This is a genomic window from Variovorax sp. RO1, from assembly GCF_002849325.1.
Lineage (GTDB): Bacteria > Pseudomonadota > Gammaproteobacteria > Burkholderiales > Burkholderiaceae_C > Variovorax.
Map to the genome: position 1 here is coordinate 580,835 of NZ_PKMT01000002.1, position 223,669 is coordinate 804,503.

A 223,669-nucleotide genomic window follows, 5' to 3' on the forward strand; every position below is an offset into this window, starting at 1 on the left:
TCATTAGCTATTAAAAATATAGCAACTCAGCTGTCCAGTGGCAGCCGGGTCGTGAACTTGGTGGTCGACAGCACGATGTCGCTCGAATAGTTCTCCAGTTCCAGCGCGTCGCCGAGCTGCTCCTGCGCGAAGGCCTGGTAGGCGGGCAGCGAGCGCGCGCAGATCACGAGCACGAAGTCGGTTTCGCCGGCCACGCAGTGGCACTGCAGCACCTGCGGCAGCGCATGCACCTTGCGCTCGAAGGCCTGGATCGCCTCGCGCGTGGTGCTGCGCAGCGACACGCGCGAGATCACCAGCACCGGAAAACCCACGCGCGCGGCATCGAGGATCGCCACTTCCTCGCGAATCACGCCCGCTCGCCGCAGCCGCTGCACGCGCTTCAGGCAAGCCGAGGGCGAGAGGTTCACGCGCTCGGCCAGCGTCTGGTTCTGCAGGCCCGCGTCGGCCTGCAGTTCGGCCAGGATGCACTGGTCGATGCGATCGAGGGTGCCGGTTTTCATGGTGCCGCCAGTGTGGCGCAACGCGGCGGCAATCGGCTTCGGTTTGAGGCCCTCACAACGACAGCCGATTTCGTGGCCGATGGCTACGCTGGGACTCCCCCGACGAACAAGGAGCATCCGATGGCCGAAGGCACAACCTACGACCCCGTGGTCAGCAAGCATCTCGTGCGCTACGGCATGGGGCTGAGCCCGCATGTCATCGTCAAGGCGCGCGGCGCCACGCTGTGGGACCAGCACGGGCGCGAGATCCTCGACTTCACCTCGGGCCAGATGTGCGCCACCATCGGCCACAACCACCCGCGCATCGTCGCGGCGATCGAGAAAGCCTGCGAAGGCGCGCTGCACCTGTACAGCGGCTTTGTCGGGCCGGCCGTGCCGGCGCTGGCCGGGCGGCTGGCGGCGATGCTGCCGCCGTCGCTGTCGAAATCGCTGTTCCTGTCGACCGGCGGCGAGGCCAACGAGGCCGCCGCGCGCATGGCGCGCGTGACCACCGGCCGCTACGAGATCGTGGGCCTGAACGGCGGTTGGCACGGCGTCAACGGCGGCATGGCCGCGCTCACCTTCGCGGGCCGGCACCACGTCGACTACGGGCCGCGCAAGCCCGGCACCATGTCGATCCCCGCGCCGCATTGCTACCGCTGCCCCATCCGCCATTGCCGCGACGCCTGCGACACCACCTGCCTCGACGTCGGCTTCGACATGGTCGATGCGCAGTCCAGCGGCTCGCTCGCGGCCTTCATTGCCGAGCCGGTGCTGAGCTCGGCCGGCGTGATCGTGCCGCCGCCCGGCTACTTTCCGAAGCTGCAGGCCAAGTGCCGCGAGCGCGGCATGCTGCTCATCCTCGACGAAGCCCAGACCGCCTTCGGCCGCCTGGGCAGCAACTTCGCCTTCGAGCAAATGGGCGTGGTGCCCGACTTCCTCACCGTCTCGAAGACGCTGGGCGGCGGCCTGGCGATCGGCGCCACGGTCACCAGCGAGGCCATCGAACAGGACTGCCACGAGAAAGGCTTCGTGCACGTCACCTCGCACGTGTCGGACCCGCTGCCGGCCGAGGTCGGGCTGGCGGTGCTCGACGTGCTCGAGGAAGAAGGGCTCAACCAGCGCGCCGCCGCCATGGGCGAGCGGCTGAGCCGGGGCCTGGCCACGCTGAAGGCGCGGCACGAGGTGATCGGCGACGTGCGCGGCCACGGCCTGCTGCAGGGCGTGGAACTGGTGAAAGACCGCGAGACCCGCGCGCCCGACGCCGAGCGCGGCCGGGCCATCACCGACGCCTGCATGGCGCGCGGCCTGAGCATGAACATCGTGGCCGTCGGCGGCATGGCGGCCGTGTGGCGCATCGCGCCGCCGCTGAACGTGACGGAGGCGGAGATCGATCGCGGCCTCGAAATCCTCGACGACGCGATCCGCGCGACGAGCTAGATCCCGAGCATCCGCCGATTGGCCGCCACATCCGCCCCGCCGGCCGCGAAGTCGTCGAAGGCACGGTCGGCCACGCGGATGATGTGGTCGCGAATGAAGGTGGCGCCTTCGCGCGCGCCGTCTTCCGGGTGCTTGATGCAGCACTCCCATTCGAGCACCGCCCAGCCCGGGAAGTCGTACTGCGCCATCTTCGAGAAGATGGCCTTGAAGTCGACCTGCCCGTCGCCCAGCGAGCGGAAGCGCCCCGCGCGGTTGATCCAGCTCTGGAAGCCGCCGTACACGCCCTGCTTGCCGGTCGGGTTGAACTCGGCGTCCTTCACGTGGAAGAGCTTGATGCGCTCGTGGTAGTGGTCGATGTAGGCCAGGTAGTCGAGCTGCTGCAGCACGAAGTGGCTCGGGTCGTAGAGCAGGCAGGCACGCGGATGGTTGCCTACGCGCTCCAGGAACATCTCGTAGCTCACGCCGTCGTGCAGATCTTCGCCGGGATGAATTTCGTAGCCCACGTCGACGCCCACCGCATCGAAGGCATCGAGGATCGGGCGCCAGCGGCGCGCCAGTTCGTCGAAGGCTTCCTCGATGAGGCCCGGCGGGCGCGGCGGCCACGAATATAGATACGGCCAGGCCAGCGCGCCCGAGAAGGTCGCGTGCGCCGTAAGCCCAAGATTCGCCGAGGCCTTGGCCGCGTGGTGCAGCTGCTGCACCGCCCACTGCTGGCGCGCGACGGGGTTGCCGCGCACCTCGGGCGCCGCAAAGCCGTCGAAGCCCGCGTCGTAGGCCGGGTGCACCGCGACCAGCTGGCCCTGCAGGTGGGTCGAGAGCTCGGTGATCTCCAGGCTGTGGCCCGCAAGCGTGCCCTTGATCTCGTCGCAGTAGGTCTTGCTCTCGGCGGCGCGCTTCAGGTCGATGAGGCGCGCGTCCCAGCTCGGGATCTGAACGCCCTTGTAGCCGAGGCCCGCGGCCCATCCGGCGATGGCGTCGAGCGAGTGAAACGGGGCCGTGTCGCCCGCGAACTGGGCCAGGAAAATGCCCGGCCCCTTGATCGTCTTCATGCGTGTCTCCTGATGCGCCGCACAGCATACTTCGGGGGTTCGGCTGACACACGACCGAAGTTCGATGGGCGCACAATGAACTTTGTCCACAGGGAACCCATCGAGATGTCTCAGCCTGTCGCCGCCCGACTCAAAATCGGCTTGTCCGCCTGCTTCTCGCACGCCGACCCGGCCCGCTCGCTCTTCACGAACAAGACGCTGCAGTACGTCGAACAGTCGATCGCGCACTGGCTCATGTCGGCCGGCGCGATGGTGGTGATGGTGCCCTGCCCCACGGGCGAGACGGCGCGCGGTGACACCAAGCTCTCGCACTACGCCGAGTGGCTCGACGGCGTGGTGATGCACGGCGGCGCCGATGTCTGGCCCGGCAGCTACGGCGAAGAGCCTTTGAAAGACGCCTGGATCGGCGACCAGATCCGCGACCTGTACGACCTTGCGCTGGTCGAGGCCTTCGAGCAGGCCGGCAAGCCGATCTTCGGCGTGTGCCGCGGCCTGCAGCTGATCAACGTGGCCTTCGGCGGCTCGCTCTACCAGGACATCGAAGCGCAGCACGGCCACCCCGAGACGGTGCGCCACCGCGACCCGGTGACCTACGACCAGAACTTCCACCAGATCGAGATCGTGCAGGGCACGCGCCTGTCGAAGCTGTTCCCCGAGGTGCACACGGCGCGCGTCAACAGCATTCACCACCAGGGCATCAAGGGGCTCGCGCCGGGCTTCGAGGTCGAGGCCTGGAGCCTGCCCGACCGCGTGCCCGAAGCGATCCGCCGCCGGCCCGAAAAGGGGCGCGGCTACATCGCGGCGACCCAGTGGCACCCGGAGTTCCACAAGTACGGCAGCACCGAGACGGTGGACGACACGCCCATCCTGCACGACTTCTTGTGGGCCTGCGCCACCGCCCGTGTGGCGCCGCGCACGAGCATGCGCGAGATGCAGGGGCGGATTCGCAACCGGGCGTCCCGGCTGCTGCGGCAGGCGTTGCTGCGGCGCTGATTGTTTCGGGGCGCGTGCTCAGGCCGCGTCGCGCAACAGGTGCTTCAGCAGCTTGCCCGTCGCCGTGCGCGGCAGGCTCTCGCGCACTTCGAAGATGCGCGGAATCTTGTAGCGCGCCAGCCGGTCTTCGAGAAAACGCACCAGTTCGCGCGCCTCAAGCGCCTGCCCTCCGCGTGCCACCAGCACCGCCGTCACGGTCTCGCCCCACTCGGGGTGCGGGCGGCCGATGATGGCCACGTCCTGCACGTCGGGGTGGGCGCCCAGCGCGTCTTCCACTTCCTTCGAATAGACGTTCTCGCCGCCCGTGATGATCATGTCGCGCAGCCGGTCGACGATGAACAGAAAGCCGTCTTCGTCCACCCGCGCGAGGTCGCCCGTGCGGTACCAGCCTTGCGCATCGAAGGCCTCGGCGCTCGCCTGCGGGTTGTCGAGGTAGCCCTGCATCGCGGCCGGTGAACGCAGGTGGATTTCGCCGACCTCGCCCGCGCCGCAGCGCCGGCCGTCGGCATGGCGCACCTCGATCGCCACGCCCGGCACGCCCGCGCGGCCGATCGAGCCGGCCTTGGCAATGGCGTCTTCCGGGTAGAGCACGGTGCCCAGCGGGCCCGATTCGGTCATGCCGTAGACCTGCACGAAGCGGTCGCTGCGGTAGCTGTCGGCCAGCTTGCGCGCCATGTCGGCACCGAGCGGGCCGCCGCCGTAGGCCCACAGGCGCATCGCGCTGAAGTCGTAGCGCGCAACATCGGGCACCACCGACAGCGGCGCCAAAAAGGCGATGGGCGCGCCGAAGGTGAAGGTGATGCGTTCTTCGGCCAGCGTGTCGAGAAAGGCCTTGGGCGCGTACTCGCGCAGCAGCACGACGGTGCCGCCCATGAGCAGCGTGCCCAGCAACCAGTTGTTGAGCGGCGACGAATGCCACACGGGCATCGCGACCAGCGTGCGCTCATTGCGCGTGAGTGACATGCCTGCGGCCGTGCACACGGCCGCCATGAAGACGTTGCGGTGGCTGTGCAGGCAGCCCTTGGGCTTGCCCGTGGTGCCCGAGGTGTAGAGCACCTGGGCCAGCGTGTCGGTGCCGGGCGCGGGCGCGTCGTCGTTGCCGAGCGGCGCGGCCTGCGCCATCAGGTCGTCGAACATCGGCAGGCCGTCGGCGGCGCTGTCGGTCGCGAGCCAGTCGCAGCGGTGCGCGATGCGCGCGGCGACCTGCGTGGCGAGCGTGCCGTCGGCCACGCACAGGCGCACGCCCGCGTGGGCCAGCATGTAGTCGATCTCCGGCGCCTGCAGCTTGTGGTTGACCGGCACCACGGCCGCGCCGAGGCGCCAGGCGCCGAACATCGCGGCGACAAAACCGACCGTGTTGAAGCACAGCAGCGCGACCTTGTCACCAGGGCCCACGCCCTGGCCGCGCAGCACGGTGGCGGCGCGGCGCGAGAGGTCGGCGAACTCGGCGTAGGTCCAGGCGCGGCCTGCGGCGCGCAGGCATTCGTGGTCAGGTTGGGTGCGGGCGTGCTGGTCGAGCAGGGAAACGAAATCCATCGGTGTCGTCTTCGCGTGCTCAGTGCCAGGCCGCGCGCACCAGCGCGCCGGGGTCGCTGGTGCCGGCGCTGATGCCGGTCACCGGGCCCCAGTCGGGATCGAAGCGGCTCGACACGAAAGCGGCCGAGGCAAGCGGGCTCGCGTGCTGCAGCATCAGGCCGGCCTGCGCCGCGCGCACCAGCCGCTGCGTGAAGCGGCGCGCCTGGCGTTCCAGATCCTGCGGCGCCAGCTGCACCATCTGGCGCAGGGCCTGCACCTCGGTCTGCAGGCGCGTTTCGCCGGCGGTCACTTCCTGCAGGTGGTCGAGCACGAGGTGCGCGTCGTCGGGGTTGCGCGACACGGCGCGCAGCACGTCCAGGCACATCACGTTGCCCGAGCCTTCCCAGATCGAGTTGACGGGCGCCTCGCGGAACAGGCGGCCCATCGGGCCGTCTTCCACATAGCCGTTGCCGCCGAACACTTCCATCGCCTCGCCCGTGAGCGCCACCGCGCGCTTGCAGTTCCAGAACTTGGCGGCGGGCGTGAGCAGCCGGCGCCAGGCCGTGTCCAGCGGTGCGGGCGAGCCGAAGCGCGACGCGAGCTCCATCGCCAGCAGCGTGGCGCTCTCGGTTTCGAGCGCCATGTCGGCCAGCAGCTCGGTCATCACGGGCTGGTCGACCAGCGCCTTGCCGAAGGCATAGCGGTTGCGCGTGTAGTGCAGCGCTTGCGCGAAGCCCTGGCGCATGAAGCCGGCGCTGGCGAGCGCGCAGTCCAGGCGCGTGACGGTGGCCATCTCGATGATGGTCGGGATGCCGCGGCCCTCGTCGCCCACGAGCACGCCCCAGGCCTCCTTGAACTCGACCTCGCTGCTGGAGTTGGAGCGGTTGCCGACCTTGTCCTTCAGGCGCTGGATGTGGATCGCGTTCTTGCTGCCGTCGGGCCGCCAGCGCGGCACGAAGAAGCAGGACGAGCCGTGCTCGTCGGTCTTGGCCAGCACCAGGTGGCCGTCGCACATCGGTGCCGAGAAGAACCACTTGTGGCCGGTGATGAGGAACTCGCTGCCCCATGGGCCCTGGCCGGCCGGCACGGCGCGCGTGGTGTTGGTTCGCACGTCGCTGCCGCCCTGCTTCTCGGTCATGCCCATGCCGACGGTCATCGAGGTCTTGCCCTCGAGCGGGATGTCGCGCGCGTCGTGCACGTTGGCGGCGAGCTTGTCGTGCAGGTCGGCGTACAGCGCGGCGTTGCGGCGCATCACGGGGATGCAGGCCTTGGTCATGGTGGTCGGGCAGGTCGAGCCCGACTCGATCTGGCTGTGCATGTACAGCGAGGCGCCGTAGCCCACCCAGGCCGAGGGCCGCTCGTCGAAGAACGGCAGGTTGGCGATGCCGTTGCGCCGCGCGATCGACATCATGGTGTGCCACGCGGGGTGGAACTGCACGCTGTCGATGCGCGTGCCGGTGCGCGAGTGGGTGTGCAGCTCGGGTTCGTGGCGGTTGGCGTCCTCGGCGGCGCGCAGCGTGGCTTCGGCGCCGTACTCGGCGCCCTGGCGCACCAGCTCGTCGTCGCGCCAGGCCGCGCCGCCGCGCGCCACCGCGCCGCGCAGGGTGGGGTCGCTGGTGTAGACGTTGTAGTCCTTGAGCTCGGGGACCTGGTTGTCGGGGTGGATGCCGGTGGTGGTCATGGCGTGGTCTCCGTGAAGCGGTGAAAGAGGGGCGTGTTCAGGCGGCGGCGGCGCGTTCGCGCACCACCAGCGTCTGGGTCGCGAGGCCGAGGAGGCCGCGCGTGTCGTACAGGTGGGACACGGTGAGCCCCGCGCCGCCGGCGTGCATCTCGGTGCTGGCGCGCAGGCCGATCCATTCGCCTTCGGGCACGCGGAACAGGTTCAGGCTCAGGTCGGCGTTCGAGAACAGGAAGTCGGTGGGCGGCAGCACCCAGCTCAGGCCGTTGCCGAAGTCGGCCGCCGCCGCCGCGCGCATCGCGGGCGAGGTGGCCACGCCGCGCACCAGTGGCACCGCGAGCCGGAACCACGCCGCGCCCGCGCCGGGTTGCGAGATGTCGCCCTGCGCGAGGCGCGATTCGACGGCGGTCTGGTGGAACGAGATCCCGTCGGGCAGGCTGGGAATGCGCAGCCGCTCGGTGCAGTCCTCGGGCCGCGGCAGCAGTTCGCGCGGCGCGTCGCCTGCGGGCAGGTTCGGCGGCAAGGTCAGCGGCGACGTCTTCAGCAGCAATGCGTGCGCGCGGGCCACCACCGTGTCGCCCGCGAGCAGGTCGATGCCCACGCGCACCGTGGCGCGCGAGGCCTGCGATTGCGTGCGCGTGACCAGCGGTGCCACCGGCACCGGCTTCACCAGCTCGAGCGTGAGCCGCGCCAGCTGCCAGCCGGGGCCGGGCGTCGCGCGTTCGGCGATGTGTGCGAGCAAGGCGGCGGGCGCGCCACCGTGCTGCGCGCGCGGGTCCCAGGGGCCGCGCGAGAGGGTGTCGGGCTGCCACGCGTCGCCCTCGCCGGTGTAGACGGCGGGGGGCGTTGTCTCGGGGGCACGGTCGTGCGAGGTCATTGCAGAATGCCTTTCGATGGGATCAAAAATTCTAGGAACAACCCGCCCCCCAGGTGTTCGGGTTCGGCGGCCATGACCGGCGCCCGTGCACCCGCCGCCGCCCCGAGGAGGAAGCCGCGCCAGTCCCGCGCGCGCCACACCTCGCAGGCCTTGCAGGAAGCCTTTGTTCGGCTTTTGGTCGAGAAGGGATTCGCTGCCATCACGATCCGCGAGATCGCGGCCGTGGCGGGCACGGGCCTGGGCAGCTTCTACGAATACTTCGAGAACAAGGAAGACCTGGCGCGCGTGTGCCTGCACCTGCGCTCCAAGGCGCTGCTGCTGGACATGCGTGCGGTCGTGGCCGCGAACGAAGGCCGGCCGTGGCGCGAGATCGTCGATGGGGTGATCGATGCGCAGCTCGACGCGCACCGCGCGCAACCCGTGGCCTGGGGCGCGCACTACCTGCTGGAGCGCCACCTCTCCAGCCCCGAGGCCTACCGCAAGATGTACGACCGCTTCGTGGCCGAATGGGTGGGCGTGCTGGACGCGGCGGGTGACGTGCGGGCCGACGGCCCGAAGAAGAAAGAAGCGGCGCGCGTGTGCCAGACCATCATCTACGGGCTGGTGGCGCACACCCACCTCGGCACAGGCGGGCGGCCCGACCTGCAGGCGCTGTCACGCCAGCTGCGTGATGCGCTGCGGGGCTACCTGGCGACGGTCGCCTGATGCGGGGCGATGGCGCGCTATCGGCTGTCGCTCAGCGCGACGACTTGTTCGTCGTGCCGCTGACGCCGGCGTCGATGGTGCCGAACACCGTCACGCCGCTGCCCGATGAAGACGTGGAGGAAGAAGACGGCGACGGCGCGGTGCCGGCGCAGCCCGAAATCAACAGGCCGGTCGCAAGGACGGCGAGGGCGGCAAGGATCGACTTCACGGCAGGACTCCAGAAAACTAAGGACGTCCCACTATAGGCCGGGGGCTCCGGCCGCTCTGTAACAAAGACACCAGCCGCCGCAGGGGTTGCGGCGGGGTGGCGTTCAGGGTGTTGCGATGCGCGGGTCGGTTGCCAGCAGCATCTCGACCATCGATCGCAGGTCGGCCTGCAGCCGCGCCGCACCGGCTTCGTCGAGCGCCAGCGTGGCCTCGTCCATGTAGAGCTTGCGGTTGATCTCGACCTGGATGCTGTGCCGGTTCGCCGCCGGGTTGCCGTGCCGGCGCACCAGCTCCACGCCCTTGTACGGGTGGTTGTAGTCCACGCTGTAGCCGCACGCGCGCAGGTGCGCGCACAGCCGCTGCGACAGCGCCGGATCGGCCGTGCTGCCGTCGCGGTCGCCGATCACGAAGTCGGCGTGCGCCAGCCCCGGGAAGTCGGTGGCGTGGCTGCCCGCAATGGCCGGCATCGAGTGGCAGTTGATGTGGATGCTGTAGCCGTGCCGCGCATGCGCGTCGTCGATGGCCTGCGCCACCGCCGCGTGGTACGGGCGCCAGCACTGGTCGATGCGCTGGCGCACCTCGGCCACCGTGAGCGGCCGGTCGTAGATCGGCAGGCCCTCGTCGGTGAGCTTCCAGATCAGGCCCTTGCCCAGGCGCACTTTGGACAGCACGCGCGGGTCGGTCGACACCGGCTCGGTCCACGGGCCGTCGAGCATGGTGGTGTCGACCTCGGTCATGTCGCGGTTGGCGTCGAGATAGCTGCGCGGAAAGTGCGCCTCGACCCAGGCGGCGCCCATGTCGCTCGCGAAGGCGTAGAGCTTCTCGACGTGGGTGTCCTCGGCCCGGCGCAGCGTGGCGAGGTCGCACACGGGCCGGAAGTCCTCGGGGTAGACGGTGCCGCTGTGCGGCGAGTCCAGCACCAGCGGGGTGTGCCCGGCGACGCTCGTCACCTGGGCGCGGGTTTGAATCAGTTTCAGGACTGGATGCATAGGCAGGGTCGGTCAGTCCAATCGGATGCGCGCGAAGGCGGCCACCTTCTTCATCTTCTCGATCTCGCTCGCGATCTGCTTCGTGAACTCGGCCGGCGTGGTGCCCGAGGCGTACAGCCCCTGCAGCGCCAGGCGCTCGCGCACCGCGGGGTCCTTCAGCGCGGTGGCCACGGCCTGCTGCATGCGCAGCACCAACTCGGGCGGCGTGCCGGCGGGCGCGATCATGCCGAACCACGAGGGGTCGTTGCTGGCCGCCTGGCCCAGTTCGCCGTAGGTCGGCACGTCGGGCAGCACGTCGAGGCGGCCACTCCAGGACACGGCCAGCGCCTTCAGCTTGCCGGCCTTCACGTGCGGCAGCGACGAGGCCACCTGGTCGAAGTACACCGGCACCTGGCCCGCGAGCACGTCGTTGATGGCCGGGCCCGCACCGCGGTAGGGGATGTGCACCATCGAGGTTCCGGTGCTGCTCTTGAACAGCTCGCCCCACATGTGGCCGATGGTGCCGTTGCCCGGCGAGGCGTACGACACCTTGCCGGGGTTGGCCTTCAGGTACTTCACGAGTTCCGCGAAGCTGCCCACCGGCAGCACGGCCGGGTTGATGACGATCACGCCCGGCGCCTTCACCAGCTCGGTCACGGCCGTGAAGCCCTTGATCGGGTCGTAGGGCAGCTTCTGGTACACGGCCGGGTTCACGCCGTGCGTGGACAGCGTGGCCACGCCGAAGGTCAGGCCGTCGGGTGCGGCGCGTGCCAGCTCGGCCATGCCGATCGAGCCGCCCGCGCCGGCGCGGTTGTCGATCACCACGGGCTGCTGGAGGATCTTGGCCAGGGGCTCGGAGAGCACGCGGGCCGTGATGTCGGTGGCGCCACCGGGCGGGAAAGGCACGACCAGGCGGATCGGCTTGCCTTGGGCAAAGGATATTCCTGGGGCGAAAGAAGCGGCGGCCAGGATGGAGAGGAGATGACGACGTTGCATGAGGGTTCTTCCAATGGAACGATGAGTGAATGTGCAAAGCTGCAGCTCACCTGAAGCAAAGGATATACCCGATATCATTCCAATCTGGAATGACTTGATGGGCTCCCCCATGCCGCTGCGACGCCTCAACCCGCCCCTGAACCTGCTGCGCGCCTTCTCCACCGTGGTGCGCTTCGGCGGCGTCTCGCGCGCGGCCGAGGCGCTGCACCTCACGCAGGGCGCGGTGAGCAAGCAGGTGCAGGAGCTCGAACGCTGGATCGGCGCGCCGCTGTTCGAGCGCAGCCGCAAGCGCCTGGCGCTCACGCCGGCCGGCGAGCGCTACGAGAAGGCCGTGCGCGCCCTGCTGGCGCAGCTGGAGGCGGCCACGCTGGAACTCATCACGAGTGGCGATGGCGGTGGTGCGCTGCACCTGTCGACCCTGCCCACCTTCGGCGCCAAGTGGCTGATTCCGCGCCTGCCCGATTTCCAGCAGCGGCACCCGCAGATCACGCTGCATTTCGTGCCCTTCGTGCACGGCTACGACTTCGAGCGGCCCGAGCTCGACTGCGCTATTTTGTTCGGCGACGGCCACTGGCCCGGGGCGCGCTCGCACTACCTCGCGGGGCAGGACGTGGCGCTGATCGCCCCGCGCGCCGCGCAGGCCGAGGCCCCCATCCGCACGCCGCAGGACGTGGCGCGCTGCACCCTGCTGCGCCACGTGAGCGTGCCGCAGTCGTGGCTGCACTGGAGCGAGGCGCACGGCGTGCGCGGGCTCGACCCGCTGGCCGGCCTGCAGTTCGACCAGTTCCAGACCATGATCCGCGCCGTCATGGCCGGCATGGGCGTCGCGCTGGTGCCGCGCTGCCTGGTGCAGGACGAGATCACGTCGGGGCTGGTGGAAGAGCCGCTGCCCAACGGCGGCTACCGGGGCAGCGAGGGCTACTGGTTCTGCTACCCCGAGGGGCGCGGCCAGCTGGCCACGCTGGATCATTTCCGCAACTGGCTGCTGGCCGAGGTCGACCGCAGCGGGGAAGCGATGGCGTTGCCGCCGGTCGCGTCGGCCTGAGCAGTTATTCGGGCTTCGCGCCCGAGGCCTTCACCGCCGCACCCCAGAGCCCGATCTCGCTCGCCACGAAGCGGTCGAACTCGGCACCGCTCGTGGGCGCCGGCTCGGAGCCCCGGTCGCGGATGAAGCGCGCCATCTGCTCGCTCTTCAGGATGTCGGTCACTTCGTGGTTCAGCCGCGCCACGATCTCGGGCGGCGTGCCGCGCGGTGCCATCAGGCCGAGCCAGCCCACGGCTTCGAAGTTCTTCGTGCCGGCCACGCCGGTCTCGCGCACGGCGGGCACGTCGGGCAGTTGCGACGAGCGCGTGGCCGACGTCACCGCCAGCGGCACCGCCTTGCCCGACTTGATGTGCGGCAGCGCGGCCGTCACCGAGTCGACCATCAGCGGCACCTGGTTGCCCAGGAAATCCGCCTGCGCCGGCCCGCTGCCGCGGTACGGAATGTGCGTGATGAACACATGCGCCGCCGACTTGTACATCTCGCCCGACAGGTGCTGCGTGCCGCCGATGCCGGCGCTCGCGTAGCTCAGCTTGCCGGGCTCGGCCTTGGCGCGCGCCGTGAGGTCGGCCAGCGTGCGGATGCCGCTTTCGGGCGTGGCCAGAAACACCAGCGGCACCTTCGCGATCAGCGAGATGCCGACCAGGTCGCGGCGCGGGTCGAAGCCCGGCTTGGCGTAGAGCGTCTGGTTCACCGCCATCGCGCTGCCGGCCACCACGAGCGTGTAGCCGTCGGGCGGCGCGCGCACCACGAACTCGGTGCCGATGTTGCTGCCCGCGCCCGCCTTGTTGTCGACGATCACGGGCTGGCCCAACCGCTTGCCGAGCTGTTCGGCGAGCGCGCGGGCAAAGATGTCGGTGGCCTGCCCGGGTGGGAAAGGCACGACCAGCTTGACGGGCTTGTCAGGCCACGCGGCGGCCTGGACCAGGCCCGCGCCGCCCAGCAGCATCGCTGCTGCGGCCAGCGCGGTGGTGAGGTGTCTGCGCTGCATGCGTCGTCAGGCCGCGTCGGGCGCCGAGAGGTGCTTGCCCACGATGCCCGCGAGTTCGAACATCGTCACCTGGTCCTTGCCGAACACGGGCTTGAGCTTGGCGTCGGCATTGATCGCGCGCTTGTTGGTTGCGTCCTGCAGGCCGTTGGCCTTGATGTAGTCCCACAGCTTCTTGATGACCTCGGTGCGCGCCACCGGTTCGGCGCCGATCACCGCGGCCAGCGAGTCGCTGGGCTTGAGGCCTGCGCCCGGCTTGCGCGGCTTGGCCGCCTTCTTCTCGGCCGGCGCTTTCTTGGCGGCGGGCGTCTTCTTCGCCGCGACCTTCTTGGCCGCCGCGGTTTTCGCGGCCGGCTTGCCGAAGGTCTTGCGCGGCGGGAACTTGCTGCCGCCTTCGCGCGGTGCGAACTCGAAGGTCACCTTGCCCTCGTCCTTGTTCCAGGTCAGGAAGGCCTTGAAGGCGCGGCGCGTGCGCATCGACACGAACTTGTCGAGCAGATCGGTCTTGCCGGTGGCGAGCAGTTTTTCCATCTGGTCGCGCTCGACCGGTTGCTGCAGGATGATCTTGCCGGTCTTGAAGGTGCAGCTCGGCGTCGGCTGCTCGTTCGTGGGCACCGATTTCTCGCAGACGTAGTTGCTGCCGTGGTCGAACACCGGCGCGCCGCACACCGGGCAGGGGCCCACGGTGTCCTGCGCGCTGAAGTCGACGATCTCGCCGCTCTCGGCGTTCTTGTCGTCGCCGAAGTCGAATTCGAGCTTCCAGTTCTTCGCCTCTTCCTCGTCGTACTTGAGGATGATCTCGGCGGTGAAAGGCCAGCCCGCCTTGGAGCGGAAACCGTCGAGCGGGCCGATGTGCTTGTCGCGCACCAACGCCTCGGCCTCGACCACCTCGAAGGTGCGCCCGGCCGGCGACTTGCCGAACGAGAAGCCGCAGGCGTCTTCGCCCGTGCCGCTCTTGCCGGTGCAGCCGTAGCGGCGGTAGTTTTCCTTCACCACGCCGCCGCAGTTCGGGCAGGGCGTGGCGAGCGTGGCGTAGTCGCCCGGCACGGTGTCGCGGTCGTACTCCTTGGCCTTCTTGACGATGTGCTCCGTCATTTCGGCGATCTCGCGCATGAAGGCGTCGCGGCTCAGCGCGCCCTTCTCCATCTGCGCGAGCTTGTACTCCCACTCGCCCGTGAGCTCGGCCTTGGAGAGTTCTTCCACGCCCAGGCCGCGCAGCAGCGTCATGAGCTGGAAGGCCTTGGCGGTCGGGATCAGCTCGCGGCCTTCGCGCAGCATGTACTTCTCGGCGATCAGCCCTTCGATGGTGGCCGCGCGCGTGGCTGGCGTGCCCAGGCCCTTCTCCTGCATGGCCTCGCGCAGCTCGTCGTCGTCGATGGTCTTGCCGGCGCCTTCCATGGCGCCCAGCAGCGTGGCTTCCGAGTAGCGTGCGGGCGGGCGCGTCTTCAGGCCCTTGAGGTCGGCCGACTCGGTGTTGACGATCTCGCCCGGCTTCACCGGCACGAGGCGCTTGCCGTCCTTGTCGTCTTCCTTCTCGTCGTCCTGGGCTTCCTTGCCGTAGATGGCGAGCCAGCCCGGCTTCACCAGCACCTTGCCGTCGGTGCGGAACGGATACTTCTTGCCGCCCTGCTCCACCGTGCTGATGCGCGTGGTCACCTGGTGCTCGGCGCTCGGGAAGAACACCGACAGGAAGCGGCGCACCACGAAGTCATACAGCTTCTGCTCGGCTTCGCTCAGGCCGCTCGGGGCCTGCAGCGTCGGGATGATGGCGAAGTGATCCGACACCTTGGCGTTGTCGAAGATGCGCTTGTTGGGCTTGACGTAGTTGCCGTCGACCGCCTGCTTGGCGAACGGCGCCAGGTGCTTCATGCCGCTGTCGGCGAGCATCTCCATGGTCTGCTTGACCACCGGCAGATAGTCTTCCGGCAGCGCGCGCGAATCGGTACGCGGGTAGGTCAGCGCCTTGTGGCGTTCGTACAGGCTCTGGGCCAGCGCGAGCGTGGTCTTGGCGCTGAAGCCGAAGCGGCCGTTGGCCTCGCGCTGCAGCGAGGTCAGGTCGAACAGAGCGGGCGAGGCCTGCGTGGTGGGCTTGCTCTCTTCGGTGACCGTGGCGGGCTTGCCGCGCGAGGCGTCGGCGATGGCGCGGGCTTCCTGCTCACTCCACACGCGGTCTGCGCGCTGCTCGGCATCGGGCTCGCCGTTGGCCAAGAGCGGCGCGTTGGCTTTCTTCCAGTCGGGGTTGAACCACTTGCCGGGGTACTGGCCGGCCTCGGCCGCGAAGCTGCCGTGCACTTCCCAGTAGTTGCGCGAGACGAACTTGCGGATCTGCTCTTCGCGCTCCACCACCACCGACAGCGTCGGCGTCTGCACGCGGCCCACGGTCGTGAGGAAGAAGCCGCCGTCGCGCGAATTGAACGCGGTCATGGCGCGCGTGCCGTTGATGCCCACCAGCCAGTCGGCTTCGGAGCGCGAACGCGCGGCGTCGGCCAGGCCCTGCATCTGCTTCTCGGTGCGCAGCTGGTCGAAGCCGTCGCGAATGGCTTGAGGCGTCATCGACTGCAGCCACAGCCGCTTCACCGGCTTGCCCAGCGGGCTCTTGCCGCCGGCGTACTGCTCGATGAGGCGGAAGATCAGTTCGCCCTCGCGGCCCGCGTCGCAGGCGTTGATGAGCTGCGTCACGTCCTTGCGCTTGGCCTGCTTGACCACGGCGTTCAGGCGCGTCTTCGTCTTGTCGACCGGCTTGAGGTCGAAGTGCGGCGGAATCACCGGCAGGTTGGCGAAGCTCCACTTGCCGCGCTTCACGTCGAATTCTTCCGGCGCCTGGATTTCGACCAGGTGGCCCACGGCACTGGTCACGACGTAGGTGTCGTTCTCGAAATGCTCGTCATGTTTGTCGAACTTGCCGGCCACCGGCGTGAGGGCCCGGACGATGTCCTGGGCCACCGACGGCTTTTCTGCGATTACCAAAGTTTTTGTCATCTGAGGGCTCTCTATACTCTGCGGCTTCCCGCGTGCACACGCGCGCACACGCATGTGTGCATATTCAACCTAACAGACTTCGGCGATGCCTTCCAAATCCCCACTTTCCGGCGGCCGCCGCATTCAGACGCGTCGCTCCGATGTCCACGGCAACGGCGTGTTCGCCGTGCAGGACCTGGCGGAAGGCGAAACGCTGATCGAATACAAGGGCCAGGTCATCAGCTGGAAGGAGGCGCTGCGCCGCCATCCGCACGACCCTGCGCAGCCCAACCACACCTTCTACTTCCACATCGACGACGGTCGTGTGATCGACGGCAATGTCGAAGGCAACGCCGCGCGCTGGATCAATCACTCGTGCGAGCCGAACTGCGAGGCCGACGAAGTCGATGGGCGCGTTTATATCAAGGCCCTGAGAAACATCGCTGCCGGCGAGGAACTCAATTACGACTACGGCTTGATCATCGACGAGCCGTACACCGAGAAGCTGTTGTCCGAGTTCCCGTGCTGGTGCGGCTCCGAGCAGTGCCGCGGCACGCTGCTGACGCCGAAGGACGAGGACGAAGAAAAAGACAAGAAGAAAAAGAAGAAGGCCAAGAAAAAAGCCGAGAAGAAGAAGGCCGAGGCCAAGGAAGCGAAGAAGGCTGAAAAGAAAGCCGAGAAGAAAAAAGCGGACAAGAAGGCCGACAAGAAAAAGGCCGACGGCAAGAAAAAGTCCAAGGACGACGCGCCGTCCGCCGCCGGAGACTGACGATGGGCACGCCGGCCTCCGCCTGGTTCGAAGACCGGATCGCCGCAGCGGTCGCGCCGCTGCTGCCCGGCTTCGCGGTCGAGGCCGTGGCCGAAATCGATTCCACCAACACCGAGCTGATGCGCCGTGCGCGCGCCGGCCGCACCGAGCCCGTGCTGCTCGTGGCCGAACGCCAGACAGCCGGACGCGGTCGCCTCGGCCGCCCCTGGCAGAGCGCACAGCAACCCGAGGCGCCCGCCTCCCTCACCTTTTCGCTCGGCATGCCGCTGGCGCCGGCCGACTGGTCGGGCCTGTCGCTGGCCGTGGGCGTGACCGTGGCCGAAAGCCTCGACCCGACGGGCGTGCACCAGGTCGGCCTGAAGTGGCCCAACGACATCTGGGTGGACGACCGCAAGCTGGTCGGCATCCTCATCGAGACCGCCATGCCGCAGACCGCCCGGCCCGATGCCGCGCGCTACCTCGTGGTCGGCATCGGCATCAACATCGGCCCGCGCGAAGGCGACGGCATGCGCACGCCGCCGGCCTGGCTGCGCCAGTGGCAGCCCGACGCGTCCGCGCCCGAGGTGCTGCAGGCGCTGGCCGAGCCGCTGGTGCGCAGCGTACTGGCCTTCGAGGCGAACGGCTTCGGGCCTTTTGCCGAACGCTTTGCGGCGCGCGACGTGCTGCGCGGGCGCGAGGTGACGCTCAGCGACGGCACCGCCGGCCTGTGCGAAGGCGTGGCCTGGGGCGGCGAACTGCAGGTGCGCACCGACGCCGGCCTGCAACTGATTTCGAGCGACGAAGTGAGCGTGCGCCCGCGCGGCATGTCTTTCTGAGCGAGGGCATGAAGCTGCGCCTGTTCCTCATCGCCCTGCTCGCGGCCAACGCGGGCTACTGGCTGTGGACGCGCGGTGACCTGGCCGGCTTCGGGCTCGCTCCCGCGGCGCTCGACGAGCGCGAGCCGCAGCGCATGGCGCGACAGATCCACCCCGAGTGGTTGCAGATCCGCAAGGAAACCAAGCCCGCGCCCTGACCCGGTCAGGCGGCCGCAGCGCGCGCGAACATGCGCCGCGCCTTGGCCAGCGCGGCCTGCAGTTTTTCTTCCGACGGCGGCTCGTGCGAGCTCGAACTCAGGCCGAACTTCTTGCCCGCGATTTCCTGCACCGCGACCAGGATGCTGCCCAGCACGACCGGATCGGTCTCGGTGTCGAGCGCCAGGCGCAAAGGCTCGAGCGCCTTGGGCGCGGCGCTGCGGCGGCTCAACACGATCTGCATCAGCGCGCTCGCGGCCCATTGGCGGTTCGTGGCGACGGCGTCGTGCGTGAGCAGCGGCACCACCTTGGCGATGTCGGTCGTGCCACCGAGCCAGCCGATCACCCACAACCCCTTGCAGCGCAGCTCGTCGTGCGGCGACGCGAGCGCGGCGCGCGCCAGGGCCACGGTCTCTTTCAGCCGGCGGCCCTTGCGGTACTTGAAGGCGCCGAGCATCTGCAGCACCGTGGCCTGCATCGCGGGGTCGGGCTCCCGGTCGAACTGTGCGAGCAGATGGTCTTCGGCCTCGTCGCCGCGCTCGCCGAACTTGCGGCAAAGCCAGTCGTAGAGCTCGCTGTCCATGCTGGTGTCGTGCAGCAGCGTGTAGTGGAAGGCGAGCGCTTCGGGCGATTGCAGCTCGAGCAGGTCGGCGCCGAAGTCGAACATGTCCGACACGTCGGTGTCGGTGCGGATCTCTGCGAAGCGCTGGCGCAGCGCGTCGAGCGTGGGGGGCGAACTCATTCGGAAGGGGCCTCCTCGAAGCGCACGGTGAAGAGCGCGCCCGGCGGATGCTTGCCGGGGTGTGCGTCTTCCAGTTTCACCCGCGCGCGGTGTTGGTTGGCAATTTCTCGCACGATCGGCAGGCCCAGCCCCGAGCCGTCGGCCTCGTTGCCGAGCACGCGATAGAAGGGTTCGAACACCAGCTCGCGGTCGGACTCGGCGATGCCGGGGCCGTTGTCTTCCACCTGCACCAGCTGCACGTGGCCGAAGGGGTCGGCCAGCACGCGCGCGGTGATCACACCGGGGCGCTCGGGCGTCGAGGGCGTGTAGTTGAGCGCGTTGTCGACCAGGTTGCGCACCAGCTCTTTCAGCAGCGTCGGGTTGCCGTCGACCATCACGCCGGGCGCACCGGCCTGGGCGCCGTCGTAGCCCAGGTCGATGCGCTTTTCGATGGCGCGCGGCACGGCCTCGCGCACCACCTCGATGGTCAGCCGCGCGAGGTCGCAGGGCTGGCAGTGCGTCATGGCGCTGGTGCCTTCGGCGCGCGCCAGCGACAGCAGTTGGTTCACGGTGTGCGTGGCGCGTACGCTGGCGCGGCCGATCTGCTTGAGCGACTGCTTGAGCTCATCGGCATTGGCGCCTTCGCGCTGCGCCAGGTCGGCCTGCATGCGCAGGCCCGCGAGCGGCGTCTTGAGCTGGTGGGCGGCGTCGGCCAGGAAGCGCTTCTGCGTGAAGATGGAGTCGTTGAGCTTGTCGAGCAGCTCGTTCACCGACGACACCAGCGGCACCACTTCGAGCGGCACCGAGGACTCATCGAGCGGGCTCAGGTCGCCCGGTCGGCGCTCGCGGATGCGCGCCTCGACCACCGACAGCGGCTTGATGCCGCGCACCAGCGCCAGCCAGATCAGCAGCACCGCCAGCGGCAGGATCGCGAACTGCGGCAGCAGCACCCCCTTGATGATCTCGGTGGCGAGCACCGCCTGCTTCTCGCGCGTCTCGGCCAGCTGCAGCAACGACGGCGGCACCTCTTCGCTGCCGCTGGGAATCCACAGCGAGGCCACGCGCACCGGCTGGCCGTGCACCGTGCTGTTGTGCAGCAGGACCACGTTGGTGCCGGGCGGGTCGTCCACGTTGGGCTGCGGCAGGTCGCGCTCGCCGTGCAGCAGCGTGCCGTGGCCGTCGAGCAGCTGGTAGTAGATGTGGCCGGCGTCGTCGGCGCGCAGGATCTCGCGCGCGGATTGCGACAGCACGAAGTGCGTCTGCCCCTGCTTCACCGTGACCAGCTCGGCCAGCACCTTCACGTTGTGCTCCAGCGCGCGGTCGTAGGGCGCGTTGGCGATGCCCTGCGCCACCAGCCACGTCACGCCGATGCTCACCGGCACGAGCAGCAGCAGCGGCGTGAGCATCCAGTCGAGGATTTCGCCGAACAGGGAGCGCTGGGCGCGCTGGAAGAGCTTCAAGGGAGTTCCTGGCAAGGCGAAAGAACGCTGGCGAGCGTGAACTAGTGCTGCGATTCGCAGCTGTGTCGTTTCATTGACGAGGTGTGACTGGTTGTAGCCTTGGCGTGCAGTTTCTGCAATTCAAAAACATCAGGGAGAAATCATGAAGCAAAAGACCGTGGGCGGCTGCCCCAAGCCGCTCTGGATGGCCGCGACCGTGTTGGCCGCGACCGTGGGCATGACCGCATGCGGCGGGGGTGGCGGAGGCGGTGGTGGGGGCATGCCGATGCTGCCGATCGCACCAGTTCCGGCGCCTGCACCGGCACCCGAGCCTTCGCCAGCGCCCGCGCCGGCCGAGAACCGCGCCGCCGTGCCGGGCTCCGAGCCGTCGCCCTCGCTGAGCGCGCCGCAGCCCGGCTCCACCGCCGCGGTGGGCAACGACAGCGAAGGCATCTACGCCGGCGCGCGAGGCATTGCCTTCGTCGGCACCAACGGTTCGTTGGCGGCCAGCTTCCTCGGGGGCACGATGTGGGGTTCGCTGAAGGTCACGGGGGCAGACTGGTCGTTCAACCCGGACACCGAGTTGTATGTCCCGCCCAACGCGTACCCGGTGACCGGCTCGGGCACCTTCACGCCGAAGAAGTCGGTGAATGGCACCTACGTCTACGACAACCGCAGGCCGTCCGATGTCGGCCCGCTGGCCTACACCATCGAGAACGCGCTGGCGGTGTCGCAGGCGAGCATGACCGGCAACTGGTCCAACGCCGACAGCAGCCCGAGCCTCGGCGTGACGGTGCAGGTGGACGGCCAGGGCGTGTTCACCGGCACCACGAGCGGTGTGCAGATCGGTCAGTGCACGCTCTCGGGCACCGTCGCCCTGGCGCAGCCCGGCTCGGCCAAGAACATGTACAGCCTCACGCTGAAGGCGGTGAATGCCGCCACCGCCAGCACGGACGACTGCAAGCTCACCCCCGCCGCCACCGGCAGCTATGCCGGGCCGGCCCTCATCGGGCTGGTGCCGGCGGGCGTGTACGACAGCAACGGCTACTTCCGCAGCCTCATGTTCCTGGTCCGCTCGAACACCGGCGCCACGCTGCTCGTCAACCTGCGCAAGCAGCCCTGACGGCGTTCTGCGCGGGCGGGGCACGCTCAACCGGGAATCTTCTCGAGGCAGTAGCCCAGCCCGCGCACCGTCGCGATGCGTATCGGTCCTTTTTCGATCTTCTTGCGCAGGCGGTGGATGTAGACCTCGATGGCGTTGATGCTCACCTCTTCGCCCCATTCGCACAGCCGGTCCACCAGCTGGTCCTTGCTGACCAGCCGGCCGGCGCGCTGCAACAGCACTTCGAGCAGGCCCAGTTCGCGCGCCGACAGCTCGATCATCTTGCCGTCGATGGTCGCCACGCGGCCGGCCTGGTCGTAGACCAGCGGGCCGTGGCGGATCGCGTTGCTGGTGGCGCCCATGCCGCGCCGCGTGAGGGCGCGCACGCGCGCCTCGAGCTCCTGCAGGCTGAAGGGCTTGGCCATGTAGTCGTCGGCGCCGTGGTCCAGGCCCTTCACGCGTTCTTCGACGCTGTCGGCTGCCGTGAGCACCAGCACCGGCAGCTGCGAGCCGCGCGCGCGCAGGCGCTTCAGGATCTCGATGCCGTGCAGGCTGGGCAGCCCGAGGTCGAGGATCAGCAGGTCGAACTCGCTGTGGGTCATGAGCGCGGTGTCGGCCTGCGAGCCGTTGGCCACATGATCGACCGCCGCGCCCGAGGTGCGCAAGCTGCGCAGCAAGGCATCGGCCAGCACTTGGTCGTCTTCGGCAATCAGTATTCGCATGAGCCACCTCCGGCGGATTCAGGCGCCATGCCGGCGCAGTTCACATTCGTCTCAGCGCGAGTCTAGCCCGCTGTGTAGGCTTCGAGTCCGATGGTTACCACGGTGGCAATCTCGTCGCCCACGCTGGCGCGGAACTCGCGCTCGGCCTGCGTGACGGCGCGGCGGAAGGCGTCGAGCCAGGCCAGCCCGTCGGCGGTGAACAGCACGCGCCGCGCGCGCGCATCGAGCGGATCGGGCCCGCGCGTGACCAGCCCCCAGGCTTCGCACTGGTCGACCAGCGTGCCCATGGCCTGCTTGGTCATGCCGGCGCGTTCGGCCAGCTCGGTCAGTCGCGAGCCCTCACGCGCCAGGTGCCGCGTGATGTGGATGTGCGCCGCGCTCACCTGGGCGCGCGCCGCGAGGTTCGACAGCGCCAGCGGCACCTCGATGTCGTGCGCCATCAGCGCCAGCACGCGCTCGTCGAAGCGGCGCATCGCGTGGCCCAGCAGGCGGCCCAGGTGGGTCTGCCGCCAGGCGTCGGGATCGGTGGGAAAGGCGGGGCCGGACATGGCATCAGATGGTAAGGCAAACTGACTTTAAAGTGGGTTTGCAAAGCGAAATGAGCCCCTACACTACTGTTCAAGCATCCAGCCTGTGGTTAAAAGCAGATGGATGAAACCCGACACAACCCGTTGATATTCAAGGAGATTTCCACATGGACGCAGTCGTCAAGGGCGCAAGCATCTCGGTCGCCAACAGTGAAAAGGCCAAGGCCCTCCAGGCCGCGCTGGCCCAGATCGAAAAGCAATTCGGCAAGGGCACGATCATGCGGCTCGGCGAAGGCGAGGCGCTCGAAGACATCCAGGTGGTCTCCACCGGCTCGCTGGGCCTGGACATCGCCCTGGGCGTCGGCGGCCTGCCACGCGGCCGCGTCATCGAAATCTACGGCCCTGAGTCGTCGGGCAAGACCACGCTCACGCTGCAGGTCATCGCCGAAATGCAAAAGCAGGCCGGCACCTGCGCTTTTGTCGACGCCGAACACGCGCTCGACGTGCAGTACGCCCAGAAGCTCGGCGTGAACCTGTCCGACCTGCTGATCAGCCAGCCCGACACCGGTGAACAAGCGCTCGAAATCGTCGATTCGCTGGTGCGCTCGGGCGCTGTCGACCTGATCGTCATCGACTCGGTGGCCGCACTCACGCCCAAGGCCGAAATCGAAGGCGAAATGGGCGACTCGCTGCCCGGCCTGCAGGCCCGCCTGATGAGCCAGGCGCTGCGCAAGCTCACGGCCACGATCAAGAAGACCAACTGCATGGTCATCTTCATCAACCAGATCCGCATGAAGATCGGCGTGATGTTCGGCTCGCCCGAAACCACCACCGGCGGCAACGCGCTGAAGTTCTACGCCTCGGTGCGCCTGGACATCCGCCGCATCGGCACCATCAAGAAGGGCGACGAAGCCATCGGCAACGAAACCAAGGTGAAGGTGGTGAAGAACAAGGTGAGCCCGCCGTTCAAGACGGCCGAGTTCGACATCCTGTTCGGCGAAGGCATCAGCCGCGAGGGCGAGATCATCGACATGGGCGTCACGGCCAAGATCATCGACAAGTCGGGCGCCTGGTACGCCTACAACGGCGAGAAGATCGGCCAGGGCCGCGACAACGCTCGCGAGTTCCTGCGCGAGAACCCCGACCTGTCGCGCGAGATCGAGAACAAGGTGCGCGAGTCGCTGGGCATTCCGCTGCTCGCAGCCGACGCCGGTAGCGAACCCGAGAAGGCCGAGAAGCCCGCCAAGGCTTCGAAGGCCGACAAGGCGGCAGCGGAGTAAGTTCGACAAGGCGGCCTTCGCGTGTTGCGTGGGCCGCGTGAGCGACCCACCCCCGCATGGCTTTCAGCGCCCCCTCCCTCAAAGGCCGCGCCTTGCGCCTCCTGAGCCAGCGCGAGCATTCGCGCGCGGAGCTGGAGCGCAAGCTGGCGAAGCACGAGGAAGAGCCCGGCACGCTGGCGAAGGCGCTCGACGAGCTGGCCGCCAAGGATTTCATCAGCGAGCCGCGCGTCGTGGCCTCGGTGCTCAACCAGCGCGCGGCCCGCTCGGGCGCCTTGCGCGTGAAACAGGAACTGCAGGCCAAGGGCATCGCGCCCGAAGCCATCGCCGAGGCGGTGGCCGGTTTGCAGGAAACGGAAGTCGCGCGCGCCACGGCCCTGTGGCGCCGCCGTTTCGATGCGCCGCCGGCCGATGCCAAAGCGCGTGCGAAGCAGATGCGATTCCTGATGGCGCGCGGTTTCTCGGGCGCTGTCGTGTCCAAGGTGCTCAGGAGTGACTTCGATGACACAAGCGACGACAACCCCGACGAATGAAGGCGGCGCGCTCTCCCGCGTCATCACGCAGCGTGTGAGCTGCGAATGGCGCGACGCCTATGCGCTCGCGTCCGACCCGAAGCGGCTGCCCGACTGGGCCAGCGGCCTCTCGAAAAGCGCACTGGTGCCGCACGGCGACCACTGGATCGTGCGCACGCCCGAAAGCGGCGAGGCCCGCATGCGCTTTGCGGCACCCAATGAGTTCGGTGTGCTCGACCACTGGGTGGCGCCCGAAGGCGTGCCCGAGGTCTATTTGCCATTTCGCGTGATCGGCGTGGCACCGGGTGTGTGCGAGCTGCAGTTCACGCTGCTGCGTCAGCCGCACATGGACGATGCGGCCTTTGCGCGCGATGCCGAATGGATCGCGCGCGACCTGCAGGCCCTGCGCCGCCTGCTCGAGGCGGGCTGAGCCGGGCGCGGCTTACTCGGCGGCGGCGACTTCGTCGGCCAGCGGGTTCTCGGCCTTGTACGAGGCGATGTCGCGCACGTTCTTCTGCACCGCCACCGCGCCGAACAGGCTCAGCAGGAAGGCCATGGCGTAGAAGCCCTTTTCGCTCGCAGCCAGCGAGGCGTTGAAGAGGCCCACGGCCAGCAGGCCGACCGACAGCAGCAGCGAGACCCAGCACAGGCCGAAGTAGATGCCCGTGACCGAGATGCCCTCGAGCCGGTCGCGCACCGTCTTTTGCAGCGACACGGCGGAGAACAGGCCGTACATGAGGATGGTGAAGTAGTAGCCCTTCTCGTTGAGCTGCATCGCGGCATTCCACAGCCCGACCAGGTAGACGATGGCACCGATGATTAGCGCGGCCCAGGAGGCAGCGACGAATGCAGCGGTCGGTTTCTGAAATCTGACGGTTCCCATGGCGATCCTCCTCGTTGTTGTGTGGCGCGATTATGGTGCGGGAAGGCGGTGGCATGATCGCCAGCGACCGGCCTCCCAGGAGGCGGCTTTTCAAAAAAACCGGAGGACCCTTCATGTCGTCGCAACCTGCTCGTCCCCAGTCTCTCGTTCGCACCGGCGCCAAGGCCGGCTTCGCCTTTGCCGGCTCGGCCATCAAGGGCGCACTGATCGGCCTGTTCCTTGGCGGCGGCGTGTTCTTCTATTACCTGAGCCAGCTGCAAGGCCCCGGCAACCCGGCCGCGCGGGCCGGCGGTGTCGGCGCCATCGTGGCCCTGATCACGTCGCCGCCGCTGCTGGTGGCCGTGCTGCTGGCGCTGTTCGTCGGCGTGTACTTTCTGCTCGGCGTGCAGCAGGGCCGCGCCCGCGCGATGCAGCACCTGGTCGCGGCGCGCGGCGAGGCCGTGTCGCAGCGGCTCGGTGACGCGATCGCGGGCCGCATCGAAGCCATGCCGCGCACGCACGGCGGCCTCCAGCGCGTGGCCGACTGGCTGTCGCCCGACGCGCTGTGCCAGCAACTCGCGCCGGTGCTCGGCGAAGGCCGCGCCGTGCGCACCGTGGTCGGCTTCGTGCTGGCCCGCCTGCCCCTGAGCGACATGCTGGCCGAGTGGCAGCAGGAGCGTGCCGCGCAGGGCGCAGCCGCACCGGCGACGGGCGAAGGCGCTGCGCAAGACCCGGCGTTGCGCGCCCTGCTCACGCGCCGCATCCATGAGGTGCTGCAGGACATGTCGACGCCCTCGCGCAAGCCCTTCTTCATCGCGCTGGCTGTGCAGGCGGTTCTGCTGGGCATCGGGCTGTGGCTCGTGCGTTGAGCCCAACCGTCTTCGTTGGGCTTGGGGCGCGCAGCCGCCGCCGCGCTGAGGCCCCGGCGACAATCAGCACCCGCGCGGGCCTTGCGGCATGCGCGGCATCCATGCCTCCCCGTCTGCCCCTTCCCTCGCTTTCATGATCGTCCGGAAACGCCCGTCCGGGCTCAAGCTGTTCCTGTCCTGGCGGGGCTCCGTCCTGCCGCGCATCGCTGCGGCGCTGACGCTCAACGTGATCGTGGCCATCGTCGTCACGGTGCTGCACGGGCGCTTCGGCTCCATCAAGATTCCGCTCGGCACCGTGCCCTTCGCGCTGCTCGGCCTGCCGCTGGCGATCTTCCTGGGCTTTCGCAACACCGCGGCCTACGACCGTTTCTGGGAAGCGCGCAAGCTCTGGGGCGAGGTGATCCTGCGTTCGCGCAACCTGGCGCGCCAATGCCAGAGCCTCATCGACGGCGATGTGCCGGTGAACGCCAGCGCCGACACCGTCCGCCGCCTGGACGACCTGCGCGTGCGCATGACCTTGCGCGCTGCGGCCTTCGCCCATGCGCTGCGTCACCAGCTGCGCGGCACCGACGCTGCCGCCGACACCCAGCCCTTCCTGCGCGAAGCGGAATGGCAGGGCCTGACGCAGGTCGCGAACCGGCCGCACGCGCTGCTGATGCACATGGGCGCCGACCTGCGCGAAGCGCTGCGCGCGCGGCGCATCGACCCGGCGCTGGCCGCAGGCGTCGACGGCACGCTGTCGGCGCTGAGCGGTGCGGCCGCGTCGTGCGAGCGCATCCTCAGCACGCCCATTCCCTTTTCGTACACGCTGCTGCTGCACCGCACGGCGTACCTCTACTGCTACCTGCTGCCCTTCGGGCTGGTGGACTCGGTCGGGTTCATGACGCCGGTGGTGGTGCTGATCGTGGCCTACACCTTCTTCGGCCTCGACGCGCTCGGCGACGAGATCGAGGAGCCCTTCGGCACCGAGTCGAACGACCTGCCGCTCGAGGCGCTGTGCCGCACGCTCGAGATCGACCTGTGTCAGTCGGTGGGCGCCCCGGCGCCGGCGCCGATGGTGCCGGTCGACTACTTCCTGCGCTGACACACGCCCTCGGGGCCCGACTGAAAGCAAAAAGGCCGGTCCTTGCGGGCCGGCCTTTCGGGTCTGTCAGCGGTTGACGCAGCGGCTCAAAGGCCCAGCATCAGCTTGAGGTTCTGCACCGCGGCGCCGCTGGCGCCCTTGCCCAGGTTGTCCAGGCGCGCGATCACCACGGCGTGGCGGTGGTCCTCGTTCGGGAACACGCGGATCTCGAGCTGGTTGGTGTCGTTGAGCGCCAGCGCGTCGAGCTTGCCGTCGTCGGTCGGCGGCAGCACCTTCACGAACTGTTCGGGCGTGTTGCTCTTGGCGTAATGGGCGGCCAGGGCGTCCTGCAGGTCGCCGGCCTTGGGCTTGCCGGGCAGCAGGTCGAGGTGCAGCGGCAACTGCACCAGCATGCCCTGCTTGAAGTTGCCCACCGACGGGATGAAGACCGGCCGGCGCGTGAGGCCGGTGTAGGCCATGATTTCGGGGATGTGCTTGTGCTTCAGGCCCAGCGCGTAGGTCTCGAACAGCGGCGCCTTGCCGGCCTCGTAGTCCTCGATCATCGTGCGGCCGCCGCCCGAATAGCCGCTCACCGAAGGCAACGACACCGGGAAGTCGGCCGGCAGCAGGCCCGCATCGACCAGCGGGCGCACCATGGCGATCGCGCCCGTGGCGTAGCAGCCGGGGTTGCCGACGCGGTCGGCCTGGGCCACGGCCTGCCAGTGGCCTGCGGCGAGTTCGGGGAAGCCGAAGACCCAGCCCGGCGCGATGCGGTGGGCGGTCGAGGCGTCGATGATCTTGGGCTTCTTGCCCGGGAGCTGGTCGATCAGCGCGACCGACTCGCGCGCCGCGTCGTCGTGCAGGCACAGCACCACGAGGTCGACGCCGGCCATCAGCTCGCGCTTGGCGGCCACGTCCTTGCGCAGCTCGGGCGCGATGCTCACGAGCTCGATCTGCGGCATCGTCTGCAGCCGCTCGCGAATTTGCAGGCCGGTGGTGCCGGCTTCGCCGTCGATGAAAACCTTGGCCATATCGGAGTATGCGTAGAGTGGCTAGAAGAAAGTACGTATTGACCGCAACCGCACATCAAGTATTGGTGCGGCGCACCATGATACAGTCCGCGGTTGTTCGCCGCCCCCAGCCGTCAGGCTGCCGTCGCCCGCGAACAACAGAGCAGAAACAACAGTCTCACTCCCGATCTCCCGTTCTCAACCTCCTCCTTCCGAGAGACATCCCTCATGAAGATTCACGAGTACCAAGGCAAGGAAATCCTTGCCAAGTTCGGCGTGCCGGTGCCGCGCGGCATTCCGGCCTATACGGTTCAGGAGGCGGTCGAAGCCGCCCAGAAGCTTGGAGGCCCGATCTGGGTCGTCAAGGCCCAGATTCACGCGGGTGGCCGCGGCAAGGGCGGCGGCGTCAAGGTCGCCAAGTCGATCGAAGACGTCAAGAAGCTGGCTGGCGAGATCCTCGGCATGCAGCTCAAGACGCACCAGACCGGCCCTGAAGGCCAGAAGGTCCGCCGCCTCTACATCGAAGACGGCGCCGACATCAACAAGGAATACTACATTTCGGCCGTGACCGACCGCGCGACGCAGAAGATCGCGTTCATCGCGTCGAGCGAAGGCGGCATGGACATCGAGGAAGTGGCCCATTCCACCCCCGAGAAGATCATCACGGTCTACGCCGACCCCAAGGACGGCCTGACCGACGCGCAAGCCAAGGAAATCGCCGACGGCATCGGCATGCCGGCCGATTCGACCGCCCAGACGGTCGACATCCTGAAGAAGCTCTACGCCTGCTACATGGAGACGGACGCCTCGCTGGTCGAGATCAACCCGCTCAACCGTGACAGCAAGGGCAACGTCATGGCGCTGGACGCCAAGTTCAACTTCGACAGCAACGCGCTGTTCCGCCACCCCGAAATCGTGGCCCTGCGCGACCTGGACGAAGAAGACGCGGCCGAAGTCGAAGCCTCGAAGTTCGACCTCGCCTACATCTCGCTGGACGGCAACATCGGCTGCCTGGTGAACGGTGCCGGCCTGGCCATGGCCACCATGGACACCATCAAGCTGTTCGGCGGCGAGCCGGCCAACTTCCTGGACGTGGGCGGCGGTGCCACCCCCGAGAAGGTCACGGAAGCCTTCAAGATCATGCTGAAGAACAAGAACGTGGAAGCCATCCTCGTGAACATCTTCGGCGGCATCATGAAGTGCGACACCATCGCCACCGGCGTGATCGCAGCCTGCAAGGCCGTGAACCTGCAAGTGCCGCTGGTCGTGCGCATGAAGGGCACCAACGAAGTCGAAGGCAAGAAGCTGCTGGCCGAGTCGGGCCTGCCGATCATCAGCGCCGACACCATGGCGGACGCGGCCCAGAAGGTCGTGGCAGCAGTCAAGAAGGCCTAAGGAACAAGTCATGTCGATCTACATCAACAAAGACACCAAAGTCATCACGCAAGGCATCACCGGCAAGACCGGTCAGTTCCACACCGAAAAGTGCCAGGAATACGCGAACGGCAAGAACGCCTTCGTGGCCGGCGTGAACCCGAAGAAGGCCGGTGAGTCGATCTTCAACATCCCGATCTTCGGTTCGGTGAAGGAAGCCGCCACGCAGACCGGCGCTACCGTGTCGGTGATCTACGTGCCGCCGGCAGGCGCCGCGGCCGCCATCTGGGAAGCCGTTGAGGCGGACCTGGACATGGCGATCTGCATCACCGAAGGCATCCCGGTTCGGGACATGCTCGAAGTGCGCAACCGCATGAAGGCCAAGGAAGCGGCCGGCGGCAAGAAGACCTTGCTGCTGGGCCCGAACTGCCCCGGCCTGATCACGCCCGACGAAATCAAGATCGGCATCATGCCCGGCCACATCCATCGCAAGGGCCGCATCGGCGTGGTCTCGCGCTCGGGCACGCTGACGTACGAAGCCGTGGCTCAACTGACGGAAATCGGCCTGGGCCAATCGTCGGCAGTCGGCATCGGCGGCGACCCGATCAACGGCCTGAAGCACATCGACGTGATGCAAGCCTTCAACGACGATCCCGAAACCGACGCCGTCATCATGATCGGTGAAATCGGCGGCCCGGACGAAGCCGACGCAGCCCGCTGGTGCAAGGACAACATGAAGAAGCCGGTCGTCGGTTTCATCGCGGGTGTCACCGCCCCTCCCGGCAAGCGCATGGGCCACGCCGGCGCGCTGATCTCGGGCGGTGCCGACACGGCCGAAGCCAAGCTCGCCATCATGGAAGAGTGCGGCTTCACCGTGACGCGCAACTTCTCGGAACTGGCAAAGCTGCTCAAGGGCAAGCTCTAAAAAGCACTCGTACCGCTGGCGGCGTTCCCGCCGCTCGCAATACCACGCAGAAATGAAAAAGCGCCCGCATTGAGTTGCGGGCGCTTTTTTAACTACAACACAGTGGAATCAGAGACATGGAACTTCTTCAAAGCACGGACTTCTGGATCGGTCTGATCAAGATCGTCTGGATCAACATCATCCTGTCGGGCGACAACGCCGTCGTGATCGCCATGGCGGCGCGATCGCTGCCACCCGCGCAACAGAAAAAAGCCGTCCTGTTCGGTTCGGGCGCGGCCGTGGTGCTGCGCATCGTGCTGACGGTGGTGGCGGCCAAGCTGTTGGCGTTGCCCTACCTGCAGATCATCGGCGGTGCCCTGCTGCTGTGGATCGGCCTGCAGCTCTTGAGCGAGGAAGACGACGGCGACGGCGAGTCCAAGGAGTACGGCAGCATGTTTGTGGCCGTGCGGACCATCCTGCTGGCCGACCTGGTGATGAGCCTGGACAACGTGATCGCCGTGGCGGCCGCCGCACAAGGCAGCATGGTGCTGCTGGTGTTGGGTTTGGCCATCAGCATCCCCTTGGTGATTTTCGGCAGCACGCTCATGATCAAGCTCATGGAACGCTTCCCGATCATCATCATGCTGGGCGCTGCGCTGATCGGCTGGGTCGGCGGCGAGACCATCGTGAGCGACGTGTCGCTGCATGACGCGCTGGCGGCCAACCCCTGGATGCACTACGCGGGCGCGATCGCCGGCGCGGTGCTCGTCGTGGCCCTGGGCCGCTTCCTGCAACGGCGCGCACGCGCTGCTGCGCACTGATACTTTAAAAAAGCGAGCGCTGACAAACGATGGCAGGTGTTGGCGTTTCCCTTTTCTCCAGTCGACCGGCCCTGAGCTGGGAGTTTGCGGCGCTGACCGATGTCGGGCGCCTGCGCGCCCACAACGAAGACGCGGTGCATGTCGACCCGGCCCTCGGCCTGGCGCTGCTGGCCGACGGCATGGGCGGCTACAAGGGTGGCGAGGTGGCCAGTGCCATGGCCATTTCGCTGATGCACGCGAGCTTCGGCCGCTGGTTCGCCCAGGCCGGCATGCAAGCGCCGGCCCGCGTGGTCCGGCGTGCGCTGCAGGCGGCCACCGACGAGGCCAACGGCGCCATCCTCCAGGCCGGCGTCACCCACGAAGAATTGCGTGGCATGGGCACGACCCTGGTGCTGGCGGCGTTCCGTCCGCAGCGCGTGGTGGTCGGCCACATCGGCGATTCGCGCTGCTACCGCCTGCGCAACAACAAGCTGGAGCAGCTCACGCGCGACCATTCGCTGCGCCAGCAGCAGCTCGACGCCGGGGCCATCACCCCGGAAGAAGCCCTGAACTCCCCCACCCGCAACCTCGTGACGCGGGCCTTGGGCGTGGAAGCCCAGGTCTTGCTGGAGATGCACGAGCACAGCGCCAGGCCGGGCGATCTCTACATGCTGTGCTCCGATGGGCTCAGCGAGATGGTGCCGGATGCGCAGCTTTTCACGCTTTTGAGCCGTGATCTGGGGCTCAAGGAGATGGCTTCACTTTTGGTTGCAATTTCAAACGACAATGGCGGACGGGATAACATTTCAGTTGTTCTGGCCAAGGCGGGCGTCAGCGAAGCGACCCGCGGGGCCATGTAGCAGCCAACCCAGGCGGCGGACCGTTTGCGCCGCCTGACGGTGCTGGATCTTTGCAAACGGGGAGTAATCGGCCATGCCGAAGATGATCATTTCGGTCGATGGCGTCGTCATCGGCCAAGTGGCGCTCGCCAAGAATCGCACGACGTTGGGCCGACGCGCCTACAACGACATCGTGATCGACAATCTCGCCGTCAGCGGCGAGCATGCCGTGCTGCACATGAGCGGCGGCGAAGTCGAAATTGAAGATCTCAACAGCACCAACGGCACCTACGTCAATGCGCTCGCCATCCAGAAGCAGGCGCTTCAGGACAACGACGTCATCGAGGTCGGCGGCTGCCGCATCCATTTCCGCTCGCACAGCAACCTCATGGTCGGCCCCGGCTCCGTGCGGGCCTCGCTCTCCGAGTATTCGACCCCGATGCCGCTCTCGTCGGCGCCCACCGAATCGGGTGCGCTGGTCGAATTGGGCGTGCCCATGCTGCGCGTGCTCTCGGGCACCAACGAAGGCCAGGACGTCCCGCTCCAGAAGGTGGTCACCACCATCGGCAAGCCCGGCGTGGCCGTGGCCGTCGTCACGCGCCGTCGTCAGGGCTACGTGGCGGCCACCGTCGTGGGCAGCGTCACGCTCAATGGCGCCCCGCTGGGTGCCGAGGCCGTCGCGCTGCAGGAAGGCGACGTGCTCGAACTCGGCGGCGCCACGCGCATGCAGTTCGTCCGGATCTGAGCCGGCGCGGGCGCCCTTCTCCGCTCCCCTTTTTTTTGCCGTCAGGCCACCGTTGTCCAAGGCTGACCAGCCATGAGCGCATTGCGGCGGCACTGGCCGCGCATCGCCATCACGCTGCTGCCCGTGCTGCTGGCGCTGCTCCATGCCACGGGCGTCTGGCAGCTGGGCGTGATCCAGCACCTGGACCACCTGATCTACGACGCCCGCTTGCGCGCCACCATGCCGGGCACGCCCGACACGCGGGTCGTGATCGTCGATGTCGACGACGCCAGCCTGGCGCGCGAAGGCCAGTGGCCCTGGCCGCGCGACAAGATCGCCAGCCTCACGACTGAATTGCTCGCCCGCCAGCATGCGGCCGTGTTGGGCTTTGACGTCATGTTTCTCGAGCCCGACCGCAGTTCCGGCCTCGGGCGCTTGAAAGAGATCGCAGCCGGTCCTTTGCGCGATGTACCGGGCCTCGCCGCCGAGATCGACCAGCTCGCGCCGACCCTCGACCATGACGCCACACTGGCCCAGGCCCTGCGCGGCCAGCGCGTGGCGCTCGGCTATTACTTCACGCGCACCGAACAGCCCAGCGCCAAGGGACTGCTGCCGGCGACACCGGTGCTGCCGCCCGAGGCTTTTCCGCCGAATGCCTCCTTCGTCACGCTCTGGAACGGGTTCGGCGCCAGCCTGCCGGTGCTGGCGCGTGCGGCGCCGGTCGCGGGGTTCCTGAACACCCTGGTCGGTGACGGCGACGACGACGGCGTGATCCGCAGCGTGCCGCTCATCGCGCGCTACGAAGGCGAGCACGCGTCGCCCGGGCACTACGAGTCGCTGGCGCTGGCGGTCTACCGGCTGGCGAACGACTCGCCGCCGGTGCGGCCGGCGCTCGTGGCCGGCGATGGCAACTTTCCGCGCCTGCAGGCGCTGGTGCTGGGGTCGTTGCGCATCCCGGTCGACCAGAGCGCCAGCCTGCAGGTGCCGTTCCGCGGCCCCGGCGGTCCGCGTGCCGGGTCGTTCCGCTACGTGGCCGCTGCCGACGTGCTCGACGGCCGTCTGGCGCCGGGCGAACTCAAGGGAAAGATCGTGCTGCTCGGCGCCACCGCGCCCGGCCTGCAGGACCTGCGCGCCACCCCGGTCGGTGCCGCGTTCCCGGGCGTCGAAGTGCACGCCAACATCGTCTCGGGTTTGCTCGACCGGCGCCTGCTGGCCGTGCCCGACTACGCGCCGGGCTACGAAGTGCTGACCGTGCTGGCCGCGGGACTGCTGCTCGCGTTCGGGTTGTCGCTGCTGTCCGCATCGCGCGCCGTGCTGCTCGGCGCGGGCGTGGTCGCCGCGCTGGTAGGCCTCAACACCTGGCTCTACATCGGCCACAGCCTCGTGCTCCCGCTCGCGTCGGCGCTCTTCATGGCGGCGCTGGCGTTCGCGCTCAACATGAGCTGGGGCTACTTTGTCGAATCGCGCGCGCGGCGCGGGCTGGTGCGGCTCTTCGGCACCTACGTGCCGCCGCAGCTGGTCGACGAAATGCTCGTGCGGCCCGGCCGCTACAGCATGCGCGCCGAGAGCAAAGAGATGACCGTGATGTTCTGCGACATGCGCGACTTCACCCGGTTGTCCGAGCAGATGGCGCCGGCCGAGCTGCAGGCCTTTCTGAACACCGTCTTCAGCCGCCTTACCGAGGTGATCAGCGCGCACCGCGGCACCGTCGACAAATACATGGGCGACTGCGTCATGGCCTTCTGGGGCGCGCCGATCGACACGCCCGACCACGCCGCGCTCGCCGTGCAGGCCGCGCTCGACATGGCCGCCGCCGTGCACGACATCAACCGCCGGCACCGCGCGAACGGCCGTCCCGAGATCAGCGCCGGCATCGGCCTCAACAGCGGCCTCATGAGCGTGGGCGACATGGGCTCGACCGCGCGCCGCAGCTATACCGTGGTCGGCGATGCGGTCAATCTCGCGTCCCGGCTGGAGGGCTTGAGCGGACACTACGGCGTCGAGGTCGTGGCCAGCGGCGCGACCCGCGACGCGGCCCCTGGCTTCGTCTGGCAGGAGCTCGACAGCGTGCGCGTCAAGGGCAAGGCCCAGGCCGTCGCCATCTACACCCCGCTTTCGGCGCAGGCCGGCGCCGAGGCGCAGGACACGACGCGGCAGCAACTCGACCGATGGAGCCAGGTGCTCGCCGCCTACCGCCGCCAGGATTGGGCGCTGGGCCGAAACTTGCTGGCTCCCCTGCTCGCCGCGGATGCCAAAAAAGTCCTTTACCAGCTCTATGCCCAGCGTTTAGCCTCGATGGCGCTACGCCCGCAAGACCCGGACTGGGACGGCGCCACCCGGTTCGACACCAAATAATGTCAGACGCACACAAGAGGTCTTCCACCATGCAGGTACGCGTGCTGGGTTGCTCGGGCGCCATCGCCAAGGACTGCCGCACCACCTCGTTCCTGGTCGATGCGGACCTGCTCGTGGACGCCGGCACGGGCGTCGGCGATCTCACCCTCGACGAGATGGCCGCCATCGACGACGTGGTGCTCACCCATTCGCACCTCGACCACATCGCCGCCCTGCCCCTGATGCTCGACGCCGTCGGCAGCCGCCGCACCCGGCCGCTGCGCGTGCATGCATTGGCCGCCACCATCGACGCGCTGCGGGCGCATGTGTTCAACAACGTCATCTGGCCGAATTTCGAGCGCATTCCCAGCCCTGAATCGCCCTTCGTGAGCTTCCACGAGATCACGGTCGGGCAACGCCTCGAGCTGGGCCGCGACGCCCCCAAGCTGATCGAGGTGCTGCCGGCAGTCCACACCGTGCCGGCCTGCGGCTTCGCCATCCGCCGGGCCGAAGGCGGCGCTCACTGGGTCTTCAGCGGTGACACCGAACGCAACCCGCCCTTCTGGGAGCGCATCAACGCGATCGACGTGGCGATGCTGGTCATCGAGACCGCCTTCAGCTCCCGCGAGGAGGCCCTGGCCGAACGCAGCCTGCACCTGTCGCCGGTGGCGCTGGCGCACGAGCTGGCGCAGATCGATCCGGGCAAGCAATACCCGATCTACATCACCCACACCAAGCCGGCAGAGACCGAGGAAATCATGAGCCAGATCGAGATGCTGGCGGGGCGGGAAGTGGCAGGGTTGGCGCAGCGGGACATCCGCTGGCTCAAGGCGAACGGGGTGCTGACCTTCTGACCGAGCCCGCCCGGGCATGACAAATTTGTCGACACAATTGGCATCTGAGTGCGAGTTGTGTCACATCATGTAACCATCTTGTGACCAAAGACGGCCCGATCGAGGGCTGCAGGGTGGAGAAGCCGGGTGGCACGGATGCTGCGGAAGTTACCCCGCTCCGGGCTGGTTCCCGGGCTCTACAAACCAACCTGGAGTTAATGAATGAACCGTCGTTCTATCGCACGCAATGTGCAAAAGGGTTTCACCCTGATCGAGTTGATGATCGTTGTGGCGATCATTGGTATCTTGGCGGCTGTGGCGTTGCCTGCGTATCAGGATTACACGGTGCGTGCAAAGGTCTCTGAGATTGTGCTGGCCGCTTCGTCTTGCCGCACCACGGTAACTGAAGCTGTTCAATCGACTTCTGCAACCACTCTGACCGCTGCGATGTTTCCGTGCGATGGCGGTGCCGCCTCGGGTGCAACAGTTTCCAAGTATGTGAGTAGCATTGCAGTCGCTGCCGATGGCAAGGTCACAGTGACGGCGCAAGGAATTTCGCAACTGACGGCTGGCTCTGCGGACGTGCTGACCCTTCGTCCTTTGAGCGCCGCTGCCACGGCTCTCGTGGTTGGCGATGCAGGCAAAACGATTTTTGCTTGGAGATGCGGTTCTTCGACAGATGGCACAACCATTCTTCCGAAGTATCTGCCTGGCTCTTGCCGCGGCTAATTTCTATTGAAAATTAAAAAACGCTCTCTCGGGAGCGTTTTTTTTTGATCAATGAAATCGAATACGAAGGTAATATCGTTCTTGGGGTTTGGGCTGACGTTGGGGCTGTTAGCTCCAGATCATTTCCTGCCTTGGCCGTCTTTCAGACATGATTTTCTAGTTGGAATTGGATTTTCTCCATTGGGGTTCTATGCGATATGGAGGAGGATTGCCATGCCAAAAATTGCACTCCTCGTTTTTTTTCTCTCATTGACTCCGTTGTTGCAGATAATGGCAGGGGAAACTCTATTTTTTGGTGATGGCTGGATTGCGTGGCTTTACATTTCTGCAGCACTTGTTTCATTGGTGTTGGCTGCGAATTTTGTTCGTGATGGCAAATCAGAAAACCAGATGCAAGAAATTCAACCAGTGATTTTTGCATTGGTTGCTGCTGCCGTGCTCTCTGTTGGAATTTCATTGTTTCAATGGCTTGAATTGAGTTATTTTTCTGAATTCATCTCCCAATCGCAAGCCGTGGGAAGGTATGGCGCTAATTTGGCTCAACCGAATCAGTTGGCAATTGTTCTTTTGCTGGGTGTGGCGTGCACTATATTTTTGTTCGAAAATAGAATTCTGAATTCATATTCGGCGATGTTGCTCGGGGCCTTTTTGAGCTTTGGTCTCGTGATGACCCAGTCGCGAATGGTCTTTCTTGCGCTGCTTTTTCTATGGATTATGCACTGGGGCCTTGGGCAGCGAGCTTTGTTGCGTACATCTGGAAAATCAATTTTTCTTCTGAGTAGTTTTTTTGGCGTAATGATGTTCGCATGGCCCTCTATCAATGAGATGCTTCTGTTAGGGGAGCCATCCGCATTGATTGATCGCGTGAGTAAAGACAGCCGTTTCGATCTTTGGCGAAGCATGGTGGACGCTATCAGACAGTCCCCATGGGTCGGTTATGGCTGGGGGCAAATCCCTCTAGCGCAGCAGGCAACGGCGCTGAAGCATCCAGCAACATATGCATTTTTTGATTCAGCCCACAATATTGGACTAGATATTGCCGTTTCAGCAGGGCTGCCTGTTGCCGTGATATTTTTTGTTTGGCTAGCACTTTGGTTCAAAAAGCAAGTTTCTAGCTGTCGAGATCCTTTGTCATGGAGTGTCTTGCTGGCAGTAGGATTTGCTTTTTGCCATGCCATGGTTGAGTATCCGCTAGCGTATGCCTATATATTGTTGCCCGTTTGCTTTTTTATAGGTGCGTTAAGCCGGAATGAAATAATTGAATTCGAAGTGAATGGAATAATTCCATCCTCATTTCGATGGGGGTTTGCTGGAATCAGTGTGCTTACATTGGCGGGGTTTTTTGTGGTTTCAAATGAATACATTCGATTTGAAAATGACTGGCGCCGCACCCGGATGGAGATTTCCGGAATTTCATTCGCTGAAAAAGATTGGGAGGCTTATAAGCCAATTTTTCTGACTCAATTGAGGGATTATTCGGAGTTTGCGAGAACGGTGCCCGAACGGGGCATGACTGAAAAGAAAATTCTCTGGATGAGCGAGGTCGCAAAGCGCTTTGGTCAACCATCAGTACTGACAAGGTACGCGATTGCGGCAGCGCTGAACGGAAAGCCGGAGGTGGCAGCACGTTCATTGGCATTGCTATGCAGAACCCAAGCGCCTCGTGTCTGTGTCAAAGTCTTAAAAAACTGGCGGGCAATTTCTTCAGATCCGGCTTATCCAGAACTGAAATTGGTCGCACTTCCCGCATTAGGCTGAAGATATTCCGAATTTGAGAGGCGGAACTTACAACTCCTTTCGAACCTTGGTCTGGTGGATGTTCGGAGACAGGGCCTGTCCATTTGCGGCGCTATCCCCATCTGGGTGCACCGACAAGGCATGTGCAAAGGTGTCGTGCACTTGAGAGGATGGCCCGTTGCGCGAACTGTGAATGCCGGATGAACCGGTCGGCACGCGTTGTGAAAATAGGGCTGCTGCAGCGGACGGTCCGACTCCGGGGCCCTGTCGGGTCGAGGTTCTACATTTCTTGCAAGTCGTTCTTCGGCTGCAACCGCTGCGGATCGAACGACGCAGTTCCCCTCCAGGCAGGCAGAAAAGGCGACTCGCAGCAACTTACGTCGCAGGCGGGATCAACGCCAGCGTGGTCGCGAGGTCTTCGGCCTGTATTGCCCGGGACAAGCGGCCTGAGTGCCTTGCGATGACTCGTCGAGCAGCTTTGAAGTAGATTTGCCGCTGCAGCAGCGACCGCCCCCTCCTTGCTCAGACGACGCGTGCCATGCTCGGTGCCCGGATCATTGGGCCGAGGGGGCGGCCACCAGTGCATCTGCGGTGGCGAATTCGAAGCGACTGAACAGGGTTGCCAGCAGGCCGAGTTCTGCGCACCGATGCCCGTGATCGTGCGTAATCTCTGGCATCTGCTACGCAGTCGTCCATCGCATCCAGTAAGGCATCGAAAGCCTCGTACACGGCGCCGGCACCGATGTCTCGAACATCCACATCGCGCACGATCTGCTTCAAGCCCGAGCGCTGCGTCGCCAGCTGTGCCCGACGGGTGAGCAGATCCTGCAGCCGTTGTTGCACCGAGCTGGCAGGCCGCCAGGGATGCAGATGTTCATGGTGCTCGGCCAGATAGCGGGCAATGACCCCGGCATCCACACCGTCGGTTTTGGCCCTGGTGCCCAGGGCCCGCGCGTAGAAGTACACGTCGCGTGCATTGAGCACATACACCAGGCCGGCCTGACTCGCCAAGTGAGCCAGCAACCCGTGATATCTCCCCGTCGATTCCATCGCGATGAGGGCGCCGGGCGGCATCTCCCGCAGCCAGTGAGCAATGCTGGTCGCATCGTTGGTCACGCTGCGAGGTCGGTGTTCAGACCCCAGCGAAACGACCGGCCTTGGAAACACCCACGCCGACGAACAGGGTTGGTTCTTGCATGGCAGTACCTCCGGTTGGACAATTTGCCAAGCTGGGGTGCAGCCCACCAACCACGTTTGCTTGCGTCCAGATCGGCGGTCGTCCCCTTCAAAACGGAACTCCGCTCAGTTCCTAATCGACGTTGGAAGGTGGGGCGGGAGAAATCTCAAGACTGTCGGTCCGCTGCCGTGGCCGAGTGCGAAACGAGTCCCTCCACTCCAGCGCCTCAACCATACAAGCTGTACGGGACATGACGGAAGCTGGAACATCGAGGCCGACCCTCGTTTCTAGGCGGCAAGTGGCATCCCTGTATGCGCGGCTGCCCCAGATGCTTCTCCGGTGTGACTGGGAGAAGGTGATTTGGCTTCGCGGTCATGCTCCTTCTCCATTCGGGAAACATCTAGTTCACCAGCTCTCGCCATGAAGTCCGATGCGCAGAACCCCCTCCCGACGAGGGCGGGACCGGGGGAACTTCTGACCCTAGATCCCCATTGCTCCGCTGATAGATGATGCGGATGTTCCCGTTGCTGTCTTTCACCCAGCTCATCCCCACGATCAGCGAGTTGTCGCTCCACAGGGTCCCTGACGGGTTAGTAGTCACCACGCCGCCATTGGCCGCGTTTAGGTAATAGCGCCACGATGAACCTCCCGAAGCGCAGGCGTCACCATTGGGAATGGCAGTCGCAATCGCGAGAGTGTTCAGTTGCAAGCCCAGGTTGGTCGCAATGCGCTCGCGGCCATGCGGCAAGTCAATCCACCATCCTGCCTTCGTTGAGAAGTTGACCGCATTGTTGGAAACTGATGCGGTCCGTGCCTCGGCTTCTGTTCCGGCTAGCGTGAAGGTTTGCCGCACGAAATTGGTCGTGTCGGTACGCACGTCGCCCCAGCCGTTGTTTGTCAGCGGGTCCTTCACTGCATAAATGCTCTGCTGCGTGGAGTCCGTGATGTCGTTCTGGCCCAGATAGCGGCCGGTTCCCACGATGACTACCGGCTTCCCTGCAATCTCCACGGTTTCCGGTTTCGTTGTGATCGGCTGCGGTGTCGTGCCGACCTGGAAGGTCGCGAGCTTGAGGGCTGCACGCTTCGGCTCGATCAGGCCGTCAATGTCGAAACGCCACAGGTTGCCCAGCATGTCGCCGCCGTAGAAGCGCTTGCTTGTGTTGTTCGCTGCGTCGTCGATCCATGCGTTGATCTTGGCCAGTCCACTGGGCGCAGTAGAGCTGCCGGCGGTGGTCAGAATGTCATGCAGCTTCTCGCCGGTGTTGGCGTTCAACACGAACAAGTGGCCCTTGCCGTCCCCGGAGGTGTTGTTGTACCCGGATGCGAACACGACCACCCAAGTGCCGTCCGCCCTCTTGGTGATGACCGGGTTGCCATAGCTGTAGCCCAGGTTGTCGTCGCTGAACTCCCACAGCATCGAGGGGCTGGTGGGGTCCGTGATGTCCAGTGCGTAGTAGCTCTTGCCGCCAAGATTGAGTCCACCCACGAGGATGGTCTTCCATGTGGTGCCGACTTTGATGTCAGCCATCACCGGCGCGCCGTCCACGAAATACTGGTGGTTGGCGCCGTAAGCGGAGTCCGCCAGCTTGTACAGATTGGGCATCACCGCGGTGGGGACGAAAGCCCAGAGTTCGGTGCCGCCGTCTGCGGTGTCGGACGAGAAGGCGTGCAGCATGCCGTCGTTGGCCGCGACGTAGACGACATTCTTGCGTGTTGCCTTCGCGGCAACGAAGTCCGCGTAGCCCGTGTCTGCATAGCGGAATGGTGGCTTGCCGACATGCACTGGAGCACCGTTCACGATGTCGCCCAGCACATGTTCCCGCTTGCGATAGAGCGCCGCAACGGAGGCATTGACACTCTGCGATTCGTGCGTTCGAACGCCGCGTAGATAGTTGACAAGGTTGGCGCCAGAATTCGCCGTGGCCTTGTCATTCACGGACAGCCGCGAGCACTGGGTCGCCGTCAAGCTGGTCGAGCACATGCGATTGTCGAAATATGCCTGCAGCGTGGAGCCCAGATTGTTGTAGGTAAAGCCTTGCAGGGTGCCACTGCTGTTGAAATAGATATTGCGGTTTGCGGGCGTCGCAGCATCCAACAGCGCTTGCGCGGACCAGGCGCGTGCGCCGATGGTGGCGTCCGCGCCGTTGAGCGCATAGGCTTGCAGGTCACCAGTCCAGGCCTGGGTCGTGTAGCTGGCCCGGAAGACCTGGTTGTTGTTCCCGGCCACGAGTTCCAGCGAACTGGTCGAGGCAGCGGCACCGGCACCGGCCACCTGCTGGACCGTCGAGACGACACCATTGATGGCCTCGGCCAGCGAACCGGCATTCAGCGCCGAGTAATACTGACCGCGTCCGTTGACTGCGGCATGCCACAGATCGTCCACGTTGCGGGCGTCGCCACCGCTGCCCGAGGTGGATTCGGTGTTGCCTGGTGATGGCCAGTTCAGCGGACCACGGACGATGTCGGCATAGGAACCGGCCGTTTGTGTCAGGTAGTCCTTGTCATACGCCAGCGTGCCGCTCACACCGAGGCCGATGGTGAACGTGTTCATGTGCTGCCAGGTGGCAAGGTCGGTGGCAGTCGTGCGCACGATGTTCGCGCACACGTCCTGAGAGCCGTTGCTGGACGAGGTGGACGTGCAGTTGCTGCCGTTGCGCAGGTCCGTCTTGTAGTAGTACTGGGCGACGTCGGCGAGCGTGTTGGCTGTGCCACCCGTGGATGAGCGGGTGTCCGCAGGATCGCTGGCGGTGAACTGATCCTGGCGCGGGGTATTGATCGCGCTGCTGGGCGTGCCGCTCGAGAGAGGGCTCCAGCCACTCAAAGCACCGCCGCCGCTTGGGTCGTAGGCGATGTTGTTCAATGTGCCTCTAGTCCCCGAGCAGCTCGAGGTGTCGATCGGGCCGTTGTCGAACCAGCCGGTGCTGGAGGTGGTCGGGTTGGAACGCAGAGTGTCTCTGCTGGTGGTGATGTTTGCGACGCCCGAATAGGTCCAGCCTGAATAAGCAATCGAACTGGTCACCGGCTGTGCTGCAACCCCACCCGTTATCACGGTCGTGACGGTGTAGGTGGCGGTGCCGCGTTGCGGCGTCACGGATGTTTGGGTCTCGGTTTGCTGCGTGTACGTCTGCGGCTTCTTGGTGATCAGATACTGCTTGTTCGAGCAGTCTCCGCCGCCCGTCGACCGAGCCACGGTGACCACCTTGCGCGACCAGTCCAGCGTTCGTGTCTGGCGCAGCGTCTCCGTTGCCGTTGCGGGCGCTGTGTAGGTCACGACCCTTGTCACCACGCCGACCGAGTTGTCCACCATGGGGCGGACTTCGTCACCGTCCTGCTGCCCCATCTCAGTGCCATTCAACTGGACGCCCTTGCCGCCATTCCAATAACCATCGGTCGATAGCAGCGCGTAGTTGCGCTGGCAGGAGTACTGCATCGGGTCGTATTGGCCATCGAACTTCTTGCCGAAGTAGCGTCCCGCCTTGGAGAGAGCGACACGCAACGGCGTGCTGCCGCTGGGCTGGGAGCCGTACAGGCTGCTGTAGAAGTTGTCCTTCTGGGTTTGGGTGAAGTCCTTGACGTCACGGAAGTAGCCGGTGCCCGAACCTCCGTCGCTGGCCCCGTCCACGACGCCCACGTCGCTGATGGTCGAGAAGCCGACGCGGTAATTTTCGTTCAAGGGCGAAATGGCCCGTCCCATGGCCGTGCGCATCAAAAGATAGCGCTTGCGATAGTACGAATACCAATTGGCATAGTTGGTCTTGACTTCCGCTGGCGATGCATTCGTCACCGTGTGCTTTTCGAAGACATTACTTCCCGGGGTGGCGCCAATGTTGCTGGTGCACTCTCGATAGAAAGTCGTGGATGTGTCGACGGCACCGTTGCTGTTGTAGGTCCAGTTGACGGCGGCTTGGGTGCCGGGCGCCTTGTACGTGTAGTAAGTAGGCGTGAGTGTCACCGTCCAGTCGGTGGATGAGCCGCTGCCCGTGGCTTCGCTCACGAGCACTTCGAGGTACCAGGTCCGTCCACCGCCCCAGGTGCTGCTGCTGCTCCAGTCCGTGATGACACCACTCATGCTGGCTGCGGAATTCGTCCCGCTGGTGATCGTGACGCTATCGCCCACGGCGAAGGTCGAACTGCTGTACGTCCCGGCCGTCATCGTGAAGGTTTTTGTTCCCGTGCCGGTGCTGATCGAAGACGCCGTGATCGGTGTCGCCTTGGAAAGATCAATGGTCGAGTCCTTGGTGTAGCCGTCAGACCAGGCTGCATTGAAAGATGAGGCTGCGTACTCCGTCTTTGCCGAGTCGAGCGGCGGTGCGTAGGTCAAGGAGGGGTCGTAGGCGATGCCATTGCACTGGGCCGTCCGATAGCCGTACCACTCGGCGTAAGGTTGGTCGGCATTGCCCGACGAGACGCCGAGCTTGTCCGGCATGTAGCTCCAGTTCATCGAACCTGAGTTGTCAAGCAGGAACAGCAGGTTCGGCTTGGCCTGCACGTTGCCGCGTGTGGCCAGCGGTTCGTTGGCGAGGTCGGTGGTGTTCGATGTCTGCGACGACGTGCTGAGCGCGAAGCCCAGAACGCCAAGCGGGATCAGGGCGCACAGCGCCGCGAGGCGCCAATGTGCGGCACGGCCGGTGTTCGACGAGCGGAGAAATTGAGGCGTCATGAGCAGGCTTTCTTGGGCGTTCCGTCGCACTCAGAAGTGCACGATGGTCTCGGCAAAACTGGCGGTGTTGCGGGCGCCCGTCACCCGCACCACGACGCGGTAGTAGGGCCCTGCGGCGTTGGCAAAGCGGGCGTAGTCCGAATAGTTCAGCTCGCCGCGCTTCGTCGCCGACGTGCCCGCGGCATTCATGGGTTTGGCGCAATGGATCGTGTTGTCGGTCCCGTAGTCGCCCGGTTTGTTGCACAGCCTGAAGATGACGTAGCGCGCGCTGTTGCCATTGATCGTGCCGGCGCTCGCCGTCTTGATGGTGCAGTCCGCGTAGGTGCCCGAGGCCGCCGAGCGGCACGTATCGTTGTCCCAGTCCACGAGACGTCGACTGGCGGCAGCCAGTTGGCCGCCTGTCACGTCGACCTGGCCAGCGGTGGTGGTTCCGTCGTCGGCAAACTCTTTGGTGTTGGCGTAGTAGCCGTTGGCGGCCAGGCTGGTATTGAGGCTGGCAGCGTTTGTCGACAGCCAGTCGATGGCGGTCCGTGCTGCCTGGTCGGTTGCGACAGTGGCGTCCTGCTTGAAACCGATGTTGCCCAGCAGCGTGGTGCTCGTGTCTACCGAGCGCACCAGTGCGAGCGTGGCCAGCAGCATGGCTACCAGCGTGAGCAGCGCGAAGAGCAGCGAGGCGCCGCGCTGGTGCAAGGGAGCGCGCGTGCGCAAAGAGGTCGGGAAGGAGTTCATCACGAGTTCCAGATGACGTTGCGCAAGGGCACGATCGTGTCGTAGACCTTGTAGCGGTAGTGCGCCCATTCGGTCACATGGTTGATCTTGAGTGGGAGGCACTTGCTGGTGCCGTTGGGGCAAGTCGCCGGCGTAAGGTTGGTGAAGGTCGAGGTGGTGCCGATATCCCACGGAATCGTGTCTCCGGTGACCGCGTCTTTCTCGTATTGGTTGCTGCGCGCGACCACTGCAATCCGAATGGTCAGCACCTGCATCCAGCCGGCGCTGGTCGTGGGAAGCACGGTGTCATAGGCATCGACGATGCCGTCGCCGTTCGTGTCCTTGCCGTAGAACGCTTGCAAGTTGACGATCTGCGGATAGAGGACCGAAGACGTGACAGCCGTGCTCGTCGGTGTGAAGTCGTCCGTCTTCAAGCTCAGTTGATCAATGGAATAGCTACGCAGCACCATCGAACCCATGTTCAGCAGGTAGCTGCCGGCTTCATAGCCGCCTGTTGGAAAAACGGCACTCTGATTCCACTTGGTCAACGGCCCCGCACCCGCGACGTGCGGCACGTTGGTGCTGCTCAATGTCGTGGTCGCAGCGCTGGTGTCGTTGGTCACGCTGAAGAGGGCGCAGCCGGCACTGGCCGATTGCGTTTTCGGCACCGCGATCATCAGATTGCCGACGCTGGCATTGAGTGACGAGCTGACGGTGAAATGGTCGTCGGTCTGCGCATGGTTGCCCATCAACAGCATCGGGGTGGAGAAGTTGGGGGTGTTGGATTGAAGAATGGTGATGGTGTCGGGTGCGCCGCCGCTACCCCCGTCGGTGATCAGCACCGGCGCCAGCGTGAAGGTCGTGGAGGTGCCGGAGACATCGAACTGGCGCGTCACCGGGCAACCCAGTGCGTCGGGGCTGGCTGCCGCGCCATACCCGGCTTGCTGGATGTCCCGCTGGAGCGCGAAGATCGACAGCGAGCCGTTGATTTGCGCATCGCCACCCATCGTGATGGCGCGCCGCTTGCCTTCGGCGAGTGCGAGCACCTGCGTGATCACGAGCACCGTGAGCATGCCGAGTACCAGGCCGACCATGAGCTCGATCAGCGTGAAGCCGCGCTGGGAAGGTGCAGCGAAAGGATGTGAAGAAGTCGATTTCATCTCAGTTCGCCGACTTGGAAATCGTGGTGCTCGTGACGTACTGGCGTGTATCGCCGTTGGGCATGGTCCAGCCGACCGTGACCTGAACATCGCCCGTGCCGGAAGCCACGGTCACCGCGCCCGTGCCTCGGGGCAGCGTCTGGCTCACCTTGTCCTGCCATTCCTTGCAGCGTGTCTGCGATGCGCAGCCGGAGCCGCTGTAGGACGCCATGTTCGTGAGGTCGCCCCACATGCGGCCGATGAGTTCGGTGGCCAGGTAGGCGGCATCGGCGCGGGATTTCGAATCGGTCTGAGCCCGTGTCATCGTGGCTTGCAGGCCCACCAGTCCGAGCACGCCAAGCATGAAGATCAGCAGCGCGATGAGCACTTCGATCAGGGCAATGCCGCGTATGCGTCTCGCAGGTGGCATGGCTCCACGTGAAGCGCGAGACGGGGGGAGGAAGTGCGAAGGGGCTCGTGTCTTCATATCAGCATCTCCGCGGGTCTGTGGTCGCAACACCCGAATCCGGGTCGCACATGCGAACTTGGCCGGCAGGGCTGACGACGAGGCGCAAGTTGCGGTAGGTGGCGCCGCTCGTTGGGCCTGTGATGTCGATCTGCCCGATGGCGTCGGTGGTGTTCACAAGACGGCCGAAGCCGTTGAACGTGACCGAATTGGCGGCGGTGGATGAGCCGGCAGCCAATACGGCCGTCACCGACACCCGGCCTCCGGCGTCGCCGACCGCTCGGCCTGTGACCAGCATGGGCGAGGAGTCGGTGGACGGGGCGTCCGCGCAATGCCCGATGGGCGAATTGACGCTGACCACCCAGGAGCCGCTGATGTTCGACAGGGTGCAGTCGTTGCTCAGCACTGCGGGGTTGTCGATGTTGACCAGCCAGAACGAGACGTTCTGGTTGCGCCGAATGGCTTCCGCGCGCGCAAGCTGGAGGCCGTCCAGCAAAGAGCTGGCGACGTTGCGGATGCGCGTGTTGTCCGTCCAGGTGCCGAGCGATGGCAGGGCCGCGAGCAGAAGCAGCGCGAACACCGCGATGGTGACGACCAGCTCGACGAGAGTGAAGCCGCGCGAACGCGGCGAACGGCGCGTGCGCATGGTCAGCAGGTGGACGAGGAGGTCAGCCAGCAGGTTTGGGTAACCGTGCTTCCCTTGAATGCAGTGGTCTGGCGGGTGCCCAGTTCATTGATTGTGTAGGTGTGGCCGGTCGCTCGCCCTGAGGCGCCCTCGGCGGTGATGGTGTAGCTTTGCTCGCCTGAGACGCCGGTGCGGGTGTTCAGTGTGCAGCTGAAGGTAAAACGTTCCTTCGTGATGGGGAACGTGTTCCATCCAGTGCCGCTGGTGCCATCGGCGCAGTTGGTGCCTCCGTAGTTCCGGTTGTCCTGGTAGTACTGCTCCATCTTCACGCGGTACTCCGACAATCCGTTGAAGGCTGCAGGCAGTTGCCCGCGCCGAACGTAGTCGTTGTAGCTCGGTAGCGCGATCGCCGCGAGGATGCCGATGACGGCCACGACGATCATGAGCTCGATGAGCGTGAAACCCTGCAAACTCCGGCGTTGCGCGGCAGCCGCTTTCATGGCGATTTGTGGTCTGGTCATCGAACTGGCCTCTCGGCTGCCGTAGCCGAGCGGAGCGGCAGGCAATGGTTATTTGGGATTGTTATAGAGTGTCCATAACTGTTTCTAAATGCAAATCCACTCATCCGCCACGTGCTGCCACTCATCGGCGACGGCCGGTTGGCATGATGGGTCGATGAATCGCCTTGACGCGTCCTTGCCGGCGCCTCCCTCGCACGCGCCTTCACGGCTTGCCGAATTCGCCTGTGCCGGCCTCGTGGCCTGGCCCTTTCTTTCTCCGCTGGTGGGCGGTCCTTCGATCAATGTCTGGCAACAGCTGATGTCATGGGGCTGCGTTGCCGGGCTGCTCGCGATGGCACCGTCCGCCGTTCCCTCGAGGGGCCTGCGCGCCGGGCTGACCGTGATGGCGGTTTTCGTTGTGCTGTCCGCCGCCTTGGGTCGCGGAACCACGCTCTTGCTGCCGACCTTGGGCGCGTTGGCAGGGATCGCGACGGCCACTTGCCTCGGTGCAGGCGTGGCGCAGCAGCGCGGACCCCTGGCTCGCGCGTTGGCCGCTGGCCTCCTCGCCGCAGGTTTTCTCAGTGCCCTTCTGGGCCTGCTCCAGTACTACGGTCTTACGGAATTTCTGGGTTCATTGACCTCGTCGCCCACGTCCGGCCGCGGTTGGGGCAACCTGCGCCAGCGCAATCAGTTCGCCACCCTGATCAATCTGGCGATGGTCGCTGCGCTGTGGTGGCATGCCACGTCGCAGTCCCAACGCATCCGCGGGCTGTTCGCTCCCGCCGGCGTGCTCTTGGTCGCGGCCCTTGTGGCCTCAGGATCGCGCACCGGCTTCTTGCAGTTGCTGCTGATCGCCGTGGGTGTCGGCGCCATGGCATGGCGGGAGCGCCGTCTGGCGCCGCGGCATGCCGGCTCGGTGGACTTTCGCCTGCCCGCCCCCAAGCTCCTGTTCGCCGCCATTCCGCTGTACGCCGCCCTGCACTGGCTGATGCCGTATTTGGCCAGCGGAGGCGATGTCGGCCATGCAGTAACCGCCGGCACCGGCATGCTCCACCGCCTGCAACCCGCCGTCGTCACCACCGACAGCCGCGTCGTCCTCTGGCAAAACGTCCTGACCCTCATCGCCCAGCGCCCCCTCACCGGCTGGGGCTGGGGCGAACTCAGCTTCGCGCACTTCGCCACGCTGTACAACGGCCCGCGTTTCCCCGTGATCCTAGACAACGCCCACAACCTCCCGCTGCACCTCGCGGTCGAGCTGGGCATTCCGGCGGCGCTGTTGATCTGCGGCGGTTTCCTCTGGATGGTGTGGGCCGCGAAACCGTGGCGCGAGCGCGACCCCTTGCGGCTGATGGCGTGGGGCCTGCTTGCCGTCATCCTGTTGCACAGCCTGCTCGAGTACCCGCTCTGGTACGGCCCGTTCCAGCTGGTGTTCGGCCTGTGCCTCGGCATCCTGTGGCCGGCGTCGTCCAAGCGCCCAAAAGCGATCAGCAGGAAACTCGCCGCCTTCGCCGCCGCAGCCTGGATCGCCGTCATCGGCTATGCCGCCTGGGACTACACCCGCATCAGCCAGATCTACCTGCCGCGCGAGGCGCGCCTGCCGGCCTACCGCGACGACACGCTCGCCAAGCTCCAGGGTTCGTGGCTGTTCTCACGCCAGGTGGATTTCGCCGAGCTGACGCTCACCGCCGTCACACCCGCGAATGCCGCGCAGATGCACGCGCTGGCCGCGCGTGTCGTGCATTTCTCGCCCGAGCCGCGGGTCATCGTCAAGCTGATCGAAAGTGCCGAGCTGGTGGGCCGCGATGCCGAGGCCCACATGTGGGCACAACGCTTTCGCGCTGCGTTTCCTGTCGAGTTCGCCCGTTGGCTGGAAGATCGCCCGGACGACGCGCCCGAGCTGTAGCCGCGCCGGCTCAGCCCGTCGTCGCGACGTAGCTCCCCGACTTCCCGCCGTGCTTCTCCAGCACATGCACGTCGGTGATGCGCATCCCGCGGTCCACGGCCTTGCACATGTCGTAGATGGTGAGCAGCGCGACCTGCACGGCGGTCAGGGCTTCCATTTCCACGCCGGTCGGGCCGACGGTCTCGACGGTCGCGGTGCAGGCCACCTGCGGCGCCTGGCCGCCCTCGGCGAGCGCGAAGGCCACGGCCACGCGGGTCAGCGCGAGCGGGTGGCACAGCGGGATCAGGTCGCTGGTCTTTTTTGCCGCCTGGATGCCGGCGATGCGCGCGATGCCCAGCACGTCGCCTTTCTTGGCGGTGCCCGATTCGATCAGCGCCAGCGTCGCGGGCTGCATCTCGATGCGGCCGGTGGCCACGGCCACGCGGTGGGTGGCGGGCTTGGCCGCCACGTCGACCATGTGGGCCTGGCCTTGGGCGTCGAAGTGGGTGAGGGTGCTCATCGGTGAACGTTCGTTTTGAAGATGCATCATACGAGCCCGAGCCACAGACGAGGAATGCCGCGCTTGACTCCCTCTTCCCCCAAGAAAACACGCCCGACGCCCCTCCGGCATGCGGTGTGCGCTACCTTTTTGATAGCTTCCCAGGTGCTGCTGCCGGCCCCCGCGCTGGCGCAGGTGCAGCAGATCCTGCCGGGCCTCGGTGACGGCGGCGAGATGACGGCGAGCGCCGAGCGCCAGCTGGGCGACCAGATCGTGCGCGAGCTGTACCGCGACACCGACTACATCGACGACCCGGTGATCGCCGCCTACGTGCAGGACATCTGGCAGCGTCTGCTGGCCGCCGCGCGCGCGCGTGGCGAACTCACACCCGAGCTCGACGAGCGTTTCGCCTGGACCATCCTGCTGGGGCGCGACCGCAACATCAACGCCTTTGCGCTGCCGGGCGGCTACCTCGGGCTGAACCTGGGGCTGCTGGCCGCGGTCGGCAGCCGCGACGAGCTGGCGACGGTGCTCGGGCACGAGCTGTCGCACGTCACGCAGCGCCACATCTCGCGCATCATGAGCAAGCAGGGCAAGCAGATGCCCCTGATGATCGCCGGCCTGATCCTTGGGATGATCGCGGCCAGCAAGAGCCGCAATTCCGACGCTGGCCAGGCCGTGATCATGGGCAGCCAGGCGCTGTTCATGCAGAACCAGCTGAGCTTCTCGCGCGACATGGAGCGCGAGGCCGACCGCATCGGCTTCGGCGTGATGACGCAGGCGGGCTTTGCGCCGCAGGGCGCCGCGGCGATGTTCGAGAAGCTGCAGTACGCCTCGCGCCTGAACGACAACGGCTCGTACCCCTACCTGCGCAGCCATCCGCTGACGACCGAGCGCATCTCGGACATGCAGGGCCGCTTCCAGTTCCGCGCCGATGCCGCACCGCCGGTGGTGCCGCTGGTGATGGACCACGCCATGGTCGCTTCGCGCGCGCGCGTGCTGACGCGCCCGGGCGTCGATGTGCTGCGGCTGTGGGTCAACGCGGCGTCGAGCGGCGAGTTCGCGGGCAGTTCACCGGCGCAGCAGGCGGGCACGCTCTACGCGGCCGCGATGGCGGCCAAGGAGCTGCGCGATTTCAAGGCGGCGCGTGCGCTGGCCGAGCGGCTGGTGGCGCGCACGGCCGACGACGCGGCGGCGGCCAAGCAGGCGCGCTGGCTGCAGGCCGAGATCGAACTCGCGGGCGGCGGCGCGCCTCGCGCGGCGGTGTTGCTCGATGTCAAGTCGAAGGAGCGGCCCGAGATGATCCTCGCCGCCGAAGCCGCGATCGCCCAACGCCAACCCGCGCCGATGGTGCCCGTGCTGCGCGACTGGGTGGCCGTTCACCCGCGCGATGCCACGGTCTGGCGCACGCTGGCCAATCTGTACGGTGCGCAGAACGACACGCTGCGCGCCATTCGCGCCGATGCCGAGGCCAACGTGGCGATCCTCGATTACCCGGCGGCGCGCGACCGCTTCAAGGCGGCGCAGGAGCTGATCCGCAAGTCGGGCGGGCCCATCGACCACTACGAAGCATCGATCGTCGACACGCGCGCGCGCGCCGTCGACGTGCTGGTCAAGCAGCAGGCCGAGGAGCCGCCGCTGAAGTGATGAAGAAGGGGAAGGAAGAGGGCGTTGCCGCCGGCGCTCAGCGCCGTGACGACAGCAGCCCGCCCAGTGCGCTCTCGATGAGCAGCCCGAGCAGCGAGTAGATCAGCGAGCCCACCAGCGCGGCGAAGAAGCCGCTGACGTGGAAGCCGCCGAGCAGGCCCGAGGCGGCCCAGAACAGCAGGGCGTTGATCACGAACAGGAACAGCCCGAGCGTGACGATGGTGACCGGCAGCGTCAGGATCACCAGCACCGGCCGCACGACCATGTTGAGCAGGCCGATCACGGCCGCCGCAAGCAGCGCCGAACCGAAACTCTGGACCTGGACGCCGCTGTAGAGGTAGGCGACCGCGAGCAGCGCGACGGCGCTGAGCAGCCATTTGAGGAGGATGCGCATGCGCCGCAGGATACCCCACAGGGCCCACAAAAGAACAAGCCCCGCTGCGTTGCCGCAGCGGGGCTTGTGTCGGTTCGGGAGGGCGTGTGGCCCTGGGCTTACTCGGCCAGCTCGTTCGCCAGCACCAGCAGCGCGCCCATGCCCATCACGGCGCCGGGAAAGGCCCAGCCCGATTGCTTGGGCGGGGTCTGGTCGGGCGCGACCGGCTCGAGGTCGACGCCGATCTTCGGACGGCGCGCATCGACCACGTGGGTGGCCGCGTGCTCGCGCTTGAGTTGCTGCGTCAGGTCGGTCAGCGGGCCCTTGGCCAGCACCGCCGTCACCTGGCCGCCGTTGCGTTCGAGCAGCGGCAGCATTTGCGCCTGCACCTTGCTGAACCACTTGGCGCGCCAGTTTTCGCGCGCGCTGTGGCTCACCCACTTGCTGATCCGGTGTGTCATGCGCGGCGCGCAGGCCACGAGCACCCAATGGCGCGCCACGACGTTGTCTGCATCCGGCGCCAGTTCGGCGAACTGCTCGCTGGCATAGACGGCGTCGTCGACGTAAAGAATGATCTTTTCCATGAGTGCTCTCCTTTGATAGTTAGAGTGACAGAGACCGGATTGATGCAAGAAGTTTCAGTGCAGGGCGTTTATCGACCGATGAACGCTCAGTGGGCCGGGGTGGCGGGGGCCGGCTTGCGCGAGGCCACCCACTTGCCGATCGCCAGCACCAGCAGCGCACCGAAGACGCCGGCGGCGTACTTGATGGTGTCGGTCTGCGGCACCTTCGGCACCCAGGTCCAGTTGGTCGGGTTCGCCAGGGCGGGGTCGGACACAGCCATCGTGCCGGCGATCCAGCCCAGCAGCATGCCGCCCAGCGTGATGATCATCGGGAAGCGGTCCATCAGCTTGATGACCAGCTGGCTGCCCCAGACGATGATCGGGATGCTCACGAGCAGACCGAAGATCACCAGCGGCATCTGGTGGCCGTCGCCCGCGCCTTGTGCGGCACCGGCGATGGCGATCACGTTGTCCACGCTCATCACCAGGTCGGCAATGATCACGGTCTTGACGGCACCCCAGAGCTTGTCGCTGCCGGTGATGTTGCCGTGCGCGTCGTCATGGTCGGGGGCCAGCAGTTTCACGCCGATCCACAGCAGCAGGATCGCGCCCACCAGCTTCAGGAACGGAATCGCGAGCAGCGTGAGCGCGAAGAAGATCAGGATCACGCGCAGGATGATGGCGCCGGCGGTGCCCCACAGGATGCCCTGGGTGCGTTGCGCGGGCGGCAGCTTGCGGCATGCCAGCGCGATGACGACAGCGTTGTCGCCGCCCAGAAGAATGTCGATCATGATGATCTGACCGACCGCGACCCAGAATTCCGGGGTCATGAACTGTTCCATAGATTCCTCATTGTCTTGGCAGCGCGCCCGCAGCTCCCTGGAGGGGACCACGACGGGCAGCGGCATGCCGATGCGTTTCGATTCACCCTGCGCGGGTGCGGTCGAGAGCGGGGGTGCGAAGGCCGGGTGACACCGGGGACTTGCGAACGCTTCGACCAAACCTGCGCAGGTTCAAATCGAAGGTCTCGCTCGACAACAGCAGGCGCGCCGACAGGCGTCGGCGCGTGTGTCGCCCGTCAGGCCGGAAGTGTTGTGCTTCGTATTGACGACCTGACGATTCACGCTGCCCGGGGACAGCGATCGGGAGCTACTCCCCTTCGTGGGCGGGATTAGAGCATTGAAGACCGCGCCGAGGCAACCAAAAGTTTTCTTTACATTTGAGAGCGATCCTTCTGCAGGCCGCATGCACTGGGCGATGCACGCTCTATTTTTAGTAGCGTCTATGGCCCTAGGAAGGGGCGGGACATTGCGGGACTATGATCGCCGCTCGCTGTTTTTTCACTCTTCATGGCCGCCATCCACATCACCGACATCGAGGCCGCCATCAACCACTGGCGCGAGAAGTCTCCCTCGCCCGACGGCATCACGCTGGCGCCCGAACTGCGCGCGCTGGCCGAGGTCTACGCGCTCATGGTCTTCCACCACGAAGACGAGGTCGACGAGGTCGGCTTTCCTCTCAAGGCATGGGCCGCCTGGCTCGATTGGTACCACAGCACGCCCGACACGCCCTGCATCGCGATCTGCTCGACGAGCCAGGGCGACGACGAGTGCAAGGGCTGCGGGCGCAGCTTCGACGAGGTGCAGTACTGGCCGGCGATGACGCCGGTCGAGAAGCGCGTCACCTGGCGCCGCATCACCATGGAAGACTCGGCCTGGCGCTTCAACCGCTATGCCGAGCGCGCGCGCGAAGCCGAGCCAACCGCCGCTGAGCCCGAGTTCGACCCCGACGACGACAAAAACTGGACGCCCTGACCATGCGCCGCCTCGCGCAAGCCCCCAACCTCGCGATCGCGACCGTGTGGGCGCACGCGTTGCGCGAAGAGGGTGTGGCCGCGACGGTGCAGCGCGAATTTCTCGGCGCGGTCATGGGCCAGTTGCCGCCCGACCAGTGCCTGCCCGAAATCTGGATCGACGACGAATCGCAGTACGAGCTCGCGAAGCGCCTGCTGCACGAACTGCAGAACCGGCCGCAACGCAGCTGGCGTTGCGTGTGCGGCGAGCAGGTCGAAGGCGGCTTCGAACAGTGCTGGCAGTGCGGCGAGATGATGCCGGCCGCCTAGCGGCGCGGGACTACTTCCAGCGCAGCAGTTCGACGTCGATGCTGTTCACGCCGTCGCCGAGCGTCAGCGTGCTTTCCTGGATCGTCGCCTGCAGCTGCATGCTGCGCTGCGCCAGCTTGGCGAGCGCCTGCGAGGCCTCGGTCGGCACGCGGTAGACCTTCAGGTTCTGCGGCCGCGCGAGCTTGTTCTCGATGCCGCGCCACCAGATTTCGGCTGCGTGGTTGAAGCAATAGACGATCACCTCGTCCGCCTTGCCGCAGGCCTTGATGACGGGCTTGTCCTCGGGCTGGCCGACCTCGATCCAGATCTTGGTCTGGCCCGTGAAGTCGCGCAGCCACACGTCGGGTTCCTCGACGTTCGACAGCCCCGCGCCGAAGGCCAGCGTGCCGTCGCCGTTGCAGATGTCCTGCAGCTGGTGCGCGTTGAGCGCGAGCGCCACCAGCCGGATCATCATCCGCTCGTCGGTCTCGCTGGGGTGGCGCGCCAGGGTCAGCGCATGGTCGGCGTAGTAGCCGTGGTCGATGTCGGCCACCGCGAGGGTGGCCTTGAAGATGGTGGATTTGAGAGCCATGGGTGCGCGAGTGTAGGCCCGACGCCCTCCCGCGCACCCCCGCGCCTCAGAACGCCAGCGACGCCTGCATGTACAGCGTGCGCGGCTGGCCGACGTACTTGCCGCCGTTGTTGTCGACCGAGCGGTTGTAGTAGCGGCGGTCGAACAGGTTCTTCACGCCCACGGCCAGCTTCAGGTGGCTCAGCGAGGGGCCGAAGTCGTAGGCGGCGCGCAGGTTCATCGTGGCGTAGCCGGGGATGTCGCCGAGCCGGCCGGTCGAATCTTCCAGCGTGATGTACCTCGCGCCGTCGTCGGGTGCGCCCGGCGAGCGCTGCTTCGACTGCGCGTACACGTCGGCGTTGACCGTCCACGGCCCGCGCTCGTAGCGCGCGCCCAGCGTGGCCACCTGGCGCGAGTAGAACGGCAGGTCGCGGCCGGCGAAGGCGCCGGCCTTCGAGGTCGCCTGCGTGTACGTGTAGGTGCCCGACACCGACAGCCCCTTGAGCGCGCCACTCAGGCTGCCCAGGTCGTAGCGCAACGCCGACTCCAGCCCGCGGTGGCGCGTGGCGCCCAGGTCGGTCCATTGGCTGACCTCGCCGGTGATGGAGCGCGCCAGCTGCAGTTCCTTGTCGAAGTTGATGTTGAACAGCGTCAGCTCACCGCTCCAAGCCTCACCCTTGTAGTGCGTGCCGACCTCGTAGGTCTTGGCCTTCTCGGGGTGCAGGCCGCTGGTCGACTGCGCGAGCTGCGCGTACTGCTGCGGCCCGAACGACACGCCGGCGTTCGCAAACACCGACCAGCGCTCGCTCATGCGGTAGAGCACCGACAGCGTGGGCAGCACCTCGTTCGAGTCGATCTTCGGATAGATCGCGCTGGTGATCCGGCCGCTCGCCATGTTGAAGACATCGTTGTGCGAGCGGATCGATTCGTAGCGCACGCCGGGTGTGACGGTCCAGTTGCCGAAGTCGATGCGGTCGTCGATGTAGAACGCGTGCGCCGTCGTGCCGCCCTTGCTGAACTGGTACGTGGGCTGGGCCAGCGAGTAGGCGTCGAAGCCCGGGCGCGGCCGGTAGTAGCTGCTGCGCGTGGCCACCTCGGAGGCCTCTTCCTTGAGGTAGCGCGCGCCGACGCTGATCTCTTGCACCACGCTGCCGGAGTCGATGAGGCGCGAGTAGCGCGGCTCGAAGGCGTAGGTCTTGTAATGGCGCGGGGCGGCGGTGAGGCGGCGCTGGCCGGCGCTGTTGCCCGAGCCTTCCTGCTCGAGGTGGCTGCCGCGGAACGAGTCCGTGTAGTAGGTCAGCATCTCGAACTTGTTCACGCCGTCGTTGTGCGTGTACTTGACCGAGCCGTCGGTGCGGCTGCCGCTGAACTCGTCGAAGGGGCGGTCCGACTGGAACGGGTTGGCCGCGAACTGAGCGGTGGTCAGCCCGCCCGGCATGCGGGCACTGCCTTCGAAGCGATGCAGCGTCACCGCGATGTCGTCGGTCTTCGAGAGGCGGTAGGCGCCCTTGAGCATCAGGTCGTCGATGCGGGTCTTGTCGTTGCTCTGGCGAAAGCCGTTGCCGTGCGTGCCCGAATACAGCAGCGCCAGGCCCAGGCCGTTCTCGTTGGTGCCGCCGATGAACAGGGTGGGCGTGGTCTTGGTGCCGCCGCCGTGGCTGGCGCTCTCGACGCCCACGCTCACTTCACCCGCGAACTGCTTCGGAATCGAGCGCGTCACGAAGTTGATGATGCCGCCCACGTTCTGGGGCCCGTAGCGCACCGAGCCCGCGCCGCGCACCACGTCGACCGCCTCGAGGCTGCCGAGCGCCACCGGCGCCAGCGACAGCTGCGGCTGGCCGTAGGGCGCGTAGGCCACGGGCACGCCGTCGATCAGCACGGTGGAGCGGAACGACAGCCGCGAGGTCAGGCCGCGCACGCCGACGTTGAGCGAGATGTCGCTGCCGCCCGTGCCGCTGCTTTCCTGCACCTGCACGCCGGGCACCTGGCGCAGCACGTCGCGCACGCTGGCAGCGCCGCTCTCCTGGATCTGCTTGCGTTCGACGATGCTGCGCGCGCCGGCGTGCTCGAGCACCTTGGTCTCGCTGGGCGAGCCGAGCCAGTCGCCGGTGACGGTGATGGCCTCGAGCGACTTCGATGGATCGGCCCCGGGCTCGGCGTCGGCCGCCCAGCTCTGGAAGCTGATGGGAAAGAGCGCCATCGCGATGGCGGCGGTTTTTGTTTTCTTGAACATGGTTTTTTTCCTCCTCTGGTTGTCGAAAGCGTTGTTGTCTGTTGGTTTGCTTGAATGTGTGTGCCGCGGGTGCTCAGGGCGTGGTGCAGACGCCGCGCAGGCCGGGGCCCGCGAGCGCCAGGCCCCGCAGTGCGGTGATCGTCGTGAAGGGGGCGCAGTGGCCGAACGCGGCCAGCGGACCGGGCGCGAGGCCGGTCCATCGGTGGAGCGTGAGCCAGTGGTGTCTCAGCAGGGCGCGCAGCATGAACAACGGGGACGTCGAAGCGTCCCGTCAGGGTTGTCGGCTGGCATGCGCCCCGGAGGGGCACGTTGGCTGAAAGGGATCGAGCAGCGAGCGAAGCGCACCGGCCGTGGGCAACACGGGCCGGCGGATCGTCGCGGGGGGCCTAAATTCTACGAGCGAGTTCGGCGGCCTTGCCGGTGTAGCTGGCCGGCGTCATGGCCAGAAGGCGGGCTTTTTCCTCATCGGGAATGGCCAGCGAGCGGATCAGTCCGTGCAGCGCCTCGGCCGTCACGGTCTTGCCGCGCGTGACTTCCTTGAGTTGCTCGTAGGCGCCCTGCACGCCGAAGCGGCGCATCACGGTCTGGATCGGCTCGGCCAGCACTTCCCACGAGGCGTCGAGGTCGTCGGCCAGCGCTTCTTCGTTGAGCTCCAGCTTGCCCAGGCCGGTGGCCAGGCTCGCGTAGGCCAGCGTGGCGTAGCCGAAGGCCACGCCGATGTTGCGCAGCACGGTGCTGTCGGTCAGGTCGCGCTGCCAGCGGCTGATGGGCAGCTTCTCGCTCAGGTGGCGCAGCACCGCGTTGGCCAGGCCCAGGTTGCCTTCGGCGTTCTCGAAGTCGATCGGGTTGACCTTGTGCGGCATGGTCGACGAGCCGATCTCGCCCTTCTTCAGGCGCTGCTTGAAGTAGCCCAGGCTCACGTAGCCCCAGATGTCGCGCGAGAAGTCGACCAGGATGGTGTTGACGCGCGCCACGGCGTCGAACAGCTCGGCCATGTAGTCGTGCGGCTCGATCTGGATGCTGTACGGCTGGAAGTTCAGGCCCAGGCCCAGCGGCGCGGGCGTCTCGACGACCTTGCGGCTGAAGGCTTCCCAGTCGAACTCGGGCCAGGCGGCCAGGTGCGCGTTGTAGTTGCCGACGGCGCCGTTCATCTTGCCGAGCAGCTGCACGGCGGCGATTTGCGCGCGGGCCTTGGTCAGGCGCACCGCCACGTTGGCGATTTCCTTGCCGACGGTGGTCGGGCTGGCCGTCTGGCCGTGCGTGCGCGAGAGCATCGACACGTCGGCGAACTGGTGCGCCATTTCGCGCAGCTTGGCGATCAGGCCGTCGATGGCCGGCAGCACCACGGTGTCGCGCGCGGCCTGGATCTGCAGGGCGTGGCTGGTGTTGTTGATGTCTTCGCTGGTGCAGGCGAAGTGCACGAACTCGGCGGCGGCCAGCAGCTCCGGGCGGGCTTCGAACTTCGACTTGATCCAGTATTCGACGGCCTTCACGTCGTGGTTGGTGGTCTTCTCGATGTCCTTGATGGCCAGCGCATCGGCCTCGGAAAAGTGCGACACCAGCCCCATCAGGTACTTGCGCGCGCCGCCCGTGAGGGGCTTGAACTCGGCGAAGCCGCAGTCGGACAGCGCAATGAACCACGCCACCTCCACCTGCACGCGACGGTGCATGTAGCCCTGTTCGCTCATCAGCGGGCGCAAGGCCGCGAGTTTGGCCGCATAGCGGCCGTCAAGGGGGGAGAGGGCGGAGACGGTGGAAAAGCTCATGCCCGAATTTTAGGCGGCCGCCGGGTGGGCGCGGCGCGGGGGATTTGGGGCGGCGTCTTTTTCCGTTCACCTAAAATGCCTGCGAACAAACGTTAACAAACGATATGGGGAGAGAGCCTTCATGAAACTGATCGGATCCGCCGCCAGTCCTTATGTGCGCAAGGTGCGCGTGGTGCTGGCCGAAAAGCGGCTCGACTACCAGTTCGTGATCGAAGACGTCTGGTCCGCCGACACCACGATCGCCCATTCGAACCCGCTGGGCAAGGTGCCGTGCCTGATCATGGAAGGCGGCGAGGCGATGTTCGACTCGCGCGTCATCGTCGAATACATCGACACCCTGTCGCCCGTGGGCAAGCTCATTCCGCAGCAAAGCCGCGAGCGCGCCGAGGTCAAGACCTGGGAAGCGCTGGCCGACGGCGTCATGGACGCCGGCGTGCTCTGGCGTCTCGAAGCCACCTGGACCGGCCGCGCCGACGGCGAACGCAGCGCCGCCTGGATCGAGCGCCAGCGCGTCAAGGTCGAGGCCAGCGTGGCCGCCATGGCCAAGGGCCTGGGCGACAAGCCCTTCTGCAGCGGCATCCACCTGAGCCTGTCGGACATCGCGGTCGGCTGTGCGCTGGGCTGGCTGGGGCTGCGTTTTCCCGAGATCGACTGGCGCGGCGAGCACGCCAACCTGGCCCGGCTGTACGACAAGCTCATGCTGCGGCCGAGCTTCATCGACACCCAGCCCTGAAACGACAAAGCGCCCCTCGGGGCGCTTTTTTTGGGGGCCGTTCAGGCCACCACGTGCAGGAAGCTCGGGCGGGGCGCGGCGTCATCGCGGGCCCCGCTTCCGGCGGGAAGACAAAAATGCTGCGAGGCGCCCCGACACGAAGGAGGGAGGGAGGGAGGAGGAGAAGAATCGCCTCGGGATTTCAACCGGACGGCAGGCGCCCGGAAGACCTCGCAACATGAAAACCTGTGGGCCTTGGCGGCCCATGCTCAAGTATGAGCGCGGCTCCGGTGCCCGGTTCCCGGTCGAGTGGTAAACGTTTGTGACTCAAAGTTCACATTGCAGGGGCCGCGTCGCGCATCGCCGCAGCCCGATGCATTCTTCAATCGCCCGCCTTGTCCTGATTCGGCCCGAGCTGTTTCTCGATGACGTTCACAAAACCGGTTTCGTCCGGTGCCGTCATGCTCGACCAGGCCTGCACCACCTTGCCGTCGCGCCCGATCAGGTACTTGTAGAAGTTCCATTTCGGCGTCGTGCCCGAGGCCTGCGCGAGCTGCTTGAACAGCGGGTTGGCGTCGGTGCCGCGCACCGACGACTTGGCGAACATCGGGAATTTCACGCCGAAGGTGCTTTCGCAGAAGTCGGCGATTTCCTTGTTGGAGCCCGATTCCTGCGAGAAATCGTTCGACGGGAAACCCAGCACCACCAAGCCGCGGGCGCGGTACTTCATGTCCAGCGCCTCCAGCCCCTTGTACTGCGGGGTGAAGCCGCAAAAACTGGCCGTATTGACCACCAGGACCACTTTTCCGGCGTACTGGCAAAGGTTCTGGGGCTTTTCATCCTGCAGCCGCGGGAAGCTGTGCTGCAGGATCGCCGGGCACCCGGCAGCGCCGCCCACCGCGGGCGCGGCAGGGGCGGCGGGGGCCGTCTGGGCTCCCGCCGACAGGGCGGCGGACAGGCCCGCCACGAGGGAAAAGGCCGTGGCGCAACGTCGCAGCATCGACAATCGGGCGGGGGTTCGCATGACGGGCTCCTGGATCGAAAAGGGGGGTGTGCATCTATGGCGCAAGCGTGCGCGTAAGCACATCATCGCGCGTCTGTCACGGGCGCGCCAAACGGCCCGATTAAAATCGGCGGCCATTGAAAGACTTTGATGCTCTACCCGGAACTCTTCAGACAACTCGAATCCGTCCGCTGGGACATGGACAAGGACATCCCCTGGCAGTCGTTCGACGCTTCCTTGCTGACCGAAGAGCAGGCGCAGACCATCAAGATGAATGCCATCACCGAGTGGTCGGCGCTGCCGGCCACCGAGATGTTCCTGCGCGACAACCGGCACGACAGTGACTTTTCGGCGTTCATGTCGATCTGGTTCTTCGAAGAGCAGAAGCACTCGCTGGTGCTCATGGAATACCTGAAGCGCTTCAGCCCGCAGCACGCCCCCACCGAGCAGGAGCTGCACGAGGTGCGCTTCGACTTCGACCCCGCGCCCCCGCTCGAAACCCTCATGCTGCACTTCTGCGGCGAGATCCGCCTCAACCACTGGTACCGCCGCGCCGCCCAGTGGCACACCGAGCCGGTCATCAAGCACATCTACACCACGCTGAGCCAGGACGAAGCCCGCCACGGCGGCGCCTACCTGCGCTACATGAAGCGCGCCATGGAAAAGTTCGGCGACGAGGCCCGTGCTGCCTTCACCAAGGTCGGCGTGCTGATGGCCAGCGCGCGCCGCACCGCCCAGGCGCTGCACCCGACCAACCTGCACGTGAACAAGGCGCTGTTCCCGAACGACACCATCCAGAGCCGCATGCCCGACCCCGACTGGCTCGAGCACTGGCTGGACAAGCAGATCAAGTTCGACGCCGTCTGGGAAACCAAGGTCGGCGAGCGCATCCTGCACAACCTGAGCCTCTTGATGAACCGCAGCTTCAAGACCGTGCAGGAGCTGAACCGCTACCGCAAGGAAGTCTCGGCCACGCTGGGCCCCAAGCCCGAGTACCAGGGCGCCTGAGCCGCACCCCGCGACCCGAAAAATCGCCCCGCATCCCGGGGCGATTTTTTTTGGCCGCGAGCTGTCACAACGCGGCGGCGTCAAACGTCTAATCGGGCATGGACGACCCGACCCTCACCTTCGACAGCCATCGCCGCCGCCTCCAGGGCATCGCCTACCGCATGCTCGGCTCCGTGGCCGAGGCCGAAGAGGTGGTGCAGGACGCCTGGCTGCGCTGGCACGAGGCCGACAAGGCCAGTTTCGACAGCGCCGAAGCCTGGCTCGTGACCGTCGTCACGCGCCTGTCGATCGACCGGCTGCGCAGCGCCAAGGTCCAGCGCGAGCACTACATCGGCCCGTGGATGCCCGAGCCCACGCTCACCGGGTCGCCCGACACGCCCGAAGAAACGCTCGAGCGTGTCGACAACATCTCCGTCGCCTTCCTGGCCGTGCTCGAGCGCCTGGCGCCCGAGGCGCGCGCCGCCTTTCTCATGCGCGAGGTGTTCGACGCCGACTACGACGAGATCGCCCAGACCCTCGGCAAGAGCGAGGCCGCCTGCCGCCAGCTGGTGCACCGCGCCAAGGTCCAGGTGCAGGAGGCGCGCCCGCGCTTCCAGGTGTCGCGCGACACCCACCAGCGCCTGCTGCGCGCCTTTGCCGACGCCGCCGCGCGCGGCAGCATGCAGGACCTGAAGGCGCTGATGGCCGAAGACGTCGAACTCATCGGCGACGGCGGCGGCAAGGTGCAGACCTTCAGCAAGATCCTGCGCGGCAGCCAGCGGCTGGCGCAGCTGTACTACTCGCTCTGGCGCCGCATGGGCGCCGGCGTGCACATGGAGCTGGTCGAGCTCAACGGCGAGCCCGGCATGCTGCGCTTTCTGGACGGCGAACTCGAATCGGCCCAGACCTTCGAGATCGAGGGCGAGCGCATCGTGCGCATCCGCGCCCAGCGCAACCCCGACAAGCTGGCGCGCATCGCGCAGCTGTTCGCCGCGAAGCGGGGCGACTGAAAAAATAATGCGCCCCGCCTGTCACAGGGCCGAGGGCTGGCGCGTCTTCAGGGTGTAGCAAGCAGATTTCGTTTCTCTTCCTCATCAACCACCCTGGAGTACACACCATGAGCCAAGCCCCCGCCCTCCGTCTCGCCTGGACCAAGTTCGCCCCCAAGTCCTTCCAGGCCATGATCGCCGTCAACGGCAGCTTCGAGTCGAGCACGCTCGGCAAGGTGCTGATCGACCTCGTCTTTGCCCGCGTCTCGCAGATCAACGGCTGTGCCTACTGCCTCGACATGCATGTGCGCGACCTGCGCGTGCAGGGCGAAGTCTGGCAGCGCATCAACAGCCTCGCCACCTGGCGCGAAGTGAGCCTCTTCAACGAACGCGAGCGTGCGGCGCTCGACTGGGCCGAAACGCTCACGCGCCTGGCCGACCACCACGCCGATCGCGACGCGGAGTACGAAGCGCTGAAGGCCGTGTTCAGCGACCAGGAAATCGTCGAACTCTCGCTCGCCGTGGCGCAGATCAACGCCTGGAACCGCCTCGGTGTGGGCCTGCGTTCGCAGGTCGTGGCCAAGGCCATGCCCTGAGCCTCAGCGCCTTTCGACCACCATCGGCGCGATCCGCAGGCTGTCGCGCAGCTGCGTGACGGCGTCGCCCGCTGCATTGCGCGACGGGAACGGGCCGGCCTGCAGGCGGTGCGTGCCGGCTTCGCTGAACACGCGCAGTTGCGGCGCCAGCGTGGGCAGGCCGCGCGCGGCCTGGTTTCTCAAGCTCTCGGCGCCGTCGCGTTCGCGGAACGCGCCGAGTTGGACCCAGAAGCCGGAAGCGGCGGACGCAGAAGGCGTCGAGGGTGCGGCGGGCGCCGCGAGCGGGGCCAGCGGCGCGAGGTCGGTCACCACCATCGCTTCGCGCGGACCGGCCGGTGCCTCGGGCTCCGACGGTGCTGCGGCCATCACGGGCGTCTGCGGTGCCACGGGCATCGTCGCTGCAGGCGCGGCAGCAGCCGTCATCGCGACCGGCGCAACCCAGGCCGACGGCACAGCCACCGGTGCGGCCGCCACCCGGACGGGCGCGGGGGCTGGCGCCGCGGCATAGGCCGTGCCCGCATCGCGCCGCCAGGCGCCGGTGCGGATGTCTTCGTTGGTGATGCGCTCGATCTCCACGGGCGCCACGCCGCGCAGCAGGTCGAGCTTCAGCGCCGCCGTGTAGCTCAGGTCGATCACGCGGCCGTCCACGAAGGGGCCGCGGTCGTTCACGCGCACGATCACTTCGCGTCCGTTGGCCGGGTTGCGCACGCGCACGTAGCTGGGCAGCGGCAGCGTCTTGTGCGCGGCCGTCATGGCGTACATGTCGTAGGGCTCGCCGCTGGCGGTCGAGGCTGCGTGGAACTTGCGGCCGTACCACGAGGCGATGCCCGATTCGCGGAACGGCCGGTCGTCGGTGATCGGCTGGTAGCCGCGGCCCAGCACCGTGTAAGGCTTGCTGGTGCCGCCGCTGCTGCGGATGGCCTCGATGCGGGGCTCGGCGTCGGGCACGCGGTCGAGGTCCGACGGGATGTTGCTGCCGGGGCCGTCGCGCCCACTGGCCACACCGCCACCGCTGCTGCGCGGTCCGCTGGCGCAGCCGGCCAGCACGAGCGCGGCGGCCAGGGCGCAGGCCGTCAGCGCGCGGGAAGCGAGGGCGCCGTCAGCCAAAGACCGCCTTCCACAGCGCCAGCATGGCGTCGCGCTCGGCGCTCAGGGCGGGCGGCGTGACCTGCGTCGGCTCTTCGTTCAGGCGCGCGCGGTGCTGCACGCGGCGCAACTCGCGGTAGGCGGTGGCGGCGTCGCGGCCCACGCCTTCAGGTAGCAGCCCGGCCTGTTCGGCACGCAGCAGCAGCGCGATGTTGCCCAGGTTGGGAATCAGCTCGGGGTGCGCGCCCGAGGCCGACAGCACCAGAAACTGCACGGCGAACTCGGCATCGACCATGCCGCCGGGACTGTGCTTCACGTCGAAGCGGTCGGCCTTCACGGGGCGGGCGCCGCGCAGCTTGTTGCGCATGCCGATGATCTCGGCCTTCAGTGACTCGCGATCGCGCGGGGCGACCATCACGGCCTCGCGCACCTGGTCGAAACGCGCGCCCAGTTCGGCGCCGTGGTCGGCGCTGCCGAGCACGAAGCGCGCACGCGTCATGGCCTGGTGCTCCCAGGTCCATGCGGTGTTGCTGCCGCGGCCGAGCTGGTACTTTTCGTAGGCCTCGAAGCTGGTGGTGAGCAGGCCCGAATTGCCGTTGGGCCGCAGCGCGGTGTCGATCTCGAACAGGTCGCCCTCGCGCGTCTTCACCGTGAGCCAGTTGATGAGCTTGCGCACGTAGGCCGCATAGACCTCGCCGGCGCGCTCGTCGTCATCGTCGTAGACGAACACGATGTCCAGGTCGCTGCCATAGCCCAGCTCTTTGCCGCCCAATTTTCCGTAGCCGATGATCGCGAACTGCGGCACCTCGCGGTGCCGGTTGCGCACATGCGGCCAGCACCAGCGCGCGGTCACACGCAGCGTGGTGTCGGCCAGCGCGCTCAGGTCGTCGGCCACTTGTTCGACGGTGATGCGGCCGTCCACGTCGCGCGCCAGCGTGCGGAACACCTCGGCGTGGTGGGCGTGGCGCAGCAGGTTCAGCAGGCGCTCTTCGTCGGCCTCGCCGGTGCGGGTGAGCGAGGTGTGGCGCGCTTCGAGTTCACGCTCGAATTCGTCGGCGATGAAGCGGCCCGAGAGCATCTCGTCGCTTGCGAGTTCGTCGATCACGCCGGGGTGCTGCATCAGGTAGCGCGCGGGCCATTTCGCGGCGCCCAGCAGGCGCAGCAGGCGCTCTTGTACAGCGGGGCGTTCGACCAGCAGCGCCAGGTAGCTCTCGCGGCGCATCAGCGGTTCGATCCAGTCGGCCCAGCGCATGGCGGCGTCGACGTGGCGCGGCGTTTGCCCGGCGCCGTCGCCGTCGGGCTCCTTCAGCCACTGGCCGGTGCGTTGCACCAGCTGGCGCAGGCGGCCCCGGGTTTCTTCGCGCAGCGCGAGCACGCGCGGTGTTTCGCACCAGTCGCGGATGCGCTCGGCAAACACGGGCGGCAGGTCGTCGAGCAGGTCGACCAGGTCGGCGGGCGCGGTGGACTTCTTGCCGTTGCACTTGCCGTTGCAGGGCTTCTCACCGCCCAGCAGCTTGTCGAATTCCTGCGCGACGAACTCGCGGTGCGTGTCGAGCTGTTCGAGAAAAGGGCAGCAGTCGGCATAGCCCATCGACTGCGCGATCCAGCGCAGGTCGTCGTCGTTGACCGGCAGCACGTGGGTCTGCTGGTCGTCCAGGTACTGGATGCGGTGCTCCACGCGGCGCAGGAACTCGTAGGCGGCCGCCAGCGTGTCGGCCGTGTCCTGCGGCATGAGGTTGGCGCGCGCCAGCCGCTGCAGCGCATCGAGCGTGGGGCGCGTGCGCAGCTCGGGGAACTGGCCGCCGCGCACCACCTGCAGCAGCTGCACGGTGAATTCGATTTCACGGATGCCACCGCGCGAGAGCTTCACGTCGTTGGCGCGCTCGGGGCGACCGGCGCTGCGGCGCGCCGACTGCTCGCGGATCTGGCGGTGCAGGATGCGCAGCGAGTCGAACACGCTGTAGTCGAGGTAGCGGCGGAACACGAAGGGCAGCACCACGGTGCGCAGCGCCTGGGCCTGGCCGTCCTGGACCACGGCGCGCGGCGCGACCACGCGGCTCTTCATCCAGGCAAAGCGCTCCCATTCGCGGCCCTGCACCTGGAAATATTCTTCGAGCGCATCGAGCGAGACCACGCTCGGCCCCGAGTTGCCGTTGGGCCGCAGCGCCAGGTCGACGCGGAACACGAAGCCGTGCTCGGTCACGTCGCCCACCAGCGCATAGATGCGCTTCACGGCGCGCGCAAAGTATTCCTGGTTCGACAGCTTGCCGCGCCCGTCGGCATCGCCGGCCGTGTCGCCGTCGACGTCGTACAGGTAGATGAGGTCGATGTCGCTCGACACGTTGAGCTCGCGCGCGCCGAGCTTGCCCATGCCGATCACCCACAGCTGCGAGCGCTGGCCTTCGGGGCCGAGCGGCGCGCCGTGCTGGGCGTCGAGTTCATGGCAGGCGTCCTGGCAGGCGATGTCGAGTGCCAGTTCGGCCAGTTCGGTCACGGCCGTGGTCACCACGGCGAGCGGGGCCTGCTGGTCGCAATCGAGTGTGACCAGACGTTCCATGACGAGCTGGCGCACGATGCGCAAGGCATCGCCGACGGCCACGCCGCGCGTGCGCAGTTCGTCGTAGGCGACGGTCATCGATTCGCGCCGGGGCTCGCCGGGCGGCAGCAGGCCGAGCTCGGCCGCATAGCGGCGACGCAGCCGCTGGACGAATCGGGAACTTGAAGAAAACGCGGAAGGCGTCGGATTGGATGGCAACTGATTCACACTGGTGTGGGTTGGCGCGGAACCCGGCTCTAGGCTGGCGGTCATAATTCCCGACACAGCGCGACCCTCAATGAACGACACGGCGTCTTCCCCTTCACGTCTGCTCCAAATCACCGCTGTGACAGCGCGCTGGCTATTGGGTCTGCTCTTCGCTGCGTGGCTTCTGCTGGCGCTGTCAGTCGTGGTCCTGCACGCGTGGATTGTGCCGCGAATCGGCGATTTTCGCGGTGCACTCGAGGCGCAGGCTAGCAAGGCCATCGGTGTCCCGGTGCGCATCGGCGCCATCACCGCCCGTTCCGAAGGGCTATTCCCAGCCTTCGAATTGCGCGACGTGGTGCTGCAGGACGCAGACAAACGCGAGGCCCTTCGCCTCGTGCGGGTGGTGGCGAGCGTGTCGCCGCGCTCGCTGTGGCGCCTCAATTTCGAGCAGCTCTACATCGAGGGACCGCAGCTCGACGTGCGCCGCGACACTCAGGGAAAACTCCATGTGGCTGGATTGCACATGGAGACCGACACCACCGGAGAGACCCGCGCCGCCGACTGGTTTTTCGCGCAGCGCGAGTTCGTCATCGAAGGCGGCACCGTGCGCTGGACCGACGAGCAGCGCGGCGCCGAACCGCTGCTGCTGACCGACGTGCGCTTCGTCTCCCGCAACGGCTCGCGCCGGCACGGGCTGCGGCTGGACGCCACGCCGCCGGCCGGCTGGGGCGAGCGCTTCACGCTGCGCGGCCAGTTCCGCCAGCCGCTGCTGTCGCTGCGCAGCGGCCACTGGCAGACCTGGGACGGCCAGCTCTATGCCGACCTGCCCTACATCGACGTCACCCGCCTGGGCCAGTACGTCTCGCTCGACGCGCGCATCCGCGAAGGCAACGGCGCGCTGCGCCTGTGGGCCGACGTGGACGACGGGCGCATCGTCGGCGGCGCGGCCGACCTCGGCCTGAATCGCATCGACGCCTCGCTCGGCAAGGGGCTGCAGCCGCTGGTGCTGCGCGCCGTCACTGGCCGGCTGGCGGGGCACCTGAAGGCCGACACCTTCGAGTTCTCGACCACCGCGCTGCAGTTCGACACCGTCGACGGCATGCGCTGGCCCGGCGGCAACCTGTGGCTGCAGCACACGCCGACCAAGGGCCGCACGCCCGAGCACGGCGCGTTGAAGGCCGACCGGCTCGACCTGGCCGCGCTGGCCCTCATCGCCGACCGCCTGCCGCTGGGCGAGGCCACGCACCGCGTGCTGGGCGCCTATGCGCCGCGCGGCCTGGTCGAGCGCATCGACATGAACTGGCAGGGCGCGCCCGACGCGATCGCGCGTTACCAGGCCAAGGGCCGGGTCAGCGGGCTGCGCGTGGCGTCGCAGCCAGCGCCGACCGTTGCTGCTCCGAGCACCCCGCCACCGGCGGGCGCTGCCGCCACGCCACCGCGCGTGCACCCCGGCACGCCCGGCCTCAGCGGCGCCACGCTCGACTTCGACGCCAGCCACACCGGCGGCACCGCCACGCTGACCATGGCCAAGGGCACGCTCGAATTCCCCGGCGTGTTCGAAGACCCGGTGATCCCCATCGACCGGCTCTCGACCCAGCTGCAATGGAAGCTCGACAACGGCGCCATGCAGGTGCAGGTGTCGAAGCTGCGCTTTGCCAACGCCGACGCCGAGGGAGAGGCCGAGGCCCACTGGCGCACCAGCGACCCGGCCGCCTCGAGCAGCCGCGCGCAACACCCCGGCGTGCTCGACCTGCAGGGCAAGCTCACGCGCGCCGACGGCACCCGCGTGTTCCGCTACCTGCCGCTCGACATTCCGCAGCACACGCGCGACTACGTGCGCGAGTCGGTCGTCAAGGGCACGGCCAGCATCGTCGATTTCCGCGTGCGCGGCGACCTGCACGACATGCCCTTCATGGACCCGAAGCAGGGCGAGTTCCGCATCGCGGCCAAGGTGTCGGACGTGCACTACGCCTACGTGCCGCCGTCGCTCGCCGCGGCCACGGCCGCCCCCGCGACCCCGGCGTCGCGCACCGGCCCGCCTGCCGCGCCGCCGCCCGTGTGGCCGGCGCTCACGGGCGTGTCGGGCGAGCTGGTCTTCGAGCGCGCGGGCATGCTGGTGCGCAACGCGCGCGGCCGCGTGGCGGGCGCGCCCGGCGTCGAGGTCACGAAGGCCGAGGTGCAGATCGCCGACATGTCGCACCACGCCGCCATGCTGCGCGTCGACGCGCAGGCCAAGGGGCCGCTCGGCGAAGTGCTGCGCGCCGGTGCGCCGCTGGCCGGCGAGGCCGGGCCCTTCCTGCAGCGCGCGCGCGCCACCGGCTCGGCCGACTACAAGTTGCGCCTCGACCTGCCGCTGGACAACGTCAACAACACCAAGGTGCAGGCCACCGTGACGCTGGCCGACAACGAGCTGCAGCTGGTGCCCGAAGCCCCGCCGTTCACGCAGGCGCGCGGCACGCTCAGCTTCACCGACACCGGCTTCTCGCTGGCCGGCGTGCAGGCCCGCCTGCTGGGCGGCGACGTGCGCGTCGAAGGCAAGGGCCGCTTCAGCGGGCCGCAGCGCGAACTGGCGCTGAAGGCGCAGGGCACGGCCAGCGCCGAAGGCCTGCGCGGCGCGCGCGAGGTCGACTGGCTCGCGCGGCTCGCCAAGCACGCCACCGGCAGCACGCCCTACGCCGCCACCTTCTCGATGCGCGACGACACGCCCGAGTTCTCCCTCACCAGCAGCCTGCAGGGGCTGGCGCTGCAGCTGCCCACGCCGCTCGTGAAGACCGCTGAAGAGCAGATGCCGCTGCGCATCGAGAAGAAGGTGCTGACGCGCGACGCCCGCCACGTCGCCACGCAAGACCAGCTGACGCTCGAACTCGGCCGCGTCGGCTCGGTGCAGTACGTGCGCGAACTCTCGGCCACGGGCGAGGCGCGTGTGCTGCGCGGCGGCATCGGCATCGGGCTGGCCGCGGGCGAGACGGCGCTGCCGCCCGACCGCGGCGTGTTCGCCAACGTCAACGTCGCCAAGCTCGACATGGGCGCCTGGCAGACGCTGGTGGGCACCAGCGCCGCGGCCGCCGCCGGCGAGCGCGCCGACGATCCCGATCTGGCCTATTTGCCCACGCGCATCGCGGTGCGCGCGCAGCAGTTGGGCATTGCGGGCCGCACCCTGCACAACGTGGTGCTCGGCGGCACGCGCGAAGGTGCGCTGTGGCGCGCCAACGTCGACGCCAGCGAATTGAGCGGCTACGCCGAGTACAGCCACAGCCAGGACGGCCGGCTCTACGCGCGGCTCGCGCGCCTGAAGATCGCGCCGGCCGAGGCCACGCAGGTCGAGACCCTGCTCGACGAGCAGCCCGGCACCTTGCCCGCGCTGGACATCGTGGTCGACGACTTCGAGCTGCTCGGCAAGCGCCTGGGCCGCGCCGAGATCGACGCCGTCAACCGCGGCGGGCGCGAATGGCTGCTCAACAAGCTCGCGTTCAGCGTGCCCGAAGCCACCTTCACCGCCAAGGGCACCTGGGCCGCACCGGCGGGCGGCGGCGCGAACGCCGGCCAGCGCCGCACCACGGCCATGAACTTCAAGCTCGACATCGCCGACGCCGGCGACCTGCTCACGCGCTTCGGCATGCCGGGTGTCTTGCGGCGCGGCAAGGGGCGGCTCGAGGGCGAAGTGAACTGGCGCGGCTCGCCGTTCTCGCTCGACTACCCGAGCCTGGGCGGCCAGCTGCAGGTCGACGTGGAGCAGGGCCAGTTCCTCAAGGCCGACCCCGGCCTGGCCAAGCTGCTCGGCGTGCTGAGCCTGCAGGCGCTGCCGCGCCGGCTCACGCTCGACTTCCGCGACGTGTTCAGTCAGGGCTTCGCCTTCGACTTCATCCGCGGCGACGCGAAGATCAACAAGGGCATCGCCAGCACCAACAACCTGCAGATGAAGGGCGTCAACGCCGCCGCACTCATGGACGGCTCGGCCGACATCGTGCGCGAGACGCAGAACCTGCGCGTGGTGGTGGTCCCCGAAATCAACGCCGGCACCGCCGCGCTGGTGGCCACGGCCATCAACCCCGCCATCGGCCTGGGCACCTTCCTCGCGCAGTGGGTGCTGAGCAAGCCGCTCGCGGCCGCCGCCACGCAGGAGTTCCACGTCGAAGGCACCTGGGCCGACCCGAAGATCGCCAAGGTGCCGCGCTCGCTGCAACTGCCCGGTATGTCGGGCGCACCCGCGACCGGCGAAGCCAGGAAAACGGAGACCACGCAATGAAAGTCGCAGCCATCCAGATGGTGTCCGCCATCACCCGTGAAGCCAACCTCGTGCGGGCCCACGCCCTGCTCGGGCAGGCGGCGCGCGACGGCGCCGAGCTCGCGGTGCTGCCCGAGTATTTCTGCATGATGGGCGCGCGCGACACCGACAAGCTCGGTCTGCGCGAGACCGCCGGCGCGGGCACCGTGCAGGGCTTCCTGGCCGATGCCGCGCGCGAGTTCGGCCTGTGGATCGTCGGCGGCACGCTGCCCATCGAGAGCGACGACGCCGACCACGTGTTCAACAGCTCGCTGGCCTTCTCGCCCGAAGGCAAGTGCGTGGCGCGCTACGACAAGATCCACCTGTTCTTCTTCGACAACGGCACCGAGCACTACGACGAGCGCCGCGTCATCGCCCCCGGCGCGCAACCGGTGGTGTTCGACCTGCCTTCGCGCGACGGCCACAGCTGGCGCGTGGGCATGAGCGTGTGCTACGACCTGCGCTTTCCCGAGCTGTACCGCGCGCTGGCGGGGCAGGGCGCCGACCTGATGCTGGTGCCCAGCGCGTTCACGCGCACGACAGGCGCGGCGCACTGGGAGGTGCTGCTGCGCGCCCGCGCCATCGAGAACCTGGCCTGGGTGGTCGCGCCCGCGCAGGGCGGCACGCACGAGAACGGCCGCCAGACCTGGGGCCAGTCGCTGGTCATCGACCCCTGGGGCACGGTGGTGGCGCAGCAGGCCGTCGAAGAGGGCGTGGTGCTGTTCGACCTCGACGCCCGCCAGGTCGAGCGCACGCGCGCCCAGCTGCCCGCGCTGTCGCACCGCGTGCTCGCCTGACGATGGCCGACGAGGCGCTCGACGTTCCCGCACCGCCGCCGCCGCAACAGCAGCCGCAGCGCCGGGGATGGGTCGTCGCCTTCGCGCGCCTGCGTTCGCTGTGGAAGCGCTGGTTCCTCTGGCTGCTGCTGGCGGTGCTGGTGTCGGCGCTGCTGGTCACCGTCGTGTGGCTGGCCGGTCGGCACGAGGTCGAGCAGGTGCAGGCCGCGCTCGAGCGCGACACCGCCGATGCCGTCGTCGACCTGCGCAGCGGCCTGCAGCGCAACGCCCAGAGCCTGCGCGCCACGCTCGCGCCGGGCATGGAGCGCACGCACTGGGCCGACCGCGCGGCGGCGCAATTGCGCGAGCACCGCGAATGGCTGCGGCTCGAATGGCGCGATGCCGACCTGCGCCCCGTCGAGGCCGTGAACACGCCCTACCGCACGCGCATCCTCGAAGAAAGCAACCGTGGCCCCGCGCAGTCCGACGTGGCACTGGCCTGCGCCACCGCGCGCAAGGGCGGCGCGCCCGCCTACTCGCCCAGCCACTACGTGCCCGTGGCCGGCGGCGGCGGTGTCGAAGTGATGGAGCTGTGCCTGCCGATGGACGGCGGCGACTATCTGGTCGCGAGCTATTCGCTGCGCGACACGCTGGTCGAACTGGTCGGCCCCACGCTCACGCGCGGCCAGGAGGTCGCCTTCACCGAGGCCGACGGCACGCGGCTGGTGGCGCTGGGCACTTCGCGGCGCATCGGCACGCGCGTGTTCACCTCGCAGCAGCGCATCGACCTGCCGGGCGCCTCGCTCATGCTGCGCGTGGACGGCTGGCGCGCCGCGCCCGACCTGTTCCCGAACATGCTCACGGCGCTGGTCACGGCGATCTCGATCGCGCTCGTGTCGGTGCTCGTGCTGCTGGCGCGCGACACCCGCCGCCGCCTGCGCGCCGAGCGCGACCTGGCCGACGCGCTGGCCTTTCGCAAGGCGATGGAAGATTCGGTCATCACCGGCCTGCGCGCGCGCGACCTGCAGGGCCGCATCACCTACGTCAACCCGGCCTTCTGCGAGATGGTCGGCTTCACGCCCGAAGAGCTCATGGCCGGCAGCGTCGAGGCGCCGTACTGGCCGACCGAGCTGGCGCACGAATACCACCTGCGCCAGACGCGCCGCTTCGCGGGCGGCCTGCCGCCGCGCGAAGGCTTCGAGTCGGTCTTCATGCGCAAGGACGGCACGCGCTTTCCGGTGCTCATCTTCGAGGCGCCGCTGATCAACGCGCACAAGGTGCAGACCGGCTGGATGAGCGCCTTCATCGACGTGAGCGAGCAGCGCCGCGTCGAAGAGATTTCGCGCGCCAGCCAGGAGCGCCTGCAGGCCAGCGCACGCCTGGCCACCGTGGGCGAGATGGCCTCGCTGCTGAGCCACGAGCTCACGCAGCCGCTGGCCGCCATTGCCAGCTACGCCACCGGCTCGCTCAACCTGCTCGGGCCCGAAGTGAAGGGCGAGCAGGCCGAAGTGGCCATGGCCGTGAAGCGCATCGCCGAGCAGGCCGACCGCGCCGGCCAGGTCATTCGCAGCGTGCACGACTTCGTGCGCCGGCGCGACCGCATGCGCGAAGCCGTGGCGCCGCAGGCCCTCATCGACGCCGTGCTGCCGCTGGTGCGGCTGCAGGCGCGCAAGCTCGACGTGACGATCGAGATCGTCTTCGAAGAGCGCCTGCCCGCCGTGGTGTGCGACCGCACGCTGGTCGAACAGGTGCTGCTGAACCTCGCGCGCAACGCCATGCAGGCGATGGACAGCCCCGACAACACCGGCAACCGCTTGTTGAGGCTGCGCGTGGCGCGCGCCCTGCCCGTGGGCGCCACCGTGCCGGCCGACGGCCGGCGCTGGCTCGAATTCTCCGTGGCCGACCTGGGCTGCGGCATCAGCGACGACGTGGCGGCGCGCCTGTTCACGCCCTTCTTCACCACCCGTGCCGACGGCATGGGCCTGGGCCTGAGCCTGTGCCGCACCGTGGTGGAGCAACATGGCGGCGCACTGATGTTCGAGCCCAACCGCCCCCGGGGCACCGTCTTCAGGTTTACCCTTCCCGCTGCGGGATAGCCGCCTTTTTCTTCTTCTTCGTTTTCTGTTCCGCTGGACCTCATGGCATGCAACCGCTGATCGATGGCTTGATCTTTATCGTGGACGACGACGCCAGCGTGCGCGAGGCGCTGGCCTGGCTGCTGCGTTCGCGTCGCCTCGCCAGCGAGCACTTCGGCAGCGCCGAGGCCTTCGAGCAATACCTGACGGAAGCGCCGCTTCCCGATCAGCCGCGCTGCCTGCTGCTGGACGTGCGCATGCCCGGCATGAGTGGGTTGGTGCTGTTCGACCGCCTGGCCGAACGCGGCCTGCTGGCCGAGATGCCGGTGATCTTTTTGACCGGCCATGCCGACGTGCCGACCGCCGTCGAGGCGGTCAAGCGCGGGGCTTTCGATTTCTGCGAGAAGCCGTTCTCGGACAACGCCCTGGTCGACCGCATCGAACAGGCGCTGGGCATGTCGCAGCGCGCGCTCGAAGTGCAGCGCGTGCGCCGCGGTCTGGCCGGCCGCATCGCCGAACTGACCGACCGCGAGCGCGACGTGATGCGGCTCGTGGTCGAAGGCCTGCCGAACAAGCTCATCGCCGACCAGCTCGCGATCAGCGTGCGCACGGTGGAGGTCCACCGCGCGCGCGTGTTCGAGAAGATGGAAGTGAAGTCGGCGGTCGAGCTGGCCAACCGCCTGCGGGACCTCTAGGACCTCAGCTGTGCACGTGCTGCGCCGCGCCGTCGCGCGTGGCCATTTCCAGCATGCTGCGGCTATCGACGATGCCGACGACGTTGCCGTCTTCGCCCAGGCCCGCAATGGCGCCCTCGAACACGCAGAACAGCACGCAGCCGCCGTCGGAGCGCGGCTGGTGGATGTCGCCGGCGGGCTCGTACATGTAGTCGCCCGGGCGGCCGATGTCGTTGCGTTCGTAGTAGATATCGCCCTCGAGCACGATCACCTCGATGGCACCGAGGTGATGGTGGACCGGTGCCTCGGTGCCGGGATCGACCTTCAGCAGGCAGGTGAAACCGCCGCTGCGCCGGTTGATGCTCAGCAGCTTGTACGCCACGCCAGGCATGACCCATGGCTTCCATGGATAGCTTTCGAGCTTCTGGAAATGCGGATAGGGCAGCGTGATGCGCGCGTGGGCGGCGCTGGCCGGCGGCGTGGCTTTGAGGGCGGTCAGGGTCATGGTGTCTCCGTGGGTGATGCGGCCGGATCGGCCTGCGAAGCCAGTCTAGGAGCGGCTTCTCACGCCATGGCATGTTTGCCCGAACGAAGCACGGGATGTCGAAAGTGGCGCGCTTTTGCGCAAGTTGCCGCGCCGTGTCGCGCTGCTCAGCGCATGCGGCGGTAGGCGCTCGGTGGCACGCCGAGGAACGCACGGAAGCGCGTCGAGAAGTACGCGGGACTGCCAAAGCCCATGCGTTGGGCCACGGCCTCGATAGGCAGGTCGCTGGTGCGCAGCAGTTCGGCGGCGCCTTGCAGGCGGCGGCGCAGCAGGTACTGGTAGGGCGCCATGCCGCTGGCCGCCTTGAAGCTGCGGATGAAGTGGTCCTGCGACAGGTGCACCAACGCTGCCAGGTCGGCCAGGCTCAGCGGCGTGGCCAGGTACGCGTCGATGTGCTCGGTCACCCGGCGCAACTGCTGCGGCGTCAGGGCCGGCTGCCGGCGGGTGCCCTCCGTGTGCAGCAGCGCACCGCGGCCCGACGCGGAGTGGCGCCGCACGAGGTGGTGCGCCAGCAGATGCTGGCTCTGCGAGAGCAGCAACGAATCGGGGCTCAGGGGCACGGCGCCGTACAGCTCCACCTCGCTCACCAGCATCTGGAAGAAGCCCTGCAGCCACGGGTCGCGGATCGCGAAAAAGGGATCGATCTCCACCGCCGACCCGAGGTCTTCCTCGGCCGCGACACGCGCGATCAGCGCGGGCCCGATGTACAGGTGCACCACGCCGCAACGCCCGCCGATTTCCCATTCGGTGCCGTCGCAGGGGATGAAGCTCATGCTGCCCAGCCGTGAGCGCGAGGCGACGAGCTTGCCGCGCTCGTACTTGCGCACTGCCGTGCTGCCGTTCTCGTGCAGCACCAGCACGTGATGCGCCGCGCCGTGGAAAGGCAGCCAGCAGGCTTCCTGCTGCCAACGGGCGGCGAAGAGCTGGTCGCCGCCTGTCACGAGGTAGTTCGGGCGCGCGCCGGTGCCCGCGGCAATGATGTCCGGGGCGAAATGGGATGCGACGTTCGATGGGGCCGGCGCGATGGCGTTCATCGGAGTCTCCTCTCGTGTCCGCCCGGCGCGCGATGCGCGCGCCGCGTGCAGGCCGCGATGTTAGGGCCGGCCGTGCCGTGCCCTGATGCGGGATTTCCTGACGGTGCCGCGCCTGTCGCGGCTCAAGAAAAGGGGCTGCGTCGCGCGCCGTGCGCGCAGCCCCGGCGCTCAGATCTTTTCGGCGACGAAGATTTCGACGCGGCGGTTCTGGGCGCGGCCGGCAGCCGTGCCGTTGTCCGCCAGCGGCTCGCGCGAACCGCGGCCGTCGGTGGTGATCACGGTGGTCGACACGCCGCGGCCCACGAGGTGGTTGCGCACGCTGTCGGCGCGGCTCACCGAGAGGCGTTCGTTGCCTTCTTCGCTGCCCGTGCTGTCGGTGTGGCCGACCACGCGCAGGCTGGCGGTGGTGGCGCTCTTCAGGCCTTCGGCGACCTTGTCCAGCACCTGGGCGAGGTTGCGCTTGACGTTGGCGCGGCCCGTGTCGAACGAGAGTTCATTCGGAATCACGACGTGAAGCTGGTTGTCGGCGGTCTGCTCGATCACCACGCCGGTGCCCTTGGTGGAGCTTTCGAGCTCGGCCTTCAGCGCGGCCAGTCGGGCGGTCCAGCTGTTGGCCGGTGCGGCCTGCTGTGTGGCCGGTGCTTCGGCCGGCGGGGTCGACGATGCGCACCCCGCGATGAACAACACAGCGGCCATCGCCGCGCTAGACACTACAAACTTCCTCATGAATTTTCCCTCTGCTTGGACCAATGAAAACTGAAGCGGGAACCGGCCGTTCGATGGTGCGGCCGGTTTCCCTGTGGGGTTGCGATCAGCCGCGCGGTGCGCGCTCGCCCACGTAGATCTCGACGCGGCGGTTCTGTGCCCGGCCGGCGTCGCTGTTGTTGTCGGCCACCGGCTCATGCGAGCCGCGGCCTTCGATGCGGAATGCCGCGGCGCTCACGCCGCGTGCCACCAGGTAGTCGCGCGTGCTGCCGGCGCGGTCGACCGACAGCGGGTTGTTGATGGCGTCGGAGCCGGTGCTGTCGGTGTGGCCAATGATGCGCACCTCGGCGTTCGGGTTGTTGCGCAGGCCGTTGGCGAACTGGTCGAGCACGGGCGCGAAGTTCGACTTGATGTTGGAGCGGCCCACGTCGAACGACACGTCGCTCGGAATGGCGAGCTTCAGCTCGTTGTTGGCCGTCTGCGTCACGGCCACGCCGGTGCCCTGCGTGGCGGCTTCCATCTGGCGCTTCTGGTTTTCCATGCGCTGCGACCACAGGTAGCCGCCGAGCGCGCCGGCTGCTGCGCCGACCACGGCGCCCGTGCCGATGGCACCGCGGTTGCCGCCGGTGGCCGAGCCGATGGCGGCGCCGCCGAGGGCACCGATGCCGGCGCCGATGCCGGTGTTGCGTTGGGTGTCAGTCATGCCGCCGGCACAACCGGACAAAACGAGGGCTGCTGCGGTGGTTGCAAGAACGAACTTTTTCATGGCGATCCCTTTCAAGGTTGAATCAAGCGGGCCACAGCTTAGCCCCCGACGGGACCCCGATGGTACGTGCTCAAAGCCCTACGGAAAATAAGAAAACTTTCGCCATCGCCCGTGAATGCTGCGATGATTGCTACTAAAGTTGTAGCAATTGAGTGCTTGTCCGACAGTGGCGTGCGCCGTGCGGCTACACAAGCAATTCACGCTTTGGGCGGCGAATCCTCGTCGGAACGCTCGGCGTCGGCCTCGTCATGCAATTCACCCTTGTTACGCCCGGAAAACATGGTCCACCAGATGATCAAGATCAGGACGAGTCCCGCGGCGAGGGCTTCAAGCAGAATCAAACCCATGAGAAATGGACTCCAGTGGCTGGTCGGGCTTGCGATCGTAGCAACGCTCGCCGGCTGTTCCCTCGGCCCCCGCGCCCCCGAAGCCCCCACCCGACCCACCGTCACCCCGCCGCGCGACCTCGGTCCGCTGACCGGATCGCTCGCGCATCCGAAAAGCCGCTGGGTGCCCGTGGGCTGGTCGGAATTGCCCGGCTTCAGCGAAGACCCGTTGCATGAAGGGTGGATCGCGCTGCTGGCCAACTGCGCACGCCCCAACGCCGCCTTCGCACCGCTGTGCCGCGAGGTGCGCCAACTGGCCATCGCCACGCCCGAAGAGCAGCGCCGCTGGATGACCGACCGGCTGCAGCCGTACCGCGTCGAATCGCTCGCGGGCCAGAGCGAAGGCAAGCTCACGAGCTACTACGAGCCCGTGTACGAAGCCTCGCGCGTGCCCTCGGCCGGCTTCAGCGTGCCGCTGTACCAGGCGCCCGACGGCCTCGTGCCCAAGCGCCCCTGGTTCACGCGCCAGGAAATCGAAACCCTGCCCGAAGCCCAGGCCGCGCTGCGCGGTCGCGAGATCGCCTGGATGTCCGACCCCATCGACGCGCTGATGCTGCACATCCAGGGCTCGGGCCGGTTGCGCATCACCGAGGCCAACGGCTACCAGCACACCGTGCGCGTGGCCTACGCCGCCACCAACGAGCAGCCGTACCGCAGCGTGCAGCAGTGGCTCATGAGCCAGGGCGTGAGCAAGGTCGGCAAGTGGCCCGACGACACCAAGGCCTGGGCCGTGCAGAACCCGCAGCGCGTGTCGCAGCTGCTGTGGAGCAATCCGCGCTACGTGTTCTTCCGCGAAGAGACCATGAGCGAGCTCGACGCCGCCTTCGGCCCGCGCGGTGCGCAGGGCGTGCCGCTCACGGCGGGGCGCTCCATCGCCGTCGACCGCGAGAGCATTCCCTATGGCACGCCGGTCTGGCTCGCATCGAGCGGCCCGACCGCGCAGTTGCAGAAGCTGGTGGTGGCGCAGGACACCGGCAGCGCGATCGTGGGCGCGGTGCGCGCCGACTACTTCGCCGGCACCGGCGCCGAGGCCGGCCGGCTGGCCGCGAGCGTGAACCAGCCGCTGCGGCTGTGGGCGCTGTGGCCGAGGCAGTCGCCGGCGCCTTGAGGGGCGCAGCGTCCGCGCGGCAGTGTGTGGCGCGAACGTGAAGGTTTTTTGACGAGAACGCGCCGAACCTCGTCGAACACAAAGCGTTTCACAGGCATGTCATGCGAACTGCCTAACTTCGTGGGCTGGTTTCAATCCCAACCCACGAAAGATATTGCGCATGACCGCAAACACCCGCACGGACGCCCACGGCGTCGATCTCGACGATGTCGGCACCAACGATTCCTCGAACCCGTCCTTCACCGACCTCGTCGCGTCGCGCCTGAGCCGCCGCCATCTGTTCGGCCTGGGCGTCGGCACCGCCGGCACCGCACTGCTGCAGGCCTGCGGCGGCGGCAGCGGTGGTGGCGGCGCAGCCTTCCCGATCATTCCGCCCGCACCGGCCCCCGCGCCCGCACCGGCTCCCGCACCGTCGCCCACGCCGCTGAAGCTGGGCTTCAACCCCGTCGCGAAGAGCCTCGATGACGTCGTGACCGTGCCCGCCGGCTACACCGCCAGCGTGCTCTACCGCCTGGGCGACCCGATCGCCGCCGGCGTGGCCGCGTACAAGAACGACGGCACGGACGATCCGGCCACCTACGACCGCCGCGCCGGCGACCACCACGACGGCATGACCTTCTTCGGCGTCAGCGCCGCGAACAAGTGGGACGCGACCAACGCCACGCGCGGCCTGCTGGTGATGAACCACGAAGCCATCACGCCGCTGTTCCTGCACCCGGCCGGCCAGACCATCGTGGGCGGTGTACGCACCGTCGCCGACGAAGTGCAGCGCGAGTTCTACCTGCACGGCGTGAGCGTGATCGAGGTCAACAAGAACGGCAACGCCTGGAGCTACAAGCAGGATTCGAGCTTCAACCGCCGCGTCCACACGCTCACCGAGATGCAGTTCTCGGGCCCGGCCGCCAAGACCGACTACCTGAAGACCAAGTACTCGACCGACGGCAGCAAGACCCGCGGCACGCTCAACAACTGCGCCAACGGCACCACGCCCTGGGGCACGTACCTCACCTGCGAAGAGAACTGGGCCGGCTACTTCCGCCGCATCAAGGGAACCGACGACAGCAAGCGCTCGGCGAAGGAACTCGCGAGCTTCAGCCGCTACGGCGTGGCCAGCACCGGTCGCGAACTCTGGGCTACCGTCACGCCCGACACCGCCGACGGTCAGTACGGCCGCTGGAACACCGAAGTCCTCGGCGCCTCGGCCACCGACGACTACCGCAATGGCCACAACACCTACGGCTGGGTGGTCGAGATCGATCCGTTCAACCCCACCAGCACGCCCAAGAAGCGCACCGCCCTCGGCCGCTTCGGCCACGAAGGCGCCTGCCTCGGCCCGGTCGTGGTCGGCAAGCCGCTGGTCTGGTACATGGGCGACGACTCGCGCAACGAGTACATCTACAAGTTCGTCTCCACCAAGAACTGGGACGCGGCCGACATCGGCGGCGGCATGGCCGCGGGCGACAAGTACATGGACGACGGCCGCCTCTACGTGGCCCGTTTCGACGAAGACGGCACGGGCGTGTGGCTCGAGCTCAAGCTCGGCGTGAACAACATCACCTCGAACTACGACAAATACGCCTTCGCCGATGCGGCTGACGTCGTGACCAACGCCCGCCTGGCTGCCGACGCCGCCGGCGCGACCAAGATGGACCGCCCCGAGTGGACCGCCGTCAACCCGAAGACCGGCGACGTCTACGTGACGCTGACCAACACCAACGCCGCCTCGCGCCCGATCGGCAAAACCAGCGCCTCCAATCCGCGCTACTACGACGACAGGACGACCGCCAACGCACCGCAGCTGGGCAACCCGAACGGCCACATCGTGCGCTTCGCGGACGAGAACGCCGACCCGACCTCGCTGCGCTTCAAGTGGGACGTGTATCTCTTCGCCGCGCGCTCGACGGCGTCGGCCGACGTCAACCTCTCGCAGCTCACCGCAGACAACGACCTGTCCAGCCCTGACGGCATGTGGTTCAGCCACGCCGCTCCCGGCCTGCTGTGGCTGCAGACCGACGACGGCGCCTACACCGACGTCACCAACTGCATGCTGCTGGCCGCACTGCCCGGCAAGGTGGGCGACGGCGGTGCGAAGGTGATCACCAACGTCGATGCCGCGACCAGCACCACGCGCACGCAGAACACCTTCGTGGGCAAGGCTCCCGGCACGGAAGGCCTGCGCCGCTTCCTGGTCGGCCCGAAGGACTGCGAACTCACCGGCATTGCCGAGTCGGGCGACGGCCGCGCGCTGTTCGTGAACATTCAGCATCCGGGTGAAGGTTCGAAGAAGGACGAAACGCCGATCAGCCACTGGCCGGACGGTGGCAGCAGCCGCCCGCGCTCGGCCACCGTGGTCATCACGAAGAACGACGGCGGCCTGATCGGTCTCTGAGTTTCTTTCCGCCCCGTCGGGGGCGTGCCGACTACAACGGCGCTGCTGGCAACGGCAGCGCCGTTTTGTATCTGACCTGCTTGAGCGCAAAGCTCGAGCGGATCTTCTCGATCCCCGGAATCGGCGTCAGCTGTTCCATGATGAAGCGCTCCAGCGCCGCCATGTCGGCCACGGCGATGCGGATCAGGTAGTCGCTGTCGCCGGTCATCAGGTAGCACTCCATCACCTCGTCGTGCTCGGCGATGCGCTGCTCGAAGTCGGCCAGCGACTGCTTGCTCTGCGTCGTCAGGCTGATCGAGATGAACACGTTGAGCCCCAGGCCCAGCGCCTTGGCGTTCGCGAGCGCCACATAACGGTCGATCACGCCGCTGGTCTCCAGCACCTTCACGCGCGCCAGGCAGGGCGAGGGCGACAGGTGCACGCGGCGCGCGAGTTCGACGTTCGACAGGGCGCCGTCGCGTTGCAGCTCGTCGAGAATGCGCAGGTCGATGGCATCGAGTTCCATGAAATTCCGTGAAGCTCTTGAATCGCGGCATTTTATGCTTGTGAATAGCCATGAAATCGAAGGTGCCGGTAGCTAATTTTCCGCAAGGCGGCTTAAAGTGCTGGCATGAACGCCCCGATCTCCGCCGACCAGATGCGCGCCCTGTTGCTCGACACGCCGCCGTCGCACGACCCCGACCCCGAAGAGACCGCCGAATGGCGCGACGCCTTCCTGGCGCTGGCGCAGACGCAAGGTCCGCAGCGCGCACGCCAGATGCTGGCCGAGCTGGCGCGCCTGGCGCGGCAGCAGCGCATCGGCTGGCAGCCCGAGCTGGCCACGCCGTACGTCAACACCATCGCCGCGGCCGACCAGCCGCCGTTCCCAGGTGACCTCGCCGTCGAAGAAAAGCTTGCTTCGCTGATGCGCTGGAACGCGCTCGCCATGGTGGCCAAGGCCAACCAGGCGTACGGCGAACTCGGCGGCCACATCGCCAGCTACGCGAGCGCGGCCGACCTGTTCGAAACCGGCTTCAACCATTTCTTCCACGCGCGCAGCCCGGCGCACCGCGGCGACCTCGTGTTCTTCCAGCCGCACAGCGCGCCCGGCGTGTATGCGCGGGCGTACCTCGAAGGGCGCCTGAGCGAAGAAGACCTGAACCACTATCGCCAGGAGCTCACCGCGCCGGCCTTCACCGAGGGCAGCGGCGCGCGCGGCCTGTGCAGCTACCCGCACCCGTACCTGATGCCGGACTTCTGGCAGTTCCCCACCGGTTCGATGGGCATCGGCCCGATCAGCTCGATCTATCACGCGCGCTTCATGCGCTACCTCACGCACCGCAACCTGCTGAACTGCGAAGGCCGCAAGGTGTGGGGCGTGTTCGGCGACGGCGAGATGGACGAGCCTGAATCGATGAGCGCGCTGACGCTCGCCGCGCGCGAAAAGCTCGACAACCTCGTGTGGGTCGTCAACTGCAACCTGCAGCGCCTCGACGGCCCGGTGCGCGGCAATGGCCGCATCATCGACGAGCTCGAAAAGCTCTTCGCCGGCGCCGGCTGGAACGTCGTCAAGCTCGTGTGGGGCAGCGACTGGGACGGCCTGTTCGCGCAGGACGTGAGCGGCGCGCTCGCACGCGTGTTCGCCAACACCGTCGACGGCCAGATGCAGACCTTTGCCGCAAAAGACGGCCGCTTCAACCGCGACAACTTCTTCGGCCAGAACCCCGAACTTGCACGCCTGGCCGAAGGCATGACCGACGAGCAGATCGACCGCCTGAAGCGCGGCGGCCATGACCTCGTGAAGATCCACGCCGCGTACGCCGCTGCTGCTGCGCACAAGGGCCAGCCCACCGTGATCCTCGCCCACACCAAGAAGGGCTACGGCATGGGCAGCGCCGCGCAGGGCAAGATGACCACGCACTCGCACAAGAAGATGGGCGACGTCGACCTCATCGAATTCCGCGACCGCTTCAACCTGCCGCTCACCGACGCGCAGGCCACCGCGATGGACTTCTACCGCCCGGCCGAAGACAGCGCCGAGATGCGCTACCTGCGCCAGCACCGCGAAGCGCTCGGCGGCGCCATGCCGCGCCGCGAGACCGCGTGCGATGTCGTGCCCAAGCCCGACATCGCGGCCTACGCGAACTTCGCCACGGCCGCTGCGGGCAAGGAGATGAGCACCACCATGGCCTTCGTGCGCATGCTGGGCAACCTCATGAAGGACAAGGCGCTCGGCCCGCGCATCGTGCCCATCGTGGCCGACGAGGCGCGCACCTTCGGCATGGCCAACCTGTTCAAGCAGGTCGGCATTTACTCGAGCGTGGGCCAGCGCTATGCGCCGGAAGACATCGGCTCGGTGCTGAGCTATCGCGAAGCCACCGACGGCCAGATTCTTGAAGAGGGCATCAGCGAAGCCGGCGCCATCGCGAGCTGGACGGCCGCGGCCACCAGCTACAGCGTGCATGGCCTGGCGATGCTGCCGTTCTACATCTACTACTCGATGTTCGGCTTCCAGCGGGTGGGCGACGCCATCTGGGCCGCGGCCGACCAGCGCGCGCGCGGCTTTCTGCTGGGCGCCACGTCGGGCCGCACCACGCTCGGCGGCGAAGGCCTGCAGCACCAGGACGGCAGCAGCCACCTCGTGGCCGCGACCATTCCCAACTGCAAGGCCTACGACCCGGCCTTCGCGGGCGAGATGGCGGTCATCGTCGACGCGGGCATCCGCGAGATGATGGTCGAGCAGCAGGACGTGTTCTATTACGTCACGCTCATGAACGAGAACTACGCGCAGCCCGATCTGCCGGCCGGCGCCGAGGCCGACATCCTGCGCGGCTGCTACCGCTTCGGCACGTATGCGCCGGCATCGGGCAAGGCAAAGAAGAGCGTCACGCTGCTGGGCTCGGGCGCGATCCTCACCGAGGTCATCAAGGCCGCGCAGCAACTGGCCGACGAAGGCATCGAGGCCGAGGTGTTCAGCGTCACGAGCTGGAGCGAACTCGCGCGCGACGGCCAGGCCTGCGAACAGCGCGCGCTGACGGGCGAGAAAGACGCCGGCACGCCCTTCGTCGCGCAGCAGCTCGGCAAGGGCAGCAGCAAGTCCCCGATCGTCGCCGCCACCGACTACGTGCGCGCCCTGCCCGAGAGCGTGCGGGCCTTCCTCCCCGAAGGCCGCCGCTACCTCACGCTGGGCACCGACGGCTTCGGCCGCAGCGACACGCGCGCCGCGCTGCGCGACTTCTTCGGCGTGGACGCGGCGAGCATCGCGCGGGCCGCGCGCCACGCGCTCGGCCTCTGACACAGGCGAAGGCGCGGCCATGCGGCGTGACGGTGCGGTGCCTGCGTTAGAGTCGCAGACCCCACCGCCTCCCCGCGCCCATGACCCCCCGTTTTCAGTCCCTCGCTCCCGCCGTCCGCCTGGCCGATCAGGTGGCCGACGCGCTCGTGGCCGAGGTGCGTAGCGGGCGCTTGTCGGAAGGCGATCGGCTGCCGACCGAGACCGCGTTGGCCACGCAGTTCGGCGTGAGCCGCACGGTGGTGCGCGAGGCGGTGTCGCGGCTGAAGTCGCTCGGGCTGGTCGATTCGCGCCAAGGCAGCGGCGTGTTCGTGCGCGCTGCGGGCGTGGAGCCGCTGCGCTTCGAGATGCCGCACGTGGCGTCGCGCGAAGCGGTGGTGCAGATGGTCGAGCTGCGCCGCGCGCTCGAGGCCGAGGTGGCCGCGCTCGCCGCCGAGCGCCGCACGCCCGAGGACATGCTGCGCATCCGCGACGCCATCGACGCGCTGCATGCGGCGGTGTCGATGGGCGGCAACGGGGCCGACGAGGACGTGCGCTTTCACCGCGCCATCGCCGAAGCCGCGCGCAACCCCTTCCTCATCGGCACGCTGCAGTACCTGCGGCAGTTCCTGCATGGCGCCACCCGCGTCACGCGCGCCAACGAGGCGCGCCGTGCCGACTTCGTGCGCGAAGTGGCGCAGGAGCACGCGCGAATCGTCGAGGCGATCGACGCCGGCGACCCGCTGGCCGCGCGCGAAGCCGCCAAGGCGCACATGGACAACGCCATCCGCCGCATTGAGCAGGCCGACCCGGCCTTCTGGCAGCAGGAAGGCGCCCAGCTCGCCCGACCCCTGGTCGAAGGCTGGCCTGCGGGCAAGTAAGCCCACGCTCACAATTTTCTGCAAGGGGTCGCGATGTGCGGGTTATCCCGTATCCGAGAGCTTGTCTTAAATTTGTATGATGACCTGACAAGTAAGGGGCGACCGCGCCGCAGGGTGACGGGACGGCCCCGTTTTTCCATCCAGCGGACTCCCTCCCAATGACTTCCACCCTCCAGGCCGGCGCGCCTTCGGCCATGGCCGACCTGCCCGTCGATGCCGCGCTCGAGAAACGCGCCTACGCCAAGGTGTTCTGGCGCCTCGTGCCCTTCCTGATGCTCTGCTACGTGGTCGCGTACCTCGACCGCGTGAACGTCGGCTTCGCCAAGCTGCAGATGGGCGCGGACCTCGGCTTCAGCGAAACCGTGTTCGGCCTCGGCGCCGGCATCTTCTTCCTGGGCTACTTCCTGTTCGAGGTGCCGAGCAACCTGCTGCTGAACCGCGTGGGCGCCCGCGTGTGGATCGCGCGGATCATGATCACCTGGGGCCTGCTGTCGGCCTGCTTCGTGTTCGTGGAAACGCCGACCAGCTTCTACATCCTGCGCTTCCTGCTCGGCGTGGCCGAGGCGGGCTTCTATCCCGGCGTGATCCTGTACCTGACGCATTGGTACCCGTCGCACCGGCGCGCGCGGATCATCGCGGTGTTCATGTCGGCGATTCCCGTGGCGGGCATCTTCGGCAACCCGCTGTCGGGCTGGATCATGGACGCCTTCCACGGCGTGTCGTCGATGCACGGCTGGCAGTGGATGTTCATCATCGAAGCCATTCCCGCCGTGCTGGTGGGCGTGATGGTGCTGCTCTACCTGGACAACGGCATCCAGCACGCACGCTGGCTCTCGCCCGAAGAAAAGCAGCTGCTGCAACGTGAAGTCGCGCGCGACCAGGCGCACGGCGCCAAGGGCCCGCATTCGGTGGGCGCGATGTTCCGCGACGCGCGCGTGTGGTGGATGGCGCTGATCTACTTCGCCTTCGTCATGGGCCAGTACGCACTGACCTTCTGGCTGCCGACGCTGGTGAAGGCCACGGGCGTGCAGGGCAACTTCAACATCGGCCTGCTGAGCGCCATTCCGTTCCTCTGCGCGATCGTCGCGATGAACCTCTTCGGTCGCAGCGCCGACGCGCGCCGCGAACGCCGCTGGCACCTGATCATCCCCGCGATGATGGGCGCCGTGGGCTTCACGGTCGCGGCTTCGTACACGCAGAACACGGTCGTGTCGCTGACCTTCCTGTCGCTCGCCGCAGCCGGCGTGCTCACCTGCGCGCCGCTGTTCTGGTCGCTGCCCACCGCCTTCCTCTCGGGCACGGCGGCAGCAGCGGGCATCGCGGTCATCAACTCGGTGGGCAACCTCGCGGGCTTCGTGAGCCCGTACCTCATCGGCTACCTGAAGGACCTCACGGGCAGCACGCAGATCGGCATGTACGTGCTGGCCGGCGCGCTGGTGCTCGGCGCCATCGGCGTGTGGCTCACGCCCAAGCAACTCGTCAATCGCTGATCGAAGGACGCACGACATGACTTCTTCTTCCAACACCACCCCTGTCGTCGGCCTCGTGGGCCTGGGCGCCATGGGCAGCGGCATGGCGCAATCGCTGCGCCGCGCGGGCCATGCGCCGCATGTGTTCGACGTGCGCCCCGGCGTCGCCGAAGCCTTCGCGCGCGACGGCGGCACGGCCTGCGACACGCTCGCCGCGCTCGGCGCGCAGTGCGACATCGTGGTCAGCGTGGTCGTCAACGCGGCGCAGACCGAATCGGTGCTGTTCGGCGATGGCACCACGCCCGGTTGCGCCGCATCGATGAAGCCCGGCAGCCTGTTCGTGATGTGCTCCACCGTCGACCCGAACTGGTCCGTCGCGCTCGAAGCGCGCCTGGCGCAGCAGGGCATCCTGTACCTCGACGCGCCCATTTCCGGCGGCGCCGCCAAGGCCGCGAGCGGCCAGATGACGATGATGACCGCCGGCACGCCCGCGGCGTACGAAAAGGCCGGCGCGATGCTCGACGCGATGGCCGCCAAGGTCTACCGCCTGGGCGATTCGGCCGGCGCGGGCAGCAAGGTGAAGGTCATCAACCAACTGCTGGCCGGCGTGCACATCGCCGCCGCGGCCGAAGCCATGGCGCTGGGCCTGCGCGAAGGCGTGAACCCCGACGCGCTGTACGAGGTCATCACCCACAGCGCCGGCAACAGCTGGATGTTCGAGAACCGCATGGCCCACGTGCTCGCGGGCGACTACACGCCGCTGTCGGCCGTCGACATCTTCGTGAAGGACCTGGGCTTGGTGCTCGACGTGGCGCGCGCCAGCAAGTTTCCGCTGCCGCTGTCGTCCACCGCGCACCAGATGTTCATGCAGGCCTCCACGGCCGGCTTCGCGCGCGAAGACGACAGCGCGGTCATCAAGATCTTCCCGGGCATCGAATTGCCCGCCGCGAAAAAATAACATGGGGCCTCTGCGCTCCACCGACCCAGGAAAGACACACACCATGAACGTTCTCATCACCGGCGGCTGCGGCTTCCTCGGCGCCCGCCTCGCCCGCACCCTGCTCGCCGGCGGCCCGCTCGCACTGGCCGGCGGCCAGCCCCAGGACATCGCACGCATCACGCTCGCCGACCGTGTGCCGCCGCCCGCCGACCTCGCGGCCGACGCGCGCATCCAGTTCGTGCAGGGCGATCTCTACGAACAGGCCACCAACGGTGCATTGCCGCTGGCCGACACCGACGCCGTGTTCCACCTCGCCGCCGCCGTGAGCGGCGAGTGCGAGGCCGACTTCGACCTCGGCATGCGCAGCAACCTCGACACCACGCGCGCCCTGCTCGACGCCTGCCGCAGCGCGGGCCATGCGCCCGTGTTCGTGTTCTCCAGCTCCGTCGCCGTGTTCGGCGATTCGCCCGAACAACGCCTGCCTGCGGTGATCGAAGACACCACGCTGCCCACGCCGCAGAACAGCTACGGCATCCAGAAGTTCATCGGCGAGCAGCTCGTGGCCGACTACACGCGCAAGGGCTTCGTGCAGGGCCGCAACGTGCGGCTCATGACGGTGTCGGTGCGCCCGGGCCGCCCGAACGGCGCGGCCTCCAGCTTCCTGAGCGGGATGCTGCGCGAGCCGCTGGCCGGCGTGCGCGCGCGCTGCCCCGTGGCCCCCGAGACGCCGGTCGCGCTGGCCTCGCCCGGCAACACCGTCGCCGGCATCGTGCGTGCGGCCACCGCCAGCGCCACCGAATGGGGCGCGCGCACCGCCATCAACCTGCCCGCGCTGACCACCACCGTGCGCGAGATGGCGCAGGCGCTCGAGCGCATCGCCGGCACCGAGGCCACCACCCTCATCGACTGGGAACCCGACGCCGCCATCGCGAAGATCGTCACCAGCTGGCCCAGCCGCATCCACGCGGCGCGCGCCGAGGCGCTGGGCCTGAAGGCCGACGCCAGCTTCGACGCCATCCTGCGCGACTACGTGCGCGAGAACGCACAGGCGGTCACGCTGCCGCTGAAGGGCTGAGCGATGGCGAAGCTTGTGCTCGGCTGCATCGCCGACGACTTCACCGGCGCCACCGACCTGGCCAACAACCTCGTGCGCGCCGGCATGCGCGTGGTGCAGACCATCGGCGTGCCCGCCGGCCCGCTCGACGCGGACGTCGATGCGGTCGTGGTCGCGCTCAAGTCGCGCACCATCGCGCCGGCCGAGGCCATCGCGCAGTCGCTCGATGCGCTGCGCTGGCTGCAGGCGCAGGGCGCGCAGCAGATCTACTTCAAGTACTGCTCGACCTTCGACAGCACGGCCCAAGGCAACATCGGCCCCGTGACCGAGGCGCTGATGGACGCGCTGCATTGCGACTTCACCATCGCCACGCCGGCCTTCCCCGACAACAAGCGCACCGTGTTCAAGGGCTACCTGTTCGCGGGTGACGTGCTGCTCAACGAGAGCGGCATGCAGAACCATCCGCTCACGCCGATGACCGACCCGAACCTCGTGCGCGTGCTGCAGGCGCAGTGCACGCGCAAGGTCGGCCTGATCGACCACGCGGTGGTGGCACGCGGCGCAGCGGCCATCGAAGAACGCATCGCGCAGCTGAAGGCCGAGGGCGTGAGCATCGCCGTCGTCGACGCGGTCTCGAACGACGACCTGCTGCGCATGGGCCCGGCGCTCGCGAAGCTGCCGCTGCTCACGGCGGGCTCGGGCGTGGCCATCGGCCTGCCGGCCAACTTCGGCCTCGCGCCGTCGTCGCAGGCCAGCGCGTTGCCGAAGGCCGGCGGCAAGACCGCGGTGGTGTCGGGCAGCTGCTCGCTGGCCACCAACCGGCAGGTGCTCGACTTCATCCAGCGCGGTGGCGCGGCCATGGCCATCGACCCGCTGCGCATCGCGGCGGGCGTGGACGTGGCCGCCGAAGTGCTGGCCTGGGCCGCACCGCTGATCGACAAGGGCTCGGTGCTCGTCTACTCGACCGCCGAAGCCGGCGCCGTGAAGTCGGTGCAAGGTCGGCTCGGCGTGGAAGAAGCCGGCGCCATGGTCGAACGCACCATCGCCGCCATTGCGCGCGGCCTGGTCGAGCGCGGCGTGCACCAGCTGGTGGTCGCTGGCGGCGAAACCTCGGGCGCCTGCGTGCAGGCGCTGGGCATCGCGCAGATGCAGATCGGTCCGCAGATCGACCCCGGCGTGCCGTGGTGCCATGCGCGTTCCGATGCGGCGCCCGAAGCGGGGCTGCACATCACGCTGAAGTCGGGCAACTTCGGCAGCGACGATTTCTTCACCAAAGCTTTTACAGTGCTCGCATGACCGAGAACGAAGCCCGCGACGAAATCTGCCGTGTCGGCCGCAGCCTGTTCGAGCGCGGCTACGTGCATGCCACGGCCGGCAACATCAGCGTGCGGTTGGACGACGGTTTTCTCATCACGCCGACCGACGCCTGCCTGGGTTTTCTCGACCCCGCGCGGCTCGCACGGCTCGATGCCCAAGGCCAGCAGACCGGCGGCGACCGCGCCAGCAAGACCATCGCGCTGCACACGCGCATCTACGCCGCCGCGCGCGAGTTCGATGCAAGCACGGCCTGCGTGATCCACACGCACAGCACGCACTGCGTCGCCCTCACCTTGGGCAACCCGCAAGCCGAACTGCTGCCCGCGCTCACGCCTTACTTCGTGATGAAGGTCGGTCATGTGCCGGTCATTCCGTACCTCCGCCCCGGTGCGCCCGAGGCGGCCGAGCAGGTGGCGCAAACCATCGCGCGCTACGGCGCGGCCGGCACGCCGATTCGCGCGGCGATGCTCGCGCGCCTGGGCCCCAACGTCTGGCACGAAACACCGGCCGCCGCGATGGCCGTGCTCGAAGAGCTGGAAGAAACCGCACGCCTGCAGATGCTCACGCAGGCCACCCGGCCCGCACCGCTCGCCCCCGATCAGATCGATGAACTGCGCCGCACTTTCGGTGCGCGCTGGTAGTACAAACACCCCATGCCCCAATTCGCCGCCAACCTCTCGATGCTCTACCCGGAGCTCGCATTTCTCGACCGCTTCGACGCCGCCGCGAAAGACGGCTTCCAGGCCGTCGAGTACCTCTTCCCCTACGACTTCAGCAAAGAAGAGATCGTCGCGCGCCTGAAGCACAACGACCTGCAGCAGGTGCTGTTCAACGGCCCGCCCGGCGACTGGGCCGGCGGCGAACGCGGCCTGGCCTGCCTGCCGGGGCGCGAGGGCGAGTTCCGCGAAGGCATCGCGAAGGCCATCGACTACGCCGTGGCGCTCGACTGCCCGCGCATCCACGTCATGGCGGGCCTTGTGCCCGAAGGCCTTTCGCGCGACGCCGCAGAAGCTGTCTATGTCGAGAACCTGCGCTGGGCCGCGGCCGAGGCTGCGAAGGCCGGGCGTGACGTGCTGATCGAGCCGATCAACACGCGCGACATTCCGCGCTTCTTTCTCAACCGGCAGGACCACGCGCACCAGATCGTCGAGACCGTGGGCGCCGCCAACCTCAAGGTGCAGATGGACCTGTACCACTGCCAGATCGTCGAAGGCGACGTAGCGATGAAGCTGCGCCAGTACCTGCCGACCGGCCGCGTCGGCCATCTGCAGATCGCGGGCGTGCCCGAACGCCACGAGCCCGATGTCGGCGAGCAGAACTACGACTACCTCTTCGGCGTGATCGACGAGGTTTCGGCGCAGTGCGGCTGGCAAGGCTGGGTCGGTTGCGAGTACCGCCCGCGCCGCGGCATGGAGCCCGGCGGCACCTCGGCCGGCCTGGGCTGGCTGCGCGACTGGCGCCAGCGCGCATGACGACGCTCGAAGCGCTGCGCATCCCGATGCCGCTGCGAGGTTTTGCAGCGGGCGATGCACAGGTCTTCGACGTCACGATCGATGGCGACAAGATCGCGACCATCGTGCCCAGCGCGTCGCAGATGCAGGCACGCGGCACGCTGCTGAGCGCGCTCGTCGAAGCGCACACGCACATCGACAAGAACTTCACCGTCCAGGACGTCGGCGCCGCGCAGGGCGACCTGTTCACCGCCATCGAGCGCATGGGCCGCCACCGCGCGAGCTGGACCGGCGCGTCGCTGCGCCTGCGCATGGAGCGCGCGCTGCACGAGGCCTGGCGCGCCGGCACGCGTGCACTGCGCACGCACCTCGACTGGGTCGAGCCCGAGCCGCCGGCCGCGCTGGCCGTGTTCGAGGCGCTGCGCGAAGAATGGGCCGGCCGCATCGAACTGCAGTTTGTCGCGCTCGTGCCGCTCGACGTGTTCGCCGACCTCGCGGCCGGCGAACGCATCGCACGCGAGGTGAAGCGCGCGGGCGGCGCACTGGGCGCATTCGTCTACCGCAATGATGGTTTGGTCCACAAGCTGGGCCGCGTGTTCGACCTCGCGCAGCAGCACGGGCTGGGGCTCGACTTCCACGTCGACGAAGGCCTGGACACCGACGCCAGCGGCCTGCGCAGCATCGCGCAGCTGGTGCGCGCACGCGACTTCAAGGGCCGCGTGGTCTGCGGCCACGCCTGCTCGCTCTCGGTGCAGGACGATGCGGTGGCCGCCGAAACGCTCACGCTGTGCGCCGGTGCCGGGCTGCACCTGGTCGCGCTGCCGACCACCAACCTCTACCTGCAGGGCGCGTGGGACCGCACGCCCGTGGCGCGCGGCATCACGCGCATCCGCGAGGCCGCCGCGCACGGCCTGCGCGCGAGCCTGGCCACCGACAACGTGCAGGACGCCTTCTATCCCTATGGCAGCTACGACCTGCTCGAGACCTTCGGCCTCGGCGTGCAGATGGCGCACCTCGCACCCGCCGCCGATTGGCTCGACACCATCACCGTCAACCCCGCGAAGGCGCTGGGGCTCGCGTGGGACGGCCGACTCGCGCCGGGCTGCCCGGCCGACCTGGTGGTGCTGGCCGCCACCGACGAACACGAACTCATCGGCCCGCGTGGCCGCCTGCGCAGCGTCTACCGCGCGGGTCAACTTCTGGAGCCGAACACACCATGAGCATGGGCAAGCCGATGGCCAACTATGCCGCCGCCAAGCGCGTCGGCGATTTCGTTTTCATGAGCGGCGTGGTCGCCGTCGACCCGGCCACGCGCCGCGCGGTGGCGGGCTACGACGCCATTCCCGAAGAAGCGCGCACCGCGCTGCAGGGCGTGGGCTATGCCACGGGCCAGATGTCGGTCGACATCTTCGAGGCGCCCATCGTGGCGCAGAGCTGGTTCGTGCTCGAGCGCATCCGCCAGATCGCGGCCGAGCACGGCGGCACCATGGAAGACGTGGTGAAGCTGGTGCAGTACTTCCGCCACCTGCCGCACTACGCGTTCTACAACCGCGTGCGCGGCCTGTTCTATCCGGGCGAGCCGCCGGTGAGCACGGTGGTCGAGGTGTCGCGCTTCCTGCCGGGCGACGAAGTGCTCGTCGAAGTGGAAGCGACGATGTTCCTTCCCCTGCGCAGCGCTACCTGACGCCTGCGCCTTTCAAAAGAAACTCCGTCACCTGCTCGATCAGGTAGCGGCGGTCCTTGTCGTCGCCCTGTTGCGCGGCGCTGCGGTAGTAGGCCGCCTGCGTGGCGTGGTCGGCGTAGAACTGCGTCACGGCCCAGATGTGGAACAGCACCAGCATCGGGTCGGCTTTGTCCATCAGGCCCTGGTTCATCCAGTTCTGGATCACCGCGGCGGCCTGGTCGGTGCGCTGCTTGCTCGTGTCCATCATGCTGTCGATGACGGGCGCGCCGCGCATCATCTCGGCCGTGAAGATGCGCGAGCGCAGCGGGTGCTCGAACGAGAACATCATCTTGCGCTGGATGAGGTCACCCAGCACCTTGCGCGGGCCGAAAGCCTCGTCGCTGAAGCCGAACACCACGATCCAGTCGGTCAGGATGTCCTGCAGCACCTGGCGGTACAGCGCTTCCTTGCTGTCGATGTAGTAGTGCAGCTGCGCCTTCGACAGCCCCGCCTTGTCGGCGATGGCCTGCGTCGACGCGCCGGCCAGGCCTTCGCTCGCGAACACCTCGATGGCGGCCTGGTTGATGAGGCCGAGCACCTGCGTGTACTTGCGCGAACGCCCGCGTGTGGCGGGGGCTTCGCTGTCGGTGTCGCTCACGCTCACAGCTGCAGCACCAGGTCGAGGCCCTTGGCGCGCGAGCAGCACAACGCCACCTTGGTGCGCCGCTCGGTGCCCGTGAGGCAGAAGTCGCGGTGCTCGGCGCCTTCGCCGTCGCCCTCGACCACGCAGGTGCCGCACAGGCCTTGCTGGCACGACACGGGGATGTCGATGCCGACCTCGTGCAAGGCGTCGACCGCGGTCTGGTCGGCCGCCACCGGCACCTCGATGCCGCGCCGCGCCAGCTTCAGCGTGAAGGGCAGGCCCGTGGTGGCGGCGGCCGTGCCGGTGGGCGCGGCGAAGTATTCGGTGTGCAGCGCATCTTCGGGCCAGTGCGCAGCGGCCTCGCGCACGGCCTGCATGAAGCCGCCGGGGCCGCACACGTACAGGTGGGTGTCGGGCGTGCGCTCGGCCAGCAGCGCGTGCAGGTCGATGCGCTGTGACGCGTCGCCCTGGTCGAGGTGCAGCTTCAGATGTGGGGCCAGCGCGGGCGCATGCAGGGCCTCGGCAAAGGCCAGGTGCTCCTCGCTGCGTGCGAACACGCACAGCGTGAAGTCGGCGCCGCGCGCGGCCAGTGCCTGCGCCATGGCCAGCAGCGGCGTCATGCCGATGCCGCCGGCCAGCAGCAGGTGGCGGCGGGCTTCGGCGCGCAGCGGGAAAGTGTTGCGCGGTGCGCTGATCGCAATCAGGTCGCCCTCGCGCACGCGCTCGTGCATCGAGGCCGAGCCGCCGCGGCTCGCGTGTTCGCGCTTCACGCCGATCATGTAAGAGCCGGCGCCCGAGGGCGCGCGCGCCAGCGAGTACTGGCGCGAGAAGCCGCCGGGCATGTGCACGTCGATGTGCGCGCCGGCCTCGTAGCCGGGCAGCGCGCGGCCCCACGGATGCGTCAGCTCGAAGGCCAAAATTTCCGGCGTCTGGCGCGAGATGCGTTCGACGCGGACGGTCAGGGTGCGTTCGAGGCTCATGGTGTCTGTCTCCCTGCTTGCTTGTTTGTTGGCTAGATGTTGTGCAGCGTGCGCGCCACGCGCGCGATGAAATGGCTGCGGTCGCGGTCGGTGACGGCGTTCATGTCGTGCAGCTGCAGCCACGTGACCTTGCAACGCCACGCGAACAGCGCCCGCAGCGCGCGCGTGAACAACCGCCGCCCCGGGTCGCCGATCACCATCACGAACCAGCGCGGCGAGCCGCCCGTGGTCACCACCGTCAGCCGGCGGATGTGCCGCATGCCCGACTTGGCGAGTTGTCCCTTGCGCTCCGCGGGCAGGAAGGCCACGCCCGGCAGCCACACGCGTTCGAGCCAGCCCTTGAGCATGGACGGCGGTCCATGGAACCAGGTGGGGTAGACGAACACCAGGTGCTCGGCCCACAGCAGCGCTTCGACGTGGGGTTTCACGCGTTCGCGGATCAGTTCGGGGTTGTCGAGGTAGGCGATGCGCTCTTCGCGTGTCAGCGTCGGATCGAAGCCCTCGGCGTACAGGTCGATGGCCCGCACGGGATGGCGAGGCTGCAGCGCGTCGAGGGCGGTGCGGTAGAGCGCGTGGTTGAAGCTGTCAGGATTCGGATGGCAATGGACGACGAGCGTTTTCATGGTTCGGGCCGGTTCGCCTGTTCGGCGAGACGGGGTCAGAGCCCAGGGATAAAAGGCCGCGCGTGCCTTATGGCAAACCCAGGCGCCGGCATCTGACCCCGGCGCAAGCCCCGCGCGACCCACGGGAAAAACAACGAAACGAATTACTTGCCGCTGAGCTTCTTGCGGATGTCGACACCCACGCCCTTGTTGACGAACTGCGTGCTCACGACCTTCGACAGGTCGATCTCGCCGGGCTTGTAGAGGCCGGCCTTGACCATCTTGTCGTAGAAGTCCTTCACGCGCGCTTCGTCGATCGCGCCGATGCCCTTGGTGAGCGAGTCGCCGCTGTCCACGATGCCCATCTTCTTGATGAGATCGATGGAGCCCTGCAGCGCGGCCGGCGTGGCGTCGGGGTTGGTCTTGGCCATGAGCTCGTTGGCGGCCTTGTTGTCGCCGTAGAGGTAGTTGTTCCAGCCGACGATCGAGGCCTCGATGAACTTGCGCACCGTCTCGGGCTTGGTCTTGATGAGGTCGGCGCGGGTCTCGATGGTGGTGGCGTAGGTCGAGAAGCCGTGGTCGGCCAGGAGGTGCACCACGGGGTCGAAGCCGGCCTGCGCCTTGATCGACAGCGGCTCCGAGATGGCGTAGCCCTGCTGGATCGACTTCTTGTCGGCCAGGAACGGGCCGACGTTGAAGGTGTAGGGCTTGAGCTGCGAATCCTTGAAGCCGTGCTCCGACTTCATCCACTGCCAGAAGCTGAACTGGCCGTCCTTGCCGATGAAGGCCACGGGCGCCTTGGTCATGTCCTTGAAGGTGTCGTAGCCCTGGCCCGGATGCGCGAACATGGCCTGCGGGTCTTTCTGGAAGATGGCCGCGACCACCACCGTGGGCACGCCGTTCTTCACGTTGTCGAACGACTGCAGCAGGTTGCCGGTCATGAGGAAGTCGACCTTGCCGGCCGGCAGCATGGGCCGGTTGTTGACCATCGGGCCGCCCTGCATGATTTCCACGTCGAGGCCGTACTTCTTGTAGGTGCCGTCCACCAGCGCCTGGTAGAAGCCGCCGTGGCCGGCCTGCGCCTTCCAGTTGGTGGCGAACACCACTTTTTCCTGGGCGTGTGCGGCGAAGGCAGCACCTGCGAGGGCCAGGCCGAAGGCCAGCGGCCGGAGAGAGAAAGCGGGGATGCGCATGGGGACGGACTCCTGTGGAGGTTGGGGTGGGGACGGGATGCGAAGACTAAATGTTTTTCTCAGCGCTCGACGGCCATGTCGGGCGTCCAGCCGCGCGTTTTTCCGGGGTTCATCAAACCCATCGGATCGCTGCGCTTCTTGAACTCGATCTGCTGCGTGTCGATGGTCTTCATGCCGCCGTCCTCGATGGTGAAGACGTGCGGGTTGAAGATCTGCGCGCCGCCCTGCGACTCGATCTCGCGCATCACCTCGTACTGGTGGGCCTCGCCCTTCCAGCGCACGAGCAGGATGCCGAAGGTGCCGCACTCGCCGTTGGCGCGCGCGAAGTCCTGGTGCTGCAGCACGTCGTCGCCGAAGATGGCGAGGTGGCGCTCGACCACGGCCGGATCGAAGGGCTGGGCGTAGGCCACCTGCAGGTACGTCCAGCTGCGGTCGGCCTTCAGCGCCTGCAGCGTCGTGTGGTTGAAGGCGCACTCGTAGGCCGGCGGCAGGCCGGCGGCCTGCAGCTCATCTTCGGTGCCGGCCACCGAGATGGTGCCGCCGTGCGCCGCGGCCAACGCGCGAAAGCCCGCCAGCGTGTCGGGCGAGACCATGGTGAACACCGCGTGCCGGTCGGGCGGAAAGTGCTCGCCCATGGCCGTGTAGTAGGGCGAGAAGCGCGCCTCCACGGTCGAGAGCAGAAACAGATCGTACGCGGGCGCCTGCGCGGCAATGCCGAAGTCGAGCGCACCGCGGTACGTTTCGAACAGCACCGTGCAGTGCACCCAGTCGACCGCCGGGCTCAGCGCCACTTCCACGTCGAGGATCACGCCGTTGGTGCCGTAGGCGTGGTGCACCTGCTGGATCTCGTCGCCCACCAGCTCGATCACGCGCGGCTCGCGCTCCACCGTCATCACGCGCGCGCGCAGCAGGTTGCCGGGGTCGCGCAGGATGCCGTGGCGGAACGAGCCGATGCCGCCGAAGCCGCCCGCGATGAAGCCGCCGATGCTGGCCACGTGCCAGGTCGAGGGCCACATGCGCAGCGCCTGCCCGGTCTCGCGCGCGGCCAGGTCGATGTCGTGCATGCGCGCACCGGCCTCGACGCGGATGCGGCCGTCGGCCAGGTCGAGCACGCGGCACATCTGCGTCACGTCGAGCACGAGGCCGCCTTCGAGCGGCACGCACTGGCCGTAGTTGCCGGTGCCGCCCGCGCGCACGGTGAGCGGCAGCTTCCACTTGGTGGCCACGGCCGCGGCCTGGCGCACGTCGTCCTCGGTGCTGACCTTGACCACGAGGTCGGCCACGCAGCCCGCGAGCTGCGCCGTGAGGATGGGGCTGTACCAGTAGAAGTCCTTGGACAGCTGCTTGCGCTGGCTGGGCGTGGCGATCACGTTCAGGCCGCGCAGGTCGTTGCGCACAGCGTCCCAGTCGACCGCGGACAGCGGGGTTCTAGCGTTCACGGCGCATTTCGCTTTCATGCCAATGGCCGAGCACCAGCCGCGACAGCGCGGCGAACACGACGAAGATCACGATGCCCAGCAACGACACGAGCAGCAGCGCCGCGAACATCATCGGGATCTCGGTGCGGAAGCTCGATTCGAGGATGCGCGAGGCCAGCCCCGTTTCCTTGCCCGCCGTGCCGGCCGTGAACTCGGCCACCACCGCGCCGATGAGGCTCAGGCCGCCGGCGATCTTCAGGCCCGCCATGAAGTACGGCAGCGCGCTGGGTGCGAGCAGGTAGCGGAAGGTCTGCCAGGGCGAGGCCTTGTACAGCTGGAACAGGTCGCGCAGGTTGCTGTCGGCGCTCTTCAGGCCGATGACGGTGTTCGAAAGGATGGGGAAGAAGGCCACGATCCATGCGCACAGCAACAGCGCCGCGGTGGTGCTCGACACGTAGATCAAGATCAGCGGCGCGATCGCGATGATCGGCGTCACCTGCAGGATCACGGCGATCGGGAACAGGCCGATCTCCACCCACTTGAACAGCGCGAACGCAATGGCCAGCAGCACGCCGCCCACGATGGCGGCGCCCAGCGCCAGCAGTGTGAGCTTCACCGTGAACCACAGCGCGCCCGAGAGCGAACCCCAGTTGTCGAACAGCGTGCGCAGGATCAGCGAGGGCGCGGGCAGGATGTAGTGCGGGATGTCGTTGGCGCGCACCATCCACTCCCACACCAGCAGCAGTGCCGCGACGATGACGACCGGCACGACGACGCGCAGTGTCGACTCGCGTCGGCGCAGCTTGTCTTCGTGCGCGCGCAGTGTCTCGGCGGACGGCGTGGCTTCGTGGGTGGTGGTGGTGTCGAGGGGCATCACGGTTTCAATGGTCGATGTCGAGGCCATGGAGTGCTCCGTGCAGAGATTGTGAAACGGCGGTGCAGTGCGCGTTGTAGCGGCTGGAGGTGCGGAAGGCTTCGCCGCGCGGGTAGGGCTCGTCGATGGCGATCTCGTCGATCACGCGGCCCGGGCGCGCCGCCATCACGACGATGCGGTTCGACAGATACACCGACTCGTACACGCTGTGCGTGACGAACACGATCGAGAAGCGGTGCTCGCGCCAGATGGCCAGCAGGTCGTTGTTGAGCTTGATGCGCGTCATTTCGTCGAGCGCGGCAAAGGGCTCGTCCATGAGCAGCAGGCGCGGGTGCGTGACCAGCGCGCGCGCAATCGACACGCGCATCTTCATGCCGCCCGAGAGCTCGCGCGGGTACACGTCGGCAAAGCGCGAGAGGCCGACCAGCTCCAGCACCTGCTGCACCACCGGCGCGGCTTCGTCGCGGCCCATGCCCGCCAGCTTGAGCGGCAGCCAGACGTTGTCGAACACCTTGGTCCAGGGCATGAGCGTGGGCTCCTGGAACACGAAGCCCAGGTCGCGATCGCTCTTGCTGTCCTTCGCGGTGCCGGTGTTGGCGCCCGACCATTGCATGTCGCCCGAGCTGATGCGGGTGAGCCCGGCGATCAGCCGCAGCGCGGTGCTCTTGCCGCAGCCCGAGGGGCCGAGGAAGCTGACGAAGTCGTGCTCGCCGATGTCGAGCGTCATGCCCTGCAGGGCGAGCGTGCCGTTGGCAAAACGCTTGCCGACGTTGCGAAGGCGGACCAGCGGCGGCGTGGATGGCGTGGTGCTTTCCATGGAACTCCTTGTGCAGCCGGGGCTCAGCGCCAGGCGGGAACGTTGGCCAGCCGCTCCAGCGGGAAGCGGTCGATCTCGTGCAGCAGTTCGACGAAGCGCTGGCCTACGTGGTCGAGCACCGCCGCACCCTTTTCGGCCGTGGCGCGCGTGGCGTCACCGGCGGCGCCGGCCGGGTTGATGTCGTGCATCTGCCAGCCGAGTTTGCCGCTGGGCGTGATCGACAGGAACTTGTTTTCGGCGGCCATCTGCTCGGTCAGGGAGCCGAAGTTCTGGAACTGATCCTTGCGCACGTAGTCGGGCGTGAGGTGCAGCATCACCGAGCTTTCGAGGTCGCCCGCGTGGATGCCGTGCTTGCCTTCGTGCGCGGTGAACAGGCCCTCGGGCAGGCCCAGCGTGTACCAGTTGGCGGCCACGACCATCATGTCGTGTTCTTCGCGCAGGTCGCGCGCCACGATGTCCATGACGCTCATCTGGCCGCCGTGGCTGTTGTAGAGCACCAGCTTGCGCACGCCGGCCTTGGCGACGCAGGCGCCGACGTCCTTCCACAGCGAGATCAGCGTGTTCGCCGACACCGTGAGCGTGCCCGGGTAGCGCGAATGCTCGTTGCTCTTGCCGTAGGGCACGGTGGGCAGGAACAGCACCGGCAGGTCGTCGGGCAGGTAGGGCAGGCTGGCCTGCACCATGCCGTCGATGGTGGCGGTGTCGGTCGACATCGGCAGGTGGGGGCCGTGCTGTTCGGTCGCACCCACCGGCAGCACGGCGATGAGCCGTTCGCGGTCGAGGCGGGAGAACTCTTCACTGGTCAGGTCGGACCAGAAGCGGCTGCGCAAGGGGGGGTGATTCATCGGGATGTTCCTCGGGGCGGGCGGACGGGATGATGGTCTAAATTATCCATGTGGTCAAAAAAGACTGGCTATCCGTGGATACCCGTTGATCTTTATCAAGCAAACCGCATGCCATCAAATTTGCCCGGACGGTCAGAACTTGGCCCGTCCGGTGTCCGGCGCCCCGGGGTTCACCACCGCATGCGCAGCCCCAGTTGCCCTTGCACGCCGGTCTGCTCGGTGATGCCGATGGCGCTGGTGTAGGCCAGGCCGCCGTAGACCGACAGCGTCTGGTTCAACTGCCCGACGATGCCGCCGCCGACCTCGAGCGCGCTCGCGTTGCGGCGGTTGACGACCTGGTCGGTCGGCCCGAAGTAGATCGCGTTGCTGCCGCTGAAGGTGTGCCACAGGTTGACCTTCAGGTAGGGCTTCCAGACGCCGCCGGCCGCGTCGAAGCGGCCTTCGAGCCGCGCGCCGAGCCGGCCGGTGACGGCGTTGTCGCGCTGGAAGCGCACGGTCGAAAGGCCGTCGTCGAAGTCGTCGAGCGAACTGCGCTGCCAGATGAGCTGCACCTGCGGCTGCAGCGTCACGGTGTCGCTCAGCGCCAGCGGGTAGCCGGCTTCGAGCGATGCGGTCACGTGGGTGCCGTGCGGGCGGCCGCCGCGCCCCAAGGTGGAGCGCGCATCGGCCTTGTAGCGCGTGGCCAGGAGCACGGCGTCGCTGTACCAGCCGCTGCTGGCCACGCGGGTCCAGTAGGCGCCCAGGCTGTAGCCCTCGACGGTGAGCCGGCCGGCCGCCGCGTTGGTGGCGCCGCCGGCGACGCCGCTCGCATTCCCGCTGGCCCGCGTGTAGCCGCCCAGCACCCCGACGCGGTGGCGCCCGCCCGCGCTGTCGGTGGCCGCCAGGAAATCGTGGCCCAGCTGCAGGCCACTCACGCTGCCGTCGAATTGCGGGTTGGCATCGCCCCGCAGCCGCTGCCGCGTGCTTTCGCCGAACACGCGGCCCCACGAGGCCTGTCGACCTCCACCTTCACCGTCCGCGAGCAGTTGCTGGTCGCCCTGCCGGTCGTGGAAGGTGCCCAGCTGCGCCAGCCCGAGGCGGCGCACCGCGATCGGCAGGGCGCTGTACAGCGGCACCTCGGGCCGGTAGAGCTTCACCTGTTCCACCGTGGCCGGAGCGCCCGACTCGGCGATCACCTCGGCGGCTTCTTCCAGCGAGCCCACCACGGTGCCGCCGACCAGGTAGCCGTTGTTGCGCAGGTACCAGTTGTCGGGGTTGCCGCCCGTCGCGCCGCCGCGGAACAGCCGGTAGTTGTACGCGCCGGCCTCCACCGCCTGGGTCAGCGAGAACGCCTTGTCGGCCGTGGTGCCGCCGTTGACGGCCTGCACCACCAGGATGCCGTCGGCCAGCGTGGGCGCGCCCAGGCCGCCGCGGTTGACCACGCGCAGGCCGGTGGAACCCGTGGCCGCGCCGCCGTCGATCACGAGCTTGTCCGACGGTGCGTTGTCGCCCGCCAGCACCGTGTTGACCTGCACCAGCGCGCCGCTGCCGCCGAAGTAGTTGCCGCGCACCGTGAAGGCGCCGAAGCCGACGCCGTCGTTCGGACCGGGCAGCAGCGTGCCCTGGTTCGTCACGTTGCCCGCGAAGGTGCCGGTGCCGGCCACGGTGGTGCCGGGCAGCACCGTGATGACCGGGCTGGTCAGCGTGGCGGGCAGGTTGAAGCGGCCGGACTCGACGCGGATCGAGTCCGAGAAGCTCGCGTCGGTCTGCCACGACCACGCGGTGCCGCGCATCGTCAGGTGCTGGAAGTTGCGGAAGGCATTGTCGACCGTGCCGCTGCCTTCGAGAAAAGTGCTGGCCGTCTTGCCGACGCCGCCGTCGGCGCCGCCCTTGATGACCGAGCCGGTCTGCAATATCAATGTGCCGTTGCCGAGCGCGCCCATGTAGATCGCGTCGGTGTTGGCCGCGCCGCCGTGGCCTTCGATGGTGCCGGCGTTGACCAGCACGTCGTTGCCGTTCTGGCCGCGGTAGCCGTAGCCGTTGGCGCTCGAGAGCGAGGCGCCGGCGCGGTTTTCCACGCGCGAGAAGAAGGTGCCGCCGAGCGTGTTCGCGTGCACTGCGTCGGCCCCGCCCGACGGCGAGTTGGCGCCGGTGGTGGCGATGCTGCCGGTGTTGACCAGCAGGTTGGCCACGAGGTTGCCGCCCTGCAGATACACGCCCTTGGCCGAGGTGCCGCTGGCCAAGATGCTGCCGTTGTTGATCACCGTGTTGCCCGGGCCCAGCGAGGAGATGCCGTGCGAGCTGCCGCCCGTGGTGCCAATGCTGCCGTTGTTGGTGATGAGCGTGCGCGTGCTGCTGTTCGACGTGACGAGGACGCCCGAGGTGCCGCTGCTCGTGGTGCGCAGGGTGCCGTTGTTGGTCAGCGTGTTGTCGTTGCCCGTGGCGACCATCGCCGCGCGCGCCGAGCCCGAACCACCCGAGACGGTGATCGTGCCGTTGTTGGTGATGCTGCTGGCATCGCGCACCAGCAGCACCTGCGTGGCGTTGGTGGTCAGCGTGGCGCCGCTGTTGACGGTGATGGTGACGCCGGTGCTGCCGGGCGTGGCGATCACGCTGGGTGAGCCGGTCGTGGCGCCGTCGCAGACCACCGTGTCGCCGGTGCCCGGCGTGGCGGTGGGACCGCAGGCCGCGTGCGCGGCGCCGCCCGCGAGCCCTGCGAGGGCGGTCACGAGCCAGGGAAGGCGGGACGAACGGGAAAACCGGGGGCCTTGCTTCATGCGCATGCTGTCTGCTCCTTCTTGTTTTTCATGAGGCCGTGGGGGCCTGGCGCGACGGATTATTCAGTGCAAATTCCCATCTGAAAACCGACGAACTTCCGTATTCACCGGGTCGATCCCGATACCGGATTCGGTACGACACGACGTAGCACGCGGTCAGTGCCGACTTGAATGCGGGCCCTCTTGAGCCTATAAATCACCCATGGACTCTTGCTCGTCGCAAGACGGAAAGGAGGCGCCATGAAAAGACGCATCTATTGGCTGTTGCCCGACCTGGCGAGTGCCAGGCAGGCCATGAACGATCTGCTGTTGGCGCGTGTCGACATCGCGCACCTGCATTTCGCCGCACGCGAAGGCCAGGACATGGCCGGGCTCCATGCGGCCAACATCTGGCAGACCTCCGACCTCGTTCACGCCGCCAAGACCGGCTGGGTGCTCGGCACCGCCTGCGGTGTCGTCGTCGGCCTGCTGGCCGCGCTGCTGTTCCCGGTGTTCGGCGACGAGTCCGAATGGGCCGTGGCCGTGGGCCTGGCGCTGCTGGGCGGCGTGGTGGGCGCGTGGTCGGCCAGCATGGTCGGCGTGTCGATCCCGAGCCCGCGGCTGGAACGCTTCGAAAGCGCCATCGCGCAGGGCCAGGTCTTGCTGATGGTCGACCTGCCGCCGTCGCGCGTGCGCGAGGTCGAGGCGATGCTGGAAGCCACGCACCCCGAGGCCCGCTTCGAGGGCGATGAGCCGCACATCCCGGCGATCCGCTGACGCCACCGCGCATGCGACGCCCGGAACCCCCGATGGCCACCCCAGCGAGCGCAGCACATGACCATCGCCGTCGTCCTGTTGCTCATCGTGGTGGCCTCGGTGGCGTTCCACGTCGTCAACCCGTGGTGGACGACGCCGCTGGCCTCCAACTGGCAGCCCATGGACGACACGCTGACCATCACGCTGGTCATCACGGGCCTGTTCTTCGTCGTCATCAACGTGTTCCTCGCCTACACCGTGGTGCGCTTTCGCCACCGCGAGGGGCGCCGCGTGGCGCCGCATGCGCCTGAGGGCCGCGCGCTCGAACGCTGGCTGATCGGCGGCACCACCGTCGGCATCATGGCGCTGCTGGCGCCCGGCCTCGTGGTGTACGCGAACTACGTGCGCACGCCGCATGACGCGCTCGTGCTCGAGGTGCTGGGCCAGCAGTGGCAGTGGCGCTTTCGCCTGCCGGGCGCGGACGGCAAGCTGGGCGCGACCGATGCGCGCTTCGTCAGTGCCGCCAATCCGTTCGGGCTCGACCCGGCCGACCCGGCGGGGCAGGACGACCTGCTGGCGCCCGGCGACGAGGTGCACCTGCCGATCGGCCAGCCGGTGCTGGTGCTGATGCGCTCCCACGACGTGCTGCACGATTTCTTCGTGCCCCCCATCCGCGCGCGCATGAACATCGTGCCGGGGCAGGTCAGCCGCTTCTGGTTCACGCCGACCGTCGCGGGCCGCTACGAGGCGCTGTGCGCGCAGCTGTGCGGCGTGGGCCATCCGAACATGCGCGGCTTCGTGGTGGTGGAGGACGCGGCGGCCTACGGCGCGTGGCGCACTGCGTTGCCGACCTTCGCCGTGATGCAGCAGGCGCGGGCGGCCCAGGCGGCACAAGCGGCCCAGGCGCCGGCCGGCGGGGGTGGTGGCGCACGCGTCGACCAGGGCCGCGCGCTGGCCGACGCCAAGGGCTGCGTGGCCTGCCACACCATCGACGGCAGCGCACGCGTCGGGCCGACCTGGAAGGGCCTGTACGGCAAGAACGAGTCGATGGCCGACGGCAGCACGGCGCTGGTCGACGAGGCGTATCTGCGCAGCTTCATCCGCGACCCGCAGGCGCGCCATGTGAAGGGCTTCCCGCCGGTGATGCCGAAGATCGACCTGAGCGACGAGGAACTGGCCGCGCTGGTGGCCTACATCCAGAGTCTGGGCAGCCCGCCGGCGCAGGCTGCCACCGAACAGAAGGCCGCGCGATGACTGACGCTGCGCTCACTCAAGACGACGAACACGACGACGGCGGCCACCCGGCGCCGCAGAGCTTCCTGCGCCGCTACGTCTGGAGCCAGGACCACAAGGTGATCGCCGTGCAGTACGCCTGCACCGCCATCGCGGTGGGCGTGGTCGGCCTGGTGCTGTCGAACCTCATGCGGCTGCAGCTCGGCTTTCCGGGCCAGTTCGAGTTCATCAACGCCGAGCGCTACTACCAGTTCGTGACGATGCACGGAATGATCATGGTGATCTACCTGCTCACGGCGCTGTTCCTCGGCGGCTTCGGCAACTACCTGATCCCGCTCATGGTGGGGGCGCGCGACATGGTGTTCCCTTACCTCAACATGCTGAGCTTCTGGGTCTACCTGCTGTCGGTGGTGGTGCTGATGGCGAGCTTCTTCGTCGCGGGCGGCCCCACGGGCGCGGGCTGGACGCTGTACCCGCCGCAGTCGATCCTGCCCGGCACGCCGGGCCACGGCGGCGGCATCGTGCTCATGCTGGTGTCGCTGCTGATCTTCATCGTGGCCACCACCATGGGCGGCCTGAACTACGCGACCACCGTGCTGCAGGCGCGCTGCAAGGGCATGACGCTGCTGCGCATGCCGCTCACGGTGTGGGGCATCTTCGTGGCCACGGTGCTCGCGCTGCTGGGTTTTCCGGCGCTGTTCGTCAGCGGCGTGATGCTGCTGCTCGACCGCACGATGGGCACCAGCTTCTTCATGCCGGCGCTGGTGTCGATGGGGCAGGTCACGGGCTACAAGGGCGGCAGTCCGCTGCTGTTCCAGCACCTGTTCTGGTTCTTCGGCCATCCCGAGGTCTACATCGTGGCGCTGCCGGCCTTCGGCATCGTGTCGGACCTCATCAGCGTGCACGCGCGCAAGCGCATCTTCGGCTACCGCACGATGGTGTGGGCCATCGTGGCCATCGGCGGGCTCAGCGTGGTGGTCTGGGCGCACCACATGTTCGTGAGCGGCATGAACCCGTACTTCGGCTTCTTCTTCGCGACCACCACGCTGGTCATCGCGGTGCCCACTGCGATCAAGGTCTACAACTGGCTCCTGACGCTGTGGCGCGGCGACATCCACCTGTCGGTGCCGATGCTGTTCGCGCTGGCCTTCATGTGCACCTTCGTGATCGGCGGGCTCACGGGGCTGTTTCTGGGCAACGTGAGCGTGGACATTCCGCTGTCGGGCACCTACTTCGTGGTGGCGCACTTCCACATGGTGATGGGCGTGGCGCCGCTGCTGGTGGTGTTCGGCGGCATCTACCACTGGTTCCCCAAGATCACCGGCCGCATGCTGGACGACCGGCTCGGCCGGCTGCATTTCTGGATCACCTTCCTGGGCACCTACGCGATCTACTTTCCCATGCACTACCTCGGTGTGCTGGGCATGCCGCGGCGCTACTACAACTTCGACGGCTACAAGTTCATTCCGCCGTCGGCCTTCAGCCTGAATGAATTCATCACCGTGGTCGCGCTGGTGGTCGGGGTGGGCCAGGTGCTCTTCATCGTCAACCTGGCCTGGAGCGCCTGGCGCGGGCGGCCGGCCGGCGCCAACCCGTGGCGCGCTGCATCGCTCGAATGGCAGACGCCCGAGACGCCGCCCGGCCACGGCAACTGGGGGCCGCGGCTGCCCGTGGCCTATCGCTGGGCCTACGCCTATGGCGTGCCGGGCGCGGCGGAAGACTTCATCGCGCAGAACGCGCCGCCGCAGGCCAGCGACGACAAGGACGACGTGCCCGTGAGCGGCGCGCGGGGAGCACCGGCATGAACGCGGACGCTGCCCTGCGCATGCGCGGCCTGCCGCGTGACGTGCGGCTGCGCGACGCGCACGCGAGCGCCGCGGGCATCGGCCTGTGGGTCTTCATGGGCGTGGTCACCGCGCTGTTCTCGCTCTTCACCGTGGCCTACGTGATGCGCATGAGCAGCGGCGACGCGATCGCGCTCGCGCTGCCGTGGCAGCTGTGGCTCAGCTCGGCGCTGCTGGTGGCGGGCAGCGTGGCGTTGGAAGGTGCCGCGCGCAGCGCGGACCTGGCGCGCATGCGCCGCCTGCTGCTGGCCGGCGGCCTGTGCGCCGTGGGCTTCCTGTGCGTGCAGCTGTGGGCCTGGGGCGCGATGGCGCACGCGCAGGTCATGCCGGCCGGCAACCCGTCGGGCAGCTTCTTCTACCTGCTGACCGCCATGCACGGGCTGCACCTGGCGGGCGGGCTGGTCGGGTGGGCGATGGCGGCGCGCGTCGCGTGGGCCGACCCCGCCCGCGCCGGATGGCGCATCGCGCTGTGCGCGCGCTACTGGCACTTCATGTTGGCCGTGTGGCTGGCGCTGTTCGCACTGCTGGGATGGGTGACGCCGGAGGTGGCGCGCGTCATCTGCGGCACGTCGTGAGGAGGCTTCGCATGAACCACTCTGCAACCCTTGCCCGCCCCGCCGTCGCCGCGAGCGGCTGGCGCGGGCTGGTGGCCGACTGGTCGTCCGATCGCCAGGCGTTCCACGTCTCGTGGGGCAAGGCGATGATGTGGATCTTCCTGCTGAGCGACATCTTCATCTTCAGCTGCTTCCTCACGGGTTACATGACGGTGCGCGTCTCGACCACCGCGGCGTGGCCGAACCCGAGCGAGGTGTTCGCGCTGCACGTGGGCGGGGCCGACGTGCCGCTCTTGCTGATCGCGATCATGACCTTCGTGCTCATCAGCAGCAGCGGCACGATGGCGATGGCGGTCAACTTCGCGTACCGCGGCGACCGCGTGAACGCCGCCACGCTGATGCTCGTGACCGCCACCTTCGGCGAACTCTTCGTCGGCATGCAGGCCTTCGAGTGGTCCAAGCTGATCCTCGAGGAGGGCGTGCGGCCCTGGGGCAACCCGATGGGCGCGGCGCAGTTCGGCGCGGCCTTCTTCATGATCACGGGCTTCCACGGGCTGCACGTGTCGGCCGGCGTGGTGCTGCTGTTTGCGGTGGCCTTCAAGCTGATCCGCGGCGACTACGACAAGGCCGGCAACTACCAGGTGGTCGAGATCGTGGGCCTGTACTGGCACTTCGTGGACCTGGTGTGGGTCTTCATCTTCGCGCTGTTCTATCTCTGGTGAGGACGACCACCATGAACACCCATATCACCACCACCGGCCAGCAGCACCCCATCGGCCTGTACCTGAAGATCTGGGGGCTTTTGTTCGTGCTCAGCGCGATGTCGTACATGGTCGACTACTTCCACGTGCAGAGCTATTTGCGCTGGGGCCTGATCCTCGTCTTCATGCTGCTCAAGGCCGGGCTCATCGTCGCGGTCTTCATGCACATGGCGTGGGAGCGGCTGGCACTGGTCTACGCCATCCTGCTGCCGCCGCTGTGCCTGCTGGTGCTGGTCGGGCTGATGGCCGCGGAGGCCGACCACACCTTCCTCACGCGGCTGCTGTTCTTCCGCTGACGGCCGCGCTCAGCGCCGCACCACGAAGCGCGTGATCACCGGCGCCGTTTCGCCCAGGTGGAACGCCAACCGGCGCTCGCGCAGCGCCATGTCGGCGGCGGTGGCGCGGTTGAAGCGACGCAGGTGGTCGGTCCACGACTCGTCGACGATCTGCTCCACGTAGCGCTCGGGCTGCGCGATGTCGTGCAGCAGCTCCCAGCCGATGGCGCCCTGGCCCAGGCGCGCGCGCCGGGTCTGCTGCATCACGAGGTGGAAGGCCGCGGCGCGCGACGGATCGATGAGGTACTCGACCGTGATCACCACGCGGCCGTCTTCCTGCGGCGCCTCGGCCGGCGGGCCGGTGGCCCAGCCGGCCTGGGCGGGGCGCACGTCGTCCTCGCCGCTCACGTCGGTCACCCAGCGCATGGCCGCGAGCATCAGCAGCGTGCCGCTCACGGCGGCGATGGCCAGGCTCAGCTTCAGCGACGTGACGGTGGCCACCTGGCCCCACAGCGCCGCGCCGATCGCGCTCGCGCCCATGATCGCCATCTGGTAGGTCGACATGCCGCGCGCGCGCACCCAGTCGGGCAGCGCGAGTTGGGCCGACACCGAGAGCGAGTTGGCCACCGTGATCCACGCCATGCCGCCGAAGAACATCGCCGGCACCGCGACCCAGGCGTTGGGTGCCACGGCCATCACGGCGGTGGCGGCCGACTGCAGCATGGCGCCGCGCAGCACCAGCTGGTCGCGCCCGAGCGCCTGGCGCAGCCGCGGCAGAAAGAGCACCGCGATGATCGCGCCCGTGCCCATGGCGGCCAGCAGCAGCGTGAAGGTGCCGGCACCGCCGCCCTCGAGGTTGCGTGCCAGGAGCGGCAGCAGCGCCAGCAGCGCGGTCGAGTGGAAGAAGAAGAGCGACACGCGCGTGAGCACCGCGCGCATGCGTTGCGACTGGCGCACGAACTGCACGCCCACGCGCATCGCGCTGATGAGCTTTTCGCGGCCCAGCGGGTTGGGCGTGTGCTCGCGGCGCCAGCGCAGCACCACGAAGCCCGAGGCCACCGACAGCACCGCGTTGAGCGCAAACACCCACACGCTGCCCGCGCTCGCGATCAGCATGCCGGCCGTGAGCGGGCCGACGATGCGCGAGGCGTTCATGGCGATGCCGTTCAGTCCCAGCGCCGCCGGCAGTTGTTGGCGCGGCACCAGCTCGGGCACGATGGCCGAGAACACCGGCCAGCGCAGCGCCAGCCCGATGCCGTTGGCGAAGGTGAGCGCCAGCAGGAGCGGCGCGGTCATCACGTCGAGCGCGATGGCGGCGCACAGCACCACGGCCGTGCCGGCCAGCCAGAACTGCGTGGCCACCAGCCAGCGTCGACGGTCGAGGATGTCGGCCAGCGCGCCGCTCGGAAGCCCGAGCAGGAACACCGGCAGGGTGGAGGCCGACTGCACCAGCGCCACCCAGATCGGCGAGGTGGTGAGCGAGGTCATCATCCACGCCGCCGCCACATCGTTCATCCACATGCAGATGTTGGCGATGAGCCAGGTGCTCCACAGCATGCGGAACACGGGGAGCTTCAGCGGCTCGAGCGCCGCGAGGTTCGAGGGCTGCGGCTTGGCCGGCGGGAGGGGTGTCTCTTCGGGGGATATGGGCGGCATGTCGCGCTATTGTGGCGCGGCTCAGCCTCTGTCGCTGCGGGCGAGGCGATGCTCGAGGCGACGCAGCAGCGTCGTCAGCACCAGCGTCATCACCCAGTACACGACCGAGATCGCGAGGTACGGTTCCCAGTAGCGCGCATAGGCGCCGGCCACGGTGCGCGCGGCGTAGGCCAGCTCGGCCAGGCCGATGGCCGACACGAGCGAGGTGTCCTTGAGCAGCGCGATCGCGTTGTTGCCCAGCGGCGGCAGCATGCGGCGAAACGCCTGCGGCAGCACCACGTAGCGCATCACCTGCGAGGGGCTCAGGCCCAGCGAGCGGCCGGCGTCGAACTGCCCGCGCGAGATCGACTGGATGCCGGCGCGGAACACTTCGGAAATGTAGGCCGCCGAGTTCAGCGTGAGCGCGACCACGCCCGAGATGAGCGCGCCGTGCTCCTGCTTGAGCGTGCGCGCCAGTTCGCCGTCGATGAGCAGGCCGGTGCTCGGGTGGATGAACACCGGCATCACCGCGAAGTGGATCAACAGGATCTGCACGAACAGCGGCGTGCCCCGGAAGAAGCTCACGTACACCGTGGCGGGCCAGCGCAGCAGCACGCGCGTGACCCAGGTCCATGGCGCATGGCGCGCCTGCGCCAGCCGCGCGAGCGCCAGGCACAGGCCCCAGCTCGACCCGAGCAGCACGCAGACCACGGTCATGCGCAGCGTCATCCAGGCGCCCTGCCAGAACAGGTCTTTGTATTCCACGAGGATGTCCCAGCGGAACCATCCAAAAAGCAGCACTGGTTGTTCCATGCCTGCGTCCTCCACTCTGTCTATCTGTCTGTCTGCGAAAAAAACGAAACGGCCGCGTGAGGGCGGCCGTGTTCAGGAAAATGCCGTGCGGCTCAGCGCACGTTCGGGTCCTTGTTGAACCACTTCTTGTAGATCGTCACGTAGCTGCCGTCGGCGCGGATGGCCGCCAGGCCGGCGCTGAGCTTGTCGAGCAGCGCCTTGTCGCCCTTCTTCACGACGATGCCGAAGCCTTCTTCGGGGAAGGACTTGTCGTCCAGCGTCTTCAGCTCGGCGTGCTGCGCCACGCGGTAGGCGATCACGCCGTTGTCACCCATGGCGGCATCGACGCCGCCGCCGGCCAGCTCGGAAATGATGAGCGGCGTGCTCTCGAAGCGGCGGATGTTGGGGCTGGTCTTGCCGAACTCGCGCGAGGCGATGTCGTCGGCGGTCGAGGCGCTGACCACGGCGATCTTCTTGCCCGTGAGGTCCTTCAGCGAGGCCACGGTGCTGTTCTTCGGCAGCGCGATGAGCTGGCGCGCCGCGAAGTACGGCGGCGTGAAGTCGTAGCTCTGCTTGCGCTTCTCGTTGATGGTGACGCCCGAGATCACGAGGTCGACGTCGCCGTTGTTCAGTGCGCCGAAGATGCCGGTGAAGGGCGTGTTGACGACCTTGATCTTCAGGCCCTGCTGCTTGGCGATGGCGTTGATGATGTCGATGTCGAAGCCGACGATCTGCTTGTCCTTGTTCTCGAAGGCAAACGGCGCGTAGGTGGCGCTGGAGGCCACGGTGAGTTCGCGGTTCTGGGCTTGGGCCTGGGCACCGAAGGTGAGCGAAACGGCTGCGAGGCCGAGGGCCAGGGCGCGGCGTAGAGAGTTCATTCGGGGTCCTTGTGTCTTGCCGCCGGCGGGAAGCGGTGGGCGAGCATTTTAGGCGGTCGCTATCGGGACCCCTTGCCGGTTACCGGGCGAACAGGAAGTAGAGCGCGACGGCTACCACCGCCACGACGGCGATCACCTTGCCCGCGCGGGGCGAACCCGAAGCGCTGGACGCGCCCGTGCTGTGCCACGTCACGGTGCGGGTGTGCACCGTCTTCGTGTGGCCGTCGCTGCTGCTGCGCTCGGTGCGGGTGTGCACCGATTTCGTGTGGCCGTCGCTGCCGCGCTCCGTGCGGGTGAGCGCGTCGGCCACGATCTGCCGACCTTCCGGCGAGATCGCGGACATCGGCGTGGCGAGCGCCTGCAGCTGCGCGGGCGTCAGCACGCCGGTGCGCACGGCCCAGGCCAGCGTGGCGGCCGGCGAAGCGGGCGCGGCCCATTCGGGTTCCTGTTCGGGCAGCAGGCTGCGGGCCTGGAAGTGCTGCACGGGGTCGATCAGCTGCAGCGCCTGCAACTGGTCGAGCGCGCTGTCGGTCACGCCGTCTTCGAGGCGGTGGGCCATGAGGCCGATCTCGAACAGCACCCAGGCCGGCGCCTGCCCGCTGACCATGGCCACGGCGTTCGCCACGGTGCGGTGCGCTTCGTCTTCCGCGCCGGGGGCGGCACGGGCGCGCAGGCCCGGCAACGATTCCGGCGCGACGATGTCCTTGGCCGCCGCCCAGCCCAGTGCTTCGCTCGGGGTGCGCAGCGCGGTGTTCGGCAGGTCGGGGTGCGCGAGCGCCTGCGCGTGTTCCGCGTCGGTCAGCAGGCCCAGGGTGTGAAGGTGCGACAGGGCCCGCAGGCCGGTGGCTTCGGAGTTCATGCGGCCAAGTGTCCCAGAGGTCTTGCGGAGGGCGGCCACGCCCGTTCGGCGCTCCCAATCGTGTGCGTTACTTCTCGGTGCGCACCCATATTTGGGCATTGTTTCGATACACGACGCATCAATTAGTTAACACATATAACAATAAGGAACTATTAAAAACAATTGGTCAGGGAAGAAGGTTATGCCATTGGTTTTGGGCGTCATGGGGCTCCCTCAGGTCGAGGTCGAGCTCTTGAGGATCATCGTTCGCCTCAGCTCCAATCTTGGGTCCCTCTGGACCGTCAGCGAATCGCAACCGTGCGACCTGTTGCTGGTGGACGGCGACACCCCGGCCGCCGAGCGGCAGACGCCGGCGGCACGTTTCGTGGTGCCGATGGTGGCGCGCGGCGATGCAGCGCCAGCAGCCCCCGCGCGCCGCACGCTGGCGCGTCCCATCTACGCGGAAGAGCTGGTCGCGCTGCTCAACCAGATCACGCCGAGCGGGGCCTCGGGCGACGCGGCGCGCGCCATGGTGCGCTCGATCCGCGCGCGCGCCTCGCTGATCCGCTGGCCCTCGCAGGTGACCCTGCAGCGCCATCCGATCTACGTGCGGCTCGCGGCCGCACTGTCGAAGAGCGCGCAATCGGCCGAAAGCCTGAGCGTGCTGGGCCGCATCGACGTGCAGGAGTGCAGCACCTTCCTCGGTCTGCTGGAGGAAGAAGGCGCGCTGACCTGGTCGGAGGAAGCCCGCGGGCCGCGCCCCTCTGGAAGTGGTGCCGGCGGTGAGGCCGCGCAGCACAAGCGGGGCTTGCTCTCGCGCATCCGCCGACGCCTCGGGCTGGCCTGAAGAGGGCACCGACATGAGGGACTTCAAGCTCGTCTTCACGGGCCCCATGGGCGTGGGCAAGACCACGGCCATCGCGGCCCTCAGCGACACCGCGCCAATCGCCACCGAGGTCGCCAACGCCGACACCTCGGTCGCCAAGGCCACCACCACGGTGGGGCTCGACTTCGGCCAGGTCACGCTCGACAACGGCGACCGGCTGCGCCTGTATGGCACGCCGGGCCAGAGCCGCTTCGACTTCATGTGGAAGATCCTGGTGCGCGATGCACTGGGCCTGGCGATCCTGCTGGACAACAGCCGGCCCGACCCGATGGCCGACCTGGCCCAGTACCTGGACGGCTTTGCCGGCGCGCTGGAGCGCATGCCCTGCGCCGTGGGCGTGAGCCGCCTGCCGTCGCACCCCACCCCCACGCTCGACGACTACGCGCAGGCGCTGGCCGCGCGCGGTCTGGTGCTGCCGCTGCTGGCGGTCGATCCGCGCCGCAAGGACGACGTCGTCGCGCTGATCGAAACGCTGCTGATGCAGATCGAAGTGCTCGACGAGGAGGCCGCGCCATGAAGATTCCCCACGCCCTGAAGCTGCGCGCCGCGGTCGAAGCCCGCCGCGTGCTCGACGAAGTGAGCGGCGTCGCCTCGGTGGTGGTGGCCACGCCCGACGGCTTCGAGATCGCCAGCGTCGCCCGGCGCGACGTCGAGCCCGCGCGCATCGCCGCCATGGCCAGCTCGATCGCCGCCATCGGCGCCGTGGTGTCGCAGGAGGCCGGCCTGGGGCGCTGCACCTGCATCACGGTCGCGACCGACAACGGCTTTGCGCTGGTCAGCCCGGTGCACAACGGCGAGACCGCGCTGGTGGTGAACGTCATCGCCGACGCCGACGCGGTGCTCGCGCAGGCGATGTACCGCACGGCGGCCTGTGTGCGGGCGCTCGAGGCGCCGCAGCCTTAGGCCTTCGCTACGAATTCACGGGCGGAGACGAATTGGCATGCGACGTCTTCACCCTCTTCTTTCATTCGCATGAATTTCAATACCAGGACTCACTGACATGGCCTCGATCCAGACCAGCCTCGACAACCTTCTGACCGCCGACGGCGCCCTGTGCGCCGCCGTGGTCGATTCCGCCAGCGGCATGATGCTGGGCGCCGCCGGCTCCGGCGTGGACCTCGAAGTGGCTGCCGCCGGCAACACCGAAGTGATGCGTGCCAAGCTCAAGACGATGCGCGCGCTGGGCCTGAGTGACACCATCGAAGACATCCTGATCACGCTGGGCAAGCAGTACCACCTGCTGCGCCCGATGGCGCAGAAGGAAGGCGTGTTCATCTACTTCGTGCTCGACAAGGCGAAGTCGAACCTGGCGCTGGCCCGCCGCAAGCTGCAGGACGTCGAGAAGGAAATCACCTTCTAACTAATAGAGGTGCACCGCCCTCGGGCGGATGACAAGGCCGGCTCCCTCGCGGGAGGCGGCCTTTTTCTTTGGAGGGCGGCTACTTCGCCAGGTGCCCCAGCGGCAGCGCGCTGTTCGCCTTCACCTCGCCCAGCGAGAAGCTGGTGTGCAGGTCTTTCACGTTCGGCAAGTTCATGAGGTTCTGCCGCGCGAAGGCCGAGAAACCGTTCAGGTCCTGCGCCACCACCTGCAACTCGAAGGTGCCGGTGCCGCTGATGTAGTGGCAGGCCACGACCTCGGGCATCTTGCGGATCGCGTCCTCGAGTTTGCGCGTGGCTTCGTGGGTGACGCGCTCGGTGTCCACGCGCACGAAAGCGAGCACGCCCAGCCCGATCTTGTGGCGGTCGATCTCGGCGCGGTAGCCCTTGATGAAGCCGGCGTCTTCGAGCGCGCGCACGCGGCGCCAGCAGGGCGCTGCCGACAGGCCCACGCGCTGCGCAAGTTCGGCGTTCGTGAGGCGACCATCGGTCTGCAGTTCTTGCAGGATAGCGAGGTCGAACTTGTCAATGCTTTCCATAGGCGTGGATGTTAAGCAAGATTCTTTCTGAAAGCCGCTTTTTGGGGACGAAAAACGCAAACACCTGTCGCGGACCCCGGCATACACTTTGCGTGACCATGGGCTCGCGCCCTACCGGGCACAGACCCACACCCCATCAGCCAGGCCCACAAAGCCCTGCCAATACGGAGACAGAACACATGAACGCCCCGCTGCCCGAGCACATTCGCCGCGCGCTAGAAACCGTCACGCTCGACGACAAATACTCCCTCGACTACGGCCGCGCCTTCATGAGCGGCGTGCAGGCCCTGGTCAAGCTGCCGATGCTGCAGCGCCTGCGCGACAAGCAGGTCGGCAAGAACACCGCCGGGTTCATCAGCGGCTACCGCGGCTCCCCGCTCGGCGGCTACGACCAGGCGCTGTGGAAGGCCAGCAAGTTCCTCAAGGAACAGAACATCGTCTTCCAGCCCGGCGTGAACGAAGAGCTCGCGGCCACGGCGCTGTGGGGCACGCAGCAGCTGGGCTTCTCGCCCCAGGGCACCAACAAGTTCGACGGCGTCTTCGGCATCTGGTACGGCAAGGGCCCGGGCGTGGACCGCTGCTCCGACGTCTTCAAGCACGCCAACATGGCCGGCACCACCGAATTCGGCGGCGTGATCGCGGTGGCCGGCGACGACCACATCTCCAAGAGCTCGACCGCAGCGCACCAGAGCGACCACATCTTCAAGGCCTGCGGCACGCCGGTGTTCTTCCCGGCCAACGTGCAGGAAATTCTCGACCTCGGCATTCACGCCTTCGCGCTGAGCCGCTTCTCGGGCGTGTGGTCGGGCATGAAGACGATCCAGGAGATCGTCGAGTCGAGCGCCACGGCCATGATCGACCCCGAGCGCGTCGACATCGTCATTCCCACCGACTTCGAGATGCCGCCCGGCGGCCTGCACATCCGCTGGCCCGACCATGCGCTGGAGCAGGAAGCCCGGCTCATGCACTACAAGTGGTATGCCGCGCTCGCCTACATCCGCGCCAACCGCCTGAACCACAACGTGATCGAAGGCCCGAACGACCGCTTCGGCATCATGGCCAGCGGCAAGGCCTTCAACGACACGCGCCAGGCGCTCATCGACCTGGGCCTGGACGACGCGGCCTGCCGCCAGCTGGGCATCCGCCTGCACAAGGTGGGCGTGGTGTGGCCGCTCGAGGCGCAGCTCACCCGCGACTTCGCCACCGGCCTGCAAGAGATTCTGGTGGTCGAGGAGAAGCGCCAGGTCATCGAATACCAGCTCAAGGAAGAGCTCTACAACTGGCGCTCCGACGTGCGCCCCAACGTGGTCGGCAAGTTCGACGAAGGCGCCAGCTCCACGGACGACGGCTACTCCGGCGGCGAATGGTCGATGCCCAACCCGACCTCGCACACGCTGCTGCGCGCCAACGCCGACCTGAACCCGGCGCTCATCGCCAAGGCCATTGCCGCGCGCCTGAAGAAGACCGGCCTCCTGGCAGCCGCCGGCGCCGACATGGCCGCCCGCATCGATGCGCAGCTGGCCATCCTCGAGGCCAAGGAACGCGCGATGGTGGTGCAGCAGGCGTCCACCAGCGTGGCCGACGCCACGCGCCAGCCCTGGTTCTGCTCGGGCTGCCCGCACAACACCAGCACCGTCGTGCCCGAAGGTTCGCGCGCAATGGGCGGCATCGGCTGCCACTTCATGGCGACCTGGATGGACCGCTCCACCATCGGCTTCACGCAGATGGGCGGCGAGGGCGTGCCATGGGTCGGCCAGCAGCCCTTCACGACCGACCAGCACATCTTTGCCAACCTGGGCGACGGCACGTACTTCCACAGCGGCCTGCTGGCGATTCGCCAGAGCATCGCGGCGGGCGTGAACATCACCTACAAGATCCTCTACAACGACGCGGTCGCGATGACCGGCGGCCAGCAGGTCGGCGAGCGCCCCGAGGGCCACTCGGTGCTGCAGATCGCAGAGAGCCTGCACGCCGAAGGCGCCAAGAAGGTCGTCATCGTCACCGACGAGCCCGAAAAGTACGAGGGCGTGACCATTCCGGGCGACCACGTGCAGGTGAAACACCGCGACCTGCTGGACGACATCCAGCGCGAGTTCCGCGCCATGGCCGGCACCACGGCCATCATCTATGACCAGACCTGCGCGACCGAGAAGCGCCGCCGCCGCAAGCGGGGCACGGCCGTCGATCCGGCCAAGCGCGTGGTCATCAACGAACTGGTGTGCGAAGGCTGCGGCGACTGCAGCGTGCAGAGCAACTGCCTGAGCGTGGAGCCGCTGGAAACCGAATTCGGCCGCAAGCGCACCATCAACCAGAGCAGCTGCAACAAGGACATGAGCTGCCTGAAGGGCTTCTGCCCGAGCTTCGTGACCGTCGAAGGCGGCCAGCTCAAGAAGAAAAGCAAGAACAAGGCGGCCACGCCGGCCGAGTTCGGCCTGCTGACCGAGCCCGTCATTCCGTCGCTCGTGGGCGGCAAGGTCTGGGGCGTGGTGGTGGCCGGCGTCGGCGGCACCGGCGTGATCACCATTGGCCAGCTGCTCGGCATGGCCGCGCACATCGAGGCCAAGGGCATCGTCACGCAGGACGCGGCGGGCCTGGCGCAAAAGGGCGGCGCCACCTGGAGCCACGTGCTCATCGGCGACACGCAGGACGACATCCGCACCACCCGCGTGGGCACCGCGGCGGCCGACCTGATCCTGGCCTGCGATCCGCTGGTCACGATCAACGCCGAGACCATGGCGCGCATGCGCGAAGGGCGCACGCACGTGGCGCTCAACAGCCACAGCGCGCCCACGGCCGCCTTCGTGCGCAACGCCAACTGGCAGAACCCCGAAGACGCCTGCGCCGCTGAAATTGCGCGCGCCGTGGGCATCGACGGCCTGGGCGCCTTCGACGCCGATGCCGCCGCCACCGCGCTGATGGGCGACACCATCTACGTCAACCCGATGATCCTGGGCTACGCCTGGCAAAAGGGCTGGGTGCCGCTGGCGCACGAATCGCTGATGCGCGCCATCGAGCTGAACGCCGTGGCCATCGAGAACAACAAGACCGCCTTCGAATGGGGCCGTCAGGCCGCCGTGCGCCCGGACGAGCTGCAAAAGCGCGTGCGCCCGGGGCAGGTCATCGAGTTCAAGAAGCGCGAGACGGTCGAGGCCCTCGTCGCTCGCCGCGCCGAGTTCCTGACCGGCTACCAGAACGCCGCCTACGCCGAGGAATACAAGGCCTTCGTCGGCCGCGTGCAGCAGGCCGAAGCGGCCGCCGGCAAGAGCACGGCCCTGAGCGAAACGGTGGCGCGCTACCTGTTCAAGCTCATGGCCTACAAGGACGAGTACGAAGTCGCCCGCCTGCACACCGACCGCACCTTCCTGGACCGCGTCGAGGGCATGTTCGAAGGCGACTACAAGCTCAACTACCACCTGGCGCCGCCGCTCCTGGCCAAGAAGAACGCCAAGGGCCAGCTGCAAAAGCAGAAGTTCGGCCCCTGGATGCTCACGGGCTTCCGCTTCCTGGCGAAGCTCAAGGGCTTGCGTGGCACAGCGCTCGACGTCTTCGGCCGCACCGAGGAGCGCAAGACCGAGCGCGCCCTCATCGGCGAGTACCGCGCCAGCATCGAGGAAGTGCTCAAGGGCCTGCGCGCCGACAACCACGCGCTGGCGCTGGAGATCGCGGCGTTGCCCGAGCAGATCCGCGGCTACGGCCACGTGAAGGAGCGCAACCTGGCGGCGGCCCGCACCCGCTGGAACGAGCTGCTGGGCAAGTGGCGCAACCCGCAGGCGCAGCGCGCAGCGGCCTGATTCCACAGGCCCGTTTCCTCTGACAAAGAGCGCCCTTGCGGCGCTCTTTGCTATTTAAACAATAGCGAAAAGCCCTCCCCGCCGCGCCGGATAAGGGCGCGAAACGGCCATCTGCGACGAATACAATGCCCGACTGCGCGCGGCCTCCCCCGCCGAGCCTCTGACTTGCGGCCCGCATCCTTCGTGGGCGCGGAACCGCGGGCCCGGCCTGCGCATCTGAAGTCTTTTTCTTCTCTCTTCCCTCTGCTGGAGACTCTCTTGTTCATTTCCTCTGCTTTCGCACAAACCGCGCCCGCAGCCGCCGGTGGTGGCGACATGTTGTCTTCGCTGGGCAGCATGCTGCCGCTGGTGCTGATGTTCGTGGTGCTGTATTTCGTCATGATCCGCCCGCAAATGAAGCGCCAGAAAGAAGCCCGCGCCATGATCGAAGCCCTGGCCAAGGGTGACGAAGTCGCCACGGCCGGCGGCGTGCTCGGCAAGATCACGTCCATCAGCGACCAGTACCTCGGCCTCGAGATCGCCAACGGCATCGAGATCAAGATCCAGCGCAGCGCGGTGGTCCAGGTGCTGCCCAAGGGCGCCGTCAAGCAATAAAAGCGTGAGCTGAACCTTGCGCTTCACGGCGCAGGGCCCCAAGTCACGCCGTGTTCCCTTTCTGAAACGCTTGTGAAAAGCGCCTTCTCATGAACCGTTACCCGGTCTGGAAGTACGCGATCATCGTGATCGTGCTACTCGTGGGGCTCATTTACGCCCTGCCCAATTTCTTCGGCGAAGCACCCGCGGTGCAGGTGTCCGCGGCCAAGACAAGCGTCAAGGTCGATGCCGCCACCCAGACCCGGGTCGAGGAGGCGCTGAAGGCGGCCGGCCTGACGCCCGACCTGGTGACGCTGGACGCCGGCTCGCTGCGCGCCCGCTTCACCACCACCGACGACCAGCTCAAGGCGCGGGACGTCGTGCAGCGCGCCCTGGTGCCCGACGCCAGCGACCCGCCCTACACGGTGGCGCTGAACCTGCTGTCGCGTTCGCCGAAGTGGCTCACGTCGCTGCATGCGTTCCCGATGTACCTGGGCCTGGACCTGCGCGGCGGGGTCGACTTCCTGCTGCAGGTCGACATGAAGGGCGCCATCGACAAGAAGGCCGAGTCGTTCGCGAGCGACCTGCGCACCACCTTCCGCGACAAGAACATCCGCGGCACCCAGGTCAGCCGCAACGGCCAGACCGTCGAGGTGACCTTCCGCGACGCGGCCTCGCTCGAGACCGCCAAGCGCCTGATCGTGGACCAGTTCCCCGACCTCAGCACCACCGACACGCAAGACGGCACCAACTGGCGCCTGACCGCCACCATCAAGCCCGAGGCGGCCCGCCGCCTGCAGGACGCCGCGCTCAAGCAGAACATCACGACCCTGCACAACCGGATCAACGAACTCGGCGTGGCCGAGCCGGTGATCCAGCAGCAGGGCCTGGACCGCATCGTCGTGCAGCTCCCGGGCGTGCAGGACACGGCCAAGGCCAAGGAAATCCTGGGCCGCACCGCCACGCTCGAAATGCGCATGGTGGACGAAAGCTCGGAAGGCCGCGCGGCCGAACTGAGCGGCGCGCCCGTGCCCTTCGGTTCCGAAAAATTCCTCGACCGCAGCGGCCGTCCGGTGATCGTGAAGAAGCAGGTGCTCGTCACCGGCGAGAACCTCACCGACGCCCAGCCCGGCTTCGACCAGCAGAGCAACCAGCCCAAGGTCGACCTGACCATGGACGCCAAGGGCGGTCGCATCATGCGCGACGTCAGCCGCGAGAACTACAAGAAGCGCATGGCCATGCTGATCTTCGAGAAGGGCAAGGGCGAAGTGCTCACGGCTCCCTCGATCAACGGCGAGCTGGGCAACCGCTTCCAGGTCTCGGGCTCGATGACGGTGGCCGAAGCCAGCGACCTCGCGCTGCTGCTGCGCGCCGGCTCGCTGGCCGCGCCCATGGAGATCATCCAGGAGCGCACCATCGGCCCGACGCTCGGTGCCGACAACATCGAAAAAGGCTTCAAGAGCGTGATGTACGGCTTCCTGGCCATCATGGTCTTCATGTGCCTGTACTACGCGCTGTTCGGCCTGTTCTCGTCGATCGCGCTGGCCGTCAACCTGATGCTGCTGGTCGCCATCCTGTCGATGCTGCAGGCCACGCTCACGCTGCCCGGCATCGCGGCCATGGCGCTCGCCATCGGCGTGGCCATCGACTCCAACGTGCTCATCAACGAGCGCGTGCGTGAAGAGTTGCGCAACGGCGCCTCGCCGCAGGCCGCCATCCACGCGGGCTACGAACGCGCCTGGGGCACGATTCTCGACTCCAACGTGACCACGCTCATCGCCGGTGTCGCCCTGCTGGCCTTCGGCTCGGGCCCGGTGCGCGGCTTCGCGGTGGTGCACTGCATCGGCATCGTCACCTCGATGTTCTCCGCCGTGTTCTTCTCGCGCGGCCTCGTGAACTTCTGGTACGGCAACAAGAAGAAGCTCAAGTCTGTGTCGATCGGCACCGTCTGGCGGCCAAAGACCGACGGCAGTGCCGTGGTCGAAACCAAGTAACGGCCGAGGACCATCGCCATGGAATTCTTCCGCATCCACAAGACCATCCCGTTCATGCGCCATGCCCTGGTGCTGAACATCATCTCCTTCGCAACCTTTGCGCTGGCGCTGTTCTTCCTGTTCCATCGCGGGCTGCACCTGTCGGTGGAGTTCACCGGCGGCACGGTGATGGAAGTGGCCTACGAGCAATCGGCCGACATCGGCAAGGTGCGCGAGGCCGTCACCAAGCTCGGCTATCCCGAAGTGCAGGTGCAGAACTACGGCACCTCGCGCGACGTGCAGATCCGCCTGCCCACCCAGAAGGGCATGAGCTCCGACCAGCAGAGCGCGCAGGTCATGCAGGCGCTGAAGTCGGTCGACCCGTCGGCCACGCAGCGCGGCATCGAGGTCGTCGGGCCGCAGGTCGGCGACGAGCTGACCTCCAACGGCATCAAGGCGCTGGCCATGGTGGTGATCGGCATCATGATCTACCTGGCGTTCCGCTTCGAATGGAAGTTCGCACTGTCCACCGTGCTGGCCAACCTGCACGACGTGGTGATCATCCTGGGCTTCTTCGCCTTCTTCCAGTGGGAGTTCTCGCTGGCGGTGCTGGCGGCGGTGCTGGCGGTGCTGGGCTACTCGGTGAACGAGTCGGTCGTGATCTTCGACCGTGTGCGCGAGAACTTCCGGCGCTACCGCAAGATGACGACCACCGAAGTCATCGACAACGCGATCACCTCGACCATCAGCCGCACGATCATCACCCACGGCTCGACGCAGCTCGTGGTGCTGTCGATGTTCTTCTTCGGCGGTCCGACGCTGCATTACTTTGCGCTGGCGCTGACCATCGGCATCTGCTTCGGCATCTACTCGTCGTGCTTCGTGGCGGCCGCGATCGCCATGTGGCTGGGCGTGAAGCGTGAAGACCTGATCAAGGGTCCGCCGGTCAAGCGCGACGGCGATCCCGGCGGCGACGACCCGAACGCCGGCGCGGTGGTCTGAGGGATACTTCGGCGCCAGGTTCGCGTCACCCGCACTTGTGCGGTGACGCTTCCCGATGCAAGCTCGGGGCTGTCGTCCACGAACCGTATCCTCCGGCCTTTCCGATTCTTCAATGAGCACTGCGCGGTCCGCCTCCTCCCTGCAGCTCGCACGCGAGGCGCGTGAGCGTTTCGTGGCGGCCACGGAAGGTGCGATTGCTCCGATGGCCCAGGCCATCCGCGACCGCCTGAGCGCGGTGGCTTCCGATGTCGGCAGCGCGCGCACCATGCAGGAAAGCCGCGACGACCTCGTGGCGTTCCAGGGCCATGCCTCGCAGTGGGTGTCGCTCACGCAAGTCGGCTGGCGCAAGGCGCTGGGCACGGGCCCGGCGGGCGCCACCTCCTCGGCCCCCGCGGCGCTGCGGCTGGAACTCATCGGCGACGAGGTGGTCGAGAGCAACATCCTCGCCTCGCGCCTCGCACAGACCATCCACGACAAGGCCAGCTTCGAACTCAGCGACCTGCGCCTGCGCATCCAGCACCTCGAAGGCACGCACGAACTCGACGCCCGGGACGTGCTGAAACCCGAGACGCTGGCCAAGCTGCTGGTGGAACAGTGGCTGGCCGCCGGCCTGAGCCGCGAGGCCTGGGGCCGCGTGCAGGGCACGGTGCAGCAGGCGCTGACCGACGTGGTCGTGAAGGCCTACGAAAGCGCCAACGCCTTCCTGATTGCGCAGGGCGTGATGCAGGAAATCGACCTCAAGAGCTTCGTGCGCCGCACGGGCGATGCGGGCGGTTCTTCGTCCATGGGCATGCCGACGTCGTCGAGCATGCCGATGGGGCAGGCTTCGCGGGCAGGTGCGGCGGTGTCGCGCGGCCCGCAGTCATCGCAGCCACAGCAGCAACAGCGTCCAGGCTTCGCTTTCCAGGCGTCGGATGCGGCGTCGGTGCCGGCGTCAGGGCCGGCCTCCAGCTCGATGATGGCCAGCTCGCCGCTCGCCTTCGCACGACAGCGCGCGCAGACCGCACTGCTGAGCCTCAAGCGTTTTGTCGCCGCGCGCATCGGTGGTGAGGCCGGTGCCTCGCAACCGGGCGGGGTGACTGGTACCGGCGGCGGCGTGGCCGCGCCCCGCGTGTTTTCACGCACCTTTGCCGGCGCCATCGCCGATGCCGAGGTCGCGTACCGCATGGCGGCCACGCAGTACATGGACGGCGGCGGCGAGCAGGCCACGCTGATCCAGCAGACCGCGGTCGACCTGCGCCGCCGCACCGCCGAGCTCAAGAAGCGCGCCCCGACCACGGCCGACAAGGCCACGGTCGAGATCGTGGCGCTGATGTTCCAGGCCATCCTCGCGGAAGAGCGCATTCCGTTCTCCGCCCGCGTGTGGTTCGCGCGGCTGCAGATGCCCGTGCTGCGCGTGGCCATCGCCGAGCCGGAGTTCTTCGGCACCTTGCAGCACCCCGCGCGCATGCTGATCGACCGCATGGGCTCCTGCGTGATGGGCTTCGACGCCGCCGCCATCACCGGCAGCGCGCTCGAGAACGAGATCAAGCGCGTGGTGCAGGTGATCGAGCAGTACCCCGAGACCGGCCAGCGCGTGTTCAAGCTGGTGTTCGACGAGTTCGTCGCTTTTCTCGGCCGTTACCTCACGCAGAGCGACGCCACGCAGCGCGTCATGAGCGTGGCGCAGCAGGTCGAGCAGAAGGAGACGATGGCGATCCAGTACACCATCGAGCTGCGCAAGATGCTCAACGACATGCCGGTGCGCGACGAGATCCGCGAGTTCCTGTTCAAGGTCTGGGCCGAGGTGCTGGCCATCGCCGCGCTGCGCTACGGCGCACAGGGCGAGCACACCGTGATGCTCAAGCGCGTGGCCTCCGAGCTGGTCTGGGCCGCGAGCGCCAAGCCCAACCGCGCCGACCGCGCCCGCGTGATTCAAGACCTGCCGCAGCTGCTGCAACGCCTGCGCCAGGGCATGGACCTGTTGGGCATCGTCGGCGAGCCGCAGGAAAGCCACATCAAGACCATCGGCGCCACGCTCACCGACGCCTTCATGTCGAAGACCGAGGCCATTCCCCAGGCCAAGATCGAAGCCATGGCCGAGCGGCTGGCGCACCTCGAAGACTTCGTGACCGACGACGGCACCGCCTCTAGCCTGCCGCTCGACGCGCAGAGCATCGAGCTGCTGCTCGGCGTGGACGCCACGGCCATCGAGGTCATTCCCGACACCGCCGGCGTGAAGGTGGCTGAAGACATGCTCGCGTGGACCCACGAGCTGCAGGTGGGCAACTGGTTCATGCTGGACCACAACGACCGCGTGACCCAGGTCCAGTTCGTGTGGCGCAGCGACCGCAAGCAGCTGCACCTGTTCGCCTCGGCCGACGGCCGCAGCTTCCTCATTCAGGCGGGGCGGCTGGCGATGTACCTGCAGGCCGGCCTGCTGGTGCCGGCCGAGGAAGAGACGCTCACCGTGCGCGCGACGCGCGAGGCATTGGCGAAGCTGGATGCGAATCCTGAGCGGCTCTTGAATTAGTCAGCCGCTTCGGCTGTTGTCTCTGTTCGCGAACACCACGGAACGGGTGTTGCCTAGCCGTTGGTGTTGCCCCGGGGAGGGGCTTAGCGCGCGCTCAGTGCGCTGTACGGCCTTCGCGGCTCTCGCAGAGTTCGTCGAGCACGAGTGCATCGGGCTCGATGCCGGTGCTCCAGTGCACCATCAGCACGATGATCTTGAGTTCGTCCAATGCCACCGGGTCGCCCGGCGCGGCCATCGCGCGCTCGACGACGATCTCGCGCAGGCCGCAGGGCAGCACATTCGACAGTTCGAGAAAGCGGATGAAGCCGAGGCATTCGGCGCCGAGGTGTTCCTGCTCCGACGGCGAGTACACGCGCATCGACTGGCTCGATTGGGGCAGTGCCGCTTCGGGTGCGCCGCGCAGCGTGACGCGGGCGGCGGTGATGGCGTTGTCGCCGTCGCCTTCAGGGGTGTGGTGGGGTTCGAACTGCAGGCCTTGCGTGGCAAGGCTCAGGCCGTCGAGCCACTGCAGGGCGTCGCGAATTTCTTCCGCCTCGAAACCGTGCGCACTGAGCTTGCGGCCCAGCTGTTCGGGTTCGGGGCAGGCATCGCCGCGCCAGTAGTTTTCATACACAAACACGAGCACTTCGAACATGGGCTCAATATAGCCGAGGAATCTGTCGTGCGTCCCCAGGCTTTCGTGCACTTCGCGCGTCAGCCGACGGCGGCTCTTTGGAACAGGCCGCCGGGCAAACGCGCGACATGCCCATCGAGTTCAAGCTCGAGCATCTTCGCCTGCAGCATGGCCGCGCTCCAGCCGGTGCGCGCGCTCAGCGCGTCGAGGCTCACGGGGTCGAAGCCGAGGGCGTCGAGCAGCGGATGTTCCGGGGCCGGTGAAGGCGTGTCGTTGGCAGGCGCGCGAGCAGCTGGCGCGAGCGGCGGCAGCTCTTCGAGGATGTCGTTCACCGACTCGACCAGCTTCGCGCCTTGGCGGATCAGCGCGTGGCAGCCACGCGATTGCGGCGAGTGGATCGAGCCCGGGATCGCAAACACTTCCTTGCCCTGCTCCGACGTGAGGCGCGCGGTGATCAGCGAGCCCGACGCCAGTGCCGCCTCGACCACCAGCGTGCCGCGCGCCAGGCCCGCGATGAGGCGGTTGCGCTTCGGAAAGTTCTGCGTGAGCGGCGGCGTGCCCAGCGGCAGTTCGCTCACGATGAGCCCCTGCAGCGTGATGCGGTGCGCCAGGTCGCGGTGCCGCGCGGGGTAGACGCGGTCCAGGCCGGTGCCGACCACGGCCACGGTGGCGAGCACCGGTGCGTCACCGGCCGCGTCGAGCGCGCCCAGGTGCGCCGCGCCGTCGATGCCGAGCGCCAGGCCCGAGACCACGGGCAGGCCGGCTTCGCCCAGCGCCCGTGCAAAGGCACGCGCGTGGCTCGCGCCCTGCGGCGTCGGGTTGCGGCTGCCGACCACGGCGAGGCTGCGGCCGAGCTGCGTGAGGTCGAAGGCGGGGGCACCGAGCACGTAGAGCATCAACGGCGGGTCGACCATTTCGAGCAGCGAGCTCGGGTAGCCGGCATCGCCGAGCGTCACGACGCGGCGCGTGACGGCGCCGCCGGTGGTGCCGTCCGCGGGGTGCAGCCATTGCCAGGTCATGTCGACCTGCGCCTGCAGGCCGGAGGGCAGCTGCTTCAGCGCGGCGGCCTGGGCGTTGCTGACGACTTCGCCCAGCGCCGCTTCGGGCTGCGCGAAGATCGCTTCAGGCAGCCCGAAGGCCGCGAGCAGACGGCGTGCGGCGCCGTCGCCGACGCCTGGTGTCAGTGAAAGTCGCAGCCAGCCTGCGAGTTCTGCGCGTTCCAAACGAGTGTGCGAGAAAAAAGCCTCAGGCGCGTGTCAGGGATTGACGAGGAAGTCGCCGGCGCGGGGAGTGTCGTTGATTTCGAGCACCAATGCGTAAGAGACTTTCTCGAAGGTGCGAAACACCATCAGCAGGCCGATGCGTTCGTTCGGCAGCTTGATCGTTTCCTTGCGCGCGCCGGTGCGGTCGAGGATGGTCTCGCCGTTCTTCAGAATGGCCAGCACGTGGCCGTTGTCGACGCCGTCGCGCGTGCCCTTGTTGATGGCCACGACCTGGTTCTGCGCCGCGTACTGCACCGCGTTGCCGTAGACCGAGATGATCCGCCCGTCGACCTGCGTCGACGGTGCGCGCGGCGCGTAGCTCAGCAGCTGGCGCGGCGGCTCGGGCAGCAGGCGGTCGCCGGCGCGCATTTCCTCGCGCGACGCAATGATGTCGATGCTGGCTGGCACGACCGTGATGACGTCCTTGTCGCCGGTCGTCTCGATGGTGGTCGATTCGCCGCGCTGCAGCTGCGCCTTGCCCAGGTACTGCGCTTCGTAGCCGAGGATCTCGCCGGTGCCGGGGTCTTTCAGCGGGGTGGCGCTGCGGAAGATGCGGTAGTGCTGCACCGGGCCGGGCTTCTCGACCAGCGGCGATTCGGCGTTGCCGCGCGCATAGGCGCGGTCGCCGCGCGACAGCAGCACGCGGCTGTCGTTGCCGGCCACGATGCGCGGTGCGGCGTCGAGTGTGTTGGCATCGACCACGATGGGTTCGCTGAGGAAGGGCTCGATGAGGCTCGGGTTGAGCGTGGGCAGGGCCATGCCCGCGAGCGAGTCGAAGCGCGTGCGCGGCGACAGCTTGATGGTGCCGCCGTCGCCACCGCCCGCGCCGCGGCGGGTCGTCAGACGGGCGCGGCCGCCGCTCTTGTCCAGGTACAGCACCTGGCCCGGGTAGATGCGGTGCGGGTCCTGGATGTCATTGATGTTCATGCCCCAGAGTTCCGGCCAGCGCCAGGGGCGCAGCAGGTACAGGCGCGAAATGGCCCAGAGCGTGTCACCGGGCTTGACGGTGTATTCGTCGGGCGCCTTCGGCGACAGCTCGCTCAGCGGCACGCCGGCCTGGGCGGTCTGCTGGGCGGTGGCGCGCTGCTGGGGCGTGACCGGGTAGGTCGTCTGCGCCCAGGCCGCCGTGGCGCCGCAACTGCTGGCCACCGCCAAGGCGGCCGTCCAGAAGGCAAAGAGGGTCGGGCGCTGGTGTTCGGTGGAGCTGGGCTGTGTCATGTCTGGATGGGTGAGCGCACGAAGTATCGTGGCGCATACGAATCTCACAATTTGCTACGAATTCTGCGCCCGAAGCCCTTGCAAGGGCAACGTTTTCGCGTCATTGCGCCGCGACGCGTCGCGGAATTGGCGAAAATAGCCACAACTTCCCCCCGATTTCATGGCCAAACGAATCATTCTGAGTTACCCCGACAAGCGCCTGCACACGGTGGCCAAGCCGGTGCAGGGCGTGGACGCGCGCATCAAGACGCTGGTGGCCGACATGCTGGAAACGATGTACGACGCGAGCGGCATCGGTCTGGCCGCGACCCAGATCGACGTGCACGAGCGCGTGGTGGTGATCGACGTCTCCGAAGAGCGCAACGAGCCGATCGTGCTCATCAACCCCGAAATCACCTGGGCCAGCGACGAGAAGGTGCTCAACGAAGAGGGCTGCCTCTCGGTGCCCGGCATCTACGACGGCGTGATGCGCTCCACCTCGGTGAAGGTCCAGGCGCTCGACGCCGACGGCAACAGCCACACCCTCGAGGCCGATGGCCTGCTGGCCGTGTGCATCCAGCACGAGCTCGACCACCTCCTGGGCAAGGTCTTCGTCGAATACCTGTCGCCGCTGAAGCGCAACCGCATCAAGAGCAAGCTCCTCAAGCAGCAGCGCGAGGACATGAAAGACGCACGGGTATGAGTCAACGGGCTGCGAGCGCGTTGGCCGCCGCCGGACTGTTGTTCCTGGCGGGTTGCGTCAGCGAACCCACGCGCATCCAGCCCGGCACCTCCGCCGCCGACACCCTGCAGCGCCTGGGTGCGCCCACGGGCCGCTACCCGCTCAATGGCGGGGGCGAGCGGCTGCAGTACTCGCGCATGCCGGCGGGCTTCGAGGTGGTCGACATTGACCTCGACGCGTCCGGCAAGGTCGTCTCGGTGACCCAGGTGCTCACCGAAGCGCGCTTCGGCCACGACATCCAGGTCGACCGCTGGCGCCAGAACGACGTGCTGGCCTTCTACGGCAAGCCGTATGAAGTCAGCCGCGTCAGCTCCTTCGACGGCACCGTCTGGACCTGGCGCTACAAGGCCATCAACGAGCGCCGCATGCTCTATATCTACATCGACCCCACCGGCGTGGTTCGCCGGTACCACACGGGGGATGACCTCGAATTCGAACGGATCCGGGATTGAGCGCGTTGAAAGTCGTTTTTGCGGGCACGCCCGAGTTCGCGCGCGTCGCCCTGGAGGCCATTGCCGCCGCCGGCCATGACATCGTCGGCGTGATGAGCCAGCCCGACCGGCCTGCCGGCCGCGGCATGAAGCTGCAGGCGTCGCCCGTCAAGCAGTGCGCCGTTGCCAACCACTGGCCCGTGGCGCAGCCGCGCAGCCTGCGGCTCGATGGCAAGTACCCCGACGAGGCCACCGCCGCGCGCGACACGCTGCTGGCGTGGCAGCCCGACGTGATGGTGGTCGCGGCCTACGGCCTGATCCTGCCGCAGTGGGTGCTCGACCTGCCGGTGCACGGCTGCCTCAACATCCACGCCAGCCTGCTGCCGCGCTGGCGCGGCGCCGCGCCGATCCACCGCGCCATCGAGGCCGGCGACACGCAGACCGGCATCACCATCATGCAGATGGACGCGGGCCTGGACACCGGCGACATGCTGCTGCGCGAAGCAGTCGACATTGCGCCCAACGACAACACCGCCCGCCTGCACGACCGGCTGGCCGCGCTCGGCGGCCGCATGGTGGTCGAGGCGCTGGCGCAGATCGGCCAACTGGTTCGCACGCCACAGCCCACCGAAGGCATCACCTACGCCCACAAGGTCGAGAAGCACGAAGCGCTGATCGACTGGACGCAGCCGGCCGGCGCCATCGTGCGCCGCGTCCTGGCCTTCGATCCGTTCCCCGGCGCCAACAGCCCGCTCGGCGGCGAGACCGTCAAGCTCTGGGCCGCGCACGTGGCGCCCGGCACCACAGGCGTCGCGCCCGGCACCGTCGTCTCGGCCGACGCAACTGGCGTCGCCGTGGCGGCGTCGGATGCGACCGTGGTGCTCACCGAACTGCAACGCCCGGGCGGCAAGCGCCTGCCCGCAGCCGATTTCCTGCGCGGCTTCGACCTGAAGCCCGGCCAGGTCTTCGGCTGATGTTTCTCTCGCCCACGCTGCGCCGCCAGCCCGAGTTCCGCGCCGGCATGCGCGACATGGCGTCGGCCGCGCTCGGCATCGGCGCCTGGGGCCTGATGACCGGCGTGGCCATGGTCAAGTCGGACATGAGCGTGCTCGAGGCCGTGGCGATGACCCTGTTCGTCTACGCCGGCAGCTCGCAACTGGCCGCCATCCCGCTGCTGGCCGCGGGCGCGCCGGCCTGGGTGATTCTGGCGACGGGCTTCTGCGTCAACCTGCGCTTCGTGGTGTTCAGCCTGCATCTGCGGCCCTACCTCATGCACATGCCGCGCTGGCGCCGCCTGCTGCACGGCTACCTGACGGCCGACCTGAGCTACGCGCTCTTCACGAAGCAGTACACGGCCCCGCCGACCACGCCCGCCGAGCAGCTCTCGCAAGAGGCCTACCTCACCGGCAACTACTTCGTGACCTGGTGCGCGTGGATGGGCATGAGCCTGCTGGGCATCGCGCTGGCCAACTTCATTCCGCAGACCTGGGGCTTGGGCTTTGCCGGCGTGCTGAGCCTGGTGGCCATCGTCTGCTCGATGGCGACGACGCGGCTGCGCGTGCTGGCCGCGCTCATCGCGGGCGCCACGGCCGTCGCGGCCTACGCGCTGCCGCTCAAGCTCAACATCGTGGTCGCCATCGGCGTGGCGGTGCTGCTGTGCTTCTGGCTCGAAAAGCAGTTCGGGCTCGACCCCGACGCGGAGGACGACAAGTGAGCGGCGGCACCGACTGGTGGTCCATTGCCGTGATCGCCGGCCTCGCGGCCGTCACTGTGCTCACGCGCTGCTTCTTCTTCATCCTCGACCGGCCCTGGGGCCTGCCCGAGTGGGCGCACCGCGCGCTGCACTACGCGCCGGCCGCCGCGCTGGCCGGCGTGATCGCGCCCGAGATCGTGATGACGCAGGGCCACCTGATCACCACGCTGCACGACGCCCGCCTCTATGCGGCGGTCGTCGGTGGCGCTTATTACTTCTGGCGGCGCGGCGTGCTCGGCACGATGCTGGCCGGCATGGCGGTGTACCTGCCCCTGCACCTCGGCCTGGGCTGGTGACCGGATTCGATCAGTCGAGTTTCACGCCCGCGGTCTTGATGATGTTGCCCCAGCGCTCGCTCTCCGCGCGCGAGAGCTTGTAGAAGTCCTGCGGCGTGCCGGGCAGCGCCTCGAAGCCGAACTCCGAGAACAGCTTCACCACCTTCGGTGCCTTCATCGCCTTGTGCAGCTCGGTGTTGATGCGCGCCACGGCTTCGGGCGGCATGCCGGCGGGGCCGATCAGGCCGTGGAAGGCGTAGGCGTTGACGTCGCTGAAGCCGGCCTCGACGAAGGTCGGCACCTCGGGCAGGGCGCTGGCGCGCTGCGGCAGCGCGATGGCCAGCACGCGCACCTTGCCCGACTTGATGATCGGCAGGCCCGAGGCCAGGTCGAGCATCATCGTCGGCACCTGGCCGCCCATCACGTCGGTCATGGCGGGCGCGGCGCCCTTGTACGGCACGTGCGTGATCGTGAGGCCGGCCTTCTGCTTGAACAGCTCCATCGCCATGTGGTGCGGCGAGCCGTTGCCCGGCGAGGCGTAGCTCACCTTCTCGGGGTTGGCCTTCACGTAGCGCACGAACTCGGCCACGTTTTTCGCGGGAAAGTCGGGGTGCACGACCAGCGCCACGGGAAAGCGCCCGATGGTGCCGATGTAGGTGAAGTCGGTCGCCGGCTTGTAGGGCAGCTTGGCGAACATGTGCTCGTTGAACAGCAGCGCCGCGTTCTCGGCCTGCATGATCGTGTAGCCGTCGGGCTTGGCCTGCATCATCACCGACACGCCGATGTTGGTCGATGCGCCGGGGCGGTTGTCGATGATCAGCGGCTGGCCCAGCGACGGCTGCATGGCTTCGGCCAGCGCGCGTGCAAGGTTGTCGGTGCCGCCGCCGGCCACGTAGGGCACGATCCATTTCACGGGCTGGCTGGGGTAGGCCGCGGGCTGCGCCGACGCGAAGGGTGCGGTGGCGAGCGCGAGGGCCGCGGCCAGCAGGGGAAGGAAGCGTTTCATCGTTTTTGTCTCCGTTGCTTTGTTGAAAATCAGTGATCGATCGGCTCAGGTGCCGCGCAGCACCTGCCAGAGTTCCTGGTCGCGCTCGGCGGTCCACACGACGGGGTGCTCGATGCCGCGCAGTTCGTCGTACGCGCGCGACACGTCGAACGGCAGCACGTGCTGGAACACGGGCCAGCCGCCGAAGCGCGGCGTCATGGCCGCCTCGGCGCGCGCGAAGCAGCCCTTGAGCGTGTCGCCCGCGGCGATGCCCGCGCGCACGCTGTCGAGCAGCGTCGAGAGAAAGTCTTTCGTGAGCCCGATCGCTTCGGCGCAAGCCGCTTCGCCCTGCAGCACCGCGCCGCGCCCGGGCACCAGCACGCGCGGTTGCAGCGCGCGCACCGCGTCGAGCGTGCCGGCCCAGTCACCGATGTAGGCGTCGCCCGCGTACACGCCGCAGTGGTTCTCGACCACGTCGCCCGAGAACAGCACGCCGCAGTCGGGCAGCCAGGCCACGGTGTCGCCGCCCGAGTGGCCGCGGCCCAGCGCCATCAACTGCAGCTCGCGGCCGCCGCCGAGCGGCAGCGTCATCTCGCGTTCGAAGACCGTGGTCGGGAAGGTCAGGCCCGGAATCTCTTCCACGCCTGCGAACAGGCGCGGGAAGCGGCCCACCTCCGATTCGAAGTCGGCCTGGCCGCGCGTGCGAATCCAGTCGAGGGTGCCGTTGCTGGCGATGATTTCCTGCACCTCGTCGAAGGCACTCGCGCCCATCACGCGCACCGCGTGGTAGTGCGTGAGCACGATGGTGCGGATCGGCTTGTCGGTGACGCTGCGGATCGCCGCCAGAAAGTCGCGCGCCATGCGCGGCGTGGGGCGGGTGTCGATCAGCACCACCTGCTCCTCGCCGACGACGAAGCCGCAGTTGGGATCGAAGTCGCTGATGTAGCCGTAGGCGCCCGGGGCGAGTTCCTGCAGCCGGGGCTTTTGCTCCCGGGTGTCGGAGGCGGAAGCGAAAGAGACGGGAGCGGTCATGGAGATGTTGTCGTGGTCGTGGGGATGTCTTCGTCGGCCGCGGCCGCCGCGTCGATGCACGCGAGCAGCACGGCCTGGTCGGCGCACTGGTTGGCCAGCAGCAGCACGAGGCGGGCGTTGAGGTCGGCGCTCTGCGCCTCGGTGCGGCCTTCGTGCGCGGCCAGGAGGGCGGCGTAGAAGCCGTCGGGGTCGGGGATGCGGGGCTCGGTGATCATGAGGACGAAGCGGTGAGTGCGAGCGCCGTGCGCACGGCGGCGGTGATCGTGTCGGGGGTGGCTTGCAACAGCGTCGCGGCGCGGTAGGCATCGGGGCGCACGAGCACGAAGCCGCCTGCCGCGTCGGGGTCGATGCCGAGGTGGCGTGCGAGCGTCTCGTCGGCCTGCAAGGTCGGCAGGCCGCTCTCACCGCCCACGGCCAGCAGGCGCAGCGGCAATCCGGCCGTGGCATCGCACGCCGCTTGCGCCTGCGCGCGCGTCGGTGCGAACCACAGGCCCAGGCACTGCGTGCCCTCGGCCAACAGCTGCATCAGCGTGGTCTCGCGTCCGTCGGCCCACTGCAGCGGCAGGTTCTGCACCGTGCGCGCGCCTTCGGGCAACTGCGGCGCGGCGGGGTAGTCGTTGGCGACCGACATGCGGCCCGTGTTGACCAGCGCACGCGCGAAGGTGTGGCGCTTGGCCAGCGCCACCACGGCGCGGCGCAGCGTGTGCTCGGCCGGCGAGCGCGGCGCAAGAAAACGCGCGGAGCGGCTCGTGACCGTCAGGTTCTCCTGCGCGGCCGGGCGGCGCTCGGCGTCGTAGCTGTCGAGCAGTGCATCGCCCGCCTGCCCTTGCACGACCAGCGCGAGCTTCCAGCCGAGGTTGGCCGCGTCCTGGATGCCGGTGTTGCCGCCGCGCGCGCCGAAGGGGCTCACCACGTGCGCCGCATCGCCGATGAAGCACACGCGGCCGTGGCGGAAGCGCTCCAGCAGGTGGTCGCGGTAGCCGTAGGGGCCGATCCACACGAACTCGAAGGCCACGTCGGGCCCGAGCTGTTCGCGCAGCCGCGCACCGGCCACCTCGGGGCGGCTGATCTCGGCCGGGTCGCAGTCTTCGGGCATCTGGTAGTCGATGCGCCACACGCCGTCGGCCATCAGGTGCTGCCACACACCGCGGCCTTCGTTGAAGGGCGCGTCGACCCAGGTCCAGCGCTCGGTGGGCAGCGGCTTCTCGAAGCGCACGTCGGAGATGCACCAGCGGTCGGTGCTGCGCGAGGCGTGCGATTCGACGCCGAGCTGCGTGCGGATCGGGCTGTTCGCGCCCGTCGCATCGATCAGGTGGTCTGCCTCGATCGTGTAGCTGCCGGCGGGCGTTTCGATGTCGATGCGCACGCCGTCGGCCAGCGGCTCGACGCGCGTCACGCGGCTCTTCCAGCGCAGGTCGGTCACGCCGAGTTCGAGAATGCGATCGACCAGGAACCACTCGATGTAGAACTGCTGCAGGTTCACGAAGGGTGGCTGCTTCGAGACGCTCGTGGCCTGCAGGTTGAAGTTGTAGACCTCTTCGTCGCCCGAGAAGGTGCGCCCGAACGACCAGGTGATGCCCTTGGCCGCGATGCGCTCATAGATGCCCAGTCGCTCGAAGATCTCCAGGCTCTTCTGCGCGTAGCAGATGCCGCGCGACGAGGCGCCGCGCACGCCCACGGTGTCGTCCTCGTCGAGCAGCACGGCGCGCACGCCGCGTTGCGCGAGGTCGCAGGCCAGCGTGAGGCCCGAGGGGCCGGCACCGACGATCACGACCGGGTGGCGCACGACCTGCGCGCTGCCGAGTTCGGGCGGCGGCGTGAAAGGCCAGACCGGCAGTTCGTAGGCCGGCGCGAATGCAAAGCTTTCCATGGTGTCGGGGCTCACAGCGCGTGGGCGAATTCGGCGATGGCGTCCGCCGCTTGCGGGATCAGCTCGGGCTGGCCCGCCAGGTAGTGGTTGCCGCCGACGATGTCGACGTTGCGGATGCGCGCGCCGCCCGCGGCCATCCACGCATCGCGCGTGCTCGGGAAGGTCGACTGGTCGCCGGTGTAGGTCAGCAGCAGCTTCGGCGCCGTGGTGCGCGCGAGGTTGGTGGGCCCGTCGGCCTGCGAGCGCGACGACCACTGCGAGAGGAACGCGGTCAGCGAGGTGGTGCGGCCCATCGCGTTGGCCGAATAGTTCACCTGCCGCGCATCGCCCCACACGCTGCCGGGCAGGCGCGCATTCGCATCGAGCGAGAGGTCGACGCAGCGAGGATCGGCGTGCGTGCGATAGACGACGAAGGTCTGGTCGCGCGGCGCGCCCGGCGTGCTGCGCAGCAACGCGAGGCGGTCGAGGCACCACTGTTCGATGCGGTCCATCCGCGCCTTCTGCGCCGCGCTGAAGCGCGCAAGAAAGTCGGCCTCGTAGGGAACGCGGTGGCGCGGGTCGTACATGTCGAGCTCGGGGTCGACCGACAGCGGGTCGTGCTCGTCGGTGACCGACGGGTCGATCCAGTCGCGCATCAGCCGCGTGCGGCCCAGGTGCGCGGCGCACAGCGCGAGGCCGTCCACCGGTGGCAGGTCGCTCTGATGCAGGTGGGTCGGGTCGCCGTCGGGCAGGTGCGTGGCAGTGAGCTGTTCGGCCTGCGCCTGGTAGAAGGCCGCGAGCGCTGCGCCGCCCGAATTGCCGACCAGGAACACCTTCTCGTAGCCGGCCGCGCGCAGGTACTGCACGCCGGCGCCCAGGTCTTGAATCGCGCGCTCCATCAGCAGCACCGTGTCGTTGCCGACGAAGCGCGAGTTCAGGCCCATGCAGCAGATGCCGCGCTCGGCCAGCGGGCCGATGAGGTAGTGGCCCATGAAGTTGCTGGTCGGGTGCATCACGATGGCCGCGATCTTTTTCGGGCCCGGCGGCGCGCGGAAGGCGCCGTAGATGCGCGGGCGCAGCAGCTGCAGGCCTGACTGGCTGTCCATGGCCGCGCCGGGCTTCACGTCGATGACGGCAAGTTGCAGCTCAGACATGCGAGGTGCCTCCGGCGGCGGCACGCAGCGCGGCCTTGCGCGCGGTCCACGCGTCGAGGTCGGCGTGGGCATGGCGCGCGTGCGCGTCCATCTCGGCCTGCGGCACGGTCGGCGTGGTGAGTTCCACGCGGATGCCGTTGGGGTCGAAGAAGTAGATCGACTCGATGATGTGGTGGTCGGTCACGCCCAGCACCTCGATGCCGGCGGCCTCGAGCCGCGCCTTGGCGGCCAGCAGGTCGTCCCCCGAATCGACGCGCAGCGCGATGTGGTTCACCCACGAAGGCGTGTTGGGCGAGGGCAGCGCGGCGGTGTCGTCGCCCAGGTCGAAGAAGGCGATGTACGCGCCGTCGCGCATCTGGAAAAAGATGTGCACGTAGGGGCAGTACTCGCCCGTGCTCGGCACGTGGTCGTTCTTGATGACGTGGGCCAGCGGCAGGCCCAGCAGGTCTTCGTAGAAGTGGCGGGTTTCCTCGCTGTCGCGGCAGCGCCAGGCGAAATGGTGCAGCCCGCGAATGGGGGGCGCGGACGTGGGGGCGGTCGTCGTCGGCATGCGTGTCTCCGTTGAGGCCGCGATTGGGCAATGCCGCGTCTTATGATGCAATCGAAATTAATTCATCGATTGATGAAATAAACATATATATGAACCTCACCCTGCGCCAGCTGCGCGCCTTCGCCGCCGTGGCCGAAACCGGCAGCTTCACCGCCGCCGCGGGGCAGCTGCACCTCACGCAGTCGGCGCTCAGCGTGCTGGTGCGCGAGCTCGAGCGCGAGATGGGCGTGCAGCTGCTCGACCGCAACACGCGGCGCGTGCAGCTGTCGGAGGCGGGGCGCGAGTTCCTGCCGTCGGTGCACCGGCTGCTCGGCGACCTGACCAGCGCGGTAGCCGGCGTGACCGATCTGCGTGACAAGAAGAAAGGGCTGTTGCGGCTTGCAGCGCCGCAGCTCATGGCCTGCACGCTGATGCCGCGCGTGATCGCCGCCTACCGCGAGGCCTATCCCGACGTGGACGTGCGCCTGGCCGACACGCTGCCCGAGCACCTGCTGCTGGGCGTGGCGGCCGGCGACGTCGAGCTGGCCGTAGGCCAGGACGTGGCGGTGGACGCCGCCGCCATCGAGCGCCGCACGCTGTTCCGCGACCGCCACTGGCTGATCTGCCCGCCCGGCCACGCCTTTGCCAAGCGCCGCAAGGTGCGCTGGCACGAGCTGGCGCCCTACACCTTCATTGCGCCCACGCGCGACTTTCGCCAGCGCGTGCTGCCCGAGCTGGGGCCCGAGGAGCGCGCGTACATGCTGCGGCCGGGCACACAGGAGGTGTCGTACATGACGACCGCGCTCGGCATGGTGGCCTCGGGTCTGGGGCTGACCGTGTGCCCGACCTACTCGGCGTCGCTGGTGCGCGCGCACGGGCTGCAGATGGTGCGGCTCGAATCGCCCGACTTCCACCGCGAGGTCTGCGTGTATAGCGCGGCGCGGCGTTCGCTGTCGCCCGCGGCGGCGAGCTTCGTCGGCATCCTCGCGCAGTTTGCGACCGCGCAGCCGAAAGCCTGAAAACCATCAGTGCGCCGCAACAGGCGCGCAGGGCCGGCGGAGGGTGAAAACTACAATGCGCGCAGTCCCGCCTTTCCGTCTTTCACCATCCTCAGACCCATGAACGTCATTCGATTCACCGACCTCTGTGCGCAAGGCAAGGCCGCCGGCCAGCGCGTCTTCATCCGTGCCGACCTCAACGTGCCGCAAGACGACGCCGGCAACATCACCGAAGACACGCGCATCCGCGCCTCGGTGCCCTGCATCCAGCTGGCGCTCGACGCCGGCGCGGCCGTGATGGTCACCTCGCACCTGGGCCGCCCGACCGAAGGCGAATTCAAGCCCGAAGACTCGCTGGCCCCCGTCGCCAAGCGCTTGGGCGAGCTGCTCGGCCGCGAGGTACCGCTGGTCGCCAACTGGGTCGACGGCGTCGACGTGAAGCCCGGCCAGGTCGTGCTGCTCGAGAACTGCCGCGTCAACAAGGGCGAGAAGAAGAACGACGAAGCGCTGGCCCGCAAGCTCGCCGCGCTCACCGACATCTACGTGAACGATGCCTTCGGCACCGCCCACCGCGCCGAAGCCACCACCTACGGCATCGCGCAGTTCGCCAAGATTGCCGCGGCCGGCCCGCTGCTGGCGGCCGAAATGGACGCCATCAGCAAGGCGCTGGCCCAGCCCAAGCGCCCGCTGGTCGCCATCGTGGCAGGCTCGAAGGTCAGCACCAAGCTCACCATCCTGAAGAGCCTGTCGGCCAACGTCGACCAGCTGATCGTCGGCGGCGGCATCGCCAACACCTTCATGCTGGCTGCGGGCCTTTCGATCGGCAAGTCGCTGGCCGAGCCCGACCTGCTCGACCAGGCCAAGGCCGTGATCGATGCCATGCGCGCGCGCGGCGCCGACGTGCCGATTCCGGTCGACGTGGTCACGGCCAAGACCTTCGCGGCCGATGCGCCCGCCACCGTCAAGGCCGCCACCGACGTGGCCGACGACGACCTGATCCTGGACATCGGCCCCAAGACATCGGCCATCCTGGCCGCGCAACTGCGCGAAGCCGGCACCATCGTCTGGAACGGCCCGGTCGGTGTGTTCGAGTTCGACGCCTTCGCAGGCGGCACCAAGGCCATCGCGCAGGCGATTGCCGAGAGCAGCGCCTTCTCGATTGCCGGCGGTGGCGACACCCTGGCGGCCATCGCCAAGTACGGCATCGAGAAGCAGGTCGGCTACATCTCGACCGGCGGCGGCGCCTTTCTCGAGGTGCTGGAGGGCAAGACCCTGCCGGCCTTCGAGATCCTGGCCAAGCGCGCGGCCGGCTGATTTCGGCGGCGGTCCGGCGACGGAGGGGAAATCCCTCGGGGCGACTGACTTCCGTTCGACACACAAAGTGTATACAGTAGCGAATACAAAACGGAGACACCCTTCATGAGCACGGACCGCATTCCCCGCCACGCCACCAAGATCGTCGCCACCCTCGGCCCGGCGTCCAACACGCCCGAACTGCTGGAGCAGATGATCCTGGCCAAGGTCAGCGTGGTGCGGCTGAACTTCAGCCACGGCACGGCGCAAGACCACATCAACCGCGCCGCCATGGTGCGCGAAGCGGCCCGCAAGGTGGGCCGCGAGGTGGCCATCATGGCCGACCTGCAGGGCCCGAAGATCCGCGTCGGCAAGTTCGCGCAGGGCAAGATCTGGCTCGAACCCGGCGCCAAGTTCGTGCTCGACGCCTCGCGCACCGAGCCGGGCGACATCGATGCCGTCGGCCTCGACTACAAGGACCTGCCGCGCGACGTGAAGCCCGGCGACAAGCTGCTGCTGAACGACGGCCTGATCGTGCTGACGGTCGACGGCGTCAAGGGCGACGCGGTGTACACCACCGTCAAGCTCGGCGGCGAGCTGTCGAACAACAAGGGCATCAACAAGCAGGGCGGCGGCCTCACGGCGCCCGCGCTGACGGCCAAGGACATGGAAGACATCAAGACCGCGATGAGCTTCCAGGCCGACTACGTGGCCGTGAGCTTCCCCAAGAACGCCACCGACATGGAAATGGCGCGCCAGCTGTGCAACGTGGCGGCGGCCGAGTACGGTCACAAGCCCGGCATGATCGCCAAGATCGAGCGCGCCGAAGCCATTCCGAAGCTCGAAGAAATCCTGCGTGCCAGCGACGGCATCATGGTCGCCCGCGGCGACCTGGCTGTGGAAGTCGGCAACGCCGCCGTGCCGGCGCTGCAGAAAAAGATGATCCGCATGGCGCGCGACATGGACAAGGTGGTCATCACCGCGACCCAGATGATGGAGTCGATGATCACCAACCCCGTGCCCACCCGCGCCGAGGTGAGCGACGTGGCCAACGCCGTGCTCGACGGCACCGACGCCGTGATGCTCTCGGCCGAAACCGCCTCGGGCCGCTACCCGCTCGAGACCGTGCAGGAAATGAGCCGCATCTGCGAAGCCGCCGAAGGCGCCGAAGACCAGACGCTCGACGCCGACTTCAGCGGCAAGACCTACAGCCGCATCGACCAGTCGATCGCCATGGGCGCGCTGTTCACGGCGCACCACCTGGGCGCCAAGGCCATCGTGGCGCTGACCGAATCGGGCTCGACCATCCTGTGGATGAGCCGCCACCGCGCGCACATTCCCATGTACGCGCTGACCTCGCGCCTGGCCACGCAGCGCAAGCTGGCGCTGTACCGCAACGTGCGCCCGCTGCTGATGGATTCGCAGACCGACCGCGACACCGCGCTCGAACAGGCGGAAGCCCATCTGAAGAAGCGCGGCATCGTGCAGACCGGCGACGTGTACGCGATCACCTGCGGCGAGCCGATGGGTGCGCCCGGCGGCACCAACATGCTGAAGATCTGCAGGGCGAGCTGAGTTCGTTCACTCGCAGCAAAGCAAAGGCCGGCACATGCCGGCCTTTTTCATTGCGCGGTTGGGTTCAGCCGTTGCGGAACAGGAAGCTGTAGGCGTTCAGCGCCGGCACACCGCCCAGGTGCGCATACAGCACCTTCGAGCCCGCCGGAAACTCCCCGAGCCGCACCTTCTCGATCATCCCGTGCATCGACTTGCCCTCGTACACCGGGTCGGTCAGCATGCCTTCGAAGCGCGCGCTCAAGCGGATCGCTTCGAGCGTGCCTTCGTTCGGCAGCCCGTATTCGGGCCCGCCGAAGCGGCGGTCGAGCACCACGTCTTTCTCGGTGATGTCGCGGCCCAGCTCGACCAGCTCGGCCGTGTTCCTGGCGATGCGCAAGATTTGCTCATAGGTCTGCTGCGGCTTGGCCGAGGCGTCGATGCCGATCACGCGGTCGGCGCGGCCGTCGGCCGCGAAGCCCACCACCATGCCGGCCTGCGTGCTGCCCGTGACCGAGCAGACCACGATGTAGTCGAACTTGAAACCGAGTTCGGTCTCCTGCTGGCGCACTTCCTCGGCAAAGCCCACGAAGCCCAGGCCGCCGCGCGGGTGTTCGGAACAGCCGGCCGGGATCGGGAAGGGCTTGCCGCCGGCCGCGCGCACGTCGGCCATGGCCTGTTCCCAACTCTGGCGGATGCCGATGTCGAAGCCGGCCGCGTCCAGTCGCACGTCGGCGCCGAGGATGCGCGACATCTCGATGTTGCCGACCCGGTCGTACACCGCGTCGGAGTAGTTGACCCAGTTCTCCTGCACCAGCACGCACTTCAGGCCCAGGTGCGCGGCCACCGCGGCCACCTGCCGCGTCTGGTTCGACTGGATGCCGCCGATCGACACCAGCGTGTCGTAGCCGCCTTCGAGCGCCTCGGGAATCAGGTACTCCAGCTTGCGCGTCTTGTTGCCGCCGAAGGCCAGGCCGCTGTTGCAGTCCTCGCGCTTGGCGTAGAGATCGACCTTGCCGCCGAGGTGGGCGCTCAGGCGCTTCAGCGGCTGGATCGGCGAGGGGCCGAAGGTCAGGACGTGGCGGGGGAATTTCTTCAGGTTCATCGACGCAGCTCCGAGAGGTGAGGGTGAAGCTGTCGATCGTAGGAAGAAGGGTTTGCAATGTGCTTGCGAAGTTCGCTGGATTCGATGCTCAAAAGAAGGCAGGATGGCCAAGAAGACAGTTTTTCATCCGAAAATGAAGCCATGAGCACAACAAAGTTGCGTGACCCGACCGAGCTCGATCGCACCGACCGCGCCATCTTGCGCGCCCTGCAGCGCGACGCCTCGGTGTCGAACGTGGCGCTGGCCGCCAAGGTGAACCTCAGCGCGCCGGCCTGCCTGCGCCGGGTCGAGCGGCTCAAGGCCGGCGGGCTCATCAAGGGCGTGGTCGCGCTGCTCGACCCCGACGCGCTCGAGGTCGGCATGCTCGTCATGATCGGCGTGGTGCTCGACCGCTCCACGCCCGACTCCTTCGCCGATTTCGAGAAGGCGGCGCAGAAGGTGTCGGGCTGCCTCGAGTGCCACGTCGTCACGGGCGAGTTCGACTACTTCATGCTCGTGCGCACCCGCGACAACGACAGCTTCAACCGCCTGCACGCCGAGCAGCTGCTGTACCTGCCGGGCGTGCGTCAGATCCGGACCTTCGTGGTGCTCAAGCAGGTGCTGTCGACCACGCAGTTGCCGATCTGAGAAAGTTGAAAAAGAGCTGCGGGGCAGTACCCGTGACGCCTGGGGTGGCGTCGGCGCTGTCCCACAAGGGGGCTCGGTAGAATCGGGGTAGTTTTCTCCCGACTTTCCGCCTTCTCTTTTTTCCCGTTTTTTCTATTCCCACGAGGTATTTCCCATGGCACTCGTCTCGATGCGCGAACTGCTGGACCACGCCGCCGCCAACGGCTACGGCATTCCGGCCTTCAACGTCAACAACCTGGAACAGGTCCAGGCCGTCATGGAGGCCGCCAAGGAAACCGGTGCGCCCGTCATCCTGCAAGCCAGCGCCGGCGCCCGCAAGTACGCGGGTGAAGCCTTCATCAAGCACCTGATCCAAGCCGCCATCGAGCAGTACCCGAACATCCCGCTGGTGATGCACCAGGACCACGGCCAGAGCCCCGACGTCTGCAAGGGCGCCATCGAACTGGGCTTCAGCTCGGTCATGATGGACGGTTCGCTCGAAGCCGACGGCAAGACCATCGCCAGCTACGACTACAACGTGGACGTCACCAAGAAGGTGTCGGACATGGCCCACCGCCTGGGCGTGACCGTCGAAGGCGAGCTCGGCTGCCTCGGTTCGCTCGAAACCATGAAGGGCGACAAGGAAGACGGCCACGGCACCGACGACACCATGACGCGCGAGCAGCTGCTGACCGACCCCGAGCAGGCCGCCGACTTCGTCAAGCGCACCCAGATCGACGCGCTGGCCATTGCCATCGGCACCAGCCACGGCGCCTACAAGTTCACGCGCGAGCCCACCGGCGACATCCTGGCGATCGACCGCATCAAGGAAATCCACCGCCGCATTCCCAACACCCACCTGGTGATGCACGGCTCGTCGAGCGTGCCGCAGGAACTGCTGGCCATCATTCGCCAGTACGGCGGCAACATGAAGGAAACCTATGGCGTGCCCGTCAAGGAAATCCAGGAAGCCATCAAGCACGGCGTGCGCAAGATCAACATCGACACCGACATCCGCCTGGCGATGACCGGCGCCGTGCGCAAGTTCCTGGCCGAGAACCCCGAGAAGTTCGACGCCCGCGAGTGGCTCAAGCCCGCGCGCGAAGCCGCCAAGCTGATCTGCAAGCAGCGCTACATCGAGTTCGGCTGCGAAGGCCAGGGCGCCAAGATCAAGGGCGACACGCTGCAGGTCGTCGCTGCCAAGTACGCCAAGGGCGACCTGGCGCAGCAAGTCATCTAACGAAGACAGACTGCGCGCCGCAGGCCACCGCTCGCGGTGGCTTTTTTCTGCGCGCACAATCCGCTTTTCCCGTCACCGTTTCCCAGCCGAGCATCGTCCATGACCACCGTTCACACCTCCTCCATCCAGAGCCTGCCCCTGCTTGCGCGCGGCAAGGTGCGCGACAACTACGCCGTCGGCGAAGACCGCATCCTGATGGTCGCGAGCGACCGGCTCAGCGCCTTCGACGTGATCATGGGCGAGCCCATCCCCGGCAAGGGCGAGATCCTCACCAAGATGGCGCTGTGGTGGTTCGACCGCCTGGGCGCGCTGTGCCCCAACCACCTGACGGGCGAAGCGCCCGAGAGCGTGGTGCAGCCCGACGAGGTGGCGCAAGTCACGGGCCGCTCGATGCTGGTCAAGCGCCTGCGCCCGATCCCGGTCGAGGCTGTGGTGCGCGGCTACCTGGCCGGCAGCGGCTGGAAGGAATACCAGGACAACCGCGCGGTCTGCGGCGTGCCGCTGCCCGAGGGCCTGACCAACGCGAGCAAGCTGCCGCGCCCGATCTTCACGCCCGCCGCCAAGGCTGCGGCCGGCGAGCACGACGAGAACATCAGCTACGAGCGCGTGGTCGAGATCGTCGGCCCCAAGCTGGCCCAGCAGATCCGCGAGATCAGCATCGCCATCTACGAGGCGGCGGCCCAGATCGCGCTCACCAAGGGCATGATCATTGCCGACACCAAGTTCGAGTTCGGCCTGGACGAGAACGACACGCTGGTGCTCATGGACGAAGTGCTCACGCCCGACAGCTCGCGCTACTGGCCGGTCGAAGGCTACGAGGCCGCGCTGGCCGCCGGCACCAACCCGCCGAGCTACGACAAGCAGTTCGTGCGCGACTGGCTCGAAGCCACCAAGATCAACGGCAAGCCCTGGGACAAGACGCCCCCGGCGCCGCGCCTGCCGGCCGAAGTCATCGAGAAGACGGCCGCCAAGTACCGTGAGGCGCTGGACCGCCTCACCCACGGCTGATCTGTTTTTTTCCTAGCGGTTGCCGCTGCTGAGCAGCGCGACCGTGCGGCCGCTGCCATCGAGCAGCGCGAGCCGCCCCGGCGCCAGCCGGTAGCTGGCCGTGCTCTGCAGCGCCGACAGGAACTGCGCCTCGTTGGCGCCGCGCACCGGGTCGGCGCAGGCCATGCGCGTCGCGGCCATCTGGCCGAGCTTGAGCGACACGCCCGCGCGCGTGAACGACCCCGTGACGCGGTTGCAGCCGCCCGACCCACTGACCCGTCCGCTGTTGCGGTCGAACTGCAGCTGGGCATCGCCGCCCGGCGCGATGGGCTCGTCGCCCAGTTGCACCAGGCGCCACACCGGCCCTTCGATCGGCTCGTCGAGGCTGATGCCGCTGCCGCAACCGGTGAGCGCGGTCAGCAGCAGCGCGGCCGAGGCAATGGCGGGGAGCGCGGTACGGCGGGCGAAGGAACGCATGGCCAATTTTCCTTTTCAATCTGCAACAAGTTAAAACCGGCGCCATCGTATGCGACGCCGTGACCGGTGCGAAGACAGGCCCGTCGGCGCGTCCGGGCTTCTTCAGGCCGCGAGTGCTGCGAGGGCCACGCCACCCGCAAGGCGCGCCTCGACGCAGCGGCGCACGCTGGCGGGCGTGCCGTCCTGCGTCAGCAGCGCGGGCCACTCGGCCTGGGCCTGGCGCACGGTGTCGCGTGCGATGGCCATCAAGCGTGCTGGCCGCAGCAGCCCGGCCGCGCGCAGCAAGGCCTCCAGCGCCGCCCAATCGAAGGTGCGCAGCGTGGCGTCGATGGCGCGGTTGACGCCGTAGTCGCGCGCCGGCACGTCCTCGAAGAAGGCGGCCACGCAGACCGGGTCGTACAGCGGCGCGAGCACCGGCGCCACGCCGTCGGGGTAGCGCAGGGCCCAGTTCTTCAGGTGCGCGTCGCTGTTGCCCAGCAGGATGAAGGCGACCAGGCGGCGCACGCACTCGCGCACGTCGGCTACCGGGTTCGGCGACAGGCGGTCGAGCACGCGCAGCATGGCAGGCCAGTCGGTGGTCAGCCCGCGGCCGTACTTCTGGCGCGGCTTGTACTGCAGCACCTGCGCGAACTCCTCCATGTGAGTGCGCCCGCCCTCGGGCGTGCGGTCGAAGCGGCGCACCGCAAGAATCTGCGCGAAGGGCACCTGCTCGGGCAGGTCGGCGTCGGCGCGGTCGATCACGTGGGCCTGCGCGCAGTCGAGGCCGAGCGCGCCGCACAGGCGGTAGCCGGTGTATTCGTTGGCGACCAGGTCCGGGTGGCGCGTGCTCGGCAGCTTGAGGATGAACGAGCCCGCCGCGCCGTGGCGCTTGACCACGTAGCGCCGCCCGTCCTGCACCGCCGAGAACTTGGTCACCACCCCGGGGATGGCGGCGGCGTCTTCCACCGGCATCTCGACAAAGCCGGGTTCGAGCACGTCGAGCCCCAGCGCCGTGTGCCAGTGGCGCACGGTGTCCGGAATGCCTTCGGACGTGGGCACGGGCTCGACCTCGAGCGCACCCATCAGGTCGTGGCCGGCGGCGGCCAGCAGCTCGAACTCGTCGTCGGCGGCGCAGCCGCGCTGCTGCGCCAGGCGCTCGCGGTTGTGGCCCTCGGGCAGCAGGTTCTGGAAGTAGCTGGGCCAGCGGCCGTCGCTGCGCGACACGCGGGTGTCGCGCGCCGAGGCCAGGATGGCCCGCGTGGCCGCCTCGTCGGCGCCGCGGTAGGCCAGCGACAGCGTGGGCCGGTCCGGGTCGGCAATGTAGGCCTCGTCGAAGGACACGCGCAGGATGTCGCCGTACTGCGAGAGGTAACCGATGGCGCGCCGCCCGCCACCGGGCAGGTGCAGGTGCATCCGCAGGTAGCGGATGCCGGTGTTGAAGACGGCGCGCGTGCTCACCGGCCCTCGTCAGCCAGGCTCTGCGCGATGGACGGCGGCGCGCCCACGCCCGCTGGCTGGCCAAGCAGGCGACCGCCCGAGCGCACGAAGTCTTCGAGCTGTGGGCGCAGGCTGGCGGGCACGGGCATGAGCTCGAGCCCCAGCACGCGCGCCATTTCGAGCAGCGTCGACAGGCGCGGATCGATCTGGCCGCTTTCGATGCGCTGCACCGTCATGCGCGACAGTCCGGCGCGCGTGGCCAGCGCCTCCTGGCTCAGGCCGCCGGCCTTGCGGGCCTTTTCGAGTTCTTCAGTGAGTTGGAGCATTGCAATGCGCTTTTATCGGAAATTGAGTAGCAATGCTATCTATATGAGGCGACGGCGGCAATAAAAAAGCGACCCACAGGTCGCTTTTTTGTTCAATTGCGCACTGAAAGGCGCAATGCGTCGTTCAGCTCAGCACGACGCTGCTCAGGCGGCGGCGGTACGTGGCCACGACCGGATCGTCCGGCGGAATCTGCCCGTCAGCGACCTTCACCTTCGGCGGCTCGATCACATCGAGGATCGCGATGTAGGTCTTGCGCGCGAGGTCTTCGCTCCAGCTCTTGTCGCGCATGAGGATGTCGAGCAGCTCGTCCATCGCGTCGGTCCAGCGCTGGGCGGCCATCAGCAGGCGGGCGCGGCCGAAGCGGGCGTCGAAGTCGCGCTTGCTGACGGCAATCTTGTCGTCGAAATCGCCCAAAGTCGGCGCGGAGCCTGTGACCGGTGCTGCGAAATCGATGGCGTCCATCCAGCGCTGCAGCGAGTCGAAGCGGCGCACCAGCGTGGTCTTGGCGATCACCGGGGCAAAGGCGACCTTGGCGTCGTCGGTGCGGCCTTCCTGCAGCAACAGCTTGATGTAGTCGAAGCGCGCGTCGTCGTTGGCCGGGTCGGTGGCCACCGCGTGCTGTAGCTTTTCGAGCGCGCCCAGGGTGTCGCCCTCGGCCAGCGCTTCCTGCGCGGCGGCTTCTTCCGAGGCGGCTTCGGCCTCGTCAGCGCCCGGCACGTGCTTGTCGAGGAATTCGCGGATCTTCTCGGCCGGAATGGCGCCCACGAAGCCGTCGACCGGCTGGCCGTCCTTGAACATCACGCAGAACGGGATGCTGCGCACGCCGAACATTTCGGACAGCTGCGACGAAATCTGCGGCACCTTGTCGGCGTCGAGCTTGGCCAGCGTGAAGCGGCCGGCGTATTCGGTTTCGAGTTTTTCGAGCACCGGGCCGAGCTGTTTGCAGGGCCCGCACCATTCGGCCCAGATGTCCAGCAGCACCGGCGTGGCGACCGAGCCTTCGATCAGCTCGGACTGGAAATTTTCGAGAGTGATGTCGATCATCGGGAACAGCTGGGGGTGAAACGTAAAATTGAAACCATGAACGAAACCATTCAGGTCGGTGTAGTGATGGGCTCGAACTCCGATTGGGAGACGATGCGCCACGCGGTCGAGATTCTCCAGCAATTCGGAATCAGCCACGAAGCGAAGGTGGTCTCGGCCCACCGGATGCCCGATGCGCTGTTCGCGTACGCCGAAAGCGCCGCCGGGCGCGGGCTCACGGCGATCGTCGCCGGGGCGGGCGGCGCGGCCCACCTGCCGGGCATGCTGGCCTCCAAAACCACGGTGCCGGTGCTCGGCGTGCCGGTGGCCAGCCGCCACCTGCAGGGCGTCGATTCCCTCTACAGCATCGTGCAGATGCCCAAGGGCGTGCCCGTGGCCACCTTTGCCATCGGTACCGCCGGCGCGGCCAACGCGGCGCTGTTCGCGGTGGCGATGCTGGCGGTGAACAACCCCGCGCTGCGCGCGAAGCTCGACGCCTTCCGCACGGCCCAGACGGCCGCGGCCGAGGCGATGGTGCTGCCGCCGCCAGAAGCGGGCGCAGTGTCTCCCGTGTCACCGTTTTCGCCGCAAGGCGGGGGTGCGCTGTGAGCGGCGTCACCGGCCATTCGGGCCATGCCGGCGATTTGCCCATCCTCCCGGGCGCCACACTCGGCGTGCTCGGCGGCGGCCAGCTGGGGCGCATGTTCGCGCACGCGGCCCAGCGCATGGGCTACTTCACCGCGGTGCTCGACCCCGATGCCGACAGCCCCGCCGGCCGCGTGAGCCACCACCACATCCACACCGACTACGCCGACGTCGACGGCCTCGCCCGCCTTGCCGGCCTGGCCGACGCGGTGACGACCGAGTTCGAGAACGTGCCCGCGCCCTCGCTGGAGCACCTGGCGGTCGCGCGGCCGGTGTCGCCCGCCGCGTCGGCCATCGCCATCGCGCAGGACCGCATCGCCGAGAAGGCGCACTTCACGCGCTGCGGCGTGCCTTGCGCGCCCTATGCCGTCATCGAGACGGCCGAGCAGCTGGCCGCCGTCGACGAGCAGCTGCTGCCCGGCATCCTCAAGACCGCCCGCCTGGGCTACGACGGCAAGGGCCAGCAGCGCGTGAAGACGCGCGCCGAGCTGGTCGAGGCCTGGCAGGCCGCGGGCTGCGTGCCCTGCGTGCTCGAGAAGATGCTGGCGCTCGAGTTCGAGTGCTCGGTGATCCTGGCGCGCGGTCGCGACGGCCAGATCGTGCACTTCCCGCCGCAGCGCAACCTGCACCGCGACGGCATCCTCGCCGTGACCGAGGTGCACCCGCAGAACATGCCCAAGACCGTGGCGCAGGGCGCGGTCAATTCCGCCAAGAGCATCGCCAGCGGCCTCGACTACGTGGGCGTGCTGTGCGTCGAGTTCTTCGCGCTGGCCGACGGCTCGCTGGTCGTCAACGAAATGGCGCCGCGCCCGCACAACAGCGGCCACTACACGATGGAAGCCTGTGACGTGTCGCAGTTCGAGCTGCAGGTGCGCACCCTTGCCGGCCTGCCGCTGACCGCGCCGCGCCAGCACAGCCCCGCCGTCATGCTCAACCTGCTGGGCGACCTGTGGTTTCCCGACGGTGAAGGCGACGGCATCAAGCCGGTCGCGCCGCGCTGGAGCGAAGTGCTCGCCGTGCCCGGCACGCACCTGCACCTGTACGGCAAGCTGGCGCCGCGCCGCGGCCGCAAGATGGGCCACCTGACCCTCACCGGCGCCACGCTCGAGAGCGTGCGCGCCAACGCCTCGCAGGCCGCGCTGCTGCTGGGCCTGCCGGCGCTCGCATGATCCTCGACGGCCACGCTCCCGACGCCATCGCCGAGGCCGCGCGCGTGCTGCGCGCGGGCGGGCTGGTCGCCTTCCCGACCGAGACCGTCTACGGCCTGGGCGCCGACGCCAGCAGCGACACCGCCGTCGCCGGCATCTTCGCGGCCAAGGGCCGGCCGGCCGACCATCCGCTGATCGTTCACGTGGCGGCAGGCGCCAAGGGCGCGCAGGCGCTGTCGCGCTTTGCCCAGCCGCTGCCGCCTTTCGCGCAGAAGCTCGTGCAGGCCTTCTGGCCCGGCCCGCTCACGCTGATCGTCACGCGCCAGCCCGGCGTGGGCACGGCGGCGGCCGGCGGACAGGACACCATCGGCCTGCGCTGCCCCGCGCACCCGGTGGCGCAGGCGCTGCTCGAAGCCTGCGCCGAGCAGGGCGTGCCCGGCCTCGCGGGGCCCAGCGCCAACCGCTTCGGCCGCGTCAGCCCGACCACGGCGCAGCATGTGCACGACGAGTTCGGCGACGCGCTGCTGGTGATCGATGGCGGTGCCTGCGAAGTGGGCATCGAATCGACCATCGTCGATTGCAGCCGCGGCGCACCCGTGCTGCTGCGCCCGGGCCTCATCACGCGCGCGCAGATCGAGGCCGCCGTCGGCGAACCTTTGCGCGACCGCGAGGTGCTCGACACGCCCGACCCGCGCGCCTCGGGCACGCTGGAGGCGCACTACGCGCCCGACGCCAAGGTGCGACTGATGGACCCCAAGGCGATCCAGACCGGCCTCGATGTGCTCGGCGCCAACGCCGCGCACATCGCCGTGTGGACGCGCAGCCATGTGCGCAGCCGCTCGCAGCGCGTGCTGCTGCGGCGCATGCCCGACGACGCGGCCGCCGCCGCGCAGCAGCTGTTCGCGGTGCTGCGCGAGTTCGACGCGCAGGGCGTGAAGCTGATCTGGGTCGAGACGCCGCCCGACACGCCCGAGTGGGAAGGCGTCAAGGACCGCTTGCAGCGCGCTGCAGCGGCCTGATCAACGCCTGATCGGCTGCTGCGGGGCTCAGCCCCCGGCCGCCAGCACACCCTGGAAGAACCCGCGCGCTGCCGCCAGGCAGAACGGCGGCGCCAGCGTGCCGTGGTAGGCCGCAGTCACGGCGCGCGCCTTGTCGGCGGCGCTGCCCGGCGTGCTCTGTGCCAGCAGGTCTTTGGCCTGCGCAAAGCCTGCGCGAGCTGCCGAGTAGCTGTCGGTGGCGCCGCGGTCTTCCAGGTCGACCACCGCGAGCGCAGCGGCCGGCATGCCCTTGGCGCGGAAGTAGCCGGCCGTGGCGCGGGTGCTCAGGAAGTTCACCGTTGGGTCGTTCGCGCCGCTGCACAGCAGCATCGGCTTGGTCGGCACCCAGTTGCGCAGGTCGTTGGCGATGGCCGCCTTGCGGAAGCCCGTGGCGGGCTTGCAGTCCAGCGGCGTGGCCGAACCCAGCGACGCGGCCGTGGCTGGCAGCGCGTTGCCGGGGCAGGTGTTCGACTGGATGTCGGTGGCCGCCTGCGTGAGGAAGCTCTGCTTGATGAGGTTGTTGGCGCCGTAGAAGATCGACAGCTCGGGGCTCACCGGGCCCGGCTTGCCGTCGGCCGGGAACAGCGCCAGCTGCGGCAGCTTGCCGCTGGAGAACAGCGTGCCCGGCGTGAGGCTCGGCAGCAGCGTCTCGATGCCGGTGGCGTACTGCGCTTCGTAGACGTCGCTGGGGCTGGCGTAGACGTTGCCGAACTGCTGCTGCCAGCTGGTCGAGAGCAGCGGCACGAACAGCGTGGAGCCCAGCGCCGGCCAGCCCAGGTAGGTGTAGTCGGTCAGCAGGCTGATGGCCGAGGGCGCGGCCAGCGGGGCCGAGGCCGTCACCGCCTTGCCGGTGGCCTGCATCTCGCGGTGCGCGGCCATTGCCACGTAGCCGCCCTGCGAATAGCCGGTGATGAACAGCGAGCCGGCGTCGTTCGCGCCGATGTCCGAGAAGGTCTTGCGCGCCGCGGTGAGCGCATCGACCATGTCCTTGCCCTGCTGCTCGCCGTTGAGGTACGGGTGGTAGGGCAGCGTCGACTTGTCGTAGCCCGCGTAGTTGGGCGCCACCACGATGTAGCCCTGCGCCGCGAACATGGCGGCCACCATCAGGCCTTCGCCGGCGGCCGGCTGGGTGGTGTCGGTCCACTTGGCGAGGTTGTAGTTGCGCGCCGGCGTGGTGCCGTGCGCGTACAGCACCACCGGGCGCCCGCCGCTGCAGGCGACGTCGGAACCCGAGGGCACCATGATCGCGGCGGTGGCGTTGGTGGCTTCGTTCTTGCCGCCGACGGTGCGGTACTCGAGGTAGCGCATGTCGACGCCGCACTTGGGCGCGCCGGTGACCTGCAGCAGCGCCTTGCCCTGGTCGGAGGCCTGCAGGCTGGCCTTGAACTGGTCGGCCGTGAGCTTGGTGCCCTGCTCGGGCGGGCTGGTGACGACCGAGCCGCGCCCGGTGTCGCTGCCGCCGCCCGGCGGCGGAAAGCCGATGCCGATGCCGCCCCCACCGCCGCCGCCCCCGCCGCAGGCGGCGAGCAACAGCGTGGCGCCGGCGAGCGTCGCCGTGGCGGTGACCCGGCGGGCCGAGAAGGTCGAGGGCTGGGAATGCCGTGGATGCTGCAAGGTCAAGACGCGTCTCCTGGATTTGTATCGAAAACGAACGAGCGTCCTATTCTGGGCAGCGCCATGGCCGCGCGCAAGCCGCGTTTGCCAGCAGAACCTATTCAGTAGCGGAACGGGCCAGGCCCCGTCCGAGTCACTGGTCCTGCGCGGTCCAGTCGATCAGCGCGTCGAAGGCGGCGCGCGCCGCGCCGGCGTTCTCGCCATTGGCAATGGCCACCAGCACGTAGCGCCGGCCACTCGCGCCGTGCACGTAGCCGGCCACGCCCGAGGCGTCGCGCAGCGTGCCGGTCTTCAGGTGGGCCGCGCCGCCCGAGCGCAGCGTGCGTCGCTTCAGCGTGCCGTCCACGCCCATCGCGGGCAGCGAGGCCACCAGCTCGGGCATCACGGGCGAGCGCCATGCCACCTGCAGCATCTTGCCGAGCGCGGCGGCGCTGATGCGCTCGTCGCGCGACAGGCCCGAGCCGTTCTCGAACACCGGCGACGCCTCGCCGGTGCCGATGCGGTCGCGCCACCACTGGCCCATCGCGCTGCGCGAGGCCTCGAAGGTGCCGCGCTGCTTCTGCGTGAGGCCGAGCGTGAGGAACAGCTGCTGCGCCATCACGTTGTTGCTGTACTTGTTGATGTCGCGCACCACTTCCGCGAGCGGCGGCGATTCGAAGTCGAAGGCCGGCTTCAGGCCCGCGGGCACGCGGCCCTCGCGCATCTGGCCGCCGACGCGGCCGCCCATCTCGGCCCACATGCCGCCGATGGCGCGCAGGCTGTAGGTGCGCGGGTCGGCGTACGCCACGGCCCAGCTCTTCTCGCCGCAGCCGGTGGGAAAGCCGCCGTTGAAGCGGATGCGGTTCACGTCGCTGAAGTCGGGCTTGAGTGCACCGCGCCAGTCGCCGCATTCGCCGGGCGCCAGCGGCACGGTCGGCGGCATCGCCACGCTGGCCAGCGGGGGCTCGTAGCTCACGCGCGCGAACTGGCCGGTGCGGTCGGGCGCGAAGGTCATGTTCACCGACTTGAAGTTCACCAGCAGCGCGTCGGGCGAGGCGTTGTAGGGGCGCAGCGGCTCGCCGTCGAAGGCGGCCGGGTCGTTCTCGACCGTGGTCTCGAAGGCGCTGCGGTCGATCACGATGTCGCCGCTCACGGTGGTGATGCCCAGGCCCTGCACGTGGCGCAGCAGCAGCCACACGCGCTCGAGCACCAGCTTGGGATCGCCCTGGCCCTTGATGTAGAGGTTGCCGTTGAGCACGCCGTTGGCCACCGAGCCCTCGACGTAGACCGGCGTGTTCCAGCTGTAGGCCGGGCCGAGCAGGTCGAGCGCCGCGTAGGTGGTCACCAGCTTCATGATCGAGGCTGGGTTCACCGGCACCTGCGAGCGCCAGGCCAGGCGCGGCGCGCGGCCGGCGTCGGCATCGGCCACGAGCAAGGTCACGGCGTCGCGCGACACCTTGGCACGCGCAAGGGCGGCATCGACCTGGGGCGGAAGGGCTTGCTGGGCGAGGGCGCCGAACGGGGCCAGCAGTGCAAGGGTCAGCGCGAGGGGCGCGTGGCGGAAGGCAAGAGGCATCCGCCGATTATCCCGGCGCGAACACGTGCAGCTTCGCGTGGTAGAGCAGCATGATCGTCTTGGCGTCGGCGATGCGGCCGTCGGCCACCATGGCCAACGCCTCGTCGATGCCGAGCTCGAGCACCTCGATGTCCTCGCCCTCCTCCGCCAGCCCGCCGCCCGCGCCGACGCGCATCGAGGCCTCGTAGGGCGCGACGAAGAAGTGCAGCTTCTCGGTCACCGAGCCCGGGCTCATGAAGCTCTCGAACACCTTCTGCACCGCGCCGAGCCGGTAGCCCAGTTCTTCTTCGACCTCGGCGCGGATGCGCTCCTCGGGCGCGGCGTTGTCCAGCAGGCCCGCGGCCGCCTCGATCAGCAGGTCGTCGTGGCCGTTGACGAAGGCCGGGTAGCGGAACTGCCGCGTGAGCAGCACCGTGCGCTGGCCCAGGTGATAGGGCAGCAGCGTGGCGCCGTTGCCGCGGTCGTAGGTCTCGCGGTGCATGCGCTGCCACTCGCCGTCGTTGCGCCGCCAGTCGAAGGCGGTGGTGCGCAGCGTGTACCAGTTGTCGGACAGGAGGGTGACTTCGTGCACCCGGACGCGGTCGTGGATGGTCATGGCGGCGAGCATAAAACTGGATTCGTGCAATATCAAGATGATTCGTGCAATAGCGTGCAAACTAGCTATCATCGGCCCATGCTCACCCGCCCGCGCAAGCAACACATCCTCTCGGTCCTGCGGCGCGACGGCCAGGTCGTCGCCAAGGCGCTCAGCGAGGAGCTGGCCCTGTCCGAAGACACCATCCGCCGCGACCTGCGCGAACTCGCGGCCGAAGGGCTGCTGCAGCGCGTGCACGGCGGCGCGCTGCCGGTCGCGGCGGCCGAGGCCGACTTCACCGGGCGCCAGCAGCTCGCGCCCGACGAAAAAGTGGCCATCGGCCGCGCCGCCGCGCGCCTCGTGAAGCCGGGGCAGGTGGTGTTCATCGACGGCGGCACCACGGCCGTGCAACTGGCGCGCCACCTGCCGCCCACGCTGCAGGCCACGGTGGTCACGCACAGCCCGTCGGTGGCGGTCGAGCTGCAGGCGCACGCCGGCATCGAGGTGGTGCTGATCGGCGGGCGCCTCTTCCGGCATTCGATGGTGGCGGTCGGCGCGGCGGCCATGGCGGCCATTTCGCGCATCCATGCCGACACGTATTTCATGGGCGTCACCGGCGTGCATGCCGAGGCGGGCCTGACCACGGGCGATGCGGAAGAGGCCGAGATCAAGCGCGCGCTCATGGCCGCGGCGGCCGAGACCATCGTGCTGGCCTCGTCCGAAAAGCTCGGGGCCGCGTCAGCCTGGGTGATCAATCCGCTGGCGGACGCAACGCAACTGCTGGTGGCACCGCAGGCCTCCGAGCAGGCGCTGGCGCCGCTGCGCGCGGCCGGCCTGGCGATCCTGCGTGCCGACGAGGCTGCTTGATTCGCCCCGGCCCTGCGCGGCCGAGGTCCGCCCTCGATAATGGCGGGATGCCCGCCGCGCCCCCGCAGACCTCCCCGCCCCTCCTGTCTCCCCGCATGCTCGGCATCGGCGCGGCCGTGGTCACCGTCGTGGTCTGGACCGCCTTCATCCTCATCGCGCGCGCCTCCGCCGCGCGTTCGCTCACGCCTTTCGACCTCGCCTTTGCGCGCGTCTGCGGCGCCAGCCTGGTGCTCGTGCCCTGGGGCGCGTGGCTGGCGACCAAGCACCGCGGCGCGGTGTCGTCGTTCTTCGGCCTGTCGCCGCTGTCGCTGCGCGTGACGGCCACGGCCGGCATCTTCGGCGGCGTGGCCTACGCGCTCATCGCGTACAGCGGTTTCTTCTTCGCGCCGGCCGGCCATGCCGCCGTGCTGATGCCCGGCAGCCTGCCGCTGTGGACCACGCTGCTGGCTGCACTGGTGCTGCGCGACCGCATCACGCCCACGCGCGCCATCGGCCTGGCGATGATCGTCGCGGGCGACCTCGTGGTCGGCGGGCGCAGCCTGCTGCACGCCTTCGAGGGCGGCGAGGTCTGGAAGGGCGACCTGATGTTCATGGGCGCCGCCTTCTGCTGGGCCTGCTACAGCATCGTGGCGCGCCGCCACGGCCTGGATGCCGTGCGCGCGACCATCGCCATCACCGTGTTCGCCTTGATGACCTACGTGCCGGTCTACACGCTGCTGGTGGCCTCGGGCGCGGTCGTGAGCCACATCGGCAGCGCGCCGTGGGGCGAGGTCGCGTTCCAGATGGCCTTCCAGGGCCTTGGCTCGGTCGTGATCTCCGGCATCACCTTCACCAAAATGATTCAGCACTTCGGCCCCGTGCGCACCACCATGATCACGGCGCTGGTGCCGGGCCTGTCAGCCTTCGGCGCGGTGCTGTGGCTGGGCGAACCGATGCACTGGAGCCTGATCGCAGGCCTTGCGCTGGTGACGGGCGGCATCCTGTTCGGCGTGCGCAAGGCCACGGCCGTGCGCGTGGCGCCGGTCTGCCCGACGCCGTGCCCGGCGGGAATGGGGCGTCCGAATGTCTGACAAGCTGCTGGCCTTCGACACGAGCACCGAGCACCTGTCGGTCGCGGTGCGCCACGGCGACCGCGTGCTGGCGCACAGCGGCGTGGGCGGCGCGCAGGCGTCGAGCACGCTGCTGCCGCTGATCCGCCAACTGCTCGCCGACGCGGGGCTCGCGCTGGCCGAGCTCGACGCCATCGTCTTCGGGCGCGGCCCGGGCTCCTTCACCGGCCTGCGCACCGCCTGCTCGGTGGCGCAGGGCCTGGCCTTCGGCGCCAAGGTGCCGTTGCTGCCGGTCGACACCCTGCTGGCCGTGGCTGACGAGGCGCGCCATGCCTTCGGTGCGCAGCGCGTGGTGGCCGTGCTCGATGCGCGCATGGACCAGCTCTACGCCGCGCACTACGACTTCGACACCGCCGGCCCGTTCGGCGGCGACCCCGAGCCGCTGCTGCTCGCCCCCGAGGCGCTCGAGGTGCCGGCCGGCTGGGCGCTCGCCGGCAACGCCTTCACCGCCTACGGCCCGCGCCTGGCGCCCGCCACGGCTCGCCACGAAGTGCTGCCCACGGCCGCCGCCATGCTGCGGCTGGCGCCCGCGCTGCTCGCGGCCGGACGCACCGTGCCCGCCGCACAGGCCTGGCCGCTCTATGTTCGCGATAAAGTGGCGCAAACCACCGAGGAACGCGCCGCCATCAAGGCTGCTGCTGCCGCTGCCGTTCCGCCAAGCCCCGCATGAGCGCTGTCCTCCAGTCCGTCGAAGCCCGCCTTGAACCGCTCACCGTCGAGCGGATCGATGCCGTGTGCGCGGTCGAGCAGACGGCCTACACGCACCCCTGGACACGCGCCAACTTCACCGATTCGATGGCCGTGGGCTACCACTGCCAGTGCCTGCTGGCGCCCGGCGTGGCGCCGGGTGTCGAATCGCCCTGCACCAGCCTGGGCGAAACGCTCATCGGCTACTTCGTCGCCATGAAGGGCGTGGACGAGGTGCACCTGCTCAACATCACCGTGGCGCCGGCTTTCCAGCGCCAGGGCTGGGCGCCGCTCATGCTCGAGGCGCTGGCCGGCTGGTCGCGCGGCGAGGGCGCGCTGTGGCTCTGGCTCGAGGTGCGCGAAAGCAACCGGCGCGCGCTCGACATCTACCTGCGTCAAGGCTTTCGCAGCGTCGGCGTGCGCAAGGGCTACTACCCGGCGTTCGACGGCAAGCGTGAAGACGCGGTCGTCATGAGCATGCGCCTCAACGAAACAGGCTCCGCCTGGGGAGCTTTGCGATGACGGACACCGCGGTCCACACCCTGCGCCTGGACGCGCGCCAGCGCGCCATGCTCGACGAGATGGGCGTGAAAGTCTGGTGGCCTGTGCCGCCGGAGCCCGAGATCGAAGTCGAAGCCGAGCCGGAGGCTCCCGTGGCCGCTGATTCCGGCATGCCCGACATGCCCGAAGGCCCGCCGCTGGAGCTCGACGATCGCGACCAGTCCTACGACGCGCCGCCTTCGCCGCGCCCGGCACCGGCGCCCGTCGCCCGCCCCGCGGCCGCGCCGGCACCGCGTCCCGTGGCGGCACCGCCCGTGGCGCAAGGCGCCGCCGTGCTGGTCGAAGCGCCCTGCCGCCTGTACGCCGACAAGGCCGATGCCACGGCGCCGGTGCAGGGCGGCTGGCTGGTCGTGGCCGACATGCCGCCCGAGGCCGACGGCCGCCACGGCGAGCCCTTCGCGGGTGACGCCGGCCGCCTGCTCGACAACATGCTGCGCGCGCTGAAGCTGCACGACGGCCGCACGCCCGTGCACCTGATGCGCACGCACCGCGGCGTGGCCGCCGGCCAGCCCGGCAGCCCGCAGCCGATCGACGCCGCCTTCGACGCCCACGCGGCAGCATTGGCGCCGTGTGTCGTGCTGGCGATGGGCCCGCTGGCCGCGCAGAGCCTGATGCAAAGCCGCGATCCGCTGGGCAAGCTGCGCGGTCGCGCCGTGCCGCTGGCGTCGGCGAACGGCGTGCCGGTGGTCGCCACGTACCACCCCGCCTACCTGCTGCGCAACCCGGCCGACAAGGCCCGCGCCTGGGCCGACCTGTGCCTGGCGGCAGAGCAGGCCACCCCCACGGCCTGAGCGCGGCAGGCGGGGTCCGTAAAATCGGGCCCCATGACTTTCCTCGACAAGCTGGCCGCCGCGCAGCAAACCAACGGTTCGTTGCTCTGCGTGGGCCTCGACCCGGAGCCCGCCAAATTCCCGGGGGCGTACAAGGGCGACGCCAGCCGCATCTATGACTTCTGCGCGCGCATCGTCGACGCGACGGCCGACCTGGTCATCGCCTTCAAGCCGCAGATTGCCTATTTCGCGGCCCACCGCGCCGAAGACCAGCTCGAACGCCTGATGGAGCACATGCGCCGCAACGCGCCCCATGTGCCCACCATTCTGGATGCCAAGCGCGGCGACATCGGCTCCACCGCCGAGCAGTACGCGCTCGAAGCCTTCGAGCGCTACGGCGCCGACGCCGTGACCCTGTCGCCCTTCATGGGCTTCGACTCGGTCGCGCCTTACCTCAAGCACGAAGGCAAGGGCGCCTTCCTGCTGTGTCGCACCAGCAATCCCGGCGGTTCCGACCTGCAGGGCCAGCGGCTGGCGAGCGTCGAGGGCCAGCCCTTCCTGTACGAGCATGTCGCCCGCCTGGCGCAGGGCCCGTGGAACCTCAACGGCCAGCTCGGCCTCGTGGTGGGTGCGACCTACCCGGCCGAGATCGAGCGCGTGCGCGAACTCGCGCCGACGGTGCCGCTCTTGATCCCGGGCGTCGGTGCCCAGGGCGGCGACGCGGTTGCCACGGTGCGCGCCGGCTGGCGCGCCGACGCGCCGATCATCGTGAACTCGTCGCGGGCGATCATCTACGCCTCGTCGGGCGAAGACTTCGCCGACGCGGCGAAGAACGCCGCGCGCACCACGCGCGACGCGCTGGAAGCCGCCAAGCCTTAGTTTCTGCGGAGTCGAGTGAACGCCTCGAACTCCCAGTTGCGCATGCCCAGCAGCAGGGTGTAGCCCTCGCGGTCCTTGGCCGACAGCTTCTGGTCGGTCTGGTGCTGCTGCGCGAAGTCTTGCGCCACGCGCTGCAGCCGCTCCAGGAAGGCCGGTGCCAATGACCGGCTGATCGAGCCATGCACCAGCAGCAGGCCTTCGGCCGGGCCGTCGAAACCGCCCTTGTAGTAGTCGAGCACCACGTTCTCGCGGAAGAACTCCATCACCGGGCCGTGCGGGCGCCAGCGGAAGGTTTTCGCGAGCTTCAGGCGGTACCGGTTGAGCGGGCGCAGCTCGATGATGCCGATGCGGTCCAGCTGCGCCAGGCAGCCGATGCACTCGGGCTCGGTGATCCGGTACGACGCCACGATCTGCTCCAGCGTCCACTGGCTCAGCACGCTGATCGCCACCAGCAGCAGCTTCTTGTCCTTGACCACGGCCTTTTCCTGCTCGTGCGTCAGCTCCTTCAGCAGCGGCTGGGCGTCGGCCACGCGCCGCGCCAACTCGGCGAAATCGATCTTCAGGGCGCGGCAGATCGCGTCGACGCGCGACAGCGGCATGTCGCTCTTGGCCAGCATGCGCTTGACGCTGGATTCCGCCATGTCCAGCGACCGGGCCAGGTCGGCATACGTCATGCGGGCGCTTTTGAGTTCGTTCTTGAGGGCCTGGACCAGGTCGACGGTGGTACTCATGTAGGTGGCAGTGCGGGTTGAAGGTATAGGAAAAGGATACCGAAGGGAGTGAAATAGTGCCTCGTATCGATTCTCGATGCCTGGGGGAGGGCTGGCAACTAAATTCCACCCGCCAGACACCACCCCCACCGAGGAACGCCATGCTTTTGCCCACCCTGACACGCCGCGAACGCGGACTGTTGTTCACCTTCGCGCTGCTCTTGCTCGTCGCCTTCTTCGGCCCGGCGCTGCCCGCCGCCGACGTGGCGATTGCCGCGGTGTTCGCCGACAACCGGCCACTGCTGCACCTGCCCAACGCCATGGACGTGCTGAGCAACCTGCCGTTCCTGGTGATCGGCTGCCTGGGGCTGTACCGGCTCAACCGCATCGACCGTTCGCACCAGGAGGCGCTGGCCGGGTTCCCGCTGGCGCCGCCCGCCAACGATCCGCCCGACAACACGCTGGACTGCGCCTGGCTGTTCTTCGCCGGCCTGATCGCCACCGCCGCCGGCTCGGCCTTCTATCACCTGCTGCCCGACGCGCCCCGCCTCGCCGCCGACCGTGCCGGCATGGCCGTGGCCTTCGCGGGCCTCATCGGCATCGCCGTCTGCGAGCGCGTCAGCCAGCGCGCCGGCTGGCCCGCTGCCTGGTTCGTGCTCACGGCCGGCCTGCTGGCGGCCGAGGTCTGCCAGGAAACCGGCAACGTGCTGCCCTGGGCGCTGGTGCAGTTCGGTGGCATGGCGGTGGTGCTCACGCTGGCGCTGACCACGCCGATGCGCGGCGCCGTCGGGCTCAAGCTGGGCTGGGTGATCGCGTTCTACGTGGTGGCCAAAGCCTTCGAGCTGGGCGACCACGCCATCTACGAAGCCACCGGCCACCTCGTGTCGGGCCACACGCTCAAGCACCTGGTGGCGTCGATGGCCGGCCTGCCCGTGCTGATGGCGCTGTACCGCCTCGAAAAGGGCTGGCGCGCCACCCTGCTGCGGCACAATCCCGACCCTGCCGCCATCGCGGCATGACGCGGCCTGACCACGGGAACGCCGTGGCGCAGCGGTAGAAGACAAAGAGGAGATTGCATCGCATGACAACCCCCGCCGCCGCCGCACCCGCGCCCGTGGTTCATGAGGCCAACGCCCACGCCAACCAATTCGCGCTGCTCGGCCAGCGGCGCTTCGCACCCTTCTTCTGGACCCAGTTCGCGGGGGCCGCGAACGACAACCTCTTCAAGTTCGCCTTCACCGTCATGGTGACCTACCAGCTGCAACTGAGCTGGATGCCGCCGGCGATGGCGGGACTGGTGATCGGTGCGCTGTTCATCCTGCCCTTCTTGCTGTTCTCGGCCACGGCCGGGCAGCTGACCGACAAGTTCGACAAGACGAAGATGATCCGCTTCGTCAAGAACCTCGAGATCGCGATCATGGTGATCGCCGCCTGGGGCTTCGTGCGCGCCGACGCGGTGGTGCTGCTGGGCTGCGTGTTCCTCATGGGGCTGCACTCCACGCTGTTCGGGCCGGTCAAGTTCGCCTACCTGCCGCAGGTGCTCGATTCGCGCGAGCTCACGGGCGGCAACGGCATGGTCGAGATGGGCACCTTCGTCGCCATCCTGCTGGGCCAGGTGGCGGGCGGGTTGCTGGTGGCGATGCCGCAGATCGGCCACACCACGGTGGCCGTGGCCTGCCTGCTGCTCGCGCTGGTGGGGCGTGGCGTGGCGCAGGCCATTCCGCCCGCGCCGGCCACCGACCCGAGCCTGGTCATCAACTGGAACCCCTTCAGCGAAACCTGGCGCAACCTGATGCTGGCGCGCGAGAACATCGTGGTGTTTCGCTCGCTGCTCGGCATCTCGTGGATGTGGTTCTTCGGCGCGGTGTTCCTGAGCCAGTTCCCGAGCTTCGCGAAGGAAGTGCTGCACGGCGACGAGCAGGTCGCGTCGCTGCTGCTGGTGGTGTTCTCGGTGGGCATCGGCGTGGGCTCGCTGCTGTGCGAGACGCTGAGCCGCCGTCAGGTCGAGATCGGCCTCGTGCCGCTGGGCGCCATCGGCATGAGCGTGTTCGCGATCGACCTGTACTTTGCCTCGCGCGCCTTGCCGCCTTCGGCCGGCATGGGCCTGGGCGCCTTCGTGCATCAGGCCGCGCACTGGCGCGTGATGGCCGACCTCGCGCTGCTGTCGCTCTTCGCGGGCCTGTACAGCGTGCCGATGTACGCACTGATCCAGTTGCGCAGCCAGCCCACGCACCGCGCGCGGATCATCGCGGCGAACAACATCCTCAACGCGCTCTTCATGATCGGCAGCTCGGTGCTGGCGGGCGCGCTGCTGGGCGCGGGCTTCACCATTCCGCAGATCTTTTTGTTCACCGGCATCGCCAACGCGGTGGTGGCGTTCTACATCTTCATGCTGGTGCCCGAGTACCTGCTGCGCTTCGTGGCCTGGGTGCTGTCGCGCTTCGTGTACCGCTTCGACATCAAGGACGACCAGCACATTCCCACCGAGGGCGCCGCCGTGCTGGTGTGCAACCACGTGAGCTTCATCGACGCCGTGCTGCTGATGGCCGCGAGCCCACGCCCCATCCGCTTCATCATGGACCACCGCATCTTCAAGGTGCCGGTGCTCGGCTGGCTGTTCAAGCTGGCCAAGGCCATTCCGATCGCGCCGCAGAAGGAAGACCCGGCCGCGTACGAGGCGGCCTTTGCAAAAGCCATCGGCGTGCTGCGCGAGGGCGACCTGCTCGCGATCTTCCCCGAAGGCGCGATCACGCGCGATGGCGAGCTGCAGCCCTTCAAGGGCGGCGTGATGAAGATCCTCGAGGGCGCGCGCGCCGAAGGCATCGAGCCGCCGGTGATCCCGATGGCGCTGACCAATCTCTGGGGCTCGTACTTCAGCCGCATCGAGTTGCGCGGCGGCCACCAGGTCGCCATGGCCAAGCCGTTCCGCCGCGGTTTCTTCAGCCGCGTGGGCCTGCGCGTCGGCCACCCCGTGCCGCCGCAGGAGGTGCAGCCCGAGACGCTGCGCCAGCGCGTGGCCGGCCTGCTGGCCTCCTGACGCGCGCGGCGCGGGGGGGCGGAAGTATCTCGTCGGGATACTGCGGGACGCCAGCGCCGCAACTGGTTGAAGTATCCGAGCCCCGCGGCGTGAAGGCGAACCATCATTCGCTCACCTTCACTGCGCCGCGAGGCCTTCATGCAACCCCTCTCTTCCCCCACCGTTTCGATCATCCCGCGCAGCCTGCCGGCGTCGCGCAAGACCACCCTGACGCAGTCGATGGCCGCCCTGGCCTTCGCCGCTTGCGCCGCATTCGCGGGTGTGGCGACGCCGCTGCCCGCGCAGGCCCAGAGCGAGGCCTCGACCGCGCTGTCGCTGCTGCCCGTGGCCTCGGTGGTCGGTGCTGCGTCTGTCGTCGGTGCATCGGCCACCGCGGTGGTGGCCGTGCCCGCGGCGCTCTCGGTGGGCGGTTCGGTGCTCACGGTGATCGCGGTCGAGGCCTCGGTCGACGGCACCGTCTACCTGCTCGAACGCGCCTCGGACGGCGCTCGCGCCAGCGTCAAGGTGATGGGGCGCGCCACCCGCGGCGTGTCGGTGGTTGCCGGCACGGCCGTGGTCGTCAGCGTGATCGGCACGGGTGTCGTGCTCTCGGCCGCCGGCGAGGTGCTGGCCTTCGTGCCCAACGCGGTCGGCCGCGCTCTGCTCCACAACGAAAGACTGTCGTGAAACCCGCCGTGCGCCCTGCGCTGCTGCTGCTGGCGTTCGCCATCGCAGCGGTGCTGCCGCTGCAGGCGAACGCCGGCCGCTCGTGCGAACAGGTCAAGCCGACGCCGGCGCTGATCGTCAAGGGCATGCAGCTGGCCGAGCGCACGTCGCAACAGCTCGATGCGAGCGGCGCGCGCGTCGTCATCCTGGCCCGTGCCGGGCAGGACCTGAGCAAGTACGGCCTGCGCTATTCGCACCTGGGCATCGCCTACAAGACCGACGAAGGTCCGTGGCGCGTGGTGCACAAGCTCAACCACTGCGGCACGGCGGTGGCCGCGGTCTACCGGCAGGGGCTGGGCGAGTTCTTTCTCGACGACCTGTGGCGCTACGAGGCCGCCTGGTCCGTGCCCACGCCTGCGGTGCAGGCGCAGCTGCTGGCCGCGGTGCGCGAGCCCGATGCGCGCCTCGTGCGCCTGAACGTGGCGCCCTACAGCATCGTGAGCTACGCCTGGGGCCAGAAGTACCAGCAGTCGAACCAGTGGGCGCTCGAAACCTTGGCCGCCGCGATGGAGCCCGCCACCATCGGCACCCGTGCGCAGGCGCAGGCCTGGCTGCAGTTCAAGGGCTACGAGCCGACCACGCTGACCCTCGGCCCGCTGACCCGCCTGGGCGGGCGCGTGGGCTCGGCCAACATCGCTTTTGACGATCATCCGAACGAGAAGCGGTTTTCGGACCGCATCGAGACCGTGACCGTCGACTCGGTGTTCACCTGGCTGCCGCGCGCGGGGCTGGGTGCGGCGCCGGTCACACTCAAGCTCTGAGCAAAGACAAGCAGCGAAGAAAAGAAAGAACGAAGGAAAGACCATGAGCAAATCCCTGCGCCTGTCCGAGAAGTGGTTCCGCCGCGGCCTGTGGCTGGTGGCGTTCGTGTTCGCGAGCTTCCTGATCGGGCTGGGCAGCACGATCGTGGGCGACCTGCCGCAGGTCGAGCGCGTGCGCGTGCTCGACGACTTCATCGACAAGCCGGCGGCCGAGCCGCTGCGCGCCACCATCAAGGCGTCTGAAAAGGCCGAGGAGCAGGCCGCGCGCGACCTCGACCAGGCGCAGCTGCAGCTCAACACGGCGCAGCAGGCCAGCGCCAACGCGCGCGAGACCTTCGGCAACTGGATCGCCACGCGCCGCGCCACCGCGCAGCCCGACCAGGACACCGAGCTCATCGCGCGCACCAAGGCGCTCGACGCCTTCAAGCAGAAGGAAGACGCGGCGCAGCGCAAGGCCGATGCCCAGCGCCAGATTGCGCTCGACGCGCGCCAGGCCGAGCAGCGTGCGCGCGAAGCCTTGAGCGTGCTGGAGCACGCCGCGCAAGAGCGCCTGGACGCCGAATACCGCCGCATCGAACTGCGCGTGTTCGCCTACCGGCTCGCGCTGACCCTGCCGCTGCTGCTGGTGGCCGGCTGGCTGTTCGTGAAGAAGCGCAAGAGCACCTACTGGCCCTTCGTGTGGGGCTTCATCTTCTTCGCGCTGTTTGCCTTCTTCGTCGAGCTGGTGCCCTACCTGCCGAGCTACGGCGGCTATGTGCGCTACGTGGTGGGCATCGTGCTCACGGTGCTGGTGGGGCGCTACGCGATCATTGCGCTCAACCGCTACCTGGCGCGCCAGAAGCTCGCTGAACAGCAGCCCGACCAGGTGCGCCGCGAAGAGCTGAGCTACGACGTGGCGCTGGCGCGTTTGGGCAAGAGCGTGTGCCCCGGCTGCGAACGACCGGTCGACCTGAAGAACAACGAGATCGACTTCTGCCCGCACTGCGGCATCGGCCTGTTCGACCACTGCGGCCACTGCAGCACGCGCAAGAGCGCGTTCTCCAAGTTCTGCCACGCCTGCGGAACCGCCGCGGCCGCAACGCAGGCGCCGCACACACCTGTGACCGGCACTGCGCAATCGGTCACGCCGGGCACGCCGGTTCAGCCGGCCACGTAGCGAAAGCGCCGCACGGTCGTGCTACAACCCCGGGCTGCGACACGCAACGCCGTGCCGCGGGTTTTCCCATTCACATTGACGGAGCACACCCATGAGCATTTTCGGCAAGATTTTTTCCAAGATTTTTCCGTCGGCCAACGCCGCTGAAGTCGTCGCCGCACCGCCGGCGGCTGCACCCGGCGCGCCGGCCGCTGTCGCACCGCCGCCTGCGATCCCGCTGGGCGACGTGCCCGCCGTCCTGGACGCGATGCCTGGTGCCGCCGGCCTGAACTGGCGCACCTCGATCGTCGACCTGCTCAAGTTGCTGGGCCTGGACAGCAGCCTCGCCGCGCGCAAGGAACTGGCCAGCGAAATTCTCTACAGCAACGGCGAACCGGGTTCGGCCGAATGGAACATCGGCCTGCACAAGCAGGTGATGACCCGCATCGCCGCCAATGGCGGCACGCTGCCCGCCGAACTGCGCGACTGATCCGTCCCGCCACCCACGCAGCAAAAAGCCCGGCATGCCGGGCTTTTTCTTTGGGGCGACCGTTGAAGCGCTTCAGGTCCAGCCTGCGTCCACCACGTAGTCCTGGGCCGTGCACATGCGCGAATCGTCGGCCGCGAGGAACAGCGCCATCGCGGCAATGTCCTCCGCCATCACGCGGCCCGGCAGGCATTGCGCCGCGTCGATTTCCGCGCCCGACTCGGGCTTCACCCACAGCTGGATCTGCCGCTCGGTCATCACCCAGCCCGGCATGATCGTGTTGACCCGGATGTTCTGCTTGCCCAGGTCTCGCGCCAGCGAGCGCGTGAGGCCGATCACGCCCGCCTTGCAGGCTTGGTAGACCGGGTAGCCGCGGCCCTTCATGAGCCAGCTGATCGAGCCGAAGTTGATGATCGAGCCGCCGCCCAGCGCGCGCATGTCGTCGGCCACCGCTTGCGCGGCAAAGAACTGGTGCTTGAAGTTGACGGCCACGAGGCGGTCGAAGTCGTCGCTCGTCACGTCGGCCAATTCGTGGCGCCGGTCGTTGGCTGCGTTGTTCAGCAGCACCGACACCGGCCCGAAGCGCTGGCGCACCGCGTCGATGGCAGCGGCGAGCGCGGCCGTGTCGGTCACGTCGCAGGGCACGAACAGCGCGGGGTGCGCGCCCTGCAGCTGCGCGGCGAGCGCGCTGCCGGCGGCGGTGTCGAGGTCGCAGAAGCCGACCTTGGCGCCTTGTGCATGAAAGGCCCGCACCAGCGATTCGCCGATGCCGCTGGCGCCGCCCGAGATGAACACGGTGCGGCCGGCCAGCGAGGGGTAGCGGGCGGTGTAGACAGAAGCAGGAGCAGCGGCGGATGTCATGGCCGCAAGCCTACCCGAACACCGCCGCGCCGGTTGTCAGACGCCGCGTGCGCGGTCGGCCTTGAACTGCGCGCGGAACGCCGTGAAGGTGCCCGCGTCGAGCGCCGCGCGGATCTCCGTCATCAGGTTCAGGTAGTAGTGCAGGTTGTGGATCGTGCACAGCATCGGGCCGAGCATTTCGCCGCAGCGATCGAGGTGGTGCAGGTAGGCGCGGCTGAAGCCTTCGCGCCCGCCGTCGTTCCAGCTCACGCCCGAGGTGCCCGCGCAGGCATGGCAGGTGCAGCTCGGGTCGACCGGCTGTGGGTCGCTCTTGTGGCGCGCGTTGCGCATCTTCAGGTCGCCGAAGCGCGTGAACATCGTGCCGTTGCGCGCATTGCGCGTGGGCATCACGCAGTCGAACATGTCGACGCCGTCGGCCACGCCCTGCACCAGGTCTTCGGGCGTGCCCACGCCCATCAGGTAGCGCGGCTTGTTCGCGGGCAGCCGGTGCGGCGTGTGGCCCATGATGTGCAGCATCTCTTCCTTGGGCTCGCCCACGCTCACGCCGCCGATGGCGTAGCCGGGAAAGTCCATGTCGACCAGCGCGGCCAGCGACTCTTCGCGCAGGTTCTCGAACATGCCGCCCTGCACGATGCCGAACAGCGCGTTGGGGTTTTCGAGCCGCGCGAATTCCGTCTGACAGCGCTTGGCCCAGCGCAGGCTCAGCTCCATCGAGATGCGCGCCTCGGCCTCGGTCGTGATGTGGCCCTTGGTGTCGTAGGGCGTGCACTCGTCGAACTGCATCACGATGTCGCTGTTCAGGATGGTCTGGATCTGCATCGAGACCTCGGGCGTGAGGAACAGCTTGTCGCCGTTGACGGGCGACGCGAACTTCACGCCCTCTTCGCTGATCTTGCGCATCGCGCCCAGCGACCACACCTGGAAGCCGCCCGAGTCGGTGAGGATGGGCTTGTTCCATTTCTCGAACTGGTGCAGCCCGCCGAAGCTCGCCATGACGTCCAGGCCCGGGCGCATCCACAGGTGGAAGGTGTTGCCCAGGATGATCTGCGCACCCATCTCTTCGAGGCTGCGCGGCATCACGCCCTTGACCGTGCCGTAGGTGCCCACGGGCATGAAGATCGGCGTCTGGACCTTGCCGTGGTTGAGGGTGAGCGTGGCGCGGCGCGCGTGGCTGTCGGGGTCGGTCTTGAGGAGTTCGAAGTTCAGCATGATGTCGTTCAGTCCTGGGTCCGTGCGAGCAGCATGGCGTCGCCGTAGCTGAAGAAGCGGTATTGATGGGCAATGGCGTGGGAATACAGCGCCATCACGTGCTCATAACCCGCGAAGGCCGAGACCAGCATCATCAGCGTGCTCTTCGGCAAATGGAAGTTGGTCACCAGCACATCGACATGTGCGAAGGTGAAGCCCGGCGTGATGAAGATGCGCGTGTCGCCCGTGGCCTCGCCGCTTTTCGCCCACGACTCGAGCGTGCGCACCGTGGTCGTGCCCACGGCAACCACGCGCCCGCCGCGTGCCTTGCATTCGGCAATGGCGCGCTGCGTGGCCTCGGGCACTTCGTAGCGCTCGGCGTGCATCGTGTGCTCGGCGATGTTCTCGGTCTTCACCGGCTGGAAGGTGCCGGCGCCCACGTGCAGCGTGACGCTGGCGCGCTGCACGCCGCGCGCTTCGAGTTCGGCCAGCAGGCCTTCGTCGAAATGCAGCGCAGCCGTGGGCGCGGCCACCGCGCCGGGCACGCGTGCGAACACGGTCTGGTAGCGGCTCTCGTCGTCGGCCGAGTCGGTGTGCGTGATGTAGGGCGGCAGCGGCACGTGGCCGCAGCGCTGCATCAGCGCGTAGGGGTCTTCGCCGGCGTCGCTCTCGAAGCCGAAGCGGAACAGCGCGCCGTCTTCCTCGGGCCAGCGGCCGAGCAGCGTGGCGCGGAAGCCGCCGACCATCTCGAGCGTGGTGCCGATGGGCGGCTTCTTGCTGACCTTCATGTGTGCCACGACCTCGTGGCCCTGCAGCACGCGCTCGACCAGCAGCTCGAGCTTGCCGCCGGTCGGCTTCTCGCCGAACAGGCGCGCCTTGACCACGCGCGTGTCGTTGAAGACCAGCAGGTCGCCCGCGCGCAGCAGCGAGGGCAGTGCTTTGAAGATGCGGTCGACCGGGGCGTCGCCGGTGCCGTCGAGCAGACGGGAGGCAGTGCGTTCGATGGCCGGGTGTTGGGCCACCAGCTCGGGCGGCAGATGGAAATCGAAATCGGAAAGCGTGAAGGCGCGCATGGTGCTTGAGGGCCGGACGGGCCCGTGCCAAGGAGGCATGGGAAAGGGAAAAAGGCGGAGAGCGGCGATTGTCCCATGGCCCGGAATCACGGGCGCCGCTCGGGGTTGGCCCGGGGTTGCCGAGGCAGAATCGACGCATGGTCGATTCCTTTGTCGCGCGCGTCACGCCAGCCCCTGCCCCTCCTTCCGAAGGCGAGCTCTTCAAGAAGATCCTGGGCGGCGCCTGGATGGGCCTGCACCCCGACATCCGTCGGCGCTTCGACAAGAACCCTCTGCCGGGCAAGGCGCTGCATTACCTGGGCGCGCTCAGCGAGCTGCGCTGCTCGCGCTTCGGCAAGCTGCTGGGGCACCTCACGCAGCCGATGATCCAGGGCGCGCTGATCCCCTACAGCGACAGCCACTTCCCGGTCGAGATCCAGGTCTACGCCCGGCCCGACGACCCGGCCATCTACAAGCAGCGCATCTACCGCCTCCATGGCCGCCAACCCATCCAGTTCACCAGTTTCATGCGCGAGAGCGAACGCGGCGAGGTGCTGGAGTACGTGGGCATGGGGCTGGGCATGAAGCTGGTGCTGAGCGTGGAAGCCAACGGCAGCCTGCATTTCCAGAGCGACGGCTATTTCTGGGAGCTGTTCGGCTGGCGCATTCCGTTGCCGGGCCTGCTCACGCCGGGCAAGACTTTTCTCTGGCACCACAACGAGACGCCCGAGCGCTTCAACATCCGCATCGAGATCCGCCACTGCCTCATGGGCACCACCTTCACGCAGGTCGGCGTGTTCGAAGAAGTGCCGGAGCCGCAGGCGGTGTCCGCATGATCGACACGCACCTGCTGGCCCTGCAGCTCATGGCGGCGCAGGGCGCGCTGGGCGCCTTCGACACGCTCTACCACCACGAAGGCACAGAAGCCCTGCCGCGCCGCGGCACGGCGGGGCGCGAGCTGGCGATCCATGCCACGCGCTCGTCGATCTATTGCGCGCTGTTCCTCGGCCTGTCGGCGTGGGCCTGGCACGGCGCGTGGGCGTGGGTGTTGCTCGCAGTGTTCGGCATCGAGATCGTGCTCACGCTGTGGGACTTCGTGGTCGAAGACGGCAGCCGTCTGCTGCCGCCCACCGAACGCGTGACGCACACGGTGCTGGCCATCAACGCCGGTGCGTTCATCGCGCTGCTGGCGATGAGCGCGGTCGGCTGGGCAGACCAACCGACGGCGATGGTGTGGCAGCCGCACGGCTGGCTCAGCGCCTTCCTGGCGCTGTGCGGCGTGGGCGTGGGCATCTCGGGGCTGCGCGACGGCTTTGCGGCACGCGCCCTGTTCAAGCAGCAGAAGCAGGCGCAGGTACGCGCCGTCGAGGCGCCGGTGCGCTTCGGCACCCAGCCGCAGCAGGTGCTGGTGACGGGCGGCACCGGCTTCATCGGCCAGATCCTTGTGCGCCACCTGCTGGCCGACGGCCACGCGGTGACGGTGTGGACGCGCGACGCGCGCGGCGCCGCCTGGGGCTTCGGCGGCGCGGTGCGCTGCGTGCAATCGCTCGACCAGATTCCCGCCGCGGACGCCATCGATGTGGTCGTCAACCTCGCGGGCGCCCGCATCCTCGGCCAGCGCTGGAGCGCACGGCGCCAGCAGCAGCTGCTGCAAAGCCGCGAAGGCTTGACGCAGCAGCTCGTCGCATGGATCGCGGCGCGCCCGCGCAAGCCGTGGCTGCTGCTCTCGGGCTCCGCCATCGGCTACTACGGCGTGCAGCCGCAGGGCGACACCACCGAGCTCGCCGAAGACGCGCCGCCGCAAAACATCTTCATGTCGACGCTGTGCCAGCGCTGGGAGCGGGCCGCGCACGCGGCCGTGGCGCACGGCGTTCGCGTGGCCTGCCTGCGCTTCGGCTTCGTGCTGGGCCACCAGGGCTCGCTGCCGCAGCTGCTGATGCCGGTGCAGCTGGGCATGGGCGGGCGCCTGGGCAGCGGGCGGCAGTGGCTGTCGTGGGTGCATGTGCACGACCTGATTCGCGCCATCGCGCATGTGTGGACCGTGACCGAATCTGCCACCGACCCCGTCGCCGCGCAGGCCTTCAACGTCACCGCGCCGGGCGCGCTGGGCCAGGAGGCCTTCACCCGCGTCGCCGCCAGTGTGCTGCACCGCCCCTGCTGGATGCCCACGCCCGCCGCGCCCGTGAAGCTGCTGCTGGGCGAGCAGGCCGACCTGCTGCTCGAAGGCCAGCGTGTGGTGCCGGCGCAGCTGCTGCGCACCGGCTTCCAGTTCATGTTCCCCGACGCCCGCAGCGCCTTGACGGACCTTTGCCGTCCACGCTAGAAGCCTTGTCCGTGCCCGCCAAGAAAGAACCGATTCCCCCCGCCGCACCGGCGCAACCGCCCGGCACCGGCCTGAGCCTCGTGCAGCGCGCGCTGCGCAAGCTCGGTCTCGTGCGCGACATCGACTTCGCGCTCTACCTGCCGATGCGCTACGAAGACGAGACGCGCATCGTGCGCCTGGCCGACACGCGCGACGGCGACATGGCGCAGGTCGAGGGCGTGGTCACCGAGTGCGAGGTGGTGTTCCGCCCGCGCCGCCAGCTCATCGCCACCATCGACGACGGCAGCGACACCTGCCAGCTGCGCTTCTTCAACTTCTATCCGTCGCAGCAGAAGCAGCTCGCGGTGGGCGCCAAGGTGCGCGTGCGCGGCGAGATGCGCGGCGGTTTCGTGGGGCGGCAGATCATGCACCCGACCGTCAAGGCGGCCGGAACGGTGCTGCCCAATGCGCTCACGCCGGTGTACTCGACCGTGGCCGGGCTCGCGCAGCCGGTGCTGCGGCGCGAGGTGCGCTCGGGCCTGGCGCGCGCGCTGCTCGACGAGACGATTCCGGTGCAGATCGGCCTGCGCGGCGCGTGGGATTTGCGCAGCGCGCTGAGCTTCCTGCACTACCCGACGCCCGACGTGTCGATCGCCGCGCTCGAAGACCACAGCCACCCGGCGTGGCAGCGCATCAAGGCCGAGGAGCTTCTGGCGCAGCAGCTCTCGCAGCTGCAGGCACGGCTGGAGCGCGCGGCGCAGCGTGCGCCGGTGCTGCCTTCGTCCGCCGAACCGGTGGCGAGTTCGCTGCACGCGCAACTGCTCGCCGTGCTCCCCTTCGGCCTCACCGGCGCGCAGCAGCGCGTGGGCGAGGAGATCACGGCCGACCTGCACCGCCAGATTCCGATGCACCGCCTGCTGCAGGGTGACGTGGGCTCGGGCAAGACCGTGGTGGCTGCGCTGGCGGCGGCGCGTGCCATCGACGCGGGTTTCCAGTGCGCGCTGATGGCGCCCACCGAAATCCTCGCGGCCCAGCACTTCGGCAAGCTGGTCGGCTGGCTCGATCCGCTGCTGGCCGAACGCGGCCTGCGCGTAGCGTGGCTTACGGGCAGTCAGAAGAAGAAGGAACGCGACGAGATGTCGGCCGCCGTCGAGAGCGGCGAGGCCGCGCTGGTCATCGGCACGCACGCGGTCATCTCGGAGAAGGTGCGCTTCAAGAAGCTCGCACTGGCCATCATCGACGAGCAGCACCGCTTCGGCGTCGCGCAGCGCCTCGCGCTGCGCGGCAAGGCCGGCGGTGACCTCGAGCCCCACTTGCTGATGATGAGCGCCACGCCGATCCCGCGCACGCTCGCGATGAGCTACTACGCCGACCTTGACGTTTCCACGCTCGACGAGCTGCCGCCGGGCCGCACGCCCATCGTCACCAAGCTGGTGGCCGACCACCGGCGCGACGAGGTCATCGACCGCATCCAGGCGCAGATTGCGCAGGGCCGGCAGGTCTACTGGGTCTGTCCGCTGATCGAGGAGAGCGAGGCGGTCGACCTGCGCAACGCCACCGAGACGCGCGACGAACTCGCCGGCACGCTCGGCGACCACATCCACGTCGGCCTGCTGCATTCGCGCATGCCCACGGCCGAGAAGCAGGCGGTGATGGCGGCCTTCACTGCGAACGAAATCCAGGTGCTCGTGAGCACCACGGTGATCGAAGTGGGCGTCGACGTGCCCAACGCCTCGCTCATGGTGATCGAGCATGCCGAGCGCTTCGGCCTCTCGCAGCTGCACCAGCTGCGCGGGCGCGTGGGGCGCGGCGCGGCGGCCTCGGCCTGCGTGCTGCTCTATGCGCCGGGCGATAGCGGCCGGGTGGGCGAGGCGGCGCGTGCGCGGCTCAAGGCCATGGCCGAAACCGGCGACGGTTTCGAGATCGCGCGACGCGACCTCGAGATTCGCGGGCCCGGCGAATTTCTGGGCGCGCGCCAGTCAGGCGCGCCGCTGCTGCGCTTTGCCGACCTCGCGACCGACACGCTGCTGCTCGACTGGGCGCGCGAGCTCGCGCCGGTGATGCTGCAGAAGCACCCCGAGCTGGCGCAACGCCACATCGATCGCTGGCTCGGCACCAAGGCCGAGTACCTCAAGGCCTGAGGTCGATCAAGCCGGCCGGCGCGTGAAGGCCAGGATCAAGCCGAAGCCGACCATCATGCTGCCGCTGATGCGGTTGAACCAGCGCATGGCGCGGCTGCCGTTGGCCAGCCGGCGCATGCGCGCGCCGAGCAGCGCATAGAGCGCAATCGCGACCAGCTCGAACACGAGGAAGGTCACGCCCAGCAGCAGGTAGCTCGACGCGTACGCGCCGGGCACCACGAACTGCGGGAAGAAGGCGGTGAACACCAGGATGGCCTTCGGGTTGCCGGCCGCCACGGTGAACTCCTGGCGCACCAGCGCACGCATCGACGGCGGCGCAGCCTCGTGCGCCCCCACTTCGGCGGTGGGCGCCGGCGCGCGCAGCAGCCGGATGCCGATCCACACGAGGTACGCGGCGCCGATGTACTTGATGACATCGAAGGCCAACTCTGAAGCCACCAGCACCGCGCCCATGCCCAGGCCCGCGATGGCGATCATGACCGCGAAGGCCACGAGCCGGCCGCTCGCCGCGATCACCGCGGGAGACACGCCGTGCTTCGCGCCGTTGGTGACCGACAGCAGGTTGTTGGGGCCGAACGCCATGTTGATGGCGAAGCAGGCGGGGAGGAACAGCAGGTAGGCGGACAGGGTCATGGCGCATCCGGCGGCGGGTGTGGCGGGGTGACCATTATTTCAGCAGTCCGGGGTGGCGCGCCGCGCTGCCTGCGGTGCTCGTTTGCCCTCGCGCACACCCCACGAATCACGGAGACACGCGCCGTTCGGCGTTGGCAAGCGCGTCGTTCATCTCGCGGGTTTGCACCAATTTCATGGCGAATATGGTGGGGCATCATCCGTTTAATTGTTCAACAAAACATCAATTCAAGCTCAACCAAGATCGAACGGTTGAGACCAAGATCGATGCTCCTGTTGACCAATTTCCGAGGCTCACGGCAACCGGCCGCGAGGCTTTCCTGGTCTGCACATCACATTCATGGGAGCGATTCGTCATGGCAAGCGACTTTCATCCGAGCCCCTCTGCGGGGGACGACTGCGAAGCGAGGGACGCGGTAGGCGTCCCGCAGGGCGGCGTCTCCTGGCGTCGGAATGCACTGGGGCTGGGTATCTGCGCGGCGGTACTGGCGGGATGCGGTGGCGGTGGCGGCGGCGGAGGTGGCGGGCCTGACCCGGCCACCGTTGCGGCCATGGCAGCAGCAATCGCCGCTGCCAACGCACCACCGCCCGCACCGCCCCCCACGACGAATCCCCCACCACCCGCGCCGCCGGCGATCCAGGCCAAGTGCGCGATGGACACCGGTGTCGCGGCCTCGTACGAAGAGCAGCGCCTGCCCAACAAGCTCAGCGCCAGCGATGCGGCGAGCTTCTCGCAGCAGCTGTTGCAGGACAGCGGCTTCGACAAGTTCGGGCCGGCGTTCGCGCTCAAGCTGTGCAAGGATGGCCTGGCCGGCGCGTCGAGCTACGACGCGGCCGTGGTCCTGCTGAAGGCCGAGGGTCAGCAGCTGTGGCAGGCTGCGGTGGACCGGGTGCAGGGCCGCAAGGTCGAGGGCAGCCTGCCGCAGAGCGACGACCGCATGCTGTACTGGGCGCGTCTGACCATGACGCTTGCGCTGCGCCAGTGGAAGCCCGACTTCCCGCTCGACGACGCACAGCGCGCCGCGCTGGAGAACGAATTCGAGCGTGCGTCGCGCGGCCAGTACGCGATCGACTTCCCGGAAGGCGCGGGCCACAAGCGCATCCTGGTCAGCGGCTTCGATCCCTTCACGCTGGGCACGCCGGGCGTCCACGACAACCCGAACATCCGCATCGGCAATCCCTCGGGCGCGACCATCCTCTCGCTGGACGGCAACACCGTGGCGCTGGGCGACGGCACCACGGCAGTCATCCGCACCTTCATCCTGCCCGTGAACTACCCGCCTTTCCTGCAGGGCATGCAGGAAGACACGCTGGGGCCGTGGTTCAAGCCCGGGCCCAAGCGGGTGGACGCATCCATCTCGATGAGCCAGGGCGGTGGGGCCTTCCACCTGGAGCACTTCAACGGCCGCTACCACCTGGCCAGCATCCCGGGCAACGACAACGTCTGGCCCGCCTGCATGGACGGCGACAGGTTTCCGTCGGTGCTCGACTGCGACATCTATCCGCCGGAGCGCTGGCTCGGCTTCCTGCCGCGGCCCTGGGCCAAGGAGACGCCGCCGCAGTTCACGGTGTCGACGCTGCCGTTCCAGGCCATGATCGACGCGAAGACCGGCGAGGGCGTCATCAACCGCGACACCGAAACGCCGGGCGGCTGGAGCGTGATTCGGCGCGACACCTACAACGTGCAGCCGTGCAAGAAAGACGCGCTGGGCCCGCTGGACAACAACTGCGCCCGCACGGGCGGCGGCGGCAACTACCTCTCCAATGCCAGCGCGTACCGCAACACGCTGCTGCGCGACACCTTCAAGCTGAACATTCCCGCCGGCCACATCCACACGCCGGTCATGACGCGCTTCGGCGCGGGCAGCGACGGCAAGATCACGGATGCAACCTTCGAGGGCTTCCGCGACTCCATCGTGGCCCAGGGCCGCAACCTGGTGATCGCGATGGCAAAGACCCTGTCGGCGCCGGCACCCTGACAACGTTGCATCACAAGAAGGCATGGACATGAAACACCAACTCTTCATCGGCATCGTCGGCCTGGCGCTGTCGGGCGCGGCCCTGGCGCAACCCACCGAGAGCTTCTACCTGATGCGCAACAAGGTCAGCGGTAAGGCCGTCTGCGCGCAGCATCCGATCAGCCCCGACTGGGTGCGCGAGGCCGGCCCCTTCAAGGACCAGGACTGCAAGGTCGCGGACAAGCCCGAGCCCCGGCGCTCCGACCTGCCGGCCAGCCCGCTCGAGCTGGCCCCCAAGAAGAAGGAATAGCCGGTCCGGCCCCCTGGGCCGTCGGCACCACGGCGTGCATGCACTGCACGCCGTGGCTTTGCCTTGCGCATTCGTTTCCTCTCTCTTTCTTTTTTCTTCTTCCGGAGCGTTCCCATGCGAAATCCCTACGCGCACGCCGTCGTCACCGCCTTCGCAGGCCTGGCCTTCTCCCTCGGCGCCCACGCCCAGACCAAGTGGGATCTGGCCAATGCCTACCCCGCGACCAATTACCACACCGAGAACATCACGCAGTTCGCCAAGGACGTGGACGCAGCCACCGGCGGCAAGCTGAAGATCACGGTGCACGCCAATGCGTCGCTGTTCAAGGCGCCCGAGATCAAGCGCGCTGTGCAAAGCGGCCAGGCTCAAGCCGGCGAGATCCTGCTGGCCAACTACGCCAACGAAAACCCGATCTATGCACTGGACGGCGTGCCCTTCCTGGCCACCACGTACCCTGAAGCCCGCAAGCTCTACGACGCCTCCAAGCCCGCGATGGACAAGCTGCTCGCCGCCCAGGGCATCAAGGTGCTGTTCGTGGTGCCCTGGGCACCGCAGGGCATCTATTCCAAGAAAGAGGTCGCCTCGGTGGCCGATCTGCGCGGCATCAAGTGGCGCGCCTACAGCCCGGCCACGGCCAAGATCGCCGAACTCATCGGTGCGCAGCCGGTGCAGATCCAGCAGGCCGAACTCAGCGCCGCGATGGCCACGGGCGTGATCGAGAGCTACATGAGCTCGGGCTCGACCGGCTACGACACCAAGACCTTCGAGCACATCAAGAACTTCTACGACACGCAGGCCTGGATTCCGAAGAACGCGATTCTTGTGAATGCCAAGGCGTTCGATGCGTTGGATGCGACCACCAAGGCCGCCGTCGCCAAGGCCGCCGCCGACGCCGAAGCGCGCGGCTGGAAGGTCGCGCAGGAGAAGAACGACGACTACAAGCGCCTGCTGGCCGAGCGCGGCATGAAGGTGCGCAAGCCTTCGCCCAAGCTGGACGCCGACCTGCGCCAGGTCGGCGCCACCATGCAGGTGGACTGGCTCAAGGCCGCCGGTGCCGATGGCGCAGCCATCGTCGACAGCTACAAGAAGAAGTAAGCAGTCATGCGCCGCTTCCTCGACCGTCTGTATGACGGTGCGGGCGCCCTGGGTGCGTCCTGCGTCTTCCTGATCTTCGTGCTGATGATCGTGGCGGGCGTGGGCCGTCAGATGAACTGGCACGTGAGCGGGCTCAACGACATCGTCTCCTGGCTGTGCGCCGCTGCGGCCTTCTTTGCGATGGCGCATGCCTTCCGGCATGGCGACTTCGTTCGCGTGACGCTGCTGCTGGACGCCGTGCCGCCGAAGGTGCGGCGTGTGCTGGACGTGATGTGCCTGCTGATCGCGGCGGTGTCGGTGGCTTACCTGACCTACTGGGCCACCAGCTTCACGTACGAGAGCTACGAGTTCGCGGAGATGGCCACAGGGTTGGTGGTCATTCCGATCTGGATTCCGCAGTCCGCCTTCGTGATCGGCTGCTGGCTGCTCTTGATCGCCATGCTCGATGAGCTGGTGGGCGTGGTGCGCGGCGAGAAGCCGAGCTACCAGCGGGCCATCGAAGAGCGGCACGCAGCCGGCGATTTTTCCTCCGACCTCTGAACGCACGCCATGCTCGAAACCCTGCTCATGGGCGCGCTCTTGCTCGCCATCATGCTTCTGCTGCTCGCCGGTGGCGTCTGGATCGCCATGACCCTGGCCATCGTCGGCTGGGTCGGCCAGGCCTTCTTCACCAACACGCTGCCCGGCAAGAACCTGTTCTCGGCCTTCTGGGAAAGCAACGCGAGCTGGGAGCTGGCCGCGCTGCCTCTGTTCATCTGGATGGGCGAGATCCTCTTCAGAACCAAGCTCAGCGAAGAGATGTTCGAAGGCCTGCGCCCCTGGCTCAACCGCGTGCCCGGCCGGCTGATGCACACCACCATCCTCGGCTGCGGCGTGTTCGGTTCGGTCTCGGGCTCGTCGGCCGCCACCTGCGCGACCATCGCCAAAGTGGCACTGCCCGAACTCAAGCGCCGCGGCTATGACGAGAAGCTGGCCATCGGCTCGCTGGCCACGGCCGGCACGCTGGGCATCCTGATCCCGCCGTCGATCACGATGGTGGTGTATGCCGTGGCGGCCGACGCTTCCATCATCCGCATCTTCCTGGCCGGCTTCCTGCCGGGCTTTTTGCTGATGCTGCTGTTCTCGGGCTACATCGCATGGTGGAGCCTGCGCCATCCGGACAAGGTACCGCCGGCCGACCCGCCCACCACCTTCATGCAGAAGATCCGGCTGTCGGGCAACCTCATTCCCTGCGCGCTGCTGATCGTGTTCATCGTCTGGGTGCTGGTGGCGGGCTGGGCCACGGCCACCGAGTGCGCGGCCTTCGGGGTGCTCGGCTCGCTGGCGATTGCGGCCTACGGACGCAGCCTCACGTGGAAGAACTTCAAGGACGGCATCATGGGCGCCACGCGCACCAGTTGCATGATCATGTTCATCCTGGCCGGCGCGGCCTTTCTCACCAAGACCATGGCCTTCACCGGCATCCCGCGCGAGCTGGCCGAGTGGGTCGACAGCATGCACCTGTCGCCCTATGCACTGATCGGCGCGCTGGTGGTGGTGTACCTGGTGCTGGGCACGGCGCTGGACGGCATCTCGATGATCGTGCTGACCAGCGCCGTGGTGCTGCCGATGATCCAGAAGGCAGGCTTCGACCTGGTCTGGTTCGGCATCTTCGTGGTGCTGCTGGTCGAGATCGCCGAGGTCACGCCGCCCGTGGGCTTCAACCTGTTCGTGCTGCAGAACATGACAGGCAAGGACAGCAACGTGATCGCCAAGGCAGCGATTCCTTTCTTCTTCTGCCTCGTGCTGTGCATCGCGCTGGTCACGCTGTTCCCCAGCATCGTGACGTTCCTGCCCGACCTGATGATGGGCAAGGAGCGCTAGCGCGGCAGCCCGCGCCGCGCGGCGCGGGCTGGTTCAACTAGTTGTCGAGCCCGCCGTCCGGCATCTGCCGCGCATACACCGCCAGCACGATGCGCTCGGAGTGGATGAGGTAGTCGTTCAGCGCCGCCGAGCCTTCGGCGAACTTGCCGGCCTCGATGAGTTCGAGCAGCTTCGTGTTCATGTCCACGTAGGGCGCGTGCAAAAACTCCGGGTCTTTCAGCAGCCCGAAGGCCAACCGCAGCTCGACCAGGATGTGGGCGAACAGCACATTGAGCCGCTCGCTGTCGGCCAGCTCGACGATGCCCTTGTGGAACTCCATGTTGGCCGTGCCCACGCCCAGCCAGTCGCCGGCGTCGCGGCATTTCAGCGCCATCTCGACCGCCTCGCGCATGTGCTTCTTGGCGGGGTGGCGCGGGTAGGCCTGCGCCAGCGCCTGGCACTCGATGAGCCGGCGCACGCGGTAGATGTCGATGATCGACGCGATGCTCGGCACAGCCACGAACACGCCGCGGTTCGGCGCGTGCTTGAGCAGGCCTTCCTTGGTCAGCGTGCGGAACACCTCGCGCAGGGTGTTGCGCGAAATCTCCAGGTTGTCGGCCAGCGCGGCCTCCGACAGCCGCTGCCCCGGCGAAAACTCGCCCTTCACGATCTTCTGGCGAATCAGCTCGGCCACGCGGTCGTTGAGCGTGAGCGCGCCGGCGGCCGGCGAGGCGGGGGAAGTGGGGGAATCCAGTCGGGTCATGCCGGTCGGTCGGAGGGGAAAAGGGAGGGGCGCAGCGAGCCTGCGTTGTAACAGACAGCCCCCGCGGCCACGCCGAGCCGTGCACCGAAATGCGCCCGTTTCAGGGTTTTCATGGGGGTATCCAAGCACTGTTGTTGGGCACACTACATTAAATTGTTCAACAACTTGTTTGAAATGAGTGATTCATAAGAAATGAATTGCTCATTCATTGGCATGAGGTTTGCATCAATCGACCGCACCGGTGCCCAAGCGCCGGTGTTTTGCATTGCAACGAAAGACCAACCATGACACCTGAAGTCCCCCTGTGGCCGCTGATCGGCGTGGCCGTGATCATTGCGGGGTTCATCCTGCGCTTCAATCCGATGCTGGTCGTGATCGTCACGGCCATCGTGACGGCGTTTGCCGCGGGCTTCAGCCCGATGGCGATCCTCACGGCCATCGGCACCGGCTTCATCAAGACGCGCAACTTGCCGCTGATCATTCTTCTGCCGCTGGCGGTGATCGGCCTGCTGGAGCGCCACGGCCTGCGCCAGCACGCGCAGAACTGGATCAGCCGCATCAAGTCGGCCACCGCCGGCCGCCTGCTGATCGTCTACCTCGCCGCGCGCGAACTCACGGCGGCCATGGGCCTGACCAGCCTGGGCGGCCATCCGCAGATGGTGCGTCCGCTGCTCGCGCCGATGGCCGAAGGCGCCACCGAAACGCGCTACGGCAAGCTGCCCGACCGCATCCGCCACAAGCTGCGCGCTTACGCCGCGGCCACCGACAACGTGGGCCTGTTCTTCGGCGAAGACATCTTCGTGGCCTTCGGCGCCATCGTGCTCATGACCACCTTCCTGCACGAAGCGGGCATCGACGTGGAGCCGCTGCACATCGCGATGTGGGGCATTCCGACGGCCATTGCCGCTTTCATCATCCACGCCTGGCGCCTGCGCCGGCTCGACCAGGCGCTGGCCCGTGAGCTGGGCGGCGCGGCGGATGCCGATGCACCCGTTGCCACCGCCGTGCCCGCCAAGGAAGGACGCTGAACATCATGATTCTCTCGATCCAGCACCTGTACCTTCTGGTCGGCTTCATCCTCGCCGTCACGGCCGTGATGACGCTGGCCGACCGCCAGCACCCCAAGCGCTACACCAGCGCGCTCTTCTGGGGCATCTATGCGCTGGTCTTCCTCGTCGGCGACAAGCTGCCGCCCGCGCTGGTCGGCGTCGGTGCGATCGGCATGGCCGTCATTGCCGGCCTGCGCGGCGTCGGCGCGGGCAAGCACCGCGAGCCCACCCCCGAGCAATACCAGGCCAGTGCCACGCGCCTGGGCAACAAGCTGTTCATTCCCGCACTGGCGATTCCGCTGGTCACCGTGATCGGCACCGTGGGCATGAGCCACATCAAGCTCGGCGGCACGCTGCTGCTCGACCCCAAGAACACCACGCTGGTGAGCCTGGGCATCGGCTGCGTGGTGGCGCTGGCGCTGGCCTGCTGGCTGACGCGCGAGACGCCCGTGCAGGGCATGCGCGAGTCGCGCCGCCTGACCGACGCGCTCGGCTGGGCCGTGGTGCTGCCGCAGATGCTCGGCATGCTGGGCCTGGTGTTCTCCGACGCCGGCGTGGGCAAGGCGGTGGCGCACATCACCACCAGCTACATCAACATGGACATCCGCTTCGTCGCCGTCGCGGTGTACGTGCTGGGCATGGCGCTGTTCACCATCATCATGGGCAACGGCTTCGCGGCCTTCCCGGTGATGACGGGCGGCGTCGGCGTGCCGGTGCTGGTGGGCGTGTACCACGGCGACCCGGCCGTGATGGCGGCCATCGGCATGTTCTCGGGCTACTGCGGCACGCTCATGACGCCGATGGCGGCCAACTTCAACATCGTGCCCGCGGCCCTGCTGGAGCTGCCCGACAAGAACGCGGTGATCAAGGTGCAGATACCGACCGCGGCCGCGCTGCTGGTGGTCAACATCTTCCTGCTGTACTTCCTGATGTTCCGCTGAGGCACCGCGCATGACGATCGCCACCACCGATGCGAAGGCACGCCGCGTGCTACTCGCGGGCTTCGAGCCCTTCGAGAACGACCCGGTCAACCCCGCCTGGGAAATTGCCCGCGCGCTCGACGGCTGGGCCTGCGAAGGCGCCGTGGTGCAGGCGGTGCAACTGCCCTGCGTGTTCGGCCGCGCCATCGACACGCTCGACGCCGCATTGATCGGCTCGCCCCTGCAGCTGGTGCTGTGCATCGGCGCGGCGGGTGGGCGCACCGAAATCTCGATGGAGCGCGCCGCGCTGAACATCGACGACGCGCGCATTCCCGACAACGCCGGACAGCAGCCCATCGACCTGCCCGTGGTCAAGGACGGCCCGGCGGCCTACTTCTCGACGCTGCCGATCAAGGCCATGGTGCGCGACATGCGCGCGGCGGGCCTGCCTGCGGCCGTGTCGAACAGCGCCGGCACCTTCGTGTGCAACCACATCTTCTACGCGCTGATGCACCGGCTCGCCACGCGCCCGGCGCTGGCGCACACGCGCGGCGGCTTCGTCCACGTGCCCTACCTGCCCGAGCAGGCGTCCTCGAAGCCCGGCGTGGCGAGCATGGCATTGGCCGCGCAGGTGGAGGCCTTCCGCGTGGCGATCCGCACCGCGCTCACCGTGCGCCACGACGTGCGCGAAACCGCCGGCCAGCTGCATTGAACCCAGGGCGTGCACGCAAGCACGCCGGAGACCCCCGATGAACATCGACTTGAACAGTGACCTCGGCGAGAGCCTCGGCGTCTGGCGCATGGGCGACGACGCCGCCATGCTCGACATCGTCAGCAGCGCCAACGTGGCCTGCGGCTTCCACGCCGGCGACCCCGCGGGCATCCTGCGCACACTGCGCCAGGCGAAGGAACGCGGCGTTGCCGTGGGCGCCCACGTGGCCTACCGCGACCTCGTCGGCTTCGGCCGCCGCAACATGGACGTCGACAGCGCCGACCTGCGCGCCGACGTGATCTACCAGATCGGCGCATTGAAGGGCCTGGCCGCCGCGGCCGGCACCGAGGTGCGCTACGTGAAGCCGCACGGCGCGCTGTACAACACCATCGCGCACGACGAGCGCCAGGCGCGCGACGTGATCGCCGCCCTCCGCGAGATCGATTCCAGCCTGGTCCTCGTCGCGCTCGCGGGCTCGCCGCTCGTGGGTTGGGCCGAGGCGCAGGGCCTGCGCGTGGTGGCCGAAGCCTTTGCAGACCGCGCCTACACGCCGCAAGGCACGCTGGTGTCGCGCCGCGAACCCGGTGCCGTGCAGCACGACGCGAACGACGTGGCCGAGCGCATGCTGCGGTTGGCGAACGAAGGCACCGTCACCGCCATCGACGGCAGCGTGGTGCGCATCCGCGCCGATTCGATTTGTGTGCATGGCGACAGCCCCGGCGCGGTCGAGATGGCGCGCCGCGTGCGCGAGCGGCTCGTGCAAGCCGGTGTGACGATCCGCCCCTTCACCGAGGCAGCGACCGCATGACGACGTCGATGCACTTTCTGCCCGTCAACCTGAACGCGGTGCTGGTCGAACTCGACGACCTGGCGCAGACGCTCGCGCTGCTGGCCTCGCTGCGCGCCGAGCCCATCGCCGGCATCGAAGAGCTGGTGCCCGCCGCGCGCACGATCCTCATCACCTTCCGGCCCGCCGTGCTGTCGGCGGCAGCGCTGGCGCATGCCGTGCGCCTGCGAAAGCTCGACGCCCGCGAGACGCGCGTCGACAAGCGCATCGAGATTCCCGTGCGCTACGACGGCGAAGACATCGCCGAAGTGGTCGGCCTGCTCGGCATCACGCCCGACGAGCTGGTGCGCCGCCACACCGGCAGCGACTACACCGTCGCCTTCACCGGCTTCGCGCCCGGCTTCGCCTACCTGAGCGGCGGCCACCCGAGTCTGAACGTGCCGCGCCGCGCCGTGCCACGCACCCGCATCCCCGCAGGCGCCGTCGGGCTCGCGGGCAGCTTCAGCGGTGTGTACCCGCAGGCCAGCCCCGGCGGCTGGCAGATCATCGGCGTGACGGACACACCGATGTGGGACCTGTCGCGCGAGACGCCGGCGCTGCTGCAGCCTGGTGACACGGTGCGCTTTGTGGATGCCACGTCATTGAAGGTGGCACTGCCTGTGGTCGAGAAAGCTGTCGCCGCACCAGCATCTGCTGCCATCGAAGGCGGCTGCGCACTCGAAGTTCGCGCCACTGGTTTGCAAGCGCTGTGGCAGGACGGCGGTCGCCATGGCCAAGCGCGGCAGGGCGTGTCCGCCTCCGGTGCGATGGACCAGCGCTCGCTGCAGGCAGCCAATCGACTGGTCGGCAATGCGTCGGATGCCGCGTGCCTCGAGCTGGCCTACGGCGGCTTCCAGTTCGTCTGCCGCGGCGACGCCGTGATCGCTATCACCGGCGCCGACGGCCCGCTCACGCTGACCCGCGCCGATGGCGCGCAATGGCCGCTGTCGCATTACCAGCCCGTTGCGCTGGCCGACGGCGACACCGTCACCTTCGGCGAACCGGTCGCCGGCATCCGCAGCTACCTGTCTGTGCGCGGTGGCTTTGCCGTGGCGGCCGTGCTCGGCAGTTGCGCGACCGACACGCTGGCCCGCATCGGCCCGCCCGCCGTGGTGGCGGGCGATGTACTGGCCGTGCGCGCCGTTGCCATCGGCGCCGTCGTCGGTGCCACCGAAGCGCCGCCGTCCGACCTGCCCACCGTGCAGGACGAAGTCGTGCTCGACATCGTGCTCGGCCCGCGCACCGACTGGTTCACTGTCGACGCCGTCGAGCGCCTGTGCAGCCAGCCGTGGGTGGTGACGCCGCAGTCCAACCGCGTCGGCATCCGGCTGAATGGTGAAGCGCCGCTCGTGCGTGCGAACACCGCCGAGCTGCCCAGCGAGGGCACGGCGCGCGGCTCGATCCAGGTGCCGCCCAGCGGCCAGCCTGTGCTGTTCCTGGCCGACCACCCGCTCACCGGCGGCTACCCCGTGATCGCGTCGGTCGCCACCCACCACCTGGACCGTGCGGGGCAGATCCCCGTGAACGCCCGCGTCCGCTTCCAACCGATGGCTGGCCAGCATGGCCCCATCGACCTTTGAGATCGAGAGTCCTGCGATGAAAAAAGTCCTGATCGCCAACCGCGGCGAAATCGCCGTGCGCATCGCACGCGCCTGCGCCGACCACGGCGTGCAGTCGGTCGCCGTCTATGCAGATCCCGACCTCAATGCACTGCACGTGCGCCGGGCCGACGAGGCCTACGGCCTGGACGGCCACCGCCCCGCCGACACCTACCTCAACATTCCCAAGCTGCTGGCCGTTGCGAAGCGCAGCGGCGCCGACGCCGTGCACCCCGGCTACGGCTTCCTCTCGGAAAGCGCTGCCTTCGCGCAGGCGGTGATCGACGCCGGCCTCACATGGATCGGCCCGTCGCCCTCGGCCATTGCCACGCTCGGCGACAAGGTGCAGGCCCGCAAGCTCGCACTGAAGGTTGGCGCGCCGCTCGTCGCGGGCACCGCCGACCCGGTGAAAGACGCCAGCGAGGTGCTCGCCTTCGCCGAGCAGCACGGCCTGCCGATCGCCATCAAGGCGGCCTTCGGCGGCGGCGGGCGCGGCATCAAGGTCGCATGGCGGCTCGACGAAGTCGAAGGCCTGTTCGAGTCGGCCGTGCGCGAAGCTATCACCGCCTTCGGCCGCGGCGAGTGCTACGTCGAGCAGTTCCTCGACCGCCCGCGCCACGTCGAGGCGCAGGTGATCGCCGACACGCACGGCAACGTCGTCGTGCTCGGCACGCGCGACTGCTCGCTGCAACGTCGCAACCAGAAGCTGGTCGAAGAAGCGCCCGCGCCGTTCCTCAGCGACGCACAGCGCGAGCGCATCCACCAATCGGCGCGCGACATCTGCGCGGCCGCCGGCTACACCGGCGCCGGCACCGTCGAGTTCATGTTGAGTGCGAGCGGCGCGATCTCTTTCCTCGAGGTCAACACGCGCCTGCAGGTCGAACACCCCGTCACCGAGGAAACCACCGGCATCGACCTCGTCATCGAGCAGCTGCGCATCGCCGAAGGCCTGCCGCTGTCGGTCACAGAGACGCCCGCACCGCGCGGCCACTCCTTCGAGTTCCGCATCAACGCCGAAGACGTGGGCCGCGGCTTCCTGCCGACGCCCGGCCCCGTCCACGTGTTCGACGCACCCTCGGGCCCGGGCGTGCGCGTCGACACCGGCGTGGACGCCGGCTCGCAGGTGCCCGGCACCTTCGACTCGCTGATGGCCAAGCTCATTGTCACCGGCGCCACGCGCGCCCAGGCGATCGCACGCGCACGCCGCGCGCTGAAGGAATTCCGCATCGAAGGCCTGGCGACCGTGCTGCCGTTCCACCGCGCGGTGATGGCGCACCCTGACTTCGTGTCGGAAGACACGTTCAAGGTCCACACGCGCTGGATCGAGACGGACTTTGCGAACGACGAAGCGGCGGGCATGCGGCCTGATCCACTGCCGGATGCAGCGCTGCATCGCACGGCGATCGAGATCGACGGGCGGCGCATGTCGCTGGGGCTGCCGGCGGAGTTGCTGCGTGGGTTGGCGTCGGCGGGTGGTGTTGGTGCTGCGTTGCCTGGTGTTGCGAGCGCACCTGCGGCTGATGCCGCCGCCGTGACTGCGCCGGTGTCGGGCACGTTGCAAGGCTGGAAGGTCGCCGACGGCGATGAGGTCGCCGAAGGCGCCGTGATCGCGGTGATGGAGGCGATGAAGATGGAGATGCAGGTCGTTGCGCACCGCGCAGGGCGCATCGCGTTCGCGGCTGCGGCGGGTGGCTATGTGGCGGCTGGGACGACGATTGCGCGGATTGGGTGAGTGAGGGCGATCGTCAAGGCTTGAGGAACAGGGCGACGAGTCCTGAAACGATGCAGGGTGCGAACGTCACGGCGGCCATGTAGGTCTCGAGACGTGCGCCTGTATGGCGTGCGTCGACGAGCAGATGGCGCGCGCCGAGGTAGAGCAATGCGGCGCCGGCCAGCACGAGAACGAACAGCCGGGCTTGCTTCAAGCGAGGTGCCCATGACGGATGCGGGCGCACACGATGGCCGATCAGGAAGAGCGTGCACACCAGCGACGGCAGGGTGCCGGCGATCAGGATGAGGGGGATCGGATTCATCTTGGTCCGGCGTCATCGGAGGCAATTGCCAGCGTACTTGGCCGAAAGCCGTATTCGCGCATTTCTACTCGTCGTGGCGGTAGGCCGGGTGGATTAGCCCCTTAACGCATGCCGCTGAATATGTCCCCGATGCCCTTGGTGCTCATGATCTGCCGCATGCCTTCTGCATCCATCGGCGGCGGCTCCTTGGGTGGTTGCGCCGAAATGTAGGAATCCAGGCGCTCCTTGTTCGTCAACGCCACACCGTTTCGGTACAGCGTACGCCAGCGCAGGTAGCCCCAGATCGAGCTGGGTTCGCGAGAGCCGGTTTCGGTCGGAAGGGTTTTGTCCTTGCGGTAGGCCGTCAGATCGGCGAGTTCCTGCTTGGTCAGCGCGGGTGGCGGTGGTGAGATCGTGGGGGCGTACACCGGTCGCCCTCTGCGTGCGGCCTCCTGAGCTGTGTCGAGAATCGCGCGATTCCTGCGCTCACCTTCCTTGTTGGCGGCATCCTTGGCTTCGAGTTGGGCCATGCGGTCTGTTTGCTTCGCACGCCAGGTCGATTCATTGGTTTCGCCTGTCGGCTTGAACCAGGCGCGCGAGTCATGGGCGTAGTCGTCCAGCAAATGAATGACAGCCGAGGGCAATGGGTCGGGACTGTTCCAGTGCCTTCGAACGTCCTTCCATTGCCGCACTTTTTCGCCCCACACCCAGTCAGTCAGAAATCTCGGGATAGAGCTACCCCTCAAAAACGTACCTAGCAAAGTGTCGTCATACAGAGGATCTTTCTCGTCCTTCTTGAGGGTCTTCCATTCATCTCGGAGTTCGGCGTTGGCAAGCGTCAAGTCGGTGTAGTCCTGTCCGTACTTGAACTGTTTGGCGCGCTTGAGAAAGTCTTGTGTCTCGAGGGCTTCAGCACCTGTGGGGCCCAGGCGAAGGCGACGCCAGCGTACGTAGAGCCCGTAGTGAGTCTGCATAGCGGCTGGGGTACTGATCCCGTCGCCGAGCAGCGGCTTGACGGCCGCTACATAGGCATTGAAGGCCTCGCGCAACGCAGGCGCTACCGTGAATGCATCGCGCATGTATTGCAGTACGCGCGGTCCATTGAGATCCAACGGCACGCCTGCTGTCACCGCTTCGCGGAACATTTGGCAGAGCGGAGCCTGCGAGAGTTTGGCGCTGTCGTTTGGCTTGAGTGATGTCCCGTTTGCGCTGCCTCGCCCCTGTTCGCCGGGGGGATAGCCGCCGCCCACATCCGAATGCACCCCCGGATACACCACCTCAATGCCATCGCCTCCGGCCAGATCGAGCGGAAAGGAGCCGCGAACCTCATGCCCGGAGACCAAGTGCACGCAGCGCTGCACATAGCCGGGAATAGCCAGATCCTTGGGCCGACCCCAAGCATCGTGCCCGTCTCTGATCAGTGCGCTTTGCGCCATGCCAACTGACGCCACTGTGTCAAAGATACCCAGAAAAACGACTTCGACCTTGAGCCCGGCCAATGTGTAGTCGGGGTCGAGTGCGTCGGTCAACCAGTTGCAGAAGGCACGCGCTTCCGCAGCGCCGCGTGAAAAGCCGAAAACCGAGATGCACAGCCGCTCCAGCTTGGGTTTGCGCTGCTGCACCAGGCTGCCGAGCTTGTTCCACAACTGCTGACGGCGCTCTCGCAGAATGTCCCTCCGCGCCTTGTCCCGAACAGGAGTGACGGTCGTATCGAAGATGTTCCCCACCTTCTCCGTCAGGCCCACCTCCCGCAGCATCTGTACTTCGCTTTTTCCCAGGTTGCGGATGGCGCCGGGGGACATGTTGACATCTGCGGACATCTTCTTAACGGTAGCGAGGTCGCTGGTCCCGAGAGATGCGCTGAAATTTGAGCCCCGAAAAAAATAGCGGTACAAAGAGTCATGGAGTTGCAGCAGCGCCCAATTGATGCGCGCTTCTCCGCCCCAACCAGCACCCAGACCCGCATTGGCCGCAGCGCCCAAACCGCTATCACCAACCTCCTCCCGGAAGGGAGTTCCTACGCCGGCAGCGTAGATGCGGGCATTCTCAGCCGGAGCATCGTCAAAAACGTCGTACAGCCGTGCCACATTGCTTTGGCTCTTGGTCGGCGTATCGCGAATACGGTTGTTGTTGGTTCCGTCGAAGAAGAAACCAAAGTGCAGTTCCTTGTTGCATGGCAGGCCGGCAGTAGATGAGTGCCGCGCCAGACAGAGAGCCTTTTGCGTCTTGGTCAGCGCCAGTGGGTCTTCACCTAGAGGTTCCAGAAATTTGCTTGTCGTCATGGTTTCTGGGCTTCCTTTTTTTGTTCTTCTTTCGCATCCTCCGCGATTCTCTTCATGGCCTCCCGTTTTTCACCTTCTGTTGGTGGATCTGACATGCGCACTGGCGAAGTGACCTCCCACATCTCGGGTACGCGTTCGTTGGGGTAGTACTTGTCGTGGCACACGGGACGGATCAGGCAATAGTCCCGAGGGTTGATCAACTCTTTATCTGGGAATTTCGGATGTCCCGGCCCTACGGATGAGGCATAGACTTTGATCTGGTCGTTTGGCAGAAACGCGACCCAAAAAGTGCCGCCCTGGAGGCCGTTGTAGCGGGGAATCTCAACTACTCTGCTGTACAGCGCTTTGGGATCTTTTGCATACAGCGCGTCGTTGCTCCACGAAATGGTGACCGTCAGGCCCGCGCGCCAGACTTTGGGAAGCCCAATGCTGGTCGCAACACTTCTGCCGCCTGCATAGCTCAGAGCGTTCCCCGCCCATTGATCGTTGACGTAGAAAGGGCCCACGGAAGTGTCGGAGTAGTTCAGCCCTTCTACCGTGAGTCCAATTTCGTTGTTCTCGGCAACAGGCGGCTCCGCCTCCTTTGCATCGCAGCCAGCCGTCAAGGTGCCCACCAGCACGATGGCCAACAACGCAAGAAGCAACGATTTCAATGCGCGGATTCTCGGCATGCGTCAGACCACCTCATCCAGGATCAGCTGTTGTTCAGAAAGCGCCGAGATCACGGCGCCGTAGAGCGTTGCATCGTGAAGCCCGGTAGTCGGTGTCATTTTTTTCAGAGTGTCTTCGATGCACGCATGGGCCGCCGAGACTCGCCCGTGCAGTTGGCCGAACAAATCGGGCCGCCGCACGATGTTGAAGAGAAGGGCATCCGGCAACGCCATGCGCTGCAACCGCTGATGCTGGAGGTCTTCCAATTCGTAGGGCGTGGTCTCCCGCGCTGCCTGAGGCGACGTACCGGATACGGAGACAAGTTGTCCGTCGCGCCCGAGGTAATGCCAGTGCATCACGCCCGCGAGAAGTCGTTCGCGTTGAAGGGGCGTGAACACCTCGAGCAGCGCATGAAAAGACCGGGTGTCTGCCAGACGGAGCATCCAAGCTTTCTTGTCCGACGTCACGGCTTCCATCTGCTGCTGCAAATGCAGCATGAGTGCCCCTGCGGACTGGTCCGAGGCGATGATGCTCAGCATCGGCTTGCCGCTGGTCAGACGTAGGAGTCGTTGGAGAAGTGACAGTCGGTCATCGTCATCCGCGGGCAACTCCAGCAGCGTCGGAGCGATCGCGTCGAGGCCCGGGCCGCTGTACAGGTTCGTGTAGAGGCATACGAGTGGGCGCACTCCGGCCGCGTGCTTCAACTGCGATGCCAGTTCCGGAGCGAACGCCATGTCCAGCAGCGCGTAGGTGCCCGCGGCAACGGGCTCCGTAGTCAGCCGCTGTTGGATCAGCACGGCTGAGCCTTGCTGTGGCGGGTCGATCCATTCCACGCTAGCCATTCTTCGCGGCCAATGCTTGGCCTGACTGCATGGCGTGGAGCAGGCATTCCACGCAAACGCTCTGCGGAAACTGCGGCAGCGGGTAGTTGCTTTGCACCGGCCCCGCCAACTTCCGCTGCACCGCGTGATACGTGATCTTCCCCGGGCATTCAAACGTGATGTCCCCATCCTGCAGCGTGATCGACGCGCCCTGCGCAGTCGCGATGCGGATCTTCTTCTTGGCCGCGAACTCCACCGTCTGGTCGGTGCTCGCGATCTTCAGCGCGTCCTTGGCCTGGATGCGCAGTTCGTCGTGCTGCGCCTGGAAGTCCAGGTCGTCGTTGCCCGCGATGACCGACAGGCCTGTTTCGGCATCGGCCTTCTGCGCCCCGGCCAACAGACCGATGGCCTGGCCGCTGTGCACGCGCAGCACGTCGGCCAGCGCCAGGTTGATGTCGCCGCCGCTGGCCAGCGTGGCGGTCTCGCCGCTGACGATCTGCAGCTGCTGGCCCGCCACCATCGCAAGCCCTCCGCGTGCGGCCAGTGCGACCACGGCGTCGCTCGTGTGGGGCACCTTGCCTTCGCCGGTGGCGATGGCCTTGTCGGACGCATCGGCGTAGGCGGCATCGAGCGCATCGGCCGTCACCATGCCGCCGACAGTGCGTTCCATCGCGGCGTAAGGCGCGCGTTCCTTGTCGAGTTGAGATTCGTCGGCCTTGTTGGCACCGATGTGCCCGGCCAGCTGCACGGTCTCGTGGGTCTTGGCCGCATCGCTCAGCGCCTGTCCCAGCTGCTGCACCTGCTTGAGCAGTGCCATGCCGGCGGCGAAGTCGCCCACGGGCTCCAGCTTCTGGCCGCCTGCGCCGTGGTACGTGCTGAGCAAGACGCCCTTGCCGCCACGCAGGGCGGCGTAGCCGTCGGTGCGCAGCTCCAGGCCCTGGCCGCGGAAGCTGCCCCGGAAGTTGTCGGCCTGGTGGATCAGGTGGCCCAGGTTCAGCTGGCTGTGGGCAATGCTTGCGTGCAGTTGCACCCGCAGCTGCTGATTCGAATCGTCGAACACCAACTGGCTGAAGCCCTCGCCGCCGAACTCCTTGGTCTTGAAGCCACTGAGCGCTGCTGCGTTGCGGTGGCCCTTGTCGTCGGCGCTGGCGCCGTGCCAGGGCGGGGCGTGGCCTGCAGCGAGGTTGGCCTGGGCGCTGGGCGAGGCGTTGCCTGCTTGGGCGAAGACGTCGTTGCTGTCGTTGCTTTCCTCACCGGATCGCGATGCGCCGCCGGGTGTGGGGGCGATGCCGCCGTCGCCGCGGCCGTTGTACAGCGCGCCGACGATGACGGGCTGGTCCACATCCAGGTCGACGAACTTGATCAGCACTTCCTGGCCGATGCGCGGCAGCCACTGCCAGCCCATGCCGGGGCCCGCCTGGCGCTGGGCCACGCGGATCCAGCGGGTGCTGCGGTTGTCCTGGGCGCTGTCGCCGCTCTCTCCAGTTCCGTTCTGCCAGTGGAAGCGCACGCGCACGTCGCCGCGGTCGTTGCAGTACAGCTCGTCGGCGCCGTTGGGCGTGGTCTCACCCGAGGGCCCGACCACGATGGCGCTGTGCACGCCGCTGGCCGTGGGCTTGGCATGCAGGCGGGCGCCATCGGCCGCTGCCAGTGCGGGGCGCCAGGGGCGCGGGGCATGCACGCCCGAGAAACTGTTGGCGTAGCCCTGGGCCTGCGCGGTGGCGAGGTTCTGGGGTTGCGGGTAGATGCTGTTGTCGTTGCTCGTTGCCACTGCTGCAGACACCAGCCCGAACACGTCGGCTTCGGCCGTCACAGGGGCGCAGGGCTGGTCGAACACGAGGTGTTCCGTCAGTTCGCCCAGCTGCGCCGCAATCGACGCTGCCGTGTCCTTGGGCAGGTTGTTGATTCCCACATGCTCGACGGTGTCCAGCAGCAACGCGGGCTTGGCCTGCAAGCCCAGGGCGGGCGCATCGTCGATCTCGATGCGCGTACCCGCGCGCAAGGTGCGCACGGTGCTGTGGCCCAGCATCASGTCGGCGCGGCATTCGGCCGCTTCCATCATCAAGGCCGCATAGCGCTCGAGCGTGCGGTTGGTGTCCCAGCCGCGGCTGCGGTCGTTCAGGCCGAGCACGTCGTCGTACTCCAGGCGCGGGGCGTTCTTGCCGCCAACCGGAAAGCGCGCCGGCGCGCTGCCTGTGAGCTGGCGCTTGCCGTCGACGTTCCAGGCGCTCAGGTGCACCTGCGCGACCGACTGGCGCATGCGGCGCACCAGTGCCTGCACGGCATCGCTGCGCTCCTGCGAGCTCTTGCGGTGAAAGCGAACGGGCGAGCCGGCATCGGCGGGCTGGGTGTCGTTCGACGAAAAGATCACGAGTTTGTGGCCCATCGGGGCCTTCGCGTCTTCCTCGGTGCGCCAGGCCAGGCCCTCTTCGGCCAGCAGGCGCGAGAAGAAGTCGAAGTCGCTCTCGCGGTACTGGGTGCAGTAGGTGCGAACGGGCGCATCGGCGAGGAAGCTGTTCACCTCGGAGGAGAAGGCCCAACTGCCCGCGTCGGCATACGGCGCAAGCACGCGCTCGATGATGTCGGCGACGCTGCGCTGCTGGAAGACCTGGCTGCGGCCTTGCTGAGTGGCCAGCCAGAGCCAGGGCACGAGCGTCAGGCGGTAGCGCGCCAGACCGCCATCGGAGCCAAGCGACTCGACTGCGCGGATCAATCCGGTGCGCTTTGCGAGCGAGCCATTGGCCAGCACGGTGATCAATGTGAGCGGCTGGTCGATCAGCGAAGACAGTGCCAGGTCCGCGCGCAAGCTCAGGCACACGATGCGCAGCTCGAACAGCTGCGACACGGCTTCGCGCTGCACCCACCCTTCCACGCGCAGGGCGTCGATGCTCTCGCGCGCGGCCGACGAAGAAGATGAAGCAGCGCTCGGCGCTTCGAGGCGGTACAGCCGCGCCGTCTGGCTCAGCTCGGCCCACAGGGCGCTGCGGTCAGCGGATGGTGACGACGAACGCGTGCGCACAGGCACACTGCCGTGGTTGGACATGAAACTCCCCGAAGCTTATTTTTCTTCCCCGCGTTGCGCAGGGTGGCGTGCGCCCGATTGTCGGAGTCCCGGTGCCCTGGACGTAAGTACCTGAAAGTAGCAACCCGCGGAGCAGGACTGCGCCTCAGCCCGGCGAATGCATGCCGATGCCGGGGCGCTGCGGCGGGTTGTAGCGCACGGCCAGGTCGAGCGCGCCGCCCTGCACGGCGTGGAGCGGGCGCTGTGCGCTGTCGACTTCGGCGCGCAGCGCGATCTCGGGGCAGACGCGGTGCATCCAGATCAGCCAGTCGGCCAGCAGCGGGTGCCACAGGCTGGGCTCGCTGCCCACGCTCACGCCTTCTTCGATTCCCGGCGGCGGCGCGACATGCTGGCGCGCACGCTCCCACTGGCTTGGAGAGAAGCATCGGTTCATCATGGCAACGCACACGACTTCAGGAGCCCTGCCATGCGCCCCCTGCCGCCCATGCCCCACGCCTCCCCGCCCGACGATGCCACGCCGCCTTTCGCCGACACGCCCGCCGCGCTGCGCGCGCAGGGGCTGCGCTTCCCCGAGCGCGTGGAAGTGTCCTCCCCGGTCTGCTACGCCGATGAGCTGGATGCGGCCTACCGCGACGCCGGCAACCGCGAGGAGCTGCTGGCCGCGCTGAACGAGCTGCTCGAAGCCGAGCGTGCCGGCGCGTGCATCACGCTGCGCAGCGCCGCCGAGACTGACGACCCCGCGCTGCAGCGCCTGGTGACCGACATCCACCGCGACGAGGTGCGCTGGTGCGGCGTGCTGATCGACGCGATCCAGTCGCTGGCCGCCACGCCCAGCACGCGCACCGGCGCGTTCTACGAGCGCGCGATGGCCGTGCCCGAGCTGGCCGCGCGCATGGCGCTGCTCAACCGCGGCCAGGGCTGGGTGGTGCGCAAGCTGCAGGCGCTGCTGCCACGCATAGGCGACGCGCACGTCCACGGCGAGCTGACGGCGATGCTGGTGTCGCACCAGCAGAACATCGCGCGCGTGGACGCACAACAGCAGGCCGCCGATCCGGCCCCAGATGGGCCTACGCAGCGCTGATGGCCTGCGCAATCTCGCGCGTCACGCGCAAAAAGGCTTCCATCTCGCCCACCGTGTGGCAGTGCAGCGGCGACACGCGCACGGTGCCTTCGAGCCCAAAGGATTCGAGCATCCGCTTCGAATAGATGCTGCTGGCCACGCGCTCGTACACGGTCACGCCGCGCTTGCCGTACTCGACCACGGCCTGCGTGCAGTCGAGGCCGTCGAAGCCGATGCCCAGGATCAGGTCGCGCTGCGTGAGGTCTTCGTGGTCGAGAAACACCTGCACACCATCGAGCGCGCGCAGGCCCGGCGTCTGCGCGGTGCCGTCGAGCAGCGTCGCCAGCAGCGCGCGCTCGTGCAGCTCGATGCGCTCGATGCCCGCCACGAAGCGGGCACGGCGGTCGGTGGCGTCGGTGAAATGGCCGCCGAGCCAGCCCACGTAGTCGACGATTTCGGTGAGCACCGCGAACTGCCACGGCGCCGAGCTGCCCAGCTCCCAGTGGCCGGGCTTCTTGCCAGCCAGCTTGTGGTGCGGCAATGCAGCCGCGCGCTCCGACATCCACGCGAAGCCCGAACCGCGGCAGCCGAAGAACTTGTAGGGCGCGAGGTTGATGCCGTCCACCGGCGTCTGCTGCAGGTCGATGACGCCGTGCGGCGCGTGCTGCACGGCATCGACGAGGATGTACAGGTCGGGCTTGATCTCGCGCGCACGCCGCACGATGGTCGCCATGTCGAGCTTGGCGCCCGAGATGTTCGACGCATGGATCACGTTGAGCACACAGGTGTTCTCGTCGATCAGCCCGACGATGGCGTCCACGTCGACACCGCCGGTGACGGGGTTGCTCCTGGCCACGCGCAGCTCGCGCCCGAGGCGTTCGGCGTACAGGCGCATGGCGTCGAAGGCCGACGGGTGCTCGAGCGCGGTCGTGACCATGTTCGTGCCCGGCACGTTCTCGGCCACCGCACGCACCATGTCGAACATGGCGCCCGAGGCGGTGAGCGAGGGGTACACGCTGCCGCCGACGGCGTTGAGGATGGTGCGCAGGTCGTCGGCGCCGCGCGCCTGCATCGCCTGCAACTCGACGGCGGTTTCGTGGATGCGCTCGGCGTTGTCGGGAATGGCGTCGACCTGCGCGAAGCGCTCGACCGCGGCCTTCAGGCGGAACGAGCCGCCGGCGTTGTCGAAGTACAGGCGCTCGCGGCCGTGGTGGTCGCGCTCGATGCCCAGGAAGCGCTCACGCACCTCGCGCATGAGCGCCTCGGAAAAGAGCTCGCCTTGCGGCAGGTCTGCACGTGTGACTGCCATGGTGTCAGACGCCCTTGTTGTTGGGGTTCTTGTAGATCTCGCGCACCGCATCCGTCATCGGAAAGTTGAGGTTCGCGTTGCGCGGCGGGATCGGCGAGAGGAACCACTTGGTGTACAGCTGCTCGATGGCGCCCGACTTCATGAGTCCGTTGACGGTCTCGTCGACCAGCGCCTTGAACTCGGGGTCGTCCTTGCGCAGCATGATGCCGTAGGGCTCCTGGCGCAGCGACTCCTTGAGGATCTTGTAGTCGCCCGGGTTGGTGGCGCTGGCGATCATGCCGGCCAGCTGCACGTCGTCGAGCACGTAGGCATCGGCGCGGCCCGTGGACAGCAGCAGGAAGCCGTCGGAGGTGTCCTTGCCCGCGATCTCGTTCACCTCGATGGTGCCGCTCTTGCGCGCGCCGCGCAGCAGCTGGATCGAAGTGCTGCCTGAGACAGTCGCCACGTTCTTGCCGTTGAGGTCGGTCAGCGCGTTGATGCCCGAGTTCTTCTTCACGGCGGCCGTGATGTTGGTGACGAAGTGGCTGGGCGCGAAGTCGACCTGCGCCTGGCGCTGCGTGGTGTTGGTGGTGGTCGCGCAGTCGAGGTCTACGGTGCCGTTCTGCAGCAGCGGAATGCGGTTGGTCGAGTTGAGCATGGTGTAGCGCACCTCGATCTTCGGCAGGCCCAGCTTGGCCTTCACGGCGTCGACGATCTTCAGGCAGATGTCATTGGTGAAGCCGATGGGCGCGCTGTCGGCGCTGAGCTTGTACGAGAACGGGATCTGGCTGTCGCGCGCGCCGATCTGGATCGTGCCGCTCTCCTTGATCTTGCGCAGCGTGCCGGCGTCCTGGGCGCTGACGGCGCCGCAGGCGAAGACAAGGGCGAGTGCCATTGCGAGAGGTGCGAGAGGCAGTTTGAAGTCCATGGTGTGTTCCTTGGGTTGCGATGGCAGGGGCCTGGGGCGCATCTTGTGCGTCCCGATGAATTTCTAAAAGCGATTTTTTGTGATCGAATCGCATGAATAAAAGCGTTCTTTCAGGAGCCGCCCGCCGTGATGACCTTCAAGCAACTCGAAGCCCTGTACTGGATCGCCCGGCTGGGCGGCTTCGCGCAGGCGGCCAACCAGCTGCACACCTCGCAGTCGGCCATCTCCAAGCGCGTGCACGAGCTGGAGCAGCTGTTCGACACCGAACTGTTCGACCGCAGCCAGCGCACCGCGCGTCTCACCGACAAGGGCGAAGAGATGTTCGTGCTCGCCAAGAAGCTGCTCGACCAGCGCGATGCCGCCGTCGAACAGTTCGGCAAGCCGGGTGTGGTGGAGCGTCGCATCCGCATCGGCGTGACCGAGCTCACCGCCATGACGTGGCTGCCGCGCCTCGTCGGCCTGATCCAGCAGCACTACCCAAAGGTGATCCTCGAGCCCGACGTGGACGACAGCCTGCAGCTGCGCGACAAGCTGCTGGCCGACGAGCTCGACGTGGTCATCGTGCCCCATACCTTCGCCGACTCGCGCATGCAGAGCAAGGTCATTGGCCGGGTGAAGAGCGCGTGGATGTGCAAGCCCGGCGTGATTCCCTCAGCCGCGGCCACCGGCACCGTGCGCCTGCATGACCTTGCGCGCCACCGCATGCTGGTGCAAGGCAACAACTCGGGCACCGGCCGCGCCTACGACGCATGGATGAAGGACCAGGGCGTGCAGCCCGCCAACGCGATCGTGGTGAGCAACCTCGTCGCGCTCACGGGGCTCACCGTGTCGGGCCTCGGCGTGAGCTACCTGCCGCGCGAATGCCTCGCGCCGCTGGTCGACGCCAGCATGCTCGAGGTGATCGACGTGACGCCCGCGCTGCCCGTGGTGCGCTACGTGGCGATGCACAAGGGCGAGCACCGCAGCGCGCTCACGTCGTCGATCGTGATGCTGGCGCAGGCGTGCTGCGACTTCACGCGGATGTTCCAGGCTCAGCCCGCCGAAGACGCTGCACCTAACTGAAAATATTTTTCATAAAGTCTGAAATTCACGTCAATACTGGCGACATTCCGCCATATCCACGTGAATTTGAGGAAGTTAAGAAAAAACCTTTCAATTTCAGGCCTACCCAAAACAACGCAGACCTTCCCCTTCTCCCGGCGCCATCGCCGCCAGACCTTCTTCAGAGACAGTGCCCATGACCATCACCGTGACACGCCAGGACGCTCGCTACAACACATTGAAGAAGGGCTTCAACCTGCGATGGCCGGCCACGGAATCCGATGCTGCGTCGCGCATCGAGCTGGTGGAAAACGCGGGCGATGCCGCCGCCGCCTTGCAACGCATCGTCGATGCGGGCCTGCGGCCCACGGTGCGCAGCGGCGGGCATTGTTATGAAGACTTCGTCTCCAACAACCCCGACGGCGCGATCCTCGACCTGAGCCTGCTCACGCAGGCAAGCGCCGACCGCAAGGGTGACGGCCGCTACCGCGTCGCGCCCGGCACGCAGAACTGGAACGGCTACCTCGAGCTCTACAAGCAGCACAACGTGACGCTGCCCGGTGGCTCCTGTTATTCGGTGGGCGCGGGCGGCCACATCTGCGGCGGCGGCTACGGGCTCTTGTCGCGCCTGCAGGGCCTCACGGTCGACTGGCTCTCGGCGGTGGACATCCTCACGGTCGACGCGCGCGGCAAGGTCGTGCCGCGCACCGTGGATGCCACGCACGAGCCGGAACTGTTCCGTGCCTGCCGCGGTGCGGGCGGCGGCAACTTCGGCGCGATCACCGGCTATGTGTTCGACACCCTGCCGACCGCGCCGCGCGAGGTGGCGCTCGCGGTGGTCGCGTTCGACTGGGCCACCATGACGCCCGCGCGCTTCGCCCAGCTGCTCGCCATCTACGGCGACTACTGGGCCACGCGCGGCACGTCGCCCGACACCTGGGGCATGTTCTCGCTGCTCAAGCTCACGCACCGCTCGTCGGGCCAGATCGTGATGCTCACGCAGTTCTGCAACCCCGACGGCACCTGCAACGACTTGACGGTGCTCCACGATTTTCTCGACCGCTTCCGCGCCTGCACGCCCGTGCCACTGAAGGGCCGCGCACCCGGCGTGGGCCCGGCGCCGCGGCAAGACACGGGGCAGCTGCTGTGTTCCAAGCCGCACACCGTGACGCGCTACGACTGGCTCACGGCCACGCAGTACCTCAACGGCTCGGGCGAGAACCAGCGTGGCAAGTACAAGTCGGCCTACATGAAGCAGAACTTCAGCGCCCGCGAAGCGCAGCGCATCTACACGCACCTGACGCGCACGATGCCCGGCATCGACCTGAGCCAGTCGCTGGTGCAGGTCGACTCCTATGGCGGCGCGATCAACAAGCCCGAGCGCATCGGCGACACCGCCGTGCCGCAGCGCGCATCGATCATGAAGCTGCAGTACCAGACGTATTGGCGCAGTGCGGCGGACGACGCGGGCCACCTGCGCTGGATCAGCGACTTCTTTCGCGACGTGTACGGCACGCCCGACGTACCCGAGCGCTTTGCCGGCACGCCCTACCCCGGCGAGCGCTACGAAGGCTGCTACATCAACTACCCGGACAACGACATGCTGGCCTACCCGTTCTGGCCGCAGCTCTACTATGGGGACCAGGGGCTCTACGCCTTCCTTCGGAAAGTGAAGCGGCGCTACGACCCGAACAACATCTTTCACCATGCCATGTCGGTGCGGCCCTGAACGAGAGGAAAGATTTTCATGACACACAGCACCCACCTCTCCGGCCAGAACCGCCGCGCCGTCATGCAGTGGATCGGCGGTGCTTCCGCGCTCGGCGCACTGACACCGATGATCCCCGCCGGCGCGCAGCCCCCTGACGCCGCGAGCAGCAGCAGCACTGTCGCCAGCGCCGCGCCCGCGCCCCGCTTCGCCTACGTCGGCACCTACACCAGCGATGCACCCGGTGGCACTGCCGGTGGGCTCGCATCGAAGGGCATCTACGTGCTCGCGATCCGGGACGGCGGCTGGACGCCGGTGCAGACCGTGGCCAGCGCGAACCCTTCGTTCCTCGCGGTGCACCCCAACCGGCGCGTCCTCTACGCGATCAACGAGATCGACAGCTACCTGGGACTGCCCACCGGCACGGCCGAGGCCTATGCAATCGATGCGAACGATGGGCGCCTGACGCTGCTCAACCGCCAGCCGCTCTCGCTCTCGGGCGTGACGCCTGCGCACCTGGCCGTGTCGCCCGATGGCCGCGCGCTCGCTGTGGCGCTGTACGGTGGCGGCGCCTACAACGTGCTGCCCATCGAGGCGGACGGCAAGCTCGGCAAGGTCTCGGGCATCGAGAAGGAAACCGGCGCCGGCCCCGACGCGGAACGCCAGGAATCGCCGCATCCGCACATGGTGCTGTTCGACGGCACGGGCCAACGCCTGCTCGCCACCGACCTGGGCACCGACCGCATCAATGCGTTCACGCTCGCCGAGGGCAAGCTGGCCTTGCTTGGTCGCACGTCCGTCGCGCCCGGCAGCGGCCCGCGCCACCTGGCGCTGCATCCGTCGCAACGCTTCCTGTACGTGGTGAACGAGCTCGACGCCACAGTCACCAGCTTCGGCTACGACGCGGCGAACGGCAAGGTCGGGGAACAGCGCCAGCGCGTCTCGACCGTGCCCGAGGGCTACGTCGGCCAGAAGAACGCGGCGGCGCTGGTGATGCATCCCTCGGGGCAATTTCTCTACGCGACCAACCGGCGCTTGAAGTCGGACCATCCGATGGCCGACAGCATCGCCGCGTTCCGCATCGACGCGAGCAATGGCGCGCTGACCCCGCTGCAGCACTGGAGCGAGGGCCTGCGCTTTCCGCGCGCGCTGGCGATGGCGCCGGGTGGCGGCCACCTCTACGCGCTCAGCCAGAAGGGCGACACGATCCTGCGCCTGCGCATCGACGCGGCCGGCGGCAAGCTGGACCAGCCGGTGCAGGTGGCGCAGGTACCTACGCCCGTCTGTCTGGTGTTTGCCTGATGCTTATCTGCCGCGCGTGAGCATCCGCCCCGCGCGCGCCAGCACCTTCGCTTCGCCCTCGCCGCCGCGATAGGCCAACACGCCGTTCACGAACACGCGCTCGATCCCTTCGCTCACGCCCAGCGGCTGGTCGTAGGTCGCCGTGTCGGTGATGGTCTCGGGATCGAACACCACCACGTCAGCCATCGTGCCGACGCGCAGCAGGCCGCGGTCCGCGATGCGCAGGTTGCGCGCGGTCATGCCCGTCATCTTGTGCACGGCCTGCTCCAGCGTGAAGAGCTTGCGCTGGCGCCAGTAGCGCGCAAACACGCGAGGGAACGCACCCCACAGGCGCGGATGCGGATGGCGGTCGTGCGGCAGTCCGTCACTGCCGATCATGGTGAGCGGGTGCGCAATGACGCGCTCCACGTCTTCTTCCTGCATCTGGAAGTAGCAGGCACCGCCGGGCTTCAGGCGCAGGCAGGCTTCCTGCTCGGTGGTTCCCCATTCGCGCGCGATGTCGGAGAGGAGGCGACCGGTCATCTCGGGGTGCGGGTCGGACCAGGTCAGCAGCACGTCGATGACACCGTCGACGAGGTCTTCGCGCAGCACGGTGGAGCCGGCGACGTAGGGGTAGACGTCCATCGCGATCTGCTGGCGCTGCGACAGCGCCTCGATCAGCGGCAGCGTTTCCTTGGTGCGGCCCCAGTTCGCAGGGCCGGCGCACTTGTGGTGCGAGATGACCAGCGGCACGCCCGCGCTGAAGGCCGTGTCGCCGGCCTCGTGCAGCGCTTCGATGATCTGCTGCATCTCGCTGCGCAGGTGCGTGGCGTACACGCCGCCGTGGCGCGCCACGACGCGCGCGAGCGCGGTGACTTCTTCGGCCGGTGCGGCAAAGGCCTCTTCGTAGAACAGGCCCGACGACATGCCATGCGCGCCTGCGGCCATGCAGTCGTCGAGCAGCGCTTCCATGCGCGCCAGTTCGTCGCCATTCGCGGGCCGGTCGAGTGCCTGCATCGCCGCGAAGCGCAGCGTGGTGTGGCCAATCAGTGCCGCCACGTTGAGCGCGGGCTGCACCGCATCGACCGCGGCGCGGTACTCGGCCATGGTCGCGTGCTTGAACGAGTCGGCGCCCAGCAGCGTGAGCGGCGGCTTCGACTGCGGCGTGCGGTACGGCGCCAATGAGATGCCGCAGTTGCCGGTGACCACGGTGGTGATGCCTTGAGACACCTTGGGCAGGCACAGCGGGTCGCGCAGCACGATGGCGTCGTCGTGCGTGTGCGCGTCGATGAAGCCGGGCGCGATCACCTTGCCGCGGCAGTCGACCACGTCGACGTCGGCGATGCTCAGCCCTTCGGGCAACCGCGTGCGCAGGCCCTCGCCAAGCGCGAGGATGCGGTCGCCCTGCAGCAGCACGTCGCCGGGCCACGAAGGGCCGCCCGAGCCGTCGACCACGAGGCCGGCTTCGAGCAGCACGGCGGGGGTGTCGCTCATGGTTCGCGGTCTCCCTTTTTCGCGTTGATGCCCCCGCCGTCCCAACTCTGCAGCGGATGCGTGGTGGCGTCGATGCCGTGCCGCTGGAAGGCCTCGCGTGCGCGCTGCAGGCGCTGCACGGCGGGCTCTCCGCGGCGCTGCGCCACCAGCACGGTGAGAATCTCGATGACGGTGAGGTGCGTGAGGTAGGCGTCGATGCCCACATGCATCACGGCGTCGTCGGGCACCGACAGGCCGATGAGGAAGTCGGCCTTGGCCGCGAGCGCGGTGCCCGGCCGCGTGATCGCGACCACCTGGGCGCCCTGCCCGCGCGCGATGTCGACCGCATCGAGCAGCGAGGGCATGCCGCCCACGTGCGAGATGGCGATGACCACGCCACCGGGGCGCTGCGCCGCGCCGGCCACCTGTTGCAGGTGGTAGTCGGCCCAGGCATTGGCCGAGAGGCCGAGGCGGAACAGCCGCGCCTGCAGGTCGTTCGCCATGAACCACGAGGTGGCGCCCGCGCCGTACAGGTCGACGTGCGGTGCGGCCGCGATGGCACGCACGGCGCCGTCGAGCACCTGCATGTCGAGCTGGCCGCGCACGCCCGAGACCGAGGCGGCGGCACTGCGTGCGATCTTGCTGACCACTTCGTCGGCCGCGTCTTCGATGTTGACGCGACGGTGCAGCGGCGAACCGCCGAGCGCCAGCTCCTGCGCGAGCGCGAGCTTGAACTCGCGCAGCCCGGCAAAGCCGAGGTCGCGGCAGGTGCGCATGATGGTGGGCACCGAGCTGCGCGAGCGCTCGGCCAACTGCTCGAAGCTCTCTTCGAGCGCGCGGTCGGGGTCTTCGAGGATCAGGTCGAGAATCGCGCGCCGCGTGGCCGGCGCGTCGCCACGCGCCTCGGCGATTCTCTTGAGCAAGGAGGGCGTCATCGGTGCGTCTGTTTTCAGAAGTGCATGGCGACGGCGTCGCTCACGCGGTAGTCGTTCTCGACGATGGGCATCCAGTGCCACTTGTCGAAGGTGGTGCAGGGGTGCGAGATGCCCAGGCCCACGCGGTCGCCGACCTGGGGTGCCTCGGCTTCCTCGCTTGCGTCCCAGCGCAGGTAGGCGTGCTGATCGTTCAGCGCGGTGATCTTCCAGCCCGCGGGCACGCCCTGCGGTTGCAGCGCACCGCGCGCCGCGCGCGCGATTGGCACGGGCAGCGAGAGGTCGAAGGAGATGTCGCGCTTGCCGACCGACAGGATCGCCAGGCCCGGCTCGGGTCGCGACTGCACGTTGGCCCAGACTTCCATCGCCGGTGTCAGACCCTCGCCGCACTCGCAACCCAGGCGCTCGTCCACCACATTCACCATGCGCTTGTAGAAGCCATGGTCGTGCGTCACGTAGCAGCCCGAACGCAACAGGCCGCGCACCGGCGAGCCCAGTGCAGGTTTGAGGCGCCCCGCCACGAGATCGAAGATGGCCGATCCACCAGCCGAGACCAGCACCTCGTCGGTCTCGAACAGTTGTTGCGTATCGCAGTGGCGGGCGACGGCTTCGACGCGGTCCATCAGCGTGGTGGCGTAGGCCGTGTCGGGCTCGCTCTCGCCCGTAGCGCCCTGCCCTTCGTAGGTCTCGATGCCCACGAGCTTGGCCGCGTCGCTGGCGCGCACCCGCGTGGCGAGCGCAATGGCTTCGTCGTGCGTGCGGCAGCCCGTGCGTGCGCCCTGCACGCCGATCTCGAGCATCACCTCGAAGGGCACGCTCGCGGGGTTGCGCTTCGACCAGTCTTCGATGAGCGCCAGCTGCGCGATCGAGTCGACCAGGAACACGACGCGCAGATCGGCATGGTCGGCCAGCAGCAGCTGGATGCCGGCCAGGTCTTCGTCGCTCACGACCTGGTTGGCGATGAGTGTGCGGCGCGCGCCGGCGGCCACGCCCACGGCCAGCTGCGTGACGGTGGCGAAGGTCAGGCCCCAGGCGCCGGCGTCCAGCTGGCGCTGGAACAGCTGCGGCGACATGGTGGTCTTGCCGTGCGGCGCCAGGTCGATGCCCCACTCACGCACGCGCGATTGCATCCATTGGAGGTTGTGTTCGAGCGCCTCGCGCTTGAGCACGGCCAACGGCAACGGCAAGTCGCCGGCCAGCACGTTCCAGCCGGCGGCGCCGACTTCGCTCCGCCGGCGCGGTGGCTGGGTGCGCGGGTAGCCCTTGAAGCGGTCACTCAGCAGCGGGTCGATGAAGTCTTGATTGATGGCAGCGGTATCGGTCATGGTCGTGCAACGGCGATGTTGGAGAGCAGTTCTTTGCGGATGCAGGCGCTGTAGTGTCCTGTGGAAATCTCATCCAGGCTGGGCACCGTCTGCGCGCACGCCTCGATGGCATGCGGACAGCGCGTGCGGAACACGCAGCCCGAGGGCGGCGAGATCGGGCTGGGGATGTCGCCCTTCAATGCGATGCGCTCGGTGGCCATCTCGGGATCGGGCTTCGGGCTCGCGGCCAGCAGCGCCTGCGTGTAGGGGTGCGAGGGGCGCGCGAACAGCTCGTCGGTGGTCGCCACCTCCATCACCTTGCCCAGGTACAGCACCACCACGCGGTCGCACAGGTACTCGACCACGTCGAGGTCGTGCGAGATGAAGAGCATGGTTAGACCAAGCCGCTCGCGCAGGTCGGCCAGCAGGTTGATGACCTGCGACTGAATGGACACGTCCAGTGCCGACAGCGGCTCGTCGGCCACGATGAACTCGGGCTCCACGGCCAGGGCGCGTGCCACGCCGATGCGCTGGCGCTGGCCGCCCGAGAACTCGTGCGGAAAGCGGCTGGCGTGCTCGGGGCGCAGGCCTACCGTTTCGAGCAGTTCGGCGATGCGCTTGTCGCGCGCGGCTGCGCCCTTGTGCAGCCCGTGCGTGGACAACGCTTCACCGAGGATCGCGCTGATGCGCATCTTCGGGTTCAAGCTGGCGTACGGGTCCTGAAAGATGATCTGCAGCTTGCTGCGCAGCTTGCGCATGCGCTCACCCGAGAGCGTGCCGATGTCGTCGCCGCGATACAGCACCTGGCCCTCGGTGCGCTCGACGAGGCGCAGCACGGTGCGCCCGATGGTGCTCTTGCCCGAGCCCGATTCGCCGACCAGGCCCAGCGTCTCGCCGGGGTGGATGGCGAAGGAGACGTCGTCGACCGCACGCACGGGGCGGTCGCTGCTGCCGAAGTATTTTTTAAGTCCGCGGACTTCGATGAGGGGGACGGCGGTAGTCATCGTGGGCGTGTGGTTTTAGCTCCCTCCCCTTCCGGGGGAGGGTTGGGGTGGGGGCACGACGGCACGGGATGAAGCACTGCGCCGAACGAACGCCGCTTGCCCCCATCCCAGCCTTCCCCCGGGAGGGGAAGGAGCAACACGCCAGGCGGTGCGCTTCTCATGCGACTCTCACCAAAGGCTGGTCCGGCTGCACGCGCACGCAGCGCGCCTGGCGGTCCTGGCGAATGTCGATCAGCGGCGGCATCGCACTGCGGCATTCGGGCAGCGCCTGGTCACAACGCGGCTCGAAGGCGCAGCCCGGTGGCGGGGCGAGTGGGCTGGACACCTGCCCACGGATCGCAAACAGCCGCTTGGGCTTCGGTTGCCCAGGAACCCGCGCCTTGCCCGGCAGACAGGCCAACAGGCCCTGCGTGTACGGGTGCTCGGGCTGCGCAAAGAGAGGCCGCACGGGCGCTTGCTCGACCACGCGACCCGAGTACAGCACCACCACATCATCGGCATGGTGCGCCACCACGCCCAGGTTGTGCGTGATGAACAGGATGCTCATGCCCGTCTCGGCCTGCAGCCGCCGCATCAGTTCGAGGATCTGCGCCTGGATGGTCACGTCCAGCGCCGTGGTGGGCTCGTCGGCGATCAAGAGCGTCGGGTCGCAGGCCATGGCCAGCGCAATCATCACGCGCTGGCGCATGCCGCCCGACAGCTGGTGCGGGTACTCGTGGATGCGTTGGGCGGCAGCCGGAATCTCGACCAGCTCCAGCATGCGCAGCGCATGGGCCAATGCGGCCTTGCGGTCCAGTCCCTTGTGCAGGCGCACGCTCTCGGCAATCTGCTCGCCGATGGTGAACACCGGGTTCAGGCTCGTCATCGGCTCCTGGAAGATCATCGACAGCTGGTTGCCGCGCAATGAGCGCATCTCGCGTTCGCCGATCTGCAGCAGGTCCAGCGTCTTGCCTTCGCGGGTGACGAACGAGGCCGATCCGCTGACCTGCGCATTGGCGGTCTTGGGCAGCAGGCGCATCAGCGTGAGGCTGGTGACCGACTTGCCCGAGCCCGACTCGCCCACCAGCGCGGTGGTCTTGCCCGGCTGAATGGAGAAGCTCACATCGGCCACCGAGCGGATCAGGCCGTCTTCGGTGGGGAAGCTGGTGCTCAGGTTCGTGACCGTGAGCCGTGGGGTGTTCGTGGCGTTCGTCATCACGAGGTCTTCTTCAGCTTGGGGTCCAGCAGGTCGCGCACGCCATCACCGAGCAGCTGCAGCGACAGTGCCGTGAAGATGATCGCCAGGCCCGGGAACAGCACGACCCAGAAGGCCTGGTGCGCGTACTGCTGGCTGCCCGCGACCATGGTGCCCCAGGTCGGGATCTCGGGCGGCACACCGACGCCCAGGAACGACAGGCCCGCTTCGGCCAGGATCGCGTAGGCAAAGATGAAGGACACCTGCACGAGGATCGGCGACATCAGGTTCGGCAGGATATGGCGCCACAGGATGCGCGAGGTGCGCACACCCAGGGCCCGCACGGCTTCGACGAAGAGCAGCTCGCGCACCACCAGGGTCGAGGCCCGCACCACCCGCGCGACACGCGGCGTGTAGACCAGCACCAGCGCGAGCACGGTGTTCATCAGCGAGGGGCCGAGGATGGCCACCAGCGCGATGGCCAGCAGGATGTCGGGGAAGGACATCATGGCGTCGACCACGCGCATGAGCGGTGTATCGAGGCGGCGGAAGAAACCGGCCATCAAACCAAGCACCGTGCCGGCGATGACCGAGCCCAAGGCGGTGAGCGCCGCGATGGCCAGTGAGTAGCGGGCACCGTGCACGATGCGCGCGTACATGTCGCGCCCGAGTTCGTCGGTTCCGAGCAGGTGTTCGGCGCTGGGCGCCTTCAGGCGCTGCAGCACTGCCGTGTCGTTCGGGTCGGCGGACGCAAACAGCGGCGCACCCACAGCAAGCACGGCAATCACCAGCAGCACCAGGGCGGAGACCATCACGATGCGGCGGTGCATCAGCTGGCGGAGCATTCGAGGCATGCGCATCGTTCAGACCTTCACGCGCGGATCGACGACGGCATACAGCAGGTCGATCGAGAAATTGATGAGCACATAGATCGCGGCAATCACGAGCAGCGCGCCCTGAATGACGGGGTAGTCGCGCCGCAGAACGGCGTTGACCACGAGGTTGCCCACGCCCGGCAGGCCGAACACGGTCTCGGTGATGACGGCGCCGCCGATCATCAGCGCGACGGTCAGGCCGATCACGGTGACGATGGGCACCAGTGCGTTGCGCAGCGCATGCTTCAAGACCACGGTGCTCTCGCTCAGGCCCTTGGAGCGTGCGGTGCGCACGTAGTCTTCACCCAGCACGTCGAGCATCGAGGCGCGCGTGAAGCGGATGATGAGTGCGGAGTTCAAGAGGCCCAGCACGGTGGCCGGCAGCACCAGTGCATGCAGCCGCTCGGCGAACGGCGCATCGGGCGCGCCGTAGCCCGACACGGGGAACCACCCGAACGACACCGCGAAGATCTGGATCAGCACGATGCCCATCCAGAAGCTGGGGATGCTGGCGCCCAGCATCGCGATGCCGGTGAAGAACTGGTCGACCACACGCCCGCGGAACACCGCCGAGACGATGCCGCAGGGCACGCCGATGAGCGCGGCGATGGCCACGGCCATCAGGGCCAGCAAGGTGGTCGGCTCGGCCCGCTCCCACAGCGCCTGCGTGACCGGGCGCTGCAAAAAGATCGAGGTGCCCAGATTGCCCTGCAGCACTTCGCGCAGCCAGTAGCCGAACTGCACGGGCAATGGCTTGTCGAGGCCGTAGTCCTTCTGTACGCGGGCGATGTCGGCGGCGGTGGCCTGGTCGCCCAGCAGCACGGAGATCGGGTCACCCGAGGCGGCGCGCGTGAGCACGAAGACCAGCACGGCCACGAGGGCCAGTACGGTGAGCATGCCGCCCGCGCGCGAGGCGATGTAGCGAAGCGATCCGCTCTTGATCATGACGAGAACTCGATGGCGGCGGCGCTGCCGACGGCCACGTACTGGCCGGTGAACTGCACGTCACCGTTCTTCTTCACGCGGAAGATGGTCACGTTGTCGCCCTGCTTGTTGTGGCACACGTAGAGAAAACGCCCGCTCGGGTCGAGCGTGCAGCTGCGCGGGTAGTTGCCGCGCGTCCACTCTTCGCGCACGAGCGTGGGCGCGCCGGTGCGGGCATCGACCTTGAAGATCGAGATCGAATCGTGCAGCCGGTTGAGCGACACGAAGTGCGTGCCGCCCGGCAGCATGCGGATGCCCGAGGCGTAGCTGGTGCCCTTGAAGCCGGCGGGCAGCGCCGAGGTTTCGCTCACGAGCGTGAGCACGCCGGTGGCGCCGTCGTAACGCAGGAAGGCGATGGTCGAGGCCTCTTCGTTGACGAGGTAGACCCACTTGCCATTCGGGTGGAAGGCGAAGTGGCGCGCGCCCGAGCTCTCGGACACGGCCACCGTGCTCGGCTGGCTCAGCACGCCGGTGGCACGGTCGAAGCGGTACGAGATGACGCGGTCGAGCCCCAGGTCGGCCACGAGCACGAAGTTGCCGGCCGGGTCGGCCTGCACCATGTGCGCGTGCGGGCCGTCGTGGTCGCTGGTGGCAAAGCCCTCATGCACGCGTGCGATGAGCGGCACGACGTCGGCGCCGGGCTTGCAGGGCGTGGCGGCGCCGCACGCAGCCACGTCCTTGTAGACGACGGGGGCGCGATCGGTGTCGAACGTGCCGTCGGCGCGCAACGCGATCACGCTGACATCGCCGCTGGCGTAGTTGGCGGTGAAGAGAAAGCGGCCGTCGGGGTGCACGCTGACGTACGCCGGGTCCTTGCCGCCGCAGGGCATCTCGGCCACGAACGACAGCGCGCCGTTCGCGCCGATGCGGAAGGCCGAGACCGAGCCAGCCTCGAACTCGTTGGCGGCGTAGAGCATCGGCAGCGTCGGATGGCGCGCGAGCGAGGCGGGGTTGCGCAGCTTGGCATCGCTGCCTGCGCTCGCCACGGCGGGCGGTGCCCCGGAGATGGGCTTGAGCGAACCGGTCGCGCCGTCCACCACGAACTGGTGCACGCCGAGGCCGCGCCCACCGCGCCACGGCTTGCCGCCGTCGCTGTAGGTGCCGACGTAGGCGTAGACCGGGCCGGAAGTGGCGGCCTGGACAGTCGAGGCTGTGAGGCCGAGGGCTCCGAGGCCGGAGGCCAGTGCGCTGGCTTGCAGAAGTTGGCGACGCGATGGCATGGCGGGTGTCCTTGCGGCCTTACTTGATCTTCGCGTTCCAGAAGAACGGCCAGGTCGCGGGCTGGTAGTTGTCCAGCGCAGGGCTCTTGGCCGAGAGGCCATTGAACTTGCCGACGTTGATGTACGGCACCTCGTCGTACACCACCTGCTGCACCTTGCCCCACAGCGCGCCGCGCTTGGCCGGGTCGCTTTCGGTGTTGAAGGCACTCAGCGTGGCCTTCTTGGCGGGCGAATCCCACCAGCCGGGTGCGCCGTCGCCCAGTTGCGGCGGCGAGAGCATGGGCTCGGGGAACTGGCCCGAGTGGGTCACGTAGATGTCCCACAGCTTCGGGTCGTTGCGGCGTTGCACCAGCGTGGCCCAGTCGACCACGTTGAGGTCGACCTTGAAGCCGGCGCGCTTGAGCTGCTCGGCCATCAAGAGCGACATGTTGTAGTGAAAGTCGTACTGGCGGCTGGTGAGCACGCGGATCGGTTCGCCCTTGTAGCCGGCCTTGGCCGCAGCGTCTTTCCCCTTGGTGGCGTTGCGCTGGTTGTACTGGTCGGCGCCGGCCGTCGAGTAGAACGGCGAGCCCTTGGGGAAGTGGTTGGCCTCGGCCACGAAGAAGCGCGTGTCGCCGAAGCCGGCCGCGAGCATCTCGCCCTGGCCCAGCGCGGTCTGGATCGCCTGGCGCACCGGCTGGCTCGCGGCCACGCCTTCCTTGGTGTTGAGCACGAGGTACGGGAAGCCGAACGACGGCGTGAGGATCGGCAGCGTCTTGCCGCCGGCCTTCTCCAGGCGCGGCAGGGCTTCCACCGGCAGCAGGTCGGCAAAGTCGTACTGGCCGGCCAGCGCGCCCTCGACGCGCGTGCTGGCGTTGGGCACGGGCACGAAGCGCAGCTCTTCGATGGCCGCTTCGCGCTTGCCGCCGTAGCCGCTCGCGGGCTCCTTGCGTGCGGCGTACTTGTCGAAGCGCGAGAGCAGCACGAACTGGTCGGGGCGGCGCTCCTTGAACTTGTAGGGGCCGGTGCCGACGAAATCTTTCAGCGGCGAAGCGATGGAGTCCTTGGCCATGATGGCCGCCATGCCGCTGGGCAGCGCGAGCTGCGACAGCAGCGGTGCATACGGCGCCTTCAGCACGATCTCCACGCCCAGCGGGCCCTTGGCCTTGAGGCTCTCGATTTCCTTGCCCACGGCCTTGCCGCGCGGCGACTGGTCCATCCAGCGCTGCAGGCTGGCGACCACGTCGTCGGCCGTGAGCTCGCGCCCGTTGTGCAGCGCCACGCCCTTGCGCAGCGTGATCGCGTAGGTCTTGCCGTCGGCCGAAATCTTCGGCATCGTCTCGGCCAGCATCGGCACCACGTTCCACTTGGCGTCGAAGGTGTACAGCGTCTCGTACACGTGCTGCATGATGGTTCCGACCAGGTCGGCCGTGGAGGCCATCGGGTCGAGCGTCTGCGGCTCGGCCACCATCGCCAGCGTGGCGAAGTTGCGCGGGCCCTGCGCGTGGGCGCTCGGATGCGGCAGTGCAGCACACAGCATCGCGAGCAGGGAAGCTCCCAGCAGGCTGCGCTTCGACAGGCGGGGCAGGCGCTGGACAACAAGACCGGCGTGGGACATGGAGAACTCCTTCGTGGGGTCGGGCTGATTTATGAAAGAAATTTTCTTTCTGGCCCGGACTTTGAAGCAGACTTCATGCCAAATCATCCGTGTTAACCCTTGTTGAGGGGTTATTCTGAAAAAGTCTTTCAATTCAGACGGATACTGAAGCCCTCACCTGCCTCCACTCAACCCCTCACTTCACAGGAGTTCCCATGCCCCTCGAATACCTCGGCGCCCCGCCCATCGCCTCCGACCGTCAGGCACGCCCCTTCTCCCCCGCCGTGCGCGCGGGCGATTTCGTCTACGTGTCGGGCCAGGTGCCCGCCAACGCGCAGGGAGAGATCGTGGCGGGCGGCATCGAGGTGCAGACGCGCCAGGTGATGGAGAACCTGAAGACCGTGCTCGCGCTGGCCGGCGCCACGCTCGACGACGTGTGCAAGAGCACCGTCTGGCTGCACGACGCGCGCGACTTTGGTGCCTTCAACCGCGTCTACATGAGCTACTTCGGTGAAAACAAGCCGGCACGCTCGACCACCGAGGCGCGCCTCATGGTCGATGCGAAGGTCGAGATCGACGTCGTCGCCTACAAGCCCAAGGCCTGATCAGGCGGGCCGCAACTCGGTCTTGCGCTGAATGATGCGCGAGACCAGCCCGTACTCGACGGCCTCCGCGGCCGACAACCAGCGGTCGCGCTCGATGTCGGCCAGCACCACCTCGAGGGGTTTGCCGGTTTCGCGCGCAATCTCGTGCGCGATGCGCTGGCGGGCCTTGAGGATTTCCTGCGCTTGAATGGCGATGTCGGTCGCCTGCCCGCCCGCGCCGCCGCTGGGCTGGTGGATCAGGAAGCGCGTATTGGGCAGGCACACGCGGCGCTCGCGCGGCGCCGCCAGAAACAGATGCGTGGCGGCACTGCCGACCCAGCCGGTGCCGATCATGTGCACCGGCGCGCTGATGAAGCGCACCACGTCGTGGATGGCGTCGCCCGACTCCAGGTGCCCGCCCGGCGAGCTCACGAGGATGTCGATGGGCTTGTCGCTGCTGTCGGCATCGAGCGCGATGAGCCGGCGCGTGACATCGGCCGCCACGCTGTCGGTGATGCTGCCGAAGATCAGCAGCGTGCGCGACTTGAACGCTTTCTCCTCGAGGTAGGAATTGCGCGGCTCGGCCGTGGCCGCGGGCGGGGTGTCGTCGTCGGTTTCCATTGAGAACATGGCCTGCATGAAGAAAGCTCCTGTGGTTGAACTGTCTTGACGAACAAGCCCACAGTGTCGTGACATTGCGCGTGCCGTGGCAAGCGGCACCGCGGTGCCGCAAGTGCCACTTGCCGCTCAGGCGGCCAGCCGGGGCGACACCACGGCCCGTCGGGGTGTGCCGACGCCGGCCAGCACCGCGCGCCCCGTCATCGCGCCGCAATGGTCCAGCGCCTGACGCAGGACGGTGTCCACCGTGCGCAGCGACAGGCCGTAGTGCGAGGCCACCTCCTGGCGTGTCTTCTCCTCGATGCGCAAAGCCTCGAGCACCGCCCGGTGACGCCGCGGCAGGCCCTGCATCGCGCGGTCGACCGACCCGACTTCGGCGCGCACTTCGGCCATGTCCTCGGGCCCGGGCGCGTGGTCGATGGCCGACTCGACGACGGTGTGCGGGTCGTCCACATAGCGCCATGCCCCCTCGCTGCGCAACCGGTCCATGGCCAGATTGCAGGCCACCCGATAGACGTAGGCGTTGGGGTTCTCCACAGGCGCGCACACCCGCAGATGGCCCAGCCGCAGCCAGGCATCGTGCAGGCATTCGCTGGCCATCTCGGCGCACCCGAGATGGCGGGTCAGCTTGCGCCGCAGCCCCTCGTAGTTGGCGCAGAGAAAAACCTGCAGCGCCAGGCGACGCTGCGCTTCGTCTCGCAGCTCGCTGGCCGCGTCGTCGCGCGCCGGCGCTTCCTGTTCGCAAAGGACACTGGGTGCCATGACATGCGCCCCTGCCCGCCTAGCGGTCCTGCTGCAGGCGACGACGCTCGTCGCTGCTCAGGCCGGCCCAGTGCTTCGGGTCGATCTTGCGGCCCATGCCCACCACCTGCACGGGGTTCTGCGGGTCGTAGTCGACCTGCGCCCCCGATTGCAGTCCCGACCGCGGCGGCGGCGCGTCGCGCCCTTCTTGTGCGGGCTCGCTGCCGAAGCCGAGCACGCGCACAGTGAAGACCGACGCCAGCGCCTGCCGCGCAGCCGTGCGCTCGCGCTGCACCGCGTCCTGCGCCGCGGCCGTCGCCTGCGCAGCGGCAGCGCTCGCGTTGGTGAGCGCGCCGATGTTCACTGCCGCGATCACCGGCAGGCCCTTGGTCTCGCCCTTGACCTGGATGTTGTCCGCGTTGAGCACCTGCAGTGCCGCGATGTTCAGGTTGCCCGCCACGCGCAAGCCGGCATCGCCGGCGTTCACGGTGCCGCGCGGCGCCACCAGGTCGACGTCGCCGTCGCCCACCGTGCCGATGCCGCTGCCGCTCATGTCCGACTTCTCGCGGATGGTTGTATTTCCGTCCAGATCGGTGACCACCTCGGGTGCCGACGGCACGCGCAGCGTCTTGGAGCCGCGGCCCGCATCGATGTCGCCGTCGGTGGCCCAGATGATCTGGTCGCTGCCCTGCTGGGTGACCTCGGGCACGAAGGACAGGATGCGCGACTGGTTCACCGTGACGTCGTCCTTCGCGAAGATGCCGATGTGCCCTGAGGCCAGCGTCACCAGGCCATAACCGGCCGGCACCGTGGCCCCCAGCGCCGCCACCTGCAGGCCCCCGCCTGGCGTGAGCACGTCGATGTCGCCGCCGGCCATCGTGCGCAGCATGAGCTTGTTGGCCGCCACGTCGCCCTTCCAGTCGTCGCCCGGGAACAGCGTCTTGATGGCCGCGTAGCCGCGGTTGTAGCCGCCGTTGCGCGGCAAGCCGCCGGTGCCCGGTTCGTTCTGGTCGCGCCCCGCTTCGCGCAGCTCGATCAGGTAGATCTGCCGCAGGAACTGCTGCTGCGCGAGCGCAGGCAATTGCTGGAAGCGCGCCCAGGCGTCGAGCGGCGCCAGCGTCTCGCCGGTCATGTCCTTCATGTACGACACGAGGCCGCGGCGCACGGTTTTTTCCTGTCCGCCCGGGCGGGTCTCGACCCGATCGGTCAGGTAGGCCGGGAGCACGCTGCCGTCGGCGCTGGCGCTTTGAAGGTACGAAGGCATGGATGCCACCTTCGACGGGTCGAGGTAGGCGCTGGCGAACGCGCCGTAGCCCACCGCGCCGTTCATGCCCGCCATCACCGTGATCGAGGCACCCTGCTCGGGCAGGCCCTTGATCTGCGTCCCGGCCATGGGGCGGTTGTTCAGGTCATATTGCTGGTTGCCCAGGGTCTGGACCTTCAGGTTGTCGGCATAGACGTCACGCCCGGCGGACAGCACCAGGGTGCCGGGCCCTTGTATCGCAATGCTGCCCGTATCCTCGGGAGTGTTCAGCGTTGCAGCACGCACGTTCGCCATGGCCAGGAAATCGTTGCCGGCCTCCAGCAAGGTCACATCGCTGGCGCGCACGTTTCGCGCATTGACACGCACGCCGCGGATATCGGTCCCGGCGCGCACCCAGGTTTGCTCATTGGTCGTCAGGTCAAGCCCCAGGATGGAACCCTGTCCGGCATACATGCGGCTCGGTTCAAAGTCGCTTGCCAAGGGCAACACATCCGGATTGTTGAGCGAGGTAGCTATGACATGGGACCACATCTGGTTGGCAAGCAACCTTTCCATGGTTTCAGAATCCGAGGCCCCAGTGCCGGGCAAGAACGCGGAAGGCAACATTCCGGGTGTGGCACGCGGCATGGCCAGCTGCGCTTCCAGGTCCCCGCGAATGTCCAACTGCCTAAAAGCTTCGCGATTCTGTGTCGCAAAGCGTATGTCGCCTTGCGCAATGAATTGCACATCATTCGTCGCGGCTGGCATGACCCACAAGGGTCCTTGTATTTCAATGCTGCCGTTCATGGCCAAAGCAGCCATGCGCGCGGGAAAACGATTGCCAGCCGCGCCGATCAGGTCGTCCTGGGCGGTGCTGCTGTAGATCAGGGACAGGTCGTGGAAGATGAACTCGGCTTGATTGACAAACGTAATATTTCCGCCGGTAGACACCAGTTTGAGCGCCGTACGGTCGGTGTAACCGCTCATGTAAGCGCGGTAATCACGTTTCGGCAAGGCACCTGCAACACTTCCGTCGTCGCCATAACGCACAAGGAGGGGGTCTACCACTGTCTGGATGCGCAGGTCACCCGCCGTGCGCACGTTCAAGGTGGCGTCGCCCAGGGCCAGTACCGGCGCCACGGGAAAGGTGTACACACGGCTGTCAGGAGCACCGTCGTTGAATGTGACCGATACCGTGTGGCCCACCGCTGTTTCACCGGCCTTGATGTCACCCGCACCGCGTGCCACGTAGTACTGCCCCCCGCGTATCGCGCCGCCGGCCTCGACCGTCAGGGTGCCGCCGTTGCGCACTTCCATCGCCATCGCTTCGGTGGCCGAGCGGCCGCCGCGCATGCGCATGGTCGTCGGCAACACCACCACCAGGTTGCCCAGGTCACCGCCGGCGTTGACCGTCACGTTGCCGCCACCCAGCGCGCCCACACCCTGTTTGAACGCGCCATGGTTGATCCACCAACTCGATTGCTCGGGCGGCAGCGTCAGAGGACCCCAGGTACCGTCCGGCCGCATACCGTACTCACCACTCTCGTATTCACCGAAGTAGCCCTGCGGGTTGAGGGCACCCTGCCGGTTCAACCACTCCGTAAATCGCTGGCCGGCCGGCTGCGCCACGACGCTGCCCTGCGCACTGATGTCCAGGTTGCCGCCGTCAGTGCCGTAGATCGCGGCTGCATTGGCCGTCGTGAAGTCGCTCCAGGCCGTCATGTCCTTGCGTCCAGCCGTGTAGATCACCGACTCCTTGTGCGCCAGCGTCAGGTCTCTGCCCGCACGCACCTCGAGGTCACCGGTGCCGGTGCGAACCAGCTTGCCTGCGCCGTTGTCTACGGCAGCGTCCGGGTTGGTGTCGGCCGTGCCGACGGTGATGCTGCCGCTGCCCGCGGTTTGCGCCGCCAACGGCTTGACCGCCAGCGTGTGGGCCGAGTCCAGGTCGGCGCCTGCGACCAGGCGCAGGTTCCACGAAGCGCCTTCCTGCAGCTTGCCTGCGCGGTCGGCGGTGTCAAAGCCGTCACTCAAGTGGCCATTGACGACCAGGTTGCCACCAGCCCTCAGCGTGAGCGTGCCTTCCCTTGCGTTGGCAAAGTCGCTGCGCAGGTTCCAGTCGCTGTTCATGGCCAGGTCGCCGGCGCTTTCGATCGTGATGCCGGGCATGACGGCCAGGCTGGTGCCCAGGCGTGCCGCCACAGCGGGCGCCGCAGCGCTGAACTGGTTGGCATCGGCAATTGCAGCGGCCTTGACGGCGTCGACCGTGCTGGCGTTGTAGGTCGCCACGCCTTCGAGCACCGCCGAACGCGCACCGGCAATGCTGACGTTGACGGCGGTGGCGTTGAGGTCGCTGTGAGCCGCATTTTGCTGCGCACGCAGCCTGACCTTGCCGCCTTCGTTGCCGGCCACGTTGATGGCGCCGCCCTGCAGGTCCAGCTGCCCGCCTGCCGCTTCAAGGGTGACGCGGCCGCTGCCAAGCTCACCGGAGGCGCCCGCCAACAGCTGCGCGCCGGCATTCATCGTCACCCCATTGCCGCCGGTGATGCGGATGGCGCCGCCATAAGCGGCCCTTGCATCGACGGTGCCGGCAATCGTGATCCTGCCTTGGTCGGTGGTCAGGCCGAAGTCTTCCACCGTGGTGGTGCCGTCCAGCGTGATATCGCCCTGGCGGATGCGGAACTGCCGTGAGCGGTTAAAGCCCGCAACATTCAGACGCTGGCTGAAGCCGGCGAAGTCCGCCAGCTCGGCAATATCGAGCGAGAAGGCGCCGGCTTTGCCGCCCGTGCCCGCTCGTGCATTGATCGTGCCGTCCAGCACGACGGTGCCGCCGTTGGCGGCCGCAACATTCAAGGCGCCGGCGTTGCCGCCGTCCTTGTGAGCAGCAAGATTCAGAGTGCTGCCGCTATCGAGCCGGACGTCGCCGCCCACCGCCGAGAGCTTGATGCTTCCCGCATCGGCATACGCGGCCACGTCGAAGAACTGTTTGGCAAAGCCGCCGACATCGATCTGCGCGCCATCGCCCAAGGTCAGGCTGCCGGCAGTCGCCGTCATGTCGACGCTGCCGCCAAGCGCAACAGCGCGGCCGCCGAACACAATGCTGGCGCCGGACAGGCTCAGGCGTGAACCGAGGCTGTCCTGCAGATCTTGTGGGGCTGAATCACCCCCTGCTGTTGCCAGGACTTGCAATGCACCGGTGGTGGTGATGCTTTGTGCGGCACCGCCGCGGCCTGTGAGCAGCGGGGTGTTCAAGGTCAGCGCGATGGCGCCGGTGTCGATGCCGCCTTTGCCAGTACCGACGATCTGATCACGGCCACCCAAGGCAATGCGATGGAAGCCGGCGAAGTTCTTCTGGCCCGCCCCCAGGACCAGGGTGGTGGCGTCCAGCGTGAAGTTGCCGGTACCGTTGCCTGTTGCGGCCAGGTTGGCGCCGCTGTTCTCCAGCGCAATCGTGTCGCCCTTGATGACGATGTCGCCGCCATGACCGGTGAAGGCTGCGCCGTCGAAGGTCAACGAAGCCAGGCCCGCCGCACCGAGATCGACCGGTTGGTGGAAGTCAAAGCTCGAGTAGCTGCGCAGCGTCAGGTGTTTGGAGTTGGCCAACTGGGCCAGACCGGCGCTGTCCAGCACCATGCCGCTGCTGCCGCCGCCGAAGCCAATGCGGCCGGCGGCCACCGAGAGGTCAACGCCCGAGATCTGCGCCGATGCTGCAAGCTCCGTGGTGCGCGTGGCGTCGATCAGCAGGGATTCGCCACCGTTCAGGACTGCACCGGCACCGATGGTGACCACACCGCCTTGCGTGGTGTCCACGTTCTGGCGGACGACCTTGATCGCCTCGGCATTGGCCACGCGAATCAACGCACCCCAGTCTTTGGCCGGCGTCATCAGAACATCGTCGGCGGTGTCGGGTGTGCCTTTGCTGTCGTAGACCGCAGCCTGCTGCGGCTTCATGATCAGGTTGCCGCTGCTGCTGGCGCCCGTGCCCTTGGCGCTGACGAGGCTGCCGGCGTCCACGGCGACCTTGTCGGTGGCGGCCAGGATGATCTCCGGGGCGAACAATTCGGAGCCGGTGCCGTTTCTCACGACGATGTCAGTGGCCGTCACGTCGAGTTGCGTGCCCAACAGGTCTCCCTTGCGCGTGCCGCCAACCAGCAGGCTGCCGGCACCGAAATTCGAGAGGCTGGTGGCATCGATCGTGAGGTAGCCGTCTGCCTGCAACGTGCCTGCGTCCTGGCCGGCACCGACGATGGCGATCTTCTTGCCGGCGATGTCGACCAGGCCGCCGCGCCCGCCCTTCTCGGCCTGCGACAGCAGCGTGCCGTCCAGCGTCAGGCGCGTGGTGGCTTCGAACACGACAGCGCCGCCGTCGCGCGACAGGCGCGGGGTCACCACGTCCTGCCCAGTCAAGCGGTATTGCGTGAGCTTGAAGGCATCCGATGAGAAGAAGTCGTTGGCGAAGGCTTCGTTGTATTCGCTGTATTTGCGCAGGGTGCTGCCTGACATGACGCGCCAGACAGAGGCTTGCGCATCTTCGTTGTGGCCGTAGGCGTTACTGCTCCTGCCTTGCATGATGATGCTGCCGTCGCGCGTGGCGAAGCCGGGCGCGGCCTCGCCCGCCCAGGCTTTGCCGGTGGCCTGCACGGCAAAGGCGCCGGGCAGCAGGGCGTAGCGCGCAGGCAGCAAGGTGTACCAGCCGGCCGCCAGGCCGGGGCCACCGGCCAGCCAGATTCGGCTGCCAGCCTCCACACCGCTGACGGGCGCAGTGGCCTGCTGGCCCGGCAGGACGGCATACATGCCGGGCCGCGTCAGCACATCGTTCGAGCCGCCCGGACCGGGAACAAATTCCCAGGCGTACAGGTCACCGCCGCCGGCGATGTCGATGACCGCGCCTTTGGCGAGGTCGACATTCGGCGACTTCATCGTGATCCGCTTCTCGGGCGGCGACGTCAACGAACCGCTCGAGGGATTGGCGCCATCGCTCGCCTTCGTCGGGTCGTTCCAGTGCTCGTTGTTCGACAGCGTCCCGTAGGGCACCATCAGGCCCGCACCCGAGACCGATGTGATGCTGCCAGCGCCCAGCGTCAAACGATCACCGGCCACCAGTTCGATCTGCCCGAACGGGGCCCGCAGCACGCCGTTCTGTTCAATCACCGGCGCCTCCAACCGCAGCGTCCCTCCAGCCGACAAAGGCAGCACGGAAGAATTTCCGGAACGCCCCACGGTGATGGATTCACCGGACAGGATTTTTGCGTTCACGGCGACGGACGGGTAAACCAGGCCGGCGGTGATGGCCAATGCACCGTCCACATCCAGTGTTGCCGCGGCGGCATCCGCAGCCATGCCTGGGTCCACTGCGGCGTTCTTCGCGCTGAAGCGCAGTTCCGACGCATTCAATGACGTTTTCGCAAAGCTGCGAATGCTCGCGGGCCCGAAGGTGGACCCAGGTCCATTGACGCCGCCCACGACATCAATCACGTCCGCGTTCAAAGTCAAACTTCCCGTGCGATGGGCCGTGGCAGCCGGCGCAATGAGGGAAGCAGTTTGTTTGAGCCCGATATAAGCCGCCGCCAGGCTTGCGTGTCCGGATTCCCCGACGGCATGGCGCAGCGTGCCGTCGACCGTGATGCTCCGGTTCGCGGAAAGCTGCACATCACCCAGCTCGATCGAACCACCCTGGGAGGCCAGAGCGAGATTGGCAAAACCACCTTCGGCAAAAGATTGGGGACGCGCCACCAGCAATGAACTCGACGGGGTCAAGGCACGCAGGTCGATGGAGAGTTCGTTCTTGAACAAATCCACGACTTCGTCGCTCATTCCAAGCGCAGCGTAGTCAATTCCGGGCCCACCCTGCCCTGCGCCGGAAGACGCCGTATTGGAAACGACCAACGAATTCCTGGATGCCGAGCCCAGATGGTCAAGCACCGCCTGGGTGATGACCATGGGTGCTTTTTCGCCGGGGTTGTATCCCAGCAGAAGCGCGAAATCGACCCCGACGACGCTTTCCGGTGTACAGAAGGACGAATCGATCTGGCAAAAGGACTGCAGAAGCTTGTCGGCCAGGTTGGTGCTCGCACCGGCGGCCACTTGCTGGATCAACACGGAGCCGCCTTGCGCGCCCGTCCCCCCGGCCTTCCCGACCAACGTGGAAGCAACCAGCCCTTCGCCACGAATGTTGATTGCACCGCCGTCACTGGCCAGCCCCAGCTTTTTGTAGCTGACCCGTCCGAATGCGCCACCTGCCTGCGCCTGTTCAATCTCCCCGCTCGCGCCCGACACGTCGATCAGCGAACCCGCCGCCAGCTGCACATCCGCGGCACGAATATCGACGACACCACCCGACAACACCTTGCCTTGAAGGTGCCCGGTCTTGTCCAGGTCAATCGCAGGGACGCCGCGTGCCAGCAACTGCGCATCCGGCTCCAGCCGGACGGTCTTGCCGCTCAGGTCAATCCGTCCCGCAGGCGCTTCCAGGCGACCCCGTATCGTCAGCGCACCTGCGCCACCTGCAGCCAATGTCAACTTGCCGCCGGTATCGGTCACGATGGATGCACCCGACCCGACATGGATGTCGCCGGCTTCCGTGCCCAGGGTCAGTCCGCCCGGTCTGCGCTCGAGACGCTCCTGCGGGCTCAGCACGGCAATCGGCGCTACCCCGGCAAGGCTCGTGCCGGTCGCCACGTCGTGGTAGGCAAAAGAAGAATTCAAATCGATACCGACCGCCTGCTGCGTCACGGTCGCGCCGTCAGGCACCACGATGCCGCCGTTGCCGCGGACCGCAACCGACACGGTGCCAAAACCGCGGTCGCCAAACAGGTTGGCGGGCAAGGCCACGACCGAGGGATCGTTGCGTGCACCGCCCACTTGCACGGATGAAGGCGTTTCAAGGAACAGGCTGCCGGCGGAACCCGCTGCATACGCACGCAGGTTCAATGACCCCAGATCCGTGTCCGGCGTGACGCCCGTCAAGCTGAGGGAGCCGGCGTTGCCCACACGCAATGCAGGCAAGCCCTTCTTGCCGATATCGATGCGGCCGCCACCGGAAACATCCAATACGGCGTTCTTGTCGGCAAGGATTTTGCCGGCCTTGAGGGTGATGGCACCGCCATCCATGGCCCAAGGCCCGGAGGACCGGCCGTCACGCCAGGCATTGATCCATTGGCCGGAAACATCCAGGCTGCCCTGCGCGCCCATCTCCAGTTGTCCGTAGAGCGAATCAAGGGATATGGAACCGCCTGCCGACCGGACCATGCCGTTGATACGGAGGGTGCCGGTCGAATTTTCACCACCGGTGACAACAAACGAGGTTGCGGGCGAGAACTCGAGTTTG

At 67.8% G+C, this 223,669-nt stretch carries 203 protein-coding genes (1 of these 203 only partly in view); 106 read left to right on the forward strand and 97 right to left on the reverse strand.

Annotated features, from left to right (window positions below):
• Positions 1 to 26 precede the first annotated feature (26 nt).
• Positions 27 to 500: an Lrp/AsnC family transcriptional regulator gene (locus tag CY658_RS13925; protein ID WP_180838946.1), complete on the reverse strand. Its 474-nt coding sequence runs from the start codon at positions 498 to 500 to the stop codon at positions 27 to 29.
• A gap of 120 nt (positions 501 to 620) precedes the next feature.
• Here CY658_RS13925 and CY658_RS13930 point away from each other — a divergent pair, with 120 nt between their 5' ends.
• On the forward strand, positions 621 to 1,919 hold the full coding sequence (locus tag CY658_RS13930; RefSeq protein ID WP_101491285.1) for an aspartate aminotransferase family protein: 1,299 nt from the start codon (positions 621 to 623) through the stop codon (positions 1,917 to 1,919).
• Here the strand turns inward: CY658_RS13930 and CY658_RS13935 are convergent.
• Positions 1,916 to 2,968 carry a sugar phosphate isomerase/epimerase family protein gene (locus CY658_RS13935; protein ID WP_101490771.1) on the reverse strand — a complete coding sequence of 351 codons (1,053 nt, stop codon included), beginning with the start codon at positions 2,966 to 2,968 and terminating at the stop codon, positions 1,916 to 1,918. The two genes, CY658_RS13930 and CY658_RS13935, sit on opposite strands and share 4 nt — an antisense overlap.
• Positions 2,969 to 3,073: 105 nt before the next feature.
• Here CY658_RS13935 and CY658_RS13940 point away from each other — a divergent pair, with 105 nt between their 5' ends.
• The gene (locus CY658_RS13940; RefSeq protein ID WP_101490772.1) at positions 3,074 to 3,961 is read left to right on the forward strand and encodes a gamma-glutamyl-gamma-aminobutyrate hydrolase family protein; all 888 of its coding nucleotides are present in this window, start codon (positions 3,074 to 3,076) and stop codon (positions 3,959 to 3,961) included.
• An 18-nt stretch (positions 3,962 to 3,979) separates the two neighbouring features.
• On the opposite strand, the gene CY658_RS13945 is transcribed toward CY658_RS13940, so the two are convergent.
• From CY658_RS13945 to CY658_RS13955, 3 genes are read right to left on the reverse strand one after another with little or no spacing between them, the layout of a single operon-like run.
• Complete coding sequence (locus CY658_RS13945; RefSeq protein ID WP_101490773.1) at positions 3,980 to 5,497, reverse strand: class I adenylate-forming enzyme family protein; 1,518 nt, start codon at positions 5,495 to 5,497, stop codon at positions 3,980 to 3,982.
• Between the two features lie 19 nt (positions 5,498 to 5,516).
• Entirely contained in the window at positions 5,517 to 7,157 is a 1,641-nt protein-coding gene (locus CY658_RS13950) for an acyl-CoA dehydrogenase family protein (protein WP_101490774.1), read from the reverse strand.
• A gap of 37 nt (positions 7,158 to 7,194) precedes the next feature.
• The gene (locus tag CY658_RS13955; RefSeq protein WP_101490775.1) at positions 7,195 to 8,031 is read right to left on the reverse strand and encodes a thioesterase family protein; all 837 of its coding nucleotides are present in this window, start codon (positions 8,029 to 8,031) and stop codon (positions 7,195 to 7,197) included.
• A 72-nt stretch (positions 8,032 to 8,103) separates the two neighbouring features.
• Here CY658_RS13955 and CY658_RS13960 point away from each other — a divergent pair, with 72 nt between their 5' ends.
• A complete protein-coding gene (locus CY658_RS13960) occupies positions 8,104 to 8,736 on the forward strand; it encodes a TetR/AcrR family transcriptional regulator (RefSeq protein WP_101490776.1) in 633 nt (210 codons plus the stop codon).
• A gap of 31 nt (positions 8,737 to 8,767) precedes the next feature.
• On the opposite strand, the gene CY658_RS32770 is transcribed toward CY658_RS13960, so the two are convergent.
• From CY658_RS32770 to CY658_RS13970, 3 genes are all read right to left on the reverse strand, one after another.
• Positions 8,768 to 8,944: a hypothetical protein gene (locus CY658_RS32770; RefSeq protein ID WP_180838947.1), complete on the reverse strand. Its 177-nt coding sequence runs from the start codon at positions 8,942 to 8,944 to the stop codon at positions 8,768 to 8,770.
• Between the two features lie 103 nt (positions 8,945 to 9,047).
• Complete coding sequence (locus CY658_RS13965; protein WP_101490777.1) at positions 9,048 to 9,932, reverse strand: N-formylglutamate amidohydrolase; 885 nt, start codon at positions 9,930 to 9,932, stop codon at positions 9,048 to 9,050.
• Between the two features lie 12 nt (positions 9,933 to 9,944).
• Positions 9,945 to 10,907, reverse strand: coding sequence for a tripartite tricarboxylate transporter substrate binding protein BugE (locus CY658_RS13970; protein WP_101490778.1), 963 nt, complete (start codon positions 10,905 to 10,907; stop codon positions 9,945 to 9,947).
• 109 nt (positions 10,908 to 11,016) lie between these two features.
• Here CY658_RS13970 and CY658_RS13975 point away from each other — a divergent pair, with 109 nt between their 5' ends.
• Entirely contained in the window at positions 11,017 to 11,952 is a 936-nt protein-coding gene (locus CY658_RS13975; RefSeq protein WP_101490779.1) for a LysR substrate-binding domain-containing protein, read from the forward strand.
• Positions 11,953 to 11,956: 4 nt separating this feature from the next.
• Here CY658_RS13975 and CY658_RS13980 read toward each other — a convergent pair whose 3' ends face one another.
• Both CY658_RS13980 and CY658_RS13985 read right to left on the reverse strand, forming a co-directional pair.
• On the reverse strand, positions 11,957 to 12,940 hold the full coding sequence (locus tag CY658_RS13980) for a tripartite tricarboxylate transporter substrate binding protein (protein WP_374221110.1): 984 nt from the start codon (positions 12,938 to 12,940) through the stop codon (positions 11,957 to 11,959).
• A 6-nt stretch (positions 12,941 to 12,946) separates the two neighbouring features.
• Entirely contained in the window at positions 12,947 to 15,916 is a 2,970-nt protein-coding gene (locus tag CY658_RS13985; RefSeq protein WP_101490780.1) for a DNA topoisomerase III, read from the reverse strand.
• Positions 15,917 to 16,001: 85 nt separating this feature from the next.
• On the opposite strand from CY658_RS13985, the gene CY658_RS13990 reads away from it, so the two are divergent.
• The 3 genes from CY658_RS13990 to CY658_RS14000 are packed head-to-tail and all read left to right on the forward strand — an operon-like array spanning position 16,002 to position 17,676.
• Positions 16,002 to 16,664: an SET domain-containing protein gene (locus CY658_RS13990; protein WP_101490781.1), complete on the forward strand. Its 663-nt coding sequence runs from the start codon at positions 16,002 to 16,004 to the stop codon at positions 16,662 to 16,664.
• A 2-nt stretch (positions 16,665 to 16,666) separates the two neighbouring features.
• The gene (locus tag CY658_RS13995; protein WP_101490782.1) at positions 16,667 to 17,479 is read left to right on the forward strand and encodes a biotin--[acetyl-CoA-carboxylase] ligase; all 813 of its coding nucleotides are present in this window, start codon (positions 16,667 to 16,669) and stop codon (positions 17,477 to 17,479) included.
• 8 nt (positions 17,480 to 17,487) lie between these two features.
• Positions 17,488 to 17,676: a sporulation protein gene (locus CY658_RS14000; RefSeq protein WP_101490783.1), complete on the forward strand. Its 189-nt coding sequence runs from the start codon at positions 17,488 to 17,490 to the stop codon at positions 17,674 to 17,676.
• A 5-nt stretch (positions 17,677 to 17,681) separates the two neighbouring features.
• Here CY658_RS14000 and CY658_RS14005 read toward each other — a convergent pair whose 3' ends face one another.
• Together CY658_RS14005 and CY658_RS14010 are read right to left on the reverse strand one after the other, a co-directional pair.
• Positions 17,682 to 18,416 (reverse strand): HEAT repeat domain-containing protein, encoded by a 735-nt coding sequence (locus tag CY658_RS14005; protein WP_101490784.1) that lies wholly within the window; start codon positions 18,414 to 18,416, stop codon positions 17,682 to 17,684.
• The gene (locus tag CY658_RS14010) at positions 18,413 to 19,855 is read right to left on the reverse strand and encodes a sensor histidine kinase (protein WP_101490785.1); all 1,443 of its coding nucleotides are present in this window, start codon (positions 19,853 to 19,855) and stop codon (positions 18,413 to 18,415) included. Before CY658_RS14010 ends, CY658_RS14005 begins: the two co-directional genes overlap by 4 nt.
• Before the next feature lie 142 nt (positions 19,856 to 19,997).
• Here CY658_RS14010 and CY658_RS14015 point away from each other — a divergent pair, with 142 nt between their 5' ends.
• Positions 19,998 to 20,957 (forward strand): hypothetical protein, encoded by a 960-nt coding sequence (locus CY658_RS14015; protein WP_101490786.1) that lies wholly within the window; start codon positions 19,998 to 20,000, stop codon positions 20,955 to 20,957.
• A 26-nt stretch (positions 20,958 to 20,983) separates the two neighbouring features.
• Here CY658_RS14015 and CY658_RS14020 read toward each other — a convergent pair whose 3' ends face one another.
• Positions 20,984 to 21,658, reverse strand: coding sequence for a response regulator transcription factor (locus CY658_RS14020; protein ID WP_101490787.1), 675 nt, complete (start codon positions 21,656 to 21,658; stop codon positions 20,984 to 20,986).
• Between the two features lie 62 nt (positions 21,659 to 21,720).
• Complete coding sequence (locus tag CY658_RS14025; protein ID WP_101490788.1) at positions 21,721 to 22,206, reverse strand: MarR family winged helix-turn-helix transcriptional regulator; 486 nt, start codon at positions 22,204 to 22,206, stop codon at positions 21,721 to 21,723.
• A 146-nt stretch (positions 22,207 to 22,352) separates the two neighbouring features.
• Between CY658_RS14025 and recA the strand changes: the two genes are divergently transcribed.
• The 3 genes from recA to CY658_RS14040 are packed head-to-tail and all read left to right on the forward strand — an operon-like array spanning position 22,353 to position 24,404.
• Positions 22,353 to 23,465 carry a recombinase RecA gene (gene recA / locus CY658_RS14030; RefSeq protein ID WP_101490789.1) on the forward strand — a complete coding sequence of 371 codons (1,113 nt, stop codon included), beginning with the start codon at positions 22,353 to 22,355 and terminating at the stop codon, positions 23,463 to 23,465.
• A 56-nt stretch (positions 23,466 to 23,521) separates the two neighbouring features.
• A complete protein-coding gene (recX, locus tag CY658_RS14035) occupies positions 23,522 to 23,995 on the forward strand; it encodes a recombination regulator RecX (RefSeq protein ID WP_101490790.1) in 474 nt (157 codons plus the stop codon).
• Positions 23,964 to 24,404, forward strand: a complete 441-nt coding sequence (locus tag CY658_RS14040) for a polyketide cyclase (RefSeq protein WP_101490791.1) — start codon at positions 23,964 to 23,966, stop codon at positions 24,402 to 24,404. Before recX ends, CY658_RS14040 begins: the two co-directional genes overlap by 32 nt.
• A gap of 12 nt (positions 24,405 to 24,416) precedes the next feature.
• Here the strand turns inward: CY658_RS14040 and yiaA are convergent, their stop codons facing one another.
• Positions 24,417 to 24,857, reverse strand: coding sequence for an inner membrane protein YiaA (yiaA, locus tag CY658_RS14045; protein WP_101490792.1), 441 nt, complete (start codon positions 24,855 to 24,857; stop codon positions 24,417 to 24,419).
• 113 nt (positions 24,858 to 24,970) lie between these two features.
• Between yiaA and CY658_RS14050 the strand changes: the two genes are divergently transcribed.
• Both CY658_RS14050 and CY658_RS14055 read left to right on the forward strand, forming a co-directional pair.
• Complete coding sequence (locus CY658_RS14050) at positions 24,971 to 25,705, forward strand: hypothetical protein (protein ID WP_101490793.1); 735 nt, start codon at positions 24,971 to 24,973, stop codon at positions 25,703 to 25,705.
• Positions 25,706 to 25,838: 133 nt separating this feature from the next.
• Entirely contained in the window at positions 25,839 to 26,789 is a 951-nt protein-coding gene (locus tag CY658_RS14055) for a bestrophin family protein (protein ID WP_101490794.1), read from the forward strand.
• A gap of 86 nt (positions 26,790 to 26,875) precedes the next feature.
• Here CY658_RS14055 and argC read toward each other — a convergent pair whose 3' ends face one another.
• A complete protein-coding gene (gene argC / locus CY658_RS14060; RefSeq protein WP_101490795.1) occupies positions 26,876 to 27,799 on the reverse strand; it encodes an N-acetyl-gamma-glutamyl-phosphate reductase in 924 nt (307 codons plus the stop codon).
• A 207-nt stretch (positions 27,800 to 28,006) separates the two neighbouring features.
• Here argC and sucC point away from each other — a divergent pair, with 207 nt between their 5' ends.
• The 9 genes from sucC to CY658_RS14105 all read left to right on the forward strand — a co-directional run bounded on the left by sucC (position 28,007) and on the right by CY658_RS14105 (position 38,073).
• Positions 28,007 to 29,173 (forward strand): ADP-forming succinate--CoA ligase subunit beta, encoded by a 1,167-nt coding sequence (gene sucC / locus CY658_RS14065; RefSeq protein ID WP_101490796.1) that lies wholly within the window; start codon positions 28,007 to 28,009, stop codon positions 29,171 to 29,173.
• A 10-nt stretch (positions 29,174 to 29,183) separates the two neighbouring features.
• Positions 29,184 to 30,077 (forward strand): succinate--CoA ligase subunit alpha, encoded by an 894-nt coding sequence (sucD, locus tag CY658_RS14070; RefSeq protein WP_101490797.1) that lies wholly within the window; start codon positions 29,184 to 29,186, stop codon positions 30,075 to 30,077.
• 116 nt (positions 30,078 to 30,193) lie between these two features.
• Positions 30,194 to 30,877 (forward strand): TerC family protein, encoded by a 684-nt coding sequence (locus CY658_RS14075; protein ID WP_101490798.1) that lies wholly within the window; start codon positions 30,194 to 30,196, stop codon positions 30,875 to 30,877.
• Between the two features lie 29 nt (positions 30,878 to 30,906).
• Positions 30,907 to 31,716 (forward strand): Stp1/IreP family PP2C-type Ser/Thr phosphatase, encoded by an 810-nt coding sequence (locus tag CY658_RS14080; protein WP_101490799.1) that lies wholly within the window; start codon positions 30,907 to 30,909, stop codon positions 31,714 to 31,716.
• A gap of 73 nt (positions 31,717 to 31,789) precedes the next feature.
• The gene (locus tag CY658_RS14085) at positions 31,790 to 32,440 is read left to right on the forward strand and encodes an FHA domain-containing protein (RefSeq protein ID WP_101490800.1); all 651 of its coding nucleotides are present in this window, start codon (positions 31,790 to 31,792) and stop codon (positions 32,438 to 32,440) included.
• 72 nt (positions 32,441 to 32,512) lie between these two features.
• Positions 32,513 to 34,774: a CHASE2 domain-containing protein gene (locus CY658_RS14090; RefSeq protein WP_101490801.1), complete on the forward strand. Its 2,262-nt coding sequence runs from the start codon at positions 32,513 to 32,515 to the stop codon at positions 34,772 to 34,774.
• Between the two features lie 29 nt (positions 34,775 to 34,803).
• A complete protein-coding gene (locus CY658_RS14095; protein ID WP_101490802.1) occupies positions 34,804 to 35,607 on the forward strand; it encodes a 3',5'-cyclic-nucleotide phosphodiesterase in 804 nt (267 codons plus the stop codon).
• Between the two features lie 201 nt (positions 35,608 to 35,808).
• Entirely contained in the window at positions 35,809 to 36,315 is a 507-nt protein-coding gene (locus CY658_RS14100) for a pilin (protein ID WP_101490803.1), read from the forward strand.
• A gap of 213 nt (positions 36,316 to 36,528) precedes the next feature.
• Positions 36,529 to 38,073 carry a PglL family O-oligosaccharyltransferase gene (locus CY658_RS14105; RefSeq protein WP_180838948.1) on the forward strand — a complete coding sequence of 515 codons (1,545 nt, stop codon included), beginning with the start codon at positions 36,529 to 36,531 and terminating at the stop codon, positions 38,071 to 38,073.
• 501 nt (positions 38,074 to 38,574) lie between these two features.
• Here the strand turns inward: CY658_RS14105 and CY658_RS14110 are convergent.
• From CY658_RS14110 to CY658_RS14140, 7 genes are all read right to left on the reverse strand, one after another.
• The gene (locus CY658_RS14110; protein WP_180838949.1) at positions 38,575 to 39,168 is read right to left on the reverse strand and encodes an IS110 family transposase; all 594 of its coding nucleotides are present in this window, start codon (positions 39,166 to 39,168) and stop codon (positions 38,575 to 38,577) included.
• A 461-nt stretch (positions 39,169 to 39,629) separates the two neighbouring features.
• Positions 39,630 to 43,889 carry a PilC/PilY family type IV pilus protein gene (locus tag CY658_RS14115; protein WP_101490806.1) on the reverse strand — a complete coding sequence of 1,420 codons (4,260 nt, stop codon included), beginning with the start codon at positions 43,887 to 43,889 and terminating at the stop codon, positions 39,630 to 39,632.
• Positions 43,890 to 43,919: 30 nt separating this feature from the next.
• The gene (locus CY658_RS14120; protein ID WP_101490807.1) at positions 43,920 to 44,618 is read right to left on the reverse strand and encodes a pilus assembly protein PilX; all 699 of its coding nucleotides are present in this window, start codon (positions 44,616 to 44,618) and stop codon (positions 43,920 to 43,922) included.
• Positions 44,618 to 45,757, reverse strand: a complete 1,140-nt coding sequence (locus tag CY658_RS14125) for a PilW family protein (protein WP_180838969.1) — start codon at positions 45,755 to 45,757, stop codon at positions 44,618 to 44,620. The genes CY658_RS14120 and CY658_RS14125 overlap by 1 nt, the downstream gene beginning before the upstream one ends.
• Position 45,758: 1 nt before the next feature.
• Positions 45,759 to 46,166: a type IV pilus modification PilV family protein gene (locus CY658_RS14130; RefSeq protein WP_101490809.1), complete on the reverse strand. Its 408-nt coding sequence runs from the start codon at positions 46,164 to 46,166 to the stop codon at positions 45,759 to 45,761.
• A 58-nt stretch (positions 46,167 to 46,224) separates the two neighbouring features.
• Positions 46,225 to 46,848 (reverse strand): GspH/FimT family pseudopilin, encoded by a 624-nt coding sequence (locus CY658_RS14135; protein ID WP_101490810.1) that lies wholly within the window; start codon positions 46,846 to 46,848, stop codon positions 46,225 to 46,227.
• 2 nt (positions 46,849 to 46,850) lie between these two features.
• Positions 46,851 to 47,348: a type IV pilin protein gene (locus tag CY658_RS14140; protein WP_308217210.1), complete on the reverse strand. Its 498-nt coding sequence runs from the start codon at positions 47,346 to 47,348 to the stop codon at positions 46,851 to 46,853.
• Between the two features lie 154 nt (positions 47,349 to 47,502).
• On the opposite strand from CY658_RS14140, the gene CY658_RS14145 reads away from it, so the two are divergent.
• On the forward strand, positions 47,503 to 49,230 hold the full coding sequence (locus CY658_RS14145) for a PglL family O-oligosaccharyltransferase (RefSeq protein ID WP_180838950.1): 1,728 nt from the start codon (positions 47,503 to 47,505) through the stop codon (positions 49,228 to 49,230).
• A 10-nt stretch (positions 49,231 to 49,240) separates the two neighbouring features.
• Here the strand turns inward: CY658_RS14145 and moaC are convergent, their stop codons facing one another.
• Positions 49,241 to 49,729 (reverse strand): cyclic pyranopterin monophosphate synthase MoaC, encoded by a 489-nt coding sequence (moaC, locus tag CY658_RS14150; RefSeq protein WP_101490812.1) that lies wholly within the window; start codon positions 49,727 to 49,729, stop codon positions 49,241 to 49,243.
• 54 nt (positions 49,730 to 49,783) lie between these two features.
• Here moaC and CY658_RS14155 point away from each other — a divergent pair, with 54 nt between their 5' ends.
• Positions 49,784 to 51,355 (forward strand): M48 family metalloprotease, encoded by a 1,572-nt coding sequence (locus CY658_RS14155; RefSeq protein ID WP_101490813.1) that lies wholly within the window; start codon positions 49,784 to 49,786, stop codon positions 51,353 to 51,355.
• Positions 51,356 to 51,392: 37 nt separating this feature from the next.
• On the opposite strand, the gene CY658_RS14160 is transcribed toward CY658_RS14155, so the two are convergent.
• The 3 genes from CY658_RS14160 to CY658_RS14170 form a co-directional block, all read right to left on the reverse strand.
• Positions 51,393 to 51,749 carry a phage holin family protein gene (locus CY658_RS14160; RefSeq protein WP_101490814.1) on the reverse strand — a complete coding sequence of 119 codons (357 nt, stop codon included), beginning with the start codon at positions 51,747 to 51,749 and terminating at the stop codon, positions 51,393 to 51,395.
• 98 nt (positions 51,750 to 51,847) lie between these two features.
• Positions 51,848 to 52,312 carry a hypothetical protein gene (locus CY658_RS14165; protein WP_101490815.1) on the reverse strand — a complete coding sequence of 155 codons (465 nt, stop codon included), beginning with the start codon at positions 52,310 to 52,312 and terminating at the stop codon, positions 51,848 to 51,850.
• Between the two features lie 86 nt (positions 52,313 to 52,398).
• Positions 52,399 to 53,133 (reverse strand): TerC family protein, encoded by a 735-nt coding sequence (locus tag CY658_RS14170; RefSeq protein ID WP_101490816.1) that lies wholly within the window; start codon positions 53,131 to 53,133, stop codon positions 52,399 to 52,401.
• 507 nt (positions 53,134 to 53,640) lie between these two features.
• Between CY658_RS14170 and CY658_RS14175 the strand changes: the two genes are divergently transcribed.
• The gene (locus CY658_RS14175; RefSeq protein ID WP_101490817.1) at positions 53,641 to 54,105 is read left to right on the forward strand and encodes a DUF3717 domain-containing protein; all 465 of its coding nucleotides are present in this window, start codon (positions 53,641 to 53,643) and stop codon (positions 54,103 to 54,105) included.
• Positions 54,106 to 54,107: 2 nt separating this feature from the next.
• Positions 54,108 to 54,413, forward strand: a complete 306-nt coding sequence (locus tag CY658_RS14180) for a putative signal transducing protein (RefSeq protein ID WP_101490818.1) — start codon at positions 54,108 to 54,110, stop codon at positions 54,411 to 54,413.
• Between the two features lie 10 nt (positions 54,414 to 54,423).
• Here the strand turns inward: CY658_RS14180 and CY658_RS14185 are convergent, their stop codons facing one another.
• The 4 genes from CY658_RS14185 to purB form a co-directional block, all read right to left on the reverse strand.
• Entirely contained in the window at positions 54,424 to 54,984 is a 561-nt protein-coding gene (locus CY658_RS14185) for a YaeQ family protein (protein ID WP_101490819.1), read from the reverse strand.
• Between the two features lie 46 nt (positions 54,985 to 55,030).
• Entirely contained in the window at positions 55,031 to 57,196 is a 2,166-nt protein-coding gene (locus tag CY658_RS14190) for a TonB-dependent receptor family protein (RefSeq protein ID WP_101490820.1), read from the reverse strand.
• Positions 57,197 to 57,269: 73 nt separating this feature from the next.
• The gene (locus CY658_RS32775) at positions 57,270 to 57,440 is read right to left on the reverse strand and encodes a hypothetical protein (protein WP_180838951.1); all 171 of its coding nucleotides are present in this window, start codon (positions 57,438 to 57,440) and stop codon (positions 57,270 to 57,272) included.
• 142 nt (positions 57,441 to 57,582) lie between these two features.
• The gene (gene purB / locus CY658_RS14195) at positions 57,583 to 58,962 is read right to left on the reverse strand and encodes an adenylosuccinate lyase (RefSeq protein ID WP_101490821.1); all 1,380 of its coding nucleotides are present in this window, start codon (positions 58,960 to 58,962) and stop codon (positions 57,583 to 57,585) included.
• 121 nt (positions 58,963 to 59,083) lie between these two features.
• On the opposite strand from purB, the gene CY658_RS14200 reads away from it, so the two are divergent.
• The gene (locus tag CY658_RS14200) at positions 59,084 to 59,695 is read left to right on the forward strand and encodes a glutathione S-transferase N-terminal domain-containing protein (RefSeq protein WP_101490822.1); all 612 of its coding nucleotides are present in this window, start codon (positions 59,084 to 59,086) and stop codon (positions 59,693 to 59,695) included.
• Between the two features lie 361 nt (positions 59,696 to 60,056).
• Here the strand turns inward: CY658_RS14200 and CY658_RS14205 are convergent, their stop codons facing one another.
• Entirely contained in the window at positions 60,057 to 60,698 is a 642-nt protein-coding gene (locus CY658_RS14205; protein ID WP_101490823.1) for a glutathione peroxidase, read from the reverse strand.
• Positions 60,699 to 60,827: 129 nt separating this feature from the next.
• On the opposite strand from CY658_RS14205, the gene CY658_RS14210 reads away from it, so the two are divergent.
• The 3 genes from CY658_RS14210 to CY658_RS14220 all read left to right on the forward strand — a co-directional run bounded on the left by CY658_RS14210 (position 60,828) and on the right by CY658_RS14220 (position 63,249).
• Complete coding sequence (locus CY658_RS14210; protein WP_095747294.1) at positions 60,828 to 61,685, forward strand: ferritin; 858 nt, start codon at positions 60,828 to 60,830, stop codon at positions 61,683 to 61,685.
• A gap of 98 nt (positions 61,686 to 61,783) precedes the next feature.
• The gene (locus CY658_RS14215; protein ID WP_101490824.1) at positions 61,784 to 62,674 is read left to right on the forward strand and encodes an RNA polymerase sigma-70 factor; all 891 of its coding nucleotides are present in this window, start codon (positions 61,784 to 61,786) and stop codon (positions 62,672 to 62,674) included.
• A 107-nt stretch (positions 62,675 to 62,781) separates the two neighbouring features.
• Positions 62,782 to 63,249, forward strand: coding sequence for a carboxymuconolactone decarboxylase family protein (locus tag CY658_RS14220; RefSeq protein WP_101490825.1), 468 nt, complete (start codon positions 62,782 to 62,784; stop codon positions 63,247 to 63,249).
• A gap of 3 nt (positions 63,250 to 63,252) precedes the next feature.
• Here CY658_RS14220 and CY658_RS14225 read toward each other — a convergent pair whose 3' ends face one another.
• Both CY658_RS14225 and glnE read right to left on the reverse strand, forming a co-directional pair.
• Positions 63,253 to 64,356, reverse strand: a complete 1,104-nt coding sequence (locus tag CY658_RS14225) for a septal ring lytic transglycosylase RlpA family protein (protein WP_101490826.1) — start codon at positions 64,354 to 64,356, stop codon at positions 63,253 to 63,255.
• Positions 64,349 to 67,144 (reverse strand): bifunctional [glutamate--ammonia ligase]-adenylyl-L-tyrosine phosphorylase/[glutamate--ammonia-ligase] adenylyltransferase, encoded by a 2,796-nt coding sequence (glnE, locus tag CY658_RS14230; protein ID WP_101490827.1) that lies wholly within the window; start codon positions 67,142 to 67,144, stop codon positions 64,349 to 64,351. Before glnE ends, CY658_RS14225 begins: the two co-directional genes overlap by 8 nt.
• Before the next feature lie 25 nt (positions 67,145 to 67,169).
• Here glnE and CY658_RS14235 point away from each other — a divergent pair, with 25 nt between their 5' ends.
• From CY658_RS14235 to CY658_RS14250, 4 genes are read left to right on the forward strand one after another with little or no spacing between them, the layout of a single operon-like run.
• The gene (locus CY658_RS14235; protein WP_101490828.1) at positions 67,170 to 71,324 is read left to right on the forward strand and encodes a YhdP family protein; all 4,155 of its coding nucleotides are present in this window, start codon (positions 67,170 to 67,172) and stop codon (positions 71,322 to 71,324) included.
• Complete coding sequence (locus CY658_RS14240) at positions 71,321 to 72,139, forward strand: carbon-nitrogen hydrolase family protein (RefSeq protein ID WP_101490829.1); 819 nt, start codon at positions 71,321 to 71,323, stop codon at positions 72,137 to 72,139. The genes CY658_RS14235 and CY658_RS14240 overlap by 4 nt, the downstream gene beginning before the upstream one ends.
• A 2-nt stretch (positions 72,140 to 72,141) precedes the next feature.
• Positions 72,142 to 74,214: a two-component system sensor histidine kinase NtrB gene (locus tag CY658_RS14245; RefSeq protein ID WP_101490830.1), complete on the forward strand. Its 2,073-nt coding sequence runs from the start codon at positions 72,142 to 72,144 to the stop codon at positions 74,212 to 74,214.
• 47 nt (positions 74,215 to 74,261) lie between these two features.
• Positions 74,262 to 74,888 (forward strand): response regulator transcription factor, encoded by a 627-nt coding sequence (locus tag CY658_RS14250; protein WP_099794071.1) that lies wholly within the window; start codon positions 74,262 to 74,264, stop codon positions 74,886 to 74,888.
• 4 nt (positions 74,889 to 74,892) lie between these two features.
• On the opposite strand, the gene CY658_RS14255 is transcribed toward CY658_RS14250, so the two are convergent.
• From CY658_RS14255 to CY658_RS32780, 5 genes are all read right to left on the reverse strand, one after another.
• Positions 74,893 to 75,372, reverse strand: coding sequence for a 2,4'-dihydroxyacetophenone dioxygenase family protein (locus tag CY658_RS14255; protein ID WP_101490831.1), 480 nt, complete (start codon positions 75,370 to 75,372; stop codon positions 74,893 to 74,895).
• A 146-nt stretch (positions 75,373 to 75,518) separates the two neighbouring features.
• Entirely contained in the window at positions 75,519 to 76,445 is a 927-nt protein-coding gene (locus tag CY658_RS14260) for a helix-turn-helix domain-containing protein (protein ID WP_101490832.1), read from the reverse strand.
• 168 nt (positions 76,446 to 76,613) lie between these two features.
• Complete coding sequence (locus tag CY658_RS14265; protein WP_101490833.1) at positions 76,614 to 77,171, reverse strand: OmpA family protein; 558 nt, start codon at positions 77,169 to 77,171, stop codon at positions 76,614 to 76,616.
• A gap of 85 nt (positions 77,172 to 77,256) precedes the next feature.
• Positions 77,257 to 77,916 (reverse strand): OmpA family protein, encoded by a 660-nt coding sequence (locus CY658_RS14270; protein WP_101490834.1) that lies wholly within the window; start codon positions 77,914 to 77,916, stop codon positions 77,257 to 77,259.
• Positions 77,917 to 78,113: 197 nt separating this feature from the next.
• Positions 78,114 to 78,263 (reverse strand): hypothetical protein, encoded by a 150-nt coding sequence (locus CY658_RS32780; protein ID WP_180838952.1) that lies wholly within the window; start codon positions 78,261 to 78,263, stop codon positions 78,114 to 78,116.
• Here CY658_RS32780 and mltA point away from each other — a divergent pair.
• Positions 78,262 to 79,410, forward strand: coding sequence for a murein transglycosylase A (gene mltA, locus CY658_RS14275; protein ID WP_101490835.1), 1,149 nt, complete (start codon positions 78,262 to 78,264; stop codon positions 79,408 to 79,410). The genes CY658_RS32780 and mltA overlap by 2 nt on opposite strands.
• 160 nt (positions 79,411 to 79,570) lie before the next feature.
• Complete coding sequence (locus tag CY658_RS14280; RefSeq protein ID WP_101490836.1) at positions 79,571 to 81,799, forward strand: PhoX family protein; 2,229 nt, start codon at positions 79,571 to 79,573, stop codon at positions 81,797 to 81,799.
• A 31-nt stretch (positions 81,800 to 81,830) separates the two neighbouring features.
• Here the strand turns inward: CY658_RS14280 and CY658_RS14285 are convergent, their stop codons facing one another.
• Entirely contained in the window at positions 81,831 to 82,304 is a 474-nt protein-coding gene (locus CY658_RS14285; protein WP_062480783.1) for an Lrp/AsnC family transcriptional regulator, read from the reverse strand.
• A gap of 105 nt (positions 82,305 to 82,409) precedes the next feature.
• Here CY658_RS14285 and mdeB point away from each other — a divergent pair, with 105 nt between their 5' ends.
• From mdeB to CY658_RS14335, 10 genes are all read left to right on the forward strand, one after another.
• The gene (gene mdeB, locus CY658_RS14290; RefSeq protein ID WP_101490837.1) at positions 82,410 to 85,073 is read left to right on the forward strand and encodes an alpha-ketoglutarate dehydrogenase; all 2,664 of its coding nucleotides are present in this window, start codon (positions 82,410 to 82,412) and stop codon (positions 85,071 to 85,073) included.
• Between the two features lie 80 nt (positions 85,074 to 85,153).
• Positions 85,154 to 85,930 carry a FadR/GntR family transcriptional regulator gene (locus CY658_RS14295; protein WP_101490838.1) on the forward strand — a complete coding sequence of 259 codons (777 nt, stop codon included), beginning with the start codon at positions 85,154 to 85,156 and terminating at the stop codon, positions 85,928 to 85,930.
• A 158-nt stretch (positions 85,931 to 86,088) separates the two neighbouring features.
• Positions 86,089 to 87,420, forward strand: a complete 1,332-nt coding sequence (locus CY658_RS14300) for an MFS transporter (RefSeq protein ID WP_099794058.1) — start codon at positions 86,089 to 86,091, stop codon at positions 87,418 to 87,420.
• Positions 87,421 to 87,436: 16 nt separating this feature from the next.
• Positions 87,437 to 88,357, forward strand: a complete 921-nt coding sequence (ltnD, locus tag CY658_RS14305) for an L-threonate dehydrogenase (RefSeq protein WP_101490839.1) — start codon at positions 87,437 to 87,439, stop codon at positions 88,355 to 88,357.
• A gap of 43 nt (positions 88,358 to 88,400) precedes the next feature.
• Positions 88,401 to 89,414, forward strand: a complete 1,014-nt coding sequence (gene denD / locus CY658_RS14310) for a D-erythronate dehydrogenase (protein ID WP_101490840.1) — start codon at positions 88,401 to 88,403, stop codon at positions 89,412 to 89,414.
• A 3-nt stretch (positions 89,415 to 89,417) separates the two neighbouring features.
• A complete protein-coding gene (gene otnK, locus CY658_RS14315) occupies positions 89,418 to 90,689 on the forward strand; it encodes a 3-oxo-tetronate kinase (RefSeq protein WP_101490841.1) in 1,272 nt (423 codons plus the stop codon).
• Entirely contained in the window at positions 90,686 to 91,351 is a 666-nt protein-coding gene (locus CY658_RS14320) for a class II aldolase/adducin family protein (RefSeq protein WP_101490842.1), read from the forward strand. The genes otnK and CY658_RS14320 overlap by 4 nt, the downstream gene beginning before the upstream one ends.
• 12 nt (positions 91,352 to 91,363) lie before the next feature.
• A complete protein-coding gene (gene otnI, locus CY658_RS14325; protein ID WP_101490843.1) occupies positions 91,364 to 92,182 on the forward strand; it encodes a 2-oxo-tetronate isomerase in 819 nt (272 codons plus the stop codon).
• Positions 92,179 to 93,381 carry an amidohydrolase family protein gene (locus tag CY658_RS14330; protein WP_101490844.1) on the forward strand — a complete coding sequence of 401 codons (1,203 nt, stop codon included), beginning with the start codon at positions 92,179 to 92,181 and terminating at the stop codon, positions 93,379 to 93,381. Before otnI ends, CY658_RS14330 begins: the two co-directional genes overlap by 4 nt.
• Positions 93,378 to 93,845 carry a RidA family protein gene (locus CY658_RS14335; RefSeq protein WP_099794045.1) on the forward strand — a complete coding sequence of 156 codons (468 nt, stop codon included), beginning with the start codon at positions 93,378 to 93,380 and terminating at the stop codon, positions 93,843 to 93,845. Before CY658_RS14330 ends, CY658_RS14335 begins: the two co-directional genes overlap by 4 nt.
• Here the strand turns inward: CY658_RS14335 and CY658_RS14340 are convergent.
• The 9 genes from CY658_RS14340 to CY658_RS14380 all read right to left on the reverse strand — a co-directional run bounded on the left by CY658_RS14340 (position 93,838) and on the right by CY658_RS14380 (position 103,958).
• A complete protein-coding gene (locus tag CY658_RS14340) occupies positions 93,838 to 94,488 on the reverse strand; it encodes a TetR family transcriptional regulator C-terminal domain-containing protein (protein ID WP_101490845.1) in 651 nt (216 codons plus the stop codon). The genes CY658_RS14335 and CY658_RS14340 overlap by 8 nt on opposite strands.
• Positions 94,485 to 95,447: a PDR/VanB family oxidoreductase gene (locus tag CY658_RS14345; protein ID WP_101490846.1), complete on the reverse strand. Its 963-nt coding sequence runs from the start codon at positions 95,445 to 95,447 to the stop codon at positions 94,485 to 94,487. Before CY658_RS14345 ends, CY658_RS14340 begins: the two co-directional genes overlap by 4 nt.
• Positions 95,448 to 95,479: 32 nt before the next feature.
• A complete protein-coding gene (locus CY658_RS14350; RefSeq protein ID WP_101490847.1) occupies positions 95,480 to 96,070 on the reverse strand; it encodes an NAD(P)H-dependent oxidoreductase in 591 nt (196 codons plus the stop codon).
• Positions 96,071 to 96,213: 143 nt separating this feature from the next.
• Positions 96,214 to 97,242 (reverse strand): ABC transporter substrate-binding protein, encoded by a 1,029-nt coding sequence (locus tag CY658_RS14355; protein ID WP_101490848.1) that lies wholly within the window; start codon positions 97,240 to 97,242, stop codon positions 96,214 to 96,216.
• A 59-nt stretch (positions 97,243 to 97,301) separates the two neighbouring features.
• Entirely contained in the window at positions 97,302 to 98,699 is a 1,398-nt protein-coding gene (locus CY658_RS14360) for an FAD-binding oxidoreductase (RefSeq protein ID WP_101490849.1), read from the reverse strand.
• On the reverse strand, positions 98,671 to 99,564 hold the full coding sequence (locus CY658_RS14365; RefSeq protein WP_219589595.1) for an ABC transporter permease: 894 nt from the start codon (positions 99,562 to 99,564) through the stop codon (positions 98,671 to 98,673). Before CY658_RS14365 ends, CY658_RS14360 begins: the two co-directional genes overlap by 29 nt.
• A complete protein-coding gene (locus tag CY658_RS14370; protein WP_101490850.1) occupies positions 99,542 to 100,351 on the reverse strand; it encodes an ABC transporter ATP-binding protein in 810 nt (269 codons plus the stop codon). The genes CY658_RS14365 and CY658_RS14370 overlap by 23 nt, the downstream gene beginning before the upstream one ends.
• 23 nt (positions 100,352 to 100,374) lie before the next feature.
• Positions 100,375 to 101,196, reverse strand: a complete 822-nt coding sequence (locus CY658_RS14375) for a creatininase family protein (protein ID WP_101490851.1) — start codon at positions 101,194 to 101,196, stop codon at positions 100,375 to 100,377.
• 170 nt (positions 101,197 to 101,366) lie between these two features.
• Entirely contained in the window at positions 101,367 to 103,958 is a 2,592-nt protein-coding gene (locus CY658_RS14380) for an autotransporter family protein (protein WP_101490852.1), read from the reverse strand.
• 234 nt (positions 103,959 to 104,192) lie between these two features.
• Between CY658_RS14380 and CY658_RS14385 the strand changes: the two genes are divergently transcribed.
• From CY658_RS14385 to CY658_RS14410, 6 genes are read left to right on the forward strand one after another with little or no spacing between them, the layout of a single operon-like run.
• The gene (locus CY658_RS14385) at positions 104,193 to 104,708 is read left to right on the forward strand and encodes a DUF1269 domain-containing protein (RefSeq protein ID WP_101490853.1); all 516 of its coding nucleotides are present in this window, start codon (positions 104,193 to 104,195) and stop codon (positions 104,706 to 104,708) included.
• Between the two features lie 57 nt (positions 104,709 to 104,765).
• Positions 104,766 to 105,941: a cytochrome c oxidase subunit II gene (locus tag CY658_RS14390; RefSeq protein ID WP_101490854.1), complete on the forward strand. Its 1,176-nt coding sequence runs from the start codon at positions 104,766 to 104,768 to the stop codon at positions 105,939 to 105,941.
• Complete coding sequence (gene ctaD / locus CY658_RS14395) at positions 105,938 to 107,725, forward strand: cytochrome c oxidase subunit I (RefSeq protein WP_101490855.1); 1,788 nt, start codon at positions 105,938 to 105,940, stop codon at positions 107,723 to 107,725. Before CY658_RS14390 ends, ctaD begins: the two co-directional genes overlap by 4 nt.
• Complete coding sequence (locus CY658_RS14400) at positions 107,722 to 108,339, forward strand: bb3-type cytochrome oxidase subunit III (protein WP_101490856.1); 618 nt, start codon at positions 107,722 to 107,724, stop codon at positions 108,337 to 108,339. The genes ctaD and CY658_RS14400 overlap by 4 nt, the downstream gene beginning before the upstream one ends.
• Before the next feature lie 11 nt (positions 108,340 to 108,350).
• Positions 108,351 to 109,040 carry a heme-copper oxidase subunit III family protein gene (locus CY658_RS14405; protein WP_101490857.1) on the forward strand — a complete coding sequence of 230 codons (690 nt, stop codon included), beginning with the start codon at positions 108,351 to 108,353 and terminating at the stop codon, positions 109,038 to 109,040.
• Positions 109,041 to 109,051: 11 nt separating this feature from the next.
• On the forward strand, positions 109,052 to 109,375 hold the full coding sequence (locus CY658_RS14410; protein WP_101490858.1) for a cytochrome C oxidase subunit IV family protein: 324 nt from the start codon (positions 109,052 to 109,054) through the stop codon (positions 109,373 to 109,375).
• Between the two features lie 9 nt (positions 109,376 to 109,384).
• Here the strand turns inward: CY658_RS14410 and CY658_RS14415 are convergent, their stop codons facing one another.
• From CY658_RS14415 to CY658_RS14430, 4 genes are all read right to left on the reverse strand, one after another.
• Positions 109,385 to 111,010 (reverse strand): MFS transporter, encoded by a 1,626-nt coding sequence (locus CY658_RS14415; RefSeq protein WP_099794014.1) that lies wholly within the window; start codon positions 111,008 to 111,010, stop codon positions 109,385 to 109,387.
• A gap of 21 nt (positions 111,011 to 111,031) precedes the next feature.
• The gene (locus CY658_RS14420; RefSeq protein ID WP_101490859.1) at positions 111,032 to 111,802 is read right to left on the reverse strand and encodes an amino acid ABC transporter permease; all 771 of its coding nucleotides are present in this window, start codon (positions 111,800 to 111,802) and stop codon (positions 111,032 to 111,034) included.
• A gap of 92 nt (positions 111,803 to 111,894) precedes the next feature.
• Positions 111,895 to 112,659: a basic amino acid ABC transporter substrate-binding protein gene (locus tag CY658_RS14425; RefSeq protein ID WP_101490860.1), complete on the reverse strand. Its 765-nt coding sequence runs from the start codon at positions 112,657 to 112,659 to the stop codon at positions 111,895 to 111,897.
• Positions 112,660 to 112,738: 79 nt separating this feature from the next.
• Positions 112,739 to 113,518, reverse strand: coding sequence for a hypothetical protein (locus CY658_RS14430; protein WP_101490861.1), 780 nt, complete (start codon positions 113,516 to 113,518; stop codon positions 112,739 to 112,741).
• A gap of 181 nt (positions 113,519 to 113,699) precedes the next feature.
• On the opposite strand from CY658_RS14430, the gene CY658_RS14435 reads away from it, so the two are divergent.
• The 4 genes from CY658_RS14435 (at position 113,700) to CY658_RS14450 (ending at position 115,743) form a co-directional block, all read left to right on the forward strand.
• Positions 113,700 to 114,344 (forward strand): hypothetical protein, encoded by a 645-nt coding sequence (locus tag CY658_RS14435; RefSeq protein ID WP_143713687.1) that lies wholly within the window; start codon positions 113,700 to 113,702, stop codon positions 114,342 to 114,344.
• A gap of 13 nt (positions 114,345 to 114,357) precedes the next feature.
• The gene (locus CY658_RS14440; RefSeq protein WP_101490863.1) at positions 114,358 to 114,900 is read left to right on the forward strand and encodes a GTP-binding protein; all 543 of its coding nucleotides are present in this window, start codon (positions 114,358 to 114,360) and stop codon (positions 114,898 to 114,900) included.
• The gene (locus tag CY658_RS14445; RefSeq protein WP_101490864.1) at positions 114,897 to 115,286 is read left to right on the forward strand and encodes a roadblock/LC7 domain-containing protein; all 390 of its coding nucleotides are present in this window, start codon (positions 114,897 to 114,899) and stop codon (positions 115,284 to 115,286) included. Before CY658_RS14440 ends, CY658_RS14445 begins: the two co-directional genes overlap by 4 nt.
• A gap of 97 nt (positions 115,287 to 115,383) precedes the next feature.
• Positions 115,384 to 115,743, forward strand: a complete 360-nt coding sequence (locus CY658_RS14450; protein WP_099794000.1) for a hypothetical protein — start codon at positions 115,384 to 115,386, stop codon at positions 115,741 to 115,743.
• Positions 115,744 to 115,822: 79 nt separating this feature from the next.
• On the opposite strand, the gene CY658_RS14455 is transcribed toward CY658_RS14450, so the two are convergent.
• Entirely contained in the window at positions 115,823 to 116,299 is a 477-nt protein-coding gene (locus CY658_RS14455; RefSeq protein ID WP_062478228.1) for an Lrp/AsnC family transcriptional regulator, read from the reverse strand.
• Between the two features lie 179 nt (positions 116,300 to 116,478).
• On the opposite strand from CY658_RS14455, the gene CY658_RS14460 reads away from it, so the two are divergent.
• The 5 genes from CY658_RS14460 to CY658_RS14480 all read left to right on the forward strand — a co-directional run bounded on the left by CY658_RS14460 (position 116,479) and on the right by CY658_RS14480 (position 126,150).
• Positions 116,479 to 120,090, forward strand: a complete 3,612-nt coding sequence (locus CY658_RS14460) for an indolepyruvate ferredoxin oxidoreductase family protein (protein ID WP_101490865.1) — start codon at positions 116,479 to 116,481, stop codon at positions 120,088 to 120,090.
• A 258-nt stretch (positions 120,091 to 120,348) separates the two neighbouring features.
• Positions 120,349 to 120,684 (forward strand): preprotein translocase subunit YajC, encoded by a 336-nt coding sequence (yajC, locus tag CY658_RS14465; protein ID WP_099793994.1) that lies wholly within the window; start codon positions 120,349 to 120,351, stop codon positions 120,682 to 120,684.
• 89 nt (positions 120,685 to 120,773) lie between these two features.
• Positions 120,774 to 122,657 (forward strand): protein translocase subunit SecD, encoded by a 1,884-nt coding sequence (gene secD / locus CY658_RS14470; RefSeq protein ID WP_101490866.1) that lies wholly within the window; start codon positions 120,774 to 120,776, stop codon positions 122,655 to 122,657.
• 18 nt (positions 122,658 to 122,675) lie between these two features.
• Positions 122,676 to 123,638, forward strand: a complete 963-nt coding sequence (gene secF, locus CY658_RS14475; RefSeq protein ID WP_101490867.1) for a protein translocase subunit SecF — start codon at positions 122,676 to 122,678, stop codon at positions 123,636 to 123,638.
• 112 nt (positions 123,639 to 123,750) lie between these two features.
• On the forward strand, positions 123,751 to 126,150 hold the full coding sequence (locus CY658_RS14480; protein ID WP_101490868.1) for a DUF1631 family protein: 2,400 nt from the start codon (positions 123,751 to 123,753) through the stop codon (positions 126,148 to 126,150).
• Positions 126,151 to 126,244: 94 nt separating this feature from the next.
• On the opposite strand, the gene CY658_RS14485 is transcribed toward CY658_RS14480, so the two are convergent.
• The 3 genes from CY658_RS14485 to CY658_RS14495 are packed head-to-tail and all read right to left on the reverse strand — an operon-like array spanning position 126,245 to position 129,243.
• A complete protein-coding gene (locus CY658_RS14485) occupies positions 126,245 to 126,784 on the reverse strand; it encodes a DUF494 family protein (RefSeq protein WP_101490869.1) in 540 nt (179 codons plus the stop codon).
• Positions 126,785 to 126,843: 59 nt separating this feature from the next.
• Positions 126,844 to 127,986 carry a DNA-processing protein DprA gene (dprA, locus tag CY658_RS14490; RefSeq protein WP_101490870.1) on the reverse strand — a complete coding sequence of 381 codons (1,143 nt, stop codon included), beginning with the start codon at positions 127,984 to 127,986 and terminating at the stop codon, positions 126,844 to 126,846.
• A 33-nt stretch (positions 127,987 to 128,019) separates the two neighbouring features.
• Positions 128,020 to 129,243: a LysM peptidoglycan-binding domain-containing protein gene (locus CY658_RS14495; protein WP_101490871.1), complete on the reverse strand. Its 1,224-nt coding sequence runs from the start codon at positions 129,241 to 129,243 to the stop codon at positions 128,020 to 128,022.
• 160 nt (positions 129,244 to 129,403) lie between these two features.
• Between CY658_RS14495 and def the strand changes: the two genes are divergently transcribed.
• The 5 genes from def to CY658_RS14520 are packed head-to-tail and all read left to right on the forward strand — an operon-like array spanning position 129,404 to position 132,444.
• Positions 129,404 to 129,925 (forward strand): peptide deformylase, encoded by a 522-nt coding sequence (def, locus tag CY658_RS14500; RefSeq protein ID WP_101490872.1) that lies wholly within the window; start codon positions 129,404 to 129,406, stop codon positions 129,923 to 129,925.
• Positions 129,922 to 130,416: a hypothetical protein gene (locus CY658_RS14505; protein ID WP_101490873.1), complete on the forward strand. Its 495-nt coding sequence runs from the start codon at positions 129,922 to 129,924 to the stop codon at positions 130,414 to 130,416. The genes def and CY658_RS14505 overlap by 4 nt, the downstream gene beginning before the upstream one ends.
• Positions 130,413 to 131,369, forward strand: coding sequence for a methionyl-tRNA formyltransferase (gene fmt / locus CY658_RS14510; protein ID WP_101490874.1), 957 nt, complete (start codon positions 130,413 to 130,415; stop codon positions 131,367 to 131,369). The genes CY658_RS14505 and fmt overlap by 4 nt, the downstream gene beginning before the upstream one ends.
• On the forward strand, positions 131,369 to 132,109 hold the full coding sequence (locus CY658_RS14515) for an AzlC family ABC transporter permease (protein WP_101490875.1): 741 nt from the start codon (positions 131,369 to 131,371) through the stop codon (positions 132,107 to 132,109). Before fmt ends, CY658_RS14515 begins: the two co-directional genes overlap by 1 nt.
• Positions 132,106 to 132,444: an AzlD domain-containing protein gene (locus tag CY658_RS14520; RefSeq protein ID WP_101490876.1), complete on the forward strand. Its 339-nt coding sequence runs from the start codon at positions 132,106 to 132,108 to the stop codon at positions 132,442 to 132,444. Before CY658_RS14515 ends, CY658_RS14520 begins: the two co-directional genes overlap by 4 nt.
• Before the next feature lie 10 nt (positions 132,445 to 132,454).
• On the opposite strand, the gene CY658_RS14525 is transcribed toward CY658_RS14520, so the two are convergent.
• From CY658_RS14525 to CY658_RS14550, 6 genes are read right to left on the reverse strand one after another with little or no spacing between them, the layout of a single operon-like run.
• Positions 132,455 to 133,429: a Bug family tripartite tricarboxylate transporter substrate binding protein gene (locus CY658_RS14525; protein WP_101490877.1), complete on the reverse strand. Its 975-nt coding sequence runs from the start codon at positions 133,427 to 133,429 to the stop codon at positions 132,455 to 132,457.
• A 45-nt stretch (positions 133,430 to 133,474) separates the two neighbouring features.
• Entirely contained in the window at positions 133,475 to 134,440 is a 966-nt protein-coding gene (locus CY658_RS14530; RefSeq protein ID WP_101490878.1) for an MBL fold metallo-hydrolase, read from the reverse strand.
• The gene (locus CY658_RS14535; protein WP_101490879.1) at positions 134,437 to 134,655 is read right to left on the reverse strand and encodes a DUF2783 domain-containing protein; all 219 of its coding nucleotides are present in this window, start codon (positions 134,653 to 134,655) and stop codon (positions 134,437 to 134,439) included. Before CY658_RS14535 ends, CY658_RS14530 begins: the two co-directional genes overlap by 4 nt.
• On the reverse strand, positions 134,652 to 136,310 hold the full coding sequence (locus CY658_RS14540; protein ID WP_101490880.1) for an FAD-dependent oxidoreductase: 1,659 nt from the start codon (positions 136,308 to 136,310) through the stop codon (positions 134,652 to 134,654). The genes CY658_RS14535 and CY658_RS14540 overlap by 4 nt, the downstream gene beginning before the upstream one ends.
• Before the next feature lie 11 nt (positions 136,311 to 136,321).
• A complete protein-coding gene (locus tag CY658_RS14545) occupies positions 136,322 to 137,443 on the reverse strand; it encodes an alpha/beta hydrolase family protein (protein WP_101490881.1) in 1,122 nt (373 codons plus the stop codon).
• Complete coding sequence (locus CY658_RS14550) at positions 137,436 to 137,993, reverse strand: VOC family protein (RefSeq protein WP_101490882.1); 558 nt, start codon at positions 137,991 to 137,993, stop codon at positions 137,436 to 137,438. Before CY658_RS14550 ends, CY658_RS14545 begins: the two co-directional genes overlap by 8 nt.
• Before the next feature lie 89 nt (positions 137,994 to 138,082).
• Between CY658_RS14550 and CY658_RS14555 the strand changes: the two genes are divergently transcribed.
• The 3 genes from CY658_RS14555 (at position 138,083) to pyk (ending at position 141,838) form a co-directional block, all read left to right on the forward strand.
• Complete coding sequence (locus CY658_RS14555) at positions 138,083 to 138,991, forward strand: LysR family transcriptional regulator (RefSeq protein WP_101490883.1); 909 nt, start codon at positions 138,083 to 138,085, stop codon at positions 138,989 to 138,991.
• Positions 138,992 to 139,090: 99 nt separating this feature from the next.
• Positions 139,091 to 140,284 carry a phosphoglycerate kinase gene (locus tag CY658_RS14560; protein WP_101490884.1) on the forward strand — a complete coding sequence of 398 codons (1,194 nt, stop codon included), beginning with the start codon at positions 139,091 to 139,093 and terminating at the stop codon, positions 140,282 to 140,284.
• Positions 140,285 to 140,389: 105 nt separating this feature from the next.
• Entirely contained in the window at positions 140,390 to 141,838 is a 1,449-nt protein-coding gene (gene pyk / locus CY658_RS14565) for a pyruvate kinase (RefSeq protein WP_101490885.1), read from the forward strand.
• 64 nt (positions 141,839 to 141,902) lie between these two features.
• Here the strand turns inward: pyk and CY658_RS14570 are convergent, their stop codons facing one another.
• Complete coding sequence (locus CY658_RS14570) at positions 141,903 to 142,919, reverse strand: 1-aminocyclopropane-1-carboxylate deaminase (protein WP_101490886.1); 1,017 nt, start codon at positions 142,917 to 142,919, stop codon at positions 141,903 to 141,905.
• Positions 142,920 to 143,060: 141 nt separating this feature from the next.
• Between CY658_RS14570 and CY658_RS14575 the strand changes: the two genes are divergently transcribed.
• From CY658_RS14575 to CY658_RS14585, 3 genes are all read left to right on the forward strand, one after another.
• Complete coding sequence (locus CY658_RS14575) at positions 143,061 to 143,546, forward strand: Lrp/AsnC family transcriptional regulator (protein WP_101490887.1); 486 nt, start codon at positions 143,061 to 143,063, stop codon at positions 143,544 to 143,546.
• A gap of 154 nt (positions 143,547 to 143,700) precedes the next feature.
• The gene (gene fba, locus CY658_RS14580; protein WP_101490888.1) at positions 143,701 to 144,765 is read left to right on the forward strand and encodes a class II fructose-bisphosphate aldolase; all 1,065 of its coding nucleotides are present in this window, start codon (positions 143,701 to 143,703) and stop codon (positions 144,763 to 144,765) included.
• 99 nt (positions 144,766 to 144,864) lie between these two features.
• Positions 144,865 to 145,773 (forward strand): phosphoribosylaminoimidazolesuccinocarboxamide synthase, encoded by a 909-nt coding sequence (locus CY658_RS14585; protein ID WP_101490889.1) that lies wholly within the window; start codon positions 144,865 to 144,867, stop codon positions 145,771 to 145,773.
• 12 nt (positions 145,774 to 145,785) lie between these two features.
• Here the strand turns inward: CY658_RS14585 and CY658_RS14590 are convergent, their stop codons facing one another.
• The 4 genes from CY658_RS14590 to CY658_RS14605 form a co-directional block, all read right to left on the reverse strand.
• Complete coding sequence (locus tag CY658_RS14590; RefSeq protein ID WP_101490890.1) at positions 145,786 to 146,229, reverse strand: META domain-containing protein; 444 nt, start codon at positions 146,227 to 146,229, stop codon at positions 145,786 to 145,788.
• Positions 146,230 to 146,331: 102 nt separating this feature from the next.
• Entirely contained in the window at positions 146,332 to 147,621 is a 1,290-nt protein-coding gene (locus CY658_RS14595; RefSeq protein WP_101491289.1) for a type II toxin-antitoxin system HipA family toxin, read from the reverse strand.
• A 41-nt stretch (positions 147,622 to 147,662) separates the two neighbouring features.
• Positions 147,663 to 147,971 (reverse strand): helix-turn-helix domain-containing protein, encoded by a 309-nt coding sequence (locus CY658_RS14600; RefSeq protein ID WP_099793947.1) that lies wholly within the window; start codon positions 147,969 to 147,971, stop codon positions 147,663 to 147,665.
• A 124-nt stretch (positions 147,972 to 148,095) separates the two neighbouring features.
• Positions 148,096 to 149,016 carry a tetratricopeptide repeat protein gene (locus tag CY658_RS14605; protein WP_101490891.1) on the reverse strand — a complete coding sequence of 307 codons (921 nt, stop codon included), beginning with the start codon at positions 149,014 to 149,016 and terminating at the stop codon, positions 148,096 to 148,098.
• Between the two features lie 36 nt (positions 149,017 to 149,052).
• On the opposite strand from CY658_RS14605, the gene purE reads away from it, so the two are divergent.
• The 3 genes from purE to CY658_RS14620 are packed head-to-tail and all read left to right on the forward strand — an operon-like array spanning position 149,053 to position 151,807.
• Positions 149,053 to 149,604, forward strand: coding sequence for a 5-(carboxyamino)imidazole ribonucleotide mutase (gene purE / locus CY658_RS14610; protein WP_101490892.1), 552 nt, complete (start codon positions 149,053 to 149,055; stop codon positions 149,602 to 149,604).
• On the forward strand, positions 149,601 to 150,809 hold the full coding sequence (locus CY658_RS14615; RefSeq protein WP_101490893.1) for a 5-(carboxyamino)imidazole ribonucleotide synthase: 1,209 nt from the start codon (positions 149,601 to 149,603) through the stop codon (positions 150,807 to 150,809). The genes purE and CY658_RS14615 overlap by 4 nt, the downstream gene beginning before the upstream one ends.
• Positions 150,806 to 151,807, forward strand: coding sequence for an L-threonylcarbamoyladenylate synthase (locus CY658_RS14620; protein ID WP_101490894.1), 1,002 nt, complete (start codon positions 150,806 to 150,808; stop codon positions 151,805 to 151,807). The genes CY658_RS14615 and CY658_RS14620 overlap by 4 nt, the downstream gene beginning before the upstream one ends.
• A 27-nt stretch (positions 151,808 to 151,834) precedes the next feature.
• Here CY658_RS14620 and CY658_RS14625 read toward each other — a convergent pair whose 3' ends face one another.
• The 3 genes from CY658_RS14625 to CY658_RS14635 all read right to left on the reverse strand — a co-directional run bounded on the left by CY658_RS14625 (position 151,835) and on the right by CY658_RS14635 (position 155,589).
• Positions 151,835 to 153,439, reverse strand: a complete 1,605-nt coding sequence (locus CY658_RS14625; protein WP_101491290.1) for an alpha/beta hydrolase family protein — start codon at positions 153,437 to 153,439, stop codon at positions 151,835 to 151,837.
• Between the two features lie 133 nt (positions 153,440 to 153,572).
• A complete protein-coding gene (dacB, locus tag CY658_RS14630) occupies positions 153,573 to 154,994 on the reverse strand; it encodes a D-alanyl-D-alanine carboxypeptidase/D-alanyl-D-alanine endopeptidase (protein ID WP_101490895.1) in 1,422 nt (473 codons plus the stop codon).
• 7 nt (positions 154,995 to 155,001) lie between these two features.
• On the reverse strand, positions 155,002 to 155,589 hold the full coding sequence (locus tag CY658_RS14635; RefSeq protein WP_101491291.1) for a GDP-mannose pyrophosphatase: 588 nt from the start codon (positions 155,587 to 155,589) through the stop codon (positions 155,002 to 155,004).
• A gap of 78 nt (positions 155,590 to 155,667) precedes the next feature.
• Between CY658_RS14635 and CY658_RS14640 the strand changes: the two genes are divergently transcribed.
• The 6 genes from CY658_RS14640 to pyrF all read left to right on the forward strand — a co-directional run bounded on the left by CY658_RS14640 (position 155,668) and on the right by pyrF (position 160,441).
• Positions 155,668 to 156,435: a DeoR/GlpR family DNA-binding transcription regulator gene (locus CY658_RS14640; RefSeq protein WP_101490896.1), complete on the forward strand. Its 768-nt coding sequence runs from the start codon at positions 155,668 to 155,670 to the stop codon at positions 156,433 to 156,435.
• Positions 156,436 to 156,530: 95 nt separating this feature from the next.
• The gene (locus CY658_RS14645) at positions 156,531 to 157,505 is read left to right on the forward strand and encodes a DMT family transporter (protein ID WP_257884868.1); all 975 of its coding nucleotides are present in this window, start codon (positions 156,531 to 156,533) and stop codon (positions 157,503 to 157,505) included.
• On the forward strand, positions 157,498 to 158,214 hold the full coding sequence (gene tsaB / locus CY658_RS14650; RefSeq protein WP_101490898.1) for a tRNA (adenosine(37)-N6)-threonylcarbamoyltransferase complex dimerization subunit type 1 TsaB: 717 nt from the start codon (positions 157,498 to 157,500) through the stop codon (positions 158,212 to 158,214). Before CY658_RS14645 ends, tsaB begins: the two co-directional genes overlap by 8 nt.
• A complete protein-coding gene (rimI, locus tag CY658_RS14655) occupies positions 158,211 to 158,753 on the forward strand; it encodes a ribosomal protein S18-alanine N-acetyltransferase (protein ID WP_062483095.1) in 543 nt (180 codons plus the stop codon). The genes tsaB and rimI overlap by 4 nt, the downstream gene beginning before the upstream one ends.
• Positions 158,750 to 159,583 (forward strand): uracil-DNA glycosylase family protein, encoded by an 834-nt coding sequence (locus CY658_RS14660; RefSeq protein ID WP_101490899.1) that lies wholly within the window; start codon positions 158,750 to 158,752, stop codon positions 159,581 to 159,583. The genes rimI and CY658_RS14660 overlap by 4 nt, the downstream gene beginning before the upstream one ends.
• 33 nt (positions 159,584 to 159,616) lie before the next feature.
• A complete protein-coding gene (gene pyrF, locus CY658_RS14665; RefSeq protein WP_056577070.1) occupies positions 159,617 to 160,441 on the forward strand; it encodes an orotidine-5'-phosphate decarboxylase in 825 nt (274 codons plus the stop codon).
• On the opposite strand, the gene CY658_RS14670 is transcribed toward pyrF, so the two are convergent.
• Complete coding sequence (locus CY658_RS14670; protein WP_099793925.1) at positions 160,438 to 161,172, reverse strand: helix-turn-helix domain-containing protein; 735 nt, start codon at positions 161,170 to 161,172, stop codon at positions 160,438 to 160,440. The genes pyrF and CY658_RS14670 overlap by 4 nt on opposite strands.
• A 140-nt stretch (positions 161,173 to 161,312) precedes the next feature.
• On the opposite strand from CY658_RS14670, the gene CY658_RS14675 reads away from it, so the two are divergent.
• The 6 genes from CY658_RS14675 to CY658_RS14700 all read left to right on the forward strand — a co-directional run bounded on the left by CY658_RS14675 (position 161,313) and on the right by CY658_RS14700 (position 167,279).
• Positions 161,313 to 162,170 (forward strand): hypothetical protein, encoded by an 858-nt coding sequence (locus tag CY658_RS14675; RefSeq protein ID WP_101490900.1) that lies wholly within the window; start codon positions 161,313 to 161,315, stop codon positions 162,168 to 162,170.
• Between the two features lie 62 nt (positions 162,171 to 162,232).
• Positions 162,233 to 164,188 carry an MFS transporter gene (locus tag CY658_RS14680; RefSeq protein WP_101490901.1) on the forward strand — a complete coding sequence of 652 codons (1,956 nt, stop codon included), beginning with the start codon at positions 162,233 to 162,235 and terminating at the stop codon, positions 164,186 to 164,188.
• A gap of 219 nt (positions 164,189 to 164,407) precedes the next feature.
• The gene (locus CY658_RS14685) at positions 164,408 to 164,854 is read left to right on the forward strand and encodes a hypothetical protein (protein ID WP_257884902.1); all 447 of its coding nucleotides are present in this window, start codon (positions 164,408 to 164,410) and stop codon (positions 164,852 to 164,854) included.
• Complete coding sequence (locus CY658_RS14690; protein WP_101490903.1) at positions 164,851 to 165,654, forward strand: DUF2145 domain-containing protein; 804 nt, start codon at positions 164,851 to 164,853, stop codon at positions 165,652 to 165,654. Before CY658_RS14685 ends, CY658_RS14690 begins: the two co-directional genes overlap by 4 nt.
• 43 nt (positions 165,655 to 165,697) lie before the next feature.
• Positions 165,698 to 166,810, forward strand: a complete 1,113-nt coding sequence (locus CY658_RS14695) for a serine endopeptidase (RefSeq protein ID WP_101490904.1) — start codon at positions 165,698 to 165,700, stop codon at positions 166,808 to 166,810.
• A gap of 91 nt (positions 166,811 to 166,901) precedes the next feature.
• Positions 166,902 to 167,279, forward strand: coding sequence for a DUF3597 domain-containing protein (locus tag CY658_RS14700; protein ID WP_015867813.1), 378 nt, complete (start codon positions 166,902 to 166,904; stop codon positions 167,277 to 167,279).
• A 72-nt stretch (positions 167,280 to 167,351) separates the two neighbouring features.
• Here the strand turns inward: CY658_RS14700 and CY658_RS14705 are convergent, their stop codons facing one another.
• The 3 genes from CY658_RS14705 to queA are packed head-to-tail and all read right to left on the reverse strand — an operon-like array spanning position 167,352 to position 170,398.
• Positions 167,352 to 168,137: an SDR family NAD(P)-dependent oxidoreductase gene (locus CY658_RS14705; protein ID WP_101490905.1), complete on the reverse strand. Its 786-nt coding sequence runs from the start codon at positions 168,135 to 168,137 to the stop codon at positions 167,352 to 167,354.
• A 36-nt stretch (positions 168,138 to 168,173) separates the two neighbouring features.
• Positions 168,174 to 169,346, reverse strand: a complete 1,173-nt coding sequence (gene tgt, locus CY658_RS14710; protein WP_101490906.1) for a tRNA guanosine(34) transglycosylase Tgt — start codon at positions 169,344 to 169,346, stop codon at positions 168,174 to 168,176.
• Between the two features lie 8 nt (positions 169,347 to 169,354).
• Entirely contained in the window at positions 169,355 to 170,398 is a 1,044-nt protein-coding gene (gene queA / locus CY658_RS14715; RefSeq protein WP_101490907.1) for a tRNA preQ1(34) S-adenosylmethionine ribosyltransferase-isomerase QueA, read from the reverse strand.
• Positions 170,399 to 170,535: 137 nt separating this feature from the next.
• On the opposite strand from queA, the gene CY658_RS14720 reads away from it, so the two are divergent.
• Genes CY658_RS14720 through recG form a run of 3 tightly spaced genes read left to right on the forward strand, consistent with a single transcriptional unit; the run spans position 170,536 to position 174,820 of the window.
• Positions 170,536 to 171,213: a DUF4166 domain-containing protein gene (locus CY658_RS14720; protein WP_101490908.1), complete on the forward strand. Its 678-nt coding sequence runs from the start codon at positions 170,536 to 170,538 to the stop codon at positions 171,211 to 171,213.
• Positions 171,210 to 172,700, forward strand: coding sequence for a TIGR01777 family oxidoreductase (locus CY658_RS14725; protein WP_101490909.1), 1,491 nt, complete (start codon positions 171,210 to 171,212; stop codon positions 172,698 to 172,700). Before CY658_RS14720 ends, CY658_RS14725 begins: the two co-directional genes overlap by 4 nt.
• An 11-nt stretch (positions 172,701 to 172,711) precedes the next feature.
• Positions 172,712 to 174,820: an ATP-dependent DNA helicase RecG gene (recG, locus tag CY658_RS14730; protein WP_374221111.1), complete on the forward strand. Its 2,109-nt coding sequence runs from the start codon at positions 172,712 to 172,714 to the stop codon at positions 174,818 to 174,820.
• Between the two features lie 6 nt (positions 174,821 to 174,826).
• Here the strand turns inward: recG and CY658_RS14735 are convergent, their stop codons facing one another.
• On the reverse strand, positions 174,827 to 175,453 hold the full coding sequence (locus tag CY658_RS14735) for a LysE family translocator (RefSeq protein ID WP_101490911.1): 627 nt from the start codon (positions 175,451 to 175,453) through the stop codon (positions 174,827 to 174,829).
• A gap of 548 nt (positions 175,454 to 176,001) precedes the next feature.
• On the opposite strand from CY658_RS14735, the gene CY658_RS14740 reads away from it, so the two are divergent.
• The 5 genes from CY658_RS14740 to CY658_RS14760 all read left to right on the forward strand — a co-directional run bounded on the left by CY658_RS14740 (position 176,002) and on the right by CY658_RS14760 (position 180,676).
• A complete protein-coding gene (locus CY658_RS14740) occupies positions 176,002 to 177,429 on the forward strand; it encodes a hypothetical protein (protein ID WP_257884869.1) in 1,428 nt (475 codons plus the stop codon).
• Positions 177,430 to 177,457: 28 nt separating this feature from the next.
• Positions 177,458 to 177,718, forward strand: coding sequence for a hypothetical protein (locus tag CY658_RS14745; protein WP_225616844.1), 261 nt, complete (start codon positions 177,458 to 177,460; stop codon positions 177,716 to 177,718).
• A gap of 114 nt (positions 177,719 to 177,832) precedes the next feature.
• A complete protein-coding gene (locus CY658_RS14750; RefSeq protein ID WP_257884870.1) occupies positions 177,833 to 178,813 on the forward strand; it encodes a TRAP transporter substrate-binding protein in 981 nt (326 codons plus the stop codon).
• Between the two features lie 6 nt (positions 178,814 to 178,819).
• On the forward strand, positions 178,820 to 179,353 hold the full coding sequence (locus CY658_RS14755) for a TRAP transporter small permease (protein WP_101490913.1): 534 nt from the start codon (positions 178,820 to 178,822) through the stop codon (positions 179,351 to 179,353).
• 9 nt (positions 179,354 to 179,362) lie between these two features.
• Complete coding sequence (locus CY658_RS14760; RefSeq protein ID WP_101490914.1) at positions 179,363 to 180,676, forward strand: TRAP transporter large permease; 1,314 nt, start codon at positions 179,363 to 179,365, stop codon at positions 180,674 to 180,676.
• A 37-nt stretch (positions 180,677 to 180,713) separates the two neighbouring features.
• Here the strand turns inward: CY658_RS14760 and CY658_RS14765 are convergent, their stop codons facing one another.
• On the reverse strand, positions 180,714 to 181,418 hold the full coding sequence (locus tag CY658_RS14765; RefSeq protein ID WP_257884871.1) for a GntR family transcriptional regulator: 705 nt from the start codon (positions 181,416 to 181,418) through the stop codon (positions 180,714 to 180,716).
• Positions 181,419 to 181,702: 284 nt separating this feature from the next.
• Here CY658_RS14765 and CY658_RS14770 point away from each other — a divergent pair, with 284 nt between their 5' ends.
• Genes CY658_RS14770 through CY658_RS14795 form a run of 6 tightly spaced genes read left to right on the forward strand, consistent with a single transcriptional unit; the run spans position 181,703 to position 188,255 of the window.
• Positions 181,703 to 182,446 (forward strand): DUF969 domain-containing protein, encoded by a 744-nt coding sequence (locus CY658_RS14770; protein WP_101490915.1) that lies wholly within the window; start codon positions 181,703 to 181,705, stop codon positions 182,444 to 182,446.
• A gap of 5 nt (positions 182,447 to 182,451) precedes the next feature.
• Positions 182,452 to 183,408, forward strand: coding sequence for a DUF979 domain-containing protein (locus CY658_RS14775; protein WP_095747223.1), 957 nt, complete (start codon positions 182,452 to 182,454; stop codon positions 183,406 to 183,408).
• Between the two features lie 10 nt (positions 183,409 to 183,418).
• Positions 183,419 to 184,099 (forward strand): pyroglutamyl-peptidase I, encoded by a 681-nt coding sequence (pcp, locus tag CY658_RS14780; RefSeq protein ID WP_101490916.1) that lies wholly within the window; start codon positions 183,419 to 183,421, stop codon positions 184,097 to 184,099.
• 37 nt (positions 184,100 to 184,136) lie between these two features.
• Positions 184,137 to 184,907 (forward strand): LamB/YcsF family protein, encoded by a 771-nt coding sequence (locus CY658_RS14785; RefSeq protein ID WP_101490917.1) that lies wholly within the window; start codon positions 184,137 to 184,139, stop codon positions 184,905 to 184,907.
• A gap of 8 nt (positions 184,908 to 184,915) precedes the next feature.
• A complete protein-coding gene (locus tag CY658_RS14790) occupies positions 184,916 to 186,505 on the forward strand; it encodes an urea amidolyase family protein (RefSeq protein WP_101491294.1) in 1,590 nt (529 codons plus the stop codon).
• Positions 186,506 to 186,521: 16 nt separating this feature from the next.
• On the forward strand, positions 186,522 to 188,255 hold the full coding sequence (locus tag CY658_RS14795; RefSeq protein ID WP_101490918.1) for an acetyl/propionyl/methylcrotonyl-CoA carboxylase subunit alpha: 1,734 nt from the start codon (positions 186,522 to 186,524) through the stop codon (positions 188,253 to 188,255).
• Between the two features lie 13 nt (positions 188,256 to 188,268).
• Here CY658_RS14795 and CY658_RS14800 read toward each other — a convergent pair whose 3' ends face one another.
• The 6 genes from CY658_RS14800 to CY658_RS14825 all read right to left on the reverse strand — a co-directional run bounded on the left by CY658_RS14800 (position 188,269) and on the right by CY658_RS14825 (position 195,747).
• Complete coding sequence (locus CY658_RS14800) at positions 188,269 to 188,556, reverse strand: hypothetical protein (protein WP_101490919.1); 288 nt, start codon at positions 188,554 to 188,556, stop codon at positions 188,269 to 188,271.
• A 101-nt stretch (positions 188,557 to 188,657) separates the two neighbouring features.
• Positions 188,658 to 190,817, reverse strand: a complete 2,160-nt coding sequence (locus CY658_RS14805; RefSeq protein ID WP_101490920.1) for a T6SS phospholipase effector Tle1-like catalytic domain-containing protein — start codon at positions 190,815 to 190,817, stop codon at positions 188,658 to 188,660.
• Complete coding sequence (locus CY658_RS14810; protein WP_101490921.1) at positions 190,814 to 191,488, reverse strand: DUF3304 domain-containing protein; 675 nt, start codon at positions 191,486 to 191,488, stop codon at positions 190,814 to 190,816. Before CY658_RS14810 ends, CY658_RS14805 begins: the two co-directional genes overlap by 4 nt.
• Positions 191,489 to 191,491: 3 nt before the next feature.
• Positions 191,492 to 192,301: a DUF4123 domain-containing protein gene (locus tag CY658_RS14815; protein ID WP_180838953.1), complete on the reverse strand. Its 810-nt coding sequence runs from the start codon at positions 192,299 to 192,301 to the stop codon at positions 191,492 to 191,494.
• Position 192,302: 1 nt separating this feature from the next.
• The gene (locus tag CY658_RS14820; RefSeq protein WP_101490923.1) at positions 192,303 to 195,332 is read right to left on the reverse strand and encodes a type VI secretion system Vgr family protein; all 3,030 of its coding nucleotides are present in this window, start codon (positions 195,330 to 195,332) and stop codon (positions 192,303 to 192,305) included.
• A 124-nt stretch (positions 195,333 to 195,456) separates the two neighbouring features.
• Positions 195,457 to 195,747: a LysR substrate-binding domain-containing protein gene (locus CY658_RS14825; RefSeq protein WP_143713689.1), complete on the reverse strand. Its 291-nt coding sequence runs from the start codon at positions 195,745 to 195,747 to the stop codon at positions 195,457 to 195,459.
• A gap of 48 nt (positions 195,748 to 195,795) precedes the next feature.
• On the opposite strand from CY658_RS14825, the gene CY658_RS14830 reads away from it, so the two are divergent.
• Positions 195,796 to 196,392, forward strand: coding sequence for a DUF6306 domain-containing protein (locus tag CY658_RS14830; RefSeq protein WP_257884872.1), 597 nt, complete (start codon positions 195,796 to 195,798; stop codon positions 196,390 to 196,392).
• Here the strand turns inward: CY658_RS14830 and CY658_RS14835 are convergent.
• A complete protein-coding gene (locus CY658_RS14835; protein ID WP_101490924.1) occupies positions 196,379 to 197,680 on the reverse strand; it encodes an aminotransferase class V-fold PLP-dependent enzyme in 1,302 nt (433 codons plus the stop codon). The two genes, CY658_RS14830 and CY658_RS14835, sit on opposite strands and share 14 nt — an antisense overlap.
• 4 nt (positions 197,681 to 197,684) lie before the next feature.
• Positions 197,685 to 198,587: an amino acid ABC transporter substrate-binding protein gene (locus CY658_RS14840; RefSeq protein WP_101490925.1), complete on the reverse strand. Its 903-nt coding sequence runs from the start codon at positions 198,585 to 198,587 to the stop codon at positions 197,685 to 197,687.
• A 129-nt stretch (positions 198,588 to 198,716) separates the two neighbouring features.
• Between CY658_RS14840 and CY658_RS14845 the strand changes: the two genes are divergently transcribed.
• The 3 genes from CY658_RS14845 to CY658_RS14855 all read left to right on the forward strand — a co-directional run bounded on the left by CY658_RS14845 (position 198,717) and on the right by CY658_RS14855 (position 202,638).
• Complete coding sequence (locus CY658_RS14845; protein ID WP_101490926.1) at positions 198,717 to 199,649, forward strand: LysR family transcriptional regulator; 933 nt, start codon at positions 198,717 to 198,719, stop codon at positions 199,647 to 199,649.
• A 175-nt stretch (positions 199,650 to 199,824) separates the two neighbouring features.
• Positions 199,825 to 201,357, forward strand: a complete 1,533-nt coding sequence (locus CY658_RS14850; RefSeq protein ID WP_101490927.1) for an FAD-dependent oxidoreductase — start codon at positions 199,825 to 199,827, stop codon at positions 201,355 to 201,357.
• 18 nt (positions 201,358 to 201,375) lie between these two features.
• On the forward strand, positions 201,376 to 202,638 hold the full coding sequence (locus tag CY658_RS14855; protein WP_101490928.1) for a lactonase family protein: 1,263 nt from the start codon (positions 201,376 to 201,378) through the stop codon (positions 202,636 to 202,638).
• A gap of 3 nt (positions 202,639 to 202,641) precedes the next feature.
• Here CY658_RS14855 and CY658_RS14860 read toward each other — a convergent pair whose 3' ends face one another.
• The 9 genes from CY658_RS14860 to CY658_RS14900 form a co-directional block, all read right to left on the reverse strand.
• Positions 202,642 to 204,111 carry an N-acyl-D-amino-acid deacylase family protein gene (locus CY658_RS14860; RefSeq protein ID WP_101490929.1) on the reverse strand — a complete coding sequence of 490 codons (1,470 nt, stop codon included), beginning with the start codon at positions 204,109 to 204,111 and terminating at the stop codon, positions 202,642 to 202,644.
• Positions 204,108 to 205,025, reverse strand: coding sequence for a MurR/RpiR family transcriptional regulator (locus tag CY658_RS14865; protein WP_101490930.1), 918 nt, complete (start codon positions 205,023 to 205,025; stop codon positions 204,108 to 204,110). Before CY658_RS14865 ends, CY658_RS14860 begins: the two co-directional genes overlap by 4 nt.
• Before the next feature lie 14 nt (positions 205,026 to 205,039).
• Entirely contained in the window at positions 205,040 to 206,347 is a 1,308-nt protein-coding gene (locus CY658_RS14870; protein WP_101490931.1) for an amino acid deaminase, read from the reverse strand.
• Positions 206,344 to 207,330 (reverse strand): ABC transporter ATP-binding protein, encoded by a 987-nt coding sequence (locus CY658_RS14875; protein WP_101490932.1) that lies wholly within the window; start codon positions 207,328 to 207,330, stop codon positions 206,344 to 206,346. The genes CY658_RS14870 and CY658_RS14875 overlap by 4 nt, the downstream gene beginning before the upstream one ends.
• 157 nt (positions 207,331 to 207,487) lie before the next feature.
• Entirely contained in the window at positions 207,488 to 208,525 is a 1,038-nt protein-coding gene (locus tag CY658_RS14880) for an ABC transporter ATP-binding protein (protein WP_101490933.1), read from the reverse strand.
• Entirely contained in the window at positions 208,525 to 209,364 is an 840-nt protein-coding gene (locus CY658_RS14885; RefSeq protein ID WP_101488680.1) for an ABC transporter permease, read from the reverse strand. Before CY658_RS14885 ends, CY658_RS14880 begins: the two co-directional genes overlap by 1 nt.
• Before the next feature lie 3 nt (positions 209,365 to 209,367).
• Complete coding sequence (locus CY658_RS14890; protein WP_101490934.1) at positions 209,368 to 210,324, reverse strand: ABC transporter permease; 957 nt, start codon at positions 210,322 to 210,324, stop codon at positions 209,368 to 209,370.
• The gene (locus CY658_RS14895; protein WP_101490935.1) at positions 210,321 to 211,583 is read right to left on the reverse strand and encodes a lactonase family protein; all 1,263 of its coding nucleotides are present in this window, start codon (positions 211,581 to 211,583) and stop codon (positions 210,321 to 210,323) included. Before CY658_RS14895 ends, CY658_RS14890 begins: the two co-directional genes overlap by 4 nt.
• A gap of 19 nt (positions 211,584 to 211,602) precedes the next feature.
• Entirely contained in the window at positions 211,603 to 213,180 is a 1,578-nt protein-coding gene (locus CY658_RS14900) for an ABC transporter substrate-binding protein (protein WP_101490936.1), read from the reverse strand.
• 194 nt (positions 213,181 to 213,374) lie between these two features.
• Between CY658_RS14900 and CY658_RS14905 the strand changes: the two genes are divergently transcribed.
• Positions 213,375 to 213,764: a RidA family protein gene (locus CY658_RS14905; RefSeq protein ID WP_062473709.1), complete on the forward strand. Its 390-nt coding sequence runs from the start codon at positions 213,375 to 213,377 to the stop codon at positions 213,762 to 213,764.
• Here CY658_RS14905 and CY658_RS14910 read toward each other — a convergent pair whose 3' ends face one another.
• From CY658_RS14910 to CY658_RS14920, 3 genes are all read right to left on the reverse strand, one after another.
• Entirely contained in the window at positions 213,765 to 214,364 is a 600-nt protein-coding gene (locus tag CY658_RS14910; protein ID WP_101491296.1) for an ATP-dependent Clp protease proteolytic subunit, read from the reverse strand.
• Positions 214,365 to 214,490: 126 nt separating this feature from the next.
• Positions 214,491 to 215,123 carry a sigma-70 family RNA polymerase sigma factor gene (locus tag CY658_RS14915; RefSeq protein WP_101490937.1) on the reverse strand — a complete coding sequence of 211 codons (633 nt, stop codon included), beginning with the start codon at positions 215,121 to 215,123 and terminating at the stop codon, positions 214,491 to 214,493.
• 19 nt (positions 215,124 to 215,142) lie between these two features.
• Positions 215,143 to 223,669 carry the 3' portion of a filamentous haemagglutinin family protein gene (locus tag CY658_RS14920; RefSeq protein WP_101490938.1) on the reverse strand. It continues 2,777 nt past the right edge of the window, so 8,527 of the gene's 11,304 nt are visible here — the last part of the coding sequence; its start codon lies off the right edge, out of view — the gene reads right to left on this strand; its stop codon occupies positions 215,143 to 215,145.

Excerpts from the sequence above, each read along its gene's own strand:
- CY658_RS14255 (WP_101490831.1), bottom strand. The coding sequence starts at position 75,372 with ATGACCCTGACCGCCCTCAAAGCCACGCCGCCGGCCAGCGCCGCCCAC.
- CY658_RS14455 (WP_062478228.1), bottom strand. The coding sequence starts at position 116,299 with ATGGAAAGCATTGACAAGTTCGACCTCGCTATCCTGCAAGAACTGCAG.
- CY658_RS14100 (WP_101490803.1), top strand. The coding sequence starts at position 35,809 with ATGAACCGTCGTTCTATCGCACGCAATGTGCAAAAGGGTTTCACCCTG.
- CY658_RS14335 (WP_099794045.1), top strand. The coding sequence starts at position 93,378 with ATGAGCATGGGCAAGCCGATGGCCAACTATGCCGCCGCCAAGCGCGTC.
- CY658_RS13995 (WP_101490782.1), top strand. The coding sequence starts at position 16,667 with ATGGGCACGCCGGCCTCCGCCTGGTTCGAAGACCGGATCGCCGCAGCG.
- CY658_RS14105 (WP_180838948.1), top strand. The coding sequence starts at position 36,529 with ATGCCAAAAATTGCACTCCTCGTTTTTTTTCTCTCATTGACTCCGTTG.
- CY658_RS14055 (WP_101490794.1), top strand. The coding sequence starts at position 25,839 with ATGATCGTCCGGAAACGCCCGTCCGGGCTCAAGCTGTTCCTGTCCTGG.
- CY658_RS14725 (WP_101490909.1), top strand. The coding sequence starts at position 171,210 with ATGATCGACACGCACCTGCTGGCCCTGCAGCTCATGGCGGCGCAGGGC.
- CY658_RS14700 (WP_015867813.1), top strand. The coding sequence starts at position 166,902 with ATGAGCATTTTCGGCAAGATTTTTTCCAAGATTTTTCCGTCGGCCAAC.
- CY658_RS14145 (WP_180838950.1), top strand. The coding sequence starts at position 47,503 with ATGAATCGCCTTGACGCGTCCTTGCCGGCGCCTCCCTCGCACGCGCCT.
- CY658_RS13980 (WP_374221110.1), bottom strand. The coding sequence starts at position 12,940 with ATGCAGCGCAGACACCTCACCACCGCGCTGGCCGCAGCAGCGATGCTG.
- CY658_RS14240 (WP_101490829.1), top strand. The coding sequence starts at position 71,321 with ATGAAAGTCGCAGCCATCCAGATGGTGTCCGCCATCACCCGTGAAGCC.
- CY658_RS14915 (WP_101490937.1), bottom strand. The coding sequence starts at position 215,123 with ATGGCACCCAGTGTCCTTTGCGAACAGGAAGCGCCGGCGCGCGACGAC.
- CY658_RS14800 (WP_101490919.1), bottom strand. The coding sequence starts at position 188,556 with ATGAATCCGATCCCCCTCATCCTGATCGCCGGCACCCTGCCGTCGCTG.
- CY658_RS14795 (WP_101490918.1), top strand. The coding sequence starts at position 186,522 with ATGAAAAAAGTCCTGATCGCCAACCGCGGCGAAATCGCCGTGCGCATC.
- CY658_RS14180 (WP_101490818.1), top strand. The coding sequence starts at position 54,108 with ATGCGCCGCCTCGCGCAAGCCCCCAACCTCGCGATCGCGACCGTGTGG.
- CY658_RS14750 (WP_257884870.1), top strand. The coding sequence starts at position 177,833 with ATGCGAAATCCCTACGCGCACGCCGTCGTCACCGCCTTCGCAGGCCTG.
- mdeB (WP_101490837.1), top strand. The coding sequence starts at position 82,410 with ATGAACGCCCCGATCTCCGCCGACCAGATGCGCGCCCTGTTGCTCGAC.
- CY658_RS14765 (WP_257884871.1), bottom strand. The coding sequence starts at position 181,418 with ATGACCCGACTGGATTCCCCCACTTCCCCCGCCTCGCCGGCCGCCGGC.
- CY658_RS14445 (WP_101490864.1), top strand. The coding sequence starts at position 114,897 with ATGAAGATTCCCCACGCCCTGAAGCTGCGCGCCGCGGTCGAAGCCCGC.
- CY658_RS14000 (WP_101490783.1), top strand. The coding sequence starts at position 17,488 with ATGAAGCTGCGCCTGTTCCTCATCGCCCTGCTCGCGGCCAACGCGGGC.
- CY658_RS14745 (WP_225616844.1), top strand. The coding sequence starts at position 177,458 with ATGAAACACCAACTCTTCATCGGCATCGTCGGCCTGGCGCTGTCGGGC.
- CY658_RS14025 (WP_101490788.1), bottom strand. The coding sequence starts at position 22,206 with ATGTCCGGCCCCGCCTTTCCCACCGATCCCGACGCCTGGCGGCAGACC.
- CY658_RS14840 (WP_101490925.1), bottom strand. The coding sequence starts at position 198,587 with ATGGACTTCAAACTGCCTCTCGCACCTCTCGCAATGGCACTCGCCCTT.
- CY658_RS14435 (WP_143713687.1), top strand. The coding sequence starts at position 113,700 with ATGCCATTGGTTTTGGGCGTCATGGGGCTCCCTCAGGTCGAGGTCGAG.
- CY658_RS14910 (WP_101491296.1), bottom strand. The coding sequence starts at position 214,364 with ATGGAAACCGACGACGACACCCCGCCCGCGGCCACGGCCGAGCCGCGC.
- CY658_RS13955 (WP_101490775.1), bottom strand. The coding sequence starts at position 8,031 with ATGACCTCGCACGACCGTGCCCCCGAGACAACGCCCCCCGCCGTCTAC.
- CY658_RS14425 (WP_101490860.1), bottom strand. The coding sequence starts at position 112,659 with ATGAACTCTCTACGCCGCGCCCTGGCCCTCGGCCTCGCAGCCGTTTCG.
- secF (WP_101490867.1), top strand. The coding sequence starts at position 122,676 with ATGGAATTCTTCCGCATCCACAAGACCATCCCGTTCATGCGCCATGCC.
- CY658_RS14480 (WP_101490868.1), top strand. The coding sequence starts at position 123,751 with ATGAGCACTGCGCGGTCCGCCTCCTCCCTGCAGCTCGCACGCGAGGCG.
- CY658_RS14535 (WP_101490879.1), bottom strand. The coding sequence starts at position 134,655 with ATGATCACCGAGCCCCGCATCCCCGACCCCGACGGCTTCTACGCCGCC.
- CY658_RS14735 (WP_101490911.1), bottom strand. The coding sequence starts at position 175,453 with ATGACCCTGTCCGCCTACCTGCTGTTCCTCCCCGCCTGCTTCGCCATC.
- CY658_RS14390 (WP_101490854.1), top strand. The coding sequence starts at position 104,766 with ATGACCATCGCCGTCGTCCTGTTGCTCATCGTGGTGGCCTCGGTGGCG.
- CY658_RS14550 (WP_101490882.1), bottom strand. The coding sequence starts at position 137,993 with ATGCCGACGACGACCGCCCCCACGTCCGCGCCCCCCATTCGCGGGCTG.
- CY658_RS32780 (WP_180838952.1), bottom strand. The coding sequence starts at position 78,263 with ATGGGTTTGATTCTGCTTGAAGCCCTCGCCGCGGGACTCGTCCTGATC.
- CY658_RS14525 (WP_101490877.1), bottom strand. The coding sequence starts at position 133,429 with ATGAAACGCTTCCTTCCCCTGCTGGCCGCGGCCCTCGCGCTCGCCACC.
- CY658_RS14485 (WP_101490869.1), bottom strand. The coding sequence starts at position 126,784 with ATGTTCGAAGTGCTCGTGTTTGTGTATGAAAACTACTGGCGCGGCGAT.
- CY658_RS14645 (WP_257884868.1), top strand. The coding sequence starts at position 156,531 with ATGCTCGGCATCGGCGCGGCCGTGGTCACCGTCGTGGTCTGGACCGCC.
- CY658_RS14115 (WP_101490806.1), bottom strand. The coding sequence starts at position 43,889 with ATGACGCCTCAATTTCTCCGCTCGTCGAACACCGGCCGTGCCGCACAT.
- yiaA (WP_101490792.1), bottom strand. The coding sequence starts at position 24,857 with ATGGGAACCGTCAGATTTCAGAAACCGACCGCTGCATTCGTCGCTGCC.
- CY658_RS13950 (WP_101490774.1), bottom strand. The coding sequence starts at position 7,157 with ATGACCACCACCGGCATCCACCCCGACAACCAGGTCCCCGAGCTCAAG.
- CY658_RS13975 (WP_101490779.1), top strand. The coding sequence starts at position 11,017 with ATGCCGCTGCGACGCCTCAACCCGCCCCTGAACCTGCTGCGCGCCTTC.
- CY658_RS13945 (WP_101490773.1), bottom strand. The coding sequence starts at position 5,497 with ATGGATTTCGTTTCCCTGCTCGACCAGCACGCCCGCACCCAACCTGAC.
- CY658_RS14570 (WP_101490886.1), bottom strand. The coding sequence starts at position 142,919 with ATGAACCTGAAGAAATTCCCCCGCCACGTCCTGACCTTCGGCCCCTCG.
- CY658_RS14075 (WP_101490798.1), top strand. The coding sequence starts at position 30,194 with ATGGAACTTCTTCAAAGCACGGACTTCTGGATCGGTCTGATCAAGATC.
- CY658_RS13930 (WP_101491285.1), top strand. The coding sequence starts at position 621 with ATGGCCGAAGGCACAACCTACGACCCCGTGGTCAGCAAGCATCTCGTG.
- CY658_RS14505 (WP_101490873.1), top strand. The coding sequence starts at position 129,922 with ATGAGTCAACGGGCTGCGAGCGCGTTGGCCGCCGCCGGACTGTTGTTC.
- CY658_RS14430 (WP_101490861.1), bottom strand. The coding sequence starts at position 113,518 with ATGAACTCCGAAGCCACCGGCCTGCGGGCCCTGTCGCACCTTCACACC.
- CY658_RS14050 (WP_101490793.1), top strand. The coding sequence starts at position 24,971 with ATGTCGTCGCAACCTGCTCGTCCCCAGTCTCTCGTTCGCACCGGCGCC.
- CY658_RS14250 (WP_099794071.1), top strand. The coding sequence starts at position 74,262 with ATGCAACCGCTGATCGATGGCTTGATCTTTATCGTGGACGACGACGCC.
- glnE (WP_101490827.1), bottom strand. The coding sequence starts at position 67,144 with ATGACCGCCAGCCTAGAGCCGGGTTCCGCGCCAACCCACACCAGTGTG.
- sucD (WP_101490797.1), top strand. The coding sequence starts at position 29,184 with ATGTCGATCTACATCAACAAAGACACCAAAGTCATCACGCAAGGCATC.
- CY658_RS14040 (WP_101490791.1), top strand. The coding sequence starts at position 23,964 with ATGACACAAGCGACGACAACCCCGACGAATGAAGGCGGCGCGCTCTCC.
- CY658_RS14740 (WP_257884869.1), top strand. The coding sequence starts at position 176,002 with ATGGCAGCAGCAATCGCCGCTGCCAACGCACCACCGCCCGCACCGCCC.
- CY658_RS14080 (WP_101490799.1), top strand. The coding sequence starts at position 30,907 with ATGGCAGGTGTTGGCGTTTCCCTTTTCTCCAGTCGACCGGCCCTGAGC.
- dacB (WP_101490895.1), bottom strand. The coding sequence starts at position 154,994 with ATGCCTCTTGCCTTCCGCCACGCGCCCCTCGCGCTGACCCTTGCACTG.
- CY658_RS14635 (WP_101491291.1), bottom strand. The coding sequence starts at position 155,589 with ATGACCATCCACGACCGCGTCCGGGTGCACGAAGTCACCCTCCTGTCC.
- CY658_RS13935 (WP_101490771.1), bottom strand. The coding sequence starts at position 2,968 with ATGAAGACGATCAAGGGGCCGGGCATTTTCCTGGCCCAGTTCGCGGGC.
- CY658_RS14205 (WP_101490823.1), bottom strand. The coding sequence starts at position 60,698 with ATGCGAACCCCCGCCCGATTGTCGATGCTGCGACGTTGCGCCACGGCC.
- CY658_RS14460 (WP_101490865.1), top strand. The coding sequence starts at position 116,479 with ATGAACGCCCCGCTGCCCGAGCACATTCGCCGCGCGCTAGAAACCGTC.
- CY658_RS14805 (WP_101490920.1), bottom strand. The coding sequence starts at position 190,817 with ATGACGACAAGCAAATTTCTGGAACCTCTAGGTGAAGACCCACTGGCG.
- moaC (WP_101490812.1), bottom strand. The coding sequence starts at position 49,729 with ATGAGCACCCTCACCCACTTCGACGCCCAAGGCCAGGCCCACATGGTC.
- CY658_RS14775 (WP_095747223.1), top strand. The coding sequence starts at position 182,452 with ATGATTCTCTCGATCCAGCACCTGTACCTTCTGGTCGGCTTCATCCTC.
- CY658_RS13940 (WP_101490772.1), top strand. The coding sequence starts at position 3,074 with ATGTCTCAGCCTGTCGCCGCCCGACTCAAAATCGGCTTGTCCGCCTGC.
- CY658_RS14855 (WP_101490928.1), top strand. The coding sequence starts at position 201,376 with ATGACACACAGCACCCACCTCTCCGGCCAGAACCGCCGCGCCGTCATG.
- CY658_RS14440 (WP_101490863.1), top strand. The coding sequence starts at position 114,358 with ATGAGGGACTTCAAGCTCGTCTTCACGGGCCCCATGGGCGTGGGCAAG.
- CY658_RS14560 (WP_101490884.1), top strand. The coding sequence starts at position 139,091 with ATGAACGTCATTCGATTCACCGACCTCTGTGCGCAAGGCAAGGCCGCC.
- mltA (WP_101490835.1), top strand. The coding sequence starts at position 78,262 with ATGAGAAATGGACTCCAGTGGCTGGTCGGGCTTGCGATCGTAGCAACG.
- purE (WP_101490892.1), top strand. The coding sequence starts at position 149,053 with ATGAACGAAACCATTCAGGTCGGTGTAGTGATGGGCTCGAACTCCGAT.
- otnI (WP_101490843.1), top strand. The coding sequence starts at position 91,364 with ATGCCCCAATTCGCCGCCAACCTCTCGATGCTCTACCCGGAGCTCGCA.
- CY658_RS14605 (WP_101490891.1), bottom strand. The coding sequence starts at position 149,016 with ATGATCGACATCACTCTCGAAAATTTCCAGTCCGAGCTGATCGAAGGC.
- CY658_RS14830 (WP_257884872.1), top strand. The coding sequence starts at position 195,796 with ATGCCCCACGCCTCCCCGCCCGACGATGCCACGCCGCCTTTCGCCGAC.
- CY658_RS14130 (WP_101490809.1), bottom strand. The coding sequence starts at position 46,166 with ATGCCACCTGCGAGACGCATACGCGGCATTGCCCTGATCGAAGTGCTC.
- CY658_RS14695 (WP_101490904.1), top strand. The coding sequence starts at position 165,698 with ATGAGCAAATCCCTGCGCCTGTCCGAGAAGTGGTTCCGCCGCGGCCTG.
- CY658_RS14360 (WP_101490849.1), bottom strand. The coding sequence starts at position 98,699 with ATGAAAGCGAAATGCGCCGTGAACGCTAGAACCCCGCTGTCCGCGGTC.
- CY658_RS14670 (WP_099793925.1), bottom strand. The coding sequence starts at position 161,172 with ATGAGTACCACCGTCGACCTGGTCCAGGCCCTCAAGAACGAACTCAAA.
- CY658_RS14595 (WP_101491289.1), bottom strand. The coding sequence starts at position 147,621 with ATGCACCTGCACCTGCCCGGTGGCGGGCGGCGCGCCATCGGTTACCTC.
- CY658_RS14320 (WP_101490842.1), top strand. The coding sequence starts at position 90,686 with ATGACCGAGAACGAAGCCCGCGACGAAATCTGCCGTGTCGGCCGCAGC.
- CY658_RS14200 (WP_101490822.1), top strand. The coding sequence starts at position 59,084 with ATGAAACTGATCGGATCCGCCGCCAGTCCTTATGTGCGCAAGGTGCGC.
- CY658_RS14015 (WP_101490786.1), top strand. The coding sequence starts at position 19,998 with ATGAAGCAAAAGACCGTGGGCGGCTGCCCCAAGCCGCTCTGGATGGCC.
- CY658_RS14355 (WP_101490848.1), bottom strand. The coding sequence starts at position 97,242 with ATGCGCATCCCCGCTTTCTCTCTCCGGCCGCTGGCCTTCGGCCTGGCC.
- CY658_RS32775 (WP_180838951.1), bottom strand. The coding sequence starts at position 57,440 with ATGCTGCGCGCCCTGCTGAGACACCACTGGCTCACGCTCCACCGATGG.
- CY658_RS14215 (WP_101490824.1), top strand. The coding sequence starts at position 61,784 with ATGGACGACCCGACCCTCACCTTCGACAGCCATCGCCGCCGCCTCCAG.
- CY658_RS14890 (WP_101490934.1), bottom strand. The coding sequence starts at position 210,324 with ATGATCAAGAGCGGATCGCTTCGCTACATCGCCTCGCGCGCGGGCGGC.
- CY658_RS14885 (WP_101488680.1), bottom strand. The coding sequence starts at position 209,364 with ATGCGCATGCCTCGAATGCTCCGCCAGCTGATGCACCGCCGCATCGTG.
- CY658_RS14880 (WP_101490933.1), bottom strand. The coding sequence starts at position 208,525 with ATGACGAACGCCACGAACACCCCACGGCTCACGGTCACGAACCTGAGC.
- CY658_RS14540 (WP_101490880.1), bottom strand. The coding sequence starts at position 136,310 with ATGGAAAGCTTTGCATTCGCGCCGGCCTACGAACTGCCGGTCTGGCCT.
- CY658_RS14660 (WP_101490899.1), top strand. The coding sequence starts at position 158,750 with ATGACGGACACCGCGGTCCACACCCTGCGCCTGGACGCGCGCCAGCGC.
- CY658_RS14365 (WP_219589595.1), bottom strand. The coding sequence starts at position 99,564 with ATGGCCTCGACATCGACCATTGAAACCGTGATGCCCCTCGACACCACC.
- CY658_RS13925 (WP_180838946.1), bottom strand. The coding sequence starts at position 500 with ATGAAAACCGGCACCCTCGATCGCATCGACCAGTGCATCCTGGCCGAA.
- CY658_RS14175 (WP_101490817.1), top strand. The coding sequence starts at position 53,641 with ATGGCCGCCATCCACATCACCGACATCGAGGCCGCCATCAACCACTGG.
- CY658_RS14705 (WP_101490905.1), bottom strand. The coding sequence starts at position 168,137 with ATGACATCCGCCGCTGCTCCTGCTTCTGTCTACACCGCCCGCTACCCC.
- CY658_RS14760 (WP_101490914.1), top strand. The coding sequence starts at position 179,363 with ATGCTCGAAACCCTGCTCATGGGCGCGCTCTTGCTCGCCATCATGCTT.
- CY658_RS14120 (WP_101490807.1), bottom strand. The coding sequence starts at position 44,618 with ATGAACTCCTTCCCGACCTCTTTGCGCACGCGCGCTCCCTTGCACCAG.
- CY658_RS14575 (WP_101490887.1), top strand. The coding sequence starts at position 143,061 with ATGAGCACAACAAAGTTGCGTGACCCGACCGAGCTCGATCGCACCGAC.
- pcp (WP_101490916.1), top strand. The coding sequence starts at position 183,419 with ATGACGATCGCCACCACCGATGCGAAGGCACGCCGCGTGCTACTCGCG.
- rimI (WP_062483095.1), top strand. The coding sequence starts at position 158,211 with ATGAGCGCTGTCCTCCAGTCCGTCGAAGCCCGCCTTGAACCGCTCACC.
- CY658_RS14385 (WP_101490853.1), top strand. The coding sequence starts at position 104,193 with ATGAAAAGACGCATCTATTGGCTGTTGCCCGACCTGGCGAGTGCCAGG.
- CY658_RS14495 (WP_101490871.1), bottom strand. The coding sequence starts at position 129,243 with ATGACACAGCCCAGCTCCACCGAACACCAGCGCCCGACCCTCTTTGCC.
- denD (WP_101490840.1), top strand. The coding sequence starts at position 88,401 with ATGAACGTTCTCATCACCGGCGGCTGCGGCTTCCTCGGCGCCCGCCTC.
- CY658_RS14755 (WP_101490913.1), top strand. The coding sequence starts at position 178,820 with ATGCGCCGCTTCCTCGACCGTCTGTATGACGGTGCGGGCGCCCTGGGT.
- CY658_RS14185 (WP_101490819.1), bottom strand. The coding sequence starts at position 54,984 with ATGGCTCTCAAATCCACCATCTTCAAGGCCACCCTCGCGGTGGCCGAC.
- CY658_RS14160 (WP_101490814.1), bottom strand. The coding sequence starts at position 51,749 with ATGCGCATCCTCCTCAAATGGCTGCTCAGCGCCGTCGCGCTGCTCGCG.
- CY658_RS14675 (WP_101490900.1), top strand. The coding sequence starts at position 161,313 with ATGCTTTTGCCCACCCTGACACGCCGCGAACGCGGACTGTTGTTCACC.
- CY658_RS14005 (WP_101490784.1), bottom strand. The coding sequence starts at position 18,416 with ATGAGTTCGCCCCCCACGCTCGACGCGCTGCGCCAGCGCTTCGCAGAG.
- CY658_RS14545 (WP_101490881.1), bottom strand. The coding sequence starts at position 137,443 with ATGTCTGAGCTGCAACTTGCCGTCATCGACGTGAAGCCCGGCGCGGCC.
- CY658_RS14450 (WP_099794000.1), top strand. The coding sequence starts at position 115,384 with ATGGCCTCGATCCAGACCAGCCTCGACAACCTTCTGACCGCCGACGGC.
- CY658_RS14280 (WP_101490836.1), top strand. The coding sequence starts at position 79,571 with ATGACCGCAAACACCCGCACGGACGCCCACGGCGTCGATCTCGACGAT.
- sucC (WP_101490796.1), top strand. The coding sequence starts at position 28,007 with ATGAAGATTCACGAGTACCAAGGCAAGGAAATCCTTGCCAAGTTCGGC.
- CY658_RS14125 (WP_180838969.1), bottom strand. The coding sequence starts at position 45,757 with ATGAAATCGACTTCTTCACATCCTTTCGCTGCACCTTCCCAGCGCGGC.
- CY658_RS14235 (WP_101490828.1), top strand. The coding sequence starts at position 67,170 with ATGAACGACACGGCGTCTTCCCCTTCACGTCTGCTCCAAATCACCGCT.
- recX (WP_101490790.1), top strand. The coding sequence starts at position 23,522 with ATGGCTTTCAGCGCCCCCTCCCTCAAAGGCCGCGCCTTGCGCCTCCTG.
- purB (WP_101490821.1), bottom strand. The coding sequence starts at position 58,962 with ATGAGCTTTTCCACCGTCTCCGCCCTCTCCCCCCTTGACGGCCGCTAT.
- ctaD (WP_101490855.1), top strand. The coding sequence starts at position 105,938 with ATGACTGACGCTGCGCTCACTCAAGACGACGAACACGACGACGGCGGC.
- CY658_RS14270 (WP_101490834.1), bottom strand. The coding sequence starts at position 77,916 with ATGAAAAAGTTCGTTCTTGCAACCACCGCAGCAGCCCTCGTTTTGTCC.
- CY658_RS14860 (WP_101490929.1), bottom strand. The coding sequence starts at position 204,111 with ATGAGCGACACCCCCGCCGTGCTGCTCGAAGCCGGCCTCGTGGTCGAC.
- pyrF (WP_056577070.1), top strand. The coding sequence starts at position 159,617 with ATGACTTTCCTCGACAAGCTGGCCGCCGCGCAGCAAACCAACGGTTCG.
- CY658_RS14140 (WP_308217210.1), bottom strand. The coding sequence starts at position 47,348 with ATGACCAGACCACAAATCGCCATGAAAGCGGCTGCCGCGCAACGCCGG.
- CY658_RS14135 (WP_101490810.1), bottom strand. The coding sequence starts at position 46,848 with ATGCGCACGCGCCGTTCGCCGCGTTCGCGCGGCTTCACTCTCGTCGAG.
- CY658_RS14330 (WP_101490844.1), top strand. The coding sequence starts at position 92,179 with ATGACGACGCTCGAAGCGCTGCGCATCCCGATGCCGCTGCGAGGTTTT.
- CY658_RS14590 (WP_101490890.1), bottom strand. The coding sequence starts at position 146,229 with ATGCGTTCCTTCGCCCGCCGTACCGCGCTCCCCGCCATTGCCTCGGCC.
- CY658_RS14345 (WP_101490846.1), bottom strand. The coding sequence starts at position 95,447 with ATGAGCCTCGAACGCACCCTGACCGTCCGCGTCGAACGCATCTCGCGC.
- CY658_RS14785 (WP_101490917.1), top strand. The coding sequence starts at position 184,137 with ATGAACATCGACTTGAACAGTGACCTCGGCGAGAGCCTCGGCGTCTGG.
- otnK (WP_101490841.1), top strand. The coding sequence starts at position 89,418 with ATGGCGAAGCTTGTGCTCGGCTGCATCGCCGACGACTTCACCGGCGCC.
- CY658_RS14370 (WP_101490850.1), bottom strand. The coding sequence starts at position 100,351 with ATGGAAAGCACCACGCCATCCACGCCGCCGCTGGTCCGCCTTCGCAAC.
- CY658_RS14155 (WP_101490813.1), top strand. The coding sequence starts at position 49,784 with ATGCCGCGCTTGACTCCCTCTTCCCCCAAGAAAACACGCCCGACGCCC.
- CY658_RS14790 (WP_101491294.1), top strand. The coding sequence starts at position 184,916 with ATGCACTTTCTGCCCGTCAACCTGAACGCGGTGCTGGTCGAACTCGAC.
- CY658_RS14210 (WP_095747294.1), top strand. The coding sequence starts at position 60,828 with ATGCTCTACCCGGAACTCTTCAGACAACTCGAATCCGTCCGCTGGGAC.
- CY658_RS14020 (WP_101490787.1), bottom strand. The coding sequence starts at position 21,658 with ATGCGAATACTGATTGCCGAAGACGACCAAGTGCTGGCCGATGCCTTG.
- argC (WP_101490795.1), bottom strand. The coding sequence starts at position 27,799 with ATGGCCAAGGTTTTCATCGACGGCGAAGCCGGCACCACCGGCCTGCAA.
- CY658_RS14640 (WP_101490896.1), top strand. The coding sequence starts at position 155,668 with ATGCTCACCCGCCCGCGCAAGCAACACATCCTCTCGGTCCTGCGGCGC.
- CY658_RS14415 (WP_099794014.1), bottom strand. The coding sequence starts at position 111,010 with ATGCCGCCCATATCCCCCGAAGAGACACCCCTCCCGCCGGCCAAGCCG.
- CY658_RS14875 (WP_101490932.1), bottom strand. The coding sequence starts at position 207,330 with ATGACTACCGCCGTCCCCCTCATCGAAGTCCGCGGACTTAAAAAATAC.
- CY658_RS14680 (WP_101490901.1), top strand. The coding sequence starts at position 162,233 with ATGACAACCCCCGCCGCCGCCGCACCCGCGCCCGTGGTTCATGAGGCC.
- tgt (WP_101490906.1), bottom strand. The coding sequence starts at position 169,346 with ATGCTGAACTTCGAACTCCTCAAGACCGACCCCGACAGCCACGCGCGC.
- CY658_RS14085 (WP_101490800.1), top strand. The coding sequence starts at position 31,790 with ATGCCGAAGATGATCATTTCGGTCGATGGCGTCGTCATCGGCCAAGTG.
- CY658_RS14600 (WP_099793947.1), bottom strand. The coding sequence starts at position 147,971 with ATGCTCCAACTCACTGAAGAACTCGAAAAGGCCCGCAAGGCCGGCGGC.
- recA (WP_101490789.1), top strand. The coding sequence starts at position 22,353 with ATGGACGCAGTCGTCAAGGGCGCAAGCATCTCGGTCGCCAACAGTGAA.
- CY658_RS14260 (WP_101490832.1), bottom strand. The coding sequence starts at position 76,445 with ATGAACGCCATCGCGCCGGCCCCATCGAACGTCGCATCCCATTTCGCC.
- CY658_RS13990 (WP_101490781.1), top strand. The coding sequence starts at position 16,002 with ATGCCTTCCAAATCCCCACTTTCCGGCGGCCGCCGCATTCAGACGCGT.
- ltnD (WP_101490839.1), top strand. The coding sequence starts at position 87,437 with ATGACTTCTTCTTCCAACACCACCCCTGTCGTCGGCCTCGTGGGCCTG.
- CY658_RS14095 (WP_101490802.1), top strand. The coding sequence starts at position 34,804 with ATGCAGGTACGCGTGCTGGGTTGCTCGGGCGCCATCGCCAAGGACTGC.
- CY658_RS14265 (WP_101490833.1), bottom strand. The coding sequence starts at position 77,171 with ATGAGGAAGTTTGTAGTGTCTAGCGCGGCGATGGCCGCTGTGTTGTTC.
- CY658_RS14810 (WP_101490921.1), bottom strand. The coding sequence starts at position 191,488 with ATGCCGAGAATCCGCGCATTGAAATCGTTGCTTCTTGCGTTGTTGGCC.
- CY658_RS14375 (WP_101490851.1), bottom strand. The coding sequence starts at position 101,196 with ATGAATCACCCCCCCTTGCGCAGCCGCTTCTGGTCCGACCTGACCAGT.
- CY658_RS14720 (WP_101490908.1), top strand. The coding sequence starts at position 170,536 with ATGGTCGATTCCTTTGTCGCGCGCGTCACGCCAGCCCCTGCCCCTCCT.
- queA (WP_101490907.1), bottom strand. The coding sequence starts at position 170,398 with ATGCGCGCCTTCACGCTTTCCGATTTCGATTTCCATCTGCCGCCCGAG.
- CY658_RS14245 (WP_101490830.1), top strand. The coding sequence starts at position 72,142 with ATGGCCGACGAGGCGCTCGACGTTCCCGCACCGCCGCCGCCGCAACAG.
- CY658_RS14770 (WP_101490915.1), top strand. The coding sequence starts at position 181,703 with ATGACACCTGAAGTCCCCCTGTGGCCGCTGATCGGCGTGGCCGTGATC.
- CY658_RS14685 (WP_257884902.1), top strand. The coding sequence starts at position 164,408 with ATGGCCGCCCTGGCCTTCGCCGCTTGCGCCGCATTCGCGGGTGTGGCG.
- CY658_RS13985 (WP_101490780.1), bottom strand. The coding sequence starts at position 15,916 with ATGACAAAAACTTTGGTAATCGCAGAAAAGCCGTCGGTGGCCCAGGAC.
- CY658_RS14845 (WP_101490926.1), top strand. The coding sequence starts at position 198,717 with ATGACCTTCAAGCAACTCGAAGCCCTGTACTGGATCGCCCGGCTGGGC.
- CY658_RS14295 (WP_101490838.1), top strand. The coding sequence starts at position 85,154 with ATGACCCCCCGTTTTCAGTCCCTCGCTCCCGCCGTCCGCCTGGCCGAT.
- CY658_RS14850 (WP_101490927.1), top strand. The coding sequence starts at position 199,825 with ATGACCATCACCGTGACACGCCAGGACGCTCGCTACAACACATTGAAG.
- CY658_RS14865 (WP_101490930.1), bottom strand. The coding sequence starts at position 205,025 with ATGACGCCCTCCTTGCTCAAGAGAATCGCCGAGGCGCGTGGCGACGCG.
- CY658_RS14585 (WP_101490889.1), top strand. The coding sequence starts at position 144,865 with ATGACCACCGTTCACACCTCCTCCATCCAGAGCCTGCCCCTGCTTGCG.
- CY658_RS13960 (WP_101490776.1), top strand. The coding sequence starts at position 8,104 with ATGACCGGCGCCCGTGCACCCGCCGCCGCCCCGAGGAGGAAGCCGCGC.
- CY658_RS13965 (WP_101490777.1), bottom strand. The coding sequence starts at position 9,932 with ATGCATCCAGTCCTGAAACTGATTCAAACCCGCGCCCAGGTGACGAGC.
- CY658_RS14190 (WP_101490820.1), bottom strand. The coding sequence starts at position 57,196 with ATGTTCAAGAAAACAAAAACCGCCGCCATCGCGATGGCGCTCTTTCCC.
- pyk (WP_101490885.1), top strand. The coding sequence starts at position 140,390 with ATGAGCACGGACCGCATTCCCCGCCACGCCACCAAGATCGTCGCCACC.
- CY658_RS14420 (WP_101490859.1), bottom strand. The coding sequence starts at position 111,802 with ATGGAACAACCAGTGCTGCTTTTTGGATGGTTCCGCTGGGACATCCTC.
- CY658_RS14620 (WP_101490894.1), top strand. The coding sequence starts at position 150,806 with ATGATCCTCGACGGCCACGCTCCCGACGCCATCGCCGAGGCCGCGCGC.
- CY658_RS14825 (WP_143713689.1), bottom strand. The coding sequence starts at position 195,747 with ATGATGAACCGATGCTTCTCTCCAAGCCAGTGGGAGCGTGCGCGCCAG.
- CY658_RS14350 (WP_101490847.1), bottom strand. The coding sequence starts at position 96,070 with ATGAAAACGCTCGTCGTCCATTGCCATCCGAATCCTGACAGCTTCAAC.
- CY658_RS14555 (WP_101490883.1), top strand. The coding sequence starts at position 138,083 with ATGAACCTCACCCTGCGCCAGCTGCGCGCCTTCGCCGCCGTGGCCGAA.
- CY658_RS14410 (WP_101490858.1), top strand. The coding sequence starts at position 109,052 with ATGAACACCCATATCACCACCACCGGCCAGCAGCACCCCATCGGCCTG.
- fba (WP_101490888.1), top strand. The coding sequence starts at position 143,701 with ATGGCACTCGTCTCGATGCGCGAACTGCTGGACCACGCCGCCGCCAAC.
- CY658_RS14165 (WP_101490815.1), bottom strand. The coding sequence starts at position 52,312 with ATGGAAAAGATCATTCTTTACGTCGACGACGCCGTCTATGCCAGCGAG.
- CY658_RS14300 (WP_099794058.1), top strand. The coding sequence starts at position 86,089 with ATGACTTCCACCCTCCAGGCCGGCGCGCCTTCGGCCATGGCCGACCTG.
- CY658_RS14400 (WP_101490856.1), top strand. The coding sequence starts at position 107,722 with ATGAACGCGGACGCTGCCCTGCGCATGCGCGGCCTGCCGCGTGACGTG.
- CY658_RS14220 (WP_101490825.1), top strand. The coding sequence starts at position 62,782 with ATGAGCCAAGCCCCCGCCCTCCGTCTCGCCTGGACCAAGTTCGCCCCC.
- CY658_RS14870 (WP_101490931.1), bottom strand. The coding sequence starts at position 206,347 with ATGACCGATACCGCTGCCATCAATCAAGACTTCATCGACCCGCTGCTG.
- CY658_RS13970 (WP_101490778.1), bottom strand. The coding sequence starts at position 10,907 with ATGCAACGTCGTCATCTCCTCTCCATCCTGGCCGCCGCTTCTTTCGCC.
- CY658_RS14515 (WP_101490875.1), top strand. The coding sequence starts at position 131,369 with ATGTTTCTCTCGCCCACGCTGCGCCGCCAGCCCGAGTTCCGCGCCGGC.
- CY658_RS14905 (WP_062473709.1), top strand. The coding sequence starts at position 213,375 with ATGCCCCTCGAATACCTCGGCGCCCCGCCCATCGCCTCCGACCGTCAG.
- CY658_RS14405 (WP_101490857.1), top strand. The coding sequence starts at position 108,351 with ATGAACCACTCTGCAACCCTTGCCCGCCCCGCCGTCGCCGCGAGCGGC.
- CY658_RS14285 (WP_062480783.1), bottom strand. The coding sequence starts at position 82,304 with ATGGAACTCGATGCCATCGACCTGCGCATTCTCGACGAGCTGCAACGC.
- CY658_RS14835 (WP_101490924.1), bottom strand. The coding sequence starts at position 197,680 with ATGGCAGTCACACGTGCAGACCTGCCGCAAGGCGAGCTCTTTTCCGAG.
- CY658_RS14380 (WP_101490852.1), bottom strand. The coding sequence starts at position 103,958 with ATGCGCATGAAGCAAGGCCCCCGGTTTTCCCGTTCGTCCCGCCTTCCC.
- def (WP_101490872.1), top strand. The coding sequence starts at position 129,404 with ATGGCCAAACGAATCATTCTGAGTTACCCCGACAAGCGCCTGCACACG.
- tsaB (WP_101490898.1), top strand. The coding sequence starts at position 157,498 with ATGTCTGACAAGCTGCTGGCCTTCGACACGAGCACCGAGCACCTGTCG.
- CY658_RS14090 (WP_101490801.1), top strand. The coding sequence starts at position 32,513 with ATGAGCGCATTGCGGCGGCACTGGCCGCGCATCGCCATCACGCTGCTG.
- secD (WP_101490866.1), top strand. The coding sequence starts at position 120,774 with ATGAACCGTTACCCGGTCTGGAAGTACGCGATCATCGTGATCGTGCTA.
- CY658_RS14900 (WP_101490936.1), bottom strand. The coding sequence starts at position 213,180 with ATGTCCCACGCCGGTCTTGTTGTCCAGCGCCTGCCCCGCCTGTCGAAG.
- CY658_RS14895 (WP_101490935.1), bottom strand. The coding sequence starts at position 211,583 with ATGCCATCGCGTCGCCAACTTCTGCAAGCCAGCGCACTGGCCTCCGGC.
- CY658_RS14170 (WP_101490816.1), bottom strand. The coding sequence starts at position 53,133 with ATGGAACAGTTCATGACCCCGGAATTCTGGGTCGCGGTCGGTCAGATC.
- CY658_RS14530 (WP_101490878.1), bottom strand. The coding sequence starts at position 134,440 with ATGACCGCTCCCGTCTCTTTCGCTTCCGCCTCCGACACCCGGGAGCAA.